We start from the raw sequence: 230,686 nt of genomic DNA, 5'->3' as shown, positions 1-230,686 counted from the left end.
TTTCTCGCAGCAGGTTCATATCCGCGCCAGGTAATTCGGCCGCTAACAAATTAACATCGCCAAATTTATGTACCTGCTCGGCTAACTGATCGCCTTGTGAAGCGGCCATTTCTGCCTGTAACTGCTGAAATTGTTTTTCAAGGTCTTTGGTTTGGTTAACCAGGCCTGCGACTTTATCCAGCAAGTGCGCTTTATCAGCCTTAACCAAGTCAGCGGCTTGAAGGAGCGTCGCTTCTTGATGATAAAGCACGTCCCAAGCACCATGACCCGTAATCGCTTCAATGCGACGAACGCCTGAAGCCACCCCACCCTCTGACAAGATCTTAAAAGGACCAATTTGACCGGTTGAATGCACATGGGTACCGCCGCATAGCTCAATAGAGAATTCACCCATATCAACAACGCGCACAACATCGCCATACTTTTCACCAAATAGCGCCATCGCGCCCATTTGTTTGGCGGCATCAATATCCATATGCTGAATCCCGACAGGATGGTTCAACATGATATTTTCATTCACCAGGCGTTCAATTTTTTGTAATTGATCGGCTGGAATGGGTTCAAAGTGGCTAAAGTCAAAGCGCAGACGATTCGGAGCAACCAGTGAGCCTTTTTGGCCGACATGATCGCCCAAAACTTGACGAAGTGCCGCATGCAATAAATGCGTTGCTGAGTGATTGCGTTCTGAATCACGACGAGCAACCACATCTATCTGCGCTTCGATTTCTTGATTTAGCGCAATATGACCCGCCGTCATCTTGCCGGAATGCAAGAAGGTGTTTCCTTGTTTTTTGACTTCGTCGACATGGAAACTGGCCATATGGGTTCCAATAAAACCTACGTCGCCAACCTGACCACCCGACTCCGCATAAAAAGGCGTTTTATCGAGCACGACCAGGCCTGCTTGACCTTCGTCTAGCTTATTTACAGCGACACCATCAACAAACAAACCGACTACTTTTGCATGCACCTGATCCTGCGAGTAACCTACAAACTCGGTAACGGCTTGGCAGTCGATACGGACCGCTTGACTACCGCCAAAACTGTTGGCGGCACGTGCTCGTTCACGCTGTGCTTGCATCGCTTGTTCAAAACCGGCTTCATCTAGGGTTAAACCGCGTTCACGCGCAATATCCGCGGTGAGATCAACGGGGAAACCATAGGTATCATAGAGTTTAAAAATCGTTTCACCGTCAATCTGAGCAGCACCAGCCAAGTCTGCTATGGCCTGCTCTAAATGCGCCATGCCATTTTCGAGGGTTTCCGCAAAACGCTCCTCTTCCAACTTTAACGCACGTGTTACTTCCGTAGCTTTGGCAGCCAATTCAGGGTAGGCCTCGCCCATTTCAGCAACCAGAGGCACTACTAACTTATGGAAGAAGGGCTGTGTTTGGCCGAGCTTGTAGCCATGGCGTATCGCACGACGAATAATACGTCGCAACACATAACCGCGCCCTTCATTAGAGGGCAAAACACCATCGGTAATAATAAACGCACATGAACGAATATGGTCGGCAATCACCCGCAAGGAGCTTAAGGTCGTGTCGGTTTGACCGGTTAATTTTGCCGCCGCATTCACCAACGTTTTAAACAAATCGATGTCGTAGTTATTGTGTTCACTTTGCAACACGGCCGCTAGACGTTCTAAGCCCATACCCGTATCTACGGACGGTTTTGGCAAAGGCGTTAAGGTACCATCGGCAGAGCGATCGAACTGCATGAACACGAGATTCCAGATTTCTATGAAGCGGTCACCATCTTCTTCGGGTGAACCAGGCGGACCACCAGGAATACTTGGACCATGGTCATAAAAAATTTCACTACAAGGACCACAAGGGCCGGTATCACCCATTGACCAGAAGTTATCTTTAGCACCACAACGTGAAAAGCGTTCAGCGCTAACGCCCAACTCTTTCAGCCAAATCTCAGCAGCCTCATCATCTTCTTCAAACACCGTGATCCAGAGCTTTTCAGCCGGCAAGCCCAATCGCTGAGTCAAAAACATCCATGCAAACTGGATCGCTTCTCGCTTGAAATAATCACCAAAACTAAAGTTACCAAGCATTTCGAAAAAAGTATGGTGACGTGCCGTATAACCGACGTTTTCCAAGTCATTATGCTTGCCACCGGCACGAATACAACGCTGCACACTGACGGCGCGAGAATAATCACGCACTTCTTGACCTAAAAAAGTTTCTTTAAACTGTACCATGCCAGCATTGGTAAACAACAAGGTCGGGTCATTGCCTGGAATTACGGGGCTAGAATGCACCGGATGGTGGCCTTGTTCGGCAAAGTAATCAATAAACGCTTGTCTAATTTCTGCACTGGTCATGTTTAAAAAAACCTAATAATTTCAAAATAAAATACACATTAATCAGCCTCAAAAGCCTGATAACATTGTGTCACCGAAAAACCTCGGCCTTGTAAAAAACGTAATCGCCGCGCAAATTCTTTACGATTCGCGGGGCGATTAGTATCACCAAACTTTTTTTCTAACGCTTGTTTAGCTATCGCCTGAGAAGACTGCACGTAATCACGCAATGCCATTTCAATTAATTCCAGCTGACCACAAGACTGCAAAAGGGCCTGACGACATTTTAACTCGCCCTGCCCTTTTGCTTGCGCCATGCGGAGATAACTTTCTACATAACGCTGATCAGATAACCAATTTTGTGATTCGCAATAGTCTAATGCTTGTGATAGCAAAGTTTCAAGCTGTGAACAATGAGAAAATTTTTGGCGCAGTTTCTGCGCCAACTCTTTCCGACCGTGCTCTCGCCTTGCCAATAAACCTTGTGCGCGTGCTACGATAACCTTTACTTTACAATCATTGAAGGGTTGCGAAACGTTTACTGTACTAATCGGCCACCTCATCTAGTGAAAACTCAGCAACCGGCTTCGCAGATGACGGCTTCGCTAACAATCGAGCTTTTAATTCAGCCTGAAGTCCTTCAGAAACCGCAGGATTGTCTTTCAAGTATTGACGAGCGTTATCTTTACCCTGACCAATTTTTTCACCATTACAGCTATACCAAGAACCGGATTTTTCGATTAAACCTTCTTTAACACCTAGATCAATAATTTCACCTTCGCGTGAAATTCCTTCGCCATACAAAATATCAAATTCAACCTGTTTAAAGGGAGGGGCGACTTTGTTTTTAACCACTTTTACACGCGTTTCGTTACCAAGAATTTCCTCGCCTTTTTTAATCGCCCCAATTCGACGAATATCTAAACGCACTGACGCATAAAACTTTAATGCGTTACCACCGGTAGTAGTTTCAGGGCTACCAAACATGACACCAATTTTCATACGAATCTGGTTAATAAAAATTACCAAGGTATTGGTGCGTTTGATATTTGCAGTAAGTTTACGTAAAGCTTGTGACATCAATCGCGCCTGCAGACCCATGTGTGAATCACCCATGTCACCCTCAATTTCTGCTTTCGGTGTTAAGGCCGCGACCGAATCAATAACCACAATATCAACACCACCAGAGCGCACTAACATATCGGCAATTTCAAGCGCCTGTTCACCGGTATCGGGCTGCGAAACTAACAGGTTATCGACATCCACACCTAATTTTTCAGCATAACTTGGGTCTAACGCGTGCTCGGCGTCTACAAACGCGGCAACACCGCCTTTTTTTTGTGCTTCGGCAATCGCATGCAAAGTCAATGTTGTTTTACCCGATGACTCTGGCCCATAAATTTCGATAACACGTCCTTTAGGTAAACCAGCAATGCCTAGCGCAATATCCAGCCCTAATGATCCTGTTGAAATCGCTTCAATATCACGCGGCGCGGTAGAGTCACCCATTCGCATGATCGACCCTTTGCCAAATTGCTTTTCAATTTGCCCGAGAGCGGCGGCGAGTGCTTTTTGCTTATTTTCATCCATAGCGTTTTCCTTATGTGCGGGGTGCATCGTTTTAATGCATGCTTTCGTTAATTTGATGCGCGAAATGGCACAGATTATCCCACAGTATTGCAACCATTTAAACGAATTTTAACAGAACCTTACTGAAATAGTACGTTAATTTACTTACCAATAATCTAATTATTCACCAAACCTATCAACCCTTTCAAGCCTGCGAGCGTCGTTTGCTGTCTTACCGCTTGACGATTACCCTCAAAATGAAACACCTTCGTTATAATTCTTGCGCGCTTACCGCCTTGACGCCGCCCCCAGGCCAACCATACCGTCCCAACTGGCTTATCCGGTGAACCGCCGCCAGGGCCAGCAATTCCACTACAGGCGACCACGTAATCGGCATCTGAGAAGCGCAACGCTCCGGCAACCATCTCCGTAACACAGGCTTGGCTGACAGCACCCGATTGAGCAAGCGTGACAGCATTAACATCTAATAACTGCTGTTTTGCCGCATTACTGTAGGTAACAAAACCACGATCAAACCAAACTGAACTTCCGGGCAAATCAGTCACAACTTGTGCCATCATCCCACCCGTACAAGACTCAGCTGTGGCTAACAAGGCCTGCTTGTCTAGCATAATTTGCGCGAGAGAACTCACACTATCAACAATTTTTTGTTCAATACTCATCAAGAAATTTCTCAAAATTAATACCTAGATAATTCCGGAGCGAGGTCAAGTCATCTTACAAAAGACGCGCCAAAATCTTGCTCCCTCGGCGAATAATCAGTCAAAATAAAGTCTAGCATTATGTTTACCAACTTCTAATGTAGTTTAGTAAAAAAGTCTCGTCGAGTAACCGTCAACCACTTACTAGATTAGCATTAAGTGATAACAATCTTAAAAAACCCTGAAGGAATATTTCGGCTAAGTTTTATCCTATCAACTGGTTTTTGCTAAAATGATGTCTTTATTTGCAAAAGCCTTCCCTAGCCGTTATGACTAACACCGTCTCAGACCATGTCGCCAACCACACGCCTATGATGCAACAGTATCTTAAGATCAAAGCAGAACATTCGGATCGGCTAGTGTTTTATCGCATGGGCGATTTTTACGAATTATTTTATGACGATGCCCTGAAAGCAGCGCGTTTACTCGACATTACCCTGACCCAGCGCGGTCAATCGGCCGGCAAGCCGATCCCAATGGCCGGGATTCCACATCACAGTGCCGAAGGTTATTTGGCGAAACTTGTGAAATTAGGCGAGTCTATTGCTATTTGTGAACAAGTCGGTGATGTTAGCAACAAAGGCCCTGTTGAACGAAAAGTCGTGCGAATTCTAACCCCTGGTACTCTAACGGAAGACAGCTTGCTTGAAGCGCGCCAAGACAACTTGCTGGTCGCCTGGTCACAACAGGGCAAGCAGATAGGGATTAGCTGGCTAGATGTCGCTAGTGGTCGCTTTGAGGTGACCGCTTTTGATAATCAAGACGATGCCGTAAATGAATTACATCGACTTAATCCCGCCGAATTAATTTTTGCCGAATCGGTCACTCACCCTGATGAAAGTCTAAGCGCCCATAGCCATAACCTGCCAGATTGGTTATTTCAAGAAGCCGCGGCCAAGCGCTTATTACTAGAACATTTTAGCACTCGGGATTTAAGCCCATTTGGTTGCGAAAATGCACCCGCCAAAAGCGGTGCCGCTGCGGCTCTACTCTATTATGCACAATCCATGTTGCAACAACCCTTGCATCAAGTAACCAGCTTGCAAAGTTATCAAACAAACGAGTATTTGACGCTGGATGCTATTACACGCCGCAATCTAGAAATAGATAGTCATCAACAAGGTTTTCAGCATCACACGCTATTTCATTTAATTGACCAATGTCAAACAGCGATGGGCAGCCGATTATTGCGGCGCTGGTTACGCCAACCTTTACGCAATCGAACTCACATTCGGCAAAGATTGAATGTGGTTGACAGTTTACTCCACAGCCAAGAGTACCCCATTTTACAAGAACACTTAAAGCCAATTGGCGATCTAGAACGTATTTTAAGCCGTGTTGCTTTAGGCAGTGCTCGTCCGCGTGACCTGAGCCAACTTAGCCGTGGGCTAAACGCGCTACCAGGCCTGCTAAGCTGGGCAAAAGACTGGGGGGCCTTAGATGCATTAACGGCTCAAATTGACCCTTTTCACGAATTAGGCGACGAACTTAACCGCGCCTTAGTAGCAAACCCGCCTTTATTATTGCGCGATGGGGGTGTTTTTAAATCCGGTTATGATGAACAGCTGGATGAATTATTGGCGCTAAAAACTCAAGCGGGTGATTTTTTAACCGATTTAGAGACTCGCGAACGCGAGCGCACCGGCTTAAACAGCTTAAAAATCGGCTTTAATCGGGTGCAAGGCTATTACATTGAATTAAGTAAACAATATAGTGATCAAGTACCATTAGATTATACGCGGCGCCAAACTTTAAAAAATGCCGAACGTTACATCACCGCTGAATTAAAAAACTTTGAAACCCAGATTCTCAGTGCCGATGATCGTGCTCAAGCCCGTGAAAATTGGCTCTACGAACAACTCCTTGGCAAGATTCAAGCGCAATTAATGGTCTTACAGCAAACGGCAAATGCGCTAGCAACCCTTGATGTATTAGCCAATTTTGCGGCACAAGCTATGGCACGCAACTACGCTAAACCCCAGTTTCGTGAGGAACCAGGCCTGGTTATTGAGCAAGGGCGACATCCAACAGTAGAAGCCCTGTCTCATGAACCCTTTATTGCCAATGATGCTGACTTTAATGAACAACGCCGTTTACACATTATTACCGGTCCCAACATGGGCGGTAAATCGACCTATATGCGCCAAACAGCGATTATTACCATTCTTGCACATATCGGTTGTTTCGTGCCCGCCAAGCAGGCCTGTTTCGGTCCAATTGATCGTATTTTTACCCGCATAGGCGCATCCGATGATTTAACGTCGGGGCGATCAACCTTCATGGTTGAGATGACAGAAACCGCGCATATATTACGCCATGCTAGTAACCAATCACTGATTCTAATGGATGAGGTAGGCCGCGGCACCTCTACATTTGACGGACTTGCTCTCGCTTGGGCAATTGGCGAATACTTGGCTACTGAGGTTAAAGGTTATTGTTTATTTGCAACCCATTATTTTGAACTGACCAGTCTTGCAGAGCAATTTGACAACACCGTTAATAGTCATTTAACCGCCGTTGAGCACCAAGACAGTATTATTTTTTTACATCAAGTCAAACCGGGTCCAGCATCACAAAGCTATGGCTTACAAGTTGCCGCCTTGGCCGGGGTTCCCGCGGTGGTGATTACCCAAGCCAAAGCGCGCTTAAACGAACTCGAGCAACCAAGACCCGCCTTGGTAAACCCATCGAGCCTTGAAAGTGCCGTTAAGGATCATCATCTGCAGTTTGACCTCTTTAATAACCCAGAACCTGACCCCATAATAACGGCTATACAAAGCCTTGAGCCGGATAACCTAACGCCTAAACAAGCGCTTGAACTGATTTATCAATGGCGTAGTCAGATTAACAAGCCTTAAATGGCTTAACAAAAGGATACTAATTGATGGCTAATGCATTAATTGCAGATGTTACTGAACAAAATTTTCAGCAAATTGTTTTCGACAATTCTCAACATCTTCCGGTACTGGTGGATTTCTGGGCGCCTTGGTGTGGTCCTTGTAAATCGGTCATGCCCATTTTAGAACAATTGGCTGAAGACTATGCCGGCTTATTTTTACTGGCGAAGGTGAATATTGATGACAACCCAAACCTTGCCAACCAGTTTGGCGTGCGCTCAGTACCCACATTTAAGCTCGTTAAAGCCGGTCAAATTGTTGCGGAATTAACCGGTGGACAACCTGCTTCTGCCTTCAAGACCATGCTAGAAGAACATATTAGTCGCCCGTCCGATAGCCTACGTGAACAAGCAAAACAGGCTCATCAAACGGGCCAAACTGAACAGGCGATCAGTCTTTTGCAACAAGCGGCAGAACTGGAACCGGATAATCACAGCATCCATCTTGACCTGGTCAACATTTACTTAAGCACGCGCCAATTTGAACAAGCGTCCCAGCTATTCCATGCCTTACCTGATACCTCAAAACTGACAGCAGAAGGTAAAGCAATCACCGGCTTGCTCCATTTTGCGACTCTTGCTGCAACGTCTGACGATATTCACACCATTCAACAAACCTTGCGCGACAATGCCAACGACCCCGCCGCTCTATTGGGCTTTGCCAGTATTCTGATGCTTCATCAAGAGTATGAAAAGGCTATGCAGGCCTTACTGAAACTCATGATGGTGGCAAGTGATTATCAAGAAGGTGTAGCTAAGAAAAGCTTGTTAATTATTTTTGAAGCAATTAAAACCAGTCATCCCGATTTAGTAAAAACTTATCGGCGTAAATTGCAAAGCTTCCTTTTTTAAGACATTCATTTTTTGTTAATATCCCATCGGTTTATGAAAATAGGAAAATCGCAATGCAATTGAAAAAATCATGGCTCGCTTTTACGGGTATCCTGGCCACTGGCGCCTTGTCGCTGTCGCTAAGCACACCAGCCATAGCCGCTGAAAGCAACAGCACACCAAGTACAACTGAAATTTTTCAAGCACCTGAAGACCTGTCCAGTGTTCGCCCTGTGTTGCTTTGTCGCTATTACCATCAGCAAACACCAGAAGAACAGCAACGTTTTTACAACCGAGTTGATTCGCTGGGCCTACTTAGTCACCGTGATTATGAAATGATGTCAGAAGGCAAGGTTGTTGTGGGTTCTTCACTCTGTGGTATGTACATGACCAAAGGCGAACCTTTATTTGAAGACGGCATTCAAATTCGTCCGTTGGTGTTCAAAGTCGTCCACGTATATGATGATGAATACATCGTGACCCAAAGCGGCATGGTGATGGAAATTCATGAACGGGTTGAGGGCCAGATGCCACCCTCTATTGATGGAAGCGCACCAGACGTTGCACCACCTCCGGTTGCCCCTAGAACACGCTAAATAAGAGCAGGGAAGTTGATAATCCAATTATCCCTGCTGTTCAATTTGAGCATACATTTGCTCAGTAAATTGCTCAATATCGGCAACGGCCTGATCCATTTCACTAAAGCTGGCAATGTGACACAAGGCCTCTCCTTCATGCACCAGTGGCAACTCTAGCAAACCTATCACCACCCCACTCACTGACGCATAAATTTTTTCCGCTTGATCGCCTAAGGGATCGGCTAACTCACCAATTAATGTTTGATGTTTATCAATTTTTTGTCCCAGTGTTACAGCACAGCGAAAGATGCCACCTTGGGGTGCTCGAACCCAGTAAGACGACCGAGCAATTAAGGAGTCAGGCAAGGCTTTATGCAACGAACTCGCTCGACCGCGAATCATGCCTAATTGGCGCATAACACGCAATATCCCCTGCACCCCAGCACGAATCGCAACTTCATCAAAACGTAGTGCTTCGCCGGCTTCATACAAAAGTGTTGGAACACCCAGCTTCACTGCGGCTTCGCGTAATGACCCATCACGTAAATTGGAATCGAGGATAACCGGTGCACCAAAGGCCTTGGCTAGGGGTAGCACCGTCGCTTGAGCCAAATCAACACGCACCTGAGGCAGATTCGTTCGGTGTCTGGCACCGGTATGTAAATCAATGGCATGAGTGGCTAAGGCCACAATATCTTGCATAAACAAATAGGCTAGACGCCCAGCTAACGAACCGCGCTCTGAGCCAGGAAAACTGCGATTTAAATCACGACCATCCGGCAAATAACGACTTTGGTTAATAAAACCATGCACATTGACAATGGGAACGGCGATAAGCGTACCCTTGATATGCTTCAACGAGCGGTGTTTCAACAACCGCCTTACAATCTCAACACCATTTAATTCATCACCATGAATAGCGGCACTAACTAATAAGATCGGACCGGACTGCCGCCCTCGATGCACCTGTATCGGCATGGTCATCGGGGTTTGCGTATACAACTGCCCCAGTTGGATATCGATGCGTTTAACCTCACCGGGCGCTATCGAAACGCCTTGAATAGCAAAATTATCAACCTTTCTGACCACCGAAATTAGCCCTTGCCCTTGGTTTTAGTACGATTAGGTTTGGCATTTTTCTCAATGAAGTCAATAATCATGCTAGCAATATCTTTTTGTGATGCCGCTTCAATCCCTTCTAATCCAGGCGAGGAATTAACCTCCATCACGACCGGACCATGATTGGAACGTAAAATATCTACCCCACATACATTTAAACCTAATATTCGTGCCGCTCGAAGAGCTGTCGCCCGCTCTTCAGGTGAAATCCGGATTAGGCTGGCTTTGCCACCGCGATGTAAATTAGAACGAAATTCACCCTCTTGGCCTTGACGCTTCATCGCTGCAACCACCTTGCCACCCACCACAAAGCAACGAATATCTGAGCCACCGGCTTCTTTAATAAACTCCTGCACCAGAATGTGCTCTTTTAAGCCCATAAATGCCTGGATGACACTCTGCGCCGCTTGTTTGGTCTCAGCCAACACCACACCAATGCCTTGGGTGCCTTCCAGTACTTTAATCACGGCCGGTGCACCACCGACAATATTTAAGAGATCATCAATATCATCCGGTGAATGTGCAAAGCTGGTAACTGGTAAACCAACGCCGTGTTTAGACAACAACTGCAGACTTCTCAATTTGTCACGTGAACGGGTAATCGCAACCGATTCATTCAGTGGGTATACCCCCATCATTTCAAATTGACGCAATACGGCTGTGCCATAAAAGGTTATCGACGCGCCTATTCGCGGAATAACCGCATCAAAACCGGTTAAAACCTCGCCCTTATAATGAATTTCAGGATTGTGCGATGTGATATTCATATAGCAGCGTAATGCATCAATAACGTGGACTTCGTGTCCGCGAGATTGAGCCGCGTCGACAAGACGTTGGGTAGAGTACAGTTGCTTATTACGCGATAGAATCGCTATTTTCATGGTATTTATTCCTAAACACAAAATGGCTAAAGCTTAATGGGATAATTGAAAACTTGTTGCAACATCGACTAAAAATCGACCGCGAATTGCTGTCCGCCCCAGTAGCATGGGATATTTCATCGCTTGGCGACAGGTAAGAGTAACTTCAATAGTATAGTGATACTCACCCAAAAGAATCGGTAAATCTACAACACAGCGTTGTTGTTGTTGACCACCTGAATTTTTAATAGTTCGTTGTGCTATAAGGGGCAAGGTAAATTGATGCGCTTCATGGGTCGATAACACCTGGTGAGCAAATAATTCCTTAGGCAGTTGAAAACTGACACACCGCTGTCCGCCCTGCTCAACAACTGCTAAATTCTGAACATGCAAGGCCGATGAACGAGCTCCCGTATCAACCTTTGCTATCAACTTGGCATTATTTAAACTTGGAAAAATGATCCTCTCTCGCCAGCCAACACTCGGCAAAACGGGGAGCGTTGGCACGCACTTATTGGTCATAGGCTAACCAACCGTTAAATTGAATCAAACTTTGAATATCTGCAATATAGGCAGAACCTCGAATTGAGTAGGCTCCTAAACCCTGAGCTAATAAGTAACCATCAAGCGTATTTTGTATTTGACGCATTTCTGCTCGATGCTGCCGAAACTCGTTATAAAAATGACTGGTATTTAAATTATGCATGTAAGCGGCGACTGCTTCATCGGGGGAATCAAACACCCGTACCTCGTGAGATTGACCGGACGGCCTGGCTAAGGGGACAAGACCACAGCCTTCCGTAAAACACCATTGGCCAAACAAATTATTACCTTGCTGGGCAAATCGCGATTGCCCCCAACCTGACTCCTTGGCCGCTTGGCTCAAAGCTAAGGAAACAGGGATAGTATCAAGCTTGACTAACATCGCTTGTCGCCAGTTGGCTAGGTTATCATAAAGCGGCATAGGCTCATGATAATGCTCGGCTATCGCACGCCAATAAGACAACTCATCAGCACTCAGCCGATCAAGCTCTAGTGCTTGTAACCACTGTCGTTGTTCCAGCAACTGCTCATTGTGTTGCTGAATGATCGGTAGAATAAAATCAGTAAATGCCTGCTTACGCTCTTCAACGACAACAAATTCAGTGAAATCAGGCATGAGATGTACACTCGCATCGTCATCATTCACTGAAATTACCGCATGGTCCCTTCCCAGCTCAATGACCAGGCCCACCACCAGCGCAGCAAGAATTACTGTATAGTTTTTCATCAAACAAGCGCCTTAATTACCACAGCTTACTGTCTATTATAAAACCCCGGGTACAAAAAAACCGCCAACATGGGCGGTTTTATTTTTCATCATACAAAGATCAGTCTTACAGCTTTTCTTTAATACGTGCCGCTTTACCAGATAGGTTACGAAGATAGTAAAGCTTCGCACGACGTACATCACCACGACGCTTAACTTCAATACTATCAACGAGCGGGCTGTAGGTTTGGAAAGTACGTTCAACACCCACACCGTGTGAAATCTTACGCACAGTGAAGGCTGAGTTCAAACCACGATTACGTTTCGCAATAACCACGCCTTCATAAGCCTGTAAACGCTCATTCGTGCCTTCTTTAACCTTAACCTGAACAATAACCGTATCACCAGGGCCAAAGGCTGGGATTTCTTTCGTCATTTGTTCTGCTTCAATACGCTTGATGATATCGCTCATCTTAATTTTCTCCGAGGGAATCATGATCACATGAGGACCATGGTTACTTTATCGCAACATAATGTCGTTCTGCTGACCCATTTAGGCAATCAGCAACATCAGAGGTTGCGTCCAAATTGTTTAATTGTTTAACAAATCTGGGCGCCGCACTTGCGTACGTTGCCGCTGCTGCTCGTAGCGCCACTTGGCAATTTGTGCATGATGACCACTCATTAACTCAGCAGGCACTGCCATACCGTCCACTATTTCAGGTCGGGTATAATGCGGACAGTCCAGTAAACCGTCACTAAACGAGTCCTGTTTCGCCGAGTCTTGATGCCCTAAAGCACCCGGTTGTAAGCGAATTACCGCATCCATCAACATCATGGCGGGTAATTCACCACCGCTGACGACAAAATCACCAATGGCAATTTCCTCATCAACAAAGTTCTCAATAACACGTTCATCAACCCCTTCATAACGACCACATAACAATGTTATTCGGGGTAAAGCCGCCAATTCTTCGATCTTTTGTTGCGTTAGGGGCTTACCCTGTGGCGACAAATAAATTCGATGGTTTGGCACATCAGCCGCAGCCTGATCAATCGCTTTAAATGTATCGCGTAAGGGCTCATACATCATCACCATACCTGGCCCACCACCATAAGGACGGTCATCAATGGTACGGTGCTTATCATGGGTGAAATCACGAGGATTCCACAACACCAAATCGTATAAGCCTCGCTCCAGGGCTTTGGCACTGACGCCCTGCGCAGTAATCGCGCCGAACATTTCACCAAAAATACTGATGACATCAAATCTCAGCACAAGGTTCCCTAGTCTTGCTCTGTCGGCCATTCAACCAGAATTGTCTTCTGCTCGAAATCAACCGACATAACATATACATCCATCACAAATGGGATCAGGTAGGTTTCAGAACCCACAATACGCATAACATCATGCGCACCGGTTTCCAAAAACTCTTTAACCTTTCCATAGCAATGACCATGGCTATTTTCGACGTTCAATCCCACCAAATCATGCCAATAAAAGCCGCTTTGATCATCAGGGAGCTGATCACGAAAAATAGCAATGTCTGCGCCCATCAAGTCACGTGCTTGCTCACGGGTGTCTACACCCTCGAGATGAACAATTATCGCTTTGCCACCTTGCGGTGCCTGCGATTCACATACCGTCATTTGTTGCCAGCCCTGCGCTGTTTTTACTTGCCAGGGCTGATAACTCACAATATTGCCAATCGGATCTGTAAAGGAAAACACCTTTACCCAACCCTTGACGCCAAAGACGCCATTAATACGGCCAACGATTAACGGGTTTTGCTCCATCGTCAACCGCTATCCTTCGTTAAGCGCTTTTAACTAAAGACTTAACGCGATCACTCAGTTGAGCGCCTTGCGCTACCCAGTGATCAATTCTCGCCTGATCAACACGAAGACGTTCTTCGTTACCACGCGCACATGGATTAAAGAAACCCACTTGTTCAATGAAACGTCCAGTTGGACTATTGCTACCATTAGCTACAACCATTTTGTAGAAAGGGCGTTTTTTAGAGCCACCACGGGCTAAACGAATAACGACCATCACATCTCCTTAGATTCGTCAGGCGATGGCAGGAAATCCTACCAACAAATTCTTCTTCCTTTACCATTTAGCTAAAGCTAAACAAATCACTAATACCCGTTTTTAAAAGCGGGAATTAGAAATCGCGGATTATACCCGAAATTAAACAGATAACCTAATGATTTATTAACTATTTTAAACGGGTTATTTTGGCAGGCCACCTAAGCCCTTACCCAGGCCTGGTGGTAACTTGCCCGCCATGCCCCGCATCATATTTTTCATGCCGCCTTTAGACATTTTTTTCATCATTTTTTGCATCTGTTCAAACTGCTTTAACAGCTTATTAACATCCTGCACCTGCATCCCCGAACCGGCCGCAATTCGTTTCTTACGTGAACCTTTCAATAACGCTGGGTGCGCCCGCTCATGGGGTGTCATCGAATTAATAATAGCTTCAAGACGCTTAAACTCTTTTTCAGCGACACCGTCTTGCAGTTGATTTTTAACCTGCCCCATACCCGGTAGCTTGCCCATCAACCCGCCTATTCCACCCATGTTTTGTATTTGTTGCAGTTGTTGGCGAAAATCCTCAAGGTCAAACTGTCCGGTCTTTTGCAATTTATTAGCAAATGCCTGCGCTTGCTTTTGGTCAATTTTATTTTCAGCATCTTCGATTAAGCTGAGTACATCACCCATCCCTAAAATGCGCCCTGCCATTCGGTCTGGATGGAAGGGTTCAATACCATCGACCTTCTCACCCATACCTATAAACTTAATTGGTTTACCGGTAATTTCTCGGATAGACAAGGCCGCACCACCACGAGCATCACCATCAGCTTTGGTTAAAACCACACCCGTTAAAGGCAGAGCATCATGGAAGACCTTAGCGGTATTGGCGGCATCTTGACCGGTCATGGCATCAACAACAAACAAGGTTTCTATCGGCTTTACTGCTTGATGCAAAGCTTTAATTTCCGCCATCATGGCATCATCAACATGCATTCGACCCGCCGTATCGACAATCAGAACATCGGCAAATTGCTTACGGGCTTCCATACGAGCTCGTTCCACAATGGCCACCGGGTCTTCATTAGCATTGGAAGGTGAGAATTTGACATTAATTTGTGATGCTAGCGTTTCTAACTGCTTAATAGCCGCTGGACGATACACATCGGCCGATACCAACATGACCTTTTTCTTTTCCCGTTCAGTAAGCCATTTTGCCAACTTCGCGGCGGTGGTGGTTTTACCCGCACCCTGCAAACCCGCCATCATAATGACCGCAGGTGGCTCTACTTTAAAACTCAGCGGCTCAACCTGCTGTCCCATGGTTTCAGTCAACTGTTCACGCACAATCTTAATAAAAGCTTGCCCAGGGTTTAGCGCTAAAGACACCTCTTGACCTAGGGCGCGATCATGCACTCGCGTAATAAAGGATTTAATAACCGGTAGCGCAACATCGGCCTCCAACAAGGCACGCCTTACATCGCGAAGCGCATCCTTAATGTTCGCTTCGGTGAGGCGCCCTTGCCCCTTCATGGCCTTGAATGTTTTGGCTAAACGATCCGATAAATTATCAAACATAACACCCCGCAGTTGGTTCTTTCATCCATTGACGCAATTTTTTCGTGCGCTAATTCGGTAATTTGTGTAAATTTGGTTATTATAGTGTATTAACCCCGTTATAAATAGATTAAAGGATTGAGCCACCATTATGATTAGCATCTTGACTGCAATCATGGCAAGCGCCATGTATTTGCTCAGCAGCTACTATCTAAGTCGTTGTATTCGTGGCGACATACCCAAAGGCACCTCTTTAAGAGTTCCGATTCTTATAGCCGCTTCTATGGGGCTTGTGTTGCACACCATCAGTCTCACGCTGAATCTATTTACCCCAGATGCGATGTTGTTTAGCTTTGGTAACGCCTTATCACTTATCGGCTGGATTGGCGTATTTTCACTATTACTCATTAGTTTGAACAAACCCACTGAAACCCTGGGCGTTTTTATTTTCCCCCTCGGTGCTATTGTGACTTTTATGCCCTATTTGTTTGACACCACCAGCACCATTAGTTATGCACTCGGTTCTCACATAGTGGTATCGGTATTCGCTTATAGCCTATTAGGCTTAGCAGCAGCACAAGCGATCTTGTTTTCGATTCAAGAGAAACGCTTTCAACAGCGCAAATTATCGCAATTAATTCATGCCCTGCCCCCGCTACAAATGATGGAAAAAACCCTAGTACAACTAGTCATTATTGGGTTTATTGTGTTGAGTTTTGGTATTGCCAGTGGCGCTTACTTTATTGAGGACTTTTTTGCACAAAAGCTCGCCCACAAAACATTCTTTTCGTTATTAGCTTGGTTTACCTATGCGTACTTTTTGATTGGGCACTACCGCTTTGGTTGGAGAGGTCAAACTGCGGCCAAGTTTACCCTGGGAGCTTATTTGTTTTTGCTGATCAGCTTCATAGGCACCCAGTTAATCTTGATGGGCATTCAACACTAGCAACATCATGAAAAGCCGCTATAATGAGAATTCTTTTTTAGGTTAGGCACCGTCTTGAACGATATATCGCTCGTTTTACTTTTTACAATTCTGGCTGTTCTCATCATTTTATCAGCGCTTTTTTCTAGCTCTGAAACCAGCATGATGGCACTTAATCGCTATCGCTTGAAGCATCAGGTTAATAGTGGCCACAAAGGGGCGATTAGGGTCGAAAAACTCTTGTCCCAGCCTGACAGACTGCTGGGCGTTATTTTGTTGGGTAATAATTTTGTAAATATTTTTGCATCATCAATTGCCACCATTATTGCTTTGCGATTAATGGGGGAACCCGGTATCGCCGTAGCAGCAGGCCTGCTTACATTAATTATTTTGATTTTTGCCGAAGTTGCGCCGAAAACGCTTGCCGCGCTTTACCCTGAAAAAATAGCCTATCCTGCCGCATTTTTTTTACTTCCCTTGTTAAAAATACTTTGGCCGATTGTTTGGTTTGTAAACCTTGTCGCCAACGGTTTCTTAAAGCTGTTTAAGGTTGAAGTACGCAAAACCAAAGCTGATCACTCTTTAAGTCAGGAAGAACTTCAAACCTTGATTGATGAAGCCACAGGGCAATTGCCGCAACATTACCGAGATATGCTAGGAAGCATTTTGCGCCTCGAAAGCGTTACCGTTGAAGACGTGATGATTCCAAAGCAAGAAATTTATGGTGTCGATACCGAACAACCTTTTGAAGATTTCTTAAAAGACCTGCAGAAGTCCTCTTATACCCGCATCCCTCTTTATCGTGGCTCAATGGATGATGACCTAGTGGGCATTTTAAACTTACGCCGAGCCCTACCAACGCTCATGCGCGATGATATTAGTCTTAAAGATATTATTAAACTAACACGCCCTGCGTACTTTGTACCGGAGACGACCAGTTTAAACACCCAGCTAGCCAACTTTAATAAAAACAAACGCCGCATGGCCTTAATCGTTGATGAGTATGGTGAGCTGCAGGGCTTATTGACCGTTGAAGACTTACTAGAAGAAATTGTTGGTAAGTTATCAACAGATGCCCGGGCAAAAGAAGCAGAAACCATTGCTATTCACGCCGATGGTTCGATGACCGTTGATGCCACCGAATTTATCCGTGATCTCAATAAAACCTATTTACTCAACCTGCCGACTGATGGCCCTAAGACCCTCAATGGTCTCATCCAAGAACAATTGGAAACCTTGCCGAACAACGGTACCTGTATTCGAGTCGGTAACTATTGCCTTGAGGTGCTTGAGGTATCCCAAAATGCGGTTGAATCGATCACTCTATCGATTATTGACTCCAAACTTGAACGTAACGAATAACCACTGAGATAATTGCAAATGCCCACTCACCCTTTTACTGACAACCAGGCCTGGTTAGGCCTGTTAAAACAGATCCGTCAACTGGGTCAACAAGAAATTCAACAGCGTTTTCAACAGGTCAGTGCGACCCATAAGCAAGATGGCAGTTTACTGACCGAGGCTGACACAGCAACACAAGCTGCGGTTAAAACCTATCTTGCCAAACACTGGCCTCAGTTCGCGTTTTTAGGCGAAGAGTCAGACCATACTAGCCAGCAAGCGGCACTAGAATCTGCTTCAGGCTGCTGGGTTCTTGATCCAGTTGATGGCACCACCAACTTTGCCCACGGCATTGATGTCTACGCGCTGTCATTAGCTCTAGTTATTGAAGGACAGGTCGTTGCAGGCCTGGTTTATGATCCCGCACGAGATGAATTATTTCACGCCCGTTTAGGACTAGGGGCTTTTTGTAATGAACGCCCCTTAACGAGTGAAACCAACAGCATTACTCAGCTCAACAGAGCCGTTGGAGTTATTGACTTTAAACGACTACCCAAGCCAATGGCCAGTGCACTCGCTACCGAGCCACCCTATGCATCACAACGCAGCTTTGGATCAGTCGCACTTGATTGGTGCTGGATTGCAGCGGGTCGTGGTGAAGTGTATCTGCATGGCAGTCAAAGCCTTTGGGATTATGTGGCCGGTTGGCTGATTTTAAATGAAGCAGGTGGTCGCAGTGCCACACTCAATGGTGAAACTGTTTTTACCCCCAGCCTCATAAAACGATCGGCTGTTGCAGCGACCAGCCCTAGCCTAATGGCGCTGTGGCAGACACATCTAAACAGCATTAATCAATAACGGCGAGGGCTTCTGCTAAGCTTTCGACCCCAATCACTTCAATGTCTTTGGGTAAAGGCTTAGGCATATTTGCCTTGGGCACGATGGCTCGCTTAAAACCATGTTTCGCCGCTTCTATAATCCGCTCCTGACCACTGGGGACAGGACGGATTTCACCTGATAGCCCCACCTCACCAAACACCAACCACGAATTATCAAACACCCGATTACGCAAGCTAGATAATATGGCCAGAAGTAGCGCTAAATCCGAGCTGGTTTCACTGACTTTAATGCCGCCGACCACATTAATATAAACATCCTGATCTGCGGCTTGAATACCGCCATGACGCTGCAATACCGCCAAAAGCATAGCAATTCGATTACCATCAACCCCAACACTCACCCGTCGTGGCTGACCAAAGGGCGATTCTGCAACCAAGGCTTGCAGTTCAACCAATAATGGCCTAGAGCCTTCCCAGATAACGGTTACGACTGAACCCGGAGCTGGAGTGGCACGCCGTGACAAAAATATTGCTGAGGGATTTTTGATTTGTTTTAAACCCAATTCCGTCATTGCAAACACACCCAGTTCATTTACCGCCCCAAAGCGGTTTTTAATGGCGCGTAACGTTCTAAAACGGCTATCTGACTCGCCTTCTAAAAACAACACCGCATCGACAATATGTTCGAGCACTCTAGGTCCGGCTACTTCACCGCTTTTCGTCACATGACCCACTAGAAAAATAGCAATGTTATTCTGTTTAGCGAATCGGGTTAGATAAGCGGCTGACTCTCGAACCTGGCTAACACCGCCTGCTGCGGCACTTAACTCGGTAATTTGCATCGTTTGTATTGAGTCAATCACCATCACCTGTGGCTGATCAGACAGCGCCAAATCGGTAACGCGTTCAACATCGGTTTCTGCGAGAAAACGCATATTGTCCAAGGGTAGTTGCATCCGTTGGCCGCGCATGACTATCTGCGACAAAGACTCTTCGCCTGACACATACAGCACCGATGAGGTCTCTGCAATACGAGCCAATACTTGAATTAGCAAGGATGATTTACCAACCCCTGGGTCCCCGCCTAGCAAAATAACCGAACCAGTAACTATGCCACCGCCCAATACGCGATCCAATTCCGACATGGTTGAGCTCAAGCGCGGAATCGCCGCAATATTGACGTCATTTGCAGTCACAATGGATGATGCCTGAGTCCCACTATACCCTTTAGCTACTGCTTTTTTAATAGCTTTGCTTGGAGCTAACTGCTCCACTAGACTGTTCCACGCACCACAGTCCGGACATTGGCCTTGCCATTTAGGTTGCACAGAACCACATTCCGTACAAACATATTCTATTTTCGTTTTTGCCATGTTAGGTTTTGTCCATGCATCTAATCTTTAGTAATAATTGAACATCCTGCCATAAAAAAACCCGCCGAGGCGGGTTTTTTATGGCAGTTAAATTCTAACTACTTCACATCACGCCAATATTCACGTTTGAGTAGATAGGTTAAAATTAACAACACAAATAAGAACGCAATAACCTTCCAGCCCATATCCCAGCGTTGAACTTTCGTCGGCTCACCAACATAGTCCATAAAATTAACTAGGTCAGTAGTGAACTGATCAAACTCAGCTTCTGTACTATGACGTCGTACACCTTCAAGAACGTTTGGCATAGAAGTTCCCTCTAATACCTTATTATTCCAAGTGCCGTCTTCTTCCTGGTAATAGCCACGAATAAAAGTATAAATGTAGTCATTTCCTTTAGCACGTGTCATTACTGAAAGGTCGGGAGCCTGAATACCAAACAACTGCTCAGAGATACCCTCTTTCATCCAAGTCTTCATATAATCAACAGGCAAACGCTGATCATATGATAAAAGAGTGACAACCTCATCTTCCGTCCAACCAAGGTCACGAGCAACTCGGTTATAACGCATCAAGTTCGCAGAGTGGCAGGCCATACAATAGTTCACGAAATGCACAGCACCTCTTTGCAGAGACTCTGTATCGCGAACATTGTTATGGACCTTCTCAAGTTCAATGTTATAGCCACCAGCCGCTTGGACATTCAATGTTAAGCCAGCCATTAGCGTTAAACCAACTAGAGCCCAATTTTTAACTGCTTTTATCATGATGTAACCCTCTCTGGTACTGGCTTGGTTTTTTCATGTGCCGAAGTAAATGGCAAAAGAATAAAGAAAGCAAAATACAAGATCGTGAACACTTGTGCTAATTTTGTATAGAGTGGCGTAGATGGCAAACCACCCAAAACACCCAATACAATAAAGCTAATAAACAACATAGTTAGTAAGATCTTGTAAGAATTACCACGATAACGAATCGAACGTACTTTACAACGGTCTAACCAAGGCATCGCAAACAATACAGCAATCGACAACCCCATTGCTAAAACCCCTAAGAATGGCTCAGGTATCGCCCGCAAAATGGCATAGAACGGCGTGAAATACCAAACAGGCACAATATTCTCAGGTGTCACCAAAGGATCAGCCGGTATAAAGTTAGGTGCCTCAATAAAATGACCGCCACCTTCAGGTGCATAAAACACAATCAATGCAAACGCAATTAAGAACAGGGTGGCTCCAAAGGAATCCTTCACAGTGTAGTAAGGATGGAAAGCAATGCCATCTAATGGAATGCCGTTTTCATCTTTATGCTTTTTAATGTCGACCCCATCTGGGTTGTTCGAACCAACCTTGTGTAAGGCAACAATATGCATAAATACGAGGATAACCAAAACCAAAGGTAGGGCAATAACGTGTAGCGCAAAGAAACGGTTCAGGGTCGCATCTGAGATGATGTAATCTCCACGAATCCAAGTCGCTAAATCAGGGCCAATGAATGGAATCGTTGAGAACAGCCCAATAATAACCTGAGCGCCCCAATAAGACATTTGACCCCATGGCAACATATAACCAAAGAAAGCCTCAGCCATTAATACCACAAAAATCGTCATCCCAATCAACCAGACCAACTCTCGTGGCTGTTTAAAAGATCCATAGAGTAATGCCCGAGTCATGTGCAAATAAATGACAATAAAGAAGGCTGAAGCGCCGGTGGTATGAATGTAACGAATCAACCAGCCAAACTCGACATCACGCATGATGTACTCAACAGAATTGAACGCATAAGCCGCATCCGGCTTATAACTCATGGTCAACCAAATACCTGAAACGATCATAATAACGAGCGTAAATAACGCGAATGACCCAAAGAAATACCAAAAATTAAAGTTTTTGGGCGCATAATATTCAGCGACATGCTTATTCCATGTATCAATAAGTGGATAGCGATCGTCGACCCACTTTAACAAACCACCCGGTTCGTTAGTCTTTTGTGTCTGTAATTCTGACATTATGCAAGCCCTCCTTCTTCGACTTCTTCACCGATTCTAATGACGGTTTCGGACAAATAGCCATGCATAGGGATTTCTAAGTTTGAAGGCGCAGGTACAGCTCTGAACACACGCCCTGCTAAATCGAAGCTTGAACCGTGGCAAGGACAAAAGAATCCACCACGCCATCCTGCTGCCATATCCGGAGAGTTAGGTGCTGGACGGTATAATGGCGAACAACCTAAATGGGTGCAAATACCAACTACAACTAGATACTCTGGCTTAATTGATCGGGTCGGGTTTTTGGCATATTCGGGCTGAGTTGAATTATCAGACATTGGATCACGTACAGTTTCATCTAATGCCGCCAATTGCTCTATCATAGCTGGCGTACGTCTAACTACCCAAACGGGTTTACCGCGCCAATTCACAGTGAGCATTTGACCCGGCTGCATTTGACTAATATCAGCACTCACCGGAGCACCGGCTGCTTTTGCACGTTCACTGGGTTGCCAAGAACCCACAAAAGGAACTGCGACAAAAGCAGCACCGACTGCGCCAACAACGCCTGTAGCCCCGGCTAATACCTGGCGCCGCTTTAAATTTGGTGTTTCAATTACTTTCGTTTCAGACATAGTCATGACTTCCTCATGGCTCAAAATTGAACAGCTATTCTACCTAAGCGGTTGAAATAGTTGTATATATAAATCTTTATACTGCAATTAATAGATTCTATCCAGTTAACTCTTCGGAGGTAACCTATTGTTTTTTAAGCTAAACCGGATTTACCAAATTCACAAACTCACAATCAATGGTGAATTTTTCCTTGATATGTTGTGCCAATGCCGACACGCCCCAAGTTTCTGTGGCATGGTGCCCAGCAGCCAAGTAATGAATTTTTCCCTCCAGCGCACTGTGAAAAGTTTGTTCTGATACCTCGCCGCTGATAAAAACATCGGCACCCCAGGCTTGAGCTTGATCAATCATATGTTGAGCGCCACCAGTGCACCAAGCCACCTGGTTAATAACATCAGGTCCACCGGGCAGGTGTAACGGATCACGTTGCAATAGCGCACCAACACGCTGTTTAAAGTCTTCAATAGGTTCGGGTCTAACAAGACGACCCAATCTTAACAAACCTGCCTGAGGCGTAATATCTTCTAGACTCAACGCCCGACCTAACACGGCGTTATTACCTAATTCGGCATGTGCATCCAAAGGTAAATGGTAAGCCAATAGGTTAATATCGTAAGCCAGTAGCTTTTTGAGCCGTTGACGTTTCATTCCAGTGATTTCTGGCGCTTCGTTACGCCAAAAATAACCATGATGAACAATTATCGCATCTGCTTGTTGAGCAATTGCATAATCGATAAGCGCTTCTGACGCAGTGACACCGGTTACTATTTTTTGTAACTGCTCGGTACCTTCAACTTGCAACCCATTTGGGGCATAATCTTTAAACTGATCGACGGCCAAATATTCGGCTAAGTAATGAACTAGTTGATTCCTTGCCAACATTTGAAATAACTCCTTTTTAGCGTGACGGCAACAGCGCAGCCAAGCCTTTGAGTAGCTGGCTATTCTCACTAATCGAGCCGACCGTAATGCGTAAACAATTAGCAAGCACACCGCCCTGACCACTCAAATTCTTAATCAGAATGCCTACCGCTTTGAGGCCTTCAAATACATCCGTTGCGGTTGGCCCAGCTAAATCTAAACGAATCACAATAAAGTTGGCTGCACTCGGGTAAACAGCCACTCCTGGCAATTCAGCGAGTTGCTTAGCTAGCTCAGCACGATCTTGACAAATTTGTAACGCTTGCTCAGCTAGAATCGGCCAATGCGCTAATGCAACGAGTGCGCTGGCTTGCGTCATGGTGTTAATGTTATAGGGTAAACGCAACTTATCAATCTGCTCTATCCATGCCACCGGACCAACTAAATAACCTAAACGTAAGCCAGCGAGACCAACCTTTGAAAAGGTCCGCATCACCAATACATTAGGATACGCGCAGGTATCCTGCACAAAGGAATCTTCAGCAAAAGCATGATAAGCTTCATCCACCACAACCAGACCTGGTGCTGCTTCAATAATGCGAATCACATCTTGTCTAGACAAAGCATTACCAGTTGGATTATTGGGGTAGGCAATAAAAACGAGTGCTGGTTGCTGTTCGATCATTGCAGTGATAAAACTGTCAACATCCAATTGAAAGCTTTCATCCAAGGGTACCGAGCAATAGTCTGCGCCTAAAAACCGTGCAATCATGTCATACATCACAAAGGTCGGCGCTATCGACATCACTTTTGCATCCGGCTTATTCACCGCCATAATCAATAACTGAATGATCTCATCAGAGCCATTGCCAAACAACAACCCCGTTGCTGATGTTAAATTTAAATGCCGATGCAATGTTTGATGCAACTCAGTCGCACTGGGATCTGGATAGCGATTTAAACTCAACTCAGCCAGCTTTGCTAACCAGGCCTGGCGCAAATCATCCGGCCAACCATAGGGATTTTCCATCGCATCCAATTTAATCATATTGGTACTTGGTGGTACATGGTAGGCATTGATTGCCCGCACCTCTGTGCGAACGAGGCTATCAATAGCTTGTTCAACTGCGTTAAAGGCAACGGCCATGTTATTTGCGCAACCGATAACGCGCCGATGCGGCATGCGCTTGCAAACCTTCACCGTCTGCCAAAATAGCGGCTGTTCGACCCAAAGTATCGGCACCTTCCGGTGAACACATAATCAAACTTGAACGCTTTTGGAAGTCATAGACACCTAATGGTGATGAGAAACGTGCCGTGCGTGATGTGGGCAATACATGGTTAGGCCCAGCACAATAATCACCCAAAGCCTCAGCCGTATAACGCCCCATAAAAATGGCCCCCGCATGACGGATCTTAGGCAACATCGCTTTCGGATCATCAACAGATAACTCTAAATGCTCAGGCGCAATCAGATTAATCATCTCAATAGCTTGTTCCATATCTTTTACTGTAATCACGGCACCACGGGCTTCCAAAGCGGTGCGGATAATGTTCTTACGAGGCATGGTCTCTAACAAGCGAGTCATGCTTTCAATCACTTTATCGGCAAATGCGGCATCTGGTGTCACCAAGATAGACTGCGCATCTTCATCATGCTCAGCCTGCGAAAATAAATCCATCGCGATCCAATCTGGATCTGTATCGCCATCACAAACCACTAAAATTTCTGATGGACCGGCAATCATGTCGATACCCACTGTGCCAAATACCATTCGTTTTGCCGTAGCAACATAAATATTACCGGGACCCACGATTTTATCAACCGCAGGAATGGTTTCAGTGCCATAAGCTAAGGCGGCGACGGCTTGCGCACCACCCACGCAGAAGACGCGATCGACACCACAAATAGCAGCTGCCGCTAACACTAGTTCATTAACTTCACCACGCGGTGTTGGCACCACCATAATCAGCTCTTTAACACCCGCTACCTTGGCGGGCACAGCGTTCATGACCACCGATGAAGGATAAGCCGCTTTACCGCCGGGTACATACAAACCTACTCGGTCCAACGGGGTAACCTGTTGACCTAACATTGTGCCATCGGCTTCTTCATAACTCCAAGAATCTGATTTCTGACGAAGGTGATAAGCTTCGACGCGTTTTGCCGATAACTCTAATGCTTCACGTTGCTCAGCGGGTAAATTCGCAAGAGCCTGCTGTAGACGCGCCTGCGAAATTTCTAACTCAGCGGAATCGGTTAAGGTTAATTGATCAAACTTGGCCGTATAGTCCATCAGTGCTTGGTTGCCGCGCTGGCGCACATCCATCACTACCTCTTTAACCACTTGGTTTACACGATCGTCGGACACACTTTCCCAAGACAGGATTTGGTCCATGTTGGTATTAAAATCTGCTTCATTCGCATCAAAACGTCGGATGGCTAGCGTGCTCATGATTATTTACCTATTACTGTGTTAAATTTTTCAATTATTTGCTGGATTTGCGCATACTTAGTTTTATACGCATGCTGATTCACAATTAAACGTGAACTAATATCAGCGATGTGTTCAAGCGGTTTGAGGTGATTAGCTTTTAATGTATTTCCCGTATCAACCAAGTCAACAATACGATCAGCTAAGCCAATCAATGGCGCTAATTCCATTGAACCATATAGCTTTATCAAATCCACCTGCTGACCTTGCGCGGCATAATAAGCACGCGCAGAATTGACATATTTTGTGGCGATTTTTAAACGGTGACCGTGTGGACGCTCTTCAACGGGTCCGGCCACCATTAAACGACATTTCGCAATCTGCAAATCAAGTAACTCATACAAATTATCACTAGGCGCTTCCATTAAGACGTCTTTACCAGCCACACCTAAATCAGCCGCCCCATATGACACATAGGTTGGCGCATCAGTCGTACGCACAACTAATAAACGTACATTAGGCTGTGTTGTTTCTAAAATCAGTTTGCGACTAGTATCCGGATCATCCAAAGGTTCAATTCCGGCCGCTTTTAGCAAGGGCAAAGTGTCTTTAAAAATGCGGCCTTTTGATAAGGCAATCGTAAGTTGGTTTGACATAACTTTCTCAGTAAATTAATGACTTAAACGTTGGATATTCGCGCCTAAACGATGAAACTTTTCTTCGATCAGCTCATAACCACGGTCAATATGGTAAATTTGCTCGACAAAGGTTTCACCCTCCGCCACAAGAGCCGCAAGAATCAAGCACGCTGACGCACGCAGGTCGGTCGCTTTTACGGTCACCCCGCTTAATCTATCCTGCCCTGGCGTAACCGCAAGATTGCCCTCGACTTTTATGTGGGCACCCATTTTGGTTAGCTCTGATACGTGCATAAAACGATTTTCAAAAATCGTTTCGCGAATCGCACCCGGTCCACTAGCCAGTAAGTTCATAACTAAAAACTGCGCTTGCATATCCGTTGGAAAGCCAGGATAAGGCTGTGTTTCAACGTTCACAGGATTTAACTGACGATCTCGGCAATCAATCTTAATAGAACGCTCCGATGTCGATATGTCGCAACCCGCCTCAATGAATTTAGCCAAGACAGCCTTTAAATGCACAGGCTCAACATTGGATACAGTAATAGTTGATCCGGTTACCGCTGCTGCCGCTAAATAGGTACCCGCCTCAATTCGATCAGGGATAACACGGTAATCAACACCGTTCAATTCATCAACACCTTTTATGACCAGATGATCAGTACCGATGCCGGTGATTTTAGCGCCCATCTTAGTAAGAAAAATCGCCAAATCCGTTACTTCTGGCTCGCAAGCCGCATTCCGTAGATGGGTAACTCCTTCTGCAAGCACAGCCGCCATTAATAAATTTTCAGTCCCAGTGACCGTGACTTTATCCATTAAAATATCCGCACCCTGCAAGCGTTTTGCCTTCGCGTGAATAAAGCCATCCTCAATACGGATATCAGCACCCATCGCTTCCATACCTTTAATATGAATATCAACGGGTCTAGAACCTATCGCGCAACCACCCGGCAATGCGACGTGCGCCTCGCCAAAACGAGCTAATAACGGTCCCATTACTAGGATAGATGCGCGCATACTTTTAACCAATGCAAAAGGTGCAGTGAAATCTTTTAACTCACTGGCATCAACTGTGATATTCATCCGCTCATCGATCATTATTTGCGCACCCAAAGTCGCTAACAATTGCAGACTGGTTGTGACGTCTTTTAAATGCGGAATATTGGATAATGTCACCGGCGACTTGGCTAATACACAGCCCATTAAAATCGGCAAGGCTGCGTTCTTTGAGCCCGAGACTTCAACTTCTCCGGAGAGTTTGGCGCCTCCCGTTATAACCAATCTTTCCATTTATGCCGTCTCTAACACACTGGTTTTTATCGAAAGCGCGTGCAACTCACCCGACTCAAACTGTTGTTTAAAAATATCATTCACGGTGCGATGACGTTGCAAAGGCGTCATCCCTTTAAATTGTGAGGCTTTGACTTCTACTGAAAAGTTACAGTCAGCACCCGACATAGTGACTTGAGAACCGGGCAACAGGTCATGTATCATTTGTTGAATCTTTTCTGGCGACATATTAATTTCCCTTTTTAGTGGCGTATTTTAACGCCTTTGTGCAACAAAACTAAATTTATTGCGCTTACTAGTACTAAAAACAGCAGCGTTACTCCTAAACTCAACCAAACAGAAATATCGGAAACGGCATAAAATCCATATCGAAAACCATCTACCATATAAAAAAATGGATTAAACATGGATAGTGTCTGCCAAAAACTCGGTAACGAGTGAATCGAGTAGAATACGCCACTTAAAAAGGTCAAAGGCATGATAATAAAGTTTTGGAATGCCGCCAAATGGTCATATTTGGACGCCACTATACCCGCAATCAGCCCCAATCCACCAACGACAGCCGCACTTAAAACAGCGAATAACAAAATCCAGCCAGCATGATATATCTGCAAATCATAGCCAATCCAACCAACAACCAGCACCCCAACGCCAACAGCAAGCCCGCGCACAACCGCTGCGGCCACAAAGGCAACATATAAGTCTAATGCGCTTAATGGACTCAACAAAACAAAACTAAGGTTGCCATAAATTTTTGACTGAATAATACTGGAAGACGAATTTGAAAAGGCATTTTGCAAGATAGCCATCATCACCAGGCCTGGTATTAAAAATTGACTGTAAGTAATATTGCCAAATTCTAGAATCTTAGTTTCTATAACCGTACCAAAGATAAGCAAAAACAACAGTGTTGATACAATCGGTGCGAAGATAGTTTGAACGGCCACTGAATAAAAGCGCCGCACTTCTTTTACAAAAAAAGTCCAAGAGCCATAATAATTCACGATACTGACTCCGTTATGTTCAAAAAGACCTCTTCAAGTTTCGCATCTTGCCAGCGAATATCCGCCACCGCAACAGACTGTTGTTGTGCCCATGCCAACATTTGCGCTGTTGTCACGATCTTTGCCAATTTGATCCTAAACTTAATAGCGGATAGCTTTTGCACATCAAACACATCCTTTGCAAACTCAGCCCGATTCAGCAGGCCTGCTAAATCAACAGGCTGCTCAAGCTCCAATTGAAGATGACGAAATGGATGACGGGCGATTAAATCTTGGGTTTTTTCTAGCGCAATAAGCTGCCCTTTCTGCATGATGCCTACGCTATCGCATAGGCTTTCCGCTTCCTCAAGATAGTGAGTTGTCAGGATAATCGTATGCCCTTGTTGATGCAGTTCGTTGGCAAATTGCCAAAGTGTGCGCCGTAAATCGACATCAACACCCGCTGTCGGTTCATCAAGGACAATGACTTGTGGTCGATGTACTAACGCCATCGCAATTAACACCCGACGCTTCATACCACCCGATAATTGCTGGGTATCAACGCCCGCCTTATCTGTTAGTGACAATCTCTCCAGCAACTCATCAATCCAAGTCTGCTGCTTTGCGCCACGCAAGCCAAAATACCCGGACTGCAATGTCAACAACTGACGGATGTTGAAAAATGGGTCAGCAATGAGCTCTTGTGGCACCAGCCCTAATGCACGCCGAGCCGCCGTTGCCGAGCTAACCACATCATTCCCCATCACTTTGGCCTGCCCACTGGTTGCCTTCACCAAACCAGCCATCGTGTTGATAAGTGTTGATTTTCCCGCACCATTTGGACCAAGCAACCCAAAAAACTGCCCCTGTTCAACACTAAAGCTGACGTCATTGAGCGCTCGCAACGAGCCATAATCCTTAACAAGATGGTCAAATTCCACAGCTTTCATGATCGCGCCTGACCAAAGTCACTAAGGTAACCGTTAAGATTGTAGAGTTCCGCCAACTCCAACGCGGCTGCAGGTATACGTTGAATCTTAAGATTCGGCGACAACTCCATCCAGCAAACTAGACAAGCCAAACCAGCACTATCTATTTGATCTACAGCCGCTAAATCTACCGCGTTAAAAGGTAATGATGGCTTTTGAAACCAAACCTGCAAACTCACTTGTTCATTAAGAGACTCAATGGTCATTTGACCAGCTAACTGCAAACAATCTGCCTCTAATTGCCAAGATAATGCCACTTAATTAAACCCCACATTACGATCTTTCATACCATCGATAACGGCTTGTAAGCCGCGGCGTTCAATATCAGTAGCGTAAGTTTGTCGTAAGCTTAGCAATAGGCTGATATTTTCTGCTAACACGTCATAGATCATCCAGTTACCACTAGACGCTTCCTTATGAACCCGATAAGCAATATCAAAATTGTTGCCATTAGACTGCTTGACGCGCGTTTGAACTATCACACGGTCTTGGCCATCGGGGATAGCGCCACCTATCTCAACACTTTCAACATTAAAACGCATTAAACTATTCGAATACTGTTGAATCACAGACAAGGTAAATTGCTCAACAAAATCTTGCTGTTGCTGCGGTGTCGCCGCACGCCAATCACGACCAACCACAAAACGCGCCATTCGCATCGTATCTACATAGGGTAAAAGGGCTTCATCAGCAAAGGCTTTTAACGCTTTAGGATCCTGCGCCAGCTCTTCGGCACGCGCTTTTAATTCATTAAGCACCAAACCAGACATGCCTTGAATCATGACCTGTGGATCCGATTGATCGATCGTGTTGGCTTTAGCGACACCTACTGTCAAAAGTAGCGCGGTTGCTAGACCAGTAATCCATTTCATTCACGACCTCCTTCGGTCAAACTTACCATTAAACGTCCAATTAAATTTTCTAACACTAATGCCGACTGGGTAAAGTGAATACGATCACCGGCTTGCAAGACATCTTCATCGCCTCCCACCTCCAGGCCAATGTATTGACTTCCAAGCAGACCCGAGGTCAATATTGACACCGATGAATCCATGGGAATATCATCAAACTCGCGGTAGATATCCATCACAACACGCGCCCGATAGGATATTGGGTCAAGTTCAATACGGTTAACACGGCCAACAACAACACCGGAAACCTTTACTGGTGCACGCGCGGTTAAGCCGCCAATATTAGAGAATAAGGCATCAACCTGATAAGTTGGACGATCTTGTAACCCACTGAAATTACTCACCTTAAGCGCAATAAAGACGGTCGAAATCAATGTAATCAGCACCAAAAGACCAACACCTATTTCAAACTTTAGTTGTTTTGACATGCGTATTCCTTTATCAGGTAAACATTATTGAGGTTAATATAAAATCCAAGCCAAGCACACCCAACGAGGCGTGAACCACCGTACGCGTAGTTGCACGACTGACCCCTTCAGAAGTAGGAATGGCATAGCAGCCCTGATAAAGCGCTACTATTGCAATTAATACCGCGAATACTACAGCTTTAATAAATCCATTAATAACATCGGCATGCCAATCCACATTTTGATTCATTTGCGCCCAGAATGCGCCTGAATCAACACCCAGCCAGCCAACGGTTACTACATAGCCGCCAAAGATGCCTAGCGCAATAAAGATCATTGCCAACATAGGCAATGCGATGATACAAGCTAAAACACGGGGCATAACAACATAACGCATTGGATCAACAGCCATCATCTCCAATGCCGAAAACTGTTCTGTTGAGCGCATCAAACCCACTTCAGCCGTCAAAGCAGAACCTGCTCGACCGGCAAATAGCAATGCCGCAACAACAGGCCCCAATTCTCGAATCAATGACAACGCAGTCATGGTTCCGACCGCTTCTTCCGAATTAAAAGTTTTGAGTATGTGGTGGCCTTGCAACCCGAGCACCATCCCCACAAATAGACCCGCTGTGACGATAATTGGCAAGGACAGCACACCAGCCATGTAAACCTGCTTCATTAATAGGCGAATACGCCACAACCCACTGGGAATTAACGGCAGTAATTGCCACACAAACAAGGCCATTTGACCAATTCCCGCCAACATCATTAATGTTGAGCGCCCTAAGCTTGCCATCGAACGCATCACTTTGAAACACCCCATGGCTCAACCGGAAAATGGAACGGCACCGGGCCATCTGCCGTTCCCTGTAAAAACTGTTGAACATACGCGGAATCCGATGCTAATAACTCAGCGGGTGTGCCTTCTTCAATAATGCGACCTTCAGATAGCACACAAGCATGATCGGCAATTGATAATACCTCGTTGACATCATGAGACACTAACACACTAGTTAAATGCAATTGATCATTCAGCGACTTAATGAGTTTAATTAACACCCCCATCGTAATAGGGTCTTGACCAACAAACGGCTCATCGTAAAAAATAACCTCAGGATCCAAAATAATCGCACGTGCCAACGCCACACGACGTGCCATCCCCCCAGAAAGCTGAGCAGGCATTAAATCTTTGGCGCCGCGCAAACCTACCGCCTCCAGCTTCATTGCAACCAGCTTTTCTATTAAAACCGGAGCAAGATGTTGGTAGTGTTCAGTCACGGAAAAAGCAACGTTTTCATAAACAGTCAAGTCAGTTAATAACGCACCACTCTGAAACAACATACCCATCTTCTGACGCAATTTGTAGAGCGCGGAACGAGATAAAGATTGGATGTCTTGTCCGTAAAAAAACACTTGGCCACTATCTGGCTTTAACTGACCCACCATTAACTTTAATAGTGTTGTTTTGCCAGTACCACTTGGCCCCATAATCGCGGTAATTTTTCCTGGGTACACCTTAAAGCTCAGGTGCTCAAAAATTTTACGCTGACCGCGACTAAAGCTTAGGTCAACCACTTCGATAATTGGACGTGCCAAAATAATGACTCACTTATAATTTTTAATGAATTTGACTAGTAACCGAGCAGTTCGATCATGCTCGACAAATCCGTTAACTGCTTAATTGAGACCTGGTTTGCATTCACAAAAACGGGCACAGCGCTTGTACCTGGTAACGTTGTTCTGAACGCCTCGATGAGTTGGCGCTGTTCTTTAAGATTAGCAGGCAACCTATCAAACATACCCAAGGGCTCACCTGAAAAACATACCTCATTATAATCCCATTGCCAGCTAGATAATACCCATGACGCCGAGAGAGGTTGCATTAAGGTAACAGCTAACCCATTAAAAATTGAGTGGTGCTCGTGATATAAATCGGCCGTCCAACCCCCAGTTAATAGCAGGCCTGCTAACTTTGAACCCAACGCACCTTTAATCCATTGAACCTTTGCGACAGATGCCGCACTAACATCTGACCAATTCAAGTAAACAAAGTTTTCCGCTAACATGGCTTCATCTAGGCTAATAAGCCGAGCCTGATCCCACTGCATCCAATCGTGCTGTGGCGCCATAGCCACTCTAAAATTGTTAAAGTAATAATCTGCGCGCCAATCTTCTGGCAAATCATCTGGATAAAACTGGCTTTGCAAAACGGGTTCCTGCCATGCAGAAAAGCCAACCGACATACTTTTTAAACCACCCATTGCCCACATCCATTTAGTAAATTTAAGGGATAGATACTACCTGCCATAAATTTTATTTATAAACAAGTCATAAATAAGTATAATGACCTGACAAAACAGACTTTATAGTCTGACAGTAAATTTGGATTGGGGATTATAACGCCAAATGATTGCTTCTCTTATGCTTCCATCATTATTACTCGTTTTTGGACTCGCCCTGCTGGTTTTTAGTTCTAATTATTTTATCGAGGGCACGGCCAATGTCGCTCTTCGATACAAAGTCTCACCACTGATAATCGGCATCGTCATTATTGGTTTTGGCACGTCTAGCCCAGAAATTATTGTTGCTATAATCGCATCGCTGGAAGGTAACCCCGGACTCGCAATTGGTAATGCGGTGGGTTCTAACATCACCAACATTGGTCTGGTACTGGGCGTTACCGCACTCATCGCACCTCTGGTAGTCAAATCGTCTGTGTTAAGACGAGAGTTCCCGATTCTGTTAATTGTTACTGGATTTGGGATGGCGTTAATCATGGACCATCGACTTGGCGTTGTTGATGGCATCATTTTATTAACCACTCTATTCGCCATTCTGGGCTGGATGATCTACAGCAACCGCAATATTAGTAGCAACGACCCCCTCTCAGAAGATATCAATAAAGAGCTTAATGAACTACCCAAGCTCAGCAAAGCAAAATCCTTCACCTACCTCATTTTAGGCCTAATATTCCTAATTATTAGCGCCCGCATGATGGTATGGGGTGCGGTAGAAATTGCCGAATATTTTGAAATACCGGATCTCATTATTGGCTTGACCATTATTGCTATTGGCACCAGCTTACCTGAGTTGGCCGCCGCCATAACTGCTGCCCTTAAAAATGAAGTAGACCTAATGATCGGCAATATATTAGGCTCCAATCTATTCAACATTCTAGCGGTTTTAGCGGTGCCATCAATTCTAGCGCCCTCACTCATTGATATTGAAGTACTCAAACGTGATTACCCGATTATGCTGTTATTCACCGTCGCAATGCTTTTAGTGGCTCTACCCAGAAAAGGCAACGCGGTTATTTCACGTATTGAAGGCGGGCTACTTTTAACCCTATTTGTTGCTTACTTGGGTCTGTTATACTACTCGACAGTGAATATTTAGCCGAGTAAATACAATGACGGATTTAGCCACACGCGCCGCGAAAATTAAATTACTGATTTTAGATGTCGATGGCGTTTTAACCGACAACCGTCTTTTTTACGGTGACAACGGGGTGGAGTATAAAAGCTTTTACACCCGTGACGGTCATGCGATGGTTCTTTGGCGCAAAAGTGGTTTAGATCTTGGGGTTATTACCGGCAGAAAATCACAACTGGTCGCCAACCGGATGAACGACTTAAAGGTGAAATACTTATTTCAAGGCGTTCCTGACAAGCTTCCGGTATTTGAGCAGCTATTAAAAGATGAAGGTCTAAATGCCGATGAAATTGCCTACATGGGTGATGATATTTTAGACCTGCCCATCCTAACCCGCGTTGGTTTAGCCAGCTGTCCGCAAGATGCCGACCCAGAAGTCATAAAACGTGTCCACTTTGTCAGTGAAAAGGTGGGGGGCCAAGGAGCTGTTCGCGAACTCATTGAAATGATGTTAAAAGCCCAGGGGCACTGGCAAGCACATATGGACTTTTACCTGCGTTAGGCTATGACCTCCCAAAGCAAGCGATTGACCCGTTTTTTTTCTTCAGCCCTTATGTTTCTGGGCTTATCGGCTTTGCTACTTTACATCATTAGCTCAGAGTTACCCCAACACACAACAAGCCAATTATCAGTATCGCTACCAAACCAACAAGAGTGGCGAATGCAGAACAGTCAAACCTGGACTCTTGACCGCACCAACCCCGCGCTGAGCCAACAACTTATTAGCCAACTCAGTTATCAAATAGAAAACACCATCTACCTTCAGCATCCTATTTTTGTTCGCTATAGCGACCAGGCGCATATTGCTTGGGCAGATTTTGGCAATCTCACCAACCAGCAACTCGTATTAGTTGACGAAGTTAACATCATTAGCCAGCATCAAGACCCGACCAATAACTGGACACTCCTTACTGATGAACTTCATTACGATGCCGACAATGGGATCATTCAAGGACCTGGCCAAATTACCTTTCAACGGACAACACTTCAGCAAACCGGTCGCGGATACGTTTATAATCTTAATCTTGAGCATCTCACCATAAAACATGAAGCTAGCACCTACTATGAATCCACGCAGACGCCTTGAACAAACTTCCGTATCAACGATTTGGGTAAACCATTGGCTAATGGCCATTTTTTTAATAGCCATTGCTTTAACACCATTGTGTGTAACGGCACAACCTAACAACCAAGAGCCGATTAATATTCAAGCCAATCAGCTTGATGCCTATGATCAATTGGGCGAAAGCCACTATGAAGGTGATGTCATTGCCCGCCAAGGCCACATGACGCTTCTTGGGGATACGCTGGTTGTTTTCCATCCAAATCGCTTAATTGACCGGATTGTGACCGACGGTGAACCCGCACACTTTAAAATAAACGACCCTGAACAAGGGCTCGTCAAAGGCCACGCCGACCAAATAATTTATTATATAAACCAAGAGGTTGCGCATCTTATAGGCAATGCCTTTGTTGATCGCGCGCAAACCCAATCAATCCAAGCAGGGCTGATTATTGTGGATTTAATCACCATGACCATGCAAGCGAGTGGTGCCCCTAGCGCAGATCCAACCAAGCCCGATCAGAGAGAAGGTCGCGTAGAAATGATTTTTATCCCGGGACAACAAGAATAATGGCTCACTTTTACGCCAGAAACCTAGCCAAAAGCTATAAAAAATATCGTGTCGTCGAGTCCGTTGATTTAGATGTCTACAGTGGTCAGGTTGTTGGTTTATTAGGTCCCAATGGCGCGGGTAAAACCACCACCTTCTATATGATGACAGGCCTTGTATCTCACAATGCCGGCAAAATTTTTCTAGATGACCAAGACATTAGTGAACTGCCTATCGATAAGCGCGCCAAGCTTGGGATTGGATACCTACCCCAAGAAGCGTCCATCTTCCGTAAACTCACTGTCTATGACAATATTATGGCTATTCTAGAAATGCGCCCAGAGCTGACCGATGTCGCCCGCGAACAAAAACTGCAAGGTCTATTAACAGACCTCAATATTCACCATATTGTTCATCAATTAGGTCAAGCATTGTCTGGGGGAGAACGACGACGGGTGGAAATTGCTCGTGCGTTGGCTATGGAGCCAAAATTTATTTTACTTGATGAACCTTTTGCCGGCGTCGACCCCATATCTGTAAAAGATATTCAAACCATAATCACTCACCTTAAAGAAATGCAAATTGGGGTACTTATCACCGATCACAATGTCCGTGAAACATTGGGCGTTTGCGATTATGCCTACATTCTTCATGCTGGCCACATTTTAGCGGCTGGCAAGCCCAGTGGGATTATAGACAACCCTGAGGTGCGCGCCGTCTACTTAGGGGACAACTTCTCGCTTTAAAATACGCAGCTACGATTCGCACAAATTAGCCTTGTGCTATAATCAAACAGGGCCATAAATAAAAATAACTTTGCATAAGGAGACGATCAATGCAAATCAATATCACAGGTCACCATGTAGAACTTACAGATGCGTTACGCGACTACGTTAACGAAAAACTAACAAAGCTAGAGCGTCACTTCGACCACGTTACCAATGTTCACGTTATTTTGACAGTTGAAAAGCAAAATCAAAAAGCGGAAGCAACTGTTCATGTTTCAGGTCAGGATTTATTTGCACAAAATGAAACTCAGGACATGTATGCGTCAATTGATGGTTTAATTGACAAACTTGATCGCCAAATAATTAAGCATAAAGAAAAAATAAGCGATCATAATCAAAAATCAGGTGGCATCAAAAACATGGCGGTTGAAGTTTAGACCGAAACGTCATCTTACTGCGCCTAGAGAAGCCCGCGGCATCAAACTGGATGTCAGCGGGTTTTTTTATACTCTATTTCCTAAAATGGAATCGCCAGCGAGCGAACTACCAGCCCTGCTTTTGCCGAATCGTTGATAGTAAATTGGCGCAAGCGGTTTCTACCATGTCAAACACCTGTTCAAATCCTTGCGGACCGCCATAGTAAGGATCGGGGACATCTTTGCGCCCAACCTCCGGTGCAAAGTCCAACAAATAGCTGACTCGATGGTGCTCTTCCCTTGGTCCAAGCTCTATTACTAGTTGGTAATTATGATCGTCCATAACCAATAAATAATCGAACTCATAAAAATCACTAAACGCAACTTTTCGTGCGCGTAAATCAGCCATAGCTATATTACGACTAGCCGCCGTTTCCATTGACCTAGGATCTGGCGGATTGCCAATGTGATAAGCATGTGTTCCGGCTGAATCAATACGAATTTTATTAACCAGTCCTGCTTGTTCAACAAGCTTACGAAATACAGCGTGCGCCGTCGGTGATCGGCATATATTGCCCATACAAATAAATAACACACCAACTGACTGACTCTGACTCATATCCCACCTATAGGTTGATAAAAAACAAAGACTAAATTGTAGCCTATTGAACTGGATAATGAAACGCGATGCCAAAATCATCTATCCCAAACGACATCAAAACAAAGATGCCAATCCGGCTAACAACCGTTAAAATGATGATTTTTTAAGAACATCTCCCCATGGCTTCAATCGACACTTTTAACGACTGGATTATTTTTGAAGACGAAGATCTACTGGCAATTAACAAACCCAGTGGAGTTTTGTCGGTACCCGGCAAACCACCGAATCCAACCCCCTGTGTTCAAGACTATATTCCAACACCACAAGCAGCCCTGCTGACTATCCACCGCTTAGACATGGATACCTCTGGTATTCTACTAATGGCCAAAAACAAAACAGCACACCGCTTTATGAGCATGGCATTTCAAAACCGTGAAACAACCAAAGGTTATCAAGCCTTGTGCGCGGGCATAATTGGTTCTTGGGAAGGCCAAATCCAATTACCTATGCGCTGTGATTGGGACAATCGGCCACGGCAATGTATTGACTTTGTGCAAGGACGTCACGCACAAACACATTGGCAAGTCATACATCAATTTGACGACTATTTTTCAGTAAAACTTTCTCCCATTACTGGACGCTCTCACCAACTTCGATTGCACATGAAAATGATTGGCCACCCGATTTTAGGTGACACGCTTTACGCCGACCAATCAGCCTTAACAAAAGCCAGTCGTTTATTGTTACATGCCAGCCATTTAGGCTTTATACACCCAACAACGCATCAAAGCATTGCATTAAATAATCCAGCCAGTTTTATATAGCCAGACCCCATATAATGTGCTTTAATTTTGTTCATATGATCATTGACGCAATTAGAAACAAAATTCAATTAATTACATCAGGCCTTGACGGCCCCGCCCGTTAGAGGTGACCATATCCACCAAAATGCCTAGCCATTTAATCCATAAGGAATCGAGTATGCGTTTTAAACAAAAGCTTCTTACCAGTTTTATATTAAGCCTGGGAATCACTGCTAGCGTTAATGCTTCGCAATCAAGTCCCCTAAACTCAACGCTGGAACAAGCTAGTTATGCTGTTGGCGTTGACTTAGCGAACAATCTTCAAATGCAAGGTATTAATCTAGATACCGATGCGTTTCTGCTAGGATTACGGGATAGCCTTACAGCACAAAACCTGAAACTAACGGCAGACGAAATGCAGGCGGCTCTAACTCGCTTTCAAGAGGAATTGGAACTGAGCCGTAACAGTGAACTACAAGCCTTAGCAGAGCAAAACCTAGCCAAAGGCGAGGCTTTTTTAGCTGAAAATGCGCAAAAAGAAGGCGTCGTTACACTACCGAGTGGTGTTCAATATCGCATCATCGAGGAAGGCGAAGGGCCTAACCCAACAACTGAAGACGTCATAATTGCGCACTATCGTGGTGAATTGATTGATGGTACTGAGTTTGACAGTTCTTATAACCGAGGAGTCCCTATTCAATTTGCTCTAGCCAACGTTATTCCTGGCTGGCAAGAAGTTATTCAGCTGATGCAACCAGGTGCAACCTGGCAAGTGTTTATCCCGAGTGACATGGCCTACGGCTTACAAGGTGCTGGCAACATGATAGGACCCAACGAAACACTCATCTTTGAAATTAACTTCATCGTAACAGCGGCTGATTAACGCTAAGCAAAAAAAAACCCAAGTCGGTCAACTTGGGTTTTGCCATAAAGACAATTAAAGCTCTTTAAGAGGAGTTGTTGTAAACAACAGCCTTAATACTACTCAAAAAAATCCTAAATATCAATCTTTACTAATATTACTAACCATTAATTCATTTTTGCGCCACATTTCTGATGCAATACATCAAAACAGTAAATCATTAGGCACTGGCCAATAACTGGTTCACACGTTTAATAAACGCCGCAGGCTCTGCTAAATTATCGCCATCAGCAAGTTGTGCTTGCTCCAAAAGAAACAATGCCCATGGCTCGATAGCCGTTTGATCATCAAGCGTTGCTACTTTCTGTAATAGTGGGTGGCTTGGATTTACCTCTAACACCGGCGCCGTCTTGGGTAGGCTTTGCCCCATCTGCTCCATTAAACGAATCATGTGCGGCGTCATAGCGCCCTCTTGCGCGACAACACAGGCTGGTGAATCGGTTAAACGGTGCGTCACTTTCACGTCGGCCACCTTGTCACCTAAGGCTTGCTGTAGCTTCTCAACCAAACTGGTACGTGCTTGCTGTTCTTCTTCCGTTACAGGCGCTTCTTCATCAGCCAGCTCCGCAATATCACCCTGATTGATTGATTTCAAGGACTTACCCTCAAACTCCGTAAGGTGCGCAACCAGCCATTCATCGATCCGGTCAGATAATAACAGCACCTCGATGCCTTTTTTACGCAAACCTTCCAGATGTGGACTTCCTAGCGCTGCGGCATGACTATCAGCAATCAGATAATAAATCGCCTGCTGGCCATCTTTCATTCGACCCACATAATCGGACAGGCTAACCATTTGCTTCGCATCGCCACTATGTGTAGAGCTAAAGCGCATTAAACCGGCCAACTTCTCCCGATTCGCATAATCTTCAATAATCCCTTCTTTCATGACTTGGCCAAAAGCATCCCAAAAACCCTGATAAACCGTGGAGTCTTCGTCCTTAGCCAACTTCACCAAGTGGTCAAGAATGCGTTTCACCGAGGCCGAACGGATTTTGTCGACGACATGATTACTTTGCAAAATTTCACGAGATACATTTAAGGGCAAATCATTAGAGTCAATCACACCGCGTACAAAACGCAGGTAATTAGGCATTAGATGCTCGGCGTCATCCATAATGAAAACGCGTTTGACATAGAGTTTTAACCCATAGCGACGGTCACGGTCAAAAAGATCAAATGGCGCCTTAGCAGGCACATAAAGCAGTGAGGTATATTCTGACGTTCCTTCTACTTTGTTATGCAATGTGGCCAAAGGCTTCTCAAAATCATGTGACAAGGTTTGATAGAAGTTGGCGTAATCCTCATCACTAATCTCTGACTTTGGCTGGGTCCATAAGGCTGTGGCCTTGTTAATTTGTTTCCAAACCAAGGCTGTTTTAGGGGCTTGCTGTTCCGTTTCTTCAGCATTAGCCGTATCCGCGGATGCGACTGGTTCTTCTTCCAACATTTCGATTGGAAAGCTAATATGATCGGAATAAGTCGTAATAATATTTTTTAAACGATAGGCCGATAAAAATTCATCCATACCGTCCTTAAGCTGTAAAACAATCTCCGTTCCCTTAGTTGGTTTTTCAATGGTCTCTAACGTAAATTCACCATCACCCTTAGATTGCCATTCTACCGCCTGATCCACTGCCAAACCGGCCTTGCGCGTTCTTAGCGTCACTTGATCCGCTACAATAAATGCCGAGTAAAACCCAACACCAAATTGACCAATTAAGTGACTATCCTTCGCTTGATCACCGGTTAACTTTTCTAAAAACTTTTTCGTTCCTGAGTTCGCAATCGTACCGATATTTTCAATGACTTCATCGCGTGTCATACCAGTGCCGTTATCACGGAGTGTTATGGTTTTGGCAGCCTCATCAAATTCTAATTGAATTTTTAGCGCGGACTCTCCTTCGCTAAGCTGATCATCTGACACCATCTCAAAGCGCAACTTATCCAACGCATCGGATGCATTTGATACCAGTTCACGCAGAAAAATTTCTTTATTGCTGTAAAGCGCGTGAATCATTAGCTGAAGTAATTGTTTAACTTCCGTCTGGAAAACATGGGTTTCTTTTTGCATGACTAAAACCTTTTTTAACTGTAAATTGTGGATTTGTTATAAGGGCAGTTATCGATTTTTCAATAGATAAATTAAAAGATTTGAATGAAATAAAAGCCGGTATCAAGCTAAGCCTGCTGTTTTTTAACCAACCTACGCTGTTTAAAGAACGCAGATAATTGCAACGACGCCTGTTCGCCAAGCACGCCCTGAACAACCTCAAATTGATGATTCAAAAACGCACATTGCGCTAGATTGATTTGCGAACCCACCGCACCCGATTTAGGATCACTGGCGCCATAAATCAATCGTGCAATCCGAGCATGAACCAAAGCCGTTGCGCACATTGCGCAAGGCTCCAATGTGACATAAAGCTCTGCGGCAGGTAAGCGGTAGTTTTGCATCACCTGACCCGCCTGCCTAAGCGCCATAATTTCGGCATGCGCCGTAGGGTCATGAAGGGCAATAGACTGGTTGTAACCTACCGAAATACACTGCTGTTTTAACACCACTAGCGCGCCAACAGGCACTTCCCCCTGCTGCTGAGCATAGTCAGCTAAAGCCAGTGCTTTCTGCATCCAAAATTCATCCTGCTCAGGCTGGTCGAGGCCCACTGGGCAGGTTAAGCCGACCAAGTCTTGTCGGTTATCGATGGCGACTTTCATTAGCATCTGTATCAACTAGGGAGTCATTATTAGAGGGGGCCGTATGCGCTTCACCATTCATGTCTCTTAGCAATCTATTCTGCTCAACGATAGCCGCTTTCATCTCACCCAGGTTTTCGTGGATAGCAACAACAACGGTAACAAAACCAATAACCACAATATAAATAACTAAACTTATAAGTGCGTATACCCAAACATAATCACCTAAAAAATGTGTATCAAAAATATCATAGGCAAAAAAGGTGATCCCGATAATAAAAACCAGAACAAAAATATGTAGTAATTTCAATAACGTACCGTATAACTTAGCAATTACTTGATTCATCGCCACCTCCCGTTTAAAAACATAACTTCAACCGAATGGTTATTCCCATTCAATCGTCGCGGGTGGTTTACTCGAAATATCATAGGTGACGCGAGAGATTCGTGGGATTTCATTGATAATCCGATTCGACACTTTTTCTAAAAACTCATAGGGTAGATGCGCCCAACGTGCGGTCATGAAATCAATGGTTTCGACCGCACGTAAACTCACCACATAATCATAACGACGTGCATCGCCGACCACCCCAACAGACTTGACCGGTAAAAACACCGTGAAGGCTTGAGAGGTTTCATCGTACAAATCTGCTTTGCGCAATTCTTCGATAAAAATATGGTCCGCTAAACGCAAAATATCGGCATATTCTTTTTTAACTTCGCCCAAAATTCGTACTCCCAGGCCTGGTCCCGGGAAAGGATGGCGATACACCATATCGGCCGGCAGACCCAACTCAACACCAAGCTTGCGAACTTCATCTTTAAATAACTCACGCAAAGGCTCAAGCAATTTAAGCTCCATATCCTCTGGTAAGCCACCGACATTATGATGCGACTTAATGACTTTGGCCTTGCCAGTTTTAGAACCAGCCGACTCAATAACATCCGGATAAATTGTACCTTGCGCTAACCACTTCACATTCGTCAGCTTTGAGGATTCCTCATCAAACACCTCAATAAAGGTATGACCAATAATTTTGCGTTTCTTTTCGGGGTCCGCTTCACCAACCAGCTTATCCATAAAGCGTTGTTCGGCATCAACACGAATGACCTTTACGCCCATATTTTGCGCAAACATCGCCATAACCTGATCACCTTCTTGATGACGTAATAGACCATGATCAACAAACACACAGGTTAACTGGTCACCAATAGCTTTGTGCAACAAGGCCGCAACCACCGACGAATCGACACCGCCAGACAAACCAAGCAATACGTCATCGCCACCAACCTGCTCGCGAACGCGGGCAATCGAGTCTTCAACAATATTCGCCGTTGTCCAAAGCTTTTCACAACCACAAATCTGCGATACGAAACGTTCTAAAATACGCAAGCCCTGTTTGGTATGGGTTACTTCGGGATGAAACTGAATACCGTAAAACCGCCTAGTTTCATCGGCCATACCAGCAATTGGGCAGCTTTCCGTGCTTGCCATCAATTTAAAGCCATTAGGCACCTGGTCGACACGATCACCATGCGACATCCAAACATCTAATAATCCATGCCCTTCGACATTAACATGATCTTCGATATCACGAAATAAATCGGTATGGCCGCGGGCACGCACCTGCGCGTAGCCATATTCATGCTCATTGGCATGAATCACTTGACCACCCAACTGTTGAGCCATGGTTTGCATACCGTAACAAATACCCAATAACGGCACACCAAGCTCAAATACCAGGCCTGGTGCTTTTGGCGCATCGTCTCCGATAACCGTTTCTGGTCCGCCCGAGAGAATAATGCCCTTAGCCCCAAAGTCCCGAATAAATTGCGCATCAACATCCCAGGGTTCGATTTCACAATAAACCCCAATCTCGCGAATGCGTCGTGCAATGAGTTGGGTGTATTGTGAACCAAAGTCCAAAATTAAAATGCGGTGTTCATGTATTGAGTGCTGAGTCATAGGCGTTCCATATAAAAAAGTAAAGCCGAACCGAGAGGTTATTCGGTCGGCCATAAAAATCAGTAAACAGTTCGTTAGATACGGTAGTTAGGGGCTTCTTTGGTAATCATAACATCATGCACGTGGCTTTCTACCATACCCGCATTTGTCACCCTTACAAACCAAGGCTTTTCATTCATTTCCTTGATATCTTTACACCCGGTATAGCCCATACTCGAACGCACACCACCAACCAACTGGTGAATAATTGGCGACAAAGGTCCTTTGTATGGCACGCGCCCTTCAATGCCCTCAGGCACCAATTTATCTTCGGCATTTGATGATTGAAAATAGCGATCACTGGAGCCTTGCTTTTGAGACATAGCGCCCAAAGAGCCCATGCCGCGATAGGCCTTGTAAGCACGCCCTTGATAGTATTCTACTTCTCCTGGTGACTCTTCTGTGCCAGCGAACATACTGCCTAGCATAATGGCCGAAGCCCCTGCAACAAGCGCCTTAGATACGTCACCCGAGAAGCGAATACCACCATCAGCAATTAATGGCACACCCGTACCATGCAATGCTTTCGCCACATTTGAAATAGCAGAAATTTGCGGCACACCAACGCCCGCCACAATGCGGGTGGTACAAATGGAACCTGGACCGATACCAACCTTGACCGCATCCGCACCGGCCTTAACTAAGTCCAATGCGGCTTCAGCTGTCGCAATATTGCCTCCAATAACATCAACCTCTGGATACATTTGCTTTACCCAGGCCACACGATCCAATACGCCTTGCGAATGACCATGAGCAGTATCAACCACAATAACATCAACACCTGCTTTAATTAGGGCATTAACTCGCTCTTCGGTGTCCGCGCCCGTTCCTACTGCCGCGCCCACACGCAAACGACCATTAGAGTCTTTCGATGCCCAAGGGTGCTCACTCGACTTTAAAATGTCGGTGACGGTAATCATCCCCTTAAGGTCAAACTGATCATTGACGACTAGCACACGCTCTATTCGGTGCTCATGGAGTAAGTCCAATACTTTTTCACGATCAAACTTTTCTGGCACCGTGACCAATTTCTCTTTAGGCGTCATGACACTATGAATTGGCAAACTAAAGTCCGTTAAAAAGCGCAAATCTCGGCCAGTAACCAAACCCACTAAGCGACCCTTATCCATAACTGGGACACTAGAGATATTATTTTCTTCTGTAATTCTCAACACGTCCGCTACGGTTGCAGTAACTTCAACACAGATAGGATCTAAAATAACACCATGCTCATATTTTTTAACTTTGTTAACTTCTGCCGCTTGTTCTGCAATGGTCATATTCTTATGCACAATACCAATCCCGCCTTCTTGCGCCACTGCAATAGCTAAACGCGCTTCTGTAACCGTGTCCATAGCGGCCGACACAAACGGAATATTGAGCGTAATATTTCGGGTTAACTGAGTTTTTAATGACACATCTTTTGGAAGCACCGTAGAGTGGGCTGGTACCAATAACACATCGTCGAAGGTCAACGCTTCTTGTAAAACTCTCACTTTTCACCACCTTATAAATTCTTTATGGGTCGATTAGTTTTTTCATTGCTAAGACGTTTTTAGCATTAATAAGCCATAAAACCTTTTTAATTCATAGCCTTAGCAATAAAAAAACGCAATAAACCCGTGTTTTAGGGTACATATTCGAAATTTTTCGTTTATTATAAAGTTTGACAGCGACGGGGTAAACTGAATAACTTATAGCAAGTTACGAAATTAACAAAAAATGTTGCTTCGTACTTTTGCTTTTTGGTTGATTCCATTACAATCCTAGATGTCGTAGACACATAATAAAAAAGCTCAAAACCTTTGGAGGAGTTCATGAAAAAATTATTAGTTGGTGCAACTGTACTTGCTACCTTAACTTTAGCGGCTTGTAATCACAACCAAGCTATGTCAACAGATGAATATGCTACGCTAGTCGCCGAAGCGCAAGAAAAACAAGCTAAATCACACGAGCTTGGCAATGTTTGGCAACAGCGTAACATGAAGCTGCCTTATGTTGACCACTATCTTGCAGAAGCTGAGAAAGCGCGTCAAGAATCTATTCGCCTAGCACGCGAAGCTGTAAAATCAGCAAACGCGCAAATCGAACAGTCTAAATATGCTGCTGAGTTACGTCCAGGCTGGTACAGAGATTAATCTCTAATTATAAAATGCCAATATTTAAAAGCCAGCATACGCTGGCTTTTTTATTTACCTTTCAAATAATCTACATCACTAAAAGTTGCAACCCATTCCGGCTTCATGATCACCAACGCTGCAATGATAAAGCCATTTAAAAAGGCTTCAGGCGCCGCAACAAGCGGAATAAAAGGAAAGAAGTTATAAGCCAAATAGTCTGCTGTGTAAGCGCCACCAAATAACATAACCAGGCCGGCTAATACCAATGCAACGAGGGCACCAAACCCCGCCGCAAAAAATCCGTTCAAAAACACATACACAAAAAAGTTGCGATCTAAAAAACGATAAGCCAGTTTATAGAACAACCAAGTCAACATAATCGGAACCCAGCCCATAATAAGCGCATTAAGCCCAAACATAGTCCAGCCAGCATCACCATTAAAGGTAACAAATAATAACGCTAACGACATGGCAAGAATGGCAAATTGAGGACCAAACATCAGCGTAAAAACCGTCATCAGTAAAAAATGAAAACTGATTCCAGGGTTAATACTGGCACTTAACTGCCATAACACAACAATAACCAGCACCGCCACCATAAATACGCCTTGAGCACCCATATCCCCTTTTACTTTCGCCCAAGGGGCAGTTAACAAGGCCCAACTCAACATCAGCAAATAGGCCATAGCGCCAAAAATCGCCCAACCCATACCCAATAGACCGTCTGGTAAATTCATTTGCTGTCCTTTATATAAATATTCATATCCGTATAATAACGCTTTTACAAACGGGCTTGGCAAGATGCATAAAACAAAAATTATTTTTGCGCTTTTATACGACCTTCTCTTACTTATGGCTGTATGGTTTTTTGTTGCGATTCCCTTTGTGCTCTGGCAAGGCAATAGCATACAGACTAGCTCGGCCACCCTATTTGCTTTCCAAGTCTATTTACTGGGTACCACCTATATTTACCTGAGCTATTTTTGGTTACAAACCGGACAGACCCCAGGTTTGCGAACCTGGCAGTTACAATTAGTTCGAACCGATGGTTATATTTTGACCCGTCGAGACTCCTATATCAGATTTTTATTCAGCATTATCTCCGTCGCCACATTAGGGCTCGGTTGGCTATGGTTATTTTTTAACAACCGCCATCAAACTTTTCATGACATGATGGCCAATACTCAAATCATCGCGGTAAAGGCCAGTGATGATGATTAAACAACTAGGATAATTTTATGAAGCACACCCTTGTTATTCATCATAACCAGCTTGATCAAGTCCAAAAAGACCAGCTCAGTGCATCAATTGGCGAACCTTTTCCGCATAATAATCATTGGCGCATTATTAGTGAGCAAACGATTAACGCACCAGATTTGGCTGAACTGCGCCATCAACTACAACTGGATATAAACATACTACCGAATGACTTTGAACCGGCAGAGGTAAAATTGGTGATTAGTGATATGGATTCAACCTTGATCAGTATCGAATGTATTGATGAAATTGCTGATATGTTCCATATCAAACCGCAAGTCGCCGCCATTACTGAATCCGCAATGCGCGGTGAATTAAATTTTGAACAGTCACTTACTCAGAGAGTAACGTTATTACGAGGTCTTGACGAAAAAGCATTAGATCGAGTTTACAACGAACGGTTGCAACTTAACCCTGGTGCAGAAACCTGGATCAGCGGCTTAAAAGCACGCGACATTAAATTTGCACTCGTATCCGGTGGTTTTGATTTCTTTACATCCCGCCTAGCCAACCGACTCAATCTTGACTTCAGTCGAGCTAACAAATTGGCTATTGAACAAGGCGTATTAACAGGATCGGTAGTGGGCTCGATTGTGGGTGCCCAGGCCAAAGCCGATTTTCTACATGAGTTATGCCAACATCTCGCTATAACACCCAAACAGGTTATTGCTATTGGAGATGGCGCTAATGATTTACTCATGATGAAAGCCGCAGGTCTGAGCATGGCCTATCACGCTAAACCGACAGTCCAAGCACAAGCCAACTGTGTACTTAACTATATCGGCTTAGATGCCATGCTTGATTTGTTGGCATAAAAAAAGCGGGCAATGCCCGCTTTTTAAAGCCACTCTAATGGCATAGAGCTTAGAATAAATTACGCTCAAACTCTTGGTAAGCTTCACTAACAAAGCGGCCAAAGGTTGTGTCATAACCAGGCCAGTTTTTCGCTTCGTTGACCATAAACGGGTGCTCGTCTAACTTTGGACGGATTTCGAAATCTGACAAACCTTCATCATAGTATTTCTCTACTTCAGAATAGATAACCTCAAAAAACTCGCGCTGCAAACGGGGTAAATCCTTGCCTTCATGATCGCCATGTCCAGGAATAAACACATCGATATCCATCGCTTCCATCTGCTCCATAGCTTTAATCGTACCTAAGAAAGTACCATCGGAAATGTTCGCAACCCGCTTCATTGCCATATCACCAATAAATAGGGTTTTTTCTTCAACGACTTCAACGGCTAGATCCGAATCCGTGTGCACATGCCCCATAAAATGGATTTTAATGGTGGTATCACCCATCTTAATCGTCTCACCACCTTCAAAAGTTTTATTGGGTGGTGTGACAACGGTGCCAGCGGTAGCGTTGTTCGTATTTCGACTCATAAATCCAGTCCATACCACACCCGCTCCCGCTTTAACTTGCTCGATAACATTTGGGTGCGAGTAGATTTCGACATCTGGATAAGCTTCGACAAAGGCATGATTACCTAACCAATGATCACCATGAATATGGGTATTAATAATTTTTGTAACAGGCTTATCTGTAACCGTTTTAATTTGACGGATTAACATCTCACCAATTTGAACGGAACCACCGGTATCAACGACCAAAACACCCTCTGAAGTAACCACAAAGCCAGGGTTACTAAAAAAACCCAAGTTATCAGGGCTTGGCTCTGGATCGGTCGCTAGGAAATAATAACAACGCGAATTGACCTTAGTAATTGGAATATCATGCATATCCGGCCCGCGCAATTCCCAATCATCAGCAGCATACAATGGCTTTAAAACCGATAAACTTGCTAAACCTGCTCCCAAACCTAAAGCCGACTTAAATAAATCACGACGCTTCATATTGCTCTTCATTACATGTCCTCTTTTTGGTGTTTTTATAAACGATTAACTCTCTAAGTTTACCCTAGTTAAATCAAAAACCAAACTAGATTTAGCTTAGTAAACAGTGTGATAACAGCCAATAATCATTTTCATTATCATTGACACTCATTGATTTTATCTTCATACTTAATCGCATTTAAACCCTTAAATAATTAGTCACTTGTCATGCAAAACATCCAACTTTACCTAGACCTGATATTCTTTACGATTCTTGGCGCCATGATGTTTATTGCGCTCTGGATCACCTTTGAACGCTTATTTTTATTTAAACGAATTGATGTCAAAAGCTACCAACATATTGAACTGCTCAACATCGATATCACCAAAAACCTAACGACCCTCTCTACCATTGGTGCTAACGCCCCCTATGTCGGCTTATTGGGAACCGTTATTGGTATTTTGATTACTTTTTACGAAATTGGGATGAATGATAGTCTAGAAACGGCCGTTATTATGACGGGCTTAGCCCTGGCATTGAAGCTAACCGCTGCCGGTATCGCTGTGGCTATTCCAGCGCTGATGTTTTATAACGGACTGTTGCGCAAGGTTGAAGAACTGCAAGCCAAATACCGCGTTTATCAAGACTTATCAACCAAAGCTGAGGTGATAAAGGATTAACCATGAAACGCTTTGATTCGATGAATGTCATCCCATTAATTGATGTCATGTTAGTCCTGCTGGCGATTGTGTTGCTAACAGCTTCATTTATTGTTCACGATAAAATTGATATCCAATTGCCGCAAACCGAAAATACGGCCACCTTTAGCCCTGATGACCGTGAAACATTAAACCTGTCACTGGATACTAACGGACACATTTTTTGGGATGGTGAGCTCATTCCTACGGATGGGCTAAACCAAAAAATGGCTGCTCTCGACCGCAACACACTCATTAAATTGCGGGTCGACCAGGCCGTCGAGTTCCACTATTTTGTTACCTTGATGGATATTGTTAAAAAATACCAGCACGACAATATTACCATTCTCACGGAACGCAAAAGTTAATGCTTCGCACGGATTCTGGCAAGGCCTTTACCCTTGCGCTGATCATTTATCTATCCATTGCCCTAGCCATCGCAGGGTGGTTGTGGCAAAGAACGCCAGAGCCACACACAAGTCCTGAACGCGTTGTCCCGGTAACACTTGCTATGTTTGCATCGCCACCCGAACCGGTAGTAGAACCCGAACCGGTAGTAGAACCCGAACCGGTGATAGAACCTGAACCGGTGATAGAACCCGAACCGGTAGTAGAACCCGAACCGGTAGTAGAACCCGAACCGGTGATAGAACCAGAACCGGTGGTAGAACCAGAACCGGTGGTAGAACCCGAACCGGTAGTAGAACCAGAACCGGTGGTAGAACCAGAACCGGTGGTAGAACCAGAACCGGTGGTAGAACCAGAACCGGTGGTAGAACCAGAACCGGTGGTAGAACCTGAACCGGTCGCTCCTCGGTTCACTCAAGCCGATATTGCGCGTGCCGAACAACAATACTTAAACGCCCTATCAGAAACCCTGGCACGCCATGCACAAAACACCTACCCCCGCATCGCGCAACGACGGGGCTTACAGGGTGAGGTTTATATTCGATTTACATTGCTTGCCAATGGTCAAATTATTGACATTGAAATTATTGATTCCTCTGGGCAACGGCTTTTAGATAATGCAGCACTAGAAATTTTTGAAACCCATATGAGAAATCAATTCAAACCCTTTCCTGAGCAAATAAACCGCGAACGCTGGACCCATACAGTACCGATTGAGTACAAATTGCGCTAAGATACGCCTTTCATTTTTACGCGAGACCGAATATGTCTAAACCCATTTTATTTAGTGGTATCCAGCCCTCCGGCGACTTGATGATTGGCAACTACATAGGCTCAATTAAAAACTGGGTTAAATTGCAAGATGATTATCAGTGCTTATTTTCACTGGTCAACATGCACGCCATTACGGTCGAACAAAACCCCGATGACCTGAGAAATCGCAGTCTCGATTTCGTAGCACTCTATTTAGCCGCTGGTATTGACCCGCAAAAAAGCACCGTATTTATTCAATCTCAAGTTCCTGAACACTCCGAACTGGCCTGGATTTTAAATTGTGCTACCTATATGGGTGAACTCAATCGGATGACCCAATTTAAAGACAAATCACAAAAACACGAACACAATATCAATGCCGGCTTGTTTAATTACCCGGTACTCATGGCTGCCGACATTCTGCTCTATCAAACCGAATTAGTACCGGTGGGCGCGGATCAAAAACAACATTTAGAACTCACCCGCGATTTGGCACATCGCTTTAACAATCGCTTTGAACGCGAAATCTTCAAAGTACCTGAACCCTTTATTGCACCCGCAACCGCAGGGGGTCGGATTATGAGCTTGCAAGACCCTAGCAGTAAAATGTCCAAATCCGACAGCAACAAAAATAACTTTATTGCCCTGCTTGATGACCCAAAAACGATTGTTAAGAAATGCAAAAAAGCCGTTACCGATTCAGGCGATGTGATTGAGTATGACCTAGAGAATAAACCGGGTGTTTCAAATCTACTTACCATCTACTCAGTGATAAGTGGTCAATCCATTGAACAAGTCGTTAAACACTTTGAAGGCAAAATGTACGGCCATTTAAAAGTTGAACTTGGCGAGCTTATTGTTGACTATCTTGCGCCTATTCAACAACGCTTCCACCAAATTCGTGGCGATGAGAGCTATCTCAACGCTGTGCTAAAAACCGGGGCTGATAATGCAAGAGCCCAAGCACAACAAACACTGCGCGATGTACAGCAAACCATAGGTTTTGTTCTACCCTAATCTCACAAAACCAGGCCTGCTGGTTGGTAGTCTACCGATCAGGCTTGGTTCGTTTCCGCTAGATGCGTTAACGACCGCAAAAAGCTGATACATGACGCGATAGTCGCCGTTTCCTGCATAGTTAAGCCTTCGTGCCAAGTTACCCGCGCGCCCCGCTCCTCCAGTTCGCGCTGCAACACCCGAAAAAAGGGGGGTTCAGCACCAACGACCGAGGGCTAACGAATCAAATGCTTCAATAAATAAAGAAATTCGGTAAATTGTTAATGCGCCGCTTGGGCGCCAACATCATCCATTATGAATAAGAACAGCAGTAATCAGTAACCGACTTTACCTTGATACCAAACTTCGCATGGGCGGCTACGTTAAAGGATTCGCCGGCTTTAATGGTCTGCCAGTCGGTTGAGCCAGGTAACAAAACCTCGACTTCACCGGCCATAATTTCCATTAATTCGTCTTCATCAGTACCAAATTCATAATCACCTGGCATCATAATACCTAGCGTTTTACGCGACCCATCACCAAAATTCACCACTCGGCTGGTGACTTTGCCATCAAAATAAATATTGGCTGCTTTTAGAACCGTTACGTTATCAAACTGACTCATGCTGTTTTCCTTACTAAACATTAAAATTATGTTCGGACGTGGTCGGCACCGATTAACTCAATCGGGTAACCATCCGGATCTTCAATAAACGCGATAATCGTTGTCCCGGCATTCATCGGACCAGCCTCACGCAAGATTTTAGCACCCTTGACCTTTGCTGCCGCTGCGGACTCATAAACATCAGGTACTTCAATCGCAATGTGGCCATAGGCATTACCCATGTCATAATCACTAACGCCCCAATTATAAGTCAGCTCTAAAACGGTATGGTTCGCCTCATCACCATAACCTAAAAATGCAAGGGTAAACTCGCCTTTTGGATAGTCTTTTTGACGTAAAAGGGTCATCCCCATCACTTGAGTATAAAATTCTATTGAACGCTGTAAGTTGCCGACACGCAACATCGTATGTAACATTCGCATTGTGATACTCCTCTTGTTATTAAACATGTAAACGTCTTAGCCCAAACCACACGATCACCATGGCTATTAACACCGCTATCGACGAGATAGTATAGGATAACAAGGCACCGCCCAATGACCAAGTCAATCCCGCGACTAGAGCACCCACAGCACCCCCTAACCCTTGGCTGGTAGCGGCATAAACCGCTTGACCTCGGCTACGCAAAGCTCCATTAAACAAGCTATCAATTAAGTGCAAAGCGAGGGCATGATACAAACCAAAACTGGCTGCATGAAAAAGCTGCGCAACCAGTAAGGCTAACAGCGACTCGACCCCCCACAGGCTTAGTTGCCAGCGAAGCAGAGTTAGCATCAAACTACTCATCAGCAACAGCAAAATAGACACATGACGTAACAGCCAACCCATGGCTAAAAACACAAAAATTTCTGCGACAACACCAAGTGTCCACAAACCTGCAATCAGCTGGGTACTATAGCCATAGTCGGTTAGATGAATCGAGAAAAAATTATAGTAGGTGCCGTGCGAAAACTGAATTAAAAAACTGACCGCTAATAACGCTAACACCGCCGGCGATAACAACACCGGCCATATGGATTGATGAGGCGCTTGTGTGACCTGATTCACTTGATCGCGTAAACTAAAAGTCACCAGACTTAATAATAAAAACAGCCCCAAGACCACCCACGGAAAACCCGATAAACCCCATTGACTAAACAACCAGCCGAGGACTAAAACAGCGGCAATAAAACCCAGCGAGCCCCATAACCGAATTTTGCCATACTGTGCTTTTTTAGACCCTAACTGACTAAAGGTGTACGCCTCAAACAACGGCAAACCGCCGTGCCAAAAAAAACTAAACAAGAGCACTACAAATAACAATGACCAAAAATCTTCCGCCCATACCAGGCCTGCTGCGGTTACAGCTGCCAGTCCCATCGCCACGCGAATCCACAGCATCATCCGTCCAGTGTGATCGGCAAGCCAGCCCCAAAAATAGGGGGCAATAATTTTAGTGCCAATTAGCGCGGCCATGACCTGACCAATTTCAAGCGCACCCAAACCCAGGCCCTGCATATACAGCCCAAAAAAGGGCAGAAAGGTTCCAAACAGGGTGAAATAAAAAAAATAATATAATGACAAACGCCGACGAGGAAATCCTGTCGGCGTTGTGTTGGTGGGGGGATTTAGGTCCGAGCTACTTTGACTGAGCAAGTTTCGCTAAATCCATAACTGGCGCAACAACATCGGCGTTTTGGGCACGATTACGCATAAAATGGTCGAGTAGCACAATCGCCATTTGTGCCTCGGCAATGGGCGTAGCACGAATACCAACACAAGGATCATGACGCCCCTTGGTAATCATATCAACCGACTCACCCTGCTGGTTAATGCTTTTTCCTGGCACAGTAACACTAGATGTCGGCTTTAAAGCAATATGCGCGACAATATCTTGACCCGATGAAATACCTCCAACGATACCGCCGGCATGATTAGACAAAAATCCTTGCTCAGACGACATTTCATCACGGTGTTCGGTGCCTTTTTGATTAACCACGGCAAAACCATCACCTATTTCCACCCCTTTAACCGCATTAATGCTCATCAGGGCATGAGCTAAATCGGCGTCTAAACGATCAAACACCGGCTCGCCTAAGCCAACGGGCACACCAGAGGCGACAATCGTAATTTTCGCACCAATCGAATCGCCGGTTTTTTTCAAGGCGGTCATGTAAGCTTCCATCTCGGCAACCTTGTTCGCATCAGGACAGAAAAATGGATTGCTATCGATAATGCTAAAATCAACCTGCTCTATAGCAATCGGCCCCAACTGCGACAAATAACCTCTAACCTCAACGCCCAAGCGTTCACGCAAGTATTTCTTCGCAATCGCACCAGCGGCAACCCGCATCGCCGTTTCACGCGCAGAAGAACGGCCACCACCGCGATAATCACGCAAACCATATTTTTGGGTATAGGTGTAATCCGCATGCGCTGGTCGAAAAACCTCAGCTATTTTTGAATAGTCTTGTGACCGTTGATCAGTATTTTCAATCAGTAAGCCTATCGGCGTCCCCGTCGTAACACCCTCAAAGACACCGGATAAAATTTTCACCTGATCTGGTTCACGTCGCGGCGTAGTAAATTTAGACGTACCTGGCTTACGACGGTCCAGCTCATGCTGAATATCGGCTTCTGTTAGCACCAGGCCTGGTGGACAGCCATCAACAATACAACCCAATGCAATACCATGACTTTCCCCAAAAGTCGTCACCCGAAAACTCTGCCCTAGGCTATTTCCCGCCATCTAAACTCTCTCTTTTTTTAAGCCATCTAAAAAAGGTCGGCATGTTCAAGCGTTACTTAATACGCTAAGCCGATCCTGAACTAAATCGTCAAACATCTCCAACTCTTCACGACTAATCGCAAAAACGCCTTCGCCACCCTGGGTAAACTCAAACCAATAGAGCGGTAGCTCTTCATAAACCTGTTCAACAAAATGCTGACTTACCCCGACCTCTACAATTAACACACCATCCGGTGTTAAATAATTAGCCGCTTCGGCCAGAATTCGTCTTACCAAATCTAGCCCATCGTCACCTGCCGCTAAGCCCAGCGCCGGTTCCGCTTGATACTCCGGTGGCAATGCCGCCATTTCTATCGCATCTACATAAGGCGGATTCGACAAAATGACATCGTATCTTTCACCATTTAAAGCACTAAAAAGATCCGATTTAATAGCACGGGCTTGACCCTCTAAGCTGTAACGATGAATATTTTTTTGCGCTACGTCCAGTGCTTGCGGAGAAATATCCACCAAATCAACTTGGGCGTTATCAAAGGCTTGTAAACTGGCAATTCCTATACAACCTGAACCGGTACACAAATCCAACACACGGGTAACTTGTTCCGGCTCTAACCAGCCTTGAAAGCCTCTTTCAATCAATTCCGCAATCGGGGAACGCGGCACGAGCGTGTGTTGATTAACATAAAAATCTAGCCCAGCAAACCGCGCTTGACCCGTTAAATAAGCGGCTGGTTGACGCGTTTCAATTCGCTGTTTATACAACTCAGTTAAAGCCGAACGCTCACTAAACGTGAGTTTGGCGTTCATATAATGCTCTAGACGTTCAACGGGTAATAATAACTTTTGACAGGTCATCACTATTGCTTCGTCAAATGCATTATCGGTACCATGGCCAAACACCAGGCCTGCTTCGGTAAAAAGCTTAGCGCCCCAACGAATAAAGTCGAGCAGCGTTTCCAAGCCATCGTTTCGAAAATCGGTGTGACCCACTCCATCAATGCGTTTAGTCATCGGCTTTCTGCCTGGCATGTTTCGGTCTAAAAGACGTCACTTTTTCGGGGTGAGTGGTAATAAACGGCCCCTCTAGTAAATCAACACAATAAGGAACGGCCGGAAACACCGCATCTAAACACTCAGCAATGGCAGAAGGTTTGCCTGGTAAGTTAATAATGAGTGCTTGATTGCGAATTACAGCGACCTGTCGTGACAAAATGGCCGTCGGTACATATTTTAGCGACACCGCGCGCATTTGCTCAGCAAACCCATCCATCACCTTATCCGCAACGGCTAAAGTCGCTTCGGGTGTAACATCACGTTTGGCGGGACCCGTTCCACCAGTCGTTAAAATCAGACAACAACCGACATCATCCGCAAGATTAATTAATGTTTGCTCAATCAGCGCCTGTTCATCTGCAATGATATGTTTAGAGGCTTGCCAAGGGCAACTGAGGGCCTGATCAAGCCAGTCATACATGGCGGGGCCACCGAGATCGTCATAAACACCTGAACTAGCCCGATCGGATATGGTCACTAAACCAATTTTAACCATTTGTACTATTACCCCTTGAAATTCAACATTTAAGTCGCCATATGATACCTTAAATATAACGTGATAATAAATACTGACAACAAGGACCCTATGAGCAACCTTAATCATGAAACACCGTCAAGTACGACGATGACGACTGACACTGACCCAAACTTGGAGCTTCCCGTTGCGCTTGAGTCAGCTAGCGAGCACTCAGGGTACCCAGAGACGCTCTATTTGATTCCGATAAAAGACCGCCCCTTCTTTCCAGGCCAAACCCTTCCTGTCGTGCTGAATAAAAAGGCCTGGTTAAAAACCTTTCGAGCCATTCAAAAATCCTCCGGACCGGATTATGTCGGTATTGTATATGTTGACAATGACGATCATCAAAATGCCTTACCCAATGAGTTCCGTAAAATCGGCACACTAGTCAAAATGACAGACGTAAAAATTAAAGATCAATACATTCAATTTATTGCCGAAGGCGTATGTCGTTTTCAAATTGAAGATTGGGTGAATGAGACCAGCCCCTATGCAACGAAGGTGACCTACCCAACAGATATTAGAACCGGCACTGACCAGGAATATAAAGCTTATGGCCTAGCGATTATGAACGCTTTTCGCGAACTCTTGCCTTTAAATCCACTTTACAGTGAAGAATTACGTTTTTTTCTGAACCGTTATAACCCTGAAGACCCGCAACAACTCGCTGATTTTGCTGCAGCCGTTACCACCTCAAAAGCCGAATCACTGCAAGATGTCTTAGAAACACTCGATTTAGTAGAACGATTAGAAAAAGTGCTCGCCCTATTTAAACATGAAATTGAAGTGACACGTTTACAATTTAGCATTCGCGAGCGTGTTGAAGAGAACATGACAGAGTACCAAAAACATTTTTTCTTACGCCAACAACTAAAAGAAATACAAAAAGAACTTGGGATTCAACAAGATAGCCACAGCGAGGAGGTGGAACGTTTTGAGCAACGCCTCGATTCACTTAAACTACCCGATGACTCCGCACAAAAAATTCATGATGAAATCAATAAGTTGCGCAATCTAGACCAACAATCTTCAGAATATGGCGTTACCCGAAATTGGCTGGATTGGGCCACCCAGCTTCCTTGGCAACACACCAGCCAAGACAAGCTCGATTTATCAAGGGCCGAACGCCTGTTAAATCGAGCTCACTATGGTCTAGATGATGTCAAGGAACGTATTCTCGAATTCTTAGCCTTGTCGCATATTCGTGGCAAGGTCGCTGGGTCTATCATGTGCTTTGTCGGCCCACCCGGCGTCGGGAAAACGTCAATCGGACGCAGTATTGCCGATGCACTTGGACGTCAGTTCTACCGCTTTTCTGTCGGTGGCATGCGAGACGAGGCTGAAATAAAAGGTCATCGCCGCACCTACATTGGCGCCATGCCAGGTAAATTTATCCAAGCACTTAAAGATTGTAAAACCGCCAATCCAGTGATCTTAATTGATGAAATAGACAAGATGGGTGCATCCTATCAAGGTGATCCTGCTTCTGCACTTCTCGAGGTATTAGACCCAGAACAAAATCAACACTTTTTGGATCATTTCTTGGATCTCCAAGTTGATTTATCACAGGTCTTATTTATTTGTACAGCCAACCAGCTTGACACCATTCCTACGCCATTACTTGATCGCATGGAAGTCATTCGCCTCAGCGGCTATATTACTGAAGAAAAAACCGCAATTGCACAAAAGCATTTATGGCCAGGCCTGCTTAAAGAAACGGGGATCACCAAGCAGCAAGTCCAGCTAAGTCGTGCGGCCATTGTGGCTATTATTGAAGGCTATGCGCGTGAATCCGGTGTGCGTAACCTGCAAAAGCAGCTGGCTAAATTGATGCGAAAAGCCGCCATGCGACTGGTCAAAGAACCTGAAGTCCCAATCAAAATCACGCCTAAAACGCTGGTCGATTTTTTGGGGACTGCGCCCTTTAACGACCAACATGAGTCTAATCAAATCGGTACAATCACCGGGTTAGCATGGACCTCAATGGGAGGCGCAACACTCAATATTGAGGCGACGCGAGTTCACAGTCATGCGCACGGCATCAAACTTTCTGGGCAACTCGGTAAGGTGATGCAAGAATCCGCGGAATTGGCCTATAGCTTTGTGCAAAGTCATACTGATGATTTCGGTATCGCAAATGACTTTTTTGAGACGAGTCAAATCCATCTACATGTACCCGACGGTGCCACGCCCAAAGACGGTCCTAGTGCCGGGATTACCATGGCCTGCGCTTTAGTATCTTTAGCCACCCAGCAACCGATCCAGCGCGATTTAGCCATGACGGGCGAATTAAGTTTGGTTGGCAGAGTTATGCCGGTAGGAGGAATTCGTGAAAAGCTAGTTGCAGCGAAACGCGCAAAAATCTTTGAGGTCATTCTACCGGCGCAAAATGCACGCGATGTAGAAAAACTGCCAGAGTACCTGCTGGCTGATATGAAGATTCACTATGTCAAACACTTTAATGAAGTCGCCTCGCTCTGTTTTGAACCAAGCAAGACCACTTAATTAAAAAAATAAAGTTATGGTCGAGCCAACTCCTCGGCCAATAGCCAGCCGCGCGGCCCATCAGCAAACGCCAAGGTTTTGGTAAAACTCATGGGCTGATTGGCTAAAAACCGATTAGGGAGTTGCTCAATAACTTGCCGCACCGCTTGTTGATCAAATTCTGACGCACGCCCCGCCGCATCGGCCTGTTGTATTAAATTAATTAACTGAGCCTCTTCCAACTGACTGGTCACATGATACTCGACAACCGCAATATAACGGTCTGATACCTCATGAAACTGACTGACAATACGCACCCGATCAATTGGAAAATGGGGTTGCATAGCTAACTGGTCATGCCAATAACGCTTAGCCATGACCTCAATGGCAAGATTCGATGGCTGACTTTTTAAACAGCCTGTCAGCAATAAACTCGTTATCAAAAACCCCAACCACACAAACTTTCTCATTTTTTCACCCCTCTATGTTTTATTCGCCATTAGTCTATCCTATAAATTGAGTTAATCAACTTTCCATAATCCTTAGAACTTTGATAATATGGGTTGTTTAAATATTATTTACTACAACTTACTGAAGGTGTAATACTCGCTATGACACAAGATGAATTAAAACAACTCGTTGCACAAGCAGCTATCGACTATGTGGTACCAGAAACCATTATCGGTGTTGGCACAGGTTCAACCGCTAATTTCTTTATCGATGAACTCGCCAAAATTAAACATACTATTGAAGGCACTGTCGCTAGCTCAGAAGCCTCTGCCACGCGTTTACGTCAACACGGTATTCCAGTTTTAGATCTTAATAGCGTTAACGAAATCTCTGTCTATATTGATGGCGCGGATGAAGCAGACCCAGGTTTACACCTGACCAAAGGTGGTGGCGGAGCCCTAACCCGTGAAAAAATTGTGCTCGCTGTTGCCAAACAATTCGTCTGCATTGCTGATGAGAGCAAGAAAGTAGCCCATTTAGGCAAGTTCCCATTGCCTATCGAAGTTATTCCCATGGCACGCAGCTATGTTGCTCGCGAAATTGTAAAACGTTTTGGCGGAGAACCCGTGTTACGTGATGGCTTTACCACTGACAATGGCAATTTAATTTTAGACGTTCATGGCCTTGTGATTAAAGACCCTGTCGCACTAGAAACGGAAATTAACCAAATTGTTGGTGTTGTTACCAACGGACTATTTGCGTGCCGTAAAGCCGATATTTTCTTATGTGGTGGTAAAAATGGCGTTGAAACCCTAACGGCCAAGTAATTCTTTGCGTCATTCAAACTAATAGTAATCCACGCGTAAACAGGAGCCTTGAAATGAAGAATTTATCGGTTGTGTCCCTTGGTTTAGTTGTTGCTGCTTTAATCGGGTTGTTAGCCTATTTCACGCTATCAGGTGGCGAAAAAGCACCGGTCGTAACAGTTACGGCCAGTGATGGTCAAACCCTAAACCTCAACCTACCCAAAAAACCGGTGCTGGTAAACTTTTGGGCGACCTCATGCCCGAGCTGTATCACTAAAATGCCAGACCTGGCCAAACTCAAAGAAGAATATGGTGATCGTTTTGAACTACTAGCGATCTCTATGGATTATGACCCACCCCACCATGTGGCTAACTTTATTGCAGCCAACCCTTATCCGTTCAACTTTATTCAAGACACCGATGGCGCTTTGAGTGAAGCCTTTGGCAATATTCGGCTAACCCCGACAACCTTTTTAATTGCCCCAAATGGCAATATTGTTTATCGCAAAATTGGTGATGCCGATATGGAATTCTTACATACCCGCATTAATCAACTAAGCCCACAATTTTAATAAGAGTTATATGTTATGAAAGCTATCATCAAACCCCTACTTGCCGCATCCGTCATGAGCCTAGCCCTAACACAGCCTGTTAAAGCAGTAGATCACGATGATTTAATCGCCGTGCTACAAGACTACATGGAAATGGCCGCTTTCGGTGATGGTGTTATTACCGCTGACCAATTGAAAGCCATGATGAACGAGCAAGAAATCTTTATTATTGATGCACGCCAAGAACAGGATTTCAACCAAAGTCACATTCCTGGCGCAGTCAATATCGATTGGCGATATGTCTTAAGCGATCTCGATCAAATTCCTGACGATAAAATGATTGTTCTTTATTGTGATACTGGGATTTTATCGTCAAAAGCACACATGGCTCTACGTTTGGTAGGTTATGACCAAGCCCGTGTTCTTTTTAACGGTTACAGCGCTTGGTCTGAATAAGTTTAAGAAGGAAATTATGTCACGTTCTCACGATCTATTTATAGCGGCACAAAAACACATTCCTGGCGGGGTCAACTCGCCCGTTCGCGCTTTTAAAAGCGTTGGTGGCGACCCCGTCTTTTTTAAAGCGGCGAAAGGCGCCTATTTAACCGACGAAGACAACAAACAATATATCGACTATGTTGGATCTTGGGGTCCGGCTATTTTAGGTCATGCGCATCCAGACGTGATCGCTGCCGTACAACGTCAAGCGGAGTTTGGATTGACGTTTGGGGCACCAACCGTAATGGAAACCACCATGGCAGACTTGGTGTGCGAGCTGGTACCGAGCATTGAAATGGTGAGAATGGTCAGTTCGGGCACTGAAGCTACCATGACCGCCATCCGCTTAGCCCGAGGCTATACCGGACGAGACAAGATTGTTAAATTTGAAGGTTGCTACCACGGCCATTCTGACTCACTATTGGTTAAAGCAGGATCGGGCGCGCTAACCTTAGGCGTGCCTTCATCCCCTGGGGTTCCCGATTCACTCGCAAACCATACGATTACCCTAACGCATAACGATGCCGATGAAGTCCGCAAGGTCTTTAGTGAAATTGGCGATCAAGTGGCCTGCATTATCGTTGAACCGGTAGCTGGCAACATGAACTGCATTCTGCCGGAACCTGGTTTTTTAGAAACCCTTCGTGAAGTCTGTGATGAACACGGCAGTGTGTTGATTTTCGATGAGGTCATGTGCGGCTTTCGTGTCGGTTTGCAAGGCGCACAAGGACGTTATGGCGTTCAGGCGGATTTAACCACCTACGGCAAGGTCATCGGTGGCGGTATGCCGGTTGGCGCGTTCGGCGGCAAAAAAGCGATCATGAGTCACATTGCGCCGCTTGGTCCAGTCTATCAAGCAGGTACCTTATCGGGGAATCCTATTGCCATGGCAGCGGGCTTAACCACACTTCACATGCTCAAAGAAGCTGATTTTTATGATCGCCTAGAGGCCAAAACTCTTCAACTCGTACAGGGATTACAACAGGTCGCGGACAAGCACCAGATTCCATTTACTACCAACCATGCCGGCGGTATGTTTGGCTTTTTCTTTAGCGAAGAAAAATCTATTTCACGCTTTGCCCAAGTTACCCAGGGCCATATGGAACGGTTTAAACGCTTTTACCATGGCATGTTACAAGAAGGGGTTTACTTAGCACCCTCGGCCTATGAAGCCGGCTTTATTTCTATCATGCATACCGAAGAAGACATCGCTAAAACTATTGCTGCTGCTGATAAAGTGATGGCAACGCTGGTTTAAAAGCTAGTTTTCTTTCAACCGATCGCCTACCAACTGGGCAGGCGATCCTTTTTTAACGTCACTTTAACTATCAAGCAAACCTTCCCGCTCCTGCAACCAAGCAATATCACCAATCACCACGAAATGTGGGTTCAATAAATCTTCGGTCGGAAAATAACGCAAGGGTTGCAAGGACATATCCAGCAACGCACCACCCGCGGCTTCAACAATCACTTGAGAAGCCGCTGTATCCCAATGAGATGTCGGGCCAAATCTCGGATAAATATCAGCCTGACCACTGGCAACCAAGCAGGATTTTAAAGCAGAACCCATGGGTAAATAATCTACGCCAGCCGGCGTTAAGGTTTCTAACACCCGATCTAACCGACGCCCATGACGACGACTTGCGGTGACTTTGATCGGCGCTTTAGCCGGTACACGCGTTGTTAATCGCTGTAATCGGCCATCCTGGGCTAGTGTTGCCTCACCACCTTCATACGCACTAAACATTTGATTGGTTACAGGCGCAAAAATCACTCCCAGACGCGCCACACCATCCAGCACCAACGCAATATTGACGCAAAATTCATCAGTACGCTCCACAAATTCCTTCGTGCCATCTAACGGGTCAACTAACCAAAAACACGACCAGCACTGTCGTTGCTCATAGGGCGTATTGGCAAGATTCTCTTCACTAACGACCGGAATATGAGGTGTTAACTTGGCCAACCCTTCACGAATCAGTTGATCAGCCATACGGTCAGCCGCGGTTACTGGTGAACCATCCTGTTTCTGCTCGACATGACAATCTGGGCATTGGTAAATATCCATAATGACAGTACCCGCATACCGTGCCAAGTGGCACACCTCAGGCAACCAGGCCTGGTAATCTTGTTGCGATAGGTTCAAGAAAGCTTTCCTAAATGGGTTAAGGTTAAAAATAAAGCGGCATAGGCACGGCCTTCACTAAATTCGGGATGGGCTACCAGCTCAGGCCAATCATCTATAGGCCAGTGCACAATTTCTAAGGGCTCCGGTTCATCGCCGGCGTCCGAACCTGAAATCTCCAGAGCTTGCGCTAACACTAAATGGGTATGGTGATCCATATAGCTGGCGGCCAACGACACCTTGTCAAGCAAGGTCAGCTGCGTTGGTCGAAAACCAATTTCTTCCTGGCACTCACGCGCAGTCGCATCCTGCCAAGTCTCACCCGGGTCAATTTTGCCCTTTGGAAAACCAAGCTCATAACGACCAACGCCGGCACTCCACTCACGGATTAAAACCAGGCCATCGGTCGTGACGGGTACCACTAATACCGCACCATGACTTTGCGATACTAAGCGCTCATAATGAGCGGTGACACCGTTACTAAAACACAAGGCTTGCTGCTCAATACAAAACAAACGCGTTTTTAGTAATGGTTGAGTTTCCAGTAATTGCGGGCCTTCTAATGGCAATAAATTCGGCAAACGCGTCTTTTCCTTCATACTGGCCATCCATTCGGTTTAAGTAGCATTTAAATACCGTTATAATCAGAGCATCATAAGTGAAAGCCCATCATTGAGCAACCAAACCAAGGAGTTAGAATGCATCCAGACCGCTGGCAAGAAATTGACACCATTCTTTTAGACATGGATGGCACCCTGCTTGATTTGCATTTTGATTGGACATTTTGGATGGATTATCTACCTAAGGCCTATGCCGAACACCACCAACTCTCCCTAGCGGATGCTCAGCATACTGTGCGCACAGCCATAACCGAACAAACCGGCACACTCAATTGGTATTGCTTGGACTACTGGAGCGAACGCTTCGAGTTATCGGTTGCCGATTTAAAACACGATATAAAACACCTGATTCGCGCCCATCCCGATGTGTTGGTTTTTCTAGATGCCCTGAAAAAAAATCACAAACAAGTCATTATGGTGACCAATGCGCATCGCGATGCATTGGCGCTTAAGCTCGAAATGACGCAAATTGCGCCCTATTTTGACCATATGATCTCGGCGCATGATTATCGCTGTCCCAAAGAAGACCCCTCACTTTGGTCCAAAATTCAGCAAGATTTTCCGTTTGATCCGGAACGCACCTTACTCATTGACGACAATATTCGCGCCTTACAAACGGCAGAAACATTCGGCATTAAATATTTACTGGCCGCTATTCACGTTAGCCCACACCTCGATAAAATAGACCCGCAAGGCTATGATTTTTTTGAGTTTTATACTGAAATCATGCCGCCCCTGTTAGATAATCAGGTCAAAACATGACCCCTAACTGGCAACAAAAAATTAAGCAGGCCTGGCGCAACCCCTGGATTAATAACACGATTTGGCTCATCGGTGCCTTAGTTATTTATTTACTGCTGCGGCCGTATTTTCAGGGCGATGTTGTGCGCGATCAAGCCCCCGACTTTCAAGTTCAGACGCTGAGCGGTGACACCATTCAACTCAGCGAATTGCAGGGTGATGCGCTACTGATTCATTTTTGGGCGACCTGGTGCCCTATCTGTACCTTTTCACGCGATGGCGTTGAAAAAATCGCACAAGACTATCGGGTACTGAGTATCGCAACCCAGTCGGGTACTGATGCGGAGCTCTTAGCCTATGCACAAGAACACGGCATGAATCCGGCCTGGATTATTAATGATCAAGACGGTCAGTTATTTCGCCGCTACGGTGCCAAAGCCGTACCGGCCGATTTTATTATTAATCGCTATGGCGATGTCCAATTTGTCGAAGTCGGTGTCACTTCGAGCTGGGGGCTGCGTGCGCGCCTCTGGTGGTCTCGACATTTTGCCAAGCAAAACACTCAAAGCACCCAAAACATCACTCATCATTCATCCGCAACTCTTTTGGAAACCCCCTAAATCATGGCTTTATTATTTTTACGCGATATCTCGCTCAGTTTTGGCGCCGCCCCGTTACTCAATAAAATTCACTTTCAAGTTGAAACCGGCGAACGTGTCTGTATCGTCGGGCGCAACGGTGAAGGCAAATCCACCCTGCTGAAAGTCATTGAAGGCATTCAGCCCGCCGACGAGGGCAGTCGTATCGTGCAAGATGGCGTGAAAATTGCCAAATTACAGCAGGACGTGCCGCATGATATTCAAGGCTCGGTGTTTGATGTGGTCGCGCTGGGGCTGGGCGATATTGGCGAAACCCTGAAAGCCTACCACCATGCCGCGCTCGAAGGCGATATGGATCAGCTAGAAAAACTGCAACACAAAATCGAAGCCCAAAACGGCTGGGACATGAATCAGCAGGTAGATACCATCCTGTCCAAGCTCGACCTGCCTGCGGATGATGAATTTGCTTCGCTGTCCGGCGGCATGAAACGCCGCGTGTTATTGGCTCAGGCGCTGATTCAAAAACCCGACATTCTCCTGCTCGATGAACCGACCAACCATTTAGATATTCCCTCCATTCAGTGGTTAGAAGGCTTTGTTAAAAATTTACGCTGTGCGCTGGTGTTTATTACCCATGACCGGGCATTTTTACAAGCACTGGCGACGCGTATCGTCGAAGTCGATCGTGGCCAACTTTATAGTTGGGACTGCGATTACGCTACCTATTTAGAACGCAAACAAGCGCAATTAGAATCCGAAGCGAAATCAAATTCCGAGTTTGATAAAAAATTAGCCCAAGAAGAAGTCTGGATTCGCCAAGGCATCAAAGCCCGCCGCACCCGCAACGAAGGTCGTGTTCGCGCACTGGAAAAACTGCGCCTCGAACGCCAAGCTCGCCGTAGCCAACAAGGCAGCGCCAATCTGCAAGTCAATGTTGCTGATACCTCTGGTAAAAAAGTCATTAAGATTGAACACCTCTGCTTTGGCTGGCCGGATAAAACCATTGTGCAAGACTTTTCAACGGTGATTATGCGCGGTGATAAAGTCGGTCTCATTGGCCCAAATGGCTGTGGCAAATCGACGCTATTAAAACTATTGCTGGGACAAGAACAGCCGCAACAAGGCAAGGTTGAACTCGGTACCAACTTGCAAATCGCCTACTTTGACCAGCACCGCGCCAAGCTAAATGAAGAATTATCGGTGGCGGAAAACGTCATGGATTCGAGCGACTATGTGGAAATCAATGGTCAGCGCAAACACATTATCGGCTACCTAAGTGATTTCCTGTTTGCACCAGATCGAGCGCGTCAGCCGGTCAAATCGTTGTCGGGTGGGGAACGTAATCGTTTATTACTCGCGCAGGTGTTTGCTAAGCCGTCGAATTTATTGATACTCGACGAACCCACCAACGACCTGGATGTTGAAACCCTGGAGCTATTGGAAGACCTGTTATTAAATTATCAAGGCACGGTGCTGATTGTCAGCCATGACCGCGCCTTTTTAAATAATGTGGTCACCAGCTCAATTGTGTTTGATGCACCAGGCCTGGTAAATGAGTATGTCGGCGGGTATGACGATTGGTTACGCCAACGCCCCAACCTTGAGGCGAATGCCGGCGCCAACAAAAGCAGCGCAAATAAACAAACCAAAAACGCCACGCAAGCCCCCGCGCCCAAAACTGAGAAAAAACTCAGCTATAAAGACCAGCGCGAATACGATGCCCTGCCCGGCTTAATCGAACAGCTCGAAACGCAACTTGAAACCCTGAGCGGCCAAATTGCCGAGCCGGATTTTTATCAGCAAGAACAAACCAAGATTGATAAACACCTGGCCAAAATTCAACATAAGGAACAGGAACTCGAGCAGGCCTTTGAACGCTGGGAAGAACTCGAAGGCTTGGTAAATGGCTAGTAGGCGCCTGCTGCTAGTACTGGCGAGTTTCGCGGGGCTAATGCTGCTCGCAATTGTACTTTTCCTACTCTGGCTTAGGCCATCACTGGTCACTCCAGTGCACGTCACCTCGTCCGCCATAGAGCACGCCAACGAAACCTCAGCAGCAGGCCTGGTGCTGGCGGTGCTTCCCTATGAAATGCCCTCGCAAATAAACCAACGTTTTAAACCGCTCACGGACTATTTGTCGACCTTGCTGCAACAACCTGTGCAACTTTACATTAGTCAAAGCTACGAAGATCAGATTCAACGCCTAAGTCTAGGAGAGGTCGATTTGGCGTACATGGGTGCCGCTGCGTTTGTCAAAACGCAAAAAAACCTGGCTCGACAAGAACAAAGCTTACAACTAATTGCTGCCGAAGCCTCTTATCGTGCGGCGGTTGTGGTGCACCAGGACAGCGCTTTTAAAGAGCTTGCCGACCTAAAGCATCACAGCCTAGCCTTTGGTTCCTATCATTCGTATAGTGGTCACTTTATTATTCGTCAACTCTTACGCCTAGAAGAAATCTATTTAACCGACCTGGCTTTTTACAATTTTTTAGGTCGCCATGAACGAGCGATCATGTCCGTGGTGCATCAAGACTATCACGCAGCGGCCACCACCGAAGGCCTGGCGCAGCGCTTTATTGACCTGGGCTACCCGATTCGGATTTTACGCACCTCAGAATTGTTAGCGCCCACGGTATTAGTCAGCAACCAAAATGTGTCAGCCGCGCAACGTCACTTAATTATTGAAGCCTTATTATTTCAACAAACTAGCCAACACGACTTCAACTTTTTTGAAGTGGATCACCAAGAATTTGAGGAAGTTGAACGCATTCTCAATCTCATTGAACGCTGAACTAAATATTGCAAAATGCAATAACTATTGCATTACGCGTGTACCTCAGTAGCATCAAAATAAAAAAATCCCTTTGTTTTCATTAACTTAGATTTTGGCACGTTATTTTCTTATCTTAGTGCGTTTTTAAATTGACTTGGACATTAAGAACCAAGCACTTAAAAGCTATATTAATATTTACTAATAAACTGATAAATTCGATAGATTGGTTTTGCCATAATATTAATTAAAGATAACTAAATGAGGAGTTGCGTGGATTTTCACGCGTCATTTCAAGTAAAAAACATAATAACCTTACTTGAAATATACATAAAACTAGGAGATTTGAATGAAGAAAACATTACTTGCAATGGCTGTTGCCACACTAGCAGCTTCACCAGCAATGGCATCAGAGCATAATTTTTTTGGTCAGGCGAAGTTTGAAATTGGTGTTCAAGAAAACAGCGCCGGTAAAAATGAACTCGTCAATTCTTTTTACGGCACGCGTTTTGGCGTACATGGTTCAGAAGACCTAGGTAATGGTATGAAAGGTATTTACCGCGTGATGGGTAACGTTACTTCTGGCGAAAAAGGTCCTACCGAAGCAAATAACTTCGCATTCAACGAGGAACTATGGGCAGGTGTAGCGGGTGACTTTGGTACCGTTCGTTTTGGTCGTTCAGACCATGCACACAAACTTGCTGTTTTACCCTTCCGAGCTTTCACCGATACGCTAGCTGATAATCAGCGCTTTAACGCCGCACGTTGGGGTCGTGAGATTGGTATTCACTACCGTACTAAAAACATGAACGGATTAACCATTAATGCCAATGTTGCGTCAGCTAATAATGAAACGGATGTAAACGCGGGTATTAGTGCCGTATATTCAACTGGTGACCTAAGATTTAATGTATCTTATGACGCTAGAGGTTCGGACACACAAGACGATAATTACTCTGCTGGCATTTATTACAAAGCGGGTGCACTTGGAACAGGTCTCTTATATGAAAGCATAGATGGTGGCGATCAAGTTCAAATCACTCTGCCAGTAACCTATCGAATCAACAACACCACACTTCGTGCCGCGATTGTACGCGAAGATCTAGACAGTGCTGATGCCACCAATGATTTCGCCGTGGGCGGTATTTACCACTTCAGCAGAAAAACCAATGTTTTCGCAACCGTATGGACGGTAGACGACAATGACGACACCCGTTTTGGTATCGGCATGCAACGTAGTTTCTAATTTAACTCCTAGTTAAATTGGTGCAGTACCCTGTAACCCCTCTGTGGTTGCAGGTTATAATAGGGGCAATTTTTATTGCCCCTATTGATCTAATTACAAACTTTTTCGAGTTTGTTTTCCAAAGTTAGTTTTGCCGGGGCTCGCCTCGGCTTTTTTTATGGCGGGCTTAAAATTTCTATGTTCGTTTTTGTTATGATAATCTACGCTTAACTATAAGGAGAAAAACATGGTTCGTTGGTTAGCAGGCGCGGCAATTGCGCTATCTATGACCACCACAGCAGTTGCCGACGTGGTGAAATTTGAAAAGGTTACTGACAATGTCTATGCCTTTATTGGTGAAATCAATGACCGTACCAAAGCCAATTTAGGACTCAATGCCAATATCGGCCTGGTTGTAACCGACGCCGGTGCGGTGATTATTGATACGGGTGCGGGCCCCCTATCTGCGGCCGCCATTGAACAAGCGGCACAAAAAATCACCGATCAAAAAATTGTTGCGGTATTTAATACCGGTTCACAAGACCACCGTTGGTTAGGTAACGACTACTTTGCTCAACGCGGTGCAACGGTTTACGCGATGGATACCACCGTCGCTACCCAGCAAGCGATGCTCGATTCCATTCTAAACCGCATTAAAGGTGTCGATGAAATCTTCCATGACCAAACACCGATGCACGCTCCAGAGCCCCTAACCGGTCCAAATGCCAGCGTCACCATTGGTAGTACGGTATTTGAGGTTAAGTATTTCAATGATGCCCATTTTCCGGGTGATGTGGTGATTTGGTTACCGCAATCAGAGGTATTATTTTCTGGTGACCATGTCTATGTTGATCGTTTGCTCGGCGTGCATCCACACACTGACGCGGTTAAGTGGGTAGACGCCTACGACCAGATGATTCAGTTGCCAGCTAAATATATTGTGCCAGGCCATGGTGCGGTATCAGACAAGGCGAAAGTTCAGCGTGAAACTGGGGATTACCTTGCTCAACTGGTTGAAGCGATTATGGCCGTGCAAGAAGATTTTGGCGCCATTGACGATGTGACACCATCGCGCGATTGGTCACAATTCCAGCATTTACGCCATTATGATGGCTGGCATGGTCGTAATGTCAGCAACACCTTTATGCGCTTAGAAATGCAATAAGCATTTTAGACACAGCACCAGGCCTGCTGCTACGGCAGGCCTCGTAAGGAGCGGCGCTTGAGTCAGCTTGCACGCTGGTTAACACAGATCAAACCCACCAGTCTATCCGGACAAATTAATCTCTATCTCAGTAGCGGTTTAATTGTGTTTACGCTGGTTGCCAGCTTGGTGCTGTATCATGCCGTCAGTCATGCACTGGAACAAACGCTAAAAGATAAAGCCCAAGCGCTTGCTTCACAGCTCGCGGTGGTAAGTCTTGATTCTATTCTTATCCGTGACTATGCCGTCATCGAACGCTTTGCCGACGAACTGGTGCAACAGTCTCCGGATATTCTCTATTTACAAATCACCAGTTATGATCCCAGGTCGCAAACACCCCAATTACTCGCACAAGCGGGAGTCAGCGAATATCGTCACCACAGCACACCCAACACCCTGCAGCAAACAACGCCCATTATGTTTATGGATCGCCCGCAAGGTGAAATTGAACTGGTTTACTCGACGCGGGTTATTGAACAAACCTTCCTCCAAATCATGCTACTTGGGTTAGTCGGGTTAATGCTATTGCTTGCGTTGCAATTCTGGCTGGTTAAGCGGTTACTGGCCAGCCAATTGATTGCGCCCATTACCCAATTGGTGGCCAGTATTCGTCCACTCAAGGTGCCATCAAGCGATCCAGACACGGCATCAACCATACGTTTATTAACGTCCAACGCACCCACCGAACTGCATCAACTCGATAATCATATTAAAGATCAACAAATCCAGCTGCAAAACTATTTGGACGAATTACAACATATCCAGCAAATGACGCACAAGCTTACCGAGCGCCTGCGTGATGGACAACGGCTCGCGACAATTGGCCAAATGGCCGCTGGTTTAGCACATAACCTTAACACCCCCTTGGCGACCATTATTGGCTATGCTCAAATACTGCAAACCACCAGCAATGATGAGGCGGTACAACAGCGCGCGGTTATTATTGAGCGGCAGGCTTTTAATAGCGCTGAAGTTGTTAAAAGTCTACTTAATGCCTCGCGCTTACCCAAGGCTGATATGACTCAGGTAGCATTAAAGCCCTATTTACAGCGATTTTGTCAGCTCATATCCCCAATTCTTAAGCAAAAAGGTCTGCAGCAGATTGAGGAGTCCCTTGAGGATATCTATGTAACAACCGATGCCGGTATACTAGAGCAGGTACTATTTAACCTTCTGGGCAATGCGGTTGAAGCCGGTGCACATAAGATTGCACTGCACCTAACCACCCATAATCAGCAGGCCTGCTTGCAAATTATTGACGATGGACAAGGGATTCCTGCCGAATTGCAATCCGAAATTTTTAAAGCTTTTGTAACCAGCAAGCCCGCGCATCAGGGCACGGGTCTTGGCCTTTATATGGCGCAAGAAATGCTCAGTTTAATTCAAGGTGAGCTGACCCTGTTAAGCTCACAGCCTGGCCAAACCGTATTTAGCTTACAACTTCCTTATGATTTAAAAGAAGATAGCGCATGAACGCAAAAACACGCCCGGAACTCTATATTGTTGAAGATGATGCCGATATGGCCAACCTTATGGCCGAACTTGCCAAATCAAATGGTTTTAACGTCAGTGTGTTTTTAACCGCACAAGCCGCTCAAAATGCCATTCACCTTAATCCGCCTGCCGTGGTCTTAACTGATTTACGCTTACCCGATGGCGATGGTTTGACCATTCTCGATACAGCACGACGTGCCAGTCTAGACACACAGATTGTCTTAATTACTGGCTATGCGACCCTCCAGGATGCCGTTAAAGCCTTTAAACTCGGACTTTATGATTTAATCACCAAGCCTTTTGACATCACCCAGGTTCAAGCGTTACTGACTCGCCTACTCGCCCAATACCAGCATCGTAATAGTGTTTTAAAACTGCAAACCCGCCTGGCACAGTTAGATAACACCTCGCTTGAACCGGTTTGCCAAAGCCCGCAAATTAAACAGGTCTATAACCTAGTGCAACAGGTCAGTCAAATGGATGTCCCCGTGTTAATTGAGGGCGAAACAGGGACGGGTAAGGGTGTGCTGGCTAAGTTTATTCATCAACACAGTCCTCGCAATAACGGTGCCTATTTTGAGCTCAACTGTGCCGCGGTACCCGCCAATCTTATAGAGTCCGAACTCTTTGGCCACGAAAAAGGCGCCTTCACAGGGGCTGTTGCCCGTAAACTCGGCTTATTAGAATTAGCCGATGGTGGCACGCTACTGCTTGATGAAATCAACAGTATGAGCAGTGATGTACAAGCCAAGATGTTGCATTTTTTACAAGATCAAACGCTGGTACGCGTGGGTGGACAAAGCAAAGTACAGGTTAATGTTCGACTTATTTTTGCCAGTAACCAGAATTTACATAACCTAGTCGAGGAAGGCACTTTTCGGCAAGATTTATACTATCGCATCAATGTTTTTCCAGTGCAGTTGCCGCCCTTGCGCGAACGTCCCGAAGATATCCAAGCATTAGCAGAACGCTTTTTATCCCAGTTTAGTCAAAAGTTTAACAAGCCTATTGAACGCTTTAGTGACGAAGCCCTGGAACAACTCCAAGCTTATCACTGGCCGGGCAATATACGCGAACTGGAAAACATCGTGCAACGGGCGGTAGTATTGGCACAAGATAAAAAAGTAGAAAGCCATCATTTGCCGCTAGAACTGCGACCATTACCCAGCCATATAGCGCTAACGCCCGCATTAAGCCTCCCTGATAATACCAGCCTTGAAGAGCTAGAATCTGCCTGGATTCAATACACCCTTGAGCGCTGTCAGGGCAATAAATCTCTAGCGGCGCGGGAGCTTGGCATTGATAATTCAACTCTGCACCGCAAGCTTAGCAAGCTCAAAATAACCACGATCAATTAACTATATCCGCCTATGCAGATATAGTAGAATAGTCCAATCTAGTTATTAAATTTATTGAGCAAGGTTCGTTATGACCCAGTCAGCAGATACATCCAGCACCCCCAGTATTGAAACCATGGGCATCTTTGGTCGTTATTTAACCCTATGGGTGCTCTTAGCGATTGGAGCGGGGATTTTGCTGGGTCAATATGCCGCTGTCATCCCTCAAACCCTGGCCGAATTTGAGTATGCCAATGTTTCAATTCCGGTAGCGGTGTTGATTTGGGGCATGATTTTTCCCATGATGCTGCAAATTGACTTCAAAGCCCTAATGAATGTGCGCCGCCAACCGAAAGGATTAGTGGTCACAACCAGTGTCAATTGGCTGATCAAACCCTTCAGTATGTTTTTGATTAGCTGGTTTTTCTTAATTATTTTGTTCAAACCATTTATTCCCGAAGACCTGGCTTATGAATACCTTGCCGGTGCGATCTTGCTCGGTGCGGCGCCCTGTACGGCGATGGTGTTTGTTTGGAGTTACCTAACCCGTGGTGATGCCGCCTACACCCTAGTCCAAGTCGCGCTAAATGACGTGATTATGCTGTTTGCCTTTGCACCGATTGTGATTTTTCTATTAGGCATCTCCAATATTCAAGTGCCTTGGGATACCGTGCTGCTATCGGTCGTGCTGTACATTGTGGTGCCGTTAGTGGCCGGCTACCTAACCCGAGAAGCGATTATTAAGCACAAGGGGCAGGCCTGGTTTCAGCAACGGTTTTTACCCGCTGCTGGCTCAATAACTCCCGTGGCGTTAATCATTACCCTGGTGTTGTTATTCGCCTTTCAAGGTGAGGTGATTCTGAACAATCCCCTTCACATTGTTTTAATTGCGATTCCGTTGATTATTCAAACCCTGTTCATTTTTTGGCTGGCCTATTACTGGGCCAAAAAATGGCGAATTCCACACTGTATTGCCGCCCCCGGCGCATTGATTAGTACCAGTAACTTTTTTGAGCTCGCTGTCGCCGCGGCGATTGCATTATTTGGTTTACAATCCGGCGCGGCTTTAGCGACTGTGGTGGGTGTCTTGGTTGAGGTGCCGTTAATGTTAGCGCTCGTGCGCTATGCCAATCGCACCAAAGCTCAGTTCGAGCCACCCTGTGTTGGCAAGCAACCTACCAACTCAAATCCGCCTTAATACTTAGGTTGGACTGTTAATACCGATAGTTGCTTTTTTCAGTATGCCTTCAAAAATAGGCTGCGCAATCTGTTCAGGAAAATTTGCCGGCAACTGGCACTTAACCTGTGCAATCACCTGCGCTGTTTTTTGACACATCTCTTCAAGATGACTTAGAGCAAGCTGCTCTGAGTAACCAACGGCTTTCGCGGTACTGATAAAATGTCGTGGGCTAAGGCTATGCCATTTATAATGTCGGGATTTGCCCTGTAACGCCATCGCCATTTTTATTTTTTGGGGTTGTAGTCCTTGCCCGCCCATCAAAGGATAAGCTGACAAAATGTCATACAGTGGGGTTAAACGATAGCCGTTATTCGCTTCAATAAACAGGCTGAAATTTTTACCATGCCCATCGGGTGCGGCTAGCAACCAGAACAGAATTTGTGCTTTAAAAAAGACCTCTCGATCCTTTTGAGCCTGCTGTGAGCCTCGCAGAACATCCATAATTTGTCTGATACTTGGCCCACCATCCGCCTCATATTTGAGTGCCGGTGCGATACCCAACACCTGGCACATATCTTCTTGCGGCAAACGCACCAACCTTTCGTTAGGCAGCCATTTTCGATCAAATCGCTCAACCGCAATTGCCTTTTGATCGTCAAACTGCACCACCTCCGTATGAGCGACAGGCAATCCGAAAGCAGAGGCAATTTGCATACACAACCATTCGTTTTCGCAACTTTGCGACAAATCAAGATTATTATGCGCCAACACACCGATCGGCAATTTTAAAATATGGGTGGTTGGGGTTGCGCCTTTAGGCAAATACCATTTATCCGCCATCTTGAGCAGGGCTGTTTTTTCTTGCGCACCGGCAAGAGAAATACGAAAATCCTGCTCCAAATCCTGCATGCCTAGCGGATTAGCGGCATAGTTTTTTAACAAATCGGCAATTTGGGATTCATTCAATACTGTCGCTTCAAGCCCTGTACTCGCTTGCGAATCCTCTACAGGCGCATGACTGGTCAATTGAATAGCACCCACGCAATCTTTACCCACCGCCGCCAACAAATCAAATGGCTGGGTTGTGGACGTCGTAAATCGCGCCTGCATTTTGGCACGAATCAAATCATTGTCAGGCAATAGGTTATCTAAAAAATTGTAAATTAGATCGCCTTCATAAGGTTTTTCTGACAACGGCAGAGACAAGGACAAAGCACGCGAATAAGGCGAAGCCAGCCATTCTTTCGCGTAACTAAAACGCAACGCACCACTTTTGTGTTTAATCAGCTGACCGACCAGCAAGCCATTCATCGACACCACAAGTTCATTCATCACCATCACCAATCCAGCTTGTTATCATGCGCTAACTGCCCTTTAGGGCGAATTTCCAACTCAAGGTCTAGCACAGACAAGAGTTTAAATAAAGTTTCAATCTTCGCTTGCGCCGGATTATTTTCAAAATTTGACACCGTCGCTTGACGTGTACACGCTAGATCCGCCAACTGACTTTGCGAAAAATCCAGCGACAAGCGTTGATTCTGCAACACCACCGCCAATTCTTTAATACTGTTTACCCGCATCACACCTCCAACTTATACGCCAGCCCGTATTAAACCTATTCTATACGCCTAACCGAATAAAAATCAAATTATACGCTAAAAAGTATAAAAAATCGCTGGATCTTTTGTTTGCCATCCCGGCCTAGCCGAGTTCTAAAACCGATTAGCTTGACAAGCAAAATAGTGTCAAGTATATTTCGATTTAACGATATCTACTTGAGTATAACTTGATGCCAGATTCATCAACCCAACCCGAATTTTTTGCGCCCTGGCATGTGCATTTAGGCAGTGGCGATATTAGCCCGCGTCGGCTGCATTTATTGCAAGCGATTGAGGCCACCGGCAGTGTGTCGCAAGCCGCTAAACAAGTCGGCATGACCTACAAAGCTGCTTGGGATGCGGTGGAGATTATGAATAACTTGGCAGGCGAGCCATTGGTTAATCGTCAACACGGCGGCAAAGGCGGCGGTGGCGCAACCCTCACCCCAACCGGCCTGCAAATTGTCACCATGCACGAACGCTTATCAGCGATGCAGGCGATGTGGATGGCAACACTAGACAACACCGATGCCGATATTTTGCCCTTAATGCGGAGAATCAAAATGCAAACCAGCGCACGTAATAGTTTTTACGGCACGATTGAAGACGTGAAAAAAGGCGCAGTCAATGCCGAAGTGGTGTTAAAACTGCAAGGTGAAGACCGCATCGTTGCGACCGTCACCAGCGATAGCGTCACGCGCATGGGACTAAAACCCGGCGTAAGTGCCTGGGCACTGGTCAAAGCCAGCTGGGTGGTGTTGGCCAAACAAGAAGCCAAAGGCTTGATTAGCGCGCGTAACTTTTTATGCGGTCACGTTACACGCATCACCGAAGGTCCGGTGAATGTAGAAGTGGTGGTCGAACTCAAAGGCGGCAATACCCTGTCGTCGATTATCACTCAGGGCGCGCTGGAAGAACTTGAACTCACCGAAGGCGCACCGATTTGCGTACTGATTAAAGCCTCGCACGTACTCCTAGGAGTGGATGAATGAAAACCTTTTTTATCGCGCTGATGATCAGCACATTTAGTGTAACGGCCCAAGCGCAAAAAATGATTATTGCCGCTGCGTCAGATTTAAAGTTCGCGTTAGATGAAATCCATGCCGAATATCTTAAAACCTATCCTAATGATCAGGTCGAAGTGATTTATGGTTCATCTGGTCGCTTTTCACAACAAATTGAAAATGGCGCACCGTTTGATTTGTTTTTCTCCGCTTCAATGGAGTATCCGAAAGACCTACAACAAAAAGGCTTTGCCGCCACCGAACCGAAACTTTACGCACTCGGTCGAATCGTAATTTGGAGTCGCCGCCATGATGCCAGCCAAATGAGCCTGAACGATTTAATGGAACGTCGCTATCGTCGCGTAGCGATTGCCAGCCCGGATCACGCTCCCTATGGCGTGCGCGCGATGGAAGCCTTGCAAGCCGCGGGCATTTGGGATGAGATTCAACCCAAAATCGTGATTGGCGAAAACATTGCCCACACCGCCCAACTCATCGAATTCGGTGCCGCCAATATCGGCATTATCGCGCTCGCCTTGGCACTCAATCCGCAACTTTCGCGCCACGGTGGCTACAGCTTAATCCCCGAAGACATGCATCAACCGCTTGAGCAAGCTTATATTGTGACGCAGCGCGCCAAAGACAATCCGATTGCTTTTCGGTTTGCCGAATTTATGGAGCAGCCAGTAGCGAAACAGATCATGGAACAATACGGCTTTGTCGTGAACTAACAACTTCAGCAGTCAAACACTACAAGAGAACTACAAGAGCACCCGACCATGGAATTTATGGATTTTTTTGCCATTACCCCCGCCGAACTGCAAGCCCTATGGCTGACCTTTAAACTGGCGTTTTACACCACGGTGATTCTAGTGGTATTTGGGGCGCCGCTCGCTTGGTGGTTGGCATTTACCGAATCACGCTGGGAATCGCTGGTATCGGCGCTGATTGCTTTGCCCTTGGTGCTGCCGCCTACCGTGCTCGGCTTTTATCTGCTGATTATTCTCGGCCCTTATGGCTGGGTCGGCGGCACAATGGAAGCGATGGGACTCGACCATCTCGCTTTTAGCTTTACCGGCATTCTGATCGGCTCGGTGATTTTTTCGCTGCCGTTTGCGATTCAACCGATGCGCGAAGGCTTTGCCTCCATGCCACGTAACCCGATTCACGCCGCCGCCACGCTCGGCGCCGGGCCGATTGATCGTTTTTTTACCGTGATTTTGCCACTCGCTCGTGGCGGATTTTTTACCGCGATTGTGATTTCATTTGCGCATACGCTTGGCGAGTTTGGTGTGATTGCGATGATGGGCGGCTCCATCCCTGGTGAAACCAAAGTGGTGTCGATCGCGATTTACGACTACACCCAAGGCATGGACTATGCCGCGGCGCATCGTTTATCGGCGATTCTATTGATTTTGTCCTTTTTGATTCTGGCCGTGTTTTATGCCCTTAACCGCCGTTTTATGGCGCCGCTCAAACTCTAGGAGACCGCGATGCTTGAATTTAATCTCCAACACAGCTATCCGGGATTTGATTTCCAAACCGGTGATGTGCAACTGCCCGGCGACGGCATTACCGCGGTTTTTGGCCCTTCCGGTTGCGGCAAAACCACCCTCATTAAAACCCTATCCGGTTTAGAAAAAGCGCAAGGCTGGGTCAAACTCAACAACCAGGCCTGGCAATCGGACAAGTTGTTTTTACCGGTTCACCAACGCCGCATCGGCATGGTGTTTCAAGATGCCGCGCTCTTGCCGCATCTCAGCGTACAAGGTAATTTAGATTACGCGCTCAAACGCTCCGGCTTCGAGCGAGCACAACACCGCGCCCAGCAAGACCGCTGGATTGAACTGCTCAATCTCGGCAACCTGCTCAACCAATCGGTGCTCACCCTATCCGGCGGCCAGAAACAACGCGTAGGCATCGCACGCGCCCTGCTCTCCAACCCGCAAATCCTGATGCTTGACGAACCCATGTCGGCACTCGATTGGCGCACCAAAAACGAACTGATTCCTCTGATCAAAGACGTCTCCAAAGCCTCCAAGCTACCGATCCTACTCATCACCCATTCACCGGAAGAAGTCGAACGCCTCGCCGACCAAGTGCTGCTGTTAAACCAAGGCCGTGTTGAACAACTCGAAAGCCTGCAACAAACCCTATCCCGCCCAGACTCCCCGCTATTTGACGAACAAGGTGCGGTCTCCGTTTTAATTGGCCAACCGGGCAAGGTTAGCGATGGCCTACAACAGATTCAGCTCGGCGATAACACACTTTGGGTAAAACCCCTCAAACGCGCCAACCAAGAACCCGTGCGGATTCGCGTACTCGCCCGCGATGTCAGCCTCGCCCTCTCCGACCCAAAAGACCTCAGCATCGTCAACCACATGCCAGTCAAAATCGACGAACTGATCGAACAACCCGACCACCGTTTATTAGTGCGCTTACGCCTCGACAACCAGCAACACCTATTCGCCGAAATCACCCAACAATCCGCCCAACGCCTAAACCTACAACCAGGCCTGGTGATCTATGCCCTGATTAAGTCAGTCGCATTGGCGGAATAATGCAATGAGCCGATTGCAAAAACTCTGGTTAGCTTTGATATTGGGCGCACTTATCGGATTACTAGGTGGGCTGATTGGATTGGGCGGTGCGGAATTTCGTTTGCCGATTTTGGTGGCGATGTTCAGCTTGCCCACGCTGGAAGCAATTATTCTCAACAAAGCCATGAGCCTAGTAGTGGTCATCACCTCGATTTTTTCTCGCGGTTTTAGTGTACCAATGGAAAGCCTGCTGCCCCACTGGCCGATTGTGGTCAATCTGCTGGTCGGTTCAGTCGTGGGTGCATGGTATGCCGCTGGTTATGTGATAAAGCTCGCCCCCGCCATGCTCAACCGCGTGGTATTTGGTTTATTGATTGCATTGGCCATTATTATGTTTTGGGAGCACTTAATCGGGTTTGGTGAAGGCGGTTCAGCTTTATTCCACCAGGCCTGGTTACAAGCATTGGTTGGTTTATTAGCAGGCCTGGTGGTTGGCATCGTGGCGGCGGTTCTTGGTGTCGCCGGTGGCGAACTACTGATTCCGATTATTGTGATTCTTTGGGGTATCGATATCAAAACCGCAGGCAGTTTGTCGCTATTGGTCAGCCTGCCTACCATGCTGGTCGGCGGCCTGATGCTCGGCCTGGTTCCGGCACAATGGCTCGGCTTGTTTTTAGCTGTATTACTGCTGTTATCCGCGTGGAAAGTGTTTAAGCATTAAACAACACCGCTGCAAACTTTTCCAGCATGGATAGTTTGTTCTGGATGATTTTTAATGCGCGAAATCACTCATGATCTATGCTTCCAATTTAAATAATCCGCCACCAGGCCTGGTCATGGGCGTTGAACCATCCATCATCTAAACAATTTATTCGGTAACCACCACAAGTAAACCACCATCCCCAACAGCTCGACCAATGACTGCAATACGATAACCAGCACAACAATTTCTGCGCCTTGCGGCAAACTGAGCGCAATTGGCAACACCACAAATGAATTGCGTGTGCCAAAACTAAACGCTAGGGTGCGACCCTGCTCTTGAGTCAGCTTTAACACCTGGCTCATCGACTTCGCCAACAGTGCAGCCAAAACTAAAAACGCGATAAACACCGGAATAACCACCAGCAAGCTATGCGCGGCCAACCAAACAGCTTGCGATTGTGAGGCGGCAATCAGAAACACAACCAGCGCAAGGAGTGGCACAGGCCACCAAGCGAACATCTCTCTAAAAACGGCACGTTTTGGCTTACGCTCAATCCATTTTTCACTTAGTACAGCCAAGATCAAGGGCACAATAATAATCAGTATCGCCCCCTGTAAATCTTGCCAATCGACCGCAATCGAAAAACTGTCCGGCAACATGAGCCACAAATAAAACGGTAGCAGCAAAAGTTGTAAACCGAGATTAACCGGCGAAATGGCGATTGCCCGCGCACTGCATCCACGCCCTAATTGCGTAAAGGTGATAAACCAATCCGTGCAAGGTACAAGCAACACCAACAGCACGCCTAAGCGCAATAAAGAATCATCAGGCAAAAACTGAATTAGCCCCCACACCATCAGCGGCACCAGCACAAAGTTACCTAACAGGTTAGCCAGTGCAAATCGCTTATCGCTAAATGCCTCTTTAAGATGCAATAACGGCACCTGTAAAAAAGTGGCATAGAGTAAAAACGCTAATACCGGCCACAATAGCCACTCAAATAAACTGTTTAATCCTCCCGCGACACGACCCACCACCAGGCCTGCTGTAATCGCTAACAGATAAAATCCAATTTGGTGTACCGCTCAAGCGTTATTCGCTGCATGTTGCATTCCCCGCTTTGTTTGTCATATATTTCATTTTCCATATATTATATGGCTGAGCGTGCTCTGCTCTACAAATAAAAAAATAAGGGGAATACCATTGAAACGTAGACGTTTTTTAACCTCACTCGGCCTCATCGCCGCGCTACCCGGTTTAATCAGCACACAAGCTTTCGCTCAATCGGATAAATACCCAAGCTCTTTGCTTTATAGCCAACCCGTTAAGGTGGCGGAGGGTGTTTATGCGGCGATTGGTGCCACCCAAGGCCCTAGTTACGAAAATTCCGGCCACAATAACAATATGGTGTTTGTGATCGGCGAGCGTGGCGTACTTGTATTTAATGCCGGTGCGTCCTATCTGGTCGCCAAAGCCTTGCATGATGAAATTAAAAAACACACTAACAAGCCGATTCTATACATGGTGGCGGAAAATGGCGATTTGCATGCCACCACTGGCAATCACTACTGGAAACAACAGGGCGCTGAACTGATCGCACACCAAGACGCGGTTCGGGTATTTGAAACCAATAAACACGCCTACTTAGAATCCACCACCCGCGTCACCCGCGAAAAAGCGGATGGCACAAAAATGGTAAGCTTTGATCGTACTTTTGATTCGTCGCTCGATTTGGATTTAGGCGGTATTACGGCCCAAGTACGTTGGCTGGGTTCGGCGCATGTACCGGGCGACATTTCTATTATCCTTGCCGAACGCAATGTGGTTTTAGCCGGTGATATTGCGTTTCATGAGCGGTTATTAAACGTCTTACCCGAAACCGACACCCTGGGTTGGGTGCAAACTTGGCAGGAATTTGCCAAGCTAGCGCGAGATAAAATCATTGTTCCCGGGCATGGCAGCGTCACCAGGTTTGAGCAGGTTAATCGCTACACCCATGACTATTTGGTTTATATGCATCAGCAGGTTCGTGAATTGATAGAACAAGGCGGCGGCTTAGCCGATGCCTCGAAGATTGATCAAACTCAATTTAGCCATCTCAACACCTTTGAAGAACTGGCCGCCATCAATGCTTCGCGGATTTTTGCCGCATTGGAATTTGAATAACACCTTTCCATTCTGTACAACCAGGCCTGGTGGAATAAACAGGCCTAGTCATTTCTATCTAAAACAACCCTTGACCTTGGACTATACTCTAAGGTTTATGATAGCTTTCAGAGGGTAAATCATGACCTTATTAACGATTGGTAAGCTGGCGAAACAGGCCGGTGTCAAAACCGACACGCTGCGTTATTACGAGCAGTTGGAATTAATCCTGCCTGCGCAGCGCAGTGCCTCGGGTTATCGACTTTACAGCGATAACAACATTAAGCAACTAGCTTTTATTCGGCGTGCGCAAACACTGGGCTTTACGTTGGACGAAATTAAAGAGCTACTGGAGTTACACCAACAACCCTCTGCGCAATGTGGCGATATTCAACAACGTGCGGAATTGAAAATTGCGCAAATCAATCAACGCATGGCGGATTTAGCGCAGATTAAACTCGGTTTGGAGCAACTGCATGCGCAATGTCATCAAGGCGCGAGCTTGGAGCAATGCAGTTTGATCAAACATTTTTACGGAGACGAGCATGACAACAAAACCTAATGCATGGATTGCAGGTATCGTTTTGAGCCTGAGTAGCTTATCGATGCAAGCCGCTGAGCAAACCTATGAAATTCAAATCGGCGGCGTCACCTGCGTAAGCTGTGTGCCACGCGCAGAAGCCGAATTTAAGAAGATGGATGGCGTAAAATCCATTAAAACCGATGTACGCAAAGGCGAAGTCAGCATTTGCACCGACGGCTCGATTCAGTTTACTGAAGAACAGTTAAACACTATTTTTCGCCAACGCGGCTTTGCGTTTAAAAGCATGACTACGAAGGAAGGATGCGTATGATTGAACTCAACTCAACGATTACTTGCCCCGAGTGTGGCAAAAGTAAAACCGAGCAGATGCCTACCGATGCCTGCCAATATTTTTATGAGTGCACATTTTGCGGGGCACTGTTAAAACCCCTAGCAGGGGATTGTTGTGTGTATTGTTCGTATGCCGATGTGCCTTGCCCACCGATTCAACAACAAGGTAGTTGCTGCAATGGAAACTAAAACCGCCAACCGCATCGCTAAACCGAAAAAATGGGGCGTTTTGGTATTATTTGCGTCGATTCCAACGCTATTATGCTGCGCGTTACCTGTGGTGTTAGTCAGTTTAGGCATGGGGTCGGCAGTGGTCAGTTTGTACAGCGAGCATCTGCCGTTTTTGCAGTGGTTTGGCATGAACGAACACATCACTTTTGGCGTAACCGCCGTGATTTTGGCTTTTGCCGGTTGGCTGCTTTATCGCCCTGGACGCAGTTGCCCGACTGACCCAACCCTCGCACAAGCCTGCCAATCGGCTAACAAATGGAATCACCGTTTTTATTGGGGTGCGGTGGTGGTTTGGTGTATTGGTGCGTTTTTTGCTTTTGGTTTACCCGTCCTGCAAGCACTTTAGTAAGTACTGTGTCCTCGTATTGGCTAAAAAAGACCGCTATGCGCATTAATAAATATTTAAGTTAACGCGCGGATTGTTCTAAACGGGCGGCAGATCGTTTAATTTTAGCGGGGCAGGTCGCGGTGAATGGGCAACTAGCTCAAGTTGGTCAACAGCTGAATTCACAGGATGTGGTTTTATTAAACGGGCAACCGTTAGGTGAACGTCCCAAACCCATTTACCTCCTTTATCACAAGCCGATTGGCGTGGTGTTTCAAGATGCCGCGCTCTTGCCACACCTCAGCGTGCAAGGTAATTTAGATTACGCACTCAAACGCTCCGGTTTCGAGCGCTCACAACACCGCGCCCAGCAAGACCGCTGGATTGAACTGCTCAATCTTGGCAACCTGCTCAACCAATCGGTGCTCACCCTATCCGGCGGCCAGAAACAACGCGTAGGCATCGCACGCGCCCTGCTCTCCAACCCGCAAATTCTGATGCTCGACGAACCCATGTCAGCACTCGATTGGCGCACCAAAAACGAACTGATTCCTCTGATCAAAGACGTCTCCAAAGCCTCCAAGCTACCGATCCTACTCATCACCCATTCACCGGAAGAAGTCGAACGCCTCGCCGACCAAGTGCTACTGTTAAACCAAGGCCGTGTTGAACAACTCGAAAGCCTGCAACAAACCCTCTCCCGCCCCGACTCCCCGCTATTTGACGAACAAGGCGCGGTCTCCGTTTTAATTGGCCAACCTGGCAAGGTTAGCGATGGCCTGCAACAGATTCAACTCGGTGATAACACACTCTGGGTCAAACCGCTCAACCGCACTAACCAAGAACCCGTGCGGATTCGCGTACTCGCCCGCGATGTCAGCCTCGCCCTCTCCAACCCCAAAGACCTCAGCATCGTCAACCACATGCCCGTCAAAATCGACGAACTGATCGAACAACCCGACCACCGTTTACTGGTACGCTTACGCCTCGACAACCAGCAACACCTATTCGCCGAAATAACCCAACAATCCGCCCAACGCCTAAACCTACAACCAGGCCTGGTGGTCTATGCACTGATTAAATCGGTGGCATTGGCGGAGTAACGCTTAAACTGCAAATCCATTGCTTCGATTACCTTAAACACGGTTTCAAATCGTTGGTGCATTCCGGCACCAAACGACTTGTATAAACTTTGTTAACCTATCACTGTTTTTCCGACAATCAAATACTAAGGTGTTGGCGCAGCTTGAGTGCGACTTCGTTTAGCTCATCGCTGTTCAGTTTTGTTAAAAGAGGGGATGGCTGAATGCGTAAAAGATCGAGTGTGCAAAGCTCATTGATGCAGATTTCACTGGTTTGTTTTAGGTTATCTCGTGCGTCAATTTTAACGCGCAAATCACCACCAACCAGGTTGGTCGTCAATGGAATCACGGTGACGCCTTTAAAGTGCACTCGTTCAAGCACACGGTTTGCTAAGTCATTTTGAATAATTAGCGCGGGTCGAACCTTGCCGAATTCGCTATTGTATTGTTTGCCAAAATTGACAAGATAGACCTCACCCCGGCGGATCATAGCGCTAGATCCTCAACAACCTGCTCGGTCTCACTAAACTCAGCATACGCCTTGGCGTCAAGCGCTTTAGCGTTTCTTCGCAAATAGAGTTCGGCTTCAATTTGTTCACGAACCGTTTCATATAAATCAATCGGCAACAGCACACTTTTTAAAATATGCTTGCGCCCATCCTCAATATATAAAACATCTGAGGAGCTCAGTAACGCAGGCTTGCGTAAAATATCTGAAGAGTTAACCCTTTGCATAGTGAAGTCCTTAGCTCATGGATAGTTAATCAAATTATACATGGATAGTTAATAAAATCACACATAGATTGTTTCACATTATCCGTGTGCGTCAATATTGATACATTCCGTCAATCGCTCACAACCAGGCCTGGTATTGGTTAGAATAGGCTGCTATGCGAATCAATAAATATTTCAGTCAACGCGGGATTTGTTCTAAACGGGCAGCGGATCGTTTGATTTTGGCGGGACGGGTTAAGGTGAATGGCCTTGCTGCTCAGGTTGGTCAAAATGTCGATTCGCAGGATGTAGTTTTACTGGATGGGCAACCGCTGGACGAACAACCAAAACCCGTTTACTTGCTTTATCACAAGCCGGCGGGCGTGGTGTGTACCAACGACCCAAGCGTGCCAGGCAATCTTGTGGATGCGTTAGATTATCCGCAACGGCTGTTTGCGGTCGGGCGGCTTGATAAGGCGTCTGAAGGCTTGTTATTGCTGACCAATGATGGCGCGATTTTTAATCCGATTTTGCGGGCGGAACAAGGGCATGAGAAAGAGTATCTAGTGACGGTGGATAAACCAATCACGTCCGCTTTTTTAAGCGCTATGGCGGCGGGGGTGCCGATTTTACAGACTATTACCCTGCCCTGTGTTGTCACGCCAGTTAGCGATCAGGTTTTTAACATCCTACTCACCCAAGGACTCAACCTACAAATTCGGCGTATGTGCCAAGCGCTGGGTTACCGCGTAGAAAAACTCCAGCGCACAAGGATTATGCATTTGCATCTTGGCGATTTAGCCGCGAATCAATACCGTGGCCTGTCACACCAAGAGCGGCTCATGCTAATCCGCCACCGGTTGCAATGACTTGCGATCTTCATCCGACAAGCGCTCAATAATCACCACCTCATACCCCAGTGCACGATAGTCATTAATTTGCGCCTCACCAGAGGCTGAAACATCTACAAAACTCACAAAATCCTGATCGGTTTTGCCTTCCCAACCGGCAACCACGGCACAGACATGCACGGTTACGCCCTGATTAGTGGACATATTTTCAAAAGCGCTTAAAAATGCAGGCGCTGATGGGCTAGACGCTGAACCAAGTTGCGGTGATACCTCAGGCTTCGCAAGTTCAACTAATTCACGACCATGACTGACAATAACCACATCTAAATTAGGATACTGGGCTTTCAGTGCATCAACTTGAGCCTGAATGAAAGTCACATTTTCACTCATCGCTTTGGGAGATAAACTTTCCACCTCAATGACAACACCTGATGGCTCGACCTGCTGTTGTATTATCCGCTCAACATCGGGATGCAACGCCGATGCCGCCTGAGCAACACCTAATACAACTGCCAACAAAACGACCGAAAACCCACGAAAAACGCTAAATACTGACGGCGTAAAAAAAGTCATGGCAACCCCCTTTTGGCGTTATGGACTCGCTTTCACTATATCACAACAAACTCTAATACCTAAACGGCTTACAATTGTGCTAGACACTCGCTGCCAGTTGTGAGATTAGGAGGACTCGCATGATAGAAATCAATTCAACACTGACCTGCCCTGAATGTGGCAACAGAAAAACCGAACAGATGCCAACGGATGCTTGCCAATACTTTTATGAATGCACCTTTTGTGGCGCACTCTTAAAGCCCTTAGCGGGCGACTGTTGTGTGTATTGCTCCTATGGAGATGTGCCCTGCCCACCGATTCAACAAGCACCCGGTACAAAGTCTTGCTGCTAATAATTTGGCCCATAATGTTGCTCAATTAAGCATCGTGTCAGTAACAACCCAACCGAATGGCAATAATTTTTAACAGTGCCTAAGCCCATAGGGTATGCTAAGCAACTAAAAATAATTCATTAGACTCTCGGAGGAGCAATTCATGGCAAACTGGAGTGCCGGCTACGCGGCTGATGTTGACTATACATTCGGTTATTTTAAAGAACTCAACCCCTTGCAAATCCGCTTAGCTTTATTAGATGCCGGCGTTGCACCACCCGAACATATCAATGCCTGCGAACTCGGTTTTGGTCAGGGTGTTAGTATCAACATTCATGCGGCAGGTAGTAAAACCCGCTGGTTTGGAACCGACTTTAGTCCCACGCAAGCGGGTTTTGCCCAAGAGATGAGCCACGCCTGCGACAACCAGGCCTGCTTATACGACCAATCCTTTGCTGAATTTGCACAGCGAGAAGATTTACCAGAGTTTGACTTTATTGGCCTGCATGGCACCTGGACCTGGGTATCCGATGACAACCGCAAAATCCTGGTGGATTTTATTGGCCGTAAGCTCAAACTCGGTGGCGTGTTTTACATTAGCTACAACACCCCTAATGGCTGGGCTACCATGATGCCGATTCGCCACCTGCTTAATCAATACGCCCACACTATGACTATTAATGGCGACAGCTCGGTTAATAAAATTGGTCAGGCCTTTGCATTTGTCGACCAATTGCTTGACACCAACCCGGCCTATCTTCAAGCCAATCCGGGGCTGCGTAAAACCTTTGACCTGGTTAAAAACCAAAACGCCCAGTATTTAGCCCATGAATACTTTAGTGATGATTGGACACCGATGCATTTTTCCGATATGCACGCTTGGTTAAGTCCGATTAAACTGGATTATGTGTGCTCGGCCAACACCCTCGATCAGGTCAATGCGATCAACATTACTGAAGCGGAAGAAGCGATGATTGCCGATCAAACCAATCCACTCTTTCGTGAAACCGTCCGCGATATTTGTATGAACCAACAATTCCGCAAAGATTTGTGGATTAAAGGGCCGAAGCGCTTAGATAAATTTGAACAGATGGAAGCCATCTTTAGCCTGCAACTGGTGCTTACCGAACTACGTGATGAAGTGGAGTTGAGCGCTAATGGCATGCTGGGACCCGTCAAGCTCAAAGAAGAAACCTATAGCCCTATTTTGGACTTCTTTGCCGATTACCAGCCTAAAAAGTTAGGGGAGTTACTCCAGGCTATGCAGCCTTTGGGCATAGGTATGGATAAGGTCATGCAAGCCATGATGATCTTGACTGGTAAACAAACATTGCAACTGGCACAATCAACCGATGAGATAGCCAACGCCAAGCTTAAAACCGACCAGCTCAATCACTTTTTGTTGAAAAAAGCCCGCGGGCGTGACGATATTACCGTATTGGCCAGTCCGGTAACCGGCGGCGGGGTTGATGTTCAAGGCTACGAAATGCTGTTTTTACTAGCGATGCGATTTGGTCACAATACGCCGGACACTATCGCACCGTTTGCGTGGGGGTTATTGAAGCAGCGCGGCGTTAAACTACATCGTGATGGTCAGTGGTTAGACACGGATGCCGATAACTTGGCAGAACTAACTAAGCAGGTCGAGTTTTTCTTCACCGAACCGCTAAAACTCTACCAAGCCTTGGGCGTAGCCTAAAAAATTTGGGCGTTGCTTAAACAGGCTGTGCTGATCTTAACGCGGGGTTAGGTCTTCAAGGGTTAGGGTGTGATGGGGTTTCATCCAAAACACCTGCCCTTGTGCCTGCACCTGTACTTGATCAAAGTTCATATCCAACACCCGAATACCGTCACGCTCGCTATGACGGGTTAGATACTGACCATTCACCCGAACCCGCATCTGTCCATCGGTACCCATCACCACCGACTCAATTTGAATGACCAAGGGCTTCGAGTCTGCTAAAGCCGAGTTATCAGCGCCTGCCTGCGTTGCTGAAACACTCACCATTAATAATGGCGCCGCAATTAGACTAAGCGATTTAAGCCGCATTGAATGCCACTTTGTTGTTTTCATAATATCCTCCAAACGTATTTTTATTATGGTTAGATTGGTATGTATTACTGTTTTTTTGAATCCTCATCTCGCCACTCACCCTCAATAATTTTCGGGTTGCTGGCCGTTTCTTGCGTTGTCTCTTGCTCTACGGGACCGTCCTGATGAACACGATGATGATGAATGCGTCCCGTCTCAGGGTCGCGAGACTGCCATTCCGCATCAACGGTATAATGATATTGTTGTGAGGCATAACGCTTAGCACCACGAATTAACCACAACTTAGCCATCTTCGCCCTAACTGGCGGAAGCAGTAACAACAAACCAATAACATCCGTTACCAGGCCTGGTAAAAACAAAATAATGCCACCGATAAAGATCAGCGCCCCCTCAAGTGCGGCTTGCTGAGGCAAATGGCCTTGTGCCATTTCTCGCTGAGTCTGTTTGACCAGCTGCACACCTTGATATTTCATTAAAATACCGCCCAAGGCCGCGGTGGCAATAATGATTAAAATGGTTGGTAGCGCACCAATCGCACTGCCAACTTCAATCAAAATGTATAACTCTATTAATGGAGTAACAATAAAAATTAAAAACAAATACAAAAACATGGGTCCGCCTAAATTTATGATGTGCCAGCTAAGTGTCCCACTTTTTGAAGATTAAAAAAAGTTAGCAAAACAAAAAACACACCTTCATAAACCTTTCTTGATAGAAATCAACTTTCTTTAGAAAAGGTTTGATAGAATCTTAGCCAAAATTTAAAAAAATAATAATGATAAGGATACATTATGAAGGCTTGGACCTATTTTCGAAATCCCCTGCCACTTCTAACACTACTCATTACCCTGTTAATCATTGCTCTGCCACTTAAGGCCGGAGATGACTTACTTGATCCTGAAGATGCGTTTCGCCTTCAGCCTGTACAGATTATTGACGGACAGCTAGCGATTAGTTGGCAAGTAGCACCAGGTTACTACTTATATCAAGATCGATTGGGCGTGGAATCCAACGATATTCAGCTACAAGCGATTCAATTTCCAGCCGCCAAAGACAAAAATGATCCTTTCTTTGGTCAGGTAAAAATTTATGATACAGACTTCACCCTAAAAGCACCCTATCAAGGCCAGGCTCAACAAGCCACACTGACCATTCGTTATCAGGGCTGTTCCGAAGAGTTTGGGGTTTGTTATCCGCCTCAAACACAACAAGTTGCAGTTAATCTTCCGGCTACGGCTTCCTCGTCCAGCGCGGGTTCAGCGGCCAGCCTGGCAAGTGAAGTAAGCTCTCTTCGCGCACTAAATGATTTTCTTGCTAGCCAAACCGGTTTAACAGACACGGGCTTACTTGATGTCGACGACGCTTTCGCCTTTTCTTACACCCAAAATGGCGAAGGCCAAATCTTGGCTAACTGGCAAATGGCTGACGGCTATTATCTATACCGTGACAAAATCACTGCGAAGGTGGTGTCTGGCCAGGCGACCCTTGCTGGCGTAGTAACGCCGGCCGGCAAGATGAAAGATGATCCACTGTTTGGTCAAGTAGAAGTCTATTATGGACAAGGTGCCGCGGATATCACTCTAACCGATGTACAGGGTAGTGTGGTGGTTGAAATTGGTTATCAAGGCTGTGCCGATGTTGGGGTTTGTTATCCACCCGAGACACGACAGGTGACTATTGATGGCGCCAGTTTTGGCACACCCTCTGCAAGTAGTTTAGCCAGTGCCACTGCTGCGGCAACCGCGGCCCCTGCAACTACAAGTGTGGCGCCTAGCCTAACCAGTGCACCGCCAACAGACCCATCGCAAATGTCTGAAGCGGATCGCATCACCAACACCCTCATGAACGCCAATCTCTGGATTGTTGTGCTTACCTTCTTTGTATTTGGCTTGTTACTATCACTCACACCCTGCGTTTTCCCAATGATTCCGATCTTATCGAGTATCATTGTTGGTCAAGGCAATCAAAATATTTCAGCTCGTAAAGGCTTTATTATTTCGTTGGTGTTCGTACTTGCAATGGCAATGGCCTATACCATTGCCGGGGTACTAGCTGGTATTTTTGGCGCTAACCTGCAAGCGGCACTACAAAACCCTTGGGTACTCGGCACCTTTGCTATTATTTTTGTATTATTAGCGCTGTCAATGTTTGGTTTCTATGAAATCCAACTGCCTTCCAGCCTACAAAGCAAAATTACGAATTTGTCTAACAAGCAAAAAGGGGGTTCTTTAACAGGCGTTGCCATAATGGGCTTCTTATCAGCCTTAATTGTTGGCCCTTGCGTGGCCCCTCCTCTAGCCGGCGCACTCATTTATATCGGTCAAACCGGTGATGCCATGCTTGGTGGTTTAGCCCTATTTGCCATGAGCTTAGGTATGGGGGTTCCGTTACTACTGCTAGGCGCATCTGCCGGCAAGCTTTTACCTCGTGCTGGTGCTTGGATGAATACCGTCAAAGCGGTCTTTGGGGTCTTACTACTGGCCGTTGCTTTATGGTTAGCTGATCGCGTGCTACCCGGTTGGATTAGCATGATCGGCTGGGCGTTATTGTTCATTGTAGCGGCGATTTACATGGGCGCACTTGAACCCATTGGTGACAAGTCCAACTGGCACAAACTCTGGAAAGGCCTCGGTTTATCTCTGCTAGTAACCGGCTTCGTGATCCTGATTGGCTTGGCAGGCGGTTCGCGCGATTTGTTGCAACCGCTAAAAGTATTCCAAGGCGGCGGTAGCAGTGCGCAACAGCAAGCTGAGTTACAGTTTGAATACATCAATAGCCTTGAAGAACTCCAAGCACGCGTTGGGCAAGGCCAACCGGTCATGCTCGATTTTTATGCCGATTGGTGTGTCAGCTGTATTGAAATGGAGCGTTTCACCTTCAGTGATGCTCAGGTTCAAGCCGCACTCGATGGCGTTGTTTTATTAAAAGCAGATGTAACCGCTAATACAGCAGATCACCGCGCACTCATGCGTGAACTCGGTATTGTTGGTCCACCGGCTATTTTGTTCTACAACCCTGAGGGTGTAGAACAGCGTGGACAACGGGTGGTTGGCTTTAAAAACGCCACGGAGTTTAAAGCGACTATCGACGCCGCACTGGGTCGATAATAGCTTCATACTCAATAGTAAACTAGCAGGCCTGCTGATGATTCATAGCAGGCCTGCTAGTTTTCCAGCAAATACTGCAAGATCGACGCTTTTTAACGCACTTCTCCCGTTTTTCTGTAATAGATGCTTATGCTTATCCATAGCAATGAGGTTTGATTTCAATTATAATCATGCTAAGTCTTTGCTAAATTTAACCCATAACCGCAACTTTTTGGAGCAGGCAATTTTATGGCAAGCATTTTGGTCCTTAACGGCCCTAACTTAAACATGCTCGGACGCCGAGAACCCCATATCTATGGCCGACAAACGCTCGCTGATATTATTGAAGAACTCGAAACCATTGCCGACGATTTTGCCGTAAGACTTTGGCATTTTCAGAGCAATGCCGAACACGCACTAATTGAGCGTATTCACCAAGCCATGGATGATGGCACTGAATTTATTATTATTAATCCAGCCGCATTTACCCATACCAGTGTCGCTATTCGTGATGCGTTGGCCGCAGTTAACATCCCCTTTATCGAAGTACACCTATCTAACGTCCATAAACGTGAAGCTTTTAGACATCACTCCTATTTATCGGATTCGGCCGTTGGTGTTATTGCCGGTTTAGGTGCCGATGGTTATCGCTTTGCACTGGAAGCCGCGATCAAACATCTCGAATAATGCTCTAAAAATCAAAAATTAAAATTAACAAGGAATCACACCATGGATATTCGCTCAATCCGCAAGCTCATTGAAATTGTTGAAGAATCAAACATTGATGAAATTGAAATTCAAGAAGGTGAACATTCAGTGCGGATTACCCGTAACAAAGAACCTGTCTACATGTCCGCACCCGCTGCAATGCATTATCAAGCAGCGCCAGCGGCGAATCCATCACCGGCAGCAGCGGCCCCATCGGCACCAATACCCGTAGCCACGCCTGAACCAGCAGGTACCAAAATTACCTCACCCATGGTTGGTACCTTCTATGCCGCGCCGTCACCAACAGCAGGTCCTTTTATTAGCATTGGCGATTCTGTTGCCGTCGGCGATACCTTATGTATTATTGAGGCAATGAAAATCATGAACCCTATTGAAGCCGAAGTTTCGGGCACCGTAAAACAAATTCTGATTCAGAATGGTGATCCGGTTGAGTTTGGCCAAACCTTATTTATTGTGGAGTAAGGTTAACCATGGATAAACTTCTTATCGCTAATCGCGGCGAAATTGCCCTTCGGGTACTTCGAGCCTGTAAACAACTCGGTATTAAAACGGTTGCCGTTCACTCAACCGCTGATGCGAATTTAAAGCACGTTCTCATGGCTGATGAAACTGTGTGCATTGGTCCTGCTGCGTCGGCACAAAGCTATCTTCATATACCCGCAATTATTTCAGCCGCTGAGGTTACCGATGCCGAAGCCATTCACCCAGGTTATGGTTTTTTATCTGAAAATGCTGACTTTGCGGATCGTGTTGAGGAAAGTGGCTTTATTTTTGTCGGCCCAAAAGGTGACACGATTCGCATGATGGGCGATAAAGTCCAGGCGATTCGCGCTATGAAAGCCGCGGGCGTTCCAACCGTACCTGGTTCTGGTGGCCCTTTGGGCGATAATGCTGAAACCAATCTGCGTATTGCTAAAGAGATTGGTTATCCGGTAATTATTAAAGCGTCTGGTGGTGGTGGCGGTCGTGGCATGCGCGTTGTCCATACCGAAGGTAGCTTGCTCAAGTCGATTCAACTGACCAAGCAAGAGGCCGGAGCAGCGTTTAATAATCCTGAAGTTTATATGGAAAAGTTTTTAGAAAATCCACGCCATATTGAGATTCAAATTTTAGCCGACGGTCAAGGCAATGCGATTCATCTTGGTGAACGAGATTGCTCGATGCAACGTCGCCATCAAAAAGTGGTCGAAGAAGCACCGGCACCAGGAGTAACTGAAGAACAGCGCAGCAGAATCGGCGCCATCTGCGCCAAGGCTTGCGTAGATATAAACTATCGCGGGGCAGGCACCTTCGAATTTTTGTATGAAAATGGTGAATTTTACTTCATAGAAATGAATACTCGCTTGCAGGTTGAACACCCTGTCACAGAACAAGTTACTGGCATTGACCTCGTAAAAGCGCAGATTGAGATTGCCATGGGCCGTCCACTAAGCATTAAACAATCCGATGTTAAAATTACCGGCCATGCGATTGAATGTCGTATTAATGCTGAAAACCCCGCCAAAAACTTTATGCCCTCGCCCGGCAAAATTGAGCGTTTGCATTTACCCGGTGGTCCAGGTGTGCGTATCGACACCCATATTTATACTGGCTACACCGTTCCGCCACACTATGACTCGATGATTGCCAAAGTAATATGCTCCGGTGCCGATCGCGATACCGCGATCGCACGGATGCGGACTGCCTTGTCCGAAATGGCGATTAAGGGCATCGAATCAAACATTGAATTGCAACGTGAAATTATGAGTGATCAAGGTTTTGCCGAAGGTGGCCGCAATATTCATTATCTTGAAGATCGGCTTGAGCATTTGGTGTAATGGCTTGGATTCAAATCACTAGTATCGTCGCTGAAACCGAAGCGGAACCCCTTTCAGATGCACTGATGGAGCTAGGCGCGCTATCAGTGACCTTTGCAGAAACCGGCGAGCAAGAAATATTTGAACCCGATATTGGCACAACACCCATTTGGCAACAAACCCGAGTGTTGGGATTATTTGATGCCCAAATCAATAGCGCCGAGTGTTTACTAGGTCTCACCCAACTTATGCCGGAACTTTCACCCAGCCAATTTAAAGTCGAATTGATTGAAGACAAGGATTGGGTGCGCGAATGGATGGATCAATTCCAACCCATGCTGTTTGGTGAGAATTTATGGATCGTGCCCAGTTGGTTACCGGCACCTAATCCAGCTGCCACAAACCTCCTCCTCGACCCCGGTCTAGCATTTGGTACAGGCACACATCCAACCACCGCCATGTGCTTAGGTTGGTTGGATAACAACCCACCAGTCAGCAAATCCGTAATTGATTATGGTTGCGGCTCGGGTATTTTAGCGATTGCAGCGGCTAAACTGGGTGCCAGTAGCGTCTTCGCTACCGACATTGATCCTCAAGCTATTACCGCAACGCTAGACAATGCCCAGCGTAATCAAGTCAATCTGCAAGCGGGCCTGGTTAAGGAAATAAGGCTACCAACATCAGAGCTGATTCTAGCTAATATTTTGGCGGGGCCATTAGCCGAACTCGCGCCAATTTTAAGCCAGCATCTGCAAATTGATGGTCAATTGGTACTTTCCGGTTTACTGGTCAGCCAGGCAGAAACATTAATAGCTTGCTATCAAGACGTGGGTATTCACATGCAATTAGTCAATCAACATGAGGACTGGGCGCTATTAGTCGGTGTTAAAACCGCCAAGAACCCTTAGTTTGTATGACCTGGCAACTCGGACCCTACCAACTCCCCAATCAGCTCGTTTTAGCTCCAATGGCGGGTCTCAGCGATAGCGCTTTGCGACAAATTTGCTATCAACAAGGGGCAGGGTATACGATTGGGGAAATGCTCAGCGCCCAAACCCATCTTTGGGAAAGTCGTAAATCGGCCACGCGCCAAGTCAATCTCGCTGATCCAGAACCCCGAGCCATTCAATTACTCGGTATCGACCCAATAACCCTAGCTGATGCCGCGCAACGCCAAGTGGAACAAGGTGCCCAAGTTATTGATCTCAACCTTGGGTGCCCGGCCAAAAAAGTCTGTCAACAAGCGGCGGGGTCTGCTTTGCTGGCCTATCCTGAACAAGTCACCAAAATTTTTCAGGCCGTAGTTGCTGCGGTCTCTGTGCCAGTGACGGTTAAGATTCGAACCGGCATTGATGCGGAACATAAAAATGCCCTAACCATTGCTCAGATTGCCCAAGATAGCGGGCTAGCCGCTGTTACGGTGCATGGTCGAACCCGAGCGGATAAATTTAATGGCCATGCCGAATACGACACCATTGCTCTCATAAAACAGCAACTATCTATTCCAGTCATAGCTAATGGTGATATTTGTTCTGCCGAACAAGCGCAATTTGTATTAAACTATACGAATGCTGATGCGATAATGCTAGGCCGAGGTGTGCTGGGTCGGCCTTGGTTATTCAAACAAATCCAGAACTGGATTACCCGAAAAGTCCACTTAGCAGACCCAAGTTGGCCAATCAAGCAACAGATAATAGCGGAACACCTTCAAGCTATTTATCAACTCTATGGTGATGAGCAGGGTGTTCGAATGGCCCGGAAACACCTGGGTTGGTATGCTCAGTATTTGCCTGCTGGCGATCGCCTACGTCAAAGCTTTAATCGCTTGACGAAGACAACAGAACAACAAGCCTGCATCCTCGATTATTTTGATGCGTTAGACACTAGACTAGAATTAGAACCATGCTAAAACCCTTACCTCTTGAAAATCATTTAATTGATAGTCTCGACTACTACTTTAATACCCTTGAAGGCGAAAAAGTCAGTAATCTTCATGCCATGGTCATTCAACAAGTTGAAAAACCACTGATTGAATATGTCCTTGCCCAAACCGCTGGCAATCAATCACAAACCGCTGCAATGCTTGGCATTAACCGCAATACCCTGCGCAAAAAGATGCAACACTACAATCTTATGCCTTCTAATGACTAATCCCTTTACCGTTATATACCTCTATTTTTATTTCTGGAGATGTTTATGAAACCCGTTCGTCGCGCCCTAATTAGCGTATCCGACAAAACCGGCATTATTGAATTTGCCCAAACCCTAAGCCAAATGGGGGTTGAAATTTTATCAACCGGCGGCACCTACAAGGCACTGCAACAAGCAGGCCTGGTGGTGACCGAAGTATCCGAATACACCGGTTTTCCAGAAATGATGGATGGTCGCGTTAAAACTCTACACCCCAAAGTTCATGGTGGTTTATTAGGTCGCCGCGGCACCGATGATGCGATTATGGCTGAACACGGTATTAAGCCGATTGATATGGTGGTGGTGAACCTGTATCCATTTGAAGCCACGGTAGCGAAAACCGATTGTTCGTTAGAAGAGGCGATCGAAAATATCGACATCGGTGGCCCTACCATGTTGCGCTCGGCCGCCAAAAACCACCAAGATGTCGCAGTCGTCACCGATCCTAACGATTACGCGCGCATTTTAGGCGAAATGCAGGCGAACAATGGCCAACTTTCGCACGCCACCCGTTTCGATCTCGCGATTAAAACCTTTGAACAAACCGCCCGCTATGACGGCGCGATCGCCAACTATTTTGGCACCATGTTCACTGAGGACAACACCGATCGTTTCCCTCGCACCTTTAATAACCAGTTTGTGAAAAAACAAACCATGCGTTATGGTGAAAATCCGCATCAAAACGCTGCGTTTTATGTTGAGCGTAATGCATCCGAAGCCTCGGTTTCGACCGCAACCCAGCTGCAAGGCAAAGAATTATCCTTTAACAATATCGCCGATACCGATGCCGCATTGGAATTGGTTAAAACCTTTGATGACATCGCCTGCGTAATTGTTAAACACGCCAACCCCTGTGGTGTTGCGGTAGGCAGTAACCTATTTGAGGCCTATGACCGTGCCTACAAAACCGACTCAACTTCTGCGTTCGGCGGCATTATTGCCTTTAACCGCGAGTTAGACGCGCAAACTGCGCAAGCGATTGTTGATCGCCAATTTGTCGAAGTGATTATTGCACCAAGCGTCAGCAAAGAAGCACAAACCATCGTTGAGGCGAAGAAGAACGTGCGCTTACTGGCCTGTGGTGAATTAAATGGTCAACAAGCCGCTTATGACTACAAACGCGTGACCGGCGGGCTATTAGTCCAGGATCGTGACTTGGGCATGATCACCGAAGCTGATTTAAAGGTCGTGACTAAAATTGCCCCAACGGCAGAACAAATGCAAGACTTGTTATTTGCCTGGAAAGTGGCCAAATACGTGAAATCGAATGCGATTGTCTATGTTAAAGACGGCATGACCATTGGGGTCGGCGCCGGACAAATGAGCCGCGTGTATAGCGCCAAAATCGCCGGCATTAAAGCGGCGGATGAAGGCTTAGAAGTGGCTGGCTCGGTGATGGCATCTGATGCCTTCTTCCCCTTCCGTGATGGTATCGATGCCGCAGCCGCAGCTGGCATTAAAGCGGTCATCCATCCGGGTGGTTCCATGCGTGATGAAGAAGTCATTGCAGCCGCCAACGAACATGGCATTGCGATGGTGTTTACCGGTATGCGCCACTTCAAACACTAACAAGGAAATTTAGCATGAACGTTTTAATTATTGGTAATGGTGGGCGTGAACACGCCCTAGCGTGGAAAACCGCACAAGCACCTGATACCCGAGTATTTGTAGCACCTGGCAACGCCGGTACAGCATTAGAACCTAACTTAACGAACGTGAATATTAGTGCGACCGATATACCAGGCCTGGTGCAGTTTGCCCAAGAAAACGCGATTGACTTAGCGATTGTTGGCCCAGAAGCACCGCTGGTATTAGGCGTGGTTGATGCGTTCACCGCAGCCGGCTTAAAATGCTTTGGACCAACCCAAGGCGCTGCCCAGCTTGAAGGCTCGAAAGCCTTTAGTAAGGATTTTTTAGCGAAGCATAAAATTCCAACCGCAGACTATCAGGTATTTACCGAGATAGCACCGGCACTGGCTTACATTGCTGAAAAAGGCACGCCGATTGTGATCAAGGCCGATGGTTTGGCTGCGGGCAAAGGCGTCATCATTGCACAAAGTTCGGCTGAGGCCGAAGCGGCTGTCAAAGATATGTTAGCCGGTAATAAATTTGGCGCCGCAGGCTCACGCGTCGTTGTCGAAGAGTTTTTAACCGGTGAAGAAGCCAGTTTTATTGTCATGGCCGATGGTATCAACGCGGTTGCCATGGCCACATCGCAAGACCACAAAGCGCGTGACAATGGCGACCAAGGCCCAAATACCGGTGGTATGGGCGCCTACAGCCCCGCACCCGTTGTAACCCGCGATATTCATGACCGCGTGATGGCCGAGGTTATTTACCCCACCATTCGCGGCATGGCGGCAGATGGTTTGCCCTACACCGGCTTTTTATACGCAGGCCTGATGATTGATGCGGCTGGCAATCCCAAAGTGTTGGAATTTAATTGCCGTTTTGGTGACCCAGAAACTCAGCCGATTATGATGCGCTTACAATCAAATTTAGCCGATCTGTGCTTGGCCGCACTAGAACAAAAACTCGATAGCGTTAAAGTGGAATGGGACTCAAGACCGGCATTAGGTGTGGTTATTGCGGCTGGCGGCTATCCCGATCAGTATGCCTCTGGTCATGTGATTAGTGGCTTAGAAGCCGCCGCACAAATACCGGATGCTAAGGTGTTTCATGCTGGCACGCAGTTAAATGCCAATAATGAAGTCACCACCAACGGTGGACGCGTTCTGTGCGCAACCAGCTTGGGTGAAAATGTCGCCGACGCGCAGGCGAATGCTTACGCTGTTGCTGAAAAAATTTCTTGGCAAGACCATTTTTACCGCACTGATATTGGCTACCGTGCCATTGCACGCGAACAACAAGCCGATTAACGAGGCACAATGATCGGCCAGGCTCCTGGTCGATCAATAATGTCAACTGGGGTTTGATAGACGGCTTCAATCGTTTGCTGGGTTAAAACCTGATGAACCTGCCCCTGTTGATAAGTTTTGCCCTCCGACAATAGCAAGGCACGATCCGCATACTGCGAGGCGAGATTTAGGTCATGCAACACCGCAATCACACTCATTCCGTAATCACGAGCCATTCGGCGCAACACCTGAAACACCTGCTGTTGATGGGCTAAATCAAGACTAGAGGTACATTCATCAAGCAATAATAACGGCGGTAAGCCACCAGACTGCTTGGCCTGTTGCGCCACGTGCAAAATCTGCGCTACCACCCGCGCCAACTGAACGCGTTGCTGCTCGCCGCCAGACAAGGTGAGATAGTTGCGATGAGCAAGATGGCTGACATCAAACAACGCCAACGCTTCCGCTACCCGTTGCTGGCTTTCGGCTTTATTGGCATGAAGCACAGCCATACTGACCACCTCCTCAACCAAAAACGGAAAGTCCAAATGCACAGCCTGAGGCATCACCGCACGCAACTGCGCCAACTCTCTGGGTGAATAACTTGACAGTGGACGACCATGAAATTCAACCGCCGATTTATAAGCCTCGAACTCACCGGCTAGCACCTTCAGCAAACTCGATTTACCCGCACCATTTGGCCCAAGAATGACAAACAGCTCGCCTGCTTTTATTTCAACCGTGATCTCGCATAATACGGCTGTGCCATCTAGGGTAAGGTTAAAATTTTCTACTGAAATCACCACTTACCCCTAAAAGCCGACACGATTACGGCGTTGTAATAACAAGGCCAAGAAGAACGGTCCACCAATCGCCGCCATCACCAGCCCGATGGGCAATTCAGCAGGTGCAACAAGAATCCGCGCAATCGAGTCGGATAAAATCACTAAAATCGCCCCCATTAACGCGCTGCCAGGCAAGACCCAACGATGATCTGGGCCCAGTAGCATACGGACTAAATGCGGTGCCACCAAACCGACAAATGCAATCACTCCGCTGACGGCCACCGCGGCACCCACACTCAGTGCGGTTAATACGATAATCGCTCGTTTAGCCAACTTAATATTAAAACCAATATGCTCACTGACCCGCTCACCCATTAAAAATGCATTTAAAGTTAAGGCAAAAAAAGGTAACAAGACTAGGGCTAACAAAATCGGAATACCGGATACCAATACATCCGTCCAGGTTGCGCTTGCTAACGAACCCATGGTCCAAAATGTCAGGCTGCGCAAGGCTTCATCGGTTGAATAATAGGTTAACACCCCCGTCGCCGCACCAGCAATCGCATTAATCGCAATCCCCGCCAACAGCATCAGCGCGACATCGGTACGACCATCTTTGGTCGCAATTTGATAAATCAACCAGGTCACCGCTAAGCCGCCCAAAAACGCGGCAATCGGCACCGCATAATAACCGGTCATCGCCGTCCAGCCAGCTAGGTAGGTGGAACCCAATACGATCACCGACACCGCCGCCAAAGCAGCGCCGGTGGATACCCCAACCAGGCCTGGATCAGCCAAAGGATTACGAAATAATCCCTGCATCGCTGCCCCAGCTACCGCCAAGCCCGCGCCAACCAGCACACCTAATATCACGCGAGGCAAGCGTATCTCTTGCACCACCCAATTCCACTGCGCATTATCCGATAAACCAAATAAAGCCAGCAACACATCCAACCAACCAATTTGTATCGCACCAATCGTCATCGACAATACCGCTATCAGCAGCATCACCACCAACAAAACCGACAGGCCGCAAGGCGCACACTTAAATACTCTCACTGATTGATTCCTGTTTCAATTTACTTTCTGCGCCATCATTTGACTCAATATTATCCCAAAACACAAGGTTTCATATTATTAGTCTTATTATTAAAACAGCAAAACCCCACCAGGCCTGCTAGTAGCCGGATGGGGTAAAATTGCATTAAACTTTATTAAGCCGTATTAAGCTTTATTAAGCCGTTTTTTTCTTTTCGGCAAACTGCGCGCGAAGCTGTTGCGCGGCCTTGACCATATTCGCCAATGCCGGTTCGGTTTCTGCCCAGCCACGGGTTTTAAGGCCGCAATCCGGGTTCACCCACAAGCGCTCCGCTGGAATCAGCTTGGCCGCTTTTTCAATCAAACGCACCATCTGCTCCACGGTCGGAATATTTGGCGAGTGAATGTCGTAAACACCCGGGCCAATTTCGTTCGGGTATTCAAAATCGACGAAGGCATCGAGTAATTTCATATTCGACTTGGAGGTTTCAATCGTAATCACATCCGCATCCATTGCCGCCACCGCGTCAATAATGTCATTGAACTCGGAATAACACATGTGGGTATGAATCTGGGTGTCGTTTTGCACGCCCGATGTGGTCATGCGGAAACTGTTCACCGCCCAACGTAAATAGTCTGCCCAGTCGGATTTTTTAATTGGTAGCCCTTCGCGCAACGCTGCTTCATCAATCTGAATCATGTGGATTCCAGCTTTTTCCAAATCCAGCACCTCGTCACGCAGGGTCAAGGCAATTTGATTGCAAGTGGTTTCGCGCGGTTGGTCGTTGCGCACAAACGACCATTGCAACATGGTCACCGCACCGGTCAACATGCCTTTCATTGTTTTGTCGGTTTGGCTTTGCGCGTATTGCGACCAGCTCACGGTCATCGGTTTGGGGCGCGAGACGTCACCAAAAATAATCGGCGGTTTGACGCAACGCGAACCATAAGACTGCACCCAACCAAACTGGGTAAAGGCATAACCATCCAACTGTTCGCCAAAATACTCCACCATGTCATTGCGTTCCGGCTCGCCATGGACCAACACATCAATCCCCATGCGTTCCTGACGTTCACACACATCACGGATTTCGGCTTGCATCGCTTCGATATATTGCGCCTCAGTCAGCTCGCCGTTTTTAAATTGTCGGCGTGCTTGGCGGATTTCCTGGGTTTGCGGGAAAGAACCTATCGTGGTGGTTGGGAATAAGGGTAAATTAAATTTGCCCTTTTGCAGTTTTTCGCGCTCGCTATAAGGCAAGGGGCGATCCAACGCAATCTGATCCAACTGCGCCAACCGTGCTTGCACCTGTGCATTGTGAATCAGCTTAGACGTTTGCTTGGCGGCAATCGCTTGTGCATTCGCTTGCAACGCCTGTTGATCCGCCTGACCGTTTAACCCATCCGCCAACAACTTCACTTCCGCCAATTTCTGTTTGGCAAACGCCAGATAGGTTTTCAGCTCAGGATTCAGCTTTTCTTCGACCTCCAAATTCACCGGCACATGCAATAACGAACAACTTGGTGCAATCCAAAGATGGTCACCAAATTTGGTTTTCGCCGCTTTTAGCGACGCAATCGCCGCATTCACATCGGTTTTCCAAATATTACGCCCATCAACCAAGCCGAGCGACAACACTTTTTCTGCTGGATACTGCTCAACCAGGTCTTTTAACTGCTTTTCGCCACGCAAACCATCGTAATGCAGGCCTGCTACTGGCAAGTTACAGGCAAGGTTAAGGTTGTCACCCAGGGTTTCAAAATAAGTCGCTAATAATAATTTAACCGGTATTTGCGCAAGTTCCGCATAGGCTTGATTAAACGCATTATGCCACTCAGTGCTTAACTCCAAGCCTAAAATCGGCTCGTCGATTTGCACCCAGTTAATCCCTAAATCTGCCAGCTTTTGCAGCACTTGTTGATACACCGCCAACAAACTCGGCAAGCGACTGAGTTTTGGAATCGCATTCGATACGTTTTCTGCCAGATACAGATAGGTCACCGGCCCCACTAACACCGGCTTAAAGTCGATATTAGTACCATCGCTTTTCAACGCCAAGGATTCCGCCACTTCGTCAAATAAGCGTGTGTCGGTGATTTTAAACTCGGTGTCGTCATAGAGTTCCGGCACGATATAGTGATAGTTGGTGTCGAACCACTTTTTCATCGCCCCGGCGTATCCGGCTTTTGATTTATCTGGCGCATGATCATGCCCATCTAAGCAAGGCTGGTCGTCAGACGGCGCACGTCCGCGCGCCATCCGAAACGCCACCTCGACATCGAAGCGGTCCTGACGAAACCGTTTCGGGATCACACCCAATAAGGTGCTCATATTCAGCACTTGATCGTAATAAGCAAAGTCATTCACCGGAATCAACTCAATACCAGCGTCAATCTGGGTTTGAACGTTTTGGTAGCGAAGTCCCCGCGCCTGCTTTTCTAAATCGGCTAATGTCTTTTCGCCCTTCCAATAGGCCTCAAGCGTAAATTTCAATTCGCGTTTGTCACCAATGCGTGGATACCCGAGGTTATGCGTTTTAATCGTCATGTGTCTGTTCCTTGTGTTATTTAAACCAACGAAAATAGAGTCGTTGATTATGGTAAGATGCTACCAACATGAAAACAAACGAATAAAATTCAAACTAACTTGAATAAAATTAATAGATATAAAATTCCATTATTTTGGATTTAAATTTACAAATCAACCATCGCTAAAGCTTAGATCCAACATTATGGATTTAAATAGATTTATCGTATAGAATCAATCTAAATTCCACTAAACTAGAGTTTTAAATGAAAGGCAAACAAATCGTTATTGCAGACAAACCGAATCATATCCAAGCAGGCCTGGTAGAACTGGGACAGATGGTGCGTCATTGTCGAACAAAAAATCGTTTAAAAATAAAAGATGCGGCGGATCTACTCGGGATGTCGGTCACGACCTTAATTCGAATTGAAAAAGGTGATCAAGGTGTAAGTAGTGGCAATCTATTTAAAGCGCTACAAGGCTTCGGCATTCGTTTAGATATTCATGAAAGCGAGTCAACATCATGAACCCATCATCAGAACCCAAATATAAGCCACAACTCCAGCTTTATTACCAACAGACCCATGTCGGCACACTCACCGCTGAACAAAACAGCGTAGGTTTTACTTTCAACTATACCGAACACTGGTCTAAAACGGGGTTTGCACTTTCAACAGCGCTCCCCCTTGACCAACCACTTAAAGAGCGAAGCGTTACAACCTTTTTTCAAAACTTGCTCCCCGAAGGGCAAAACCTAGATAACATCGCGTTGGCACTTCGAGTTTCAAAAAACAATCGCTTTCAATTATTACATGCGATAGGTGAAGATGCCGCTGGCGCGTTTGTTTTAACGACTCAGCTTGATAACACTCCCAAAACAAAAGATCGCCCTTTAACGCATACCGAACTATCAGCACGGCTCGCACTGCGCGAAAGACGAGATTTTGCGATATGGGATCAAAAAGTGCGGGTGTCCGTCGCCGGTTTTCAAGACAAAATTGGCATTAAGGTTAAAGATCAACAATGGTTTTTACCGGAAGGACAAAACAACCATACGAGCCATATTCTTAAACCACCGCCCGTTAATGCCCAGTTTGAATCGATGGTGGTGAATGAAGCTTTTTGTATGCAACTGTCAGAACGCATTGGTTTGCCGACAGCGGGGTGTCAACTGATAGAAGTACCTGAACCTGTGTTAGTAATTGAACGTTTTGACCGCACGTTCCAAACCAACGGCAGTTACGGCAAACGCCATGTGATTGATGGCTGCCAACTACTCGACTTGCCGCCCCACTATAAAATGGAACGGCCTTATGGCAGCTCGCCCGATGTAGCGATGATTCGTGAAGGGGCATCCATTGTTAAACTGGCTCAGGCCATTCGCCAATATTCCGCCGCACCGATACTGGATATGAAAACCCTCATGGAATGGATCGCATTTCAATTGTGTATTGGCAATGTCGATGCTCATGCCAAAAACCTCAGTTTTTTTGTGCAAGCGGATGGCCGCATTCGCATCGCCCCGTTTTACGACCAGGTATGTATTTTGGAGCTTGAGGGTTTAGAAGAGCGCTTAAGTCAGGGGATAACAGCCAGCATAGACACCAAATTAGCTATGGCGATCGGTGATGAATTTACTATTAGCCAAGTATCGGCCTACGATTTGGCATTGATGGCTCAAGAAGCGGCATTTCCCATCAAAGCCATGAAAACCGTGTTTGATCGCGTCACGCAAGGCGTAATACAACAACTAGAAAATGTTCAAGTCGTTGATTATTATCAACGACTGACTAACCAAAAACACATCATCCAACATGCAACGCTTAAACTGCAAAAGCACTTGGCACAATTAGAACAAGCCTATCAGGACTTATAAAATCGTTTACAAAAAGACAACCCATCCAACAACACTAGCGTTGGGATGTATCATAAAAACACAAGGCTAACAAAGAAAAACCATGCTCGAAATCAAACACCTTAAAACGCTCGATACATTGGCGAAGCACGGTAATTTGGTCAAAACCGCTGATGCCTTGTTTATGACCCAATCGGCGCTGTCGCATCAGATTAAACAGCTTGAAGATTCTCTTGAACTCAAACTATTTGAGCGCAAAAGCCAGCCACTGCAATTCACGCCAGCGGGCAAACTCTTGTTGCAACTGGCACAACAGGTTTTGCCGCAACTTCAGCAGACCGAAAACCAGCTAAAAGGCTTAGCCATCGGCGAACAAGGTCGGCTTAAAATTGGCGTCGAATGTCATACCTGTTTTGAATGGTTACTGCCACTGTTGCGCCCGTATCAAGCGCAATGGCCAAATGTCGATGTCGATATTGCCGGACGCTTGAGCAACCTTGCGCTGCCCAGCCTGCTGAAACATGAATTAGACTTGGTGATTACTTCCGACCCGTTTGAGCATGAAGCTCTACGTTTTGACCCCCTATTTAGCTATGAAATTCAACTGGTACTGCCAGCGAATCATCGACTAAACACTGCGTCCAATAACCAGGCCTGGTTACAGCCACAAGACCTCACTAATGAAACCTTGATTTGTTATCCGGTATCAGAAGACAAACTGGATATTTTTCGCCAGTTTCTAACCCCGCACAATCTACGCCCAAAAGCCACGGAATACACTGATATGACGCTGATGATGTTGCATCGCGTCGAAAGCGGACGCGGTGTCTGCGCCCTACCGAAATGGTTACTCGACACCCAAGACGACTTTAAACATCTGCCGCGCAAACGCCTCGGCCAACACGGCCTCTGGTCAACACTTTACGCGGCCACGCATACTGCCACCAATGCCCAACAAACGCCCTATATCCAAGACTTTATCGACCGCATTAAACAAACCATGCGGCAATAAGCCAAGCACCAGGCCTGGTGATTACAGAAAGGATCAAACTGAGCAAAGCAGAAAGGCTTTTGCAGGCACTCACGTCGTGCCATTAAGCGATTAAACAGAAAGTTTATAGTCAGAAATCAACGACTCTAGCGGAATATTCAAACCCTGATGAAGTTTGCGAATCATGTTCAGCGATAAACGACGTTTACGATTAAGCACTTCGCTCACGCGACTGCGCTGTCCCAACATGGGCGTTAAATCCGCATCGGAAAGTCCTTGCTGTTCCATCCGAAACTTAATCGCTTCAATCGGATCCGGCGCTTCAATGGCATGCATTTTAGATTCATACGCATCCACCAAGGTAATCAAAACTTCTAGCTCATCGCCTGCATCCGTACCCAGCTCAGCATCAAACAGCGAATCAATACGCACTAACGCAGCATTATATTCATCAGCTGTTCTAATCGGTTTAATGTTCATAAGTTTATCCCCTGCTAAATGGTTGCGACATCAATCTTATCGTACTGCTTATGAGTGCCTACAAATCTCACATAGCAAACAGAAAATGAATAGTTTATGGCGACGACTAGGCGATATTTATTACCGTGAATATTAAAAACAACGCGGTTATTGCCGACAAAACTCGCATTTCGAAACTGATCCTTAATATCTTGCGGCGTCTGCCAATCAGCATGCTTAGCCTCGTCATACCAAGCTTTTAACGCTTGCTCGGCATCAGAAAAGGCAGGCGTTTCCCAGAAGTCTCTAAGCATGGCTCTAGAAATTATTCTCACTAATTATCCACCTAAGCCTTTGCGACTTTCCCATTATGGGAAAAGTGCGTCCTTTTGTCAACTAAACCCTTCACGCTTATTTTGGGATTTCATAACGCAGTTCCACCAGGCCTGGTGATAGCAGCTATTAAAGAAACAAAGAGTCAAACAAGACTAAGATAGGTAATTCTTAACCGAATACCATTAAATTAAGTAATTTGTGGCAAAACCGAGCGAACCAACTTCCATGGCGAGGCCAAAGGCCGTGGCAATCTCTTGCAGACGGCGCGCCTCGATATGACCGTTTTCTTTTTTGGCCGCTGTTCATCATTAAACATCAAACGCGGTTTCCTTCATCGCCTGCTCTGCTCGGCTAATTCCCAAACGCTGCGTAACTGTTTTCCATGCCTTAACCGCATTTAACACCTCATCATAAATTTGAGTCGCTTGGACGTCAGAAAGCCGAAAAAAATCTTTCACTTCAAAAGCCAATTGGTAGTCTAAGGCGTTGTCTGTGTCGGTAATGTTCAGATGAAGACCCTGCTTGCCAACAATTGGGTTTAAGTCATAAGCTGGTGATAACTTCCATCCGTTTTTGGTCAGTAAAAAACCGATGTTTCTCAGGTGATCATCTGTATTAGACACCGCAATATTAAAGACAATTCGACGCCAAAGCTGGGCTAAATCAGTTTCAGTTTGTGCGCCTTGTGCGGATAAGAATTCAGCCATCTCCAAATAGCTGGCTCCCTGCGACTGCTCACCATCATAGTATTGAAGCTGAGTCATCGCCGAAGAAAAGTGCAGCCGCTGCTCACCCTGCCGGTCAAAACGTTTGATTAAATCGACTAACCCTTACGTGCTTCAATAACAGCACGGCGTTGCATCAAAATCCGCCCCCAGCGGTCAGGAGATGAATCCAAAAATGCGCGAAAGTTTCTATCGGCCTGGTCATTGTAAAGTTCGCCTACGTGCAACGTCAGCATAGGGTCAATTTGTAGGCGATAAGATGATGTTAGAAATGCCTTATCGTATGCAAAGCTAAACACGCCACCTCGGCTTGAGTCACTGTAAGTGAGATGCCCAAGTAACACGGGGGATTTAATGGGATACCAATCGGCATAGACTTGAACAATTTCACGGCTCATTTCGAACCACCCAACAATTTGATGTTTTGCAGTTTGATACCCACTTCATCGTGAGCGGCCATCTCCGCAAAATTGTTTTCCATTCCCAACACCGCCATAACCTTCAAGTAAGTGCCGATAGCAACCCCCGGACCACCCGCAAAAACCTTGTTAAGGGTTTTAGGATCAAAACCGGTTCGCTCACACAACAACTTTTTCGTAAAACCACGACGCTTCATAGCTAGCAACAAGTCTTCACCAAAAAAAGCGAGGATTTTTCGTTGCTTTGGAAACAGTATATTATGCAAATCACGCTTAGCCACACCCCCCCAATTGGACTATGTTCCCATAAATATCAACATTATAGGAATAATATCCCGCCACTTACTATCATGATTTAGGCATCTGCTGAACTCTCTATTCAGTCACGATATGTTTAAAAACGCCGTATTCCCAATAACCATTACCGAGTTTTGAAGACTTTTGCCAACCGCGCTGTTTAAGCTAACCACTCTAAAACAGTTGACCCCCATTTCTAAAATTTTCATGTGTTGCGTTTATCAATCAACCAACCCACTGCGATACAGCCCTGACTTGCTAATGTCCACCCACTTTTGAAAAGACCTGTAGCACCACCACACCACTAATAATGAGTGCGATACCTAAAACCGCCGCTAAATCCAAAGACTGCTTAAATACAACCCAACCAATCAGCGTTATCAGAGCAATCCCGGCGCCCGCCCAAATGGCATAAGCCACACCTACGGGAATCTGTCTGAGTGTGAGCGACAACAAGTAAAACGCCAAACCATAACCAATGACCACAACCATCGAAGGCCAAAATTTAGTAAATCCATCGCTCATTTTTAAGGCACTCGTACCAATAACCTCTGACACAATCGCCAAACTTAATAGCAACCAAACATTCAACGAGCACCCCCTACCTATTAATTCTTATTTTTTTGTTTTTAGTAGCCCAGTTTTTGGCTACCCTAGTTTATGATTGATTATTTACAGTTCAAAGGATTTCATGAACACGCGCAAATTATCAATTTTAGGAATCCTCCTGATGAAGATAGTCCTTCTCTCTGGCTGTGCACAAATCCCTACTCAAAAAACAATGATTACTGATCGCCAAGTCGAATTTATTCACCAAGACCGTCAAGGCGATGTCACCATTGTATTTGAAAATGGGCTAACATCTAAATTAACCACCTGGCAAGGTGTACTGCCGCTATTACCCGATGATGTTAATTACCTCGTCTATAATCGCGCTGATTATGGACGCTCGGAACCCAGTGACCAGCCTAGAACCGGCAAGTTTATTGTGGCAGAACTGCGCGAACTGTTAGCACAACAACAAATCGAACCACCCTACCTGCTTGTAGGCCACTCTCTGGGCGGACTATATGCACAATATTTTGCCCGCAGCTACGCCGACGAGTTAGCTGGCTTGCTGTTGGTTGATTCCGTTCACCCAACCCAAATGGAAAACCGCGGTGCTTATGAAAATTGGAATTTCTTTAGTCGCTTAGGTTTTAATATTTTTACCTCAAGCACAGAAAAAGCGGAGCTCTTTGGCTTAACAACCACTGGACAAGCTGTACTTGCGAAGCCTAACCCTAAGCAGTTGCCCATAATAATTTTGGTGGCCGGGCAGGATTATAGCCGCGATCAAGCCGCCAGAAATCACGTTATCTCAAAGCGAAAGGACCTTGCTAAGATTTATCCGCAAGCCGACTGGCACCAAGTGGATTCAGGCCATACCATGCAGCGACAACGTCCTGATATTGTCGCTGATGCGATCATTGAACTGATAGAAAAGCATCGAAAAAATGCTTTTGAAAATAATTTATAACACCAAATAACACACATCCCTAGATTCTTTTAAGCACAAGGATCTGCTAGTATTTACTAAAATATGTTTGGAGTAAATACTGATGAAATGGCTTGGTTGGATAGTTAAAATCACTCTGGGTTTAACACTCGTGTTAGTAATTGGCGCCACCCTCTTTTTGCTCACATTTGATGCTAACAAATATCGTGATCAAATGAGCCAGCTCGTCAATCAACACACCGGCCGTGAACTCAGTTTGGATGACATAAGCTTAACGCTTTATCCGACTATTGGCTTAGCCATTACTGACGTAAAGCTAAGCAATGCCGCCGGCTTTGATGAACCCTATATGCTCTCTATTGCGCAGATGCGCGTTGGTGTAGCACTCATGCCTTTATTACGCAAGGAACTTGCTGTCGACACCCTAGAGCTCAATGGCCTATCGGTCTATTTAGCTCGTAATGCGGAAGGTACTACCAACTGGCAAGACCTCCTCCCCGAAACAGCAACCAGCCAAGCAGACGAGCAAACGGAACCGGTCACAGCAACCACGCCGACTGATACGGACACCATAACAGCGCAATTGCAAAACTTAGCTATTGAGGGCATTCGGATTCAAAACGCCGCCTTTATTTGGGATGACCAGGCCACTAATCAACGCATTGAAATGGATAACCTTAACGTTACAACCAACGTCATTCGTCTTAATCAATTTTTTAATCTAAAACTGGCGGGTAATTTAGCTGTTCAGGATCCGCAACTGAATCTGACATGGCAGTTCAGCATTGATACTCGTGTTAATGAGCAACTTGAACTCAGCGTAAAAGATCTCTCACTTGCGCTCGATCTGAGCAGTCTCGAGTTGCCTATCCAATCATCAACCCTGCGCCTAAATTTACCAACCATTGATCTCAATCTTGAACAACAGCTGTTTAGTTTGGCAGACTTAACCCTAGACATAAGCGCACAATTACAGCAAAATCAAACGATTGCATCGCTAAGCGGTCAAGGCAAGGTGAGCCACGCCTCATTCAATCTTGCTGAACAACAGCTCAAGTTGCCCGAGTTTAATCTCACCTTAGCAGCTAAAGGTCCTGCCCAATCAAGTGATGAGCAACTGCTTAACAGCCTGGATCTTAATCTTAACTTGACCGAGCTGGATGCCAAACTCGATACGCTAGTCGTATCAATACCCAGCATCCTATTAAGCGGTGCCCTTGACACCCCGCTACTTCCGGTAGGAAAAACTAATTTCGACCTCAAAACGCAAGTCCAAGCGAATCTTGGCGAACAAACCCTGCAAATTGACCATTTACAATTGGCGGTTCTCGATCTCGTTTTGAAAACACAAGTCGACATTACCCAGCTACAAACAGCCCCCATCATTACCAGCCAAGTTGCGATTGACAGCTTTAATTTGCGCAAACTGCTCAATCAACTGCAGGTCGAACTGCCCGAGATGGCCAAGGCAAATACCCTAGAAACGCTGGCACTCAGTTTTAATAGCCGCGTCACACTGGGTGATAAGGCACCCAATATTGCCATCAACAACCTCAAACTAGCGCTGGATAGCAGCCAGCTTACAGGCCAAGGCGAACTGCAACCGGGTGATAAGCTATTAGCGCGTTGGAATCTGTCACTGAATCAATTGAACCTGAATGATTACATGCCTCCTAAGCCAGCAGATGTTAGCGAACCTGAACCTAAGCCAGAAGATCAAACGGAGTTTGTGTTGGAGCTACCTAATGAACTGTTGCGTAGTTTAGACTTAGATGGTCAATTACGCGTGGGTCAACTCACCTTTGATCAGTTAAACATAGCCAATATCCTGGTGGCAATCAAGGCGAAAGACGGTGTTTTAGATCTATCGGAGCTCCGTGCCGAGCTATTCAATACTCAAGCTCAGGCAAGTGCCCAGCTTGATGTGCGTGCTGATCAACCCAAAATGGCTATCAAACTGAACAGCCGCGATATCCCGATTGGTGAGGTCATCACCAGTTTCGTTGATTTTGATCGCTTATCAGGAACAGGCCTGGTGCAAGCGGATTTAACCACCACAGGTGATCGCATTAGCCAATGGCAAGAAAACTTAAATGGGTCGCTGACCCTCAATCTAAGGGATGGTGCCGTTAAGGGCTTTAACCTCGCCAAATCAGTTCGCGATGCACAAGCTTTATTCCAAGGCCAACGCGCCAATGCCGACGAAGGCCCATTACAAACCGACTTTAGCGCCATGGACCTGCAGGCAACCATCAAACAAGGCATCGTGATCACCGAACGTTTAACGGCGGAAGCTCCTTTTATGCGTATACGGGGTGAAGGAACGATTAATCTGCCAAAACAAGAATTGGACTATCTGGTACGGACCAGCATTGTGGCATCTGCGGTTGGACAAGATGGTGCTGATTTAAACAATCTAGCGGGCCTAACTATCCCGGTGAAACTGACCGGGCCACTGATTCGTCCGAGAGTGTCATTAGACTTAGCATCACTGCTGGAAAGCCGTGCTCGCCAAGAAGTGGAAGAGCGCTTACGCCAAGAGCAAGAACGGATTCAGCAGCAAATCGAAAAACAAGTGGAAGAACAAAAAGAGCGCATAGGCGAACAGATTCAACAACAGCTTGAAGAGCGTGGGGGCGAGATGCTCGAAAACCTGCGCCGCCGTTTACCTTTTTAACCACCAGACCTGGTGGTAAGGTTTTTGATGTAAAAAACCCCGCGTGTGCGGGGTTGGGTGCGTTATGACAGTTAACGCAGATAAACGTTAATTGCAGTTAGTGGAAGTTAAGCTCGCCGTCTTCCAGTTCAACGTGAATAGTTGAACCCGCAAGGAACTCGCCTTTTAGGATGCGTTGCGCTAGCGGGTTTTCTAAGCGTTGCTGAATCACCCGTTTAAGCGGACGCGCGCCATACACTGGATCGAACCCGGCTTCGCCCATCACATCCAGCGCCGGAATCGACACATCGAGTTTAATATCCAAATCCACCAAACGATCACGCAGACGCTGTAGCTGAATATCGGTAATCGCACGAATTTGCGCTTTACCAAGCGGATGGAACACCACAATGTCGTCAATACGGTTGACAAACTCAGGGCGAAAATGGCCACCGACCACATCCATTACCGCAGACTTCATGGCATCGTAATTCGCTTCGCCCGCCAGTTCTTGAATAATCTGCGAACCGAGGTTGGAGGTCATCACAATGACCGTGTTACGGAAATCTATCGTGCGACCTTGACCGTCGGTTAAACGCCCGTCGTCCAGCACTTGCAGCAGAATATTAAACACATCTGGGTGCGCTTTTTCAACCTCATCCAGCAGAATCACCGAGTAAGGCTTGCGGCGCACGGCTTCGGTTAGATAACCACCTTGCTCGTAACCGACATAACCGGGCGGCGCACCGATTAAACGTGCGACCGAGTGTTTTTCCATAAACTCCGACATATCCAACCGCACAATCGCATCTTGGCTATCGAACAAGAAATCCGCCAAGGATTTGGTCAGCTCGGTTTTCCCCACCCCTGTTGGGCCAAGGAATAGGAACGAACCATTCGGTTTGTTCGGGTCGGATAATCCGGCGCGCGAACGACGAATCGCATCCGACACCGCTTTCACCGCTTCGTCTTGACCAACCACTTTGGCGCTGAGGCTTTCTTCCATACGCAGAAGTTTTTCGCGCTCGCCTTCCATCATGCGCGACACCGGGATACCAGTCCAGCGCGACACGACTTCAGCAATTTCATCTTCGGTGACTTTATTACGCAACAGATGCATGTGGTCGTCGCCTTCCGCTTCCGACGCTTCAGCCGCTTTGATTTTGGCTTCTAAATCGGGAATCACGCCATATTGCAACTCTGACATCCTGGCTAAATTGCCTTCACGGCGTGCGGCTTCCATTTCGGTACGTGCTTTGTCGAGCGCTTCTTTGTATTGCTGTGCGCCCTGCAAAGCGGCCTTGTCTTTTTTCCAGACTTCTTCAAAATCGGAATATTGTTTTTCTAGTTCTTTGATTTGGTCTTTTAAGATTTCCAGTCTTTTTTTCGAGGCATCGTCTTTCTCTTTTTTCAGCGCCACCTGCTCCATTTTGAGCTGGATTAAACGGCGATCAAGCTTGTCCATTTCTTCCGGTTTAGAGTCAATCTCCATCCGAATACGCGAGGCGGCTTCATCGATCAAATCAATTGCTTTATCCGGCAGTTGGCGGTCAGTGATATAACGTTGCGACAAACGCGCCGCCGCCACAATTGCCGGATCGGTAATCGCCACGCCGTGATGCACTTCGTAACGTTCTTTTAAGCCGCGCAAAATCGCAATCGTATCTTCTTCAGTCGGTTCATCGACCAATACTTTTTGGAAACGGCGCTCCAACGCGGCGTCTTTTTCGATATTGTCACGGTATTCATTCAGCGTGGTCGCGCCGATGCAATGCAACTCACCGCGCGCCAGGGTCGGTTTCAGCATATTACCTGCGTCCATTGCGCCTTCGGCTTTACCCGCGCCGACCATGGTATGAATTTCATCAATAAACAAAATCACCTGGCCTTCGTTTTTCGACAGGTCTTTTAGCACCGCTTTGAGGCGTTCTTCAAACTCGCCGCGATATTTCGCACCGGCCAACAACGCGCCCAAGTCCAGCGACAACACCCGCTTGTTACGCAAACCTTCCGGCACTTCGCCATTGATAATACGCTGCGCTAAGCCTTCCACAATCGCGGTTTTACCGACACCCGGCTCACCGATTAATACCGGATTGTTTTTGGTGCGGCGTTGCAAAACCTGTATCGCACGGCGGATTTCGTCGTCTCGACCAATCACCGGATCGAGTTTGCCCGACTCGGCGCGCGAGGTTAAATCTATGGTGTATTTTTTCAACGCTTGACGCGTGGACTCAGCATTTTGGTCTTGCACGCTTTCCCCTCCTCGTACTTGTTGAATCGCCTGAGCGAGTCTGCTCTCAGTCGTCCCCGCTTGCTTTAATAAATCGGCCACCTGATCTTTGGATTCCAGAGCGGCTTGGAAAAACAGCTCGCTCGAAATATAGGCATCGCCATTTTTCTGCGCCTGTTTTTCCATTAAATTCAAAATCGCGCCGGTTTGACGCGAGATTTGCACATCGCCGCCTGCCCCACTCACTTGCGGCAGGGTTTTCAGTTTGGCCTGCACGGCTTGATTCAGCCCATTGACATCGACACCGGCTAGGCGCAATAAATGACCCTGGTCAGGCAATAAACTGGATAAAATATGTACAGGTTCAATAAATTGATTATCTTGGCTATTGGCCAGAGATTGCGCTTGCGCTAGAGCCGATTGAAACTGGCTAGTAAATTTATCCATCATCGTGTTATCCTCAAATTCCATTATGAGTTATATGGTATTTAACCTAGGCTATTTCAAGAGTTTATACACAAAATAATCCACAACTTAAAATGAATAACAACAGGGCAACCCATGACTGATACCTTGTTTTTTTACCTTTCCAAATTAGCTTGGGCTTTACTCAGCCCAGGCAATTTAATAATCATGTTATTTATCGTCGGCACATTACTGCTGCTGCTAAAACTACAACGTATTGCGAGATGGCTGCTCGTCACTAATACCCTCTTAGCAGGCCTGGTTCTTAGCTACCCAGTTGGTGATTGGATTATCCAACCGCTAGAGCAACGCTTTAGTCAACCCGCCCAACTACCGGCACAGATTGATGGCATTATTATTCTCGGCGGCGGCGAAGATTTAAAACGCTCGCTAAGTTGGAATGTTGCTGAACTGGGTTTAGGCGGCGATCGCTATATTGCCGCCAAAAAACTGGCTCATATCTACCCCTTTGCGCCGGTCATTTTTAGTGGCGGCAGTGGTTCTATCCAACTACAAAACACCGGTGCCGAAGGCCATATTGCACAACAGATTTTTAATGATCTTGGCCTGCTGCCCTCTCGGTTAATCCTGGAGTCCGAATCACGCAATACTTATGAAAACTTTCGTAATCTGCAACCCTTGTTAAAACCAGACGGCACCTATCTGCTGATTACCTCGGCTTTTCATATGCCGCGTTCGGTCGGTATCGCCCGCAAACAAGGGGTTAATGTCATTCCCTATCCGGTGGACTATCGCAGCAATAGTGCCGAACTACGTCAAATTGATTTTGATTTTTACGACCACTTAAAGGCTTTAGAACCGGGTTGGCGCGAATGGATTGGCTTAAGCGTTTATTTTTTCAGTGGCAAAACAGCCAGCTGGCTACCCAAACCCGATATCGCTCATAGCGAAACAGCCACCGAACCACAAAGGCCTCGGTCTAACCCATTTGAAGGGTTATAATGAGCCACAATCAAAGATCGCTAAAAGGACAGACAGATGAGTGATTGGACATCAGGTTATGTTGCAGATATTGGCTATACCTATGGCTATTACAAGGAGCTCAACCCGCTGCGCATGCGCTTAGCCTTGTTAAACGCTGGTATTGAACCGCCTAAAGTAACGACCGCCTGCGAATTAGGTTTTGGCCAGGGTTTGAGTGCCGCCATCCACGCCAGTGCCGCGGTGCCGCAATGGTGGGGCAATGACTTTCTGCCGTCTCAAGCACTCTTTGCCCAAAACCTAGTTAATACCAGTGGTGCTAACGCCCAATTTACCGATGAATCCTTTGCCGAGTTTTTAGCGCGCGATGACCTGCCTAAATTTGACTTTATCTGCCTACACGGTGTTTGGACCTGGGTTTCCGCTGAAAACCGCCAACTGATTATGGCTTTTATCAAGAAGAACCTGAAAGTCGGCGGTGTCGTCTATGTGAGCTACAACACCCAAGTTGGTTGGGCGCAAATTATGCCGTTACGTCGTCTGCTGGTACAACATACCCAGCGGATGGGCGCAGCTGGCGAAGGTAGTGCGCAACGAATTCGTCAAGCCTTACAATTTGCGGATCAAGTCATCAAAACCCATCCGTTGCACGCCACCGCGAACAGCCAAGTGGCACCGAAACTGCAAGAACTACTGGGTCAAGACCCTCACTATCTGGCGCATGAATACTTTAACCGTGATTGGCAGCCGATGGACTTCGCGGACATGGCCGAAGTCATGGCAGAGGCAAAATTAGATTACGCCAGCTCGGCCAGCTACCTTGATTTGATTGAGGCGATTAATTTGTCAGCCGAACAGCAACAACTGCTCAATCAAATTGATGATATCGCCTTAAAAGAAAATACCCGCGACTTCTGTGTGGATAAAAAATTCCGCAAAGATTACTGGATCAAGGGTGCGCAAAACCTAAATCCTGTTGAAGTGGTTAATGCTTTACGCGCCGAGCGCGTGGTAATGACCAAACCCCGTGGCGCTATTTCATTGGTCTTGGAAGGTGCACTGGGCATTGCTGATTTAGCGGCCGATATTTATAACCCGATTTTAGATTATCTTGCTGATTATCAGGTTCATACTCTGGGCGAGATTGAACAAGCCCTAGCGAGTCATGGCAAAATTGGTCTGCAAGAAATTGTTCAAGCGATGTTTATTTTCACCCATCGCGGAGAAATTCAATCCGCTCAAAGTGATGAGGCTATAGCGGCGGTGCAGGGACGTTGCGACAAATTCAATCAAGCATTGCTGACCAAAGCCCATGGCAGTGCCAGCATCTATTTTTTAGCCTGTCCGGTGACCGGTGGTGGCATTGAAGTGGCGCGTTTTAGTCAACTCTTTTTACAAGGCTATCAACAAGGACAAACCTCGGCAGAAGACCTGGCTAAGTATGTTTGGGCGATTTTAGAGCCCCTCGGTGAAGGGGTCATGAAATATGGCCGCACCCTGGAGTCCGCTGAAGATAATCTGGCGGAACTGACCCAACGCGCAACCCACTTCTTAGAGCGTGAATACCCGATGCTGAAAGCCCTAGGTGTTGGTTAATTAGGTATTGACTAATTAGTATTGGCTAAAACTTCAATCGTTAAATTGTGGTTGGTGTAAATACATAAATCGGCCGCAATCGTTAAAGCATTACGCACCAAATCCTCGGCACCGAGCTCGCTATGGCGAATTAGGGCTTGAGCCGCGGCATGAGCATAACTGCCGCCAGAACCTATCGCAATAAAGTCGTCTTGTGGTTCAATCACATCACCTGTCCCAGAAATCAGTAGCATGGTGTCGGCATCAGCAACGATCATCATCGCTTCTAACTTGCGCAAAGCACGATCAGTGCGCCAATCCTTGGCCATTTCTACCGCGGCGCGCATCAACTGTCCATTGTGGGTTTGCAAACGACCTTCGAAACGCTCAAACAAGGTAAACGCATCGGCGGTAGCACCGGCAAAACCGGCCAGCACTTGACCGTTATACAGACGACGCACTTTACGGGCATTGCCTTTCATCACAATGTGTCCTAGGGTGACTTGGCCATCACCACCAATAACCATTTGTCCATTGCGCTTGACGCATAAAATCGTGGTGCCGTAAATTGTTGCCGGATCATGTTGCATCTGTGTTGTCCTCTACTCGATGAGTGTTTCTTGTGTTCTGGTGTTCATCAGCTACTTGCGCCCCTTTGCGTGCCCGAGGGTGGGCTTGGTCATAAACCTGCGCTAAGTGTTGCATATCTAATTTGGTATAAATTTGGGTGGTGCTTAGCTGGGCGTGCCCCAATAACTCTTGCACCGCACGTAAATCACCACTGGATTCTAGCACATGGGTCGCACAGGCGTGGCGCAAACGATGCGGGCTAATGCGGCTGTCCAAACCCGCAGTCCGACCCCGTTGCGCGAGTCGCTTTTGCACACTGCGCACCGTTAAACCCTTACCCTGCTGACTAATGAATAGCGCATCATCTTCAAGCGCCCATTGTTGCCGAAGCGGCAACCAGGCCTGCAATGCCTGCACCGCTGTGCGTCCAACCATTGCCAAACGCTGTTTATTGCCCTTGCCTACAACACTGATATAACCCTCATCCAACAAGGCTAAACTGGCGGGATAACGCAAACTGACCAGTTCGGCAACGCGGATACCGGATGAATAGAGCAGCTCAAACATCGCTTGGTCGCGAACCGCCAAATCGGAATCCAACGGCTGGTCTAATAACTGCTGCATCTTGTCAACAGACACACTTTTGGGCAAGGGTTTATCTGCTTTAGGTGCCTGCACCCACTGCACCGGATTATCCTCGACCCAGCCTTGACGGAGCATAAATTGATAAAACCGCCGTAATGCCGATAGATGGCGACGAATGGTGCGAGAGTGCTTATCTTGCTCGCTCATGGACATAACATAATTTTCAAAATCTTGCAGGCTTTGTGCTTGCCAAAACAGCGCGCTGGCGGCTGTAGTGTGGGGTTGCGACAAACAACCTGGGTCTGCGGACCAGGCCTGGTAAGCAACAATGTCACGCTGATAATTAGCGACTGAATGCGCAGAATACTGCTGTGCCGCTAAATCCTCAACAAAAGCGGCTAAACACGCATCCATATTAGAATTCGCTGTTCACTAAATCAGCAGATGCTGGCATAGCGTCATTAAACAAAGCGTTAAATTGGGCACTCACCAACTCACCCAGAATTTTCAAAAAATAGGTGCCTAAATCCGGCTGAAAACGATTGCTATGACTGCCCAAGGCTAAGACACCCCAAACCGACTGCCAGCCAAGCGGCACACAGCACATCGACTCAATCGGCTCGGTGGTTTTAAACAACCCTTGCTTCCATTGCGCTTCAATAAAGCCACAAACAGGCTGACCTGGCACTAGACTCTCTTTTAAACTGGCAACCCAATCTTGGCGCACACCGAGCTGCTGCAGGCCTGCTAAACTGCTATTGGGTAGTTCCCAGCTAAATAAGGTGACTTGCTCAACGGCAAACGACCCCTGAAGTTGCTGATAAAGCGCGTCTAATGACGCTTGCTGATTGGGCGCTTGTAACAAACGCAAGGCTAAGTGATGTAGCTTTTGCATAATCACCCCATTGTCACCGGCGATACTCACCAAGGAATCGACCTGATCTTGCAACAATTGTTTTTGCTGACGTAACTGCCACACCTGACGTTCTAACAGCGATAACGCTTTACCCGATTCTGGATGCGGAATACTCAATTCATCTAACAGGCCGGGGAAGATATGAAAAAACTGTTGGTTTTTCGCCAAATACTCGGCAACCTCATCGGCTCTTAAGCCTTTTTTTTCACTCGTCATGCACGACCCCTTTCGTTTCGCTCAACCAACCCGCACCCAATTGGCCGGTAAACACCTGTGCTACCGGCCCTGTCATCCAAAGTGGCTCATCCAGCTGACCTGACCAACGGATCACTAAATCCCCACCGGGTAAAGATACAGTGACTTCTTCAGCCACTTGTCCCCAACGGCGCAATACCGCCATCGCCGCACAGGCACCGGTACCACATGCCTGGGTTTCGCCGGCACCACGCTCAAACACACGCAACTTAATATGCTGTGGACTCACCAACTGTGGAAAGGCCACATTCACGCGCTCTGGAAAGCGTGGATGGGATTCCAACGCCGCACCCAGCGTTGCCACCGGCGCTTGGGTAACATCTTCAAATGGCATTAATACCGCGTGGGGATTGCCCATCGACACTGCGCCGATTAACCAGGCCTGGTTGTCGACCTCAATCTGGTAATTCTCGGCTTGTGCCTCGGCCACAAAAGGCAAGCTGTTCGGCGCAAAACGCGGCAACCCCATATTGACCCGCACTTGACCATCGTCTTCCAAATACAACACGATTAGCCCCGAAGCGGTTTCAACGGGGATTTCACGTTTTTGGGTTAAGCCTTGGTCATAAACAAAGCGGGCAAAACAACGGGCGCCATTACCGCATTGCTGAACTTCTGAACCATCGGCATTAAAAATTCGGTAACGAAAATCGGCTACCTCTGACTTGGGTCGCTCAACCACTAATAACTGGTCAAACCCCACGCCCCAATGCCGGTCGGCAAGGCTTTTAACCAGGCCTGGTGTCAAGTCAATTGACTGATTAATGGCATCGACCACCATAAAGTCATTGCCCAAACCATGCATTTTGCTAAATCCTATACTCATCGATTGCGCCTATCGTTTAATTAATATTAAGTATAGCTAATCTTTTAGCTGATTGAAAAAGGCCATTAGCTCTTCTGGACTACCCTGTATCATGATCGGTTGTGGGTAGCGTTGTAGCTGATAATCATACATAGGATCATAATAGTCACGCAGTAGATACACAATCCAACCCAGGTGCGCCTCTAACTGATGATTCAGCTGTTGCTGATGACACGCCTGCTCAAACGCCTGACAAACCTTGGCATAACCCACGCCCCCTAGACGTTTAGAAATGCGGACAAAACGACTTTGCATATGGGTTATCCACGGAGCCAGACCGCCAAACTCTTGCTGTCCTTCAATCACATACTCTTGAAGAATGTGCTGACAGCGGCTATCAAAAGGCACCTCTAGCATCACCCGATGCCCCGCTTTAATCGCTGAAAACAGCTCGGCAGACAAATGCACGGAGCCAATATTACGCCCTTCGTCTTCAAAAATACGTTGGCGCCCAACGTTGCGATTCAGCGCGATCAAACGATAAGCCAGCTGATTTTCAAAATCAATTTGCGAAGGCTGTGGCCAAGCTCTGCCACCAAAACTGGAGCCGCGATGCTGTGCCATCGCCTCTAAATCAACCCCAGCCGCTAACTGAGCCAATAGCGCGGTTTTACCAGAACCGGTACGACCGGCAATCACCCAGGATTGCAAGACACCTTGTGCTAGTTCCTGTGCTGTTTGATTGAGTGTGTCGATTAAATATTGCCGAAACGCTTTATATCCGCCGGCAATACGCGGAATGGTCACCCCAGCCTCACTCAACCATTGCTGCGAGGTGCGAGAGCGTAACCCACCCCGAAAACAATAGAGCATGGCACTAGGGTGTTGCTTAACAAAGTCTAGCCAATCGGCCGTGCGCTGTTCACGTACCGCCCCTTGCACTAATTGATGCCCCAAAACTATCGCTTGTTGCTGCCCGGACTGCTTATAGCAAAGTCCAACCTGATGACGCTCATCATCATTCATCAGTACCAAATTGGTTGCATTGGGTATCGAACCCCGTTGAAATTCAACCGGTGCGCGCACATCAATCAAGGGTAACTGAGCTTCAGCAATCGCTTGAAAATCATCGACACTTGGCAAGGCAGTGATCATCAAATTACCTCGATCCGTGGCCCAGCGTCTGTGGCAGATTCAGCAAGCGTTTTGCCAATCGGCGTTAGATTTAAACCCTGTTGGTAACAGTGTGCTTGAAAATCCGCCATGGCCGAGGACCGGACCATCACTAATAAACCACCCGAGGTTTGAGGGTCACATAATAGCCGTTGGGTTTGCTGATCAAGCGTTTGACCATTCGAACCTGCGACCTGATGTTGAACGCTTTGCCAGTTGCGCATCGTGCCACCTGGAACACATCCTTGCTGCAAATAGTCCACAACATTCGGCAATAAGGGCACCGCCTTGGCATCAATAACCGCTTTAATATGACTCGCTTCACAAATTTCTAACAAATGCCCTAGCAGTCCAAAACCGGTTACATCGGTGATACAGCTAACACCAGCCAAAGTGGCTAAATCGGCGCCTATTTTATTGAGTTGGCACATAGTGTTAATGGCGTTTTGTAAGTCCTCTGGACGAATTTTCTGCTGCTTTTGTGCGGTCGTTAAAATCCCCACGCCCAATGGTTTGGTTAGAAATATGGCACAGTCGGCATCGGCCATCGCGTTGGTTTTTAACTGCGACTTTTGCGCAATCCCAGTAACCGCTAAACCAAAAATGGGTTCTGGCGTATCAATGGAATGACCACCGGCCAACGGAATCCCTGCGGTCTCGCAGGCCTGGCGCCCACCAGCAACCACCGCTGCGGCAACGTCAGCACCCAATTTATCCAACGGCCAACCCAAAATCGCAACCGCCATCATCGGCTGGCCACCCATCGCATAAATATCCGATAGGGCATTGGTTGCCGCTATCTGTCCGAAGGTGCGCGGATCATCGACAATCGGCATAAAAAAATCCGTAGTCGATAAAATAACGCGACCATCGCCTAAATCAAACGCCGCCGCATCATCTTTGGCGCCTTGACCAACAACCAGGCCTGGAAAACGCAACTCTGAACGAGCACCGTCTAAAATAATATCGAGTTGACTCGGTGAAATTTTGCAACCACACCCAGCACCATGACTAAATTGTGTTAGTAAAACATCCATAATTTCAACCCTAAAAAGAGGTATTATGACAGCAATTATTAATGACGACCAAGTAATCCTTTTCACGGGATGTTTACATTTTTACCCTTATTCGCGCCATCATTGAACTTCGAATTGATGGCTTTTGCACTATAATACTGGGTTTTATACCAATCACTGAGGTGTGCGACCAGCATGATGACGCCAAAAGAAATTGTTCACGAACTCGACAAACATATCATTGGGCAAGATGACGCCAAAAAAGCTGTCGCCGTTGCCTTACGCAATCGCTGGCGCCGGATGCAACTTCCTAAGGAATTAGGGGCCGAAGTCACCCCTAAAAACATTTTGATGATTGGTCCAACCGGTGTTGGTAAAACTGAAATCGCGCGCCGCTTAGCGAAACTGGCTAATGCCCCGTTTATCAAAGTTGAAGCGACGAAATTTACCGAAGTCGGTTATGTTGGCCGTGATGTTGACTCGATCATTCGCGATCTAGTTGATAATGCGGTCAAAATGCAACGGGAACAAGCCGTGCAAAAAGTTAAAACGCGCGCAGAAGATGCCGCTGAAGAACGTATTTTGGATATTCTGCTACCACCGGCTCGTGGGCGCGAAGAGGATAGCCATGAAGCCATGGCGGAAACTCGCCAAAAATTCCGCAAAAAACTGCGTGAAGGTCAATTAGACGACAAAGAGATCGAAATTGACCTAAAAGTGAATCCAGCACATGTTGAAATCATGACGCCACCGGGCATGGAAGACATGACCTCTCAGCTGCAAGATATGTTTCAATCCCTTGGCAGCAACAAAAAGCAAAAGCGAAAATTGCCGATCAAAAAAGCCTTCAAGTTACTCATTGAAGAAGAAGCCCAGCGCCTAGTCAATGACGAAGACATAAAATCGCAAGCTGTTGAAAACGTAGAACAAAACGGCATCGTGTTTATTGATGAAATAGACAAAGTTACCAAGCGTAATGGCGCATCGGGCGGTGATGTATCGCGAGAAGGGGTACAGCGTGACCTACTGCCACTGATTGAAGGCAGCACCATCTCCACCAAATATGGCATGATTAAAACCGACCATATTTTATTTATTGCCTCGGGCGCGTTCCACATGAGCAAACCGGCCGATTTAATTGCCGAATTACAAGGCCGCCTACCCATTCGGGTTGAACTAAAATCGCTGCGGGTGAAAGATTTTGTGCGTATTCTGACCGAACCGAAAGCGGCACTGACCACGCAGGCAACAGCGTTATTAGGCACCGAAGGTTTTTATGTGAGCTTTACCCCGGATGGTATCCAGCGCTTGGCTGAAATTGCCTATCAAGTGAATGAAAGCACCGAAAACATTGGCGCACGACGCTTACACACTGTTATGGAACGTTTGCTTGAAGAAGCGTCTTATAATGCACCCAATCAAGCGGGACAAACCCTCGAGGTTAATGCAACATTTGTAGACGAACGTCTGGGCGCGCTAGCGAAAGATCAGGATTTATCGCAGTATATTTTATAAAGCTTGCGAGGACAGTTTATGACCACAGCTATACCGGTTGAAATCAAACTCCATCAAGTGTCGCGTAAATTAGAAATAGTCTTTGATGATGATCAAAGCTTCATCTACACCGCGGAATTTTTGCGAGTCTATTCGCAATCGGCAGAGGTCACAGGACACGCGCCAGGACAAGAAAAACTGCAGTTAGATAAACAGGATGTGGCGATTGAAGCCATCAGCCCGGTTGGAAACTACGCGATTCGCCTCCACTTTGATGATGGCCACGACAGTGGTATTTACACCTGGGAACGTTTGTATGATCTTGGCGAAAATTACCAGGCTTGCTGGGTCGATTATTTGCGGCGCTTGATGCGTGCCGGCCATAGCCACCCTGATTTAACCCGACTTAAAAAGGAAGCAGGAAAATGAGCGCTAAAGATACTCGTGAAACCATCGACTTTGGCTTTAGCCAAGTGCCCCTCCAAGAGAAGGTTAAAAAAGTTAAAGGGGTATTCGACTCGGTTGCCAAAAACTATGATGTTATGAACGATGTGATGTCGATGGGCATTCATCGCTTGTGGAAACAGCAAACCATGGCGCTGAGCGGGATTCGTCCGGGCATGACAGTGCTTGATCTAGCTGGTGGCACAGGCGATTTAAGTCTTGCCATGGCAAAAAAAGTGGGTAAAGACGGCACGGTCGTACTCGCCGACATCAACGAATCCATGTTACGAGTAGGTCGCGATCGCTTGATTGATGCCGGCGTCGGTGCGCAGGTTAAATTTAATGTTGCTAATGCCGAAGCGCTCAGCTTTCCTGATAATCACTTTGATGTGGTCACAATGGCCTTCGGATTGCGAAATGTGACCCATAAAGAGCAAGCCCTCGCCGAAATTTATCGGGTGCTAAAACCCGGTGGTCAAGCGCTGATTTTAGAGTTTTCCAAAGTGCATAACCCGCTACTGAGCCAGGCTTATGATATCTACTCTTTTAATATCCTTCCCAAGATGGGCAAATTAATTGCGAAAGACGAAGCCAGCTACCAATACCTAGCCGAGTCGATTAGAATGCACCCTGATCAGGAAACCCTCAAAACTATGATGGTGACCGCCGGCTTTGATCGCGCAACCTATGTAAATATGACCGGTGGCATTGTCGCCCTACATCGTGGCTGGAAATTCTAATGACCCAGCGCGCACATAGAGACTGGGAAGAGGATTTAGCGAAGCTTATTGGCGATCCTATCGCTTTTCAAATCGCCTATCGAATTCGTGATGCCAAAGCCCAGTTTGCGCAGTCTTCGGACCAGCGCCAACAAGACTTCAGCCAAATACTCAACGAATATATCCGCTATGAACTGAATCTTGTACCGAGTCAAGCGGAGCTAAGTGCTCATGGCCAAGCCATTTGCGAACTGGAGAGTCGTGTCACGGCAGTTGAAGCAAGACTATCCAATCTCCTTAACGCCACCCATCAGATCTAAAGACTCTCGATTATGAACCTCATCAAACAAATCGTCCGTTTAATAAAAATTAACCGTATAGTCACCCATTATCGTCTTGATGACATGGTATTAAGCCAAAGTAAATATCAGGCACTCGTATGGCTAAACCGTATTCTCTTACCCTGGAACTGGCGTCCGCGCCATACTGGGGAGCGCGGTGTGCGTTTACGTTTAGCGCTGGAAGAGCTCGGACCTATTTTCATTAAGCTGGGTCAAGCCCTGTCAACGCGTAAAGACCTGTTGCCGGAAGACATCTCGGTCGAGCTGACTAAACTGCAAGACGATTGCCCACCGTTTGACGAAACCCATTCGCGCCAAATTATTGAAAAGGGCCTCAAACGCTCAATCAAAGAAGCCTATGCCGAATTTGAAGCAACACCGATGGCCTCTGCGTCGATGGCTCAAGTTCACGCCGCGCGTTTGCATAGCGGTGAAGAGGTCGTGATTAAAGTCGTGCGCCCGGATATTAAACCAGTGATTGAGCAAGACGTGTCGATTATGTTTACTCTAGCGCGTTTGTTAGAGTTAGCCGTCAAGGAAAGTCGCCGTTTACACCCAACCGAGGTGGTTGGTGAGTTTGAAAAAACCATCCTTGATGAAATGGACATGATGCGAGAAGCCGCCAATGCCGCGCAACTTAAACGCAATTTTGAAGGCTCAGACCTACTTTATGTGCCGGAAATCTATTGGTCTCACACCAATGAAAACGTCATAACTATGGAGCGTATTTACGGTACGCGCATTTCTGAAACTGAAAAATTAATTGAACAAGGCATCGATCTCACTGACCTCTCTGCTAAAGGCGTGACAATCTTCTTTACTCAGGTGTTTAAACACAACTTTTTTCACGCCGATATGCATCCAGGCAATATTTTTGTGCTACCCGATGGCCGTTATGCCGCGATTGACTTTGGCATTATGGGTACGCTCACGCCGGAAGATCAGCGTTATTTAGCGGAGAACTTTTTAGCCTTCTTTAACCGTGATTACTTGCGCGTGTCGGAGCTACATATTGAATCCGAGTGGGTACCAAAAGATACCCGTGTTAACGAACTCGAATCGGCGATCCGTGCCGTATGTGAACCGATTTGGGATCGACCGCTGAAAGAGATTTCATTTGGATTATTCTTAATGCGTCTGTTCCAAACCGCGCGCCGCTTTGGCATGGAAGTACAACCGCAATTGGTGTTATTGCAAAAAACCCTGCTTAATATTGAAGGCTTAGGCCGTCAATTGGATGATGAGCTGGATTTATGGGATACCGCTAAACCCTTCTTAGAAGATTGGATGCAAGAGCGTGTCGGCCTCAAGAGCTTGCTAAAAAACACCAAGCGTAACCTACCCTTCTGGATTGAAAATGCGCCGCAACTACCAGGCCTAGTGCATTCAGTGTTAAACAAAGCCGCACATGGCCAATTAGAATTACATTCTGGCCAAATTGCACGTTTAGAGCAAGCCTTGGAGAATCAAGCCAAGCAACAACGTCGGCGCGCGATTGCCGTTGCGTTGGTTGCTGTTGCTGCTTATTTGGAGTGGCAGGCGGCGGGTCAAACCGCCGTCCAGAACCTATCCTATATATGGATACAAGTAGGCCTGCTGATTAGTGCGGCTTGGTTAGTGCTTAAAACTGATAGTCCAAACTCAAAGTAAATTGGCGGCCAGGGCTTAAATAACCAGCCGCATAAGGTGCGGTTGGTTTTTCTGCTAAACCGCTCAAGTCAATATTAATCGGCGAAGGGCTGGCGACCGCCACATCTGTTAGGTTGTTCACCACAAAACGTGCCCGCCAGCCTGTTTTCGGTAAATTATAATTTGCGGCTAAATTCCATACCCAATAGCTTGCAAAACGTTCACGATCATCATAAGGCTCTATTGCCATCGCTCCGCCATAAGACACATTGCCTGCTAAGTGAATCGCATCACTAAGTCGATAATCCAAACCTAAGTTGCCAAGGTATGGTCTTGAACCCACCACGGCGTTGCCTGCTAAATCATCCGTGTGATTAAAACTGACACTCGCAAAACCTCGCCAACGATAGCCAAAGCGGAAGTCACTATCCCACTCAATGCCCCTCGCCCGAATTTGTCTCATACCTGGATAATCCTCCTGGCCAAAACCACTTGCGCTTAAAGGTCTGAAGTAATGAAAATAATTGGTACCATGGGTCAACTGATCAAACTCGGAATGATAAAAGGTTATCCGCTGTGTATGAACAGGACCAGCATAAATATAACCCAGTTCATAATGATCTGTTTTAGCCGCCTCTGGCCGAATCGCCGTATTAGCTAAATTACCGACATAGGTAACTTGGCCAATCGGTGGTGTCACATGACTTTGACTAAACTGTGCTTTTAAAATATGACTGGGTGCGACTTGCCAAACGGCAGCCAACTTTGGGGTGACCTGTCTAACCTCTAACTCCTGCCAGGGGTTGGTCATCTTGTCATTATCCTTTGAACGATCAGTATAGTTCAGCCACTGCTGTTGCAAGCGCAGCCCTGAAGTTAGTGTAAAGGTTGGTGAAATACGCCACTCATCTTGCAAAAACATTGCTAGGCGATAATGCCTATCGCCTGTTGAACCAAGGCGAGCTCTAACATTTTCATGGGCATCTTGATCTTTATTCTGAATACCCTTCGCATTGGCATGGGTGATTTCAACCCAACGAACGTCAAAACCTAACAACAAACGATGCGTATCACTCACATCATAAACAAACTGTTGCTCCAGTTGAACTTGCTGTTCACGGACTTGGTTTAAATAGGTTTGGCGATAAATGAAATCACTAAAACCTCGAGCTGACGCGTCGTCAAAGTCAGTACCAATAAAAGTTTTTGGCACATAAAGCGTATCCAATTCGTAACTCAGCTGCCCAAGCGACAATTGCGTCACACTTCTTAGATTGGGTGTTACTGATTCTTCGTGGTTTAAACGTATCAAATAATCTTCATAATTCTGCGCATAGCGATCACTACTTGGCGGTAAAAACTCAATCACGCCATAAAAATCACCGGTACGCAAGCGATTATAGGCAAAGTTTAGCTGGGTTGTTTCATTATGCCAACCCAGTTGAAGCTGCTCAAAAGCGCGTTGGTTATTGACTCGTCCTGGTGCCGAAGAGTATTGCTCAAAACCAGATACCGTCACCGCATCACCTTCTGCTCGCACACCGGTTGCCCCATGCCCCCATGCACTCAAATTTAACCGCAAACGCCCACTGCCAAACTCGCTGCCTTGAGTGATGCTCGCTGAACGATAACCCTTCGAGCCCGTTGCTAAATGCGCTTGCGCACTATCATGTGTAATGATGTTAATTACCCCGGCAACCGCATCATCACCGTGCACTACCGTCGCGGCACCGCGAATAATCTCGATACGCTCAATCTGCTCAATGGGCATATGTAACAAAGTTTGCGCAAACCCCTGGCTGGCGTGCACCGTATTAACCCCGTCCAGCATCACCTTCACGCTGGAATTCGAAAAAGCCGCACCCACACCACGCATGACTATGACACGCTGTCCCAACAGATTAATTTGCATATCAAAATTAGGCGCCAGTGCCAAAGCGTCAGCAAGGATGCGAGCACCATTCATCACCAAGGTTTCGCCATGCAATACCGTTATTGACCCCGGAACATAATCAGCATTCAGCTTAGTTCGGGTAACGAGTTCGGTTTGCTGATTTAAAAACGCCTGCCACTCGGCTAAGGCGGCGGCTTCATCACCGAAAGCCCAACTCGTTGGATTAACGAATCCCGCGAGGCTCAGTGCCATTAGAACACTGTTTATTTTTACACCTTTTACCAAGCTGTGCTCTCCCACATCACTGATTGGTTACTAGCAACCGCATAAGCAAGCAAGGCTTCTAAAGGCGCTAATCGAACCGCCAAAGCCACACCATCTTCTCCCCAAGTTGCGGCCGTTTTTTGCGCCTGCTCACGGGCTAGTCTTAGTTTTTCGCAACTCTCAGCAAGCAGTTCACCTGACAAAGCGCTTGGCAGTGCGTCACTTGCACCCATTTTATTAATGGCAAACTTAGCTAAGTCATCAAACATCTTGACATCGGCGTGGTGTGAAGTACGAAATACAATCATCTGTAATTACTCTTGATAAATTTTAATGTACAACACCAAGTTCTTTCATGGTCTGTTTTAGACCTTTGGTAACCTTAGTTGGCAATCCGGCAAAACTCCCGTTGCTCATAAAGACCACGTCATCGCCCTTTTTAAGCTGAGACATTAATCCGTCATAAAGGGCTTCGTAACTTGAAAATATTTGAATATGACGTTTAAAACGAGCTGACTCAGGCAGATCCCAGCCCCATTTCGGGTCGATATACAGCATAACCTTATCGGCCGCATCAAATGCGGATACCAACTGCTCACTGAATACACCCATTCGCATCGTATTAGAACGCGGCTCACAGACCGCCACCAATCGCCGCGGTGATGGCGCGGCCGTTATTTTAGCTTTCTGCCCAACTAAGGTCGTAGCGATGGCCGTTGGATGATGAGCAAAATCATCGTATAAATTGATATCTGCCATACTTGCAAGGTGCGTCATTCGGCGTTTAACCCCTTTAAAGCCGGCTAAAGCCTCAATCGCTTGCGCAACTGGAACGCCTGCATGCTGAGCAGCGACAATAGCACTCATGCCATTACGCGCATTATGTTCACCGCTAAGCGACCAACGCACTACTCCTTGCAGACGCTCCTTAAACCAGACTTCAAATACACTCGCATCTGGCTCAATAAGAACATAATGCCAATGTGCATTGGGGGTAGATTGCAAAGAACTATGACGACAGACCTGTGTCCAACAGCCTCGATCAAGCACCGTGTCCAACGCAGGTTCATCAGCAGGCATCACTACTAGACCATTACTAGGTACGGTTCGAATCAAGTGATGGAACTGCGTTTGAATGGCCGCCAAATCACTAAAAATGTCAGCATGATCAAATTCCAAATTATTCAATACAAGTGTTCTAGGATGATAATGGACGAATTTTGAGCGTTTATCAAAAAACGCCGTATCGTATTCATCAGCCTCAACAACAAAAAAAGGTGCTGAACCTAAACGAGCAGACTGGCCAAAATTTTCTGGTACACCACCAATCAAAAAACCTGGCGCCAGGCCTGCTGACTCTAAAATCCACGCCAACATCGCTGAAGTACTTGTTTTGCCATGAGTTCCGGCCACACCCAGCACCCAACGGTCCTTTAATAAATATCTGGATAACCACTCGGGTCCCGAACAATACGCCTGGTGTCGATTAAGAGTTGCCTCTACCGCCAGCATGCCTCGGGTCATCGCATTACCAATAACAACAAGATCAACATCTTGATCTAGAAAACTGAGATCATCTAAATCCATTACCCTAATGCCTGCTGCTGACAACTGATCACTCATAGGGGGATAAATAGCTTTATCTGAACCGCTTACCTCATGTCCCAGCGCCTGCGCTAATTGCGCAACACCGCCCATAAATGTTCCCGCAATACCTAAAATATGAACGCGCATAGCTACTCCTCATTGTCCAAACATTATAACGGTTGAGGGCTTCCTAAATAAAAAAACTCAGCACAAGGCTGAGTTAAATAATGGAGAGTGATTTTATTATTCTTGCGAGGCAGGTACTATTTTCACGAGATCGGTAAAAGCATGCCAACTAGCGTAGCCTAAAAGTGGCATGACAATTAACATCCCCAAACCTAGTGAAAAAATAGCTATTGCAATTAGCACAGCAATAACCGATGCCCATACCGCCATCACAAATTTATTTTCCATTGAGATTTGGAAGCTAAGAATCATTGCCTGTACCGCACCAATGTTTTTATCTTTCATCAACAGCGGAATAGTAACTACACTAATAGTGAAAACAAATGCGGTTAGCGCAACAGCCAAAACCACAAAATATGCCATGAATTTTACGCCAGCTTCAGATAATACAAACCCCATGAGGCCCAATGATGGGTCAACAATTAACAAGCCATGCGACTGTGCAACGATCGCGGCAAGAAGTGGAGTAAAGATAGCCCAAGCTGCGGTAATAACGCCTAACACGGCGGCGTAGAATCCAATATCACCCGCATTTGACTTCCACGACACCATGGAATCTAGTAACTTGGGTTTGTTACCTTCCTCCAATTGTTTAGCAGCATAATATAAACCGGTTGCAAGGAAAGGTGACAGCATCACAAATACCGTTGCAATCGTAAACATGTGAATCGGATTATTACGGAAAGAAAAATAAACAAGTACGACCGATAGTGCCATAATAGCGCCATAGAAAAATGATATTCCTGGCATTTCTGCCATATCTTGCCAGCCGCGTTTTAGCCAACGCCCAATATCAGACACCTTAGCATCAGTAGAAATGATATGTTCACCTTGTTCGGTGACATGATCATGGACATGTTCGTCAGTAGATAGATGTCCATAAGTTTGAGTATGACCAGACATGATTGCCTCCTTTGTCGATTTTGTAAATCACAAATACAACCCTCTGAAAAACCCTATACAACAAGCTTTTTAGCGATGTAGATTGAGGGGTATAAAGTTCTACCACAGTTATACAATAGCAAATAATGATGCAAAACTTATAATAGATAATTCTTAGGTTTATATAACTAAAGTTGATAGAATCATTTCATAATATTTAAAAAAGAACACGAATGAATTTCCAGCTCATTACTGATGACCAAGGCCTTAATAGCCTTTGCAACCAACTACAACAGCACAAATGGCTTGCTGTGGATACCGAGTTTATGCGTCAAGATACTTTTTTTGCGCAGCTGGCGATGGTACAAATTGCCACTCCCACTCTTGATGTTTACTTAATTGATCCTTTATCGATTAGTAATTTAGACAATCTATGGGCACTGTTGGCCAATCAAACCATTCTGAAAGTTTTCCATGCCGCGCGCCAAGATCTTGAAGTGTTATATCAACAAGCTGATCGGATGCCATCACCCATTTTCGATACCCAGCTCGCTGGTGTTTTTTTAGGTCTTGGTGATCAAGTAGGCTATGCACGACTCGTTGAAGAGCTCTGCCAAGAAAAACTGAACAAGGACCAGGCCAGAACACCCTGGTTAGACCGTCCCCTAAACCCAGAACAATTAGCCTATGCGGCGGCAGATGTTTGGTTTTTGGCACAAGCCTATCCCAAAATTATTCGGCAACTCTCACCCACTCAGCGTCAAGCCCTAGAAGCCGACTTTGATGCGATAAGCAACCCCGAACTCTATCGGATTAACCCGGATCAAGCCTGGTTACGCATTAAATTTTCGTCCGGTTTATCACCGAAACAAAGTGCCTTACTAAAACACATAACTGCTTGGCGGGAAACGCAAGCCGTATCGAGCAATCAACCACGCAAATGGATTATCTCTGATGATGCGATTCTCCAGTTGGCCAAGCGCCCCGTTCGCGAAGTACAGGATCTGTATAAATTGAACCAATTTGATGGTGAGCTGATCCGTCACCATGGTGAAAGCCTTATCCAAATTGTCGATAACACTCTTCAAAACCCAGACACCTGGCCAAGCCTTGCACCTCAAAAACCTTTAACATCAGAACAACAAACCCTACTGGCTATTTTGCAGGCCATTAGTCAACAGGTCGCGCAAGAGCAAGGGATTCATCTACCCAACCTGGCCAATAAACAGGAATTAACCGCGCTGTTGCTAAACCAACCCTCACAACTGAATCAGGGCTGGCGGTATTTAATACTTGGGAAAATGCTTCAGCAATTTATGCAAGGGCAGCTCCATTTACGAATTGATAATAAAACTCAGCCCCTTCACCCTAAACTTCTATTAACCAACCCTAATCCATAAACGAAAAGGATTGCTTATGCACAATGCCCTTTACGCCCAAGCCGGTGGCGTGACTGCCGTCATAAATGTCAGCGCGGCGGGCGTTATCGAAACCTTACGCCAATACAATACGCCACGCATCTATGCGGCGATCAATGGCATTCAAGGTTTATTAGATGAAGAGTTGGTCGATTTAACTCAAATAAACGATGCCGAACTAGAACGTCTTAAGTGTCTACCTGGCGGTGCATTTCAAGCCTGTCGCTTTGATTTGGATACGCTAGAAAAACGTCCCGATCAATACGAACGCCTACTGCAAATTTTTAGCTATTACGATATTGGCACATTTTTTTACAACGGCGGCAATGGATCCATGCTGACCGCACAAAAAGTCGCTGACTATTGCCAGTCGAAAGGTTATCCACTTCGCTGTATTGGCGTAGCAAAAACTATAGATAACGATCTAGCCATGAGCTACTGCAGCCCCGGCTTTGGCAGTGCCGCCAAATTCCTTGCCAGTCACTTTCTACAAGCAACGCTAGACATCCAATCGATGTCAGCCAGCTCAACTAAGTTTTTTGTTATGGAAGCAATGGGGCGCAATGTGGGCTGGCTCGCTCTTTCAGCAGGCCTGGTTAAGGATGTTATAGCCGACTTACCGCTGATTATTTTGCCCGCAGAGCGTGCCTTCAATGAACAACGCTTCTTACATAAAGTTTCTCAGCTAATTGATAAGCACGGCTATTGTGTATGCATGGCATCAGAGGGACTTTGTGATACCGAGGGGCAGTGTTTGTCTGTTGCTCGCGAAGAACATGCGCACGGGAAAGTTTATCGCCAATTTGGTGGTGTTGCCCAAAAGCTCGCCCAGCTAGTGGAACAAGCTCTTCAGGTAAAAACACACAGTGCGAACCCAGACTACTTACAGCGTTCTTCGGCATTATGTGTATCTGCGACAGATTGGCAAATGGCTTACGAGGCTGGTGCGGCAGCTGTTCACGCCGCACAACAAGGCGAGCACGGCGTATTACCGATTATCGAAAAAGTACAAGATCAGCCGTTTACTTGGCGCTTTAAAAGCTATCCACTGGCCGATGTCGCTGAATTAGAATTACGCGTACCTGATGACTATATTAGCGACGATGGCATGGATATAACCGATGCTGGCTTGGCTTATTTAAGACCGCTTGTTATGGGCGAACGGCCCATGATATGGCGCCAAGGATTGCCGGCCCTTCAACCACTCAACTGGAAACGCATCGCCAAGTCCCTGCCCAGCTTTGCAACGGATAAAAATTAGCGTAGTTGGCGGACGTCAGTAAGACGGTTCCAAACCCCTCTGCAGGCGATACCACTGCTGCTCTAAATGAAACTCGCCCCGTTCGCTGACCATTACTTGCCCATAGACCGTATCAAACTGATCAGGCAGAGGATTAGCAGAACGCCGAATCAGCTCTACCATCACCTCTCCTAATGCAAAAAACAAGCCATCTTCTGAAGTCAACCCTGTATTTTGCGACAAATCGGCCAAAAAATGACTAGGAAATAATGCGAGCGTGTCCTGCCATCGCGCCAAACTTAGGTTAAAAAAATTCGGATCAGGAAGCTCTGAGGGCAACCATAAGATAGGAATATCCTGTTGATGGTATTCTAGTAAAGGCCGCAATAACATGGCTTGTTCTATCGGACCATAAAATACAACGACGGCTTGATCCTGGCGACTGCGACCTATGCCAGTTAGTGGTTGCTCAATAATCCGTGCCAGCCAATTCTGGCGCGCCAAACTTTCTTGTTGGCCAAAGCGTTGCGCCACCAGATCATTAAGCTGCGAATTCGACTCTACCAGTGACGGTGCTAAATCCCTATCTAACTGATGGTTAAGACGCCGCAACAATAACGATGATGCATTGTGCCACTGTAACCAAGTAATTTGTCGTGCATCATGTCTATCTAGCCAGGGTTTAAGCGCCAGCGCCTGTTGCTGATAGGTAGGATGTAAAACTCGCTGAAACGCAGGGTCAAGAAGGTTACCCGGATGAAACAGAATAGTCGGTAACTCATAAAAGTGCTCAGCAAGCTGTATCGTGCGCTCGAGACGTTCCAACAAAACTAATAGGTCGGGTCGGTTTGCTTCAATCGTCGAGATTAAGTGGGCCGTGGACAACAGGCTTGTATCAATAAACGTCAAATATTTGTGAGTGTAATGCTTTAAAAACACTTGTTGCAATGCCAATCCAGCAGGTGACAGATCACCACTTAACGGCGCGGCAAGTGTAATATGATCCGCCGTCGCCGCTTTTGCAAATCCCGCTTGACCCGCTCGTCCTGCCTGACTAAGGCGTGTTGACGATTTCTGGTTAAGCCAGTTTAATCGCTGTGCTTGCTCCGTCAACCATTGCCAGCGCAGTTCAAACTCAGCCAAAGATGGTAGGGCTTGCAACCGAAGATAAGCCTGCAAAAAAGCATCACGATTGCCTTGTCGCAAGCTAATTTCAGCACGAAGTAGGGCAATTTCATAGTCCACGCTTTGCAAACGTGATTCATCTAAGGTAACTGCAGGCCTGGTTGATATATGGGTTAAGTCATCATTTGATGCGGCTTGGGCTACTGACAGCACCCATACTGAGCTCACAGCTAATAGCATAAAACGCCACCAGCCTCTTTGCATGATGCTATTTCTCCAGCGCTTTACTAACAATTTCAAACACATCTTTCGAGGCAATCTTGGTATGCAAGTCCTGCAAGACCTGCCGCATCTGTGCTTGCTGTTGCGGTTGGTAGCGTCGCCACTGAATTAAAGGAACGACCATTCGCGCCGCCACTTGTGGGTTGATGGCATCCAAGCGCAGCACCTGATCGGCCAACCATTGATAACCCGCTCCATCCGTTTGATGAAACAGCGCCAAGTTAAGGCGCGCAAAACTTCCCAACACACTGCGGACCCGATTTGGATTCGTCCAGGAAAACGCCGGATGCTCGAGCAAACGTTGCACCCCGGATAATCCCTGGACTTTTCCATAGCCCGCCTGCCAAGCAAACCACTTATCCAACACTAAGGGTTGATCAGCCCAGCGCTGATAAAAGTCCTGCATTAAGGGCTCAGACTCGGCTTCATGCCACTGCATGAGGCCTTGCAGACTGGCAGAAACATCAGTCATGTGCGCTTGGCGTTGATATTGCGCTTGAGCAGCTGTTACCGCGGCGGCATCACCACTGGCTAACCAGGCCTGCAATGCCCGATTTTTAAGCAACCGCCGACCTATCGCCTGCGCGTTGTAGGCATAATCAGTAGATAGCTGTGCCGTCTGAGTGTGATAAGTTTGTTGCCACAAATCGGCTAAGGCGACACCCAAGGCACGCTGATAAGCAGGATATACCTGAAGTAACGTCGCAATCGGTACGGGCTCAAATTGTTCAATCACATAACCGATATCAGGCAAGCTCAAGGCATAACCATACCAAGCCCAATCCACATCCGTGCGGGTCGAATCGGTTATGGCTTCCGTTAATAAGGTTTTTAAAACCGTGACTACCGCTTCCGCCGGTCTGACCTGCTGAGAATCCAGCTGGTGAGCTTCGTGCTGCTGAACCTGGCTAATTAAGTCGGCCAATAACAACTGCTGAACCATCTCCCAACGATTAAACGGATCCGTATCAAACTTGGCTAGATGCAAGCGATCAGCGGGCGTCATAGCATAGTCCAATATCACCGGAGCACTAAAATCGCGCAGTAGTGACCAGACCAAATCGGCGGGTGCCCCAGTAACACGTAATGTTTGTGTCGCTTCGGTTAACAGATACACCCATTCACCCGCCACCTGGGTAAGCGCCGCATCGTCATTAGCACACGTCGCCAAAGACCAGGCCCGGCCTTGCCCATCAAACGCCGCTAACTTGATGGGAATCAGTAACGGATCTGCTTTTGGGGCTTTGGGATTGTGCTGTTCAAAGTCTAATAACCAGGCCTGCTGCTCGGGTTGATAAGTTATTTTTACCGCAACCTTCGGAGTGCCTGCTTGCTGGTACCAGGCCTGCATTTGGGTTAGGTTTCGACCGTTGGCATCGGTCATCGCTAGCCTAAAATCATCAACGGTCACGGCCTGACCATCATGGCGCTGGAAATACAGATCCATACCTTTTCTAAACCCATCTCGCCCTAATAGGGTTTGGTACAAACGCACCACTTCGGCGCCCTTTTCGTAGACGGTTAAGGTATAGAAATTATTCATTTCAATATAAGACTGTGGCTGAATCGGGTGCGCCATCGGCCCGGCATCTTCAGCAAATTGATGACTACGTAATCGACGCACATCCTCAATACGTTTGACCGGTGCTGATAACATATCCGCCGTAAACTCTTGATCCCGAAACACCGTAAGACCTTCTTTCAGCGTTAATTGAAACCAATCACGACAGGTTACGCGGTTACCGGTCCAGTTATGGAAATACTCATGCGCAATAACCGCTTCAACCCCTTCAGAATCAATATCCGTTGCTGAGTCGGCATCGGCTAACACGAACTTGGAATTAAACACATTCAAGCCCTTATTTTCCATCGCGCCCATATTAAAGTCGTCAACCGCCACAATCATATAACGATCCAAGTCGTAACTTAGTCCAAAGCGCTGCTCATCCCATTTCATCGAGGCAATCAACGAATCCATCGCATGGCGACACTTCGCTAAATGACGCGGCTCGGTATAGATTTCCAGCAATACCTCACGGCCTTCTGCGGTGGTGTAATGGTCGGTTAAGCAACCAAACTCACCCGCGACCAACGCAAATAAATAACAGGGTTTTTTATGGGGATCGACCCAAACGGCTTGATGGCGGCCATCAGGCAGATCCGTTTGTGATACCAAATTACCGTTAGCCAATAAAGTAGGATACTTGGCTTTGTCAGCAATCACGGTCGTTTGATAGGTTGTGAGCACATCGGGGCGATCGAAGAAATAGGTGATTTTGCGAAAACCCTCCGCTTCACACTGAGTACAAAAACGACCCGAAGATAAATACAAACCTTCCAACGCCGTATTCGCCTGAGGATTAATCTCAGTAACAATGTCCAGTTGATAAGGAGCCACCGCTTGAGCTAATGTAGCTTGATGGATAATCAGTTGCGTGTCGGTTACCCTGTAATCGGAAGACGCCAATAACTGATCATTCAAACGAATTGAAACCAGTGTCAGGCACTCTCCGTCCAACAGCATATCGCTTAATACCTGCCCATTGGCAAGCTGACAACACAGACTGTTGGTAACAACAGTTGATGTCGGTGCTAATTCAAAGCGGAGCTTCAGGTCCATAACCTCAAAGACGGGCGGCTGATAGTCTTTTAACCATTTGGCTTCTGCGTGCATTATTCCTAAAACCTTCTTTATTAAATATGGCATTATTTAACCATAAACTCAGAGTAAAGTTTATTCAACTAACCGCTATCGTAGAAAAACGATTCAATCAACTTCGCCGCCTTACCAATAAATAAAATCTATCAAAAACATAAAAACAATTATAAATGTTAATAATTAATTTCGTTACAATGAAATTAGTCAAGCGTTACAAGGTCAATGCGGACAGCAACGCAAGGCATCGTTTTTAAAACAACAGAGGAGTTAACCATGGAACAAAACCAATCAGCAGGCAAATGCCCGGTAATGCACGGCGCCAATAGCCAGATGGGAACTTCAGCCATGTCATTTTGGCCGAATGCTTTGAACCTTGATATTCTGCATCAACATGATTCTAAAGTTAATCCGATGGACCCTGGCTTTGACTATCGCGAAGAAGTCAAAAAATTAGATTTCGATGCCCTGAAAAATGACATGCATGATTTAATGACCAACAGTCAAGACTGGTGGCCAGCTGACTGGGGTCATTATGGTGGATTCATGATTCGTATGTCATGGCACGCGGCCGGCACCTACCGTATTGCGGACGGACGTGGCGGCGGGAGCACCGGTAACCAGCGTTTTGCGCCACTAAATTCTTGGCCGGATAACGTGAACCTTGATAAAGCACGTCGTTTGTTATGGCCGATTAAAAAGAAATACGGCAACAAAATAAGCTGGGCGGATTTATTTGTTCTTGCTGGCACCATTGCTTATGAAAACATGGGGTTAAAAACCTACGGTTTTGCCTTTGGTCGTCCTGACATTTGGCATCCAGAAAAAGATATTTTCTGGGGAGCCGAGAAAGAGTTTTTAATGCCATTTGAAGAGCGTTATGACAATGTAGATGAAGCAACAACCTTAGCCAATCCATTAGCCGCAGTGCAAATGGGCTTAATTTATGTAAACCCAGAAGGTGTCAACGGCAAACCTGATCCATTGAAAACCGCGCATCACGTTCGAGTAACCTTTGCTCGAATGGCGATGAATGACGAAGAAACCGTTGCCTTGACGGCCGGCGGGCATACCGTAGGTAAAAGCCATGGTAATGGACGTGCTGAAAACCTTGGACCTGATCCGGAAGCGGCTGACGTAAAAGAACAAGGCATGGGCTGGATGAACCATACCACACGAAGCATCGGTCGTGATACCGTATCGTCTGGGATTGAAGGGGCTTGGACTACTAACCCAACCAAATGGGACAATGGTTATTTTTATATGCTTTTCAACTATGACTGGGAATTGAAAAAATCTCCGGCGGGTGCATGGCAGTGGGAACCCATTAACATCAAAGAAGAAGACAAGCCGGTTGATGTGGAAGATCCATCCATTCGTTACAACCCCATCATGACCGACGCTGACATGGCAATGATTAAAGATCCAGCTTATCGTGAAATTTCAAAGAAATTTTACGAGAACCCAGATTACTTCTCTGACGTGTTTGCGCGCGCTTGGTTCAAACTAACCCACCGTGATATGGGTCCTCGTGTTCGTTACATTGGCCCAGATGCACCGACTGAAGATTTAATTTGGCAAGATCCAGTAACTCCAGGCAAAGCCAACTATGATGTTGCAGCAGTTAAAGCAAAAATTGCCGCAACTGGCTTAAGCATCAGTGACATGGTGTCTACCGCTTGGGACAGCGCACGCACTTTCCGTAACTCCGATCTTCGCGGTGGTGCTAATGGTGCACGTATTCGCCTTGCACCACAAAAAGATTGGGAAGGCAACGAGCCTGCGCGTCTGCAAGCGGTACTTGCGAAACTTGAGCCGATTGCCGCCGAGTTTGGGATTAGTGTTGCTGACGTAATCGTATTAGCAGGTAATGTCGGTATTGAAAAAGCGGCTGCAGCGGCTGGCGTTCAGGTGGATGTGCCCTTTGCACCAGGTCGTGGCGATGCAACGCCAGAGATGACCGATGATGAGTCTTTCGCGGTACTAGAACCGATTCATGATGGTTTCCGTAACTGGGTTAAGAAAGACTATGCGGTACAACCAGAAGAGCTGTTGTTAGATCGTGCGCAGTTGATGGGCTTAACCGCACATGAGATGACCTGCTTAATCGGTGGTATGCGTGTACTGGGTACTAACCACGGTGGTAGCAAGCATGGTGTGTTTACCGATAAAGTTGGCGCGCTCACCAATGATTTCTTTGTGACGCTAACCGACATGGCTTATAGCTGGAAACCGGCTAGCAAATACCATTATGACATCGTGGATCGCAAAACCGGTGCCACCAAGTTCACCGCAACACGCGTAGACTTGGTATTTGGTTCAAACTCGATTCTGCGTAGCTACGCGGAAGTTTATGCGCAAGACGATAACAAACAAAAATTTGTTAAAGATTTTGTCGCTGCATGGACCAAGGTTATGAACGCCGATCGCTTTGATCTAGAGTAATTTGTTGCTTATTAGAAATAAGTAACCAGCTAAAAGGTCAGCATTTAATGCTGGCCTTTTTTTTAACTCGTTCCCTTTATAAAACTTAAGCGTTCTTTGGCTTCACGCGTGGATTTATTAATCCGTCGTCTCTTCGCAAAGGCCTTATTTTGCGCACGCTGTTGAGCTAACTCCACATAATAATTCAATAACCACTGCCCCGGTTTGGCTGGCATCCAGCGAATCGTTTGCATCACCAAACGCTCAAAACGAAACAAATTTTTGACGAGAATCTCATCATCCAACGCCACTAATGGATAGGCATAACCAGGCTGACCTTGCCGACCTGCTCGACCAAACAACTGCCAATCAATCCTAGCTGATTCATGCGGTTCAAACATAATCACCTGTAAACCTCCTAAAGTCAGCGCGGCGGGCACCAATTTGATATCGGTTCCACGACCTGCCATATTAGTAGCTAAAGTAATGCGCCCCAGTTCACCCGCTTGGGCAATAATTTCAGCCTCTTGCGCGTGAAACTTGGCATTCAAAATTTTAATATACAAGCCTGCCGCGATAAGATGCGCCGCCAAATCCTCACTATCAGAAATGCGCCGCGTGCCAATTAAAATTGGTTTTTGTTCGGCATGGAGGGCTTTGACTTGTGCAATCAGCGCAGCAATTTTGTGCTCGCGATTATGAAATAATTGAAAAGGCGCCACCACTAACTTTGAAGGCACTCGTGGCGGTACATTTAAAATTAACCGTCGGTAGTTGTAATAAACTTCATCATGAATATTTTGCAACGTACCACTGGCGCCGGTCATCTGATGATAGAGCTTAAAAAAGTTCTGAAAGCTCATCTTTTCCATGGTTTTACTGGGATCGGTTAATTCAACACCCGCTCGTTCTTCAACGGATTGATGCAAGCCATAACTCCATGATCGGCCAGGCATAACCCGGCCTGTGCTTTCATCAACAATTTCGACCTTGCCGTCTTGAATGACATAATGCTGATCCAATTTAAAATGATCGCGCGCCATAATCGCCTGAAACATTAAATCCTCAAGACGCTTCTTAGAATGCCATAAGCGTGGAAAGTCTGGCAAATGATCGGCTAACAAGGCGTCACCCGGCGCATAGAATCGCACGCCAGATTGTTCCTTTTCTAACTTGTAGTGCAGGCCTGGTTGCATTAAATCCAGCAATGCCTTGGCCTTCATCACGGCTTCTCGCAGCAGCAGGTTTGGCTCTGGCGCAGAAATAATTAACGGAGTGGTGGCATCATCAATCAAAATACTGTCGGCTTCATCAACAATAACCGCAAATATCCCTGGCATTAAAAAATCGGTTTCTGTAGCGGTTAAGCGATTTAAGCTCAACTTCGACCGTGACGGCATACCCCCAAAGCGCAGCTTGTCATGCAAAAAGTCAGCTAATAACTGTTTTGAAGTGGAATAAATAATCGAGCAACCATAACTCTCACGTTTCTGATCTGACGACATCTCTTGGGTGACAGCGGTTGCTTGAATGCCCGCCGCTTGAAATAAAGGCATCAGCGTTTCAACATCGCGCTTGGCCAAATAATCATTTGCGGTTATCACGTGACAGGGTTTGCCCGACCAGGCCTGCAAGACAGCCAACACGCCCAGAGTCAGCGTTTTACCTTCGCCCGGTGCCAGTTGCACCAAATAACCATCCATCATGGCCATTACACACAACAGCTGAACATCGTACGGACACATACCCAACTCGGTATCGGCCAAATTGCGCAACATAATTAAGGCTTTGTACAAGAGTTGTCGATCTTGTTGCAACTTGCCACGCTGCACCGTTCGCTTCACCTCATCAAGCCACGCCAAGGTTTCGCCACTCGGTAATTCGCTGGCCAACTGATTCAGTACCGCCATCTCCTGCCAATAACCTTTCAACTTGGTTTTGCCCAACATTTGCTGCCAGCGCACCACCGTCTTCGACACGACCCAATAAGGCGGGTCTGGAATGGGGCGAGGTTCAAAATAATTGGCCGCTCGCAGCATAACTAGCCTTGCTTAAAGCGTTGTTGTAACAACTGCAAAGTAAATTGCTTAGCCTGCCAATAGAGCGGTTGCCAGTTTAAAGCAATTTTTAAGACCCCTGTTTGCCCCTCAAACTGAACAAAATCAGGCGGCAAACTAACGTGCACCTCGAAGAAAGGTTCAATCGATTGAATCGTACCATCGGCATTGGCACGACTCATAATTGGACCACCGCCATCCCAGCCCAATGCCGGGCTTGGTAATAGTTGACGTTGAAAGGGAATAAATTGCAATTGATCAACAGCCAAGTCAGCCAAGGCCTGCGATCGAAAGCGAATGGTGCCAGACTCAAACTCTTCACGAAATAAATTCGCCACCTGCTCCTGGGTTACCACCACTATAAAACGTTGCTCATGTGGCTGTGATACCTGACCCAGCGCATCACCACGGCTGACAATCGAGTTCACGCGCTCATGCAAATTATCACTTACCCAAACCCCATCATGCGGTGCGCGAAGCAACAATTTATCTTCCCGATCGCGTAATTCTTCGAGTCGCTGATTTAAAAAGGCCATTCGAGTTTGTAAGGCCGCCAAATCGCCACTAGAGCGCTGCAAGGCCTGTCGAATCATCCATTCAGTTTCAGCCTGTTGTGCCTCGACAATTCGAATATCTTGGATTAATTCATCATCACGCATCCTAATGAGCAACTGCCCTTCCGTTACCCAATCACCGGATTTAACTGCGACTTCGATTAATTGCCCCGAATTGGCCGAATATACAATCGCTGCGTTAGCCGACAACACCACTCCGGGTGCCTTCATGGAATAGGGTAAAGGAACGGTAGCCATAGCACCAAATAATAAAGCTAGGGCTGACATAGAGGTTAACCAGGCTCTCGGTCGATTAGCCTGCAACTTGGGGCTAGTCATCAAATAAGTAAAGAGTTTCTTTAGTGGAATAAGTAGCCAAATAAACAGCATGATGATCCCCATGATAATGCCCAGGCCAACCCAAATCCCAGTCACATAAACCATAATCACCAACATAATAAAGAAGCGATAGATATAGCTTAACAAACCATAGCTGGTTAGCCACACCCCCTCTGAACCACTCAATGCCGGTGATTCGGCCTTGTAAGTTCCCAACATAAACTTATCAAAATAAAACTGCCACTGCTGGTTCGCTTTTTGATACAGGTTAGGAATATCAATAATGTCTGACAAAATATAATAGGCATCAAAACGTAACAAGGGATTGCCATTAAACAAAATACTCGAAATAGAACCAATCACCATGATGTTGAACGCCAAACTATTGAGGGTGCCTTCAGCCGTGTTCGCCCAAATAACCGCTCCAACCGCCGCAAAAAATAATTCAACATACATCCCCGCAGAACCCACCATTGCGCGGTGCCAACGGTTTCGCATAGCCCAACTGGCACTCGCATCCATATAGGGCAAAGGGGTGAATACGATAAACATAATGCCCATCGTATGCACATCGCCACCGTATTTTTTACAGACTATGGCATGACCCATTTCATGAAACATTTTCAAAATAAACATCGAAGCATAAAGCCACAATAAATTATCCAGCGCCAATAAACCCTGGCCTTGCACCCAAAGCTGATCAAAGTTTTCTACTGCGGCTTTACCACCTAACAGAATAACCACTAACCAGACTACAAAAGCAAAGGTACTAAAAAAGGGCAGGAGTAATTTACGGCTGGCATTTAAAAAGGGATTGGGGTTCCACATAGGAATGCGCAGATACAAAGGCGCCATCAGCTTGGTTAAATGCTCTTTGGTGCGTTGCTTTTCAAAGCGCTTGAAAATTTGATCGTAATCGGATTCAGAACGGTAAAACAACAAGTTTGAGTGGTGCAATTGACCCAATAGCTGAATCACCTCGTCCTGACCGGGGGCATCCTCGGGATAACGCTCAACAAAGTTTAACCAGGCCTGCTCAACCGTGGTTTTGGTAGATAATTGACAGGCAAATTCATAAGCTTTCGGACGTAGCCGAAAAAACTTATCCGAACAGCTATCTTGCAACACATACCAAATCTCGCCCCGATAGACTTGTTTATGAACCTTGACGGTTGGCAACAACGCCAGTTTTAATCGCGCTACTTGATACCAAGACTCACTAAAGGTTGCGGCCATCGCTTACCACCACAACCACATACGAATACGATTAAAAAACTTATGCCCCATCACCCAAAAGGCTCGTGCGTGGCCTACATCGACTTTGCCCACACCAGTCATACCGGGACGCCACCAAAATTCGGGTTCCCTATCAAAAACCGCTTTCACCTCAAACACCGCACCTTGTGGCCCTGGGACTTTAGCCATGGGCACAATTTGGGTCACGGTAAAATCATAACGAACACTCGGCTGACTAATAAATGCAAACTGCCCTCGTGAGCCTAAATGGACATAATCAATATCCTCTTGAGCCACCTGCATCACCAAATACAAGCCTTCAATACGTGCTAACCGATAGAGTACCTGCCCCTTTCTAACCGGCAAGCCCATTAAGTCTTTGCGTTCGCCCTCAACCACGATGCTTTCAAAGGGTGCCGGAATCGCCGCCTGATCCAAGTAAAATTGCAACCTTTCTAAACGGGCACTGACTTGGCGCATCCGCGCTTGGGCAATTTCCTGTTCAATCAGGTTAAAACTGGCACGCGCACGATCGACTTCAGCCTGCGCCCGTTGTAACTCGGCCTGTAATTCAGCAGCTTGCAGCATTAACTCCTGGGTATTCAGTCGAGTTAACACCTGACCTTCGGTGACGTTATCACCCAAAGTAGCATAGACCTCATCCAAGTAACCATCAAACGGCGCACTAATCAGCTGTGAACTGTCTGTCACCAGTTGCGACACCGCTGATACCCGATGCGGCAGTTGAAAAAAGGTGCCCCAAATAATAAAACTGAGCAATACCAGTGTAATGACTTTGGTCCATACAAAATCGCGACCCAGGGCGACGGCTAAAAACTTCCGACTGACCCGTGTTGCCCGCAACCACCAAAAATCTTTCTTTTGCTTTAGCACCACCAAGCGCTCAATCAACAGCGAAGTGACAAAGGTAATGGCTTCCAGCAACAAAGGCGAAAAAGGCTGGTGATAACTAATCAAACCTAAACAAGCAACAACCTCGCCCTTCGCATCATAGAGCGGAAAACTATAAATCTGCTGAGCATCTAAGTGGGATTTTAGCTGGCGATGTGCCAAGGTCATAGCCGCCGGCGAAGACGCATCTGGCCATAAAATCGCCATTTGCTGATCGGCGCTTTCTTCTAGTGCCGCTTCAAAAAACTTAATCGTTTCGGTTTTTTTCTCAAACCGATCAAAGTGGCTTAGGCCCTTAACGCGGCTATACTCGCCTTCTTGCCAACTCAATACGACCTGCTCAACTTCATTAGCATAACTAACGATGCCGTTGACCAACGCGTAAACTGCCGCATCAAAATGTTTTGCCTGATACACCTCTATAAGCAGTTTTAGCATGGACATGACATTGGCATCGGCCTGCGCCGTCTGTTCTGTGCCACGAGTGATGGGTTTGAGACTAGGCACATCGGCAATCAGTTGCGCGCGGAGCAGAATTTCACTTAAGCGATGCTGATTAGAGGGTTGAATATAAAAAGCTAACAGCTTTTGTGGCGTGGTGACCAAGCTCACCAACACCCAAAGCGGCTGAGCTTGTGCTTGCTGGGCATTTGATGCACTGACGGCATAACCATTTTTTTCACAACGCGCAATTAACTCGGGAGTAATCGCTGGCGGCAAGCTAGCCTGCTCGTGTTCGTTTAACCAAACCTGCCACTCCTGATGAGACTGCGCTAACAACAGCACCTGATCGGCCAAGCATAAGGCTTGCGCGCGGGATAAAAAAATTTGCCAAAATGACGGATCAAGCTGATCCGCTGTCATCTGTCTTAAATCACGAAAATCGGCAATTAAGGCTTTAACATCAACATGATTATGGCTCATTAATGTCCTTATAACACCGCTAACTGGGCTTCAAACAGCTCATCGTCTTCGTCTTGAAGCGCTAATCCGCTTAGGCTCGTCGAAGGAGCTACTATGTTTTGGGTAGCGGGTGTGCTCAAAATATTCATTAACAACGACTGCTCAAAAATAGCGTCATTTTGGGGTTCAAGAGAGGACGACTGTTCAAACAACATTCGGCTACCAAGGTTCGTGATTTGTGCTGGGCTAACAAACATACTTGGCACCGCCGTAGCGATAGGCGGCTGCAACATTGAAGGTGTCGTTTGACTTTCTTGACGCACAATTTCTAATACGGGTTTTAAGAAAAACTCAAAATCGGCAAGGTCTCGAATAGCCGCAACGTCTAAGGCTAAGGCACTATTAGACTGGTTTAACATCGCGTAACCCAATCGCCCACTAAGATTTAGGATGTGTACCCGACCTTGCGAATCTATCACCGCATTCAGGTTATTTTGACCCACAGCTGGAAAACTAAAACGGTTTACAGCCACTTTTAGTGCCTGCTCACTGGTCGTTATCACACTAGTGCTAAAGTTCTGCGCATTTAATGGCAAAGGCGTAGCGACCAGCCGCAATGATTGGGCATTAATGTTTGTTGTAATAGCTGTATCGCTGGTTTGTACGGTACCCTGAACCCGCAAATCAACAAGATTCGCTACATTCAAGGTGGCAACACGTAAGTTGCCCTGTTGATTAAAAAAGGCGCTAGTTGATGAGCCACTGGTGATCGCAGTTAATTGCCCGACCGCTATGTTTAGCGGATTTGTGTCCGAGCCAATATTACCCGCTACATCCAGATTTAAAACACCTAGTGTTTTGGTTAGGCTATTACTAACATTCGTCAAATTACCGGCTACTTTTAGGCGTATATCGCCTATTGCTGACACGTTGGACAGATTAACGGTCTTGTTGTTATCAATAAACACATTGTTAGCATTTGTAATGCCCAACTGATTAACGTTGGTTTCTAAAAACGCTGTACTACTGCCAATATTGCCGGTTGCATTGAGTAGCAGGCCTGCTGCGCTAATTTGAGTGTTAGCCGTTTGAGTAATTGCGCCGTCGGCCGTTAAATGCACTGCCCCTGTTGCAGTTACATTTGATAGGTTGACGGCCTTGGCGTTATCAATATACGCATTCGCGGCATGGGTAATGCCCAACTGATTAACGCTAGTTTTCAATAACGCCGAACTGCTAGCAATATCGCCGGTTGCATTCAGCACCAGGCCTGCGGCGCTCAATTGCGTGTTTGCCGTTTGAGTGATTGCGCCGGCCACAGTTAACTGCATTGTGTCTGCAACCGTGACTTGACCTAAATTTACCGACTGGGCATTGTCAATATACGCACTCGCGGCATGGGTAATGCTTAACTGATTAACGCTGGTTTTTAACAACGCCGAACTGCTAGCAATATCGCCCGTTGTATTCAGCACCAGACCTGCGGCATTCAATTGCGTGTTTGCCGCTTGAGTGATTGCGCCGGCCACGTTTAAATGCATTGTGTCTGCAACCGTGACTTGACCTAAATTTACCGACTGGGCATTGTCAATATACGCGTTGTTAGCATTGCTAATGCCCAACTGTTCAACATCTGTTTTTAACAACGCTGTACTACTGCCAATATTGCCCGTCGCATTCAGCAACAGGCCTACTGCGCTCACCTGAGTGTTTGCCGCTTGAGTGATTGCGCCGCCAGAGCTTATTGACGCATTTGCTAAAGCCGAAATATCGCTGGCGAAATGAACATTACCTTGGGTATGAATGATCAGATTAGAGTCACTGGTTAGGTCAACTTGCGCTGCATCGGTTGTTAGCGTCAGCGTTGTGTCATTTAACCCAACCTGATTCACGTTGATGGTGCCTAGCGCACCAATCTCAAGTGCATTCGCTTGCGTTAGGTAAAGACCGCCGTTGCCGGTGCCAACAACGCTCCCCGCCAGTCTGTTTACGCTAATGTCTAAATGATCGGTCGCGGTACCTGCGCCTTGCCCAGCGGCTGTGCCGGTGGTGGAGATGGCTAATTGGTTAGCGGTGAGGTTATTGGCAGCGCCGTTATTATCAGTGATGTTGCTGGCGCTGAGGCTGATATTACCTTGCGTGGTTAACTGTCCAAGCGCCATAGCGCCAGTAGCGAAATAGCGGATATTGCCACTTTCAGCTGATGTAACCGCGCCATCAGTCATCGTAATTTCACTGGCTTGAAGGTCAATCGTACCGCTTCCAGCAGTGGTGATATCGCCTGCCGCTGTGTAGGTTTGTGAACCGGAACTGTGAATAGAGATTGAGCCGGTGCCGGCATCTAAGCTGGCATTGGCCTGCAAATTACCTGCGCCCAGATTCAACAACACATTGCCACTGCCATCAGCAACCAGGCCTGGTGTATTGGCTGTACCGCCGTTAAGCGTTAAATTACCCGCGGCAACATTCAGCACAATCGCGCCATTATCCGTGGTGCGCAGGTCTTCTTGAGTGCTATTTTGATTAGTAACCCCCGCTTGGCTATTCACGCGACTGACATTAAAATCGACTTCATCAACAATCAAACCATCAGACTCGGTTAAAAATACGCCGCCACTTCCCGCACTGGCTGACAGCGTCGTAACGCTAATGTCAATATGATTCGTACCTGAGCCAATCGCTGTTCCCGCCTTCAGGATTAAGCCATTGGCAAAAATATTAGTTATAGAATCATCTGCCGCATCCATAATCGAACCGCTGTTGTTCGCAATTAAGGCGACATTAGCCGTGCCCGCTGTGATGGTGCGTAATGCAATGCCGTTAACCCCTGAATCACCGGTGTTGGCATTTCCAGCCTCTAAACGAATGTTGCCATTGTTACTGCTAATGCTGGTATCCGTAGCCATGATGATGTCATCAACGGCTTTCAGATCGATGGTTTTTGTATCGGCTGTGGCGCTGATATCTGCATTAAGTAAAATATCACGCCCAGCCTCAAGGCTGGTGTGGCCAGCGGTGTTGGTTAGGATTGCGCCAAGGGTTAAATCAGAGCTATTGCCGCCTGCTTTGATCAGCAGATTGCCAGCGGCAGTAATAGCACCGCCTGTCGCTTGCATGCTCAACGAGCCCGCAAGAGTTTGCAATACCAAGTTACCAGCAGAACTCAGATTGCTTTGGGCGTCATCGGTTATCGCTGATAAGGTTACGCCGTCCGTGCCGACTTGGTTAACATTGATGGCATCAAGGGTGCCAATTTCTAGGGCGTTGGCTTCACTTAGGTATAGACCACCTGTTCCCGTGCCTTTAATATCAGTAGCGAGTTTGGCAACATTGACTTCTAGATGATCTTGGCCTGTACCTGCGCCTTCACCATCCGCTGTGCCGGTGGTAACGATGCGTAGCTGGTTAGCGGTCAGGTTATTGGCAGCACCGTTGTTGTCAGTAATCGTGCTCGCGCTGAGGCTGATATTACCTTGCGTGGTTAACTGTCCAAGCGCCATAGCGCCAGTAGCGACATAGCGGATATTGCCACTTTCAGCTGATGTAACCGCGCCATTTTCCATAGTAATGGCACTGGCCTGAAGATCAATCGTGCGCGTTTCTCTTGTTGTGATATCGCCTGTCGCTGCGTAGGTTTGTGAACCGGAACTGTGGATGGAGATGGAGCCTATACCCGCATCGATTGCCGCATTGGCCTGGAGATTACCTGCGCCCAGATTCAACAACACATTGCCACTGCCCGTGGCGACAAGGCCTGGTGTATTGGCTGTACCGCCGTTCAGCGTTAAATTACCATCAAAAACATTCAGCACAATCGCGCCATTATCCGTGGTGCGCAGGTCTTCTTGGTTTATCGTCAATACGCTAGATTGATGAATTCGGTTTACACTCACACTGACAGTATTTATTTCAAGCCCACTGGCTTCGCTTACAAACAAACCGCCCGTTCCAGCGTTTGCCGTTAAGAAAGATACCGCTGTGTCAATGAAGTTAGTCGCGTCATTAACCACGGCGCCAATACCATGACCTGCTTTAAGCAGTAAGCCGTTAGCGGTGACGTTTGCATTGGCATCATTATTTGCATCTGTGATCGAACCCGCTGTGGCGATCAGCGCGACATTAGCGGTTCCCGCTGTGACTGTGCGCAGTTGAATATCCCCACCTGCTTCAATGCGGATATCAGAGTTTTGACTAGTGACAGTTACATTAGACTGCATGATAAGGTGACCGGAACTGTCCGTGCCCGCACGTAAATCGATAGTGGTTGCACCGGTGGCTTCAACATTTTGCGCCAGCGTTAAGGTTCCGCCGGTGTGAAGGCTAATATGGCCGGCACTGACGATTTTTGATAAGGTCGCATCAGTTTGATCAGCATTAACTGCTTGAGTATTGACCCGATCAACAGTGATAGCAGCGGTTTCGCCGATTGTTAGCGTGCTGGCTTCGTTAATGTATAAACCCGTTTCTCCGATCTTAGCCGCCAATAAAGCCACTTCAGTTTGGATCGCTTGGTTTAAAGCACCAAAGCCCTTGGCGTCGATCCTAAGTTGATTCGCCCAAATATTTTCTGATGAATTAGCCGCGGCCACAATGTCATTAGCGGTAATTAGACTGATTGAACCCCAATTAGCCTGAATCTCTGTTCCTTTTCGAGCATCCAAAGTACCCAGCGTAATCTCACCGCCAACGACATTGGTATCACCCGCAACCAAACGAATATTGCCACCATTAGTTTTAAATGTCGTGGCGGCAGTCATTTGAATTGCGCTGTTTGCACCTTTCGCCCAAAGATCAATCGTGCCATTGCCTGCGGTGGTGATATCGCCTGCCGCTGTGTAGGTTTGTGAACCAGAACTGTGGATGGAGATGGAACCTATACCCGCATCGATTGCCGCATTGGCCTGGAGATTTCCTGCCGCAAGATTCAACAACACATTGCCACTGCCCATGGCAACCAGACCTGGTGTATTGGCTGTACCGTTGAGGGTGAGATCACCCGTATTAAGATTCAATACAATCGCGCCATTATCCGTGGTGCGCAGGTCTTCTTGAGTGCTATTTTGATTAGCAACCACTGCTTGGCTATTCACGCGACTGACATCAAAATCGACTTCATCAACAATCAAACCATCAGACTCGGTTAAAAATACGCCGCCACTTCCCGCACTGGCTGACAGCGTCGTAACGCTAGTGTCAATATGATTCGTACCTGAGCCAATCGCTGTTCCCGCCTTCAGGATTAAGCCATTGGCAAAAATATTAGTTATAGAATCATCTGCCGCATCCACAATCGAACCGTTGTTGTTCGCGATTAAGGCGACATTAGCCGTGCCCGCTGTGATAGTTCTCAATTGAATGTCGTTATTACCGTTATCCAATATATCATCGGGTTGACTATTTCCTGCTTCTAAACGGATGTTACCGTTGGTGCTGGTAATGGTTGTATTCTCTGCCATGATGATGTCATCACCGGCTTTAAGGTCGATGGTTTTTGTATCGGCTGTGACGCTGATATTAGCGTTAAGCAGAATATCACACCCAGCCTCAAGGCTGGTGTGGCCAGCGGTGTTGGTTAGGATTGCGCCAAGCGTGAGGTCAGAGGTGTTACCGCCTGCTTTAAGGAATAGATTGCCGTCGACTGTGATTGCACCCGTGTCTGATAAGGTATCGAGATCACCATCGATGGTTTGCAATACTAAATTGCCTGCGCTATTAAGGTTTTTCCACTCGGTAGTGGTTTGATCCGTGGTAGTGCCATCCAGAGACACGCGCTTAATCGCATCAATTTGACCGACGGTCATGGCGGTGGCTTCAGTTAAATAAATTCCAGCGTTTGCAACTGTGCCTAGTGACTTAGCCGAGAGTTTGGCGACTTTGAGTTCTAGGTGACTGTTATGTTGACCAATCGAGTCATTAGCAGCAAGGCGAAGTTGATTGGCGTAGACATTGTGATAAGTTTGAGGTGGTCTGGCCTCTAAAATGGCGCTGTTGTTTGAGACGGCTATAACACTCCCCCACTCTGCCTGCGCTTGCAATGTCTCACCATCATATTTCCGCGCATCCGCCACACCAAACTCGATATGGCCTTGCGCTTGCAGGTCAATATCACCACCCGATGTTTTGATACTAGCGGCACCAAAAGCTAATACGCCACCGCTTAAAACAGAAATATGACCCGAACCGGACTCGACATCGGCTGAAATGGTTACGCCCGCGTTAGATTCCGACTCGATACGAATATTGCCAGCACCGGCTGCCGTTACCGTCTGTTCAATATTCATCGACTCGGCTTTATTAATCAAAACCAGATGGTTAGCCGCACCACCAACACTGCCAACACTGATACCGTTTAACGCCGTACCGGCTGTTGCTAAGGTCGCAGTTCCCGCTGTCGCAACCCGATTTATTGCCACATCGGCAATCTGGTTTACCGTAATCACTGAGGCTTCAGTAATGTAAATACCGCCATTCGTGGTATGCGCGGCAAGATTTAATATTTCGGTTTCAAGATGGTTAGCACCAGTGCCGATGTGGGTTCCGGCTTGCATACGTAGGTCTTTGGCAAAAATGTCAACGATGCCATCATCACTGCCATTTGGTACATAAGCATCTTCGATGCTTGTACCCGCTTTAATGAATACCGAACCCCAGAAATTCGTTGAATCATCTTGATTAGCTAGAGTTGGTGTTTGTCCACGATCATCTGCAAAACGCGCATCAATTAAACCAATTTCAACATTCGTTGAGGCATCTAAGCGAATATTGCCGCGATTGGTTTTGAGTTGCGCGCCTTGGGTCATGGCAATCGCGCCGCTGCTGGCGAGTAATTCAATGGTTTTTTCTAGCGCTAGGGTTTCGACCAGGCCTGCTGCTGCCATAGAAATGCCATTAGCGGCTAGTAAACTCACCGAACCATTGTTTGTAGTCACTGTTTGATTGATAGCGATATTAGCCGGTTTATCTGTAGTTTTTGCATCCACCAACAAATTCCCGCTAGCACCCTCCAATAACATTTGCCCGGTTGCAGTGAAGCTGCCGTTGAGCAGAGTGAATACGGCATTGCCATCAGTACCAGACGACCAAGCCCCTAAATCTGCATTGGTTTCATCAATACCTTTTTGAACCTCTAAGTCGGTGGTTTCTTGAATGAATATCCCACCAGACAGGGTGTTGCGCGCCAGCAGGCCTGCTATTTCAGTTTTCAAGTGAACAGTATCTGTACCTATCCCTTGGCTGGCACGCAGTGTAACCGTTTCGGTTTCACCACTGAGGTTTAAAGGGCGATTTGAACCCGTGCCTACCCCGCTTGCCGAAGTAATAGACCCCGTACCATTATTATTCGTATTGGCGTTCAGCGTAATCGCCGTTTTGGCATTAATTTGGCCCAGCACAATATGATCAGCAGCGTTTAATACGACGGTACCTGTAGTTGCACTACCAACACTTGCGTCAGTAAGCACGCTAGCCAGCATGGCAATACTTCCATTCTGAGCATTTAAGGTAACTAATCCCCCCGCTGAAGTAATATTGGCATTTTGCACAATAGCCTCACTGGCTGTTAAGGTAATACTACCTGTGCCGGCATGGATTACATCATTACCTTCAGCAATCAGTACTGTCGTACTCAAAGAACGACTTGCATAATTAACCACAGCACTTTGGCCAGAGGCAACATCAGAGGTAAAGGTGTTATTGGTAAGCGTTGTTAGACTACGAAAAACATTCAATGCGGGATCAGCCGTCAGCATAATATTACCGGCTTCTGCAGTAATATTAATCGAATCTGAGCTACTTGGATCAGTTTGAGCGGCACGCGCAAGGTCAAGATTACCGGATATATTTGAGTAAAACGGGTTTGTACCCGCCTGAGTGTTAATCGAAACATCTCCAGACCCTGTATTTACTAGATTGAGTGATTTAATTTGCGCATGGGTTATATTAATACCGGTTGCAGCCTGAATATTCAATCGATTGGCCATAATGGGGTCGGTATTTGTTGTTGACTGCGTAATCGCGCCAGCGGCTGAATAAAGTGTTAAAACGTTACTAACTGCATCTGAAAAGTAATTGTCCAGCTCATTATTGATGGTGATGTTGTTACGCGCAAACAAGCCCAGGTCTTTACTGCTACGTGTAACAATATTAGCGTTCGTGTCATCTACCAGGGTTATATTCTGTGCGTAAAACTCGGTTGCAAAATTAAAATTAACCGCCCCACGATCCACGCCACCTAAAAATAGATCACCGGTAATAGCTTGATTAGTTAATACGTCTTGGTGCCCAATGATTAAGCGTCCCAAATTGCTGTTTATTTTATCTAAAGCTGTCTGACTTAATTGCAAACTATTACTCGGGGGGCTAGAGATACTACCTACCACAATACTTTTTGCTTTATCTGTAGTTTGAATAAAAAGATCATAACCCGAAGCTTCAAAAGCATTGGTTCCAGCAGCTAAATCAAGCCTATTAGTTTCAATTAATGCAAAGCGTTCGTTATGCGAACCTTCAAGCGTTACCTTACCTCCAAATATAACTTGCTCGGCACCTTGAATGATTAAGTTTCCAGACAAGACTAAGCTGCCTTTAAAATTAACAACCCCGCTTGCGTTAATAATTAAATCACCGGCAATATTCACGTTACGCTCAAAGGTCACATTACCGGCTTGATTAATAATCAAGCCATCTAATGGAGCAGTCTCGGAGCCGGAAACAGAATTAGCGCCAATTTGGTAATGAATCACGACATCTTTAGCACCGGACTGATTACTCAGATTTAAGGTAAGGATATCTTCTTTGTCAGCATCTCCTTTTCCACCCAAAAAGAAAGATGTATTTGTAGTGCCAAGAGTAATATTACCAGTTCCCGATTGCAAGACACGCTTACCGTTGATTTCAATCGAATCATTAACTTGGTTATTGATATCACCACTCTCTATTTGATCCGTATTGATCGTGGTCGTATTGCCACTACCAATAATGCTCAACCCGGTACCGGGTTCAAACAAAATATTCTGGTTTAAATTGATATGACCGCCCTCAGCCGGAGTCATTAGCAACAGGTTATGGGCAAAGGTTAATGGCTCATTTAAGCCATATTGGCCGACATGAATGGTATAGGCTGCGTCGGCATAACCCATTTGCAAGGTTTGCGCGGCGCCTAATTGATCCAGTTCCGACGCAGCTAAATCTAACCAGGCCTGGTCAAGCGTAATGTCACTATTCAGGTCTGTCGGCGCAAAAATTAAGCCCTGCTCGGTGCGGGTAAAATCTAAAATTAACAGCCCATCTGTTAAGGTTACTGTTTCGCTGGCGGGTGCATCAACCGCTAATGTTAGGTTGAACGTCCCATCACCCTCATCAACCGGCGGTGTTTCTTGTTGCGTTTGGTTGACATCAAATTCAACATGATGCTCGGTTTGCGCACCCTGACTGCCATCCAACTCGGTTAACAATGCCACCTGCGCAGCGCCCATTACGGGATCCGCGGAGAGTAAAAAGCGAGGTTCAAGCGGTTCTAGCTGAAACGCTTGTTTAGTTAAGGTTTTTTGGTTATGTCGTTTCACCCTTAAACTCCCTGCTTCGCAGCACTGTTAAGATGGGTTGGGCACCCGTTTACTGAAGATGTTCTAAATTAATACTGGCCTTGCTGCCGGGACGCAACACGCCATCCGGATTAGCAAGGTTAATGTGTAGCTCAACCAAACCACTGGCGGGATCCGCTACCGGCGAAATAAACACCAACGCCCCCATCACGGTTTGCTGGCCTTCGATATTCACTGAAATCGCTTGCTCTGCTACTAAACGTCTGGCTAATCCATCTGGCACATTGAGTTTTAAACGCAATTGCGAAATATTAACTAAGCGTAATACCGGCTCACCTTGACGCGCCCATTCACCGCGACTGGGTTGGACTTCGATAACTTGGCCGTCGGCGGGCGCACGCAACGAATGCAATGCAATGTCTAGTTGTACGGCCTGGTATTCCAATTGGGCTAAACGCTTTTCATTTTGCAACTGAAGCAGGCGACCTTCTAGGGTGATATGCTCTAAACGCAAACGCTCCAAGTCATCTAAACTAATGGAGCGTGATTGCGCAAACAGTTGCTCGGCTCGTTGTAACTGACCGGTTAACACGGCAAGGCGTTGGGTCAGCACATCCTGCTCAACTTGATCATCAACAATCAAGCGACGGCGCTGCTGCTCAACCTCCTGTAACTGGGTATCCAACCGCACTAACGGCTGTCCAGCTCGAACCTTATGACCCGGCTTTACCAATACATCAGCCACCAGGCCACTCACCCCAAAGGATAATAAAAACTCGTCTTGCGGATAGAGCACGCCAACCTGAGTCAAGGCCGACGCAAACACCTGCTTCAGTGGTGCTGCTACCAACACCAATGCCAGCAGGCCTGCGCCAAGCCAAGAGCGCATACAAGACGCCTTAGTCATTAAAGAAACTCACCGCTGAACAACCGGTTGCACAGGGCTGGCACTCAGTGACGAGCCATCGCCAACGCTGATCCCAAAGTTACCGAGCAAGGAACCTTCCGCCAGCTGCAAGGATAGCTTGGCAATTTCAAATTTTACCTTGGCATCAATATACTGCTGCATACCCCGATTGAGGCGATCTTCACGATCATAGACATCACTTAAACGGCGCGAACCGGCATCGAAAAGCTCTCGTTCAATACGCAACAATTCCTTAAGCAACGCAACGTTATCTTGATAACCCATCAACTCATCATGGCTACGTTCCACTTGAATCAGCCGATTTTGTAAATCATTCGCTAAGCCAGTGCGAATCGCCTGGGCATCAATTTCTGACTGACTCAAACGCGTTAACGCCGCCAACTCTTGACCGCGTGCCCGCTTATTGCCTTGCAAAGGCATGGTCAGACTCAAGCCCGCAAACCACGACGGAAAATCGGTTGAAAACTGTTTTTCGGCACTCTTACCATAATCGAAACCTAAACCGTTGGTGCTATAACCCATTAACAGGTCTAGCTGAGGCTTTAATTCATCGCGCGCCGATTTTAATTGTTCCATTTGCACATCGGCACGTTTTAACGCCACCGCGTAACTGGGCCAACTGGCTAACACGGTATCGAAGTAGGCTTCAAACGATCCTTGTAAGGCTAGGGCGGTAGCAACCGGTTCATCCAGCAACTTGATCGTAACATCCTGCTCGGCCGCTGAAATATTGAGCAATGTGGTTAGGCGAGTTTTGGCATCTTGGTAAGCGTGTAAACTCGCATCAAGCTCTGCTTGTCGTGACAAAATATTGGAGCGTGCTTCCAGTAAGGTGGTTTCGGGAAGTTGCCCGGCACGCACACGGCGCTCCAAATCCGCATAGGTTTTTTGGGCATTTTCTAGCGATTCTACCCGCATCTGTTGCACCTGCTCGACACGATAGAGTTGCCAATAAGCCGACAAGCCATCAAACATACTACGCATTAATTGTTGCTGATATTGGCTAATTAAAACCTGATGCTCTAACTCAGCTTGCGCAATACGCGATTGCTGTTGTGTCGCACCTAAACCGCGCATTAACGGTTGGGTAATCACCAGGTTAATAGAACCGGTCCATTCCGCATTATTTGACGGGTTGCTCGTTATTTGTCCAATGGTATTATTTTCTCGATGCAGTGTTTGATAACTAACCCGCAAGTCCGCGCCACTTCTGAGGCGCGAATTAACCCCTATTTCATATTGACTGCGCTGTTCTTCAAATACAGAAAAATCAGGTGATAACCTTGGACTACTGCGATCACTGGCCTCGGCTTGACGGCGAACATCGTCATAGCGCACATTAGAGAAAAAAACCGGCTCAAATGCACCGGTTTCTTGCAAAATCTGATGCTGTGCCAGCTCAGTTTGTAATTGGCTAAACAGCACTTGTGCATTACGCGCAATCAGCTGTTCAACCAGTGTTTGTTGGTTTAACGCCATCACACCTTGCTCCAATATCAAAGCATTGGCGGAATCGGGTGTGGACGCTGTGGCAAAACCGGGTGCCACCGCGCCTCCGGCAAGACAGATACTTAACCAGATCGGTAATTGTTTTTTGGTAAATTGTTTCATCGTTGCTATCTCTCCGGAATGACAAACCACCGGCCTAGCTATTGACTAGAACCGATGTAATAAACGTGCTTTTAATGCACAGATTTGGTGTCAGCTTGCTGCTGTGTCAAGCCTTTGACACCGTCTTTCAACATGGCTAAACGCTCAATTTGCGCTAAAGACGTTAAGTGTGAGTACACAGGCGCCATATAACGACGTGACTTAATTTCAAGGAATAGATTGTCCGATAAGTTATTTAAGCGCTCTTCATTAACCACATAACAGCCCGTAATATTTTTCATCTGGTCGTTTTCACGAACACGCATATTTAATGGCGTAAACAAGTTATGTTCGGCTAAAAAATGACAGAACTGTTTGGTAAACACTTCCATTTGCTGCAATTCGCTAAGGTAACGCTTAACATTTTCAACCACTTCTGTAGGCTCACCCTTGTCATCAAATAAAGCCTGGCCTTCTTTGTTACCGACATACGGGCTCTCTTCATCAACACAAACGGTAAACTGATCGTCCTTATCAGTTTTCGCTAAGGCAAACGGATAACGACGAATAATTGCCGGTACATACGATGCTTGCCACTTACCATCTTCGCCGACAAATAAATTGGTGCCAGCATCTAAACCGAGTAGCACCACCGGACGAAACTCATCCTGTTCTTTATCTTCAAGAAACACAATCGGATAAACCGAGGCCGCGCGGGCAAATTCATGCACCATAATGGTTGCAATATGAAAACCGGATGAAAAACCAAAACCATCTAAGGGTTTAACTTTTAAACTGGCATGAACGTCTTTATTTACCGGTACTAATTTTTTAAACATAGGTGTCTCCAAGGTTAATTGTCACGAATTATCACTAAATATCACGAATTATCACAAATTCGACTTATTTGGTTCTAAATTCTCCGTGTAACATTTTATCTATTTTTTTTACTATTTATAGCATTAATTCATCTTCATCTAAAAATAAATCAAACTGGAACACCGGCCCACTTAACAGGCCACTACTACTAAACTGCGCACTACCCACATAATTAACCACACTAGAGTAGTCTGGAATAGGTTGCAGATTAAAACTGGGGGCCGATAGCCGCTCAAAGAGTGAACTTGGCGCAAAACCACCATCCGAACGACCAAAATCCAACAACTCGCGATCATTGAATGGGTTATCCCACGGATTGCGTTCAGATAATCCCAGCGACTGATCTTGTATTAATGCCTGGTTAAGCAACTGAGTCGCAAAATCGTCTGCCGTGTTTCTTTCGCTCAAGCTAGGCGCTGACACACTGAGTTCACGCACGTTCACAATGATGGGTCGTGAGAATAAATCAAAGCGTTCAGCGGGCGTATTGAGTAGAACGCCCTTTATCGGTTGCAAAAGCTCTGGCTGCACAACAACAGGAGTTGCAAGATGTAATTGCAATGTCGAACCTGAGTTGCTAACCCAGTAATCTTGATCGGATAAGCTTAGTTGGAATACACTCCGTGCTTGCTGCCAACTATTACCTAAATCCAGCATTTCAACGTCTGCTTTCACTACGGGCATCGTAGCTAATTGAGAGGTTAGCGGCTGCAAAACGGACAGAGTTAGTGGCTGGCTGTTAACCTGCAGGGATTTCGCAGCGATATTCATATCTGAATGCGCTAATACCGATACTAATGAACCATTACTCACTGTTAAACTAACGCTTTCAGCTGCAATTTCTGCCACCGAAATACCTTGCACCGCTTGCCAATTGAGGCTGTCGCTGTCGACTCGAACAGCCGAATTCATGAGGATGCGTTGCGCTTCTAGGCTGAAAAGCCCAGACAAACTCAATGACTGGTTAAGGTTGAAGTCACCCGAAGATTGAATACTTAAATGATGCAGTGTGGTGTCCTCAAAGTTGAGGGCACCGCCGGCACTAATCTGGGTTAAACCAGCTACTGTTAAGTCATTTAGAGTGAGGTTACCCAAACTAGTGATGGTCAAATTCTGTGCCGAACCACTCACAGATTGCGTATTTAACTGATTAACCGCTAGCGAACCAGCAACGTCCAATACCAGCTTATCTGCTACCAGGCCTGCTGTAAACTCAACATCGTTAACCGCGGTGATGGTAATCACACCAGTGCCTGTGAAGTCACCTTCAACGCTTAGGCTGGTCACATCAAAGTCTGTGCTTCCTGCTACGCTCACCGATTCTTTTAGGGTGGCGGCTGTCGCTTTGACATCTAGCAGATTTTTAAACTCAGCTTCGCCATTCAGCGTAAAGTCGCCGTCTTTGGCTTCAATCTCTGCTGCGCCGGTTACCTCAACACCCTTGAGCGTAATGTGACCGTTTGTGCTGGTGATGTTTAGGTCGTCTTCTGCTACCAGGCCTGCTAGGAAGTTAACATCGTTAACCGCGGTGATGGTGATCGCACCGGTTCCTCTGAAATCATCTTCAGCGGTTAGGCTGGTCACATCGAACTCTGTAGTTCCAGATACGCTCACCGATTCTTTTAGGGTGGCTGCTGTCGCTTTGACATCTAGCAAATCTTTAAACTCAGCTTCGCCGGTTAGTGTGAAGTTACCACCCGCATCAAGGTGGGTTTCACCAGCTACATCAACTGAACCTAAGACAATCGATTGCTTGGCTCCTAGGGTTGCATCGCCGGTTACCTCAACACCCTTGAGCGTGATGTGACCGTTTGTGCTGGTGATGTTTAGGTCACTTAGATTAGTTGCATTTCCTACAACCAGGCCTGCTGTAAACTCAACATCGTTAACCGCGGTGATGGTAATCACACCAGTGCCTGTGAAGTCACCTTCAACGCTTAGGCTGGTCACATCAAAGTCTGTGCTTCCTGCTACCGTCACTGCTTTCTCTAGGGTGGCTGCTGTCGCTTTGACATCTAACAAATCTTTAAACTCAGCCACACCCATTAACGTGAAGTCATCACCCGCATCAATGCGGGTTTCGCCAGCCACATCAACCGAACCTAAGACAATCGATTGCTTGGCTTCTAACGTCGCATCGCCCATTACCCCAACCGTGTTAAGGGTGATGTTACCGTTTGTGCTGGTGATGTTTAGGTCACTTAGATTGGTTGCATTTCCTACCACCAGGCCTGCTGTGAACTCAACATCGCTTTCAGCGTTGATAGTGATCATACCAGTGCCCGTGAAGTCAGCTTCAGCGGTTAAGGTGTCAACAGTAAACTCTGTGGTTCCTGCTACCGTCACTGCTTTCTCTAGGGTGGCTGCTGTCGCTGTGACATCTAGCAATCCAGCAAAATCAGCTATACCAGTTAGCGTGAAGTCGCCATCTTTCGCTTCAATCACAGCCGCACCCATTACCTCAACCGTGTTAAGGGTGATATCGCCTGCTGTGCTGGTGATGTTTAGGTCACTTAGATTGGTTGCATTTCCTACCACCAGGCCTGCTGTGAACTCAACATCGCTTTCAGCGGTGATGGTGATCGCACCGGTTCCTCTGAAGTCATCTTCAACGGTTAGGCTGGTCACATCGAACTCTGTGCTTCCTGCTACGCTCACCGATTCTTTTAGGGTGGCGGCTGTCGCTGTGACATCTAACAAGCCAGCAAAATCAGCTTCGCCGTTCAGTGTGAAGTTACCGTCTTTGGCCTCAATCTCTGCCGCGCCGCTTACCTCAACACCCTTGAGCGTGATGTGACCGTTTGTGCTGGTGATGTTTAGGTCGTCTTCTGCTACCAGGCCTGCTTTGAACTCAACATCGTTGGTAGCGTTGATAGTGATCATACCAGTGCCAGTGAAGTCACCTTCAACGCTTAGGCTGGTCACATCAAACTCTGTGGTTCCTGCTACGCTCACCGATTCTTTTAGGGTGGCGGCTGTCGCTGTGACATCTAGCAATCCTGCAAAATCAGCCTCGCCATTCAGTGTGAAGTTACCGTCTTTGGCTTCAATCTCTGCCGCACCCGTTACCTCAACCGTGTTAAGGGTAATATCGCCTGCTGTGCTGGTGATGTTTAGCGTGCTACCTGCTACCAGGCCTGCTTTGAACTCAACATCGTTAACCGCGTTAATGGTGATCACACCAGTGCCTGTGAAGTCACCTTCAACGCTTAGGCTGGTCACATCAAAGTCTGTGGTTCCTGCTACGCTCACCGATTCTTTTAGGGTGGCGGCTGTCGCTGTGACATCTAGCAATCCTGCAAAATCAGCCTCGCCATTCAGTGTGAAGTTACCACCCGCATCAATGTGGGTTTCGCCAACTACATCAACCGAACCTAAGACAATCGATTGCTTGGCTTCTAACGTCGCATCGCCCATTACCTCAACCGTGTTAAGGGTAATATCGCCTGCTGTGCTGGTGATGTTTAGGTCGTATCCTGCTACCAGGCCTGCTGTGAACTCAACATCGTTAACCGCGGTGATGGTAATCACACCAGTGCCAGTGAAGTTAGCTTCAGCGGTTAGGGTGTCAACAGTAAGGTCTGTGGCTCCTGCTACGCTCACCGATTCTTTTAGGGTGGCTGTTGTCGCTGTAACATCAAGTACCGCGCCGACACTAAGTATTTGATTAAACTCAACATCCTTAACCGTGATAGTTACGTTTTTGTCAGCCTCAACCCTAGTCTGGGTTTGATTGAAGTTTTCTGCTTCGGTCACTAGCGAATCTTTATAAGCCGCTGCAACGGTGACTTCATCAAAAGCAAAATCTAGGATTGCAGCATCGATGGTTAAACCACCTGCGGTTTTAATCGCCCAAGCACCCACATCTAAATTGTTTGAGTTAATCACAACAGCGTTATTAGCATCCGTTGAATCTGCCTGCAATAGCACACCCGTTGCGGTTATATCCGCATCAGAACTTATAGTAATTGCGCCACCACTTATCAACGCTAGATTATTAAACGCATATTCACCCTTTAAAATGAGGGATTCATTCGACTTGATAACCAAATCATCTTGGGTCTTAAAAACAGCGTTGGCAGCTAAGGACACGTCATCTGCACTGAGGTAGATTGAACCCTGCTCTGCGGTTAATGCCACTTCTTGGTGAACGGTTAATTGACCTTTAGCAACCAGACTTATCACGCCCTGGCCTTTTGTGCTGATATCATCGGCAATAACCATAGCGCCATCGAGTGCAATCAAGAACACATTGGCATCTTGTTCACCCGCCAAACGATTCACCGTTAATGCCGTAGCAGAAAGATTAAAGCTGGTCGATTGATTAAGATCAACGTCTACAACATCAAGTGCCGTGGTGTTATTAATAAACACCGAACTAGCTGACACTGCGTTACCCAAACTCGCCTGCAAGCCATTTACCGAGGTTACAATCGCTTTAGCCGCGCTACCTAGATCACCGCTAATGGTTAAATGCAAATCGTCGGTCACAATATTTGCATCCATTCCATCAACAAATCCATTAACCAGGCCTGCTGCGGTAATTCTAACTTCAGCATCTGCATCAACAACCTGCGCTAGGGTCAACAGCCCACTCGTACTGATGATAGCTGTATCCGACACGGTAATACCCGAAGCTGTAACTTGTTGATTTTTGACCGACACGTCCCCAACGACCAATTCACCTTGGTTGTTAATAACCAAAGCACTGGCGTTAACAGCAACAACGCGCACATCAGTTTGCAGGATAGCGCTAGCCGTGCCTGCCGCACCAACCACATCAATTAGCAAGCCATCCGCCGACACATTAACACCGTCAACCGCCTGCACATTCAGCTTGCCAGCGTTTGACACCAAACCGACCGAACCACTGCCCGCCTCTAAAGTCGCCACCTCAATATCGTTTGCTGCTTTCAACAGCATATCGCCATTATTGGTCGCAAGGCGTGAATTCGCACTCATCGCAATGGCTCCAACGGTTGCTTCAAGATCAATCACTTGTTGTGCGCCAAGCGTGGCAATATCAGCGGTATCTAAATTAACATTGTCATGTGCTTTAAGTAAGATATCACCTAAATCACTTGTAATAACCCCACTAATTGTCAACTCACCCTGAAGTGATCGTAAGATTAAATCTCCCGTTAAATCAACATCACCATTTAATCCGACATTATCTTGAGCAGTAATAAACACGCTCCCACCTACACTTAAATCACCGATTAACAACTCAGTTTTTTCTTGTAGATAAACATCACCAGCAACAGTTACAGAAACTAAATCGAGTAGTTTTGCACGCGTATTTATGGTCGCACCATCCGCCGCGCCAATTCCCTGTGCCGCATTTAAGCGAATTTCAAGTGTTTCACTCGCACCACTTTTATTATCACGCAGATGCACCGAACTAGAACTTGCCGCCGTTGCTAAACGAATACTTCCGTTTGCAGCTTCAAGATCAATCAGACCATCTGCTTCAATTTCATTTAGAACAATATTTTGACCTGCTCTAAATACTACCTCGCCTATATTGCCACCTGATGTACGCACCTGTGCATTACTTGACATCGCAATATCATTTTTGGCATTAACAGTGATACCACCACCGTTACTGGAAGCCAAAACGCTATCACCTAACAACAGCATCTCACCTTCCAAAGACCTCAACCTAATGTCTCCATTTGCGGTATTGATCTGAGCATGAGTTGTTACATCACCGTCAGCGATTAGTTGGATAGCGCCAGATGTTGAGGAAATTGATTGTTCCATAACAATCGCACTGTCGGTGCCAATCCGCTTGTATTGAGATGCCGCAGGGTCTTGCCCTTGCAATTTAGCTGAAGAACTTGCTACCAAAGAAATCGAACCTTGACCTAGCGAAGAAATAACTTCCACGGCACGGTCAGCTGAATTTGATGGCGCTGTACCTATTCGCAAGTTGCCATCATCCGTACTCACAATAATTCGGCCATTTCCTGCGCTTGCTGTTTGGTGGGCGCCCAACACTGTTAAATTACCATCTACACCCAGCATCGCCTCAGCTTGGGTATGGAAACGAATATCTCCGAAATTCCCTCGATTAGTCAAATCAACGCTATCTACAGCGGTCCACAGCATACGAATACCTGTATTAGCATTAGCAATCAGGTTATTTGCCACAATCAATTCTTCTACCGGTAGCAGACCCGAATTCTGCTGGAAAATGTTGCCCTCGTGTGCATAAAGAGATAGGGTAAGCGGCTCGGATCCTTGCTGCGAAACCAGCTCCAACTGATTTTCAATGCGAATATTATTGTGGGCTACTAGCGATAAATCTGCCCCAGCCTTTAAAGTCCGATCCACTACCGAACTATCAACCACCGTAATGTTGCCGCCAAATACCGTTAAGGCATCATTAAACGTATTTTGTCCCTGCGTATGCGCACCAATTCTGACATTGCCAGTCCCTTGCGCAGCCAAGCCAGTTAATGCACCATTTGAGTCACGCGCTTGATTACCAACCTGAATTTCGCTAAAGCCCGTTGTTAATGCACGCAAATCTGCTTGCGATATAAATAAGGCACTCGAATTACCATCGGTTGGCGGTGATGCAAGGTTAATCGCCCGCGCCAAGGTAGTGGTTTCAATGGTTAAACTACCGCCATTTGCCGTAAATGCCGATGAGCGCTGAATCGGTAAATCCAAGGTGTCAGTTTGAATATATATGTGATGATCGCCCGCATTTGAAACATCTGGCGATTGGTCCGTGCCATTAACACCTATAATACCGGCACCCACGTTGACCGTAATATCATCACCAAAAAACACTTGTGAGGTGCCATTAATAATTAAGTCACCCCGAACCACGACATTTTTATTGAAGCGTACATCACCGGTCGCATTTATCACCAAATCACCATCAATGGTGACGCGCTCTCTAAAGACCACATCAATGGCATCGATAATCTCAAGACCATTTAGCGCAAGATCCAGCGTGGTGCCAATTTCACTGTTAATAATGACATCGCCATCATTGGCAGTGAGTGTTAGTGTGTCGGTTTGATCTTTGCCGATACTATTGATGTAATGCCCTGAACCTCGCGACCCCAGCTCAATAAAACCACTATTGCCATTGTCGCCACTGATAATCGTGATATCACCATTAACCTTGATGGAGTCATTAACAATCACATTACCTTCTGCTATCGTGTCAGCAGACATTGTCGTAGTGTTACCTGAACCAAAAATCATTAACGATGAGCCATTATTTAAATGCAAATCTTGATTAATACTTATTTGGCTGCCCAACCCTGGAGTTCGAATCCATAAATTATCATGCACCACAACCGGCGCATCAAAATCATCACCAATCATGATATGGTGCTGTCCGATATTTGAACCCACTTCAATTGCAAAAAAGCCTGGTTGTAACTTGGCTAATTCTGTGTTGGTTAAATGCAACTTATCGTCATGGGTACTTGATGAATCACCTAACAGAATTGTGCGTGTGTTATCAATAGGTTTGATATTGATAAGCGCACCAGCACTGCGCAAGGTGTTTTCAATGGTTAAGACATCAGCCACAATCAAAATATTATCGCCACCCGCATCGACCGACGCTGATACCTTCTGTGAACCATCCAGGCTATAAACATCGGTTGCGCCACCGCGAGACCCAACGGGACGATCGGCTTTGACTACATCGGTGCTGCTCAGTGCCAAGAACAAGACCTGGTCACGCTCTGAACTGGATGCTGACAATTCCACTACATCAATCAAGATGGCCATTGGACTGGCGTTAAAGCCAGCAACCGAACTGCCGATATTTCCTTCGGCTTGAATTGTTAATCTACCACCGGTTTGAATAAAGGCGCCATCCGCTGAACGCAACTCCTGACCATTACTGATCCCGTAAAGTTGCTGTTCAAAACTCTGTAGATTGTTTGCTGTAATTTCGCCGGTTAAGCGACCGTCAACGTCTTTACTTAGCGCAAACTTACCGTTTAATAACGCCCAGTTAATAGTTGACTTAAAGTTATCTTGCGCATTCAACAACCAGGCGACTTTAGCGGCAGCTAGGTTATTAAATACGGCACCTTGGGTGGCGGTTAAGGTGATATCGCCATTACCCGCGACACGAATCCCAGCAGCGAGTTCGATATTGCCCGATTCAGCAATCAAGGTTACGGCACCGCCTGTGGTACTAATATCTTCATTCAAGATAACACTCGAGCCCGTTTCATCGGCATTGACACCACCCGCATTTAAGATCACAGCGCCGTTGGTCGCCGTTAAACCCTTATTGTCATCATCTAGCGCGCCGACCGTAATCGACCCATTAACCGTCCGAATATCCACCACACCACTTGCTTGCTGGTCTAAACGTAGAATCTCTAATGCGCCGGTGTTTTCAAGATAAATATCGCCCGAGCCGGTGTTGATTAAATCTAGCTTAGCGACATTGATTTCCAAGCGCCCGCCCAACTGTGTTGCGTGTCCGACACCACCTTCAGCGCGAATCACTAAGGTCGCGTTGGCTGCGCCGATATCCACTGGACTATCACCAGCATCCAATATTGCGGCACCCGAGGTGATGCGAATTTCGTCACTCGTGGTGGAACGAATCTTACCGATCGTAGCATCCGTACCCGCGACAATGACAACTTCAGCATCACCCGCTTCAATCCAGGTTTGGGAGGTCATGCTAAACGCACCCGAACCGGCATTCAACGTAATGAGCCCTGATTGGGAGGTGATATCGGCTTGTGCTGATAGGCTTAAACCGTTAGACGCCTGAACACTTAGGGCTCCCTGGCCACTCGTAATGGCTTGATTTAAGTTAATGCTTCCAGCCGTTGCCGCCAGGATTAGCGCGTTAACGCCAGTGACATTAACACCGGTGTTCATGGTTAAATTACCGGCGGTCGTCAAACTTACAGCATGGCCTGCGCTATTGAGTTGATTAACCACCACATTGCCATGATTTACTAAATTGATAGCACCTTGGGCGTCTACACGCAACTGATCGGTATTAATCGCACCGGTTACAGAACCACCGGCTTCAATAACCATCCGAGTGGCTGACATGGATGATTGAGCTGCTATGGCACTAGTACCAGTGAAAATGACATCACCCGTCGCACGAAGCGTGATATTACCCGCTGAACCGGTGAAATCACCAATCGTTACGTCACCATCAACCACCAGCGTTAGGTTACCGCCTTGCATTGCAATGTTAGAAAGGTTGAGATTACCGTTTTGGATTACCGTAGCATCACCGGAACCAGTCATTGTGATGCTGAGGTTATTAACATTCGTATCCAGCGTTAAGTTATCCCGAGACAACACTGTAAGGTTAGGCGCGGTAACCGTGCCCCCTAAGGCAATCCCACCAAAACTGGCATCCAGTATGACTTCATTATTACCCTCTGTGCCAACATCAATGGCATCCACCACCACCAGGTTATGGGTCGAGTTAGAGAGGCCTGCTTTTAGGGTGATGTTTTCACCTGAATTGGTCGGCAAAGCAACCACGGTTAAGCTACCCGTGGTTTGCATTGCAAAATCACCGCTACGATCAGGCTCGGTAACGACAACCCGATCGCCAGTAAACGTAGGGATCTCCACCGAGGTATCCTCAACACGCAAGGTACCAGACAATCGAGTGCTGAAGTCAGTAGCATCTGTTAACGTCACTTCCAACGTGTTGCCCACCTTGGCGGCTTGAATGGTTGAGTCTGCCGCATTAATAGCAACAACCAACGCATCCAATGCCGCATCAATACTAGTGTGACCCGTTGTTGCCACATCCACTGTAGCCCCGGTGAGGCGTACATTTACCCGATCGGCCGTCTTAATCGATGCATCCGGGAAGGTCAGCGTGACCTTCGCTTGTTGGCCGATGATGTTTTCCGTAAGGTTGGTGGTTGTTTGTAACCGCCCGCCACTAAAGACCGTTTCAACTAATTCATTGACGACCAAGCTATCGACAAAGAAGCTTTGGTTAGTTGCATTTGCCACTAGCACCAGGTTATTGGCCGCCATTAAGCTCGCAAGATCAACCGTCGTCGTAACACCCTGATTGTTAACAAAACTGTTGGCGTTAAAATAGGTTTTATTACTGTCTACTAACGCGGTTACCGCAAGACGAGCATCCACATTAATCTTATCGGCCAAGCGGTTTAAAAGTGCCGCCAAGGTATCATTCGCTACCACTGTTTCGCTGAAAGTGATCGCTTTGTTTTCCCCAACACGCACGCTTATTTCAAACTGGCTTCCTACCAAATTAGCCAATTTATCATAGGCAAAGGCCGTGGCATCAAAGGCAACAACTCGTGCTTCTCGCACGGTATCGCTGGCTTGCTGATTTAAAAACAGTGCCACCTGCTCCGGATCAGGACTCCCACCCGCAATAAAGTTTGCGACGGCACTGGATCTGGCCGAGAGTAGGAAATCAAAATCAGCACCCGACTCAGCAAGTGCGAAAGTATAGCGCTGGAAGTTTTCTAACACGCGCCCGTCTTCGGTAACAAGATTATTGACACCGCCACCAGTAACGGCATTACCATCACCTAAAATCGCTTCTGCCTGTGCTTTCCAAACTGTAAAAATCATGGCTTCTTTTTCGGCATTACTAAAACCAGCCCAGTTTCCGGTCGTGAAGGCACTGAAGTTGGCGTCGTTCGTTTGCAAGTCCGTTTCAGTAATCTGCAAATTGTTGCCACTAACCGCAACATCAAACCCAGTAACGCTATTTAAATCCGTTGCAATAGCGTTAAGTTGTTGCGACTTGGTCAAATTAGACCATGGTGTTATGGCGTCGCTGTAGTTAAAGCTGAAGGCGGTGCTATTTAAACTAAAGGCTAGATGCGGTACTAAAATAGTAGGCGCCGCCAGGCTTAGTTGACGCTGAACCTGCTCTGTCCCGACTGTCCAGCTTTCATCCTCTGGCTGGAAGTTAACTTCAATAGCCATTTCGGTATCGAAATTAGCGGTTGCTTTGATTAGCACACCATTGTCGGCTTCTTCGGCTTCATAATCAGTTAAGGGTTCGGCAGAATTTGAACCCATTAGGATTGCATTAATCTTCGTCACCAGGCCTGCTAGATCTTCATCTCCAGACAATGCAATAACATAATCTTCGTCAGCGATACGGATTGTCAGCTCACCCGCACTGGTGTTAGCGACTGGTGTAATCAAAACATCACGAGAATCAGCCGTTGATTCCTCTGTACCGACCGTCCAGGCTAGACTTGCAGGCTGGAAACTGGTGACCATATCTAAAGGCAAGGCAAAGTTATTGGTTGCTTTGATTAGCACACCATTGTCGGCTTCTTCGGCTTCATAATCAGTTAAGGGTTCGGCAGAATTTGAACCTATTAGGATTGCATTAATCTTCGTAACTAAATCTTCAAGGGTTTCATTAGCCGCCAAATTAATACTACAAGTCGCACCCGCTACCGTAAGTGAAAGCGTACCCGCACTGGTGTTAGCGACTGGAGTAATCAAAGCTTGGCGTGCCACAATCGCTGTGTTAGCAACATCACTTGTAAACAAGGTATCGGCATAAGCAAAGTCTAGCGGATAACCATCCACCGTTATAACGTACTGATCGGCCGTTAATTGATCTGGCAAACTGATTTGTTGATTTATCAGCGTTTCTAATTGAACTAGGTTCTGTTCGAATCGGGCAGCTGTCGCTAAATTACCGCTAAAATTACTAATTTCAAAGCCACCGGTGGCACTGGATGCCTCGTTACCATAGAGCTTGATGGTGTCGTTATTGGCCGTGAAACGAATTTGCATCGCCTCACGAACACTAATGTCGGCACCCGATAAAGCCGCAGGACTAAAGCCGATAGTAAGACCCGGATCGGCATCATCACCTAATGCCTCTGAAAAGACCACCAAATTCGTACCTTGAACCTCGGCCTGCAATACTTTAAATGCTGGGCTTTGGGCCGCATTAATCTTATCTGCTAGGGCAGTTAATAAACTGGCCTGATTTTTATCTGAATACTCCCCTGATGAAACGGTTACGGAATCCGTCACCGCATCACCATCAGCCCCTATCGCAGCATAGTTAATAACAATGTCGCCTCTCGGAGATGCTGGGAAGGACAACTCGGCGCGGTTAACTAATACTTCGGCATCAACACCTGGAAGTGGGTCTGGGATAATGGCACCTTCACTATCATTCGCATTTTCATCAAAACCTTCATTAAATTGTGCCGCTAGGATCTCGGCAAATGCAGCCCAAAGTTCGGCAGCACTATCGGCATCGGCAGGGTCAGCGGCAGGAACCGTCGCTGAAATAGTACGATCGCCAACTTTAAAGGTCAGTGTATTACCCGCAATCATTTGCTCATCGGTAAAGGACAGTAACACAGACTGAACACTCATCGGATTGCCAAGGGTATCCTGCGTCACAACACTAATACCATTGGTCGCCGTAACTTCAACGGCATAATCAAATGTCAGATTATCTTGAGTAGCCGTTAATGTCAGAGTATCCAGCGTTTCCGCATCAAAGTTGGTCGGAGTAACCACCGCTGTTACAAAACTCAATGCCGTGGTTAAATCCCCTGCTGACGGCGCATTAATCTGTGCCGCCATCGCATCCCACAGATCTTTCCACTCGGTCACACCTGTTAAAGACGCAGAATACAGCCCAGTTGCGCCTTGCTTAATCGTAAAGCCGAATGCGTTATTGCCCTGGGTTAAAAACGCAAATTCGACCGGCGTTTCACCGGCATTATCCAGCGTAAAATAATAATTAACTTGGTTACTAAAACTCTCTGGCTCGAAGGTAAAATCTACGGTATGCGCTGTATCTTGTTGCGCCGCAAGTTGAATAACGTTAACCGTGGCTAGGTTGCCAAAATCCGTAATCACACTTGAAGGCATGGCAATAAATTGCTGTCGAACCAGCTCAACACCACTGATTATAAATGCCTTATCTGCGCTAGCGGTGAGGTTAAGACTTGGCTGTACCGAACTGGCATTAGACAAGGTCACAGATGCCATAAAATCAAGCGATGCAATATCGCCAGCCAACCTACTTAGCGCATTTGCCAAGATATAATCAGCGGCAACGTCAGCACTTGTAATAGCAACCGTTGTCACAAAGGTTTGATCATTATGGACAAAACTAATACGAAGCTGATCACCTGCTTGCGGGATGATATTTGAGAAAAAGTCAATGCGATCAGTCTGAACACTGCCTTGTTGAGGCGTTGCTGTTGCTGTAGTCCCAATTTTAACGGCACTACTTCCTGAGGCGAGACCCGTCTGACTCATGGTTGAGAAGGGGTCAATAAATACGCCAGGTAGGCCAGGGGTATTGCCACCATCGGTGGTAGTTCGGAGTTGCAAGCCTTTATCAACCCCTTGATCGAAGCTACTGGTTAACAACACCGGTGCCGCCGCTAAACTACCTCGCAAGGTCACGGTTTTACCCCAGACATTAACGCGATCATTGTTATAAATCAGTGTTGTGGTCGGATTACCCTGTGCATCAAGGTCAAAGGTGGTCCACTGCTCGATATTGTTGGCATCGATAATGACCGAGCCATGGAGTTTTTGCGCACCTGCCGAGCTGGCCGCTTCGGCGTAATCAACCAACACGGAGTTACTGGCTTGCAAAATTACATCATTGCCCGCCACATCCGCAACCGTACTTGCATGACGCACCGATAGCGTATTACCCGCCGAGATTTTCAACTCACCATCCTGCGCAATTGCTCGTTGGATAACCGTCGAGGTAGCTTCATTAATTTCAATAGAGCCGGCAACCGTCGAATAGGCTTCGATGCTACTGGTTAGGGTGTTCAATAACAGTGAATTTTCCGCTTTTACCCACAAATCATCTGCGATAAAGACCGAAGCGCCATCCAAGGTAACCGATTGTGCATCGACTTCTAGACGTTGTTTGGCCGCAACAATCCCGCCAATAACCTGTAGATCACCGGTGGTATTTAATGTAATGTTTTCAGCACGTTCAAAACCGCTCACCCCGCCCACAAAACCGCTGAGTTTCCAGCTGGTTTTGAGATCGACAAAAATGTCATTTTTAGCCCGAAGTTCGAAGTTTTCCGCTTGCAGACTGTCAGTGATAATGACCAGATTTCCAGAGTCTTTAGCTTTAAAGTTAGTGTTTGCTGTGCTGCCATAGCCATCACTCTGACTGATTTGGCTATCGCCGAGAGCGACCAGAACCACTTCACCAATAACGCCACCGTCACGTGCAACGACATTTCCGCCTAAGCGCAAATCCTGACCCGCAATAAGTTCTAGACGATCCTTGATGGTTAGAGTACCGCCGAAGGCTAATAAACCTGCACTCTCCACAATCAGCGTATCGGTGGTGATATTGCCTGGTAGAACCGTAGATTTGTTGGCCGTGGTGGTGCCAAAGGCAAACCCACCATTTGCGGCGCGATACTCCATCAACTCGGTGGCTTCAAAGAATCGATACAGGTCGATATTGCCATCACCAGCAATAAACGAAACACCACGCGTGTATTGCAAGGAGTCGGTTGAGGATTGCGAGGCATCAAAGCCCGTGGGCGTTTGCACCGTAACATCGGCTTGCTCACTGGCCAGTTTAATAAAGGCACCCATCACCTTGCCATTAGCCGCAAGGATCAGGTTATTTTCAGCGGTCACCTGCACCGTTGAACGGTTTGCAGGATCAGCGTAGTCGGTGATTTGGGCATTGATAATGGTTAAGCCCAAACTACGTTCATGCTTGCCATCTAAATCGGTGATACGAATATCGCCCGATGCGGTGATCGCATCGAGTTTATTGGCCGCAATTTGGAAGTCGATGATGCCGGTTTGCGCACGTAACACTAAGGTATCGGCAATCAGGTCAGGGGTCGCATCGGCAAAGTTTTCGCGAATTTGACCGCCCGCGGTTAGATTAATGGTGCCGCGAGAAGTCACTTTATCCACAATGTCGGCACTGCTACCATCGAAGTTTTCCAGTGTAGGCAGCGCATCGCCATTAGTCAAATAAATACCCGCACTGGCATGACGCACTAGAATGTCACCGGTGGCGGTAACCGACATAATACTGCGCGTTTCATTTGTTTGAATCCGCACATCCGCTAAATCGACCTGCCCCTCTGCCGTAATGGTCACCAAACCATCGCTAATGCGGGTATTGTCTATGACAAGATCACGCGTTGCTGCATCGGCAACTCCGCTCGATTGATTAATAACCAAGCTACCAGCGTGTGCAATATCAGCCTCAAGGGTGCGTACATTCGTATTAAGCTCGATCGAATTAACATTATAGCCAATACCGTTAGTTTGATTTTTAACCACCAAAGTATTGGCCTGAATCGCATCAGTATCCACCGCCGCACGTTTAATCGTGCCTTCGGCTAACAAGGTAATATTGCCACGATCCGCGGTAATAAGCAGGTTAACGGTTTGATGCGCGGTACTGCCATTATCATCCTGACGCAACGACATAATATTGATACTGTTGCGCGAGCCAACACCTTTCGCTTCAACGTTCGATATGCTCAGGTCGCCGTAGTTGGTCACCGAGATTTGACCATCCGCCGCCAAAATGCGCTCAAGGTTTAAGCTACCCCAGTTACTCAAGGTTATGTCACCGGCACTTAGTAACTCCAAATTGACCGCGCCAACTTGGGTATTCAGTAACATTCGCGTATCTGCGATGGCCGTTAGCTTCTGTGCTTTAACCAGGCCTGGTAGTACATCCATACCATTACCGTTGGTGTAAAGCTGGTCAACCGATTGGGTGATACGACCATCCTTGGCGGTTAAGCTAACTTGATCTGCACTGAACAGGTAGGCGCGATTCAGTGAGATATGGCCACCAAATTCACCCGCTGATAGCGCCATCAGATTATTGTCGCCCGCTGAACTATTTTGCACCTCTAACACACTGCTATCGGATAGCGTAATGCTGCCGCTTTGTGCAATACCTGCCCCCGCCGCAAGCGTTAAAAGGTCTTGCGACTGAATCCAGCCATCAACGATAATGTTGCGTCCAGCTTCCACCAGTATGCTTTCCGCTTTCGGCAAGGTCGGCGGGTTTAACGCCAAACCAATTTCTCCGCGCAAAGCCAAATCATTACTGGCTTTCAACACAAGGTGCGAGCCGTCCAAAGCGACATCGCTGGCAATATTAAGGTTATTTCCGGCGGTTAAACTCAACCTATTCAGCGCAATAAGATGTGCCTGCCCGGTCGCTTGCCCACCATTACCATCGGTGACGCTCACCCCACGCACTTGTAAATTGGCGCCGGTGCTGATGGTCAGGTTTTCAGCGGCTTCCATTTTCGCTTCAATAGTAGCACTACCTGAGGCCACAATAGTAATGTTAGTCGCAGTAATAGATTGCACCGCAAAATCGGCAGAGCGGACCGTAACATCTCGGCTAGAGGGCGTTGCGACGGTAATCGTTTCACTACCAATCACCGGACGCTGTTGCCACTCAGTTTGCAACTCTGTTCCTTCTACACGAATCTGTTTGGTCACCGCTCCAAACTGCTCGCGCAAACCATAAATGGGTTGATCAACGGTGGTAACTTGGAAACTTAGCTTCACGCGTTCGTCACGGACTTCGTGGGTTAACGAGGTCCAGTGCGCATCATAATCCTTAAAGGTTTCTCGTATCGTTTCACTACCCACTTTGCGCACATCAATTTCAATGCGATAACGGTTCATTTTCCATTTACTAGGACTGTATTTTTCACCCTTGATAGTGAACTCATATTCCCCAGTGGACGCTAATTGGCGAATCGTATTCACCCAATTGGTTGGATTATCTCGCGTATGCTTATAGGTGAAAATGGTATTTAGCTGATTAAGTCTTTGGTCAGTATTCCAATTGCTGGCATTGACTGTAAAATTCAGGTTAGGGTATTTGCTACGATCAAACTTGCGGTAATTAAAACCTTTACCACGAGAGGTGGCAAAATTATCGCGTTCTAAAACAGCAAAGGCTGTTCTAAAGTCATAGCTACCGGCAATTTGATTAGCAAAACTGAGTTCAGTTGCACTTAACGACGCCGTGTTACTTTGTAACTCATTAATCCATGTTGTTAAGGCATCAACCCGATTGGTGGTTAAATTAACGTCATTAGTATTGTTATGGAAATCACTCACCGTTGATACGCTTCGGGTAGTTGCCCAGGTCCAATTGGGATCGCGCGATAAATCTAAGGTGGTTTGGCTAACACTGGTCAGGTCATAGCCCGTTAATACGCCGGGTACCAGATCAAATGTACGCAAACCACTGCCGGCATAGTCAACCTGCCAGGTTGCCGGACCTTGGTCATTGATATTAAATGTTGTAACTCGGCTGCCATTTAAAGCATTCTCAACTCTACTCCAAGACTGTGCCACATAGTTACCCACAAAATTAGCACTAGATGAATTATTCAAGTCTGCTTTTGTAAAATTAGAGGCAATTTGGTCGTAATACACATGGGCAAAATCAGTAAACTGCAATACCAGTTCGCCTACTTTACCGTCATCTTTGGCATCATCATAATCTTCATCATCTTGCGCAGCCCAATTGCCTGAGTTATTGCCATTAAGCGTGTTGTCATTAATCAGATATTGCGCAGCGCCATCCGATACTACACGCAGAATATCGAGGTGAGCGCCATCCGGCATCCGGATGTATTTGTCATCTAGACCCGCGCGCTCAATATGGAAAATGCGTAACGCACTATTTTTCCAGCTTGGATCGCTATTAGTCGTGGTAACAACGCCATCCTCCGTGCGGATGGTTTGGTGGTTGCTATAACTAAAGTCGAATAAACGCATATAACCTAAGTGAGCCAATACCGCTTCTTTTTCTTGCGCGGTTAGCAAATCAAAGGATTTATAATTAGCGTTCTTGTACTCACCTTTACTAAAACTGAGTTTTAAATTATTGATGGTTGTGGTTACATCTTCATTGGCATTGGCTCCCGTTAAATAACGCGCCCAATCTATTTGGTCATTGTGATAATGAATCCCTTCAATAAAGAACTCCATAAAGGGTTGCAGACTATCGGCGTTGGTGCCAGTGGCATTGGGGTTAAAATAACCAATCTGCTCCAAAGTCATATTAAACTGGGTGTATTCAGCGCCTGTTTCAAAACGCTGGAAACCAATAGAGTCGATAATGGTAGTAGTTTCATAGGTAACCACCGGAACCTCAATGGTGCCCACCGCAATATCACGGAAACCGGTAATCACCTCAACAGTTTGAGTGCTCAACGTTACCACAGGAACCTGTATTGTGCGCTCACCGGCAACAGCCGCATCAGCGCGCACTAAAATATCACCGCCAGAACGCAAGCTGATATCACCCGGGGCGTCAATCAAACCCTGGTTAAGAACCTGCAAAAAGCCGCCGGTTAAGTCGGATTGCGCAATGGCGCCTTCAAGTTGTGTTTGCGTCCAACGCATATTCACGCCGGCATTTAATTGAACATCACCGGTTGAGTGAATACTGCCGTAATGGCGTAATTGCTGACCCGCGTTAACCAATACACGGGGCACAAAATTGGTCGACAACAAGGCGGTTGCCGCTATATTGCCGCCAATGGTGACCATCGGCGCACTCAAATGCACTAAAGCCCCGGCACTAATTTCTGCCCTTATCGGATCTTCTGATACTAAAATTGATTCACGGGCATTTACAAAAATAACCGAGGTATCTGCAGTGGTTTGCAACAGGCTATTGGCCATTAAATTGATTGCCGCCGCACGAAGCTCAATGGTATCGGTGGCTTGTGCTGTGGCAAAGTTCGAGTCATTTCCTACAAAGGTAATCGTTCCTGCCGCCGACTCTATGACGATTTCAGCCGCTTTTGGCGTATTCTGGCTATCGCCATCCGTTTGTCCAATTAACCCTTTAACCAAAATACCACTATTCGCGGCCAGTTGAATGCGACCACCCGCGGCCACATCAATAACCCCACCCGCAACACGCTCGCTGCCTTCTAGCTGAATATCTTGAATAATTAAACTGGTACCGCTGGTATGTGTACCCGCCGAAATAACCACCTCACCATCGGCGGTAATGAGGTTATTGACAATAATCCGTGATTGACCAAATACGTCTATGCGTGAACCGGTATCTAGCGCTGAAATAACACCATCAAGCAGGATATCTCCGTCACTGAGTAGTTGAATGCGACTGGGGTTAACAGCGGTGAGTTGTCCGTTACCTGTTGCATCCGTAACAATAATCGCACCTGTTTGATGCCAAATACCACCATTACCTGCCAGCATAAATATGGAACCTGTGGCGTGAAGTTCTGCCGATGCCAGTAGGTTAACACTGTGATTGGCAAAAACGACTAGCTGACTCTGTGAACCCAACCATTCTGGGCTCTGCAGGTTGTCCGCATCACTGTCGGCATTATAGCCAGCACCCGCGAAGACTTGCCCCGCCAGAGTAATCTGATTGGCCTCTAGCACCAATTGACTATTCGCCGCCCGCGTAAAGAGCTGCGCATCTTGGCCAATGATTAATTCTCCGCCACTAACCAACTGCAGTTCTTGGCTAGCTTCTAGCATTACCCCTTGTGGATTGGCTGGATCAATCACCCCGCCTGGCAGAGTACCTAAGGTCAAATCGCCTGCGGCATCAATCACTAGGCGCTGTCCTTCACCGGTTAAGGAGATACCAACATTTGACAAGCTAAGATGCGCCGCAGAGGTAATCCGCATTGAACCCAACAAGCTAATATCTCCGCTAATAATGGCCTGTTCGGTGGCATCTAAGGTCAGCACAAAATCACGCGTCTGTGCATTTACCCGCGTGCTATTAATAACCCCTTCCAGTACAACGCTATTACCCCGTAAAATAATTTCAGCGCTGGTATTAATCTGACCGGCATCTTTCTGTAGTGTTAGCGTTCCCTGTTCTGCGGCAAATTCCATCAACGCCAAGTTTTGGTTTAAGTTGTTGTCGCCATTTAAGCCAATCACCGAATTGATGGTTAAATCCTCAACGGCAATCATGCGCAATTCACCATTATTACCGGTGATTCTAAACTCGCCGGCACCCGCACCCACGGTCGAAGTGGTTAGAGAACCGCCTGTTCGTATATCTAGCACGCGCCCTGTTTGCAGTAAGCCATTAAGCGCGAGTGTGGCATCAGAATTGATTAAAACCGTGGCGTTACGTCCTTCAGCGATGACATTCCCGATAAATTCGCCACCCAAATCTGAGTGCAAGCGAATATCGCCACCCAAACTAATTATCTGACCTAAAACCTCGATATTTAACTGGGCTTGTGTAGCCGCATTAATATTGCCTTGAGCCAAAATACTGCCGGCTAATTGAATATCACCGGTGTTGCGAACTTGCGTTGTCGGAGAGCCCAAAAAGATTTGTGCATCGCGTCCTAATGCTTGCAAGGCGTAACCTTGTCCGTCTTGCGGCATGATATAAATACCACCCGCACCCGCATCCAAACTAATAACACTATTGGCTGCAAGGGTTTGTAGACTTGCGCTACCCAACAACAGCAGGCCTGGTTCCGGATTAGCAAGGCTGGTACGTAAGGCATTATCACCACCCACTATGTCGATCATGCCACCGGCGATAATATCGCGGCCAATCCGAATTTGCCCCTGTTCAGACTCAAGATAAATTTCGGAACTGCCGATATTGGTAATGCGCTTCAGCGTTTGACTGGTGCCATGACCTTGTCGCTGATACTCACCACCCGCAAGTAACAAGCCGTCTAACTGCATATCGCCGTCAGCTAAAATAACAATGGTGCTATCGGCTGCAAATGTGCTCATCCGTGCATTTCCAGCCATTTCAATACTTAATTCGGTATCATCCTGACCCGCTTCAATGTGAATACTGGTTTGAGCACGTATGATACTCCCAACCACCCCTGACTGATTATCCGCATCTAGCACAGTGCCGCTCAAACGCACAGCCTGATCCGAGAAAATCCCAATATGGCCTTCTTTGCCACTCCAATTAACCGCCTCTGAAATCAATTCACCTGCGTCATTACGCACCAGGCCTGGTGTACCGCCGGCCAACACAACACCAAGTATTAAGACATCACCCTCAGCATCGATATAAATATCACCACCCATGTCATGGCTAGTGTGTGCACCAGAAACTACACCGGCAATCACATCGACCAACACCCCAACATTATCGCCCGTTACTGCCGAACCTTTACCACCGATTAACGTAACATCTTCCGAAGCATAAACCGCATTATCAACCCGAACCTGACCCCCAAAGGATTTAAGGTAGGCTGACGCATCCTTAGCGGTAAACTCAATTCCAGAAGCGGTACTTATGCCCCCAGCGATTAACGCCCCGACCACATTAATATCTTTTGAACCGTAGAGTTTAATAGAGGAGCCGGCTGATTCGGTGCTTAATACCGAGGTGCGGTGAATGTAGATACTGCGCCCTTCATTACTGCCACCTAAATCATCAACAACAATGCCGTTACGGCGAGTGCCGCCATAGATTTCGACATCACCACCGATAGTGGCATTACCTTCCCAATAAACCCACTCATTCGATTGTAGGACTAGGCTAGAGCCTAAATCGGCAATATTGATATTTCCGCGTATGATCAGGTCGTCTTTACCTTCAATGCGAATATCGCCTTCGGCACCTAAGGTTGTGAGGGTACCGGTTAGTAGGAAGCCAAATTCACGATGTCCGTGTAGTTCGTGCGGATCCATCACCCCGTCAATATCTCGGCCAGGTAGCGTGTCAAAGTAGTTGGCAAACTCAGCTTGCGAAGCCGCGCTTGATTCACCCATCCGAATACTCATATTATTGGATGCGCTGACACTGCCACCCACCCAAATATCTTGTTCGGCAAAGAGAAAAACATTAGAAAACTGGCCTGAGACTTCAGCAACCGGTGCACCACTGCTGGTATTAAACTGTATACCTGCGGTTACCGCGGCTGATACATCGATGTGCAACCGACCACCGGCTTCTAAATAAACATTAGACGCCTCATTAGGTGCCAGTACAGCTCCCTCTTGTGCAATCGTTAAATCACCGGCGGTAATGACGCGGGCATCCGACCAAGATACTAGGCTGTCAATGGTTATAGAGCCATTGGATTGCAGCGCAACACCATCACCCACGGCACTCACCAGGCCTGTTGCAGCGATATTCACTTCTTCCCAAACCTGCAAAGCCATGCTGTCGATTAAAAAGCGACTTTCAACCATAGTGTCTTGCGTTAGATTGATAACGCCGTCATCACTGCGAATATCCGCGGTCAATTTTTGCCACAAACTCGGATCACTCAACGTCTGACGCGCTAGGTCTAACTCCATAGCATCACCCAGATATTCGTAAACGCCATACTCTGATTGGGTATATTGCACCCGAACGAGATCGCTAGTCGCCAGCGTCATCATATCCGGACGCTCTCGGTCTAAACGTGTCTGCTTGGTCACCTCAATTTTTTGCCACAAAGCCGTATCATTAAATCGATCGGCATTTAGGTAGTCGTTATTAAATTGCCCTAGGGTGACATCTTCAATAAAGTCTGCCTCGAGTGTCGCCTCACGTCGCCATTGCGAGGCATTACTGAAATCGTTAGCGGACAGATTTGGCAGAACCTGATTGACATTATTAGCACCGATATATCGATAAACCTGACCGTTAGCTAAATCACGCACCAATGTCTGATTAGTTTGTAGGGCAACCGCCGTTAAATCAAGCGTCAGGGGGTCTTCACCTAAATAGCGGTAGAGCTCGTAACTGACCCCAATAATGTCACCGGCGCCGGCACTCGCAAGTGCTTGCTTTTGCGCCTCAGTAAGTTGGTCAAACTGATGCGGCTGTTCGATCAGCATCCGCTCGCTCACTTGGCCTAATTGGCCAGTGCGAGCATTTAGGGTGATGTTGTGTGCCGCAATATTGACAAAGTTGTCTGACAGGTTCGGGGAGCTTAGCTCAGGCTCATGCGGAAATAAGAATTCATTTAATGCCGCCGAGATCGAATATTGTCGGCGATCGACACCATCGGCACCAATTAAAGCTAATAAATCTTCATCAGCCGTGTTGAGACTATTCGTAGGTCGTTCAGCGGTTTTTATTAAATCAATTAATGAGCCCTTAACAATATCGATACTCACATCGCCAGATGCCGAATAAACCGAAGCCTGCGGATTTGCCCAGGCTGTTGGCAACATCAGCCGAAGATCGCCACCTTGGGCCAACACTAACACATCCGTATCGGCTCTTGCGGCAAAACCACCATCACCCAAAATATTACTGGTTACTTCTGCTCGAATACCGCCCAAACGCGCATCTAACTGAACATTATTACCGGTAATTTGAGCAATAAAACCTTCATAAGTGACCCCGTTAATCGTGGCACCCTGAACAGAAGTGCCTTGAATACCCTGCACCGCTTGAATGAAAACATCCCCGCCCGCTTGGATGCGTTGTGCCGTCAATAAACTGGACTGGTTATCTAAACTAAATACCTGTACGCGGATATCACCGCCGGCCACAATGTCGGTTTCACCCTTGTCACCTTCAAGCACAACACGCACCGTGCCCCCGGCATCAATTAACGGTGCGGCACCATAAATCGCAGCACCATCCGCCATTAACACATTACCACCCGCCGTTAGCTCAATACGCCCAACCGGCATAGCATTACCTGCGGCATTGGTGCTACCATCGGTGACTTTTAAGTCGCCATTAATTAATAGATTGCTGGCCGTATTCACAAAAATACCAGCCGGATTATTACTTTCAATAACCCCAATTTGGATAGGGTAGTCGGCACGAAGGAAATGGGTGTAGAAATCTTTCACCCCTGTGCTAATGGTGACCTTGGTGTGCTGAGTTTTGGTGCGCAGGAAACCACCACCGGTGGTCCATGTTTGTGTGGTGACTTGGTAGTTTTCAAAGTCATTGTCAAACCGATCCGCTGATGGGTTTAAGAAGTCTGTACCACTTTCTTGGCCATCACGTTGCCATAGCGTTGTATCACTAAAATCCGCATCCGGCAGATAAACTTCGCCATTTTCACCAATGTAACGGTACACCGGCATCTGGGCGCTAAAACCAAAGCCTGGGTTGCTCACGTCGCGCACTAGGCTGACATTTTTAGTCAGCATCACTTCTTTGCGGCGCACATTATCATATTCAATGCCATAAACCGCATTCAGCGCCATTAATTCAAGCGCTTCCGACTCCAACAATGGCGAGGCGTCTAAAAATACCACTTCCTGCCATTTATAACTGTTGTCTCTAACCAAGAAACCGACCTGCGCGAAACCTAGGCCAAAACTGTTTTTCTCGTATTTTTTAATTTCTTGACGAACCGCGGCCTGACCTTCTGTCCAGACATAATAGACACTGTCTCTTGGATTAAACCAAAGTTGGTTTTCAGTATCTTGCTCATTTTCTGGCAGGTCACGCAGGTCAGCAGGTGCCAGTTGCGAATACACAATGCTGTTATTAACACGCGCACCCTGTTCTTCTAAAACCTCAACTTGACCATTTTTGAAGGTGTAGGTGGTCTGGCGCAGTGTCGCGGTATCAGTAATTTGAATGCGACCCGGATTGTTGCTGGTTAAATCAACACCATCCAATACTAAATCGAACGCACTGGCGTTATTGATAGTGAGTGATGGCGCACCATCCGCAACGCGAATCTGACCATTGCCGGTACTTAAAATCTGCCCAACGAGGGTGATATTACCCGCAGGCGCCTTGATGTCTTCAATAACAATACTTTGCGTACTGGCATCAAAATAGGCTTTAAACGGTATGTTTTGAACCCCAAAATCCACGCCTGAAATACTAACTTCACCTGGACGGAAAGCATCAATTGACCGTCCACCGGCTGGGCTTTGATCCATGAAGGTAATTGAGCGAGTGGGGTTAAAGGTTTCGCTGATGTTTAATTCTAAATCGGTTAAGCCACTTTGTAGCAAACCGTTGATGTTAAGGAATTCGGCGGTAATAGTAATTGTGCCGCGCGCTACAATCCGTGACTCATTTTCAAAAATACCTTTTTGTAGCTGCAGCATGGCCGCAGATTCAAAGTCGGTAAATATAAGGCTATCGTAATTACCACTACTATTAAAGACTTCGCCCCGCAGCGGCGTGTAGTTAATGTATTGACGAGGGTCGGCCAAATGCTGCCATCCCTCTACATTCAAACTAAAGTTCCCTGAAGTCACAATATCGATGGTGCCCGCAAGTAATTCACCAGACACCTCTACCGAACCTTCGGTATTGCGAATAACAATGGAGCCGTTTTGATTAACCACACTGCCCAATAAATACATATCCTGCGCACCGGAGGTTCGCTGCGCAATGGTTTCATTCAGGCCGAGTAGTGCGGCTGGCAGCGACTCTTGAACAATCCTGATGACCCCGGGTTCAAAACCAGCCTGCTCAGATCCCACTGGGGTATTGTTTAAATAAATATTGCCCGGCGTAAAGGATTTTAGTTCACCATCAACGGGCACTATTTTGGTGGTATCGGATATAACAGCGTCATTCACTCTTACATCAAATGGTGTGGCATTAAAAATATCGATCATGGCACCCGAGCGAACAATCATGCGATTGTCGTCACTCGCCTGCTGGATCATGGTTGCATTGGTATTCACCGCATCAATAAAAATAGACCCTGGTGCCGCAAATAAATTGGGTAAATCTAAGAAAATAGTGTCTAATTCGCGATTAACAACCTGAACTGTATTGCCATTTTCGTCAATAAACACGTCCATTAGATTTAATTCGCGCAAGGCATTTTCGACCTGTTCCAGCTGAACTTGGTGTCGCGCTAAGGCTTCGTCATTACCTTGATGACTATCCATCAAGTCAAGTAACTGGGTGTGACGAGCTAATAGCAGATTTTGCACGCTGGCTACCGTCAGCTTCGGTGTGGCAATTTCAACGGGTTTAATGACATAAAATTTACCCTCAAGCGCCGCTTTAAGCGCTTGTTGCGCCTCTGATGATACTTCCGGCACTTGAATTAGGGTTAAGCTATTGCCTTGAACCGTTGCTTCAAAACGCACATCATCGAGTATTTGAATACGCAGGTTTTCAAGCACTGTGTTTAAGGTGTCGCCCAGACGCGCGGTATAACTAAAATTCGTTACCGCACCATCCCCTTGCGGGTCATTAGGATCAGCGACGCTGACTTGATAAAGCTGTCCGGCTTGAACCGACGTGCCAGTAAAGTCAAGAACTCGACGATCAGCCAGGTCATCCGGATGTGGTGTTTGGGTTGCACCATTAATAGAGATTTCCAGTGCCGCCATACTTTGCACACTGGTTGATTCACCCAAGTTATCGGTATTAGCAAACAATTGACTCAGATCAAGTTCGGCATATTCATACTTTATACCGGCTTCAATACCTAACGCATTGAGCTCAGTGTTCGTCAATTCGGTTCCTAGTCGATTGAGCGGCAGTTGTTGAACCAGCCCATTAGCACCCATAATTTGCATGGGTAAAATGTGCATTAGCATTTGGTTGTTTAACGCGGCTTCAATAACCACCTCGTTACCCATTAATAACCGGTTATCACTCACCGCTACACCGCGATTGTTAATACCCGAGCCATAAGGAATCAAACTAATGCTTAGCATAGTGCCCACTTCGGCACCTCGTTGCTTACCACCAATACCTTCACGCGCATTAAAGGTGACATTGCCTAGCGATTCAATGCGTGTGCTGCCACGTAAATCCAGTAAATTCGTCTCTTGAATACGCATTGATGGATTAGGGGAGTTAATACTGGGGTAGGCACTAATTGTGGTGATTTCGGTGTTCGCGAAGCCGTCTAAAAAGTTAATCATGCCGCGCTGATCTTGGCCGGCCTGTAAAAAGACGCCGTTACCACGAATTAATGAATTATGGGTGACCACCTGGTTCAAGGCATCAATATTGCCGATAGCGCTTGCACCAGCAAAGCCGGTTAGCGCTGTAACGGTAAATAAGTTACCACTGGGGTTAGCCTCTGCCGAGCTACGCGTGTTGAGATAAATCGCACCTGACTCGTTGATTAAGGCCGACTGACCGATATTAATTTCTGAACGAGTTGAAGCCAGAATTTCTGAGCGGGCAACGGATATACCAAACCCAGACACACCTTCAATGCGCACGCTATCAACCGCGTAAACATCGGTGGCCGCATTCACCAGGAATACACCCGGATTGGCATTACTACCGCGCACGGTCAAATTAGAGCTATTGCCAATATCAACTTGTGCTGTGAAGCGAGCATTATTGGTGCCAAAGACAGTTTTACTGGTTAGCGCATTAACACCAACCAGGCCTGCTGATCCCGAACGTAGGTTATTACTATTAGCATATTCGTTTTTGAGGGCGTTATTGAGCGCCGAAATAATCACCGCATCACGTGCATCAATAACCACGTTATTGCCGACATTGACGCGCGCTTGGCCAATCAATTCAACCAGCGCTCCGGCACCTGTTCCGGCACCCAGTCCTAATGCTTTTGCATCGGCTTGCGCATCCCCAAATTGACTATGTAATGCTCGTAAATCTAACGCACTCACTTCGACACGACTGCCATCGCCAATACTAGCAATCACATCACGTTGATTACTCACTTTAACATCGGCACCGGCAACACCGGCTAGCAACGCCGCGCCACTCGCTTGACCCTTAGCTAGAATACGATCATCGGCTTCCGCCAAAATGCCGACACTTTCAGCACGCAAACTATTATTGGTTCCCAGGCCTGCTGTTACCAGACCGGATATATTAACGCTTGAAACCGTCGCACCTACGGCGAAAGATAGCAGGCCTGCTGCTGCCGCAAAACCCGTTGATTCAGCAAAACCGCTATTACTACTATAGGCATTAACGGCGATACGACCCGCCGCATAAAGTTCAGAATTTGTAATATCGGCTGAAATTGTGCCATTAAAATTAACCCAGCTAACACTACCTGCCGCCGCCGCTGCAATGAGCCCACCCGAAACAGCGGTGGCGATGGTACGCGCATCCGCAGTTGCCCGACTATCGGCATTCACGGTGACATTGCCACGCGCACCAATTAAGCTATCCTCAATAATCGCTGCGACATTTGAGTTGATGGTTGCGGTCGCTTCGGCACCACCACCAGCAAGCGCACCACCGATTGAAAAACTCGCCGCGACGGCTGTTGCGCCTGAACGCGCAGTAATCGTTGCTGTATTTAAGGCTTCAACAATAACGCCACCGGTATCGAGTTCAACATCACTGATTCGAGCCGTTGTGGTATTGCTAATTATATTGTTAGTTAAGGACACGCCAATTGCGACACTCGCACCAATGGTTCCGACTGAAAAAGCAATTGCTGAGGCCGCCGTCTTTGCCTCTATTACGGCATTATCCTGCGCTTTTACGGTTAATTGACCTAAGGTTCGCATACCATAATTGGCAGAATCCGTTACCTCGGCACTAATCTGTGTAGTAATGGTGTTTTTGGCACTGGTACCGGCACCCGCAGCAGCGACCCCCAGTAATCCACCACCGGTTAGTGCGACCGAAACGGCAATAACATCGGCTTTAATGGTTGCTTGATTAAGCGCCAAAACATCCACCTTGCCTTGCGAGGTCAAGTTCATGCCACTTACTAAGGCTTCAACAACGGAACTTCGGTCTGCTATTTGCGCACCAATAATATTCTCTGCCATCGAGGCACCAACCGAGACGCCCACACCTGCTGCGCCACCACCGGCAACCGACACCGCAAAGGCTTTAATTTCTGCGCTAATGGTGGCACTATTATCCGCTTTCACCCGAATATCACCTTGGACTAAGGCGTCGGTATCATTTAAATAAGCACCCACGTGCGTTGCAATACTATTAAAGGCATCGCCAAAAGCACCCGCAAAACTAATCCCTGCCGAACCACCAACGGCAGCAGCGACACCGACTGCAATGGCTTCGGCAGTAATGGTGGCGTTTTCAATAGCATCAATACTCAAGGCGCCCGATAGGGTCAAACTGCCCGCATCCATAACAAACGCGCGAACTTGGTTAGAGATATAGTTACTGGCCACACTGGCCGAGACACTGACTGCAACACCCCCTGCACCGCCAAAAGCGGCTGAGATAGCGGTGGAGGCTAGGGTGGCATCAATGACGGACCGGTCTTCCGCTTTAACCGTCATATTGTTAGCGCTAAACCCAAGCGAACTATGACCATCAATACCCGCGCGCACATCAACTTCAATACGGTTAGTGACGCCCACACCGGCACCGGCTAAACCAACACCAGCAGCCCCTCCACCAGCAATCGCCGCAGATACCACAAGATTGCGACTGCTAATGGTTTGGTCTGAACTCGCGGTAATCGTAACGTCACCTTGCTCCGCTTTAATCGCAGAATTCTTGACTAATGCATGAACCGGCGTGCCGTTAGCCTGAATATCTACCCGCTCCCAAAGATCTCGGTTGGTGTAATCAATCGTAGCGAGATTGCCCTTTAACGCCAGGGTACTGGTATTTTGGTTAAAGCCTTCATTCGATTGGTTGAGTAACAGTTTGTTGCTGCCGATGTAACGGTATTGTTCACCAGCCCGTGCGCCGTGTAGAATTTCAACCACTTGATTACGATTTATTTGGTTTTGACTAACCGCGTCTGTGGTGAAGTGAGCGGTTAGATTCGTGGCCGTCCAGCCAATAATATTTTGTGCCACGCCGACCCCAATTGAGGCGCCCACCCCAGCGGTGCCACCCGCTGCTGCGGCAACGGCCAAGGATAAAATACGCGCATCAATGACTGAGCTGTCATTCGCATCAACCAAAACATCACCGTTCAGCAACGTCATAGGACTGTTATCAATGGTTGCGATCACGCCTGAACCAATACGGTTAGTCGCTTCGGCACCCGCGCCGCTCAGTGCGACACCCGCAGTTCCGCCAAACCCTAAAGCCACCGACGCGGCGATAGAGGTCACTTGAATCGTCGATTCCGAATAGGCACGAACTTGAATATCGCCACCACGCGCGGTAATACCGCCTTCTGCATTCACTATCGCGGCTTGCACCAGGGTATCGATGGTATTTCGAGCTAGACTCACGCCGATCGACAAAGCAACACCAGCGGTACCCCCGAGCGCACCTGACAATGAGGCGGCACCAGCAAACGCTTTAATACTTGAATTATCTGTCGCCAGCACATCTATTGAATTAGCCGTGATGGACCCGTTACTACCTGCTGAATTTTTAACACCCGCAAAAATATCCTGCGCAATACGGTTATCGGCATTCACACCCGACCCACTGGCGGCAACCCCAGCGCTTGATCCGCCGGCTATAGCGGCCGAACCACTAAACACAAACGCATTAATCATTTGGTTCGCTTGCGCACGAATTGTAAGATCACCGTCGGCTACAATATGGGCATTGCTAATATAGGCTTGGACTTGTCCAAGCGGTGTTGACCCTGCACCGGATTCATAACCGATCCAATTGCGTGCCAATGAGAAGCCAATCGAGGCACCCACACCATTTGAACTACCGACCCCCACGGCTAAAGATGCCGCCCAAATATTAGCGTTAATTGTGGTTAAATTATTGGCACTAAGTAACACATCACCGACCGCACTAATATGGTTACTATTTGTGATCAGTGCTTTAGTAGTGGTTAGAATATTGTTATAGGCCACTGCGCCTGCTCCACTGACAGCAACCCCCTGCCCACTCAATCCAACACCTGCCGCCAATGATGCGGCCATAGAGACAGCATGAATGCTTTGCTCTAAAACCTCCAAACCACCTTGATTGTTAATTTTTAATGTGTAAGTTTGACCATTGGCAAAACTGAGTAACCAGGCCTGACCTTCTTGTATTATCTCGAGTTGAACGGGTGGCTCAACGCGACGAAATTGCTGGGTATTGCTGTAATCTAGTTGACTAATATCAGTGATCAGGTCTGCGTTGCCGATATATTCGTACACCTGTCCTGATGTGCCCCCCCAGCGATAGCCCTCTGAGACGAGAATTGTTTGGCCTTTTTTGAGAGTCTGGGTATTGGGTTCACTTGGAAGGCTGGCACCTTCAGACGCCGCATTACCGCTCACAAAATCCCAAGTGTTTGATAAGGAGTTGGTTTGTGGTATTTCTAGCCCTGCCGCTTCTAAAGCCTGAACTAAAGCCCGCTTAGTCGCTATATCCTTTAGGCGATCTTGCTCATATTCATCAATCGTTTCAGTGCTTGGGTCATCGCTAGTTTGCGTTGCGGCATCATCTAATAATGTCGCTGATATGCCACTAGCGCTAAGTGTTGCGGCGTCTATGGTTAACAGTGATGTAGCCGTTGCATTAGCGCGAACGGTAATATCTCCGGTCGTTGCACTGATCGACTCGGCATTATCCATTTGCGCCAGCACACTATTGCCGATTTCGTTGTAAGCTAAAGATAATGCTATTGATACAGCGACACCGGTTTGAGCTGATACCGAAGCACCAACAGCGGCTGCACCGGCTATAGCGCGAATACTGCTCGCGTCCTCTGCTGTAACAGCAATAGTCTGTGCCTGGATTGAACGAGGACCACTGATAGTAGCGCGCACATCAACATAAATGTTGTTTTCAGAATAAACACCACCTATACTCGGGGCGGCTGAGGTTCCCTTGGATGCCGCAACTGCAACCGTTAGGGCTTGTACGACGGCACTGATACGTGAGTCACTGCGAGCATCAACGACAAGATCACCAGCAACTTGCGTTGCGCTATTGGCAATATAAGCGAAAACGGCCGTCTTAGGGCTTGTTGCATCAATACGTTTCCACTGACTATTGTCGTAGTAATTCTCATTAATTAGCTCAACAGCTCCTAGTCTATTTTCGCCAATGTACTCGTAAGCGCGACCATTGAGTGGACCATCTATGACTTTAACAGTTTGCCCTTTGGTTAAGCCCAAAATGCTCTGCTCATGATTATAGGTGGTACTTAAATTACTGTTATCCTGGCGTCCAATGTTGTTAGTCGCAACAGATAAACCCAGTGCTACCGCTGGCGCAGGCTTCGCACCTAAACTGATTGATACAGCCGCCGCAATAGAACGAACATTAGCATCGATCAAGGCATCATCATAGGCATTGACGGTTAAATCAGCACCGGTCGTGATATCAACCGAATCAATATAAGCACGCGTGCCACCATTAATTTTATTAAAGACAAGGGTTCCTGCACCTGCCACCGAAGTTGCGCCTTGCATACTGGCTGCAACCGCAACAGCAACCGCACTGCCGGATGCAATAATACTGCCCTCACGACGGGCTTCTACCAGTAGGTTACCACCGACATTAATGTGTGACGTATTGGTGCTACTTGGTGAAGCAATAGCTGCTTTGACGTTGGTATCAATGTCGTTTCTTGTCCAACTGACACCAATCGAAACAGCACGTGTTGGACCTTGCTTACTGACGGCGACGGCCACCGATGACACATGAACGGTAGAAGCAATTTCAACACTGGATTCGGCAAGGACAGCTACACTGCCAGCCACGGCATTTTGGCCATTGGCGTTGACCAATGCCTTCGAGTCACTACTAATCTTATTCATGGCTATAAGTGGAGCTACGGCAATAGTATTCGAGCCAGTGCCGCCATCGGCACTCGGAGCAATACTGACATCCAAAGCCATGGCCGAGTTAAAAATATTGGCCGCTATTGAGCCGGTAAAAAGCGCATCTACTCTAAGGTCACCACCCACATCAAAAATAGTATTATCGATAATGGCATGATTTTTCAGCGTTTGCTCACCACCTAAGTTTGAACCCCCAAGGGCATCGATAGTGGCAAATAAGACATTGGTTGGCTTATAGCCGATGGTATTGAAGGCTAAGGTAACCCCCACAGACGTAGTGGCCTGAACCTCACTGTTCACATTCGCGATAATAGCGGCAGCACTTTCAGCAACAACATTTAAATCACCACCCGTTACAACACTACTCGCATTTAAGCGCGCTTCGCTACCACCCAATATGGTGTTATTAGCTATGACCACATTAACGCCAGTGGTGTCAGCACTGACCACACTTTCATCATCAGCAATTATTGTCGCAGACTCAATGGCATTGAGCGTTACATCGCCAGCCACATCAAAATCGATTCGGTCAGCTAGAGCTTCAACATTTGACCGCACATCATTGCGCACCACCAAGCCACCAAAACCGGTTCCTTTTGCGGAGCTTTCAGATAAAAGATCAGCCATGAATGCAGCCGCTTCCACTATGGTGTCTAAATCGACAGCCCACCAACGTGAACTGTCGGAATAGTCTTCGGTTCTTAAATTAACAAATTCAGCGCCGCCACGGAAAATGTAGATTAAATCAGGATCACCATTAACAATTCGCCATTGTGAGCGGTCACTATAATCTTGACGGTCTAGGCGAGCACGCTCCTGCTCTTCACCAATATATTCGTAGATCACCCCCGCTTCACCACCGGCCATGTCCCACTTCAGCGTGACTCTATCGCCGAACTCCAATACATCTGGACGATCAAACTGGGTATAACCGTTATCACCAATTTTGACTCGATCACCAAAGTTAATGGTACGCTCACCCGAAAAATCAGAGTAGGTCTGGCCAAAGAAACTAGCCAGTGCTCGAATCGCTTGAGCCTTTTCACTTTCACCACCCGTTTCTGCGGACAGACTTGCCTCGGCATAAATTCCCGAGTCATTCTGCGCATCCACTGAAACACTACCCTGTTGACTGGTTATTGATCTTTGAGTTTGGCTACCCTTGATCATGGCATAAGCACCACTTTCTACAAGGTTACTGGCTAGGATAAAACCAGCGGCAACAGCTTTTCCAGAGTCAATAAAATCATCACCTAACTCTGATGCTGTTTCATTAGTCACTTCAGCAAAGATAAAAGCATTGGACATAGCTTTTACAGATATGTCGCCATATGCGGTTATATCTGAATCAATAATAGTGGCGCTAACCTTAGCTGGCTGTGCATTCCCAATATCTGAACCAACCAATGCATCTATCGTGTTGAATAGAAGGTTTTGCGCCTCCCAGCCTATGGTGTTAAACGCGAGGGTCAGGTTTACACCAACACCATCCGACGCCAGACTACTCGAGTTACGCGCGACGACTTCTGCTTCATTGGTGGCGTTTACAATGACGTCCGCAAAGGTCGTCACAATCGTAGCGTTTTTTATGAATGCTTCAGCTTGATTTAGTATGAGGTTTGTTGCAATCACACCTCCAGCAGCCAGGCCTGGAGCGCTGCCATCAGTGGCTTCCGCTGTCGCATCGAGTAAGGCAAAAATCTCAGCACGCTCGTGCACCTCAACAACTAAGCCACCGGCAAGAATATTTGAATCCTCAATAGAGGCAAATGCACCACTGCGCACATCATTTCTAACAATCAATCCACCAACCGCTGTAGCTCCACCGGCCGACGATCCATCACCATCATCGTCATCACTTAGTTCCTGGATACTAAAGTCAGTAATCAAGCGACCCTCAAGGTCACCGCCAAAATTCACGACGACTGTTTTATCACCATCCGCAAGTACCTCGACGTCAATACCATAACTTTTTAGCAAGGCACCGCTCAACATCTTGGCATTGGCAATCGCGAATTGAATTTCAGCCAGACCAGCATCACTAGAAATATCACCCGTGGTAAAGTCTATGCCATCTAGGGTAATCGTAGCCTTGAAACTGCCATCATCTGGGCGATCAAAACTATAACCAGGGCCTATTGGGAAGCGCCCTCCTTTTAAGGTACTCACCAAGACCTCTAAGGCATCAACATCAAATTCGGCAGGCGTTGCTAAATCTATCGGTTGTTCAGCGAGTCCACCCGTAAAAGCGATACGGTATTTTTGAACTTTACCATCGATAGCAAATGGCGTGACTGCCATATTGCCGCGCCCAAACAGACTTTCTAGTCCGCGCTGCAAGAACTCAGCTTGCAGTTCTGGCGTATACTCTTCGGCGCCTTCAACGAGGGTTTGTGCTCGCACCACCATCATGCCAGGATCACCTATGCGCTGGGTACGAATCTGAGCCATATCTTGGCCCGCTAAATCACCGCCAAAGGCAATCTCAAAACGCCAACCTAAATTGCCAGAATCATCAAATGAAACCGTGACATTACCCTCGCCATACCAATCCTCAAGCTGGTTCTGAAGAGCCGCCTCATTGTCTTCAGGCGAATCCGCAAATGTCATTTCAGCAGAACGGCTACCATCCAATAGTAAATACGTTCGTCCGTAATCGATTTCATCATGAATAAAGGTTAAACGCTGTAGTTCATTTGCTGGCTCGCCAATAGGCACCAACAAAATATCATCACTGGTTTCACCGTCCCATTCAAAGGCAATAGTTGGTAAGTCTTCGCTGCCATGGGCATCAATATCAAAGCGAATTTCAACAATATGCTCGGCCGATACGCCAGGCGTAGCCGGTTTCACCAAGGATGCTTCTTGACCTACTGGCAGGGCTGCTACATCTTCTTCGGGATTGGTGTTAACTGGCACGCTCTTAAGAGGAATCTCCATACCTGCGGCATCTAATAGCACTACGGCGAGCTCTACAACGGGTTGATATTTTTTAAGCGCTTCGGGAGTAATATCACCCAAGTTAATCGGGGCAAGAACACTTTCAGTAGTCATTTCATCATCGATAAAGAAACTAAAGAAGTCAGGTAGGAAGAAATCGTAAAGCACCGCCATATCAATTCTGGCATACGAATTATTTTGTTTTTCGCCAGGTTCGATCCAGTCCAATAACCCAGCCACAGCGCTAACAGGCAGCTGTAAGTCCGTCGTAAAACCGAGTATGCCAAAATTTAAATCCGGGTCAGTGAGCTCTAAATAACGCGGCAAAAACTTAATAGCGGCAATGAAATCTTCGGCGATCTCTCTAGGTGTTCCATCTAAATCAATCTCAGCGGCATCATCAAAATAGTCTACTGGACGATCTCTTAATATCTCATCAGCTAAACCGGGTGAAAGCTTGTTAAGTGATAGTACGTCTAAATCTGCACTTGGCATGATGACACGGATCGGATCGAGTCCCCGATCAACAAAGGCGGACACATCATCGTCTTTATCGTCTATATCGAGTACTCGAAGCAGTATTTCATTGGATTCAGGTGCTTGACCATCTTCATCGCGTTCACCACCAAATACAAATTTAATTGGCTTGCCAAGAAAGGTTACGCTCAGCTCAGGTTGCTCGATAACAAATTCACGCGGTAAAAAACGTTGCGGCGTCAAATCCGATTTATCTTCAATATCAATATAAACTTTATAACTGACCTTCGGCTGAAACACCTCCCAGTCTTCATTGATTAACGCTTCAATAAAGGTGGTAAGAGGAATGTCTTGCCAACCATAATCTAACTGTATTCCCCAGGCAACATGCTCTCCATTGTGTTCAATGCTACCCACTTGATGCTTATATTCATAAGAAATCAAGTCGGGCGTTGGCATAATCAAGTCAAGGAATAATGATGGCAAAGCGTAATTACCCACTGAGCCAAGATTGAATACAATGCCATTATCTGTAAACTCAACGCCTTGTTCATTACCACCTAATCCACCAAGGTAATCGATGACATCAATGTCTTTGCCGTCATCCTGCCAGCCAACACCAAACTTCAAACCTAATTGATGATTTTGACCGCCAATACGCATATTACCCAGTACTTTACTGGTTTCTTTAAATGGCATCGCACCATACAAGAAAGATAGCACATCCCCCATAAAGCCTTCTGGCGGTTCAATTGCCATCCAATAACGCGTATCGGTAAAGTCTGTTGACGAAAGATCAACACTACTCAAAATTTCAACATCGTCACCATCAGCATCTTTCTCGGTACCCAGAAAACCCATATATCGATAGATATAACCGATTTCGCCGCCTGCTTCGTGATCTTCATGCACATAAACATGATCACCAAAAGCAATCTGTACTTCGCCTTCATCGCTGTAAAAATCAACTTTAATATATTCATCATTACCGCTTGGATTAGTAGAGCTTGCAATGACTGTACCGTCTGCAAATATAGACGGCGCATCGGTAGCCTCAACAGTTAAAACTTTCCCTACTGTGACAGGCCCAACGGATTGAATAAGACGCGCTTGTGCATCTGAGCTAATCATATTTGACGCCAATACCAATGCCGCCGCAGTACTTGCACCGGATCGTGCGGCGCTGTAAACACTCGCATCAATAAATGACACCATATCCGCAGAAATAATAAGATTGCCAGTAACATCTAGGCTTGAGCTGTCTATTTTTGCCAGCACTCTAACAGGCGCTTCATTACCGATATCCGTTCCGATTAATGCATCAACAGCTTTAAAAAGTACATTATCAGCCTCATAACCCAAGGTATTGAAAGCTAAAGTTAACCCTGCGGCACTTGCGTCAGAAGTCATAACGGCTTCGTTGGTTGCTTGGATCGTGGCCGCATTATCGGCGGTCACTAAAAAGTCACCGCCAACTTGTACGTCTGAATTCAGTAATAACGCTTCGCTTGAAGACATCACAATGTTGGTTGCAATAATGCCACTCAAAGCAAACCCTTCACCGCCACCTTCGCCGTCATCAACCTCCATCGATCCGGCAACCAAAGCATTAATCGCAGCATTATCACTGGCATTGATCGTTAATTTTTCACCCACTATGACACGATAGTCATCAACAACTGTTTTGCTTCCACCACGAACATCATTGACCGCGATAGCCAAGCCCGCAGCCGCTCCACCTTCTGTACCTGCCATCATCAGCAGTTCGGCATCAATAACGGCTAGGTTACGGGAATCGAATGTTGCCGATCCGCCTACACGAATAGCGTGATGAGTTGATGAGGTAATATTAACCAGACTGCGCGAACTCACTCGATTGCTAGCGATAATAAAACCTGCCGCCGCGCCATCTTCTGCGGCACCGGCATTTACCACTTGAGATTGCATACTTGCGCCGCTTGGCAGACCAAGCTCGTCATCGGCAATGCCCGCCAAGACGCTCAAATCGCCGCCTGTTGTTATATCTGTATCGGTAATATTAATGCGAATATGCGCAGGCTCTTCATCAATGATGCTGGTACCTAAAACAGTATCAATAATATTGAACAATAGATTTTGTGATTGATAACCAATACTGTTAAATGCGAGCACGACACCGACTGATGGGCCAGCGCCGCTTGATGAGGACTCCGCTGAGTTTAAAGCTGTCATTTCCGCCACATTATCAGCTAAGATCGCCATATTGCCGGTTGCAACTAAACTGCTCTGCGAAATTGTAATATCCGCACGACTCAACAGGGCGTTAGTCGCAATTAACCCATTAACAGCGACACCACCGCCACTGCTCTCACTCGCCTGGGTCGCATCATCTTCACCTGTCGAAACTACGCCGCTTAATTCAGCCGACAAACTCGCTAACTCTAGCGCTTCTATGTTCAGATCGCCCTCAGCCCGCACTGTGGCATCGCTCAACCTTACATCCACTACAGCGCTCAAATCATTCCTTGCGAAAAGCAGGCCAACAGCCGCTCCACCGCCACTCGCGGTTTCCATAGATATCATGGAATCTATTCTGGCGGCATCTCTAGCCAAAATAGCGAGATCACCGCCCGCATTTAAACTAAGCGCACCGCTGTAACCCTCCGTTTTTTCTATAATCACACGTGCGGCGGAGCTCACCATATTGCTCGCTAAAATAACACCAACTCCGGCAGAGATACCCTCGGATTCCGTTGACTGCGCCAGCATCGCCATTAGCAACTGCTTTGCATTAGCACTCACCGTTAGATTACCAGCCGCATCAACTCTACTATCTCGGATAGTGACCAGAACATTCATGGGTTGTTCATTGCCAATGTTACTGCCAACAAGATTATCAATAACATTGAACAGAATATTCTGCGATTGATAGCCAAGGCTATTAAACGCCAGACTAATGCCCACAGCCTTTCCGGATGCCCCCGCTTCGGCCTGATTGTCGGCAATTAGTTTTGATGCATTGCGAGCATCAATAGTTACATTGCCTGACGCATCTATGTCACTGCGATTAATAAGAACCTGGGTATCTGACAAAATCAGATTGGTCGCAATAATCCCTGTGAGGGCAAAGGAAGCTGAATCCGTGCTTTCATCATCGTCTTCCATATCGAACGAATCAGGCTGTGAGCCATCCACTATCGCCTCAATTATCACAACATTTCGTGCCGCAACAGTAATATTTCCGCCCACACTCAGTTGAGCTTGGTCTATATCAACGATAACCGCATTTCGTATATCGTTTCTGGCAATTAACCCGCCCACCGCGCTACCACCTGAACTGGCAGAACCTACCCGTGCCGTGGCAAAAATACTGGCCGTATCCGTTGCAATTACCAATAAATCTCCCTCTACGCGCTGTATCGTGTTCTCAGGGCGATAGGTGATTTTTGTGCTAGAGTTAACCATATTGGTCGTTAGAATAATGCCTACAGCTGTGCTTGCGGCTTCAGTAGTAACTTCTGTTTTAACCAATGCACTAATGCTGGGCGCACTCAAAGCTAAGATGTCAGTATCACCGTCAATATCTAACTCGGTTCTATGCAAAGTCACGTGGGTTAGATGGGGCTGCGCATCGCCCAATAAGGTATCGCCCAATAATAAATCAAGCGTTTGGCTAAAAATGTTCTGTGCCGACCAGCCAATCGTATTGAAAGCAAGCATAGGTCCAACCGCCGTTCCTCGACTTTGAACACCACCTTCAAGTTCTGCTGTTACCGCTGCACGGTTTTCAGCTATTACACTTAGGTCACCCTGATTAATAGTAACCAGTGTCGAGTCGACAATTTTTACCGTCACTTCACCGTTGATGCGGTTCGTTGCAATAAAACCGTTAACTGCCCAAGTAGGAACACTCTGGGGCTGTATTTCTTCTGAGCCTATTGAAGTCGCAATACCCGCAAGACGTGCTGTAAGTTCGGCGAAACTGTCGGCAATAACCTCGATGCCCGCTGAACCAGCCTCTAGATAGCTATCAGTAACAGTTATTGTTGCTTTGGTATCTACTGAGTTAAAACTAAACCCAGCGCCTGACATCGGAAACTCCGGCACACCATCAGCACTGCTGTCAACGGGACCCACAGCTGACACACGAATACGGTCTTGCGCAGTAATTCTCAAACCGGCGTCACCGGCTGTTAAGTCTGCATTGTTGATAGTAACTTTTGCTTCACCACTAATGTCATTAAAAACGATTAAACCAGTCGCACTATACTCTGATGCCATCATCGCGTTGAGGTAGATAGCATCAGCTTCTATCCAACTGCTACCCAAGTTAAGTTCGGCACTTTCTTGGATCTTGATACCAGACAAATCACCAATTAACATATTTGGAATAATGCCATCACCTAAAACTACGCTACCACTGGTTTGCGCCCAAGCACGCAACTGATCTGCTTGAATTTGGGTTTCGTTGGCCACTGAAACTTTGGCGATTGTTTTAGCGTCGAAAATGTAATCAGAGAACCAATCGCCAGCATCTGAGTAACTTCGATCGGCTTCAGCAATCAGAAAAATCTGCCCAGCAGCCGTCAGGTTACCCTTTACAACCACCTCGGCTAATAGGTCACTATTGTTTGAAAAATTGAGATCACGTGCATTCAGCACAATATCGCCAAGTGTTTCGACTTTAACGCCTTCGGCAACGGTAATAGACTCGGCATTAATTTGAAGATGCGTACTACCTAAATCAAGATCGGAATTAATGGTAAAGCTATCCCAGCCACCACCGCCGTTAATAACCAATGCGGACTTCCCAGCTAAGCTAATGGAATGCTGAACTACACCAGTAGTAGCACTGGTAAGGGTTATGGACCCTTCTGGCGACTGCGACATAAACAACTCATCATTACTGGCTGACATGGTGATGACGTGTGCATCAATCGCCTGCAACTGGAGCGCTGAACCCGTATCGGCAATACGTAAATAGGTGTTTTCTAACCCATGATTGTGGAGTCCCGAGATTTTGGTAAATCCACCAACGAGATCGCCATAGGTTAAAAAATCAAAGGTTTGGTTGGCACTGGGCTGAAATTTGTCAATAAACTCAATCACCAGTTCACCGTTTAAGTCCGCCGTGTTCAGAACATTTAATCGGTCGTATTCTGCTCCTGCGGCTAAACCGCCAATTTCAATTTGAAGTAATGCATTACCATCTTGCACATAAGATTGAACTGTCTGCTCACCCGGCGAATAACCAGGGCTGAGAACACCGTTGTTGTGCAGGTGCAAGTCAAATGTTCCGCTACCGCCGAGAATTTGGTCTTGTGTAACGGTTAAAATTCCGGATTCATGAGCAAAAACTAGGTCGTTAATATCAAGAGCAGAATCCAAAGTAGATGGGGATAATGTAAACTCAAGGTCTGGCTGTTGATCACGACTATAGCCTTCTTCAACACCCTCACTTTTTTGCTGACTTTGCTCATAATGTTCAACCGTAATGACCGGTTCAAAATCATCAAGATTTTGAGTTTGATCCGTATCACGCAAGGAGACATGGGCGACGCCCATAACCGGATCAGCGGATAACAAAATACGTTGCTCCAAAGGTTCTACCTTAAACGCATTTTTGACGAGATCGGCTATTTTCTTACGCTTGAACATAATGGGTTACTCAGCTTATTTAATAATTTAAAACGAGTTAATATATTTTCACGATTTTAATTTTATGCGAAAGCAAACACCGAAAATCTGATATTTTCTGACAGATAGAAGCTCAATTTAATCAAGCACCTGTAAAATGGTGCCTATATTTTCTTACGAGATAAAAATCCATGACCTATTTCGCACTTGGCTGGGATGTCGGTGGTTGGAATTGTGATAAAAATCCAACCAGCCGCGATGCCCTAATCCTACTTGATGCTAACCATCATCAAGTCGGTCAATGCTGGCGCGGTAATTTACGCGAGGTTATTAATCGTGCCGATGATCAGCAGGCCTGGTTACAGCAGATTGCACAATTGCTCGTACTCCCGAACGACTTTTTTGAGCAACACCCCTTCCCAATTTTTATGGGGATTGATACGCCATTGGGTGCCTCAGTCGCCTGGCAAGAACTGCTGACTAACTTTAAAGCGGCAGGGCAAATCGAAGATTCGGCCAGTAATCCTTACCTGTATCGCGCCACCGAACGCTGGCTTATTCGCCAGGGCCACACCCCTCTTTCCGCCATTAAAGATATGATTGGTAGCCAAGCAACCAAAGGGCGTCATCTGTTAGCCAAAATCACCCCGTATCAAGCAAGCTGTGGCATTTGGCAAGACCCAACCGGGCGGCTCAACGCATTCGAAGCCTATCCAAGTGTGGCGAAAAAATCGCCGCAAATACAACAGGCTTTTGCCCAGATTCGCTGGCAGCAGACCCGCCCTGAACCAGGGGATATTTATGATGCCGCCTATTGCGCTCTTGTTGCAGCAACCTTGGCCAGCCAACCGGATAGACTCGCACAACCACCAACGGCAACACCTTGGTCAGAAGGGTGGATTTTTGTGCCACTAGACGCACTAGATGACCTTGCCACAGTAAACACTTGCCCCTAAAATCAAACGACTACACGATTAACACCCGTAAGCAAATAAAAGGGAATTCATGACACCAGCGCGTACAACAGGCCTGCTCATCCAACTCTTACTGAGTTGCAGTCTGGTATTGTTTATCAAACCAGCGTTGGCCATGCCGCAAGCGATTGCAGACTGGTCTGCGCAACACCAAATAGAAACGACCTTCATTCCAGCCAAAGTTACCGCTCAAACAGCCTTCCAAGGGCAGCTGATTTGGCTACCGTCCGAATATGGCCGACTTGACCAGGAAATCCAACTCGCGCAAGCACTGGCTGAACGCGGTTTTGACAGCATCCTACCCGACTTTTTTAATAGCCTGATGGTTGAGGTCAGTCGCGATAACCTCGCAGAATTGCCTGCGGACCTCTGGCTGAGTTTGATGGACGCTGCGCCACGCCCTAGTTTTATTGTCGCACCCAATCGAGCCGCCGTGCCGGCACTGGATGCATTGCACGACCTGCAATCCAGCCCCCAAAACCACATCGGGCTGATTCTCATCAACCCCGATTTGTTTGTTAGCACGCCGCAACCCGGTGATGAACCGCGCTATGTTCCGAGTGTTGCGGCCACCAATCTGCCCATTTATATCCTACAAGCGGAACTATCACCCTGGCGCTGGCAATTAGCAGAACTTCGCACCCAACTGGAGCAACAAGGCAGTACTGTTTATACGCAATTGCTTAGAGGTCTGCGTGACCGATTTTACTTTCGACCCGATGCCATCGAGTTGGAACACGAAGCAACCCTTCATTTCGTTGATCAGATTGCCCGTGCTAGCCAGCTTTTAATCCCCCTCATGAACACAGATCGGCAAAGCGCGCCAATCCATCATAATGAACTTGCAACATTCCCCACTCCTCCAGCAACAACCGATCGTTTACAGCCTTATGGCGGTGAGCAAGGGCGCGATTTTTTACTGACCGACCTGGAGGATATCCCGCATCGACTCAGTGACTATCAAGGACAAGTTATCCTGCTCAATTTTTGGGCAAGCTGGTGCCCACCTTGTTTATATGAAATGCCATCAATGGCGCGATTAAAAACGCAGTTTAACGATAAAGATTTTGAAATTTTGGCGGTAAACCTGGCCGAAAGACGCGAAGATTTTGCCCAATTTTTAGCCGATAACCCAGTAAACTTTCCAATTTTGCTTGATCCCACCGGCAGCGCCATTCAAACCTGGCGAATCTCAGCCTACCCCACCACTTATCTCATCGATCGCCAAGGTCAAATTCGCTACGCGCTTATTGGAGGGATTGAATGGGATGAGCCGGAACCGGTCGCGGCAGTTAAACGCTTGCTAAACGAATAATTGTTTATTCAACAATAGAACCATCAACATTTAGACAAACAACTTAGGACAAACATTAATGAAACAGAACCTATTAGGCGAACCACTCCAAACCTGCTCACACATGCCCTTGACCGGTTTTTATCGCGACGGTTTGTGCCGAACCGATGAACATGACCGAGGCCGCCATGTGGTTTGCGCACAAATGACCGAGCATTTCCTTGATTTTTCCAAAGCTCAGGGCAACGACCTATCAACACCCATTCAACCCCATTTTCCTGGCTTAAAGCCCGGTGATTTTTGGTGTTTATGTGCACTACGTTGGATTGAAGCCTATCAAGCAGGCCTGGCACCCAAGATTCGCTTTGCAGCCACCGACCAAGCCCTGTTACAGTATATTGATATGGCGAGTTTACGCCCCTACGCACTTGACATTAATTAACCGGCAATCGCAATAAAGGAGTAAGCCATGGAGTATCGACCACTGGGTAATAGTGACATTCAAGTCAGCAAAATTTGTTTAGGAACCATGACCTGGGGCGAACAAAACACCCAAGCGGATGCCTTTGCCCAAATGGGTTATGCGCTTGAACAGGGGGTCAATTTTTGGGACACCGCCGAACTCTATGCCGTGCCCCCTAAACCGGATACTTATGGCGCAACAGAACAAATTATTGGCCAGTACTTCAAACAACACGGATGCCGCGACCAAGTCATTCTAGCTAGTAAAATTGCCGGACCTGGTGAATTTGTGAACCATATTCGCGAAGGTCAAACCCGCTTTACCCGAACAACGATTACAGAGGCACTCGAAGCCTCTTTAACTCGGCTCAATACCGATTACCTGGATCTCTACCAACTGCATTGGCCAGAGCGTCACACCAACTACTTTGGTCAGCTTGGCTTTACACCGCCCTCCGAACCCGAGCAACACCTAACGCCTTTGGTTGAAACCCTGCGCACGCTCAGTGATTTAATCAAGGCAGGCAAAATTCGCAGTTATGGCCTATCCAACGAAACGCCTTGGGGCGCGATGAAGGTGATTGGGCTTTGTGAGCAATTGGGTTTACCCAAGCCGGTATCGATTCAGAACCCCTATAATCTGCTGAACCGTACCTATGAAATAGGTTTAGCCGAGCTGGCTTACCGAGAACAGGTCGATTGCCTAGCCTACTCACCGCTGGCATTTGGGGTCTTAACCGGTAAATATTTAAACGGACAGCGCCCTGAGCAGGCGCGGATTACTCTATTCCCCCGATTCGACCGCTATTTTAGCCCTCAAGCTGATGCCGCTACCGAGGCCTATGTTAACCTCGCCGGTGACTTAGGACTCACCCCGACCCATTTAGCTTTGGCCTATGTGAATAGTCGGTCTTTTGTTACGAGCAACATTATCGGCGCCACCACCTTAACGCAGCTAGCAGAGAATATGGTCAGTCATCAGATTACATTAACGGATGAAGCTTTATCCGCAATTGAAACGATTCACCAGCGCTACCCCAATCCAAGCCCGTAAAAATTACCCTTTACTCATTTAAGACAATAAAAAACCCACCCTTACCCACTTAAAGGTGGGTTTTTTATTTTTTACTCATAAGAGAATCTTCAACTTCCAAGAAAAGGATACCAATATAAAAATTTACTGTGCATAGGCGATACTCTAATGGCAAAACCCGCTATCTGTGACATTGATATTACTATTGGCAAACAAATTCAAAGACGAAGACGTGAGCTTGGGTTAAGTGCCGACGATCTTTCTGAATGCATTAGCGTGTCACAACAACAATTCTCTCGATACGAGCGGGCACAAAGCAAAATTACAGCGGCACAACTAAAACGCGTTGCCGACGCGACACAAACAGATATTAGTTGGTTTTTATTGGGTACTGAAAACAGCCAACCCATTCAAGCGATTCAAGCCATTGCCGAAGATAATAGCTATTACCAATCGTTTGAGTCCAATGAGCTACTCAATCGCTTCAACCAACTTTGGCAAACGTTCAATCTTGAACAACAAAGAACCCTCATTCGAATGCTCGATATGTTCAACCAATCTCGTTAACCCGCGACTCAACTGTAAATAGTTTTTGAGAAAACCAAAAATATTCTATAATTAAACATCATTCATTTATCTTGTGAAGTTCCATGAAAAAACGTGTTTTTGACGTGGTCATCGTTGGCGGTGGCATTTCGGGTTGCGCACTCACCTATACGCTTGCGCGCTATTCCAACATCAAATCAATTGCTCTATTAGAAAAATATGGCAATTTAGCGGCGGTTAACTCAAATGCGCGTAGTAACAGCCAAACCCTGCATTGTGGCGACATCGAAACCAACTATGGTTTAGCGAAAGCGGGGCAAGTGAAACGCCAAGCCAATATGCTGGTGCACTACGCCAAGCAGGTTGAAAAAAACGACTTCTTGTTTAAATTTCCCAAAATGATCCTAGCGGTCGGTGATGAGGAATGTGAAAAGCTCGCTAAACGCCATGAAGAATTTGCTGAAACCTTCCCATACATGGAACTTTGGGATGCCGCCAAAATTGCAGAGGTGGAACCCCATGTTGCCTTAGTCAACGGCCAACCTCGTGCTGAAAAAATTCTCGCCTCTGGCTGTACCGATGAATACAGCGCGGTCAACTATGGACTGATTGCAAAATCCTTTATTGCTAGCGCTAGAAAACACGCCGCAGATATTGCCATTCACCTAAGTACCCAAGTACAAAAAATTCAAAAGTTTGACGACCACTATGAAATCACCACCCCACAGGGCACTTTTATGTCCCGTTATGTGGTGGTTTCGGCTGGGGCGCATAGCCTATTACTCGCCAACCAACTGGGTCATGGTCTAGATCTGTCTATTCTGCCTATGGCGGGCAGTTTCTATTACACCCCAAAATTGCTCAATGGCAAGGTTTATACCATTCAAAACGATAAACTTCCGTTTGCCGCTTTACACGGTGATCCAGATCTTATCGAACCTAATAAAACCCGCTTTGGTCCCACCGCACTGATGCTACCCAAACTGGAGCGTTACACCGGCGGCACCTATTGGGAGTTCTGGAAAAGCCTTAAGTTGGATTTCAAAGTCACCAAAGTCTTTTGGGATTTGATGAAAGACAGCGATATTCGCAATTATATTTTCCGTAATTTTGCCTTTGAGATTCCCGGAGTTCGTAAGAAGTTATTTTTAAAAGATGCGCGCAAAATTTTACCCGGCCTGCAACTCGACGACTTACAGTTTGCCGAAGGGGTGGGTGGCTTACGCCCGCAGGTGATTGATAAAACCAGCATGCAATTAAAGTTAGGCGAAGCCAGTATTACTCCTGACGGTGAAAATCTGATTTTTAATATGACGCCATCACCTGGGGCAACCACCTGCTTATACAATGCCTATCGCGATGCGCGCCGTGTCTGTGCCAGCTTAGGTCTCGAACTCAAGCGCGAACAGCTGGTCAATGAATTGCTCGAAGGCCATGATCTTTTCACCGACTAAACCGGCTCAACAAGCTGCTCCAATAACCCTGCCAGTATTAATCTTATCGGGATTACTTGGCAGTGGTAAAACCACACTGCTTCGCCAACTTATTCAAACTAAACAACAAGAGGCACCCACTGAAACCTGGCACATTCTGCTCAATGACTTTGGTGAACTAAATCTTGACGCGCCTCGTTTAGCAACGAGTGGGGTCATTATCACGCCATTGGCTGGTGGCTGTATTTGCTGTACGGCGGAACATCTGTTTGTACAACAACTGCAACAGTTAACAAAACAGACAAATCCAGATCGCCTAATTATTGAACCGAGTGGATTGGCTAATCCAACCGCCATTATTCGTGCTATCCGTCGTTTTAATCAACAACAACTTCATACCACATTTAAAATCATCCAGGTTATTACCCTAGTGGATGCCACGCAGTTTTCTGAATCCTATTACCAGCGGTCTGATTTATTGCGCGATATGCTCAGCCTAGCTGACCACATCATTCTCACCAAAGCCGATCTACTTGCGACTGAGCAAGCGAAGCAACAGCAGGCCTGGTTACAGCAACAGCTAAGCGCAAACAAACCGGTTCACCTAGGTTGGCCTGATTCGTCAGATAACAAGAGTGGCCGTTCCTGGAACCCTTGGCAACCAGCGCGCAAAGCGCCAAGTTTTCACCTGCTTAACGAACCCAACAGCCCACAATTGGGCACGACCAGCGAGCCGGTCAACTCCATCATTCCCGGTATCATTTCAGCCCAGCTTAAAGCTGGTGACATTAGTCTATTAAGCTGGCATGGTCAACCCGAACAACTCTGGTCACGCTCGGCTCTAAAAACCATGATGGCGCAACCGCCAGCAGGCCTGCTTCGTCTTAAAGGCATCTTACGCACTGGTAAGGATTGGCAAGCGGTACAATGGAGCCCCTCTGGAGTCGAATTCAGTGACCAGGCCTGGTATTTAGATAACCGCCTTGAAATTCTGGTCGACTGGCCTTATGAAAACTTTGAACTAATGCGCACGGCTTTTGAACAAAAACTGAGTAAGTGCGTGCAAGTACGTGACCTTATCTAGAAAGCTTGCTACTATTATGAGTCTTTTAACTTTTGCGCTACTATTCTGGTAACGCTGGCAACAGAAGGAAATTGCATGACTAAGCACATGCCCGATATCGCATGCCAACCCCACTCAATTCCACAACCTAAATTAAACTGGGTTGGGATGAGTGGTATTGAACTGCCTATATTAATCAACAGCGCACATTCACCGATTCGCCTTTCATCTAGCACACAGGCCTATGTCAACTTAGTTGACCCTACTAGCAAAGGCATTCATATGTCGCGTTTGTATCTGCTGTTAGATCAACTGGCGACCGAGCAAACCTTAACCCCTGCTCGCGTAAAAACCATTTTGGAAAAATTTGTGTCTTCTCACGAGACCTTAAGTGATCATGCGTTTGTTGAATTCCGCTTTGATTATTATGAGCGTCGCTCCTCATTATTAAGTAGCAATGCGGGTTGGAAACACTATCCTGCCACTTTGCGCGGTGAACTCAATCAAGGTCAATTCCATTGTGAAATTAGTCTTGAAGTTCCTTATTCTTCGACCTGTCCTTGCTCAGCTGCCTTATCACGTCAGCTGATTCAACAAGCATTTGAAACCCAGTTTAAATCGACCGACGCGCTCGACTATGCCGATGTATTGGAATGGCTGGGGACTCCTGAAGGCATCTGTGCCACGCCACACAGCCAACGCTCTTATGCACAAGTCAAATTAGCCATTACGGATCATGATGATTTAGATTTTTCACGCTGGATTAGCTTAATTGAAAGGAGCTTACAGACGCCCGTACAGGCCGCGGTTAAACGCGAAGATGAGCAAGAGTTTGCTCGTCTAAATGCCAGTAACTTGATGTTCTGTGAGGATGCCGCTCGCCGCTTACAAACCACGCTGAATGCGGAACCACATTTGTCAGATTTTTGGGTCAGAGTCAATCACCTGGAAAGTTTACATCCGCATGATGCCGTGGCGATTGTCACCAAGAGTGTTGATGGCGGTTATATCGCTGAGCCAAACCTAATGGGCTTGTTTCACCGCTAAACGCCTGAGTGTTAAACAACTGATAATTCAGCCAGTAAAAACAGGGCTTAAACCCTGTTTTTTTCAAACACATTCAACACAACCCTTCCGCTTCTTCAATAGCTTCAGTGTCGAAAATAGGCAAATCGAAGCCTTTAATTATTCCGTATCCTTACAATCTTCTTGCTTCTTATTTAAAGACGGACATTTTTTTCCCAAATGCACCGGTCCGAGCGAACAACCACACTCAGGCACGGGGTCAATCCCACCAGGGTTGGCTGGATGACAACGACTAATACGTCGTAACGCTAACCAACTACCATAGATAACGCCATGTGTTCTCAGCGCTTCGATTGTATAGTGAGAACAACTGGGGTAAAAACGACAGCGTGGACCTAACAATGGACTAATAAACCATTGATAAAACCTGACCAAACCAATCGCTAACCACAACACAGGATTATATTTTTTTAGCGAGGCCCAAACCCTCTGCAATAGATGATTGTGCAATGCGATGCCTTTTTACAGTGATTTTTGGCATAATGACACTAATTTTTTGAACGCGCAAATATTTTGGAGACTCTGCCAACATGACAACTCGGATTGCATTTTTAGGCGCTGGCAATATGGCAAAAAGCCTAATTGGTGGCTTGCTTGCTAGCGGCCATCCCGCTGATGCCATTATGGTGAGCGACAAACTCGCGACCCAGGCGGCAGACCTACAACTAGCCGGTGTATGTTGGTGTGAATCCAATGACGCCCTTTTAGCGGCCGATCTCATAGTGCTGGCCGTTAAACCCCAACAACTGCAAGCGGCCTGTGAAGCGCTCGCACCTAAACTGCAACAGCAAACCAAACCACCTTTGTTTGTCTCTATTGCCGCAGGGATTACCACCGACACCCTCGCACGCTGGCTTGGTGCCGATTACGCTATTGTCCGAACCATGCCCAACACACCAGCTTTAATTCAAAGCGGCGCAACAGGACTCTTTGCCAATGCGCAGGTAACACCGGCTCAGCATGAGCAAGCGGAGCAGGTATTACGCTCCGCCGGCATCACCCTCTGGGTTAACAAAGAGTCGCAACTGGACGCAGTAACCGCTTTATCAGGCAGTGGTCCAGCTTATTTCTTCCTATTTATGGAAGCTATGGTCAGCGCTGGTAAAGAGCTGGGACTTAACCAAGACACAGCCGAGCTTTTAACGCTACAAACCGCATTGGGTGCGGCTAAAATGGCGTTAGAAAGTGATGTCAATCTAGCCGAACTGCGCGCACGCGTGACCTCACCCAATGGCACCACAGAACGTGCGATTCAATCCTTCCAAACAGCTCAGCTGGAACAAACGGTTGCTAAAGCCATGCAAGCCGCCCACCAACGCGCCCAACAACTTTCGCAAGAACTAGGAGGTCAGGCATGACACCAACAACCCAAGCCGGCTTATTTTTATTACAATTTAGTTTCGGCATTGTCGTTTTTGCCCTGATCCTACGCTTTTTAATGCGCGCTACCTACACTGATTGGCGCAACCCGATTGTGCAATTCATCGGCAAGGTAACCACACCTATATGTGCACCATTTAATTGGACTAACAAACTCGGGGCCCGGTGGGATATCGCCGCGCTGATTGTTGCGGTGTTGCTACAAGCCGCACTGGCGGTGCTGATTGGCTGGATCACAGGACGCAGCTTTAGTGCCGGTTTTATTAGTTTATTTGCGATCAGTGAAGTGCTGAATTTTTTATTTGATCTAGCATTTTGGATCATTATTATCCAAGTGATCCTAAGCTGGCTGGCGCGCAATAACAGCAATCCCAATTTGGATATTTTCCGCCAAATGACCGAGCCGATGCTCACGCCCATTCGCCGTTTTATGCCAGACCTAGGTGGCTTTGACTTATCCCCCATCGTGGCGATTGTCGTGATTAAATTGAGTCAAATTTTAATTGTCGGTACAATTGGTCAATTGGCCACGACCCTGGCCTAAAATCTTGATAATCTTGAGCAACCAGCCATGAATGAGACCGATTACGTAAAGCCACAAACCCTACAGGTCAGCATGCCACTGCAACTGGTCAGTGGCGCTGAACTGCCCAGCTACGACCTAGTTTATGAAACCTATGGCGAACTCAATGCCGATGCCTCGAATGCGGTGCTCATCTGTCATGCGCTCAGCGGTGACCATCATGTCACCGGTTATTATGAGGGGGATACCAAACCAGGCTGGTGGAGTGACTATATCGGGCCTGGCAAACCGGTCGATACTAATGAATTCTTTGTGGTCTGCTCCAATAACCTTGGGGGTTGCCGTGGCTCCAGTGGTCCGGCAAGTCTTAACCCGGCAACTGGCAAAGTCTATGGTCCTGACTTTCCGATTGTAACCTGTCGGGACTGGGTTAACAGCCAAAATACCCTGCGCCAGCACCTTGGTATCGAGCAATGGGCTGCTGTAATTGGTGGCTCGATGGGTGGTATGCAGGTGATGCAATGGGCCATCGACCATCCAGATAAGCTGCGCCATGCGCTAGTTATTGCCGCGGCACCGAAACTAAGCGCGCAGAATATCGCCTTCAACGAAGTCGCGCGGCGTGCCATTATGACTGACCCAGAGTTCAATGGTGGGCGCTTTATTGAAGCCGGCACCACTCCAAAAGGCGGCTTAGCACTTGCCAGAATGTTGGGGCATCTAACCTATTTATCCGATGATATGATGGGCGCTAAGTTTGGACGCGAACTACGCAGTGAAAGCCTCAAATACAGTTTTGATGTCGAGTTTCAGGTTGAAAGCTACCTGCGCTATCAGGGTGAAAAATTTGCCACCAAGCAAAACTTTGATGCGAACACCTACCTGTTGATGACAAAGGCATTAGATTATTTTGACCCGGCGGCCGAGTTTGATAATAATTTGAGCGCCGCTTTTGCTCAAACACAAGCGTCTTTTTTAGTGGTTTCATTTACCTCAGATTGGCGTTTCTCACCCACTCGCTCGCGTGAAATTGTTCGAGCCTTGCTGGACAATGATCGCGCCGTGAGCTATGCCGAAATCGAATCGGAACATGGTCACGATGCGTTTTTATTGCCCAATACCCATTATGAAGGCATTTTTCGAGCCTATATGAACCGTATCAAGCAGGAGTGGCATGCATGAGCTTGAGTCCCGAATTTCAGTCTATTGCAAATTGGATTGAACCCAACACCCATGTTTTAGATTTAGGCTGTGGTGATGGCCAACTACTTCAATACCTCACAGATGAACGCCAAGTGCGCGGGTATGGCATGGAAATAGACCCACTTAAAACGGTACAAGCCATGCACAACGGCCTAAACGTCATTCAAAGCAACTTAAATAGTGCCGATTTAACTGACTACTTTGACCCCAACTCGTTTGACTATGTGATTATGACCCAAGCCTTGCAAGTAGTCAGTCGTCCGGATATTTTGCTCAAAAAAATGTTACGTGTGGGGCGTGAATGTATTGTGACCTTTCCAAACTTTGGTCACTGGCGGATGCGCGCGCAATTACTTTTTAAAGGTCGAATGCCAGAAACCGACACCCTACCCTATCATTGGTACGACACGCCTAACATCCATCTATGCACCTTCAAAGACTTCGAAAAGCTCTGTGCCGAGCTGGGCATTGAAATTGTGGCTCGAAGTGTCGTGAACCGCCATCATCAAACCCACATTTTGATGAAAGCCTGGCCAAACGGTTTAGGTGAAGTCGCTCTTTATAAAATTAAAGCGCGCAATCCTTAATCAAACCTCCTATAATAAGCAAAATTACTTATTATAGGAGGTGCTATGGGCATTAGAGAATGGCATCCTTTCGACCAGCCACGTGAAAAACTCATTGCCTTTGGTGCGGCCAGCTTATCTGATGCCGAACTACTGGCTATCTTTCTACGTGTAGGTGTAAAGGGTAAAAGCGCAGTCGCGCTCGCTCAAGATTTGCTCGATGAATTTGGTGATCTGCACAACCTACTCAAAGCAGAGCAGGATTTGTTTTGTCGTGCCAAAGGACTCGGGCTCGCTAAATATGCGCAATTACGTGCGGTACTCGAAATGTCACGGCGTCACTTTGAAAGCGGACTAAAAAAGGGCGACACCATGAACGCCCCCGAACTGAGCGCGCACTACTTTATGCAACAAATTGGTCACAGCCCACGCGAACAATTTGGCATGATGCTACTCGATCAACAGCACCAAATGATCGCCTTCGATGTCGTATTTTGGGGGACTGTTAACCAAGCTAGCGTTCACCCTCGTGAACTGGTCAAATTGGCCTTGCAACACAATGCCGCAGCAGCGATTATTACCCACAACCATCCATCTGGAAAACCAACACCTAGCCAAGCTGACCGCCAAATCACTCGCACTATTAAAGAGGCCTTAGCGCTAATAGAAGTCCGCCTTCTCGACCATATTATTGTCGGCGATCATGGTCGTTGGCACTCCATGGCACAGGCTGGTGAGATATAAACAAATAACACTTGCAATCCCAGGTCGATTTATGGATAATGCGTCATTCTTGTTTTTGGGTATTTTTTTACCACAATGTAGAATTTTTGAAAGCGCAATTTAGCGCCTTCTAATTTAGTGTAAAATCTTTAAAGATTAGGGGATTGAGAAATGTCTAGAGTTTGCCAAGTCACAGGAAAACGCCCTGCGGTCGGTAATAACGTTTCCCACTCTCACCGTAAAACACGTCGTCGTTTTTTACCAAATTTACAAGCGCACCGTTTTTGGGTTGAGTCTGAAAACCGTTTTGTAAAACTACGCTTAACGCCTGCCGCTATGCGTACTATCGATAAAAACGGCATCGAGTCAGTGCTTGCAGAAATGCGCGCACGTGGTGAGAAGGTTTAATAGGAGACGGTTATGCGCGATAAAATTAAACTAGTTTCTTCAGCGGGTACAGGTTACTTCTACACCACTGATAAAAACAAACGCACCATGGCGGGTAAGTTTGAAATCAAAAAATACGATCCAGTGGTTCGTAAGCACGTCATGTTTAAGGAAGCGAAAATTAAATAATCTTTTATTTAATTTTTTCGTTTAAAAAACCGGCCTAGCGCCGGTTTTTTTATATCTAAAACTATGCTTTAATCAAATCTACCAGCCACCTTGAGAAATACTATGATACCGCTGTTTAGCCCACATCAAACCCATGCGATCGACCAACTGGCTCAAAAACAGCTTGGTGATGATGGCTGGGAGTTAATGAATCTTGCCGCCCAGCAGGCCTGGTCAGTGGCGGAACGTCTTTGGCCTGAATTCAAACGCTGCTATATTTTAGTTGGTCCAGGTAAAAATGGCGGTGATGGTTATCTTTTTGCCCAATGGGCGCATCAAGCTGGTTGGCAGGTAACTTTGTGTCAAATAACTCCACCTAAAGCACGCCTCTCTCAGCGTGCCGCTAAACAGGTCATTGAACAGGGTATTAAGATAGAAAGTTTTTCAGCACAGGCTTTATTAGAAGCCGACCTTGTGGTCGATGCTTTATTTGGGATTGGTTTAAATCGCCCGCTAGGTAAACCCTGGAACCTCATTACTCAAGCGGTTAATTTAGCCGAAAAACCAGTACTAGCACTTGATTGCCCATCAGGCTTAGATTGTTCAACAGGTCAGGCACACCCAGACACGATTACTGCCAGTCACACCGCCGCATTTATTTGCCATAAAATAGGTTACTATCAACTTGATGGTCGCGATGTTTGCGGGCAAGTTCACCTGTGTGATTTAAATCTTGATCCTTCACTCGTTTCTACTTTTCAACCCGAAGCCATCACACCGGACATTGATGACTTTAACCTACCCAAACGTCGCCATAACAGCCATAAAGGCAGCTATGGCACGGCGTTATTAATCGGTGGCGACTATGGCATGATGGGCGCTATTGCCTTAGCAAGCCAGGCCTGCTTACGTGCTGGCGCTGGCTTAGTTAAAGTGATTAGCCGCCCAGAACATCAAATCCCTCTAACCCAAATGCAACCAGAATTAATGGTAAGTCATGACACGGCACTGACTCAACAATTAGCTGATGCCAGCGTAATCGCAATCGGCCCCGGACTCGGTCAAAGCGACTGGGCTTGGCGGCTATTTGAACAGGCCTGCCAAACCCAAAAATCACTGATAATTGACGCTGACGCCTTAAATTGCTTAGCCCAACGGCCTTTCCACTATCACAAATGGGTCTTAACCCCGCACCCCAAAGAAGCGGCGCGACTCCTTAAACAGTCAGTTACCCAAGTTCAGCAAGACCGCATTGCTGCCGTCAAAGCACTGCAGAAACGCTATGGCGGGGTTATTGTGCTTAAGGGCAGTGGCAGTCTAATTTATGATGGCCAAGACCTATTACTCTGCCACTATGGCAATGGTGGCATGGCTAAAGGCGGAATGGGCGATATACTAACTGGTCTAATAACAGGCCTGGTTGCTCAAGGTATTTCGCTATCACTTGCGGCACAAATGGGCGTAACACTCCACGCCTACACCGCTGACCAGCTTGCTAAACGCGACAGTGAATCCCACTACTTACCAAGTGATTTGTTGCAACATTGGCTAATTTAACGGCCACTTTTATCATTGTGACGAGCTTGACTATCCACCAATTCATCAATAAACCTCAGTTTGCTCATCACAATTGGGCTTAACACAAACGGATAAGGATCGGCTAAGCCCATACTACGATTCAACGCATTCATGACTTTAACCACCTTCAACCATTCATTGACCCATAATTCAAAATCATGTCGGTTTTGCACATAATTACTCAAACCATAGACCCGAGCGGTCTCAAGCGTGTCGGTAATATGCAAATAATGGGCCCAAGTTTCCGCCCAGTCTTCAAAAGGATGAGAGCTAGCATAAGCACTAATAAAGCTCACCTCCCAATTACGTTGCGGGCCGTATTGATAATAACTGCGTAAAGCCTGGCCATAATCAAAGCGTTCGTCACCAAACACCCGACGAAACTGAACTAAACTTTCGGACCTAAGCAAACGTTCCCAGTAATAATGCCCTACCTCATGCCTGAAATGCCCCAATAAACTTCGATAGGGTTCATTCATTTGCTCTTTCATGGTGTGCAAAAAGCCCTCATCGGCTTCTGCGGCATTAAGCGTAATCAAACCATGACTGTGTCCTGTTAACACAAACTCTATATCAACATAGGGATTACTGCGCTGATCCTCTAAAAAATCAAACCGTAAACCGTTTACTCTATCTGGCGCACCTCGGACATCCAGTCCTAAACTAATTAAAGTATCAAATAATCGGCGTTTGGCCTCTTCCAAACGGCGCCAGCGCTGAGGGTTTTTCGGTTGATATTGATCTGGAATGATGTTTGTAGTCCGACATGAAATACATTGATGGTGCGGATCATCTTCTGCCAACAACCAATTACAACGCACAGGTTCGTGATGATTATCACAGACTTTAAAACGTTTTTCTGAGCCATTTGGAAGCTCTGCAACAAATACATGTCCATCACGACGACCACAATATAAATGACGCTGCACAGGATCAAAACCCAGCTCCTTGCCACAGGCGATACAATGAGTATCAGCAAAATAAACCTCCTGCCCACAATTACAATAGAATCGCTGCATCCTCGTCCTTTATATTCTTTAAACCTGGCAACTTTTTAAGCCGCGGCTAGTTTATGTAAAAACCAGGCCTGGTAGACCGCATTATTGAGCGACATCAAATGCTTTTGCAACCGATCTAAATAACCATGAAGCTCCTCTGATCCGGCCTCAAAGTTACGCCAATCTTGTAGATATACTCGTAAAGACGCAACTTGCTGCTTTACCACGTCATTATCAGGCAATTGCTGAACCACCTGCTCAATCGTCTGCAAACACTGAGTCACTGAGCGTGGAAACTGACGATCATTCAACAGAAAACGCACCACATCTTCACCATTAATCTGGGTTTGCACATGTTGGCGATACATTAAATAACCACTCACCGAACGTAACACATTTGCCCATAATACATTCTCATGGGCTTGCACCTGCTCAAGATGTTTTTGCTGGCCTAAGAAAAATCCGCCTTCATCCAACAGGCGTGATGTCATATCCGCCCGCTCTAAATTGCGCCCTAGCATTAAAAATGAAAAAGTTTCATTTTGACTTAAAGTGCCTGCAAACATCCCCGTGATCGCTTGGCAGGAGCGTATCACTTCCTCCATTAAATCATTGCGTTTGGCCCTTGAACTCAGGTCACTTTCCCGTGAAGCCAGCAGGAGATGCAGTTGATTAATCATATTCCAAGTTTCTTTCGGCAAAATATCGCGCGTGGTGCGAATATTTTCCCGTGCTGAACGCAGTGATGATAACAATGATGCTGGATTGCGTGCATCACTAATCAACATCGCCATCACATTCTTTTCGGTTTTCGTCCCATAGAGCTCATCAAACAAATCTTCAGCGCTGACCAATTCAATCAAACGATACCAACTAATATCAATCTTTTTAGGTAAGTCGTACATTAAGTTTGAATGCACCAAAATCATCCGCGCGCTGTTCTCCACGCGCTCAATATAACGCGACACCCAATACACGCGCTCTGCGACTCTAGATAACATCATCCACCTCCAAATCCACAATCCAGGTATCTTTACTACCACCACCTTGTGACGAATTGACCACCAACGAACCTTCAACCAAAGCAACACGGGTTAAACCACCTGGTGTTACATAGGTATCCGCACCCTGCAAAATAAAGGGTCTTAAATCAACGTGTCGTTGCGCAATGCCTTTCGATGTTAAGGTTGGTACTACCGAAAGTTGCAAGGTGGGTTGCGCAATATAGTTGCGTGGATCGTTTTTAATTAATTGACGGAAAGCATCACATTGCTCGGCACTGGCATGCGGCCCCACCAACATCCCATATCCGCCCGATTCGTTAGCCGGCTTAACCACTAACTGTTCAATATTCGCCAACACAAAGGATTGATCATCGTCGTTGCGGCATAAGTAGGTGGGCACATTAGGCACCAAGGGTTGCTCGTTTAAATAAAATTCAATCATCGCCGGCACATAGGCATAAACCACCTTATCATCTGCAACACCGCAACCCGGTGCATTGGCAATTGCCACTTTGCCAGCGCGCCAGGACCGCATTAAACCGGGCACACCTAGGGTTGAATCTGGTCGAAAGACCTCGGGGTCTAAAAACTCATCATCAATACGACGATAAATCACATCAACGCGTTTTAATCCTTCAATATTGCGCATGTAGACATAGTCGTCATCACCAACCACCAAATCGCCGCCTTCCACTAATTCCGCACCCATTTCATGCGCCAGGAAGGCGTGTTCGTAATAGGCCGCATTGAAAATACCCGGCGTCAGCACGACTACCTCGGCCAGCACCGAATCATTAGGGTTTAGTGAATTGAGCATTGACAACAATTTATTGGGATAATCGCCGACCGGTGCAATCATGCTGTGCTCAAATAACTCAGGAAGCACCTGCTTCATGACCGCTCGATTTTCGAGCATATAAGATACGCCGGATGGCACGCGCAAATTATCTTCTAGCACATAAAACTGCCCTTTCGCGTCTCGGACCAAATCACTGCCACAAATATTAGACCAAGCGCCATGCTTAGGACGCATACCAACGCACTCTGGTCTAAAGTTACGTGAACTGAGCACAATATCGGCAGGCACAATACCCGCTTTAAAAATTTTTTGCTCGTTGTACACATCATCAATAAAACAATTAAGCGCGCGTAATCGTTGTTGCAGGCCTGCTGCCACCGAAGCCCACTCGCTGGCTCCGATAACCCGCGGCCAAATATCAAAGGGCCAAGCACGATCAATATTGCCTTCATCACTATAAACCGTAAAGGACACACCCATTTTCGCAATGGTGGCATCCGCCAAAGCTTGCAAGCCTTGTAATTGCTGAGTGGTTAGTGCGTTGAGATTTTTAACCAAATCGGCAGAACCGGCACGAGGCTCGGTTTCTGATAGCATAGACTCATCATAAAAGGCGGGGTTATAAGCCGACAGCATCTTTACATCCTCATGTTTGTTATATTTAACAAAATTTAAACACATTAAATGCCATACTTATATATAAATATAAAAAACATATAATTAGATAAAAAAATCGAGACTTGATCAAAAAACAAACACCAAAATAATCCTAACCGCACCAAATTAAAGCATTAAAAGCCCATCCCTTCCATTCCGTAGTTACCCTATAATAGATTGATTGATACTAACGCGATAAACTTCTGCGAAAAGGATAACAGATGGCACTAAAGCTCGGGATCGTCATGGATCCGATCGAACAGATCAAACCCTATAAAGACAGCTCATTTGCGATGCTACTGGCCGCACAAGCGCGTGGCTACGAGCTGTTTTATATGAACCCGAACGACCTTTACCTAACGCAAGGCACCGCACAAGCGCAGATGCAATTGATTAAGGTCTGGGAAACCCCTGATGACCCCAATTATTTTGCACTCGCCAATAAACAGCAGCGCCCACTGGCCGACTTAGATATTATTTTGATTCGCCAAGATCCACCTTTTAACCAAGACTATCTCTATTGCACCCAAATTCTGGAAATGGCCGAACGCCAAGGCGTACTGGTGGTCAACAAACCGCAAAGTCTGCGTGATGCCAATGAAAAACTGTTTGCGACCTGGTTTAGTGATTGCATGACCGACACCCTGGTTAGCGCCAAAGCCGAACAACTGAAAGCCTTTGTTGACGCGCATAAAGACACTATTTTTAAACCACTGGATGCGATGGGTGGTGCTTCGATTTTTCGGGTTAAACAGGGCGATCCTAATCTGAATGTGATTATCGAAAACCTCACTGACCATGGGCGGCATTTAATCATGGTTCAAAGGTTTTTACCCGCAATTGCCCAAGGCGATAAACGCATCTTGTTAATTGATGGCGAACCGGTGCCCTATGCCCTAGCACGCATCCCTTTGGCGGGCGAAAATCGTGGCAACCTAGCCGCCGGTGGGTGCGGTGTTGGTCAACCGCTCAGTGTCCGTGATAAAGCGCTGTGCGCGCGTATTGCCCCTACCCTCAAAGCCAGAGGTTTGTGGTTTGTCGGGCTGGATGTGATTGGCGATTATATTACTGAAATCAATGTGACCAGCCCCACCTGTATTCGAGAACTGGATGCGCACTTCGGACTCAATATAGCCGATCAACTGATGCGGCGCCTAGAGCTGGCGGTTGAAGAACAATCACGCGATTAAACTCATGCCGCTAACCACTCGATTAACCCCTTATCTAACTAAGCACAGACTGGTCGGCTTGTTACTAGCAGGCCTGCTTATGTTATCAGCTTGCCAACAACCCAACCCGAGCATTCAGCAAACCTTCTATGTATTTGGCACCGAAGTGACGGTGCATATTTATGACACGCCAGCACCACAAGCCCAAGCGGCGATTCATGCGATTGAACAACATTTTTTAACCATGCATCAGGCCTGGCATGCCTGGGAACCCCACGGCTGGGTGTATCAAATTAACCAAGCAATTGCTCACGACCAAGCCATTGCAATACCCGCCGACATTCAAACCTTTATCCAACAAACTCAGCAACTCAGCGCCCGCACCCAGTATCTTTTTGACCCTGGTATTGGCGGTTTAATCGCGCTGTGGGGCTTTCATGGTCGTGACTGGCAAGGGCCACCACCCAGTCAGACCGAGCGCCAGGCCTGGTTAGACCAGCGCCCCTCGATTGCCGACCTCTATTTTCACGAGCAACAACTGCACAGCCACAACAACCAAGTTCGCCTTGACTTTGGTGGCAACTTAAAAGGACTCGCCGTTCAGCAGGCCTGGTCAATTTTAGAAGAACACCAAATACCAAGCGCCCTTATTAATCTCGGTGGTGATATTGGCAGTTTTAGCCTCAACGAAACCGACACCCAGTTCTGGACCATTCAGGTCCGCAATCCTAAACAGCCCAATCAAGCTATTGCGAGTTTAACCCTACCGCCCAATTTAGCGCTTTTCACCTCTGGCACCTATCAACGCTATTTTGAGTGGGATGACCAACGCTTTAGCCACTTGCTTAACCCTAACACGGCTGAGCCTGCAAACAGCTTCGCATCGGCGAGTGTTTGGCACCCAGACCCAGTTATAGCTGACAGCCTCGCTACAGCACTCGTGATTGCAGGACCCACCGGTTGGCAAGCATTAGTTAACGAATTTGCACTGACCCACTACTTACTAATTGACCAACAAAATCAATTAATCATTAGTCCAGCTTTAACATCAGCATTACGCCAACACTAGCGAAACCTGTTAAAATAAATTTAAATTTCTAGCGCCGAATAAGCCGCATACGAGGCCAAACACTTGCAGTCCCAAATTGACACGCTACAAAGCTATCAACACCAAATTCTAATTGCCAACCCAAGCTTGGATAACAGCTGGTTCGAAAAAGCCGTTATCTATATCGCTGAAGACAACGAACAACAAACGACCGGATTAGTCCTAAATAAACCACATGAGTTTCAGATTAAAAACTTACTGGACTATTTCAACTTTAAACCCAGTGCGCCGAGCGACTATCTAGCCGCTCGCCCCGAACTCAATGATTACGTGCGCCTAGGCGGACCTGCGGATAAAGAGCATGGCTTTATATTGCATCGCCATGATAATGAATGGCCCAATAGCATTGCGCTTGATGACGGTTTAATTCTCAGCACCTCAGAAGCGTTCTTAAAAGCCATTGCAGAGAATGAGGCTGAGCACCCGTACCTAGTGTTTTTAGGCGTTTCCAGCTGGCACCCAGGGCAACTTACCGAAGAAATTCAACGCAACTCCTGGCTAACCTGCCCCTATGACCCCGCAATAGTGTTTGATGTACCCTTCGAAGATCATTGGCAACTTGCTCTCGCTTCGCTTGGAATCGACCCCGCTTTTTTAAGCAGCGAGGCCGGCCATGCTTAACCTGCATGCGTTAGCCCATGGGCGCACGAAAGCCGAATTAAGCGGAAGTATTCTAGGCTTTGACTACGGTTTGGCTCGGATCGGGGTTGCGGTCGGTCAAACCATTAGTGATACCGCCTCACCCTTATGTGTACTCCGTAATCAAGACGGTCAAGTCGACTGGAAAGACATCTCTTTGCTTATCCAAGAATGGCAACCGGTCGGTCTCGTGGTTGGTCTGCCCCTGCGATTAAATGGCGACGAACAAGCCTTTACTCAAAATGCCCGCAAGTTCGCACAACGCCTTGGTGGGCGCTATAATTTACCGGTGTTTTTAATCGAAGAACAACTCAGCTCAATTGCGGCGGAGCAGCGCCTTCAAGTTACCGATAAAACGGCAAAGAAAAGCCGCAATAATCGTGATATGCTGCTTGATGCACATGCCGCCCAAATTTTACTATCCAACTGGCTGGAGACTGCATGAGTACGCCCCACCTTGATTTAGATAACCTATTAGACCAACTTGCTCAGGCCATTCAGCAAGCGCCTTTTTTTGATCCTAGGATTAAAATGATTGGACTGCGTACCGGCGGCGAATATATTGCCCAAGCCCTAGCAAAACGTTTACAACTTAACGAGACAATTGGCGTTTTAGATAGCAGTTTTTATCGCGATGACTTCGCCACCAGCGGTATAAGCGCGCAGGTACAACCGTCCAATATTCCCTGGGATGTGGCCGATGAAACGATTCTACTGGTTGACGATGTCATTCATACCGGCCGTACAATCCGCGCCGCCATGAATGAAATCTTCGACTATGGACGCCCCGCACGAATTATTTTAGTTTGTCTAATTGATCGCCAAGGCACGCGCGAACTCCCGATTCAACCGGATTTTTATGCCTATGCCACCGCCGCGGCACACCGCTTCAAACTCCATGGCCCCGTGCCTCTCAGCCTAAGCATCGAATCTTTGGAGGACACGCAATGAGCCCACGTCTTAATGCTCCCAATTTGCAGCTCAATGAACTGGGAAAGCTCAAACACTTTCTGAGTCTGGATGGTTTAAAACAGCAGCACCTAAATGAAATCCTCGATTTGGCGGAATCCTTTATTAACCCGCAGACTAACGAAATCAAGAAGGTCCCGCTATTGCGCGGCAAAACGATCATGAATCTGTTCTTTGAACCGAGCACACGGACGCGCACTACCTTTGAAATCGCCGAAAAACGCCTGTCAGCAGATGTCATGAACCTCAATATCAGTGCTTCAGCCACCAAAAAAGGCGAATCACTGCTCGATACCCTGTGGAATCTCGAGGCCATGCAAGCCGATATGTTCGTAGTACGCCATGCTGAGAGCGGGGCCGCTCACTTTTTTGCCGAGCATGTCGCTCCTCATGTACACGTACTTAATGCCGGAGATGGTCAACACGCGCACCCCACTCAAGCGATGCTAGATATGTTTACAATTCGCAAACTCAAAGGCGATATTTTTGATCTCAAGGTGGCGATTGTGGGCGATATTTTGCACTCCCGAGTCGCACGTTCACAAATCCAAGCCCTTAGTTTATTGGAAGCTCGTGAAATTCGCGTTATCGGCCCTAAAACACTGATTCCGCCCTATCCTGAAAGCCTGGGGGTTCAGGTTTATCACGATATGAAACAAGGCTTAGACGATGTTGATGTGGTGATTATGCTGCGCTTGCAAAATGAACGGATGCAAAGCGCCTTACTACCTAGTGCCGATGAGTATTTTAAAACTTATGGTTTAACCGAAGAACGTCTTAGCTATGCCAAACCAAATGCCATTGTGATGCATCCGGGTCCGATTAATCGTGGCGTCGAAATTGACTCGGCGGTCTCCGATGGTTCCCAGTCGGTGATATTACAACAAGTCACCTACGGCATTGCCGTGCGCATGGCGGTGATGGCGATTATTATGAGCAACGCCGCGCAACTGCAACAGCTTAAACACGAACAAGCGCAACAGATTGATGACCCAACCAGCACGGAGGTCAACTCATGAAAATAATTATTCAACAAGGGCGTATCATTGACCCCTCGCAACAGCTCGATCAAGTGACTAACATCTATATTAGCCACGGGCACATTGTCGCAGTTGGCGACCAAATACCGACTGGTTTTGAACCCAGTGACGAAGTCGAAATCCTCGATGCACAAGGCTTGTGGGTACTACCAGGCCTGGTGGATTTGCAAGCCCGACTTGGTGAGCCCGGTAAACATTTAGCCGGTACTATCGCCAGTGAAACCAAAGCGGCGGTCTCTGGCGGTATTACAACCTTATGCTGCCCACCCGACACGCAGCCGGTAACGGATACGCAAGCCGTCACTGAACTCATTCAACGTCGAGCACGTCAAGCCGCAACGGCATTTGTGCTACCACTCGGCGCACTCACCAAAGATCTAGCCGGTGAACAACTCAGCAATATGAACTCGCTCAAAGCGGGTGGATGCGTCGCTCTTAGCCAAGCCAATCAACCGATTCAAAACCCATTAGTACTCAAAAATGCCCTCAACTATGCCGCGTCACAAGATTTACTGGTGATGCTGCGCTGTGAGAATCAGCAACTTAAAAATCATGGTGTTGCTCACTCCGGTGCGGTCAGCACTCGACTAGGCCTCAACCCTATTCCGCGATCGGCGGAAACCATTGCGCTGGCGCGTGATTTGATTTTGGTGGCTGAAAGTGGCGTCCGTGCGCACTTTTCACAAGTGTCCTGCGCCGAATCTGTCAAGATGATTGCCCAAGCGAAAACGCAAGGCCTAGCGGTTACCTGTGATGTCGCGGCCCACCAACTGCATCTCACTGAAATGGATCTGCTCGAATTTAATAGCCTCTTTCATGTCAGTCCGCCGTTGCGAAGTCAAGACGACCAATTGGCCTTAATCGCTGGGGTGGCCGATGGCACGATTGATGCCATTGTCAGTGACCATACCCCGCTCAACAAAGATCATAAGCTGCTCCCCTTTGGTGAAAGCACACCCGGGATTAGCGCGCTGGAAACGCTATTACCGCTCACCTTAAAGCTGGTATCACAAGGCCAGCTCAGCCTGGAACGCGCCATTAGCGCACTGACTTGGCAACCCGCCAACATTATTAATGTGATGGCGGGGCGTTTAAGCAGCGGCTACAGTGCCGATCTTTGTCTGGTCGATCCAGAAGCCTTTTGGGCGTTTGATCCGGCACAACTGATTTCAGCGGGTAAAAATTCACCCTTTGCGGGCTGGCGTTTTGAATCCGAGGTGGTTACCACGCTGTTTCAAGGTCGTACGGTTTATCAAAACCGTGCCGTGTAAACAGCTAATCGATTAGCACGTCATGAAGGATCGTCAGCTCAAACTCATCAGCTGCAACCCACAGCCAAACCAGGCCTGGTTATGGCAAACGGAGCACACCAGCGCAGTCGCATTTGGTACTGAGCTGCGTGTTGAGGATAGACTCAATAACCAGACCATAACCGCTAAGGCTTGGCACGTCCAAGCCCATTCCACAAACGCCCATCAAGTGCAATGGCTCAGTAACCAGGCCTGGCCAACCGACTGGCAAGCCGGCGATTACTTGCAGGTAGCGCTTTATCAACATCAACTTCGCCCAGCAACGGTCACCGATTGGCCCAATCAACCGCAAATTTGGCTGGCAGATCGTCATAGCCTAGCTTGGGTGTTGGCCGCCGCCAAAGAGCGCCAACAGGCAAAACAAGCAGGCCTGCCGGTCGCGCCGATGATCGCACTGCTCAAACATGATCCCTTGCTACCGGTACAACTGAAACCAGCGCGGTTTTTACTCGATTTAACCGGCTCCGCATTGGGCGCTGTGGCACTGTTAGAAGATTGGGGTGTGGTTAATCGCGTGGCGCACCCAGCTGGGCTGCCCGGTTGCTATGAAGGGGAATTAGCCGACCTGTTGGCGGATCTGCTTAATCAGCTGCCCGCTGATCAGCAGGCCTGGTATGTGATGGGACAATTAAGCTCAATAGATCAGCAGGCCTGCTTAAAGGTAGCGGATGCCTTTCAAGTTGTAACTCATTTCTCTCCAGCCTAATCGAAAGTCATCTATTTACACTTCCGAATACGAATCTCAGTAAAACCATTCTAATAATTTTCCAGCAACCTACGTTAAAAAACCCTGCTATTAAATGCCATTATTTTTAAAATCAATTCATTTAAATATCCTTCCTAAATCGCGATTTGATTATTTACGCCTAAATAGAGTATTATTTTGATGGTTATTTTAAATTATTTTTTATTAAATTATAAAAAGGACAGCTAAATGAACTTAGAAAACATGAGTGTTGAAGAGTTAATTAATCTTGAAAAACAAATACAAAAAACAATCGAACAGAAACAACAAGCCGAAAAGAAACAACTAATTGATGAGTTTAAAGCGCGAGCGGCAAGCTTGGGATTATCGATTGATTTAGTGGTTAATAACGAAAAACCCGCCAAAAAAACCGGGGCTAAAGTCGCACCTAAATATAGACACCCTTCCAATCCGAGTTTAACTTGGACCGGTCGTGGTCGGACACCAAAATGGATTGAAGAACAAATCAGTGCCGGCCGCAGTTTAGCGTCACTTGAGATTTAAAGCGCACGTTTATTCACGTTTTTATTAAGATTTTGATATTCAACGAAATCAAACGTAAACTTATGCTGTGCATCCGCAGGATGATGCTGGCGTGATACTTCGCGCCAGGCCTGCGGATCTATAACTGGGAAAAATGCATCGCCCTGCGGCGTAGCATCCACTTCGGTAATTAATAAGCGATCGACCTTATTCACCCATTGCGTGTAGATTTGTGCGCCGCCCATAATCACCACCTCGTCGGCATCACTCACCGCCGAAATTGCAGATTCAACCGAATCAAACACTTGAATCCCTTCAGCACTAAAATCCTTATTACGACTCACCACCAAATTTGGCCGATTCGGCAACGGACGAGCACCCAGTGATTCAAATGTTTTACGCCCCATAATCACCGGCTTATTTAAAGTTTGTGCTTTAAAGTATTTTAAATCGTCCGGTAAATGCCACGGCATTTGATTATCTTTACCAATCATGCGATTTTTTGCCATCGCAACAATCATCATTAATTTGGGTTGTTTGATACTCATACCGAAACCTGCGCTTTAATATGCGGATGTGATTGATAGTTGACGATTTCAAAATCATCAAACTGATAATCAAAAATGGAATCAGGTTTGCGCTTAATAACCAGGCCTGGTAATGGTAAAGGCTCACGGGTTAATTGCAATTTAGCCTGCTCAATCGTGTTGTTATATAAATGCACATCGCCGCCAGTCCAAACAAACTCGCCGACCTCGTAACCGGTTTGCTGCGCAATCATGTGCACTAATA

The 230,686-nt window shown here is 46.7% G+C and carries 190 protein-coding genes (2 of these 190 only partly in view); 98 read left to right on the top strand and 92 right to left on the bottom strand.

All coding sequences use genetic code 11. From position 1 onward, the window contains the following. The 4 genes from alaS to THICY_RS02540 form a co-directional block, all read right to left on the bottom strand. On the bottom strand, window positions 1-2,335 hold the 5' portion of the coding sequence (gene alaS, locus THICY_RS02555) for an alanine--tRNA ligase (RefSeq protein ID WP_013835058.1). It extends 263 nt beyond the left edge of the window; only the first 2,335 of its 2,598 coding nucleotides appear in the window; its start codon is at window positions 2,333-2,335; its stop codon lies beyond the left edge, outside the window. Window positions 2,336-2,373: 38 nt separating this feature from the next. Continuing rightward, window positions 2,374-2,877 carry a regulatory protein RecX gene (locus THICY_RS02550; RefSeq protein ID WP_013835057.1) on the bottom strand — a complete coding sequence of 168 codons (504 nt, stop codon included), beginning with the start codon at window positions 2,875-2,877 and terminating at the stop codon, window positions 2,374-2,376. Beyond that, entirely contained in the window at window positions 2,861-3,904 is a 1,044-nt protein-coding gene (gene recA / locus THICY_RS02545; protein WP_013835056.1) for a recombinase RecA, read from the bottom strand. Before recA ends, THICY_RS02550 begins: the two co-directional genes overlap by 17 nt. 155 nt (window positions 3,905-4,059) lie before the next feature. After that, window positions 4,060-4,566, bottom strand: a complete 507-nt coding sequence (locus THICY_RS02540) for a CinA family protein (protein WP_013835055.1) — start codon at window positions 4,564-4,566, stop codon at window positions 4,060-4,062. Window positions 4,567-4,874: 308 nt separating this feature from the next. Here THICY_RS02540 and mutS point away from each other — a divergent pair, with 308 nt between their 5' ends. The 3 genes from mutS to THICY_RS02525 are packed head-to-tail and all read left to right on the top strand — an operon-like array spanning window position 4,875 to window position 8,928. Then, on the top strand, window positions 4,875-7,463 hold the full coding sequence (mutS, locus tag THICY_RS02535; RefSeq protein ID WP_013835054.1) for a DNA mismatch repair protein MutS: 2,589 nt from the start codon (window positions 4,875-4,877) through the stop codon (window positions 7,461-7,463). Window positions 7,464-7,489: 26 nt separating this feature from the next. Further along, window positions 7,490-8,353, top strand: coding sequence for a thioredoxin (trxA, locus tag THICY_RS02530; RefSeq protein WP_013835053.1), 864 nt, complete (start codon window positions 7,490-7,492; stop codon window positions 8,351-8,353). 53 nt (window positions 8,354-8,406) lie between these two features. Then, window positions 8,407-8,928, top strand: a complete 522-nt coding sequence (locus tag THICY_RS02525) for a hypothetical protein (protein WP_013835052.1) — start codon at window positions 8,407-8,409, stop codon at window positions 8,926-8,928. 27 nt (window positions 8,929-8,955) lie between these two features. On the opposite strand, the gene THICY_RS02520 is transcribed toward THICY_RS02525, so the two are convergent. From THICY_RS02520 to ffh, 9 genes are all read right to left on the bottom strand, one after another. Beyond that, on the bottom strand, window positions 8,956-9,999 hold the full coding sequence (locus THICY_RS02520; RefSeq protein WP_013835051.1) for a succinylglutamate desuccinylase/aspartoacylase family protein: 1,044 nt from the start codon (window positions 9,997-9,999) through the stop codon (window positions 8,956-8,958). 5 nt (window positions 10,000-10,004) lie between these two features. Beyond that, the gene (gene rimK / locus THICY_RS02515; protein ID WP_013835050.1) at window positions 10,005-10,910 is read right to left on the bottom strand and encodes a 30S ribosomal protein S6--L-glutamate ligase; all 906 of its coding nucleotides are present in this window, start codon (window positions 10,908-10,910) and stop codon (window positions 10,005-10,007) included. Between the two features lie 33 nt (window positions 10,911-10,943). Further along, a complete protein-coding gene (locus THICY_RS02510) occupies window positions 10,944-11,411 on the bottom strand; it encodes an ATP-dependent zinc protease family protein (protein ID WP_013835049.1) in 468 nt (155 codons plus the stop codon). Then, window positions 11,401-12,159 (bottom strand): glucosaminidase domain-containing protein, encoded by a 759-nt coding sequence (locus THICY_RS02505; protein ID WP_013835048.1) that lies wholly within the window; start codon window positions 12,157-12,159, stop codon window positions 11,401-11,403. Before THICY_RS02505 ends, THICY_RS02510 begins: the two co-directional genes overlap by 11 nt. A gap of 106 nt (window positions 12,160-12,265) precedes the next feature. After that, on the bottom strand, window positions 12,266-12,610 hold the full coding sequence (gene rplS, locus THICY_RS02500; protein WP_013835047.1) for a 50S ribosomal protein L19: 345 nt from the start codon (window positions 12,608-12,610) through the stop codon (window positions 12,266-12,268). A gap of 120 nt (window positions 12,611-12,730) precedes the next feature. Beyond that, the gene (gene trmD, locus THICY_RS02495; RefSeq protein ID WP_013835046.1) at window positions 12,731-13,417 is read right to left on the bottom strand and encodes a tRNA (guanosine(37)-N1)-methyltransferase TrmD; all 687 of its coding nucleotides are present in this window, start codon (window positions 13,415-13,417) and stop codon (window positions 12,731-12,733) included. An 8-nt stretch (window positions 13,418-13,425) separates the two neighbouring features. After that, window positions 13,426-13,935 carry a ribosome maturation factor RimM gene (rimM, locus tag THICY_RS02490; RefSeq protein WP_013835045.1) on the bottom strand — a complete coding sequence of 170 codons (510 nt, stop codon included), beginning with the start codon at window positions 13,933-13,935 and terminating at the stop codon, window positions 13,426-13,428. 19 nt (window positions 13,936-13,954) lie between these two features. Beyond that, a complete protein-coding gene (gene rpsP, locus THICY_RS02485) occupies window positions 13,955-14,191 on the bottom strand; it encodes a 30S ribosomal protein S16 (RefSeq protein ID WP_013835044.1) in 237 nt (78 codons plus the stop codon). Between the two features lie 183 nt (window positions 14,192-14,374). Then, window positions 14,375-15,754 (bottom strand): signal recognition particle protein, encoded by a 1,380-nt coding sequence (ffh, locus tag THICY_RS02480; RefSeq protein WP_013835043.1) that lies wholly within the window; start codon window positions 15,752-15,754, stop codon window positions 14,375-14,377. A 130-nt stretch (window positions 15,755-15,884) separates the two neighbouring features. Between ffh and THICY_RS02475 the strand changes: the two genes are divergently transcribed. Genes THICY_RS02475 through THICY_RS02465 form a run of 3 tightly spaced genes read left to right on the top strand, consistent with a single transcriptional unit; the run spans window position 15,885 to window position 18,857 of the window. Further along, the gene (locus tag THICY_RS02475; RefSeq protein WP_013835042.1) at window positions 15,885-16,679 is read left to right on the top strand and encodes a cytochrome C assembly family protein; all 795 of its coding nucleotides are present in this window, start codon (window positions 15,885-15,887) and stop codon (window positions 16,677-16,679) included. Between the two features lie 54 nt (window positions 16,680-16,733). Then, window positions 16,734-18,020: an HlyC/CorC family transporter gene (locus tag THICY_RS02470; RefSeq protein ID WP_013835041.1), complete on the top strand. Its 1,287-nt coding sequence runs from the start codon at window positions 16,734-16,736 to the stop codon at window positions 18,018-18,020. Between the two features lie 18 nt (window positions 18,021-18,038). Next, on the top strand, window positions 18,039-18,857 hold the full coding sequence (locus tag THICY_RS02465) for an inositol monophosphatase family protein (RefSeq protein WP_013835040.1): 819 nt from the start codon (window positions 18,039-18,041) through the stop codon (window positions 18,855-18,857). Here the strand turns inward: THICY_RS02465 and radA are convergent. The 18 genes from radA to THICY_RS02375 form a co-directional block, all read right to left on the bottom strand. Beyond that, window positions 18,847-20,211 carry a DNA repair protein RadA gene (radA, locus tag THICY_RS02460; RefSeq protein WP_013835039.1) on the bottom strand — a complete coding sequence of 455 codons (1,365 nt, stop codon included), beginning with the start codon at window positions 20,209-20,211 and terminating at the stop codon, window positions 18,847-18,849. The two genes, THICY_RS02465 and radA, sit on opposite strands and share 11 nt — an antisense overlap. A 98-nt stretch (window positions 20,212-20,309) precedes the next feature. Further along, window positions 20,310-20,978 (bottom strand): cytochrome c1, encoded by a 669-nt coding sequence (locus THICY_RS02455; RefSeq protein WP_013835038.1) that lies wholly within the window; start codon window positions 20,976-20,978, stop codon window positions 20,310-20,312. Next, complete coding sequence (locus THICY_RS02450) at window positions 20,975-22,219, bottom strand: cytochrome b (protein WP_013835037.1); 1,245 nt, start codon at window positions 22,217-22,219, stop codon at window positions 20,975-20,977. Before THICY_RS02450 ends, THICY_RS02455 begins: the two co-directional genes overlap by 4 nt. Continuing rightward, window positions 22,219-22,833, bottom strand: a complete 615-nt coding sequence (gene petA / locus THICY_RS02445; protein WP_013835036.1) for a ubiquinol-cytochrome c reductase iron-sulfur subunit — start codon at window positions 22,831-22,833, stop codon at window positions 22,219-22,221. The genes THICY_RS02450 and petA overlap by 1 nt, the downstream gene beginning before the upstream one ends. Before the next feature lie 139 nt (window positions 22,834-22,972). Further along, on the bottom strand, window positions 22,973-23,716 hold the full coding sequence (locus THICY_RS02440) for a Nif3-like dinuclear metal center hexameric protein (protein ID WP_013835035.1): 744 nt from the start codon (window positions 23,714-23,716) through the stop codon (window positions 22,973-22,975). Between the two features lie 16 nt (window positions 23,717-23,732). Continuing rightward, a complete protein-coding gene (gene hisC, locus THICY_RS02435) occupies window positions 23,733-24,842 on the bottom strand; it encodes a histidinol-phosphate transaminase (protein ID WP_013835034.1) in 1,110 nt (369 codons plus the stop codon). A gap of 1 nt (window position 24,843) precedes the next feature. Then, window positions 24,844-26,151, bottom strand: coding sequence for a histidinol dehydrogenase (hisD, locus tag THICY_RS02430; RefSeq protein WP_013835033.1), 1,308 nt, complete (start codon window positions 26,149-26,151; stop codon window positions 24,844-24,846). A 2-nt stretch (window positions 26,152-26,153) separates the two neighbouring features. Next, the gene (gene hisG / locus THICY_RS02425) at window positions 26,154-26,786 is read right to left on the bottom strand and encodes an ATP phosphoribosyltransferase (protein ID WP_013835032.1); all 633 of its coding nucleotides are present in this window, start codon (window positions 26,784-26,786) and stop codon (window positions 26,154-26,156) included. A 15-nt stretch (window positions 26,787-26,801) separates the two neighbouring features. Then, window positions 26,802-28,061, bottom strand: coding sequence for a UDP-N-acetylglucosamine 1-carboxyvinyltransferase (gene murA / locus THICY_RS02420; protein ID WP_013835031.1), 1,260 nt, complete (start codon window positions 28,059-28,061; stop codon window positions 26,802-26,804). After that, a complete protein-coding gene (locus tag THICY_RS02415) occupies window positions 28,062-28,289 on the bottom strand; it encodes a BolA family protein (protein ID WP_013835030.1) in 228 nt (75 codons plus the stop codon). Between the two features lie 14 nt (window positions 28,290-28,303). Then, the gene (locus tag THICY_RS02410) at window positions 28,304-29,065 is read right to left on the bottom strand and encodes an ABC transporter permease (RefSeq protein ID WP_013835029.1); all 762 of its coding nucleotides are present in this window, start codon (window positions 29,063-29,065) and stop codon (window positions 28,304-28,306) included. Further along, window positions 29,062-29,994, bottom strand: a complete 933-nt coding sequence (locus THICY_RS02405) for an ABC transporter ATP-binding protein (RefSeq protein WP_013835028.1) — start codon at window positions 29,992-29,994, stop codon at window positions 29,062-29,064. The genes THICY_RS02410 and THICY_RS02405 overlap by 4 nt, the downstream gene beginning before the upstream one ends. Next, window positions 29,991-30,290 carry an STAS domain-containing protein gene (locus tag THICY_RS02400; RefSeq protein WP_245534975.1) on the bottom strand — a complete coding sequence of 100 codons (300 nt, stop codon included), beginning with the start codon at window positions 30,288-30,290 and terminating at the stop codon, window positions 29,991-29,993. Before THICY_RS02400 ends, THICY_RS02405 begins: the two co-directional genes overlap by 4 nt. Then, on the bottom strand, window positions 30,291-30,905 hold the full coding sequence (locus THICY_RS02395) for an MlaC/ttg2D family ABC transporter substrate-binding protein (RefSeq protein WP_013835026.1): 615 nt from the start codon (window positions 30,903-30,905) through the stop codon (window positions 30,291-30,293). Continuing rightward, the gene (gene mlaD, locus THICY_RS02390) at window positions 30,902-31,372 is read right to left on the bottom strand and encodes an outer membrane lipid asymmetry maintenance protein MlaD (protein ID WP_013835025.1); all 471 of its coding nucleotides are present in this window, start codon (window positions 31,370-31,372) and stop codon (window positions 30,902-30,904) included. Before mlaD ends, THICY_RS02395 begins: the two co-directional genes overlap by 4 nt. A gap of 13 nt (window positions 31,373-31,385) precedes the next feature. Then, window positions 31,386-32,159 (bottom strand): lipid asymmetry maintenance ABC transporter permease subunit MlaE, encoded by a 774-nt coding sequence (gene mlaE, locus THICY_RS02385; protein ID WP_013835024.1) that lies wholly within the window; start codon window positions 32,157-32,159, stop codon window positions 31,386-31,388. Next, a complete protein-coding gene (locus THICY_RS02380) occupies window positions 32,159-32,950 on the bottom strand; it encodes an ABC transporter ATP-binding protein (RefSeq protein ID WP_013835023.1) in 792 nt (263 codons plus the stop codon). Before THICY_RS02380 ends, mlaE begins: the two co-directional genes overlap by 1 nt. Before the next feature lie 35 nt (window positions 32,951-32,985). Continuing rightward, window positions 32,986-33,615, bottom strand: a complete 630-nt coding sequence (locus THICY_RS02375; protein WP_013835022.1) for a hypothetical protein — start codon at window positions 33,613-33,615, stop codon at window positions 32,986-32,988. A 160-nt stretch (window positions 33,616-33,775) separates the two neighbouring features. On the opposite strand from THICY_RS02375, the gene THICY_RS02370 reads away from it, so the two are divergent. From THICY_RS02370 to hpf, 6 genes are all read left to right on the top strand, one after another. Continuing rightward, window positions 33,776-34,750, top strand: a complete 975-nt coding sequence (locus tag THICY_RS02370; protein ID WP_245534974.1) for a calcium/sodium antiporter — start codon at window positions 33,776-33,778, stop codon at window positions 34,748-34,750. Window positions 34,751-34,763: 13 nt separating this feature from the next. Further along, window positions 34,764-35,288, top strand: a complete 525-nt coding sequence (locus THICY_RS02365; RefSeq protein ID WP_013835020.1) for a KdsC family phosphatase — start codon at window positions 34,764-34,766, stop codon at window positions 35,286-35,288. Between the two features lie 3 nt (window positions 35,289-35,291). Further along, the gene (gene lptC, locus THICY_RS02360) at window positions 35,292-35,873 is read left to right on the top strand and encodes an LPS export ABC transporter periplasmic protein LptC (protein WP_083816657.1); all 582 of its coding nucleotides are present in this window, start codon (window positions 35,292-35,294) and stop codon (window positions 35,871-35,873) included. Continuing rightward, window positions 35,851-36,420 carry a lipopolysaccharide transport periplasmic protein LptA gene (gene lptA, locus THICY_RS02355; RefSeq protein ID WP_013835018.1) on the top strand — a complete coding sequence of 190 codons (570 nt, stop codon included), beginning with the start codon at window positions 35,851-35,853 and terminating at the stop codon, window positions 36,418-36,420. The genes lptC and lptA overlap by 23 nt, the downstream gene beginning before the upstream one ends. Next, window positions 36,420-37,145, top strand: a complete 726-nt coding sequence (gene lptB, locus THICY_RS02350; protein ID WP_013835017.1) for an LPS export ABC transporter ATP-binding protein — start codon at window positions 36,420-36,422, stop codon at window positions 37,143-37,145. Before lptA ends, lptB begins: the two co-directional genes overlap by 1 nt. 89 nt (window positions 37,146-37,234) lie before the next feature. After that, window positions 37,235-37,564 (top strand): ribosome hibernation-promoting factor, HPF/YfiA family, encoded by a 330-nt coding sequence (hpf, locus tag THICY_RS02345; protein WP_013835016.1) that lies wholly within the window; start codon window positions 37,235-37,237, stop codon window positions 37,562-37,564. Between the two features lie 106 nt (window positions 37,565-37,670). Here hpf and THICY_RS02340 read toward each other — a convergent pair whose 3' ends face one another. After that, window positions 37,671-38,162, bottom strand: a complete 492-nt coding sequence (locus THICY_RS02340; protein WP_013835015.1) for a low molecular weight protein-tyrosine-phosphatase — start codon at window positions 38,160-38,162, stop codon at window positions 37,671-37,673. Between the two features lie 161 nt (window positions 38,163-38,323). On the opposite strand from THICY_RS02340, the gene THICY_RS02335 reads away from it, so the two are divergent. Beyond that, window positions 38,324-38,968 carry an RluA family pseudouridine synthase gene (locus THICY_RS02335; protein ID WP_013835014.1) on the top strand — a complete coding sequence of 215 codons (645 nt, stop codon included), beginning with the start codon at window positions 38,324-38,326 and terminating at the stop codon, window positions 38,966-38,968. A gap of 157 nt (window positions 38,969-39,125) precedes the next feature. After that, the gene (locus tag THICY_RS02330) at window positions 39,126-39,830 is read left to right on the top strand and encodes an FKBP-type peptidyl-prolyl cis-trans isomerase N-terminal domain-containing protein (protein WP_013835013.1); all 705 of its coding nucleotides are present in this window, start codon (window positions 39,126-39,128) and stop codon (window positions 39,828-39,830) included. Between the two features lie 199 nt (window positions 39,831-40,029). Here THICY_RS02330 and htpG read toward each other — a convergent pair whose 3' ends face one another. The 5 genes from htpG to guaB form a co-directional block, all read right to left on the bottom strand. Continuing rightward, window positions 40,030-41,943, bottom strand: coding sequence for a molecular chaperone HtpG (gene htpG / locus THICY_RS02325; protein ID WP_013835012.1), 1,914 nt, complete (start codon window positions 41,941-41,943; stop codon window positions 40,030-40,032). Between the two features lie 107 nt (window positions 41,944-42,050). After that, complete coding sequence (tadA, locus tag THICY_RS02320; RefSeq protein ID WP_013835011.1) at window positions 42,051-42,587, bottom strand: tRNA adenosine(34) deaminase TadA; 537 nt, start codon at window positions 42,585-42,587, stop codon at window positions 42,051-42,053. Continuing rightward, entirely contained in the window at window positions 42,568-42,912 is a 345-nt protein-coding gene (locus tag THICY_RS02315; RefSeq protein WP_013835010.1) for a hypothetical protein, read from the bottom strand. The genes tadA and THICY_RS02315 overlap by 20 nt, the downstream gene beginning before the upstream one ends. 39 nt (window positions 42,913-42,951) lie before the next feature. Further along, window positions 42,952-44,532, bottom strand: coding sequence for a glutamine-hydrolyzing GMP synthase (gene guaA / locus THICY_RS02310; protein WP_013835009.1), 1,581 nt, complete (start codon window positions 44,530-44,532; stop codon window positions 42,952-42,954). 74 nt (window positions 44,533-44,606) lie between these two features. Next, window positions 44,607-46,067, bottom strand: a complete 1,461-nt coding sequence (gene guaB / locus THICY_RS02305; RefSeq protein ID WP_013835008.1) for an IMP dehydrogenase — start codon at window positions 46,065-46,067, stop codon at window positions 44,607-44,609. A 321-nt stretch (window positions 46,068-46,388) separates the two neighbouring features. Between guaB and THICY_RS02300 the strand changes: the two genes are divergently transcribed. After that, a complete protein-coding gene (locus tag THICY_RS02300) occupies window positions 46,389-46,709 on the top strand; it encodes a hypothetical protein (protein ID WP_013835007.1) in 321 nt (106 codons plus the stop codon). A 50-nt stretch (window positions 46,710-46,759) separates the two neighbouring features. Here THICY_RS02300 and THICY_RS02295 read toward each other — a convergent pair whose 3' ends face one another. Continuing rightward, on the bottom strand, window positions 46,760-47,428 hold the full coding sequence (locus tag THICY_RS02295) for an energy-coupling factor ABC transporter permease (protein WP_013835006.1): 669 nt from the start codon (window positions 47,426-47,428) through the stop codon (window positions 46,760-46,762). Between the two features lie 64 nt (window positions 47,429-47,492). Between THICY_RS02295 and THICY_RS02290 the strand changes: the two genes are divergently transcribed. Both THICY_RS02290 and serB read left to right on the top strand, forming a co-directional pair. Continuing rightward, window positions 47,493-47,912 carry an RDD family protein gene (locus THICY_RS02290; RefSeq protein ID WP_013835005.1) on the top strand — a complete coding sequence of 140 codons (420 nt, stop codon included), beginning with the start codon at window positions 47,493-47,495 and terminating at the stop codon, window positions 47,910-47,912. A gap of 17 nt (window positions 47,913-47,929) precedes the next feature. After that, complete coding sequence (serB, locus tag THICY_RS02285) at window positions 47,930-48,763, top strand: phosphoserine phosphatase SerB (RefSeq protein WP_013835004.1); 834 nt, start codon at window positions 47,930-47,932, stop codon at window positions 48,761-48,763. Between the two features lie 49 nt (window positions 48,764-48,812). Here serB and THICY_RS02280 read toward each other — a convergent pair whose 3' ends face one another. Beyond that, a complete protein-coding gene (locus THICY_RS02280) occupies window positions 48,813-49,820 on the bottom strand; it encodes an MBL fold metallo-hydrolase (RefSeq protein WP_013835003.1) in 1,008 nt (335 codons plus the stop codon). Between the two features lie 195 nt (window positions 49,821-50,015). Here THICY_RS02280 and exbB point away from each other — a divergent pair, with 195 nt between their 5' ends. From exbB to trpS, 4 genes are read left to right on the top strand one after another with little or no spacing between them, the layout of a single operon-like run. After that, entirely contained in the window at window positions 50,016-50,468 is a 453-nt protein-coding gene (gene exbB / locus THICY_RS02275) for a TonB-system energizer ExbB (RefSeq protein WP_013835002.1), read from the top strand. 2 nt (window positions 50,469-50,470) lie between these two features. Next, the gene (locus THICY_RS02270) at window positions 50,471-50,854 is read left to right on the top strand and encodes an ExbD/TolR family protein (RefSeq protein ID WP_013835001.1); all 384 of its coding nucleotides are present in this window, start codon (window positions 50,471-50,473) and stop codon (window positions 50,852-50,854) included. Then, window positions 50,854-51,627 (top strand): energy transducer TonB, encoded by a 774-nt coding sequence (locus THICY_RS02265; protein ID WP_013835000.1) that lies wholly within the window; start codon window positions 50,854-50,856, stop codon window positions 51,625-51,627. The genes THICY_RS02270 and THICY_RS02265 overlap by 1 nt, the downstream gene beginning before the upstream one ends. 32 nt (window positions 51,628-51,659) lie before the next feature. After that, window positions 51,660-52,664 carry a tryptophan--tRNA ligase gene (gene trpS / locus THICY_RS02260; protein ID WP_013834999.1) on the top strand — a complete coding sequence of 335 codons (1,005 nt, stop codon included), beginning with the start codon at window positions 51,660-51,662 and terminating at the stop codon, window positions 52,662-52,664. 292 nt (window positions 52,665-52,956) lie between these two features. Here trpS and ppnP read toward each other — a convergent pair whose 3' ends face one another. The 6 genes from ppnP to mog are packed head-to-tail and all read right to left on the bottom strand — an operon-like array spanning window position 52,957 to window position 57,545. Beyond that, window positions 52,957-53,268: a pyrimidine/purine nucleoside phosphorylase gene (ppnP, locus tag THICY_RS02255; RefSeq protein WP_013834998.1), complete on the bottom strand. Its 312-nt coding sequence runs from the start codon at window positions 53,266-53,268 to the stop codon at window positions 52,957-52,959. A 26-nt stretch (window positions 53,269-53,294) separates the two neighbouring features. After that, window positions 53,295-53,690, bottom strand: a complete 396-nt coding sequence (gloA, locus tag THICY_RS02250; RefSeq protein WP_013834997.1) for a lactoylglutathione lyase — start codon at window positions 53,688-53,690, stop codon at window positions 53,295-53,297. A gap of 19 nt (window positions 53,691-53,709) precedes the next feature. Next, complete coding sequence (locus tag THICY_RS02245) at window positions 53,710-54,831, bottom strand: MFS transporter (RefSeq protein WP_041435289.1); 1,122 nt, start codon at window positions 54,829-54,831, stop codon at window positions 53,710-53,712. Window positions 54,832-54,886: 55 nt separating this feature from the next. After that, complete coding sequence (gene aroC / locus THICY_RS02240; protein ID WP_013834995.1) at window positions 54,887-55,996, bottom strand: chorismate synthase; 1,110 nt, start codon at window positions 55,994-55,996, stop codon at window positions 54,887-54,889. Between the two features lie 45 nt (window positions 55,997-56,041). After that, window positions 56,042-57,007: a 50S ribosomal protein L3 N(5)-glutamine methyltransferase gene (gene prmB, locus THICY_RS02235; RefSeq protein ID WP_013834994.1), complete on the bottom strand. Its 966-nt coding sequence runs from the start codon at window positions 57,005-57,007 to the stop codon at window positions 56,042-56,044. Continuing rightward, window positions 57,000-57,545: a molybdopterin adenylyltransferase gene (mog, locus tag THICY_RS02230; protein WP_013834993.1), complete on the bottom strand. Its 546-nt coding sequence runs from the start codon at window positions 57,543-57,545 to the stop codon at window positions 57,000-57,002. Before mog ends, prmB begins: the two co-directional genes overlap by 8 nt. Before the next feature lie 90 nt (window positions 57,546-57,635). Between mog and lon the strand changes: the two genes are divergently transcribed. Further along, entirely contained in the window at window positions 57,636-60,071 is a 2,436-nt protein-coding gene (gene lon, locus THICY_RS02225; RefSeq protein WP_013834992.1) for an endopeptidase La, read from the top strand. A gap of 14 nt (window positions 60,072-60,085) precedes the next feature. Here the strand turns inward: lon and THICY_RS02220 are convergent, their stop codons facing one another. Further along, the gene (locus tag THICY_RS02220) at window positions 60,086-60,520 is read right to left on the bottom strand and encodes a hypothetical protein (RefSeq protein WP_013834991.1); all 435 of its coding nucleotides are present in this window, start codon (window positions 60,518-60,520) and stop codon (window positions 60,086-60,088) included. 141 nt (window positions 60,521-60,661) lie between these two features. Here THICY_RS02220 and rpiA point away from each other — a divergent pair, with 141 nt between their 5' ends. Genes rpiA through hemL form a run of 4 tightly spaced genes read left to right on the top strand, consistent with a single transcriptional unit; the run spans window position 60,662 to window position 63,613 of the window. Next, window positions 60,662-61,327: a ribose-5-phosphate isomerase RpiA gene (gene rpiA / locus THICY_RS02215; RefSeq protein WP_013834990.1), complete on the top strand. Its 666-nt coding sequence runs from the start codon at window positions 60,662-60,664 to the stop codon at window positions 61,325-61,327. Next, the gene (locus THICY_RS02210) at window positions 61,327-61,878 is read left to right on the top strand and encodes a TlpA family protein disulfide reductase (protein WP_322787142.1); all 552 of its coding nucleotides are present in this window, start codon (window positions 61,327-61,329) and stop codon (window positions 61,876-61,878) included. Before rpiA ends, THICY_RS02210 begins: the two co-directional genes overlap by 1 nt. A 15-nt stretch (window positions 61,879-61,893) precedes the next feature. Next, the gene (locus THICY_RS02205) at window positions 61,894-62,313 is read left to right on the top strand and encodes a rhodanese-like domain-containing protein (RefSeq protein ID WP_013834988.1); all 420 of its coding nucleotides are present in this window, start codon (window positions 61,894-61,896) and stop codon (window positions 62,311-62,313) included. A gap of 16 nt (window positions 62,314-62,329) precedes the next feature. Then, window positions 62,330-63,613: a glutamate-1-semialdehyde 2,1-aminomutase gene (hemL, locus tag THICY_RS02200; RefSeq protein ID WP_013834987.1), complete on the top strand. Its 1,284-nt coding sequence runs from the start codon at window positions 62,330-62,332 to the stop codon at window positions 63,611-63,613. A 63-nt stretch (window positions 63,614-63,676) separates the two neighbouring features. Here hemL and cysQ read toward each other — a convergent pair whose 3' ends face one another. Both cysQ and nudE read right to left on the bottom strand, forming a co-directional pair. Further along, on the bottom strand, window positions 63,677-64,501 hold the full coding sequence (cysQ, locus tag THICY_RS02195) for a 3'(2'),5'-bisphosphate nucleotidase CysQ (protein WP_013834986.1): 825 nt from the start codon (window positions 64,499-64,501) through the stop codon (window positions 63,677-63,679). Beyond that, a complete protein-coding gene (gene nudE / locus THICY_RS02190; protein ID WP_013834985.1) occupies window positions 64,498-65,079 on the bottom strand; it encodes an ADP compounds hydrolase NudE in 582 nt (193 codons plus the stop codon). Before nudE ends, cysQ begins: the two co-directional genes overlap by 4 nt. Before the next feature lie 99 nt (window positions 65,080-65,178). Here nudE and yrfG point away from each other — a divergent pair, with 99 nt between their 5' ends. The 9 genes from yrfG (at window position 65,179) to arsB (ending at window position 75,668) form a co-directional block, all read left to right on the top strand. Continuing rightward, a complete protein-coding gene (yrfG, locus tag THICY_RS02185) occupies window positions 65,179-65,862 on the top strand; it encodes a GMP/IMP nucleotidase (RefSeq protein WP_013834984.1) in 684 nt (227 codons plus the stop codon). Next, complete coding sequence (locus tag THICY_RS02180; protein WP_013834983.1) at window positions 65,859-66,461, top strand: redoxin domain-containing protein; 603 nt, start codon at window positions 65,859-65,861, stop codon at window positions 66,459-66,461. Before yrfG ends, THICY_RS02180 begins: the two co-directional genes overlap by 4 nt. A 3-nt stretch (window positions 66,462-66,464) precedes the next feature. Next, window positions 66,465-68,351, top strand: coding sequence for an ATP-binding cassette domain-containing protein (locus THICY_RS02175; RefSeq protein WP_013834982.1), 1,887 nt, complete (start codon window positions 66,465-66,467; stop codon window positions 68,349-68,351). Further along, window positions 68,344-69,231: a PhnD/SsuA/transferrin family substrate-binding protein gene (locus THICY_RS02170; protein WP_013834981.1), complete on the top strand. Its 888-nt coding sequence runs from the start codon at window positions 68,344-68,346 to the stop codon at window positions 69,229-69,231. Before THICY_RS02175 ends, THICY_RS02170 begins: the two co-directional genes overlap by 8 nt. A gap of 328 nt (window positions 69,232-69,559) precedes the next feature. Beyond that, window positions 69,560-70,456 (top strand): porin, encoded by an 897-nt coding sequence (locus THICY_RS02165; RefSeq protein WP_013834980.1) that lies wholly within the window; start codon window positions 69,560-69,562, stop codon window positions 70,454-70,456. Window positions 70,457-70,682: 226 nt separating this feature from the next. Then, on the top strand, window positions 70,683-71,600 hold the full coding sequence (locus tag THICY_RS02160; protein WP_013834979.1) for an MBL fold metallo-hydrolase: 918 nt from the start codon (window positions 70,683-70,685) through the stop codon (window positions 71,598-71,600). Between the two features lie 57 nt (window positions 71,601-71,657). Further along, the gene (locus THICY_RS02155) at window positions 71,658-73,112 is read left to right on the top strand and encodes a sensor histidine kinase (protein ID WP_013834978.1); all 1,455 of its coding nucleotides are present in this window, start codon (window positions 71,658-71,660) and stop codon (window positions 73,110-73,112) included. Then, on the top strand, window positions 73,109-74,491 hold the full coding sequence (locus THICY_RS02150; protein ID WP_013834977.1) for a sigma-54-dependent transcriptional regulator: 1,383 nt from the start codon (window positions 73,109-73,111) through the stop codon (window positions 74,489-74,491). Before THICY_RS02155 ends, THICY_RS02150 begins: the two co-directional genes overlap by 4 nt. A 70-nt stretch (window positions 74,492-74,561) precedes the next feature. Further along, window positions 74,562-75,668, top strand: a complete 1,107-nt coding sequence (arsB, locus tag THICY_RS02145) for an ACR3 family arsenite efflux transporter (RefSeq protein ID WP_013834976.1) — start codon at window positions 74,562-74,564, stop codon at window positions 75,666-75,668. Window positions 75,669-75,671: 3 nt separating this feature from the next. Here the strand turns inward: arsB and THICY_RS02140 are convergent, their stop codons facing one another. Both THICY_RS02140 and THICY_RS02135 read right to left on the bottom strand, forming a co-directional pair. After that, window positions 75,672-76,982, bottom strand: a complete 1,311-nt coding sequence (locus THICY_RS02140; protein ID WP_041435569.1) for a type II toxin-antitoxin system HipA family toxin — start codon at window positions 76,980-76,982, stop codon at window positions 75,672-75,674. A 5-nt stretch (window positions 76,983-76,987) separates the two neighbouring features. After that, the gene (locus tag THICY_RS02135) at window positions 76,988-77,230 is read right to left on the bottom strand and encodes a helix-turn-helix domain-containing protein (RefSeq protein ID WP_013834974.1); all 243 of its coding nucleotides are present in this window, start codon (window positions 77,228-77,230) and stop codon (window positions 76,988-76,990) included. A 209-nt stretch (window positions 77,231-77,439) separates the two neighbouring features. Between THICY_RS02135 and THICY_RS02130 the strand changes: the two genes are divergently transcribed. From THICY_RS02130 to THICY_RS02110, 5 genes are read left to right on the top strand one after another with little or no spacing between them, the layout of a single operon-like run. After that, window positions 77,440-78,240, top strand: coding sequence for a TOBE domain-containing protein (locus tag THICY_RS02130; RefSeq protein ID WP_013834973.1), 801 nt, complete (start codon window positions 77,440-77,442; stop codon window positions 78,238-78,240). Next, window positions 78,237-78,983, top strand: coding sequence for a molybdate ABC transporter substrate-binding protein (modA, locus tag THICY_RS02125; RefSeq protein WP_013834972.1), 747 nt, complete (start codon window positions 78,237-78,239; stop codon window positions 78,981-78,983). Before THICY_RS02130 ends, modA begins: the two co-directional genes overlap by 4 nt. 48 nt (window positions 78,984-79,031) lie before the next feature. Continuing rightward, window positions 79,032-79,736 carry a molybdate ABC transporter permease subunit gene (gene modB / locus THICY_RS02120; RefSeq protein ID WP_013834971.1) on the top strand — a complete coding sequence of 235 codons (705 nt, stop codon included), beginning with the start codon at window positions 79,032-79,034 and terminating at the stop codon, window positions 79,734-79,736. Between the two features lie 9 nt (window positions 79,737-79,745). Continuing rightward, window positions 79,746-80,813: a molybdenum ABC transporter ATP-binding protein gene (gene modC, locus THICY_RS02115; protein ID WP_013834970.1), complete on the top strand. Its 1,068-nt coding sequence runs from the start codon at window positions 79,746-79,748 to the stop codon at window positions 80,811-80,813. A 4-nt stretch (window positions 80,814-80,817) separates the two neighbouring features. After that, the gene (locus THICY_RS02110) at window positions 80,818-81,513 is read left to right on the top strand and encodes a sulfite exporter TauE/SafE family protein (RefSeq protein ID WP_013834969.1); all 696 of its coding nucleotides are present in this window, start codon (window positions 80,818-80,820) and stop codon (window positions 81,511-81,513) included. Between the two features lie 134 nt (window positions 81,514-81,647). On the opposite strand, the gene THICY_RS02105 is transcribed toward THICY_RS02110, so the two are convergent. Further along, a complete protein-coding gene (locus THICY_RS02105) occupies window positions 81,648-82,532 on the bottom strand; it encodes an arsenic resistance protein (protein WP_245534972.1) in 885 nt (294 codons plus the stop codon). 166 nt (window positions 82,533-82,698) lie between these two features. Here THICY_RS02105 and THICY_RS02100 point away from each other — a divergent pair, with 166 nt between their 5' ends. The 6 genes from THICY_RS02100 (at window position 82,699) to THICY_RS02080 (ending at window position 86,173) form a co-directional block, all read left to right on the top strand. Further along, the gene (locus THICY_RS02100) at window positions 82,699-83,661 is read left to right on the top strand and encodes an MBL fold metallo-hydrolase (protein ID WP_013834967.1); all 963 of its coding nucleotides are present in this window, start codon (window positions 82,699-82,701) and stop codon (window positions 83,659-83,661) included. A 121-nt stretch (window positions 83,662-83,782) separates the two neighbouring features. Then, window positions 83,783-84,202, top strand: a complete 420-nt coding sequence (locus tag THICY_RS02095; RefSeq protein ID WP_013834966.1) for a heavy metal-responsive transcriptional regulator — start codon at window positions 83,783-83,785, stop codon at window positions 84,200-84,202. Then, entirely contained in the window at window positions 84,186-84,494 is a 309-nt protein-coding gene (locus tag THICY_RS02090) for a heavy-metal-associated domain-containing protein (protein ID WP_013834965.1), read from the top strand. Before THICY_RS02095 ends, THICY_RS02090 begins: the two co-directional genes overlap by 17 nt. Continuing rightward, on the top strand, window positions 84,491-84,703 hold the full coding sequence (locus THICY_RS08855) for a GDCCVxC domain-containing (seleno)protein (RefSeq protein ID WP_013834964.1): 213 nt from the start codon (window positions 84,491-84,493) through the stop codon (window positions 84,701-84,703). Before THICY_RS02090 ends, THICY_RS08855 begins: the two co-directional genes overlap by 4 nt. Then, window positions 84,693-85,091: a hypothetical protein gene (locus tag THICY_RS02085; RefSeq protein ID WP_013834963.1), complete on the top strand. Its 399-nt coding sequence runs from the start codon at window positions 84,693-84,695 to the stop codon at window positions 85,089-85,091. Before THICY_RS08855 ends, THICY_RS02085 begins: the two co-directional genes overlap by 11 nt. A 122-nt stretch (window positions 85,092-85,213) precedes the next feature. Beyond that, window positions 85,214-86,173: a molybdenum ABC transporter ATP-binding protein gene (locus THICY_RS02080; protein WP_013834962.1), complete on the top strand. Its 960-nt coding sequence runs from the start codon at window positions 85,214-85,216 to the stop codon at window positions 86,171-86,173. 118 nt (window positions 86,174-86,291) lie between these two features. On the opposite strand, the gene THICY_RS02075 is transcribed toward THICY_RS02080, so the two are convergent. After that, window positions 86,292-86,642, bottom strand: coding sequence for a type II toxin-antitoxin system PemK/MazF family toxin (locus THICY_RS02075; RefSeq protein WP_013834961.1), 351 nt, complete (start codon window positions 86,640-86,642; stop codon window positions 86,292-86,294). Continuing rightward, entirely contained in the window at window positions 86,639-86,887 is a 249-nt protein-coding gene (locus THICY_RS02070) for a hypothetical protein (RefSeq protein ID WP_013834960.1), read from the bottom strand. The genes THICY_RS02075 and THICY_RS02070 overlap by 4 nt, the downstream gene beginning before the upstream one ends. Before the next feature lie 155 nt (window positions 86,888-87,042). Here THICY_RS02070 and THICY_RS02065 point away from each other — a divergent pair, with 155 nt between their 5' ends. Further along, window positions 87,043-87,735, top strand: a complete 693-nt coding sequence (locus THICY_RS02065; RefSeq protein WP_013834959.1) for a pseudouridine synthase — start codon at window positions 87,043-87,045, stop codon at window positions 87,733-87,735. On the opposite strand, the gene THICY_RS02060 is transcribed toward THICY_RS02065, so the two are convergent. Beyond that, window positions 87,712-88,290 (bottom strand): hypothetical protein, encoded by a 579-nt coding sequence (locus THICY_RS02060; RefSeq protein ID WP_013834958.1) that lies wholly within the window; start codon window positions 88,288-88,290, stop codon window positions 87,712-87,714. The genes THICY_RS02065 and THICY_RS02060 overlap by 24 nt on opposite strands. A gap of 119 nt (window positions 88,291-88,409) precedes the next feature. On the opposite strand from THICY_RS02060, the gene THICY_RS08690 reads away from it, so the two are divergent. Beyond that, window positions 88,410-88,622 carry a GDCCVxC domain-containing (seleno)protein gene (locus THICY_RS08690; RefSeq protein ID WP_013834957.1) on the top strand — a complete coding sequence of 71 codons (213 nt, stop codon included), beginning with the start codon at window positions 88,410-88,412 and terminating at the stop codon, window positions 88,620-88,622. A gap of 142 nt (window positions 88,623-88,764) precedes the next feature. Then, window positions 88,765-90,300, top strand: coding sequence for a class I SAM-dependent methyltransferase (locus THICY_RS02055; RefSeq protein ID WP_013834956.1), 1,536 nt, complete (start codon window positions 88,765-88,767; stop codon window positions 90,298-90,300). Between the two features lie 36 nt (window positions 90,301-90,336). Here THICY_RS02055 and THICY_RS02050 read toward each other — a convergent pair whose 3' ends face one another. Then, window positions 90,337-90,675: a hypothetical protein gene (locus THICY_RS02050; RefSeq protein WP_013834955.1), complete on the bottom strand. Its 339-nt coding sequence runs from the start codon at window positions 90,673-90,675 to the stop codon at window positions 90,337-90,339. A gap of 44 nt (window positions 90,676-90,719) precedes the next feature. Then, window positions 90,720-91,265 carry an FxsA family protein gene (locus THICY_RS02045; RefSeq protein WP_013834954.1) on the bottom strand — a complete coding sequence of 182 codons (546 nt, stop codon included), beginning with the start codon at window positions 91,263-91,265 and terminating at the stop codon, window positions 90,720-90,722. Between the two features lie 180 nt (window positions 91,266-91,445). Between THICY_RS02045 and dsbD the strand changes: the two genes are divergently transcribed. The 9 genes from dsbD to purD all read left to right on the top strand — a co-directional run bounded on the left by dsbD (window position 91,446) and on the right by purD (window position 101,334). Next, on the top strand, window positions 91,446-93,761 hold the full coding sequence (gene dsbD / locus THICY_RS02040) for a protein-disulfide reductase DsbD (protein WP_013834953.1): 2,316 nt from the start codon (window positions 91,446-91,448) through the stop codon (window positions 93,759-93,761). Between the two features lie 228 nt (window positions 93,762-93,989). Continuing rightward, a complete protein-coding gene (gene aroQ, locus THICY_RS02035; RefSeq protein WP_013834952.1) occupies window positions 93,990-94,427 on the top strand; it encodes a type II 3-dehydroquinate dehydratase in 438 nt (145 codons plus the stop codon). Between the two features lie 42 nt (window positions 94,428-94,469). Beyond that, the gene (gene accB, locus THICY_RS02030; RefSeq protein WP_013834951.1) at window positions 94,470-94,931 is read left to right on the top strand and encodes an acetyl-CoA carboxylase biotin carboxyl carrier protein; all 462 of its coding nucleotides are present in this window, start codon (window positions 94,470-94,472) and stop codon (window positions 94,929-94,931) included. An 8-nt stretch (window positions 94,932-94,939) separates the two neighbouring features. Beyond that, entirely contained in the window at window positions 94,940-96,286 is a 1,347-nt protein-coding gene (accC, locus tag THICY_RS02025) for an acetyl-CoA carboxylase biotin carboxylase subunit (protein ID WP_013834950.1), read from the top strand. After that, complete coding sequence (gene prmA, locus THICY_RS02020; RefSeq protein WP_013834949.1) at window positions 96,286-97,173, top strand: 50S ribosomal protein L11 methyltransferase; 888 nt, start codon at window positions 96,286-96,288, stop codon at window positions 97,171-97,173. Before accC ends, prmA begins: the two co-directional genes overlap by 1 nt. Window positions 97,174-97,178: 5 nt before the next feature. Continuing rightward, a complete protein-coding gene (gene dusB / locus THICY_RS02015; protein WP_013834948.1) occupies window positions 97,179-98,174 on the top strand; it encodes a tRNA dihydrouridine synthase DusB in 996 nt (331 codons plus the stop codon). After that, on the top strand, window positions 98,168-98,416 hold the full coding sequence (locus tag THICY_RS02010) for a helix-turn-helix domain-containing protein (RefSeq protein ID WP_013834947.1): 249 nt from the start codon (window positions 98,168-98,170) through the stop codon (window positions 98,414-98,416). The genes dusB and THICY_RS02010 overlap by 7 nt, the downstream gene beginning before the upstream one ends. Before the next feature lie 45 nt (window positions 98,417-98,461). Further along, the gene (purH, locus tag THICY_RS02005) at window positions 98,462-100,024 is read left to right on the top strand and encodes a bifunctional phosphoribosylaminoimidazolecarboxamide formyltransferase/IMP cyclohydrolase (RefSeq protein WP_013834946.1); all 1,563 of its coding nucleotides are present in this window, start codon (window positions 98,462-98,464) and stop codon (window positions 100,022-100,024) included. Window positions 100,025-100,038: 14 nt separating this feature from the next. Beyond that, window positions 100,039-101,334, top strand: coding sequence for a phosphoribosylamine--glycine ligase (gene purD / locus THICY_RS02000; protein WP_013834945.1), 1,296 nt, complete (start codon window positions 100,039-100,041; stop codon window positions 101,332-101,334). Here purD and THICY_RS01995 read toward each other — a convergent pair. The 3 genes from THICY_RS01995 to metE form a co-directional block, all read right to left on the bottom strand. After that, entirely contained in the window at window positions 101,331-102,116 is a 786-nt protein-coding gene (locus tag THICY_RS01995) for a heme ABC transporter ATP-binding protein (protein ID WP_041435277.1), read from the bottom strand. The two genes, purD and THICY_RS01995, sit on opposite strands and share 4 nt — an antisense overlap. Window positions 102,117-102,125: 9 nt before the next feature. Further along, complete coding sequence (locus tag THICY_RS01990) at window positions 102,126-103,157, bottom strand: FecCD family ABC transporter permease (RefSeq protein ID WP_013834943.1); 1,032 nt, start codon at window positions 103,155-103,157, stop codon at window positions 102,126-102,128. 175 nt (window positions 103,158-103,332) lie between these two features. Continuing rightward, complete coding sequence (gene metE, locus THICY_RS01985) at window positions 103,333-105,684, bottom strand: 5-methyltetrahydropteroyltriglutamate--homocysteine S-methyltransferase (RefSeq protein ID WP_013834942.1); 2,352 nt, start codon at window positions 105,682-105,684, stop codon at window positions 103,333-103,335. Between the two features lie 245 nt (window positions 105,685-105,929). Between metE and THICY_RS01980 the strand changes: the two genes are divergently transcribed. The 3 genes from THICY_RS01980 (at window position 105,930) to THICY_RS01970 (ending at window position 108,530) form a co-directional block, all read left to right on the top strand. Continuing rightward, on the top strand, window positions 105,930-106,190 hold the full coding sequence (locus THICY_RS01980; RefSeq protein ID WP_013834941.1) for a helix-turn-helix domain-containing protein: 261 nt from the start codon (window positions 105,930-105,932) through the stop codon (window positions 106,188-106,190). Further along, window positions 106,187-107,539 carry a HipA domain-containing protein gene (locus tag THICY_RS01975; protein WP_013834940.1) on the top strand — a complete coding sequence of 451 codons (1,353 nt, stop codon included), beginning with the start codon at window positions 106,187-106,189 and terminating at the stop codon, window positions 107,537-107,539. Before THICY_RS01980 ends, THICY_RS01975 begins: the two co-directional genes overlap by 4 nt. Window positions 107,540-107,621: 82 nt before the next feature. Beyond that, the gene (locus tag THICY_RS01970; RefSeq protein WP_013834939.1) at window positions 107,622-108,530 is read left to right on the top strand and encodes a LysR family transcriptional regulator; all 909 of its coding nucleotides are present in this window, start codon (window positions 107,622-107,624) and stop codon (window positions 108,528-108,530) included. Between the two features lie 90 nt (window positions 108,531-108,620). On the opposite strand, the gene THICY_RS01965 is transcribed toward THICY_RS01970, so the two are convergent. The 6 genes from THICY_RS01965 to THICY_RS01945 form a co-directional block, all read right to left on the bottom strand. Beyond that, entirely contained in the window at window positions 108,621-108,989 is a 369-nt protein-coding gene (locus THICY_RS01965; protein ID WP_013834938.1) for a helix-turn-helix domain-containing protein, read from the bottom strand. A 14-nt stretch (window positions 108,990-109,003) separates the two neighbouring features. After that, the gene (locus tag THICY_RS01960) at window positions 109,004-109,282 is read right to left on the bottom strand and encodes a type II toxin-antitoxin system HigB family toxin (protein WP_245534971.1); all 279 of its coding nucleotides are present in this window, start codon (window positions 109,280-109,282) and stop codon (window positions 109,004-109,006) included. Window positions 109,283-109,612: 330 nt separating this feature from the next. Further along, window positions 109,613-110,068, bottom strand: coding sequence for a type II toxin-antitoxin system HipA family toxin (locus THICY_RS08830; protein WP_245534970.1), 456 nt, complete (start codon window positions 110,066-110,068; stop codon window positions 109,613-109,615). A 59-nt stretch (window positions 110,069-110,127) separates the two neighbouring features. Further along, on the bottom strand, window positions 110,128-110,427 hold the full coding sequence (locus THICY_RS08825) for a HipA N-terminal domain-containing protein (RefSeq protein WP_245534969.1): 300 nt from the start codon (window positions 110,425-110,427) through the stop codon (window positions 110,128-110,130). Further along, on the bottom strand, window positions 110,424-110,729 hold the full coding sequence (locus THICY_RS01950; RefSeq protein WP_013834936.1) for a hypothetical protein: 306 nt from the start codon (window positions 110,727-110,729) through the stop codon (window positions 110,424-110,426). The genes THICY_RS08825 and THICY_RS01950 overlap by 4 nt, the downstream gene beginning before the upstream one ends. A gap of 274 nt (window positions 110,730-111,003) precedes the next feature. Further along, window positions 111,004-111,336 carry a DMT family transporter gene (locus tag THICY_RS01945; RefSeq protein ID WP_013834935.1) on the bottom strand — a complete coding sequence of 111 codons (333 nt, stop codon included), beginning with the start codon at window positions 111,334-111,336 and terminating at the stop codon, window positions 111,004-111,006. A gap of 139 nt (window positions 111,337-111,475) precedes the next feature. Here THICY_RS01945 and THICY_RS01940 point away from each other — a divergent pair, with 139 nt between their 5' ends. Both THICY_RS01940 and THICY_RS01935 read left to right on the top strand, forming a co-directional pair. Further along, entirely contained in the window at window positions 111,476-112,264 is a 789-nt protein-coding gene (locus THICY_RS01940) for an alpha/beta fold hydrolase (protein WP_013834934.1), read from the top strand. Between the two features lie 82 nt (window positions 112,265-112,346). Next, complete coding sequence (locus THICY_RS01935; RefSeq protein WP_013834933.1) at window positions 112,347-114,920, top strand: AsmA family protein; 2,574 nt, start codon at window positions 112,347-112,349, stop codon at window positions 114,918-114,920. Window positions 114,921-115,017: 97 nt separating this feature from the next. Here the strand turns inward: THICY_RS01935 and clpB are convergent, their stop codons facing one another. After that, window positions 115,018-117,582: an ATP-dependent chaperone ClpB gene (clpB, locus tag THICY_RS01930; protein ID WP_041435274.1), complete on the bottom strand. Its 2,565-nt coding sequence runs from the start codon at window positions 117,580-117,582 to the stop codon at window positions 115,018-115,020. Between the two features lie 111 nt (window positions 117,583-117,693). Here clpB and THICY_RS01925 point away from each other — a divergent pair, with 111 nt between their 5' ends. Further along, window positions 117,694-118,560, top strand: a complete 867-nt coding sequence (locus THICY_RS01925; protein WP_013834931.1) for a YdcF family protein — start codon at window positions 117,694-117,696, stop codon at window positions 118,558-118,560. Window positions 118,561-118,596: 36 nt separating this feature from the next. Continuing rightward, on the top strand, window positions 118,597-120,135 hold the full coding sequence (locus THICY_RS01920) for a class I SAM-dependent methyltransferase (protein WP_013834930.1): 1,539 nt from the start codon (window positions 118,597-118,599) through the stop codon (window positions 120,133-120,135). 11 nt (window positions 120,136-120,146) lie between these two features. Here the strand turns inward: THICY_RS01920 and hslV are convergent, their stop codons facing one another. The 6 genes from hslV to selD are packed head-to-tail and all read right to left on the bottom strand — an operon-like array spanning window position 120,147 to window position 125,455. After that, complete coding sequence (gene hslV, locus THICY_RS01915) at window positions 120,147-120,704, bottom strand: ATP-dependent protease subunit HslV (RefSeq protein ID WP_013834929.1); 558 nt, start codon at window positions 120,702-120,704, stop codon at window positions 120,147-120,149. Next, window positions 120,694-121,683 carry a tyrosine recombinase XerC gene (locus tag THICY_RS01910; protein ID WP_013834928.1) on the bottom strand — a complete coding sequence of 330 codons (990 nt, stop codon included), beginning with the start codon at window positions 121,681-121,683 and terminating at the stop codon, window positions 120,694-120,696. The genes hslV and THICY_RS01910 overlap by 11 nt, the downstream gene beginning before the upstream one ends. 1 nt (window position 121,684) lies before the next feature. Continuing rightward, window positions 121,685-122,401, bottom strand: coding sequence for a DUF484 family protein (locus tag THICY_RS01905; protein ID WP_013834927.1), 717 nt, complete (start codon window positions 122,399-122,401; stop codon window positions 121,685-121,687). Continuing rightward, window positions 122,391-123,266: a diaminopimelate epimerase gene (dapF, locus tag THICY_RS01900; RefSeq protein ID WP_013834926.1), complete on the bottom strand. Its 876-nt coding sequence runs from the start codon at window positions 123,264-123,266 to the stop codon at window positions 122,391-122,393. Before dapF ends, THICY_RS01905 begins: the two co-directional genes overlap by 11 nt. A 36-nt stretch (window positions 123,267-123,302) precedes the next feature. Then, window positions 123,303-124,400 (bottom strand): tRNA 2-selenouridine(34) synthase MnmH, encoded by a 1,098-nt coding sequence (mnmH, locus tag THICY_RS01895; RefSeq protein ID WP_013834925.1) that lies wholly within the window; start codon window positions 124,398-124,400, stop codon window positions 123,303-123,305. Then, the gene (selD, locus tag THICY_RS01890) at window positions 124,400-125,455 is read right to left on the bottom strand and encodes a selenide, water dikinase SelD (RefSeq protein WP_013834924.1); all 1,056 of its coding nucleotides are present in this window, start codon (window positions 125,453-125,455) and stop codon (window positions 124,400-124,402) included. The genes mnmH and selD overlap by 1 nt, the downstream gene beginning before the upstream one ends. A gap of 174 nt (window positions 125,456-125,629) precedes the next feature. On the opposite strand from selD, the gene hslU reads away from it, so the two are divergent. Genes hslU through ubiB form a run of 5 tightly spaced genes read left to right on the top strand, consistent with a single transcriptional unit; the run spans window position 125,630 to window position 130,082 of the window. Further along, window positions 125,630-126,949 carry an ATP-dependent protease ATPase subunit HslU gene (gene hslU / locus THICY_RS01885; RefSeq protein ID WP_013834923.1) on the top strand — a complete coding sequence of 440 codons (1,320 nt, stop codon included), beginning with the start codon at window positions 125,630-125,632 and terminating at the stop codon, window positions 126,947-126,949. 18 nt (window positions 126,950-126,967) lie between these two features. Then, window positions 126,968-127,357 (top strand): gamma-butyrobetaine hydroxylase-like domain-containing protein, encoded by a 390-nt coding sequence (locus tag THICY_RS01880; RefSeq protein WP_013834922.1) that lies wholly within the window; start codon window positions 126,968-126,970, stop codon window positions 127,355-127,357. Then, entirely contained in the window at window positions 127,354-128,112 is a 759-nt protein-coding gene (gene ubiE / locus THICY_RS01875; protein ID WP_013834921.1) for a bifunctional demethylmenaquinone methyltransferase/2-methoxy-6-polyprenyl-1,4-benzoquinol methylase UbiE, read from the top strand. Before THICY_RS01880 ends, ubiE begins: the two co-directional genes overlap by 4 nt. After that, entirely contained in the window at window positions 128,112-128,411 is a 300-nt protein-coding gene (locus tag THICY_RS01870) for a hypothetical protein (protein ID WP_041435269.1), read from the top strand. Before ubiE ends, THICY_RS01870 begins: the two co-directional genes overlap by 1 nt. A gap of 12 nt (window positions 128,412-128,423) precedes the next feature. Further along, complete coding sequence (gene ubiB / locus THICY_RS01865) at window positions 128,424-130,082, top strand: ubiquinone biosynthesis regulatory protein kinase UbiB (protein WP_013834920.1); 1,659 nt, start codon at window positions 128,424-128,426, stop codon at window positions 130,080-130,082. On the opposite strand, the gene THICY_RS01860 is transcribed toward ubiB, so the two are convergent. The 4 genes from THICY_RS01860 to THICY_RS01845 all read right to left on the bottom strand — a co-directional run bounded on the left by THICY_RS01860 (window position 130,054) and on the right by THICY_RS01845 (window position 134,895). Continuing rightward, window positions 130,054-132,207 (bottom strand): TonB-dependent receptor, encoded by a 2,154-nt coding sequence (locus THICY_RS01860; protein WP_157862706.1) that lies wholly within the window; start codon window positions 132,205-132,207, stop codon window positions 130,054-130,056. The genes ubiB and THICY_RS01860 overlap by 29 nt on opposite strands. A gap of 26 nt (window positions 132,208-132,233) precedes the next feature. Continuing rightward, window positions 132,234-132,527: a DUF1840 family protein gene (locus THICY_RS01855; protein ID WP_013834918.1), complete on the bottom strand. Its 294-nt coding sequence runs from the start codon at window positions 132,525-132,527 to the stop codon at window positions 132,234-132,236. Window positions 132,528-132,549: 22 nt separating this feature from the next. After that, window positions 132,550-133,953, bottom strand: coding sequence for a UDP-N-acetylmuramate:L-alanyl-gamma-D-glutamyl-meso-diaminopimelate ligase (gene mpl, locus THICY_RS01850; RefSeq protein WP_013834917.1), 1,404 nt, complete (start codon window positions 133,951-133,953; stop codon window positions 132,550-132,552). 96 nt (window positions 133,954-134,049) lie between these two features. Beyond that, the gene (locus THICY_RS01845) at window positions 134,050-134,895 is read right to left on the bottom strand and encodes a DUF2189 domain-containing protein (RefSeq protein ID WP_013834916.1); all 846 of its coding nucleotides are present in this window, start codon (window positions 134,893-134,895) and stop codon (window positions 134,050-134,052) included. Between the two features lie 212 nt (window positions 134,896-135,107). On the opposite strand from THICY_RS01845, the gene rnd reads away from it, so the two are divergent. Next, window positions 135,108-136,274 (top strand): ribonuclease D, encoded by a 1,167-nt coding sequence (rnd, locus tag THICY_RS01840; RefSeq protein ID WP_013834915.1) that lies wholly within the window; start codon window positions 135,108-135,110, stop codon window positions 136,272-136,274. A 16-nt stretch (window positions 136,275-136,290) separates the two neighbouring features. Next, window positions 136,291-137,553, top strand: coding sequence for a 6-phosphofructokinase (locus THICY_RS01835; RefSeq protein WP_013834914.1), 1,263 nt, complete (start codon window positions 136,291-136,293; stop codon window positions 137,551-137,553). A gap of 15 nt (window positions 137,554-137,568) precedes the next feature. Here THICY_RS01835 and THICY_RS01830 read toward each other — a convergent pair whose 3' ends face one another. Both THICY_RS01830 and pepN read right to left on the bottom strand, forming a co-directional pair. Then, window positions 137,569-138,921: a hypothetical protein gene (locus THICY_RS01830; RefSeq protein ID WP_013834913.1), complete on the bottom strand. Its 1,353-nt coding sequence runs from the start codon at window positions 138,919-138,921 to the stop codon at window positions 137,569-137,571. A gap of 4 nt (window positions 138,922-138,925) precedes the next feature. Beyond that, a complete protein-coding gene (pepN, locus tag THICY_RS01825; RefSeq protein WP_013834912.1) occupies window positions 138,926-141,613 on the bottom strand; it encodes an aminopeptidase N in 2,688 nt (895 codons plus the stop codon). 258 nt (window positions 141,614-141,871) lie between these two features. On the opposite strand from pepN, the gene katG reads away from it, so the two are divergent. After that, complete coding sequence (gene katG / locus THICY_RS01820; RefSeq protein WP_013834911.1) at window positions 141,872-144,040, top strand: catalase/peroxidase HPI; 2,169 nt, start codon at window positions 141,872-141,874, stop codon at window positions 144,038-144,040. A gap of 62 nt (window positions 144,041-144,102) precedes the next feature. Here the strand turns inward: katG and THICY_RS01815 are convergent, their stop codons facing one another. The 8 genes from THICY_RS01815 to THICY_RS01780 form a co-directional block, all read right to left on the bottom strand. Continuing rightward, the gene (locus THICY_RS01815) at window positions 144,103-146,058 is read right to left on the bottom strand and encodes a preprotein translocase subunit SecA (RefSeq protein ID WP_013834910.1); all 1,956 of its coding nucleotides are present in this window, start codon (window positions 146,056-146,058) and stop codon (window positions 144,103-144,105) included. 2 nt (window positions 146,059-146,060) lie between these two features. Then, the gene (locus THICY_RS01810; protein WP_013834909.1) at window positions 146,061-148,205 is read right to left on the bottom strand and encodes a secretion protein HlyD; all 2,145 of its coding nucleotides are present in this window, start codon (window positions 148,203-148,205) and stop codon (window positions 146,061-146,063) included. Window positions 148,206-148,208: 3 nt separating this feature from the next. Further along, on the bottom strand, window positions 148,209-150,041 hold the full coding sequence (locus THICY_RS01805; RefSeq protein WP_013834908.1) for an efflux RND transporter periplasmic adaptor subunit: 1,833 nt from the start codon (window positions 150,039-150,041) through the stop codon (window positions 148,209-148,211). 8 nt (window positions 150,042-150,049) lie between these two features. After that, the gene (locus THICY_RS01800; RefSeq protein WP_013834907.1) at window positions 150,050-159,583 is read right to left on the bottom strand and encodes an LEPR-XLL domain-containing protein; all 9,534 of its coding nucleotides are present in this window, start codon (window positions 159,581-159,583) and stop codon (window positions 150,050-150,052) included. 49 nt (window positions 159,584-159,632) lie between these two features. Further along, window positions 159,633-160,451, bottom strand: coding sequence for an efflux RND transporter periplasmic adaptor subunit (locus THICY_RS01795; protein ID WP_013834906.1), 819 nt, complete (start codon window positions 160,449-160,451; stop codon window positions 159,633-159,635). Between the two features lie 27 nt (window positions 160,452-160,478). Beyond that, window positions 160,479-162,101, bottom strand: coding sequence for a TolC family protein (locus THICY_RS01790; RefSeq protein ID WP_013834905.1), 1,623 nt, complete (start codon window positions 162,099-162,101; stop codon window positions 160,479-160,481). Window positions 162,102-162,172: 71 nt separating this feature from the next. Then, a complete protein-coding gene (locus tag THICY_RS01785; RefSeq protein WP_013834904.1) occupies window positions 162,173-162,919 on the bottom strand; it encodes a SapC family protein in 747 nt (248 codons plus the stop codon). Window positions 162,920-163,034: 115 nt separating this feature from the next. Continuing rightward, on the bottom strand, window positions 163,035-204,575 hold the full coding sequence (locus THICY_RS01780) for an LEPR-XLL domain-containing protein (RefSeq protein ID WP_013834903.1): 41,541 nt from the start codon (window positions 204,573-204,575) through the stop codon (window positions 163,035-163,037). Between the two features lie 170 nt (window positions 204,576-204,745). Here THICY_RS01780 and THICY_RS01775 point away from each other — a divergent pair, with 170 nt between their 5' ends. The 8 genes from THICY_RS01775 to folE2 all read left to right on the top strand — a co-directional run bounded on the left by THICY_RS01775 (window position 204,746) and on the right by folE2 (window position 212,406). After that, window positions 204,746-205,510 (top strand): hypothetical protein, encoded by a 765-nt coding sequence (locus THICY_RS01775; protein WP_013834902.1) that lies wholly within the window; start codon window positions 204,746-204,748, stop codon window positions 205,508-205,510. A 49-nt stretch (window positions 205,511-205,559) separates the two neighbouring features. Then, a complete protein-coding gene (locus THICY_RS01770; RefSeq protein ID WP_013834901.1) occupies window positions 205,560-206,843 on the top strand; it encodes a TlpA disulfide reductase family protein in 1,284 nt (427 codons plus the stop codon). A 58-nt stretch (window positions 206,844-206,901) separates the two neighbouring features. Next, a complete protein-coding gene (locus THICY_RS01765) occupies window positions 206,902-207,264 on the top strand; it encodes a DUF2237 family protein (RefSeq protein WP_013834900.1) in 363 nt (120 codons plus the stop codon). Window positions 207,265-207,291: 27 nt separating this feature from the next. Continuing rightward, window positions 207,292-208,338, top strand: a complete 1,047-nt coding sequence (locus THICY_RS01760) for an NADP(H)-dependent aldo-keto reductase (RefSeq protein ID WP_013834899.1) — start codon at window positions 207,292-207,294, stop codon at window positions 208,336-208,338. Between the two features lie 147 nt (window positions 208,339-208,485). Then, a complete protein-coding gene (locus THICY_RS08575; protein WP_013834898.1) occupies window positions 208,486-208,884 on the top strand; it encodes a helix-turn-helix domain-containing protein in 399 nt (132 codons plus the stop codon). An 83-nt stretch (window positions 208,885-208,967) separates the two neighbouring features. Then, window positions 208,968-210,317, top strand: coding sequence for an FAD-dependent oxidoreductase (locus THICY_RS01750; protein WP_013834897.1), 1,350 nt, complete (start codon window positions 208,968-208,970; stop codon window positions 210,315-210,317). Continuing rightward, complete coding sequence (locus tag THICY_RS01745) at window positions 210,280-211,380, top strand: CobW family GTP-binding protein (protein ID WP_245534968.1); 1,101 nt, start codon at window positions 210,280-210,282, stop codon at window positions 211,378-211,380. The genes THICY_RS01750 and THICY_RS01745 overlap by 38 nt, the downstream gene beginning before the upstream one ends. Before the next feature lie 75 nt (window positions 211,381-211,455). After that, window positions 211,456-212,406 carry a GTP cyclohydrolase FolE2 gene (gene folE2, locus THICY_RS01740; RefSeq protein ID WP_013834895.1) on the top strand — a complete coding sequence of 317 codons (951 nt, stop codon included), beginning with the start codon at window positions 211,456-211,458 and terminating at the stop codon, window positions 212,404-212,406. A 138-nt stretch (window positions 212,407-212,544) separates the two neighbouring features. Here the strand turns inward: folE2 and yidD are convergent, their stop codons facing one another. Beyond that, a complete protein-coding gene (yidD, locus tag THICY_RS08685) occupies window positions 212,545-212,841 on the bottom strand; it encodes a membrane protein insertion efficiency factor YidD (protein WP_083816669.1) in 297 nt (98 codons plus the stop codon). A gap of 134 nt (window positions 212,842-212,975) precedes the next feature. Between yidD and proC the strand changes: the two genes are divergently transcribed. From proC to THICY_RS01700, 8 genes are all read left to right on the top strand, one after another. Next, window positions 212,976-213,803 carry a pyrroline-5-carboxylate reductase gene (gene proC, locus THICY_RS01735; protein WP_013834893.1) on the top strand — a complete coding sequence of 276 codons (828 nt, stop codon included), beginning with the start codon at window positions 212,976-212,978 and terminating at the stop codon, window positions 213,801-213,803. After that, window positions 213,800-214,369 (top strand): YggT family protein, encoded by a 570-nt coding sequence (locus THICY_RS01730; RefSeq protein WP_013834892.1) that lies wholly within the window; start codon window positions 213,800-213,802, stop codon window positions 214,367-214,369. Before proC ends, THICY_RS01730 begins: the two co-directional genes overlap by 4 nt. Window positions 214,370-214,396: 27 nt before the next feature. After that, window positions 214,397-215,530: a homoserine O-succinyltransferase MetX gene (gene metX / locus THICY_RS01725; protein WP_013834891.1), complete on the top strand. Its 1,134-nt coding sequence runs from the start codon at window positions 214,397-214,399 to the stop codon at window positions 215,528-215,530. Then, entirely contained in the window at window positions 215,527-216,138 is a 612-nt protein-coding gene (gene metW, locus THICY_RS01720) for a methionine biosynthesis protein MetW (protein ID WP_013834890.1), read from the top strand. The genes metX and metW overlap by 4 nt, the downstream gene beginning before the upstream one ends. Window positions 216,139-216,183: 45 nt before the next feature. Then, the gene (gene radC, locus THICY_RS01715; RefSeq protein ID WP_013834889.1) at window positions 216,184-216,861 is read left to right on the top strand and encodes a RadC family protein; all 678 of its coding nucleotides are present in this window, start codon (window positions 216,184-216,186) and stop codon (window positions 216,859-216,861) included. A gap of 150 nt (window positions 216,862-217,011) precedes the next feature. Continuing rightward, the gene (rpmB, locus tag THICY_RS01710; protein WP_006459787.1) at window positions 217,012-217,248 is read left to right on the top strand and encodes a 50S ribosomal protein L28; all 237 of its coding nucleotides are present in this window, start codon (window positions 217,012-217,014) and stop codon (window positions 217,246-217,248) included. A 12-nt stretch (window positions 217,249-217,260) separates the two neighbouring features. Beyond that, window positions 217,261-217,416 carry a 50S ribosomal protein L33 gene (rpmG, locus tag THICY_RS01705; RefSeq protein WP_006459786.1) on the top strand — a complete coding sequence of 52 codons (156 nt, stop codon included), beginning with the start codon at window positions 217,261-217,263 and terminating at the stop codon, window positions 217,414-217,416. Window positions 217,417-217,518: 102 nt separating this feature from the next. Beyond that, window positions 217,519-218,952 carry a bifunctional ADP-dependent NAD(P)H-hydrate dehydratase/NAD(P)H-hydrate epimerase gene (locus THICY_RS01700; RefSeq protein WP_013834888.1) on the top strand — a complete coding sequence of 478 codons (1,434 nt, stop codon included), beginning with the start codon at window positions 217,519-217,521 and terminating at the stop codon, window positions 218,950-218,952. Here THICY_RS01700 and THICY_RS01695 read toward each other — a convergent pair. From THICY_RS01695 to THICY_RS01685, 3 genes are read right to left on the bottom strand one after another with little or no spacing between them, the layout of a single operon-like run. Further along, window positions 218,949-219,992, bottom strand: coding sequence for a zinc-binding metallopeptidase family protein (locus tag THICY_RS01695; protein WP_013834887.1), 1,044 nt, complete (start codon window positions 219,990-219,992; stop codon window positions 218,949-218,951). The two genes, THICY_RS01700 and THICY_RS01695, sit on opposite strands and share 4 nt — an antisense overlap. Window positions 219,993-220,027: 35 nt before the next feature. Continuing rightward, entirely contained in the window at window positions 220,028-220,975 is a 948-nt protein-coding gene (locus THICY_RS01690; protein ID WP_245534967.1) for an alpha-E domain-containing protein, read from the bottom strand. Next, complete coding sequence (locus tag THICY_RS01685) at window positions 220,962-222,410, bottom strand: circularly permuted type 2 ATP-grasp protein (RefSeq protein WP_013834885.1); 1,449 nt, start codon at window positions 222,408-222,410, stop codon at window positions 220,962-220,964. Before THICY_RS01685 ends, THICY_RS01690 begins: the two co-directional genes overlap by 14 nt. 242 nt (window positions 222,411-222,652) lie before the next feature. Between THICY_RS01685 and gshB the strand changes: the two genes are divergently transcribed. From gshB to THICY_RS01640, 9 genes are all read left to right on the top strand, one after another. Further along, window positions 222,653-223,621, top strand: a complete 969-nt coding sequence (gene gshB, locus THICY_RS01680) for a glutathione synthase (protein WP_013834884.1) — start codon at window positions 222,653-222,655, stop codon at window positions 223,619-223,621. Next, window positions 223,599-224,669, top strand: a complete 1,071-nt coding sequence (locus THICY_RS01675) for an FAD:protein FMN transferase (RefSeq protein ID WP_245534966.1) — start codon at window positions 223,599-223,601, stop codon at window positions 224,667-224,669. Before gshB ends, THICY_RS01675 begins: the two co-directional genes overlap by 23 nt. Window positions 224,670-224,732: 63 nt before the next feature. Then, the gene (locus tag THICY_RS01670; RefSeq protein WP_013834882.1) at window positions 224,733-225,329 is read left to right on the top strand and encodes a YqgE/AlgH family protein; all 597 of its coding nucleotides are present in this window, start codon (window positions 224,733-224,735) and stop codon (window positions 225,327-225,329) included. Further along, on the top strand, window positions 225,322-225,792 hold the full coding sequence (gene ruvX / locus THICY_RS01665; protein ID WP_013834881.1) for a Holliday junction resolvase RuvX: 471 nt from the start codon (window positions 225,322-225,324) through the stop codon (window positions 225,790-225,792). The genes THICY_RS01670 and ruvX overlap by 8 nt, the downstream gene beginning before the upstream one ends. Then, complete coding sequence (pyrR, locus tag THICY_RS01660; RefSeq protein WP_013834880.1) at window positions 225,789-226,298, top strand: bifunctional pyr operon transcriptional regulator/uracil phosphoribosyltransferase PyrR; 510 nt, start codon at window positions 225,789-225,791, stop codon at window positions 226,296-226,298. Before ruvX ends, pyrR begins: the two co-directional genes overlap by 4 nt. Continuing rightward, the gene (locus THICY_RS01655; RefSeq protein WP_013834879.1) at window positions 226,295-227,335 is read left to right on the top strand and encodes an aspartate carbamoyltransferase catalytic subunit; all 1,041 of its coding nucleotides are present in this window, start codon (window positions 226,295-226,297) and stop codon (window positions 227,333-227,335) included. The genes pyrR and THICY_RS01655 overlap by 4 nt, the downstream gene beginning before the upstream one ends. Then, a complete protein-coding gene (locus THICY_RS01650; protein ID WP_013834878.1) occupies window positions 227,332-228,627 on the top strand; it encodes a dihydroorotase in 1,296 nt (431 codons plus the stop codon). Before THICY_RS01655 ends, THICY_RS01650 begins: the two co-directional genes overlap by 4 nt. 22 nt (window positions 228,628-228,649) lie before the next feature. Continuing rightward, the gene (locus THICY_RS01645) at window positions 228,650-229,372 is read left to right on the top strand and encodes a hypothetical protein (protein ID WP_013834877.1); all 723 of its coding nucleotides are present in this window, start codon (window positions 228,650-228,652) and stop codon (window positions 229,370-229,372) included. Between the two features lie 228 nt (window positions 229,373-229,600). Further along, complete coding sequence (locus tag THICY_RS01640; RefSeq protein WP_013834876.1) at window positions 229,601-229,915, top strand: H-NS histone family protein; 315 nt, start codon at window positions 229,601-229,603, stop codon at window positions 229,913-229,915. Here THICY_RS01640 and THICY_RS01635 read toward each other — a convergent pair. Next, entirely contained in the window at window positions 229,912-230,442 is a 531-nt protein-coding gene (locus tag THICY_RS01635; RefSeq protein ID WP_013834875.1) for a dihydrofolate reductase, read from the bottom strand. The genes THICY_RS01640 and THICY_RS01635 overlap by 4 nt on opposite strands. Continuing rightward, window positions 230,439-230,686, bottom strand: partial view of a thymidylate synthase gene (locus THICY_RS01630; protein ID WP_013834874.1) — the final stretch only. It continues 586 nt past the right edge of the window; the window shows 248 of its 834 coding nt (coding positions 587-834); the start codon falls outside the window, past its right edge; the stop codon is at window positions 230,439-230,441. Before THICY_RS01630 ends, THICY_RS01635 begins: the two co-directional genes overlap by 4 nt.

This window comes from Thiomicrospira cyclica ALM1 (genome assembly GCF_000214825.1).
In the GTDB taxonomy this organism is placed as follows: domain Bacteria; phylum Pseudomonadota; class Gammaproteobacteria; order Thiomicrospirales; family Thiomicrospiraceae; genus Thiomicrospira; species Thiomicrospira cyclica.
This window is presented reverse-complemented; position numbering and strand designations above follow the sequence as displayed.

Excerpts from the sequence above, each read along its gene's own strand:
- THICY_RS01795 (WP_013834906.1), bottom strand. The coding sequence starts at position 160,451 with ATGCGCTCTTGGCTTGGCGCAGGCCTGCTGGCATTGGTGTTGGTAGCA.
- mutS (WP_013835054.1), top strand. The coding sequence starts at position 4,875 with ATGACTAACACCGTCTCAGACCATGTCGCCAACCACACGCCTATGATG.
- hisD (WP_013835033.1), bottom strand. The coding sequence starts at position 26,151 with ATGAGCACGCTAGCCATCCGACGTTTTGATGCGAATGAAGCAGATTTT.
- ppnP (WP_013834998.1), bottom strand. The coding sequence starts at position 53,268 with ATGAGTCAGTTTGATAACGTAACGGTTCTAAAAGCAGCCAATATTTAT.
- rpmB (WP_006459787.1), top strand. The coding sequence starts at position 217,012 with ATGTCTAGAGTTTGCCAAGTCACAGGAAAACGCCCTGCGGTCGGTAAT.
- proC (WP_013834893.1), top strand. The coding sequence starts at position 212,976 with ATGACAACTCGGATTGCATTTTTAGGCGCTGGCAATATGGCAAAAAGC.
- lptC (WP_083816657.1), top strand. The coding sequence starts at position 35,292 with ATGACCTCCCAAAGCAAGCGATTGACCCGTTTTTTTTCTTCAGCCCTT.
- THICY_RS02090 (WP_013834965.1), top strand. The coding sequence starts at position 84,186 with ATGACAACAAAACCTAATGCATGGATTGCAGGTATCGTTTTGAGCCTG.
- exbB (WP_013835002.1), top strand. The coding sequence starts at position 50,016 with ATGCAAAACATCCAACTTTACCTAGACCTGATATTCTTTACGATTCTT.
- radA (WP_013835039.1), bottom strand. The coding sequence starts at position 20,211 with ATGGCAAAAACGAAAATAGAATATGTTTGTACGGAATGTGGTTCTGTG.
- THICY_RS01880 (WP_013834922.1), top strand. The coding sequence starts at position 126,968 with ATGACCACAGCTATACCGGTTGAAATCAAACTCCATCAAGTGTCGCGT.
- THICY_RS01695 (WP_013834887.1), bottom strand. The coding sequence starts at position 219,992 with ATGCAGCGATTCTATTGTAATTGTGGGCAGGAGGTTTATTTTGCTGAT.
- THICY_RS01690 (WP_245534967.1), bottom strand. The coding sequence starts at position 220,975 with ATGATGTTATCTAGAGTCGCAGAGCGCGTGTATTGGGTGTCGCGTTAT.
- THICY_RS02130 (WP_013834973.1), top strand. The coding sequence starts at position 77,440 with ATGCCAGATTCATCAACCCAACCCGAATTTTTTGCGCCCTGGCATGTG.
- htpG (WP_013835012.1), bottom strand. The coding sequence starts at position 41,943 with ATGCAAAAAGAAACCCATGTTTTCCAGACGGAAGTTAAACAATTACTT.
- ffh (WP_013835043.1), bottom strand. The coding sequence starts at position 15,754 with ATGTTTGATAATTTATCGGATCGTTTAGCCAAAACATTCAAGGCCATG.
- rpmG (WP_006459786.1), top strand. The coding sequence starts at position 217,261 with ATGCGCGATAAAATTAAACTAGTTTCTTCAGCGGGTACAGGTTACTTC.
- hisG (WP_013835032.1), bottom strand. The coding sequence starts at position 26,786 with ATGTCAAACCAACTTACGATTGCCTTATCAAAAGGCCGCATTTTTAAA.
- hpf (WP_013835016.1), top strand. The coding sequence starts at position 37,235 with ATGCAAATCAATATCACAGGTCACCATGTAGAACTTACAGATGCGTTA.
- THICY_RS02110 (WP_013834969.1), top strand. The coding sequence starts at position 80,818 with ATGAGCCGATTGCAAAAACTCTGGTTAGCTTTGATATTGGGCGCACTT.
- THICY_RS02265 (WP_013835000.1), top strand. The coding sequence starts at position 50,854 with ATGCTTCGCACGGATTCTGGCAAGGCCTTTACCCTTGCGCTGATCATT.
- THICY_RS01700 (WP_013834888.1), top strand. The coding sequence starts at position 217,519 with ATGATACCGCTGTTTAGCCCACATCAAACCCATGCGATCGACCAACTG.
- mlaE (WP_013835024.1), bottom strand. The coding sequence starts at position 32,159 with ATGCGTTCGATGGCAAGCTTAGGGCGCTCAACATTAATGATGTTGGCG.
- trxA (WP_013835053.1), top strand. The coding sequence starts at position 7,490 with ATGGCTAATGCATTAATTGCAGATGTTACTGAACAAAATTTTCAGCAA.
- THICY_RS01745 (WP_245534968.1), top strand. The coding sequence starts at position 210,280 with ATGAATTGCTCGAAGGCCATGATCTTTTCACCGACTAAACCGGCTCAA.
- THICY_RS02180 (WP_013834983.1), top strand. The coding sequence starts at position 65,859 with ATGACCCCTAACTGGCAACAAAAAATTAAGCAGGCCTGGCGCAACCCC.
- THICY_RS02135 (WP_013834974.1), bottom strand. The coding sequence starts at position 77,230 with ATGCGGGTAAACAGTATTAAAGAATTGGCGGTGGTGTTGCAGAATCAA.
- THICY_RS02295 (WP_013835006.1), bottom strand. The coding sequence starts at position 47,428 with ATGAATTTACCAGACGGTCTATTGGGTATGGGTTGGGCGATTTTTGGC.
- THICY_RS01935 (WP_013834933.1), top strand. The coding sequence starts at position 112,347 with ATGAAATGGCTTGGTTGGATAGTTAAAATCACTCTGGGTTTAACACTC.
- guaA (WP_013835009.1), bottom strand. The coding sequence starts at position 44,532 with ATGACTCAGCACTCAATACATGAACACCGCATTTTAATTTTGGACTTT.
- folE2 (WP_013834895.1), top strand. The coding sequence starts at position 211,456 with ATGACTAAGCACATGCCCGATATCGCATGCCAACCCCACTCAATTCCA.
- hisC (WP_013835034.1), bottom strand. The coding sequence starts at position 24,842 with ATGGCCGTTGCCTTTAACGCAGTTGAACAAGCTATTGATAGCCTCGTT.
- THICY_RS02095 (WP_013834966.1), top strand. The coding sequence starts at position 83,783 with ATGACCTTATTAACGATTGGTAAGCTGGCGAAACAGGCCGGTGTCAAA.
- THICY_RS02335 (WP_013835014.1), top strand. The coding sequence starts at position 38,324 with ATGGCTTCAATCGACACTTTTAACGACTGGATTATTTTTGAAGACGAA.
- THICY_RS02405 (WP_013835028.1), bottom strand. The coding sequence starts at position 29,994 with ATGAAAGCTGTGGAATTTGACCATCTTGTTAAGGATTATGGCTCGTTG.
- THICY_RS02315 (WP_013835010.1), bottom strand. The coding sequence starts at position 42,912 with ATGAATCAAGTAATTGCTAAGTTATACGGTACGTTATTGAAATTACTA.
- THICY_RS01770 (WP_013834901.1), top strand. The coding sequence starts at position 205,560 with ATGACACCAGCGCGTACAACAGGCCTGCTCATCCAACTCTTACTGAGT.
- THICY_RS02505 (WP_013835048.1), bottom strand. The coding sequence starts at position 12,159 with ATGAAAAACTATACAGTAATTCTTGCTGCGCTGGTGGTGGGCCTGGTC.
- THICY_RS01980 (WP_013834941.1), top strand. The coding sequence starts at position 105,930 with ATGAAAGGCAAACAAATCGTTATTGCAGACAAACCGAATCATATCCAA.
- THICY_RS02440 (WP_013835035.1), bottom strand. The coding sequence starts at position 23,716 with ATGTTGGCAAGGAATCAACTAGTTCATTACTTAGCCGAATATTTGGCC.
- THICY_RS01860 (WP_157862706.1), bottom strand. The coding sequence starts at position 132,207 with ATGGCACTGAGCCTCGCGGGATTCGTTAATCCAACGAGTTGGGCTTTC.
- THICY_RS02070 (WP_013834960.1), bottom strand. The coding sequence starts at position 86,887 with ATGCAAAGGGTTAACTCTTCAGATATTTTACGCAAGCCTGCGTTACTG.
- accC (WP_013834950.1), top strand. The coding sequence starts at position 94,940 with ATGGATAAACTTCTTATCGCTAATCGCGGCGAAATTGCCCTTCGGGTA.
- mpl (WP_013834917.1), bottom strand. The coding sequence starts at position 133,953 with ATGCGCGTTCATATTTTAGGTATTGCGGGAACATTTATGGGCGGTGTT.
- THICY_RS02075 (WP_013834961.1), bottom strand. The coding sequence starts at position 86,642 with ATGATCCGCCGGGGTGAGGTCTATCTTGTCAATTTTGGCAAACAATAC.
- THICY_RS01960 (WP_245534971.1), bottom strand. The coding sequence starts at position 109,282 with ATGCTTAGAGACTTCTGGGAAACGCCTGCCTTTTCTGATGCCGAGCAA.
- THICY_RS02510 (WP_013835049.1), bottom strand. The coding sequence starts at position 11,411 with ATGACCAATAAGTGCGTGCCAACGCTCCCCGTTTTGCCGAGTGTTGGC.
- rplS (WP_013835047.1), bottom strand. The coding sequence starts at position 12,610 with ATGAGCGATATCATCAAGCGTATTGAAGCAGAACAAATGACGAAAGAA.
- THICY_RS02550 (WP_013835057.1), bottom strand. The coding sequence starts at position 2,877 with ATGAGGTGGCCGATTAGTACAGTAAACGTTTCGCAACCCTTCAATGAT.
- hemL (WP_013834987.1), top strand. The coding sequence starts at position 62,330 with ATGTCACGTTCTCACGATCTATTTATAGCGGCACAAAAACACATTCCT.
- dusB (WP_013834948.1), top strand. The coding sequence starts at position 97,179 with ATGACCTGGCAACTCGGACCCTACCAACTCCCCAATCAGCTCGTTTTA.
- THICY_RS02280 (WP_013835003.1), bottom strand. The coding sequence starts at position 49,820 with ATGAAGAGCAATATGAAGCGTCGTGATTTATTTAAGTCGGCTTTAGGT.
- THICY_RS01810 (WP_013834909.1), bottom strand. The coding sequence starts at position 148,205 with ATGGCCGCAACCTTTAGTGAGTCTTGGTATCAAGTAGCGCGATTAAAA.
- THICY_RS01925 (WP_013834931.1), top strand. The coding sequence starts at position 117,694 with ATGACTGATACCTTGTTTTTTTACCTTTCCAAATTAGCTTGGGCTTTA.
- THICY_RS01970 (WP_013834939.1), top strand. The coding sequence starts at position 107,622 with ATGCTCGAAATCAAACACCTTAAAACGCTCGATACATTGGCGAAGCAC.
- THICY_RS01830 (WP_013834913.1), bottom strand. The coding sequence starts at position 138,921 with ATGCAAAGAGGCTGGTGGCGTTTTATGCTATTAGCTGTGAGCTCAGTA.
- THICY_RS02050 (WP_013834955.1), bottom strand. The coding sequence starts at position 90,675 with ATGAAAACAACAAAGTGGCATTCAATGCGGCTTAAATCGCTTAGTCTA.
- lptA (WP_013835018.1), top strand. The coding sequence starts at position 35,851 with ATGAATCCACGCAGACGCCTTGAACAAACTTCCGTATCAACGATTTGG.
- THICY_RS02455 (WP_013835038.1), bottom strand. The coding sequence starts at position 20,978 with ATGATAAAAGCAGTTAAAAATTGGGCTCTAGTTGGTTTAACGCTAATG.
- radC (WP_013834889.1), top strand. The coding sequence starts at position 216,184 with ATGGGCATTAGAGAATGGCATCCTTTCGACCAGCCACGTGAAAAACTC.
- serB (WP_013835004.1), top strand. The coding sequence starts at position 47,930 with ATGAAGCACACCCTTGTTATTCATCATAACCAGCTTGATCAAGTCCAA.
- rnd (WP_013834915.1), top strand. The coding sequence starts at position 135,108 with ATGAATTTCCAGCTCATTACTGATGACCAAGGCCTTAATAGCCTTTGC.
- THICY_RS02415 (WP_013835030.1), bottom strand. The coding sequence starts at position 28,289 with ATGTCGCCAGAAAAGATTCAACAAATGATACATGACCTGTTGCCCGGT.
- rpiA (WP_013834990.1), top strand. The coding sequence starts at position 60,662 with ATGACACAAGATGAATTAAAACAACTCGTTGCACAAGCAGCTATCGAC.
- metX (WP_013834891.1), top strand. The coding sequence starts at position 214,397 with ATGAATGAGACCGATTACGTAAAGCCACAAACCCTACAGGTCAGCATG.
- THICY_RS01845 (WP_013834916.1), bottom strand. The coding sequence starts at position 134,895 with ATGTCTGGTCATACTCAAACTTATGGACATCTATCTACTGACGAACAT.
- THICY_RS02010 (WP_013834947.1), top strand. The coding sequence starts at position 98,168 with ATGCTAAAACCCTTACCTCTTGAAAATCATTTAATTGATAGTCTCGAC.
- THICY_RS02060 (WP_013834958.1), bottom strand. The coding sequence starts at position 88,290 with ATGACTTTTTTTACGCCGTCAGTATTTAGCGTTTTTCGTGGGTTTTCG.
- tadA (WP_013835011.1), bottom strand. The coding sequence starts at position 42,587 with ATGAAAGTCGCCATCGATAACCGACAAGACTTGGTCGGCTTAACCTGC.
- THICY_RS02465 (WP_013835040.1), top strand. The coding sequence starts at position 18,039 with ATGCCCACTCACCCTTTTACTGACAACCAGGCCTGGTTAGGCCTGTTA.
- THICY_RS01775 (WP_013834902.1), top strand. The coding sequence starts at position 204,746 with ATGACCTATTTCGCACTTGGCTGGGATGTCGGTGGTTGGAATTGTGAT.
- modA (WP_013834972.1), top strand. The coding sequence starts at position 78,237 with ATGAAAACCTTTTTTATCGCGCTGATGATCAGCACATTTAGTGTAACG.
- THICY_RS01805 (WP_013834908.1), bottom strand. The coding sequence starts at position 150,041 with ATGAGCCATAATCATGTTGATGTTAAAGCCTTAATTGCCGATTTTCGT.
- gshB (WP_013834884.1), top strand. The coding sequence starts at position 222,653 with ATGGCACTAAAGCTCGGGATCGTCATGGATCCGATCGAACAGATCAAA.
- aroQ (WP_013834952.1), top strand. The coding sequence starts at position 93,990 with ATGGCAAGCATTTTGGTCCTTAACGGCCCTAACTTAAACATGCTCGGA.
- THICY_RS01685 (WP_013834885.1), bottom strand. The coding sequence starts at position 222,410 with ATGCTGTCGGCTTATAACCCCGCCTTTTATGATGAGTCTATGCTATCA.
- THICY_RS02055 (WP_013834956.1), top strand. The coding sequence starts at position 88,765 with ATGGCAAACTGGAGTGCCGGCTACGCGGCTGATGTTGACTATACATTC.
- arsB (WP_013834976.1), top strand. The coding sequence starts at position 74,562 with ATGACCCAGTCAGCAGATACATCCAGCACCCCCAGTATTGAAACCATG.
- THICY_RS01920 (WP_013834930.1), top strand. The coding sequence starts at position 118,597 with ATGAGTGATTGGACATCAGGTTATGTTGCAGATATTGGCTATACCTAT.
- gloA (WP_013834997.1), bottom strand. The coding sequence starts at position 53,690 with ATGCGAATGTTACATACGATGTTGCGTGTCGGCAACTTACAGCGTTCA.
- THICY_RS02045 (WP_013834954.1), bottom strand. The coding sequence starts at position 91,265 with ATGTTTTTGTATTTGTTTTTAATTTTTATTGTTACTCCATTAATAGAG.
- THICY_RS01855 (WP_013834918.1), bottom strand. The coding sequence starts at position 132,527 with ATGATTGTATTTCGTACTTCACACCACGCCGATGTCAAGATGTTTGAT.
- THICY_RS08855 (WP_013834964.1), top strand. The coding sequence starts at position 84,491 with ATGATTGAACTCAACTCAACGATTACTTGCCCCGAGTGTGGCAAAAGT.
- THICY_RS02290 (WP_013835005.1), top strand. The coding sequence starts at position 47,493 with ATGCATAAAACAAAAATTATTTTTGCGCTTTTATACGACCTTCTCTTA.
- modC (WP_013834970.1), top strand. The coding sequence starts at position 79,746 with ATGCTTGAATTTAATCTCCAACACAGCTATCCGGGATTTGATTTCCAA.
- hslV (WP_013834929.1), bottom strand. The coding sequence starts at position 120,704 with ATGCAACATGATCCGGCAACAATTTACGGCACCACGATTTTATGCGTC.
- THICY_RS08575 (WP_013834898.1), top strand. The coding sequence starts at position 208,486 with ATGGCAAAACCCGCTATCTGTGACATTGATATTACTATTGGCAAACAA.
- metW (WP_013834890.1), top strand. The coding sequence starts at position 215,527 with ATGAGCTTGAGTCCCGAATTTCAGTCTATTGCAAATTGGATTGAACCC.
- THICY_RS01790 (WP_013834905.1), bottom strand. The coding sequence starts at position 162,101 with ATGAAACAATTTACCAAAAAACAATTACCGATCTGGTTAAGTATCTGT.
- THICY_RS02170 (WP_013834981.1), top strand. The coding sequence starts at position 68,344 with ATGGCTAGTAGGCGCCTGCTGCTAGTACTGGCGAGTTTCGCGGGGCTA.
- THICY_RS01815 (WP_013834910.1), bottom strand. The coding sequence starts at position 146,058 with ATGCTGCGAGCGGCCAATTATTTTGAACCTCGCCCCATTCCAGACCCG.
- nudE (WP_013834985.1), bottom strand. The coding sequence starts at position 65,079 with ATGAAGGAAAAGACGCGTTTGCCGAATTTATTGCCATTAGAAGGCCCG.
- katG (WP_013834911.1), top strand. The coding sequence starts at position 141,872 with ATGGAACAAAACCAATCAGCAGGCAAATGCCCGGTAATGCACGGCGCC.
- THICY_RS02375 (WP_013835022.1), bottom strand. The coding sequence starts at position 33,615 with ATGGGTGGTTTAAAAAGTATGTCGGTTGGCTTTTCTGCATGGCAGGAA.
- ubiB (WP_013834920.1), top strand. The coding sequence starts at position 128,424 with ATGAACCTCATCAAACAAATCGTCCGTTTAATAAAAATTAACCGTATA.
- THICY_RS01730 (WP_013834892.1), top strand. The coding sequence starts at position 213,800 with ATGACACCAACAACCCAAGCCGGCTTATTTTTATTACAATTTAGTTTC.
- modB (WP_013834971.1), top strand. The coding sequence starts at position 79,032 with ATGGAATTTATGGATTTTTTTGCCATTACCCCCGCCGAACTGCAAGCC.
- THICY_RS08825 (WP_245534969.1), bottom strand. The coding sequence starts at position 110,427 with ATGAGCCGTGAAATTGTTCAAGTCTATGCCGATTGGTATCCCATTAAA.
- THICY_RS01640 (WP_013834876.1), top strand. The coding sequence starts at position 229,601 with ATGAACTTAGAAAACATGAGTGTTGAAGAGTTAATTAATCTTGAAAAA.
- THICY_RS02220 (WP_013834991.1), bottom strand. The coding sequence starts at position 60,520 with ATGAGAAAGTTTGTGTGGTTGGGGTTTTTGATAACGAGTTTATTGCTG.
- mnmH (WP_013834925.1), bottom strand. The coding sequence starts at position 124,400 with ATGATCACTGCCTTGCCAAGTGTCGATGATTTTCAAGCGATTGCTGAA.
- THICY_RS02365 (WP_013835020.1), top strand. The coding sequence starts at position 34,764 with ATGACGGATTTAGCCACACGCGCCGCGAAAATTAAATTACTGATTTTA.
- dsbD (WP_013834953.1), top strand. The coding sequence starts at position 91,446 with ATGAAGGCTTGGACCTATTTTCGAAATCCCCTGCCACTTCTAACACTA.
- THICY_RS01940 (WP_013834934.1), top strand. The coding sequence starts at position 111,476 with ATGAAGATAGTCCTTCTCTCTGGCTGTGCACAAATCCCTACTCAAAAA.
- THICY_RS02085 (WP_013834963.1), top strand. The coding sequence starts at position 84,693 with ATGGAAACTAAAACCGCCAACCGCATCGCTAAACCGAAAAAATGGGGC.
- THICY_RS08830 (WP_245534970.1), bottom strand. The coding sequence starts at position 110,068 with ATGACTCAGCTTCAATACTATGATGGTGAGCAGTCGCAGGGAGCCAGC.
- ruvX (WP_013834881.1), top strand. The coding sequence starts at position 225,322 with ATGCTTAACCTGCATGCGTTAGCCCATGGGCGCACGAAAGCCGAATTA.
- THICY_RS02450 (WP_013835037.1), bottom strand. The coding sequence starts at position 22,219 with ATGTCAGAATTACAGACACAAAAGACTAACGAACCGGGTGGTTTGTTA.
- mog (WP_013834993.1), bottom strand. The coding sequence starts at position 57,545 with ATGGTTAAAATTGGTTTAGTGACCATATCCGATCGGGCTAGTTCAGGT.
- THICY_RS01905 (WP_013834927.1), bottom strand. The coding sequence starts at position 122,401 with ATGACGAGTGAAAAAAAAGGCTTAAGAGCCGATGAGGTTGCCGAGTAT.
- THICY_RS01910 (WP_013834928.1), bottom strand. The coding sequence starts at position 121,683 with ATGGATGCGTGTTTAGCCGCTTTTGTTGAGGATTTAGCGGCACAGCAG.
- purH (WP_013834946.1), top strand. The coding sequence starts at position 98,462 with ATGAAACCCGTTCGTCGCGCCCTAATTAGCGTATCCGACAAAACCGGC.
- THICY_RS01785 (WP_013834904.1), bottom strand. The coding sequence starts at position 162,919 with ATGTTTAAAAAATTAGTACCGGTAAATAAAGACGTTCATGCCAGTTTA.
- THICY_RS01760 (WP_013834899.1), top strand. The coding sequence starts at position 207,292 with ATGGAGTATCGACCACTGGGTAATAGTGACATTCAAGTCAGCAAAATT.
- THICY_RS02525 (WP_013835052.1), top strand. The coding sequence starts at position 8,407 with ATGCAATTGAAAAAATCATGGCTCGCTTTTACGGGTATCCTGGCCACT.
- prmB (WP_013834994.1), bottom strand. The coding sequence starts at position 57,007 with ATGACTAAACGCATTGATGGAGTGGGTCACACCGATTTTCGAAACGAT.
- mlaD (WP_013835025.1), bottom strand. The coding sequence starts at position 31,372 with ATGTCAAAACAACTAAAGTTTGAAATAGGTGTTGGTCTTTTGGTGCTG.
- THICY_RS02340 (WP_013835015.1), bottom strand. The coding sequence starts at position 38,162 with ATGAGTCAGAGTCAGTCAGTTGGTGTGTTATTTATTTGTATGGGCAAT.
- purD (WP_013834945.1), top strand. The coding sequence starts at position 100,039 with ATGAACGTTTTAATTATTGGTAATGGTGGGCGTGAACACGCCCTAGCG.
- THICY_RS08690 (WP_013834957.1), top strand. The coding sequence starts at position 88,410 with ATGATAGAAATCAATTCAACACTGACCTGCCCTGAATGTGGCAACAGA.
- THICY_RS02160 (WP_013834979.1), top strand. The coding sequence starts at position 70,683 with ATGGTTCGTTGGTTAGCAGGCGCGGCAATTGCGCTATCTATGACCACC.
- pepN (WP_013834912.1), bottom strand. The coding sequence starts at position 141,613 with ATGCACGCAGAAGCCAAATGGTTAAAAGACTATCAGCCGCCCGTCTTT.
- THICY_RS01655 (WP_013834879.1), top strand. The coding sequence starts at position 226,295 with ATGAGCCCACGTCTTAATGCTCCCAATTTGCAGCTCAATGAACTGGGA.
- THICY_RS02540 (WP_013835055.1), bottom strand. The coding sequence starts at position 4,566 with ATGAGTATTGAACAAAAAATTGTTGATAGTGTGAGTTCTCTCGCGCAA.
- trpS (WP_013834999.1), top strand. The coding sequence starts at position 51,660 with ATGTCTAAACCCATTTTATTTAGTGGTATCCAGCCCTCCGGCGACTTG.
- yrfG (WP_013834984.1), top strand. The coding sequence starts at position 65,179 with ATGCATCCAGACCGCTGGCAAGAAATTGACACCATTCTTTTAGACATG.
- THICY_RS02300 (WP_013835007.1), top strand. The coding sequence starts at position 46,389 with ATGAAAAAATTATTAGTTGGTGCAACTGTACTTGCTACCTTAACTTTA.
- petA (WP_013835036.1), bottom strand. The coding sequence starts at position 22,833 with ATGTCTGAAACGAAAGTAATTGAAACACCAAATTTAAAGCGGCGCCAG.
- THICY_RS02205 (WP_013834988.1), top strand. The coding sequence starts at position 61,894 with ATGAAAGCTATCATCAAACCCCTACTTGCCGCATCCGTCATGAGCCTA.
- hslU (WP_013834923.1), top strand. The coding sequence starts at position 125,630 with ATGATGACGCCAAAAGAAATTGTTCACGAACTCGACAAACATATCATT.
- selD (WP_013834924.1), bottom strand. The coding sequence starts at position 125,455 with ATGGATGTTTTACTAACACAATTTAGTCATGGTGCTGGGTGTGGTTGC.
- THICY_RS02370 (WP_245534974.1), top strand. The coding sequence starts at position 33,776 with ATGCTTCCATCATTATTACTCGTTTTTGGACTCGCCCTGCTGGTTTTT.
- rimK (WP_013835050.1), bottom strand. The coding sequence starts at position 10,910 with ATGAAAATAGCGATTCTATCGCGTAATAAGCAACTGTACTCTACCCAA.
- THICY_RS01835 (WP_013834914.1), top strand. The coding sequence starts at position 136,291 with ATGCACAATGCCCTTTACGCCCAAGCCGGTGGCGTGACTGCCGTCATA.
- pyrR (WP_013834880.1), top strand. The coding sequence starts at position 225,789 with ATGAGTACGCCCCACCTTGATTTAGATAACCTATTAGACCAACTTGCT.
- lon (WP_013834992.1), top strand. The coding sequence starts at position 57,636 with ATGAGCAACCTTAATCATGAAACACCGTCAAGTACGACGATGACGACT.
- recA (WP_013835056.1), bottom strand. The coding sequence starts at position 3,904 with ATGGATGAAAATAAGCAAAAAGCACTCGCCGCCGCTCTCGGGCAAATT.
- THICY_RS01965 (WP_013834938.1), bottom strand. The coding sequence starts at position 108,989 with ATGAACATTAAACCGATTAGAACAGCTGATGAATATAATGCTGCGTTA.
- clpB (WP_041435274.1), bottom strand. The coding sequence starts at position 117,582 with ATGATGGATAAATTTACTAGCCAGTTTCAATCGGCTCTAGCGCAAGCG.
- THICY_RS02475 (WP_013835042.1), top strand. The coding sequence starts at position 15,885 with ATGATTAGCATCTTGACTGCAATCATGGCAAGCGCCATGTATTTGCTC.
- THICY_RS01645 (WP_013834877.1), top strand. The coding sequence starts at position 228,650 with ATGAAGGATCGTCAGCTCAAACTCATCAGCTGCAACCCACAGCCAAAC.
- aroC (WP_013834995.1), bottom strand. The coding sequence starts at position 55,996 with ATGGCGGGAAATAGCCTAGGGCAGAGTTTTCGGGTGACGACTTTTGGG.
- THICY_RS02395 (WP_013835026.1), bottom strand. The coding sequence starts at position 30,905 with ATGAAATGGATTACTGGTCTAGCAACCGCGCTACTTTTGACAGTAGGT.
- dapF (WP_013834926.1), bottom strand. The coding sequence starts at position 123,266 with ATGAGTATAGGATTTAGCAAAATGCATGGTTTGGGCAATGACTTTATG.
- lptB (WP_013835017.1), top strand. The coding sequence starts at position 36,420 with ATGGCTCACTTTTACGCCAGAAACCTAGCCAAAAGCTATAAAAAATAT.
- murA (WP_013835031.1), bottom strand. The coding sequence starts at position 28,061 with ATGGAAAGATTGGTTATAACGGGAGGCGCCAAACTCTCCGGAGAAGTT.
- THICY_RS02330 (WP_013835013.1), top strand. The coding sequence starts at position 39,126 with ATGCGTTTTAAACAAAAGCTTCTTACCAGTTTTATATTAAGCCTGGGA.
- metE (WP_013834942.1), bottom strand. The coding sequence starts at position 105,684 with ATGACGATTAAAACGCATAACCTCGGGTATCCACGCATTGGTGACAAA.
- THICY_RS01975 (WP_013834940.1), top strand. The coding sequence starts at position 106,187 with ATGAACCCATCATCAGAACCCAAATATAAGCCACAACTCCAGCTTTAT.
- prmA (WP_013834949.1), top strand. The coding sequence starts at position 96,286 with ATGGCTTGGATTCAAATCACTAGTATCGTCGCTGAAACCGAAGCGGAA.
- THICY_RS01870 (WP_041435269.1), top strand. The coding sequence starts at position 128,112 with ATGACCCAGCGCGCACATAGAGACTGGGAAGAGGATTTAGCGAAGCTT.
- THICY_RS01750 (WP_013834897.1), top strand. The coding sequence starts at position 208,968 with ATGAAAAAACGTGTTTTTGACGTGGTCATCGTTGGCGGTGGCATTTCG.
- ubiE (WP_013834921.1), top strand. The coding sequence starts at position 127,354 with ATGAGCGCTAAAGATACTCGTGAAACCATCGACTTTGGCTTTAGCCAA.
- THICY_RS02065 (WP_013834959.1), top strand. The coding sequence starts at position 87,043 with ATGCGAATCAATAAATATTTCAGTCAACGCGGGATTTGTTCTAAACGG.
- THICY_RS01650 (WP_013834878.1), top strand. The coding sequence starts at position 227,332 with ATGAAAATAATTATTCAACAAGGGCGTATCATTGACCCCTCGCAACAG.
- THICY_RS02270 (WP_013835001.1), top strand. The coding sequence starts at position 50,471 with ATGAAACGCTTTGATTCGATGAATGTCATCCCATTAATTGATGTCATG.
- THICY_RS02140 (WP_041435569.1), bottom strand. The coding sequence starts at position 76,982 with ATGAATGAACTTGTGGTGTCGATGAATGGCTTGCTGGTCGGTCAGCTG.
- THICY_RS01635 (WP_013834875.1), bottom strand. The coding sequence starts at position 230,442 with ATGAGTATCAAACAACCCAAATTAATGATGATTGTTGCGATGGCAAAA.
- THICY_RS02165 (WP_013834980.1), top strand. The coding sequence starts at position 69,560 with ATGAAGAAAACATTACTTGCAATGGCTGTTGCCACACTAGCAGCTTCA.
- rimM (WP_013835045.1), bottom strand. The coding sequence starts at position 13,935 with ATGGAGCAAAACCCGTTAATCGTTGGCCGTATTAATGGCGTCTTTGGC.
- accB (WP_013834951.1), top strand. The coding sequence starts at position 94,470 with ATGGATATTCGCTCAATCCGCAAGCTCATTGAAATTGTTGAAGAATCA.
- THICY_RS01780 (WP_013834903.1), bottom strand. The coding sequence starts at position 204,575 with ATGTTCAAGCGTAAGAAAATAGCCGATCTCGTCAAAAATGCGTTTAAG.
- THICY_RS02175 (WP_013834982.1), top strand. The coding sequence starts at position 66,465 with ATGGCTTTATTATTTTTACGCGATATCTCGCTCAGTTTTGGCGCCGCC.
- rpsP (WP_013835044.1), bottom strand. The coding sequence starts at position 14,191 with ATGGTCGTTATTCGTTTAGCCCGTGGTGGCTCTAAAAAACGCCCTTTC.
- THICY_RS02150 (WP_013834977.1), top strand. The coding sequence starts at position 73,109 with ATGAACGCAAAAACACGCCCGGAACTCTATATTGTTGAAGATGATGCC.
- THICY_RS01765 (WP_013834900.1), top strand. The coding sequence starts at position 206,902 with ATGAAACAGAACCTATTAGGCGAACCACTCCAAACCTGCTCACACATG.